Raw genomic sequence first — 228,698 nt, forward strand, 5'->3', positions numbered from 1 at the left:
CGGGATAATATGGCCCGGAACCATATAGTCAGGCAGATACTGAGCTAAATAGGCTTTTACCTCGGTACTGCCTATATCGGTGTCTGCAACAATATAAGCACATATTACTTTGCTATTGTTTGAATTCTCTTTGACAACCGCAACTGCCTCTCTGATATGAGGATGTTTAAGGAGCCTGTCCTCAATCTCTCCAAGTTCAATTCTATATCCCCTGATTTTAATTTGATAATCAGTTCTTCCCAGAAATTCAATATCCCCTTCCGGATACCATCTGGCAAGATCGCCCGTTTTATATATTGTACCGCCTTCATCAAATGGATTCTCAATAAATCGTTCAACGGTTAATCCTTCCTTCTCAAAATACCCCTTGGAAACACCCATCCCACCAATATATAGGTCTCCGGGAATTCCGATAGGCAGTAAATTCAAATACCGGTCAAGGATATAAATTTTCGTATTGGCAATAGGTTTGCCAATATGGGGACGGCCTTCAGCAGTAAGATCAGCAACTGTTGACCATACTGTTGTCTCCGTTGGTCCGTACATATTATAAATTTTTGCTCTGCAAACACTCTTAAGATTATTTAATAGCGTAGGAGTAAAAACCTCACCACCGATCATAATTTCCGAAAGATTCATTAAACTAGCTAACTCTAGTTCGCTGTTTAAGAGTAACTGGATTCTTGAAGGAGTTACTTGAAACATCTTGACGTTATTTTTAAGTATTACATCATTCAATTCTTTCGGTATGATCTGCTGTTTTTCATTTGCGACGACTACAGTCAACCCTTTACTCAGCGGCAGCAGTGATTCAAGAACAAATATGTCAAACGAAATCGTTGTGACTGACAGCATGACCTTCTCGGGAGAAAAGTCAATCTTTGCCGTTATTCCCGAAATCAGATTCACGACGGCTGAATGCTGGACCATGACACCCTTGGGCTTTCCAGTCGAACCGGAGGTATAAATTAGATAGGCAATATCCTGTGGTGTATTGACTTTCTGCAGGTTAGCTAATCCGGTCAGCTGTTCATTGTTACTAAAAACGTCGATAATTTCCCCGTTGAAATGGATCTCTTTCATGAGTTTCTGACAGGTCAACAGAATAGCAGTATGGCTATCCTCGAGCATGTAATCGATTCGCTGGGACGGATAGTCCGGATCAATCGGCAGGTAAGCACCGCCTGCTTTCAGTACTGCCAGGATCGCTATCATCATCTCCAGAGAACGTGGAACAAAGATTCCTACAAATTTGTTAGGCCCAACACCTTTGTCCCTGAGCACTTTAGCAAGCCGGTTCGCTCTTTGATTCAACTCATAGTAGGAAATACTGCTCTCCTCAAAAATCAATGCTGTCTTGGCAGGCGTTTTTTCTGCTTGTTCTTCGAATAACTGGGCAACCGTTTTATTGTGAGGAAAGAATAATCCGGTGTCATTGAACTCACACAGGATTCTCTGCTTTTCCTTTTCTGAAATCATCTCTAGTCTGGAGATTTTTTTCACGGAATTGTCCAGCGCATGCCAAAGAATTCTCAGCACATGGTCATGAATAAATTCAATTTCCTTGCTATAGAAAAGATCCGTCAGATAGTCATAGTCAATAATGATATTGCCGTCGTCTTCGCGTTCGTTAATATGAATATAAAGTGATTCTGTCTGGTGACCGCAAAAATGCCATCTGCCCTCACAGCTATTGATATCACTATTCTTAATAAATTTGGCATTTTGGTAAGATACGGCAATTTCATATAATTTTTCGATACTTCTGTTGTGTTTTCTGACATGTTTTAAAATTTCATCATACGGATATTTTTGATGCCTCAGGATATCCATCCAGTTTCTGGTCAGCTTATGGCAGAAATCCTGAAAATTCGTATCATTATCGATATTAACCCTAAGCGGTATCGTGCTGATGAACATTCCGACTGTTTTCTTTTCCCGAGCATTGGCTCGGTTCAGTACTGGCACCCCAAGAACAATATCTTCTTTATTGGATATTCTGTTGATATAAATACAGAGCGCGGAAATATAAAGGGTAAAAATCGATGTTTTATTTTCCAGGCAGTATTGAGAAATTTCTCTGGACAATTTATTTGGAATTTTAAACGTTTTTCTAACAGCTTCAGTATGGCTAATCTTGGCTGCTTTGCTTTTCAGCGTGGTCATTTCTGGTGTATCCGTAAAGACATTCTCCCAGTATTCCTTATCTTTGATATACCTGGGAGAATGCAGATATTCAAGCTCACTATTGACATATTCTAAATAAGAAGGATCATTTTCCTGTTCATAGGAAACGCCTTCTTCCAGCATATTGTAATTCTCCATAATTTTATTGCCTATATAAACAACAGTCCACCCATCAGAAATCAGATGGTGGATTTTGCAGTATATCACATTCTCTTTTCCGCTGATTTTAATAATAGAAAAATAAACCAGTGGGCTGTCGTTAATGGTAAATGGTTTTTTGGTTTCCTCCTGATCCCAGGCATACAGCCGTTTGAGGCCGCCGCTTTCGCTGAAATCGAATAAATCTATTTTCGTATATGCAAATTCGGCAACATATTGGAATACCTGTCCGTCCTTTTCCTTAAACCTGAGCCTGAGCGCTTCATTTTTCTCGATCACAAGGTTGATGGACTTTTCGAGAAGCCTGAGATCTATGCTGTCTTTAATTTTCAGGGTTGAAGCAATATTGCCGATACTGGTTCCTGGATGAAGTTTCTCTAAATACCAAATACTTCTTTGCGGGATTGATAACGGATAATACTCGACCATAAAACAGCGGCCCTCCATAGATCTGCAAATTTTCCCATACCCTGTCGACTTGATCAACCCAGGTACATGTATTCAGAGAAGCTCAAAAGTCTGAATATTGGATGTTTACTACATGAATCTTGGGACTGAATTCTTTTTCGCAGCCGCATGCTGCCACAGCGTAACCCGGATCAAATGGATAAATATGAAAGTACAGCCCTTCATTCGGATAAGAAAAACTGGCTCCGGCCATGCTGGAAAAATCAGCTTCTTTAAGATTACCCGCAAGGCCTGTACCCTTTGCTTTAAAATAGCTTTCTTTAAGCGTCCAAAGTTTAAAAAAGTATTCTTTTTTCCTGTCCAGGCTAAGCCCCGTTAAGAAAATGTTCTCTTGTTCGGTAAAATGCTGCCTGGCGATCTCTGGGTCAACCGGTCTGATTCGTTCGAGATCAACACCTACTTCTTGACTGCTTATCGCACAAACAACCCATTCTCCGGAATGGGCAACACTGAAATGAAATGCATCCAGGTCTTTGACATAAGGCTTGCCATAATCGTTTACACCAAAAGAAATTTCAGCATTTCCTCGAAAATAATTTTCCCTGACGATTTTGCGAATGAGCAGTTCTCCCAGTAAAGATCTTTTTACATCATCTATGTACTTCAACCTGGCCAAACTGCTTTTTCTTTTTCCCGAGATCAATTGCGTATAGGCATTAATCTCATTTTCGCAGATACATGCTAAATTACAACCAAATAGGTTAATCATGGAACATTAATTCTTTATTTTTCCGGAAATTCCTTTAACAAAATCCATATTAGGTGTAATTTTTAAGTCATATAATTAGGTAGTAAACTTTCTAAAAACCTGTAAATCAAAAAAATAGGACACCCTGAGTCATATTCTAACATTTGAAAATGTGATAAGCAATTTTTTTCGACAATATAAGGCATTTTTTACATTTTCCTTGAATTTGCTGCAGAAGGTCAGAAAGACAACGTGGCGCTTATGGCTCATGCTGTCTTTCTGTCTATCGAAGAATCGTTGATTGCCCAACCATCTTAGATTGAATAAGAAAAATGTTATTCAGATCATTTAGAAAACGATCCCCATTGCAATTAAGAGGAGAATGATAACCACTACGATCGCGATGCCGCAGAGGCAACCGCCGCCGCCAAATGTTCCGCCGAAAGTACCTGCTCCAACTGCCATGTTTTTCACCTCCCGGTCAAAGAATACTATACCTGATAAATGCTGCATGCCAAAAATTGATTTAGAAGATAACGCCCAGAGCAATCAGGATCAGTACTGCAATAGCGATTATGCCAACACCGGCACCCATTCCGCAGCCGCGGCCATAACCATAAGAACTGTACATATTTTTTCCCCCTCCTCATATCTTAACTTCATAAGAACTGATTTCGAGATATCTTATTCAGAAGCCAGGCAAATTGCAACCTTAATTTTCCAATATTTCTATTAATTACTTTATGCATAGCAAAAAAGGAAAGACATATGTCTCCCCCTATCTCCCGGGTTCGTACTATTGTAAATCACGTATTGTTGTGCTAGGAGAGCAGAATAATAAATTCAGAACCTTCTCCGACTTTGCTTCGGACTGTGATTCTACCATTGTGGCCCAGGATAATGATCTTGGCAATCGCGAGTCCCAAGCCATAACCGCCCCGGTCCTTCGTTCTGGACTGGTCGGAGCGGTAGAAACGGTCAAAGATGTGCTTCAACTCTTCATTTGTCATACCTGCGCCGGTATCCTTAATACTTATCGCAATGGACTCCCCTTCTTTGCTAAGACGGACCGTAATCTGTCCGCCAGCCGGTGTATATTTCATCGCATTGTCCATAAAGATCCGACAGGCCTGTTTCATTAGGTTTCGATCCCCAAACATAGAGATTTCCTGATTGAGCTCATTATTGATTTGATGCCCGGAATCGATGATCTGGGTCTCTTTGATGACTTCCAGGAGCATTTCCGTGAGGCTGAATTCTTCCTTTTGATAGGCGAGCGTACTGTTGTCATGCCTGGCAAGAAACAGCAGTTTGTCAATCAGCTCCTGCATATTCCCGGCTTCATTTTTGATAGCCGTTATTGATTCCTGAAGAACTTCCTGATCGTTTTTTCCCCAGCGATCCAGCATAACTGCATAGCCCTGTATCACGGCAATCGGTGTCCTTAGCTCATGCGAAGCATCGGATACAAACTGTTTCTGCCTATTATATTGGTCCTCTATTCTGTTCATCATTTCATTAAAGGTAAGCGCCAGTTCCTTCAGTTCATTTTTTGACCCGCCTACATTCAGCCTTAAATTCAGATTCTGTTCTGAAATTCCCTTTACCGTCTGGGTCATTTCGCGTATCGGTTCGAAAATTCCTCTCCCTGATAAGGCAATCGCAATCAGAGCCAGGAACAAGGCCGGTAAAAAGACAAAGAGCATAATCCTGGCGATGAACAGGATATCTGTAATTTCATCCTGAATGTTGGAAAAGATAATCATTCTGCCTGAAGTTCCGGCTGTTTCAAAATCCCTGTTAACGGATATGTAGATGTTTCCTTGATCCTTGGCCAATCCGAGCCAGTACTCAGAACCATATTCCCTCAAATTCTGGTCCGTAGCCATGAGCGTCTGCTGGCCCCGTTCAAAGATACGAAGCGGGGTCTGATGCTCCCGAGAGTAGGTTTCCAGTTCGAAATAAATCCTGCTTTCCGTGCTGAGAATCTTCTGGATTTCCAAATAATCCTGCTTAACCGTTTCCTGGATTCTAAATCCACCATAGACCAAAATGACGATAAGGCCCGCTCCCAACACTGTCCGCAAAAGTATGCCTGTATACCCCAAGGAAAGCTTTAAGCGAATTGAATAAGCGATCCTTTTCTGGATAAACGCATAAAGAAGCATAAAAAGATAAACCGGGAAAAAGATCACCTTTAAGATGTTTTTGAACATGTCCTTATCCGTTTTATTTTTGGTCATCATATTTTAAAAGATACCCGACCCCTCTTACGGTATGAATAAGTACCACATCATATCTTTGGTCAATTTTATTGCGCAGATACTTAATATAGACATCGGTGACATTGGTGTCTCCATAGTAGTCATATCCCCAGACATGGTCGAGGATTTTTTCGCGCGACAATACAATGCCTTTATTCTCCATCAAATATTTCAGAAGTTCAAATTCTTTCTTGGAGAGGGATATGTCTATCCCCTGATAGGTAACCCGATATTCATCCTTATACAAAATCAACGGCCCGGCTGCGATCACATTATTTTGATCTTCCTTTTTCCCTCTACGCTTCAGGATCACTCTGATCCTGGCAAGCAACTCTTCAATTGCAAATGACTTGGTCATATAGTCATCGGCCCCGCTGTCAAGCCCCATTACTTTATCGGAAACATCATCTTTGGCAGTCAGCATGATGATCGGGATGTCCGATTCACGCCTTACTCTCCGGCAAATTTCAATACCACTGAGGCCGGGAAGCATAAGGTCCAGAATGATCAAATCTGCCTTTCCCGAGACTGCTTTTTCATAGCCTTCCCTTCCGTCGTGAGCAAGTTCTACCTCATAACCTTCATGGGCAAGCTCTAGTTCCAGGAACCTGGCTATTTTTACTTCATCTTCAATGACCAGAATTCTGGTTTTCATCCTTTCCTCCGCCCTCAATCAAAGTATTACGACGACTCCATTATAATCGGAAATGAACCTGTAAACAACACAGGTTCATTTCTCATCAGCTCCTATCTCATCACTGGCACCCAGTCCATTTATCGGTACTAACCAATCGTGATCTCATTGTAGCCGTCTTCTTTTTTATCTTCATTCTTGGGGCCGGCTTCGGCCTGCGGACTGTTTTCTTGTTCTGTAGCCGGCTTTTCCCTCATTTTATCAGCCGCGGTTCTCACTTTGCTGCCAATACCGTCGACAAACTCGTTGATATTAACGTCCTGCCCCTTTTCCTTTCTGATCCTAATCCGGTAGCCCATTACGTACAGCAGGATAAAAGCTGCAACATACAGCCCTATGATCGGCATTGTGATCAACACCGCCACAATCAGAATAATGATCGGTATATTTAGGATAATGTTCTGATCCTTTTCAATTATAAATCTTGTGACGCAGCCTTTTTGAATCAATGCCTTCACTTTTTTGCCAAAGCTCTGTTCTTTTGGACAGGTTTTCTGATTGGAACTTGAATTTGATTTATTCCCATGCATTTTTTCAAAGGCAATGATCGCATCAATCAAATCCCCGTCATACTTTTCTAATAGTTCTTTGGCTTCCTGATAACTGCAGTTGGTCCTTTTTCTCATCTCATCAATTTGTTCCATGCTGATACTCATAATTTTCATCTCCATTTCTAAACTATAGCTCTATTGTAATAACGTCAGATGAGACTGCGCTTAATTCAGGATTAAAACTTGATTAGAGTTTTGCATACACAGTATTATGGTTATGGTATAAACAAGGCACTTCGCTCATGAATGATCTTCGTTCGGCATTCGTTCAACCATGGACATCAAAATAAGACAAAATAGTCTTCGAAATATAGTTGACAACGTTTTCCCGGATCAATATAATAATTTTCATGCGAAACATTTGCATGAGAAATATCAGTATTTTTATACGGGTTTAAGGAGGCCTGTTTCTATGCAAAATAACCCCAGCGAAGTGGAAATTGTACAACTTTTTTCCGAAATTGGCAGATCTCTGAAGAAGACAATGCGTAAAAGTTTTGAATGCAACGGTTTAACGATGCCGCAAAGCATGGTGATGAGCACCCTGATAAAACGCGGTGAAATGAAGATATCCGAAATAAGCAGCGAACTGCATCTTTCCAACAGCACGATCTCAGGTATTATTGACCGTCTGGAAAAGCATGATTTGGTCATTCGGACCAGAAGCGAACAGGACAGACGCATTGTCTATGTTAAAGTGAGTCCAAAGTATGTTGACTTTCACCGGGAATTTCATCACCAAGCCGAAAAAGACTTGCAGAAAATACTGAGCAGAGCTACCCCTGAAGATATGAGAAAAATATTAGAGGGTTTGACTGCTTTAAAGAAGATCCTGGGTCAATGATGTACCTGATCTTCTTAAACAAAAGACACTCTAAACATTATAAGTGAGAAAGGATTTTTGGTTATGCTGAAATTATACCGTTATTTAAAACCTTTTAGACATCTGGTTTACGGCGTATTCATCCTCATTTTTCTCCAAACGCTCGGTGATCTGTATCTGCCTACGCTGATGTCAGATATCATCAATGACGGCGTCATGAATGGTGATACGCAGAAGATTTTGCATATAGGAGGAGTCATGCTTCTGGTCGCCGGAGCAGCCGCTGTATTTTCCATCCTGGCCAGTTTTTTATCCGCCAAGGCTGCCGTAGGGTTAGGAACTGTTTTGCGGAGCAAACTTTTTGGGAGAATCGAAAGTTTTTCTTTACATGAATTTGATAAAATCGGCACCGCGACGCTCATTACCCGGACGACAAATGACATCAACCAGGTCCAGACGGTTACCATCATGATTATGCGCATGATGATCAGCGCCCCGATCATGGCAATCGGCGGAATCATCCTGGCTTACCGGGAAGATAAGGCCCTTACTTGGGTATTTGCTGTCGCCATACCGGTTCTAGCAATTGTCATTGTGATGATTGCTTCCAAAATGATACCGCTGTTTCGATTGGTCCAGGGAAAAATTGACAGGATCAACCTGGTACTCAGGGAAAAACTTACCGGCGTCCGGGTCATCCGCGCCTTTAATACGATTGAACATGAAAAAAGCGTTTTGATGCCGCCAACGTCGATCTCACAGACAACTACATTAAAGTAAATAAAATCATGGCATTTATGATGCCGACGATTATGCTGATTATGAACTTAACTTCACTGGCAATTCTTTGGTTTGGAGGCATCCGCATCAGTATCGGCGATATGGACCTGGGAGCCCTTTCCGCATTTACGCAGTATGCGATGCAGATCATGATGTCCATGTTGATGCTAGCCATGATGTTCATTATGGTTCCCCGGTCTCAGGCTGCAGCTGTCAGAATCAATGAAGTCCTGGAAACCGTACCTGAAATTGAAGATGCCAAGGACCTGAAGGATACTTTCACCGGTAAAGGCTATGTGGAATTCAAAGATGTCACCTTTAGTTACCACGGCGCAGAAGAACCCGCTATCCGAGATATATCTTTCGCCGCACGGCCTGGTGAATTCACAGCGATCATTGGCAGCACCGGTTCAGGGAAATCAACGCTTATCAACCTAATACCAAGGTTTTATGATGTCGACAGCGGCTCCGTCCTGATCGACGGTGTGGATGTCCGGGATATATCCCAGGAAAACCTTCGTCAGAAAATTGGTTTTGTGCCGCAAAAAGCGGTCCTCTTTTCGGGAACGATTGCCGAGAATATCCAGTTTGGCGGCAAACAGGCCACTGAAGAAGAAATTCAGCATGCTGCAGAAGTTGCCCAAGCCGCTGAATTTATCACCAAAATGGACGGTGGGTATGACCATGTCATCGCCCAAGGCGGCACCAATGTTTCCGGTGGTCAGAAACAGCGGTTGGCTATTGCGCGGGCCTTGGTCCGCAAGCCGGAAATCTATATTTTTGACGATAGTTTTTCTGCCCTGGATTTTAAAACGGATGCGCGTCTGCGAGCAGCGCTGAAACAGGAGATTGCCGAGGCAACCATCCTTATTATCGCCCAAAGAGTAGGCACCGTCATGGACGCGGATCGAATCATTGTCCTGGACAATGGTCAAATCGCAGGCATTGGGACGCATAAGGAACTGTTGAATAGCTGCGAAGTCTATCGTGAAATTGTCTCATCCCAGCTGTCAGAGGAGGAAATCGCATGAGCGGCGAAAATAAAAACCAAAACACGATGCGCAATCGGCAGGGCCAAAGAGGGCCGGGGGGACCGGGGGGACCGGGGGGACCGGGCAGCCACTTTGGTGCTCCCGTAGAAAAAGCTAAGAATTTCCGCGGAAGTCTGGCAAGGCTCCTTCGGTATTTAAAACCGCATAAAGTCCATTTAATTGTTGTATTGATCTTTGCAATCGCCAGTACATCTTTTACAATTGCAGCTCCTAAGGTAAGCAGTAAAGCAATCAACAAACTGCAGGATGCTTATATGGCGAGAATGATGCTGCAAAAAATGTCTGAGGCGCAGGAAAAGGGCGTTGACAGCATTTATACCCAGATGGCCGATGCCCAGCTGAAGGCCGTCGACCAGATCAGCCAGCAGATGGCGGACGCCGGAACCAGTAAACCAACTAACCCTGAATCTTTGAATACAGTCAAAGCACTGATCGCGCTGCCTGCAATTAATACGCTCCAAGATCCGCAGGAAAAAGCCAATACCGTCATTAAAATGTTGGATCTCCTCAATGCACTGCCAAATATGGGGGGGAACAGCACCGACAACAACACTCAGAACGGAACGGTGAAAAAGATCGATGCGGAAAGTATGAGTACAATCAAAACCTTCCTGCAATTACCGATGCTGAGTTCGGTGACGAATGCCGAAGAAAAAGCGGTTGTTTGCCAAAAGATTATTGATTTAGGGGAAAAGATGTCCGCAACCAGCGCGACAGGCTTGGATATGCCGAATACCCAGCAAAATGTCGAGTTTACCGATGATCAAATCAATGGCGCCATTACAGCGATCAGAGAAACGAACGGTGAATACGATTTCCATTATATCGGCATGATCGCCTTGATCCTGATTGGCATGTATCTCATCAGCGCCTTGTTCAGCCTGATCATGGGTCTTGTGATGTCAGGCGTTTCCCAGCGTACAGTCCGGGATCTACGCCGGGTAGTAGATAACAAGCTGGCCAAATTGCCCTTAAAATATTACGATATGCACCCTTATGGTGATATCTTAAGCCGCGTGACCAACGATATCGACACCATTGCCACTACCCTACAGCAAAGCTTAACCCAAATCATTACCTCCGTGATAACAATCATAGGTTATATTATCATGATGCTCACAATCAGTCCGGTTCTCACCCTGATTATTATCGCCTCATTGCCGCTGTATATGCTGTCCACCACAATGATCGCCAAGAAATCCCAAAAATACTTTGCCGTCCAGCAAAAAGAGCTGGGGGACCTCAGCAGCCATGTCGAAGAGATGTACACCGGGCATAAGATCGTTAAGGCTTTTGGCCATGAAAAGGATGCCATCGAAAAATTTGAATCCATCAATAACCGGCTTTATGGCGCAGGTTGGAAAGCCCAGTTCGTTTCCGGGATTATGTTCCCGCTGATGAACTTTATTAGTAATCTCAGTTATGTCGGCATCAGCATTGTCGGGGGCATCTGGATCACGCGCAATCTGTTAGGATTAGGTGATATCCTGGCCTTTATCCAATATTCACGTTCATTTACTATGCCGATCATCCAAACTGCCAATATCGCCAACGTTATCCAGTCTACTATTGCCTGCGCTGAACGCGTCTTTGAAGTTCTAGACGAACAGGAAGAAATTCCTGACAGTCCTGAAGCTGTGATTCTGGATATGCCCAAAGGAAATATCCGCATCGACCATGTCAGCTTCCGCTATACAGAAGATGTCCCGCTAATTGAAGATATGAACCTTGAAGTGAGGCAGGGAGATACCATCGCTATCGTCGGACCGACCGGTGCAGGTAAAACTACTCTGGTCAACCTCCTGATGCGGTTTTACGAGATCAGCTCAGGCAAAATCAGTATTGACGGTGTGGACATCAAGGATATGCCGCGCAGCGAGCTGCGTAAACTCTTTGGGATGGTCCTTCAGGATACTTGGCTGTTTAACGGCAGCATTAAAGATAATATCACCTACTCCAAAGAAGGCGCGACGATGGAGCAAATCGTCCGCGCGGCCAAAGCAGCCCATGCCGACCATTTTATCCGGACACTTCCTGATGGCTATGATACGATTCTGAATGAGGAAGCGACCAATATCTCGCAGGGACAGAAGCAGCTGCTCACTATCGCCCGGGCTATTTTGGCCGATCCGGCAATATTGATTCTCGATGAAGCAACCAGCAGCGTGGACACCCGGACTGAAGTATTGATCCAGAAAGCAATGAAGAACCTGATGAAAGGCCGAACGAATTTTGTAATTGCGCACAGGCTTTCCACCATACGCGATGCTGAACTTATTCTAGTCATGAATAACGGCAGTATCATTGAAACAGGCAATCACAAAGAACTGCTGGCTAAAGGCGGATTCTACGCCGAATTATATAACAGCCAGTTCTCAGAAGACACGGATATTGCGGGATAACGCATCCTAGTGGTCTGAAGTCCCCAATTCGTAATCTTTCAGGGAGATGGTTTCAAAGAAGAATTTTTGGATTTTTTCGAGATTGCATTCCGTAGAAAACCTGATTCTTAACCCTTCTTCCTTGATGATTCCTGCACTCTGATGATTGCTGCCGATATCTTTCGGATAAAACTCAATGATGTTTGCGATCTTTTTCAAGCTGAAAATCACGGCTAGAGCTTTATAATCTTGTGTTCCGCTTCCCTCTTCAAAATAGATGACGACATCATGAACGCAGCTCATTTAGAACTTCTCCCGCCTTTCCTTGTAACTCGCTTCTGTCAATAGCATACCATGGCATTTTGTTCTGATGGACAATTTGCCGCAAAATGTAAAAAAACAACCTGAATGGTTGTTTTTTTACGATGGATGGCGGATCCCAGCCTCGTCCAAAAAACGATCAGGATCGTCTATGTTAATACCCAGGAAACCAAGCACCTGTGGATCGACTTGTGCAGACTCCGCCTTGTGGATGCTTTTCCAGGAATAAATATCGGCAATATGCACTAAGGCAACCATTTCCTTGTCGATAACCTTTTCATCAAGCGGACAGTGGTGAAATAGAGCGGACTCCACAATCGAATACGGAAGCTCCCACCAATCCAACAAATGGCCGCCAATCTCCCCATGGGATACATCCGTAAATTCGATTTGCTCATAATAGTGGAATAAATCCCGGTTACCCATGTTCTTCTCAACTGCCCGCATATATTCGTCCCAAAAATTATTCAGCAGAACCACTTTGCCGACATCATGCAGTAATCCGGCCATTGAACTCGATTCTGGCATTTTCTTGTGATGGATCTTCTGGTAAAAAACATTCAGAATGGTATTGGTCGTTACGGCATGAAGCCAAAGCATCGCGATATCTCTTTGGTAACGCGCATTCTTTTCTCCTTTGGTTTCCTGATGCAGACAGGCGCTTAAAACAATATTTTTGACATCCGTTAGCCCCAAATAATTAATAGCCTGGATGACCGAACCTGTTTTTACCCCTAAGTGGGCAGAGTTTGCTACCTGTAATACTTTCGCGGTTATGGAAGGATCACTTTCGATTGTTTTTGCAATTTCCTTCATGCCCGCATCCTGTTCGATCAGAGAATTAAATTTATTGAAGACATTCTGTGGGGATGGCAGAAATTCGATTTTGTTGATCATTTCAAGAAGATTTCGGTTTTTCAAAATCTTTTCCACTTCCAAAACCTGTTCAATGGTCCTGAGCAGGTCCTTGTTTTGCCACGGCTTAAACAGATAATGTTTTGCCAAACAATTCTGCTGTATTTTCAAAAGCATGCTTTTATCGACATGCCCGCTTAAAACGAGTCTGATCGTCGACGGATATTTTTCTTTGACCCGTGTCAAAAGCTCAAAGCCGTCCATCCCCTGCATATTGACATCCGTTACAATCAGATCAATTTTTTTTCTTTGAAGAATTTCCAGAGCCGCTTCACCGCTTTCTGCAGTAAGGATTTCATAGCTGCTGCCCAAAAAGGCCCTGTTCAGCGCCCGTAATATTGCTTTTTCATCATCAACAAATAAAATGGCTTCATTCATTTTCTTCACCTGTTCCAGCTTCCAGCTGCTGCTTGATGGGTAGCTGGATCATAAACCTCGTACTTACACCCGGCGTACTTTGAACTGAAATCTGTCCTCCGTGCGTATTAACAACAATATCGTAGGCAATACTGAGCCCAAGCCCCGTACCCTGCCCCACAGGTTTTGTCGTAAAAAACGGATTGAATATTTCTTTCAGGTTTTCCTTATGGATCCCTGTCCCATTGTCTTCGATCTGACACTGTACAAAATCACCGGCGACTTCTGTACTAACCATGATAGAGCCAAGCGTCTCCGGTTTTTTTGTTTTGATGGCGTAAACTGCATTTAGGACAATGTTCAAGAGCACTTGATTGACCTGATTACCCTTCGCCTGGATCAAAGGAAGCTCCCCAAACAGTTCGATCACCCTGGCATGGTGTTTAATCTCATTTCTAGCCACCAAAAGTGTATTCCTCAAACCGTTATTCAGATCATAATCTTCAAACTCATTGCCTTGATCCGCTCTGGAAAACGTTTTAAGTCCGGCTACAATTTCACTGATCCGTTTAAGACCATCCTCAATATCATAAAATAAATCTTCCAGGTCTGTTGAGATATGTTTCAGGTTGCTGGTTTCTTCAAGCTTTCTCAAATTCTCTATCTGCGGGGCAAGCCTATCCCTCTCACTTGGCGGCAGCTTCTCCAAGAAGCTGTGATAGGCACTGATCATATTGGTATACTGATCAAAATAAAGACGGGATGTCTCAAAATTACTGGAAATATAACCAAGCGGATTATTGATTTCATGGGCAACCCCGGCAGCAAGCTGTCCAATCGCAGCAAGCTTCTCTTGTTGGACCAGCTGTTCCTGTGTCCGGTTCAGGCGGCTGATTGTGTTTTTCAATTCTTCATCTGAGGCAATATTTTGCTGATACAATCCGGTAATTTTCTCATTCTGGCAGACTGCTTCCTGAAGCTGTATTCCCAGTTTGCGGTAACGGCCGATATTGACACTATATACAGCCGCCATAACGATCGTTAAGACTACAAATAAAAACAGCTGGATCACATAAGACAACATCGTCATCTGATAATATCCAGCAAGATAAGAATGAAAAATGATATAGACCATGGATAGTAATACTGTAACGGTAGTCGTAGCCATCATGATGCGGGTAACCCTCATCATAGCCAGCATGAGCAGAATATAAGCAAATGTTAATAAAGCCTGTCCAATAATATCATATAGTCTGACAGTTAAGAACAGAAGTGTCACAGAGGACAGCCCCGAGATCATCCAGGTTACCCGCTCCATATCCAAGTCCATTTTCGGGACAACGTGAAATCCCAGCGCTAAAACCAGCAAGACCAGACTATCTATGGAACATGCCTGCCAGTCGCTGGCAAGATAGAAATAACGGAAAACAAAATTAACAAGTGCTGCCAATAAGAGCAGCACAGAAGTATACATACTGACTATGATATTTTCATAATAGCTCATCAGATTTGCATCTTGCGTTTCGCGAAGCGAGGACAGAACATCAGGTATCGTTCTCATTTTAGAGTATTGGTTCATAGTCGTTCCCGTTTCTGGCTATTTTATAACCCAAATAAATTTTTCAGTTTTTTAGTGGAGTTTCTGCTGACAGGAATAGTTTCTTTCGTGTCCTTCAACTTCAAATTATACGCACTGTTGAACCAGGGACTGATTTTTTCAATTTTATCGATATTGACAATATAGCTTCGATGGCACCGAAAAAAGCTGCCGGATCCAAGCTTCTTCTCCCACGAATTTAAAGAGTCAGGACTTTGATATTTTCCTTTTTCGGTGATAATAACGACATCACCTTCAACTGCCGTTAAATAAATAACCTCCGACAGGTCAATCAGAATAATGGTTTCATCTTCCCATACAGGGATTTTTTTGATCTCCTGTTCCATTTTGCGTTCCGGATAGAAGTGTTCAGGTTTATCGGCAAGGGCTTTTTCGACCACTGAAATAACTTCTTCGTTTTCCCAAGGCTTGGTGAGGTAATAATAAATACTGCCTTCATTAATCGCTGAAATTGCAACATTAATGTCTGACGAACCAGTGATCAAAATTCTGACGGCATCCGGGTACTCTTCTCTTGAACGTCTTAACAGATCAATACCCAGCATTCCCGGCATATTTTGGTCACAAATGATCACGTCTATCGCGCTTTTTTGCAGAAAATCCAGCGCTTCTTCCGAGTTCGTTGCGGCAAACAGCTCGTATCCCCGGGAATGTAGGATACGCTTTAAAGCGTTGAGCACCATCGGTTCATCATCAACCAAAAGTATTCTTGCCATATCTTCCTTTCTATTTTATCTGTCCGGACCAGAAAATAAATAATTTTCCTTTTTATTCTCGGGTATATTCGACATTTTCTTTTTTATTCCTTTTTTGAGTTCTTTTTTTAGCTTTATTTATTTCCCTTTTCATCTTAAACGACCAATGGCAAATATTCATTCTAGTACTGCGTATTTTAAATAAATGGGCAACATATACAGTATGCTTTATATTAATTTTTATAAAGCTGGATTGTGTTTCTGCCCTGATATTTGGCCTGGTAAAGGGCAGCATCAGCCTGGGTAATCAGTTGATCTTTATTTTCCGCCAGATCAGGAAAAATTGAGAAACCGACCGAAAGCGTTAAAGTTCTTGTAACGTGACAATCCGGGAAAGAAAATCGCAGACTGTAAAATGCTTCTTTAAGTCTTTCCATGACAAAATGGACTTCTTCGACGCTGGAATCAGGCAAAATTACTGCAAATTCGTCCCCGCCGTAGCGGCAGGCAATATCTGACTTTCTCGTTGTGTTTTGGATCAGCCCGGCTGTTTTTCTTAGTATTTCATCACCGAAATAATGGCCATAGGAATCATTGTACATCTTAAAGTTATCAATATCGATCATACACAAGACAAGCGTACGATTGGCTCTGGTCGCCCTCGCAATCTCTTCGTCAAGCCTTTGCTGAAAATACCTGTGATTGTAGATCTCTGTCAGACCGTCTGTTACAGAAAGGTTCTCAAGTACTTTCTGGGTCTTTTTATTGCGTTCAACTTCAATGGCAATAATCGCAGATCCCAAAAAGTTAGCCAGGATGAACACGGCAATAGCAAAATAATATGGGTCACCTTGTATTATTCCGAATCTGAATGGAGCAGTGATCCCTATGATGCTGTATATCAGCGTAACCATAAGGCCGGTATACCCAAAGATCAGCGGCATCAGCAACGTGACGACAGCCATTATACTCCCTATAATAATTCCCGGAGCTGTATTTAAATTACCAAAAAACAGCACCAAAACCAGGATCCCAATAAATAACAAGCAGATGATAAATTTGTTTTTCTGACTCAGTCTATGTTTGTCTAAAAAATCATGATCATCTTTTCGATTAACTAAATTCATTATATGACCCCCTATATAAACCTTACTTTTCAGCAAAAGCCGTTGTATGATTCTTTCAATTACATTGCGATAACATAAGATTATCTCATTAAGTCTTTTGTTGGGAGAATCTTCTACAGAATGTAAAAAAAACAACCTCAATGGTTGTTTTTTCTCAATGAATGGATTTGGTTTTCCATGCGTGCATCGGATTTCATCTCAGCCAGTGTTTACGCCAAAACAGGATAAGTACTGCTGTCACAATTAACACGGATACACCGAAAAAGAGCGGCATCCCCAAAGGCGAGTGGATCAGCGGCATTGCTTCAAAATTCATTCCAAAGAAGGAGGTAACCAGATTAATCGGCAGCAGGATCGTGGCCAGAAGCGTCAGAACTTTCATGATATCATTGGCCCGGTTGTCAATGGCCTGCTGGTAGGCTTCCATTAGGATTTCAATCAGCTCATGAGTCTGCCGTGCATTCTCAAGTTTCTGCTGGGTATCGGCAACCAGGTCTTTCCATGATGGCTTCCCCTGATCATGATTATCCATGGCTGCCAGTCTGCTGAAAATCGTCTGATGCGCATTCAGTGACTTCTTTAATCCGAGTATTTTTTTGTGAAGGTTAATTATTTCACTTCTTTGCCATCTTTCAGGAGTTTCCAGGATATTTTCTTCAATCCGGTCCACATCATCTTCCAGTAATTCCAGCTGGCGCTGATGATGTTCCAGTATTTCCATGCCGAGGAGCTGCGCCAGATCGGAAGGTGTCGTAAGCAGCCCTCTCCGGGCCCAGTCATTGATCTGCGACAGCTCAAGCCGGTCATTGCGCAGTATCGTCATATCATTTGCCGACAGAAAAAAGTAGATCGCAAATTCTTTGGTGTCATCAGCAAAATCGCTGTAACCAATAAAAAACAGAGAAGGGTGCAGACGTTCAAATCTTTGATTAAAGCTATTCCCCTGCGGATTCAGATTTCCCAGAACACGGTCGATCTCTGCAGATCCGGCAAATGCCAAGTGCCCATTCAGGAGCTTCCATTCCTCAGCATTGAAGAGGGTTATGCTAAACTTTCCCTCTGCCGGAATCTGTTGTGATTCTATTTCTTTCAGGCCTTCCGGAGAGACAAGATAGTGTTGCAAGCCCTTTACCTCCCTTCACTTGACAATTCTCTGTAAACTGATCATCGGCTAACCACGGTTATATCATTCTTACAATTTATGTAATGAAATGCTATAATTAATTCCAGATTTTCGGTTCTCCAAATTTCTTGTTGAATGACTCCTGTAACACATTACCTAACGTTAGGAGCGTTTGATATGAAGAAAACACCCTATCATTTTCACAAAATGGTTTGGATATTTTTTATTGCTTCTATCCTTGGTTTTGTTTTTGAATCCATCTACTGTTTTATTCTGCATGGATATATCGAAAGCAGGTCAGGTCTGATTTATGGTCCTTTCAGTCAGATCTACGGTTTTGCAGCCGTTATTGTTATTTTGCTGCTGCAGAGAACGAATTTCAAAAATAAATGGTCCTTATTTTTTATAAGCGCTTTTATAGGATGCTTGTATGAACTTATCTGCAGTCTGATACAGGAATATGCTTTTGGTTTTATATCCTGGGACTACAGTTATTCTATGCTCGATATCTTTGGCAGGACATCGCTGGTATACTCATTTTTCTGGGGGATCTTGGGCGTTGTCTTCATTAAGTATATTTACCCATTTATCAGTAAAAGAATCGAAAACTTTCCCATGAAGAGGAGTACCCTTGTGACATGGATTGTAATTCTATTCATGGCCTTCGATTTATCCATTTCAGCCGCTGCCGTATTCAGAGCAAACCAAAGATACGACGGCATCCCGCCGACAAATTCCATTCAGACTTTTTTAGACCATTCTTACCCTGATTCGTTCCTTCACCAGGTATATCCGAACATGGTTCATGTATAGTAATTGTTCATTCCTGTCTTTCCTGTATTCTAGCACAATCAAACCATCAGGTCATTAATCAGGGCGAAGACTTCCGCTTTGACACGTGCCAAGGCAGCATCCGCTTCAGCTCTGGTAGAACCTTTGATACAGAAATAAAAACGTATTTTTGGCTCCGTACCGGAAGGTCTTGCCATGACATATCCTCCCCCTTCAAAGGAAAAGCGAAGCGCATTCTCCCGAGGAAGATTGGTTTCTTCCGTCTTTTTCTCCAGCGCATCCCATCGGACATTTTGCTGATAGTCATCAATAAACCGTACGCTGAGCCCCGCAACAGAAAGCGGCTTTGCCATCCGCAGTCTGTCCATTACAGCGGCAATCCGTTCCCGGCCTTCTTTGCCGCTCAGCGCAAAAGCGACCTGTTCATCGAGGAAAGTGCCGTAACGCGCAAAAAGTTCCGCCAGTATATCCGGTAAGGTTTTGTTCTCTATCTGCTTGTAATACAATGCCGCCTCAGCCAGCAGCGCAGAAGCCTGGACTGCATCCTTATCTCTGGCATACGTACCGGCCAGGTAACCATGGCTTTCTTCAAAGCCAAACAAAAATGTCCCCCAGCCCTGTACGTCCATCTCTTTGATCTTTTCTCCGATATATTTAAAGCCGACCAGCACATTCACTGTTTTGACGCCAAAATCAGCCGCAACTGCTTCGGCCAGGTCCGTAGAGGCTATCGTCTTGACGATCACGCCATTGTCCGGCAGTCTGTGGTTTCGTCTTCTTTGATCCAGGATATAATACGCCAGGATTACGCCAATCTGATTACCGGTAAAACGGCAATACTGACCATTTCTGTCCAGGGCATATGCTCCGAGGCGGTCTGCATCCGGATCTGTGGCCAGTACCAGGTCCGCCTGTGTCTTCTTTGCCAGTGTCAAAGCAAGCTCAAACGACTCCGGATCTTCCGGATTCGGGGATTTCACCGTCGGGAATTCCGGATCAGGTTGTTCCTGTTCTGCAACCATCCGGAAAGCCGTAAAGCCCATTTTGTTAAGGATGCTTTGAACAGGGCTGCCGCCGGTTCCATGAAGCGGCGTGCAGACAATGTTCAGCTTTGTACCGTAAGTTTGTGTTAGTTCTGTATTCAGTAGACTATGAAGTATCTCAGCCTGATAGGCAGCATCCACCTGATCTCCTACCATCTGAACCATCCCTTTCTCCAGGGCTTTGATTCGGTCTGCCGGCACAATTCTCCAGTCTTCTCTTTCAGCCATCTTGGTAATGATCTGCTTAGCAGGAGCAGGCGGCAGCTGCCCGCCATCCTCCCAGTAGACCTTATAGCCGTTGTATTCCTTTGGATTATGGCTGGCCGTGATATTTACGCCGGCAATTGTCTGAAGATACCTGACAGCAAATGAAAGCTCAGGCGTCGGCCGCAGACCTTCAAACAGATAGACTTTAATCTGATTCACTGCCAGTACCAACGCTGCTTCCAGTGCAAAATCTTCGGAAAAATAGCGGCTGTCATACGCAATGACAACCCCTCGCTGACACGCCTCTGGTCCATGCTCCAAGATCGTGTCGGCCAATCCCTGTGTAACTTTGCGAATAACATAACGATTCAGGCGATTGGTTCCTGCGCCGAGAACCCCTCTGATGCCGCCGGTTCCAAACTCCAGAGTCGTATAGAATCGGTCCTCCAGCTCCTTCAGGTCGGTTATTTCCGCCAGTTCCCTTCTGCTGAGTTCGTCAAAGTAATCATTCTCCATCCAAAATTTCAAGGTGCTGTCATACTTTTGCTCTGAATACATGTTACTTTTCTCCTCACTGTTGATCAGACGCAACCTGGTATAAAGCCTCAAATTCACTGCCGCTCTTTTGACTTATAATCCTGTTTCCCCGATTCGCTTCAAGATGCTTAAGAATTTTATAGAGCATTTCGCGGTCTACTACAGACCCGTCTGCTTCAATTTCCAATGCAATTTCTTCAACCGTTAACCCTCCGGTTTTACATGCCTTTAGAACACGCAGGGCCAGGTTCTTTAATTGAATCATCTCCTGCGCACCTTTTTTAGCCATTTCTACAGCCGGTTGGTGATAAGCATTAACATGCACAAGCTGGGCATACATACTCACCGTACGTTCGTATAGGGCAATTAATACTCCGATCGTTACGGGGCTGAGGTCTCTCACTGTCAGCGTAATTGATTTTCGGCCCTTGTTTGACAGGGCATTCCTCGTCCCGAGCAGAAAAGCCTGCAAATAATCACCGCTGGTGCTCTCCTCGGCAATCTGGATTGAGTCTCCATCCCTGTCCTTCAGTACTTCTATGAAGGTCACAAAAAAGTTACTGGGCCCATCCAGCAGCTGCTGGATATAGGAATGCTGATCACTTGTTCCTTTATTTCCAAGTACTGTAATTCCCTGATGGACAATATTTCCGTCCAAGTCCTTTTCTTTTCCCAGAGACTCCATGATCAATTGCTGAAGATATTTCGGGAAAAGCTCCAAACGGTCTTTATAAGGAAGGATAACCATCTGCTGCCCGCCTTTGCCGCCTGTCAGAACGTACCACGCCAAGGCAGTCAGGGCTGCAGGGTTGCTTTTCGTATCCGTGTTCCTGGTTAGGGAGTTGCATTTCTTGGCCCCGTCCAAAAGGCCACAAATATCAATTCCCTGTAAAGCCAGCGGCAGCAGCCCCACAGCGGACAAGACAGAAGTCCGCCCGCCAACCCATTCCCAAACCGGGAAAGCGTCCAGCCAATCCTCTTTAATCCGTATCTGATCCAGTCTGCTTCCTGGCTGGGTGATACTGACCGCATGACGGCTGAAGTCCAACCCCCGGCTTACGTAAAAATGACGAACTTCTTCCATTCCGTTGCGGGTTTCAACCGTGCCGCCGCTTTTGGAGATTACGATCGTTAATGTTGCATCCGCCTTAGCATCCAGCTCAGCAAAAATACGATCCATACCGTCAGGATCTGTGTTATCGATAAAGTACAGCGAACAGGGATCACCTTTGTTTCCGAGCGTCTCGGAAACAAAACGCGGTCCTAAGGAAGATCCGCCAATGCCAACAATAATGACGTTCCGGAAAGGGCGTCCTTTTTGACCACATATAGTACCCGCATGAACATCCTGCGCAAAGTATAGAATACGGCGCAGGGTATCTTTGATTGCCGCGCCTATTTCCGGCTGCGGAGCTAATTCCGGATCACTCAGCCAATAATGCCCAACCATCCGCTGCTCGTCCGGGTTGGCAACCGCTCCCTGTTCCAAGGCCTGAATCTGGCAATACATGTCCTGCAGGCGTATTTCCATGTCATCCAGATACGTATCCGGAAATCCTGAACGGCTAACATCCACCTGGATTCCCAGTTCATTATCGAAATAAAAGTATTCCCGGAATTTCTGCCATTGTGACGTCACAATACAATCACCTCACCCGCTGGTAATGATACTCTACCCTGGACATTCCGATTCTATACCTCGCACGATGTGAGGCATAATATTTTAATTATAGCTGAAATGAATGAAAAAGTATTGCGCAATTTGTCGTGTCAAAAGCTCATTTATTTCATTCCGCTGCAATATCTTTGATATCCCTTTTTCCGCAGTAGACACGCAGGACATTCCCCACACCCATCACCTTTGATACCGTTATAACAGGTCAATGTCTCTTCTTGAATCATTGCAAGCACACCGAGATCGTCAGCCAGTTTCCAGGTTTCCGCCTTGTCGATCCACATCAGAGGGGTATGAATCACAAATTCGTAATCCATGGCGAGATTAAGGGTTACATTCAGGGACTTAACAAAAATATCCCGACAGTCCGGATAACCGCTGTAATCACTCTGAGAAACGCCGGTGATCAAATGTCTTACTCCCCTCTGTTTGGCAAAAACAGCTGCAAACGACAGAAAAAGCATATTCCTGCCGTCCACAAATGTGTTCGGTAACCGGTCGGGCGGCGAATTTTTCTCAACTTCAATCTCCGGCCTGGTCAACGAATTCGGTGCAAGCTGATTTAATAAACTGAGATCCAGCAGATGATGCTCAATCTGGTGCTTAGCACATATTTCTCTGGCACAATCCAATTCCAGCCGGTGTTTTTGCCCATAATCAAAGGACAGGGCAATGACTTCTGCAAATAACTGTCTGGCCCAAAAAAGACAGGTCGTACTGTCCTGGCCGCCGCTAAAAATGACCAAAGCTTTTTCATTTTTTTGCATGAGCTTATACTCCTCTCTTTTCCGGATTCCAGATCACTTTATGTAGCTGAAGCTGCAAGCGCACTCCATTCATTTGATGCATAATCATAAATTTAACGATTTCAGACGGCGCAATTTGTGCAAAAACAGGACTGATAAATACCGCAGTTTTTTTGATCAGGCCGTAGGTACTTATGATTTCGCACGCCCTTGCCAGATCGTTTTGATCGCCAACCACGAATTTCACGGCATCCCGGCATGTCAGAACCTCAAAATTCGCTAAAACCATCTTGTCCTCCATACCGCTCGAAGCAAGCTTGTAGTCCATCGTAAATCCCGGACGGCGATTAGCCTCTGTGCAAAAGGGCTTAAGACTGACACTGCCATTCGTTTCAATCTCGACGGAAAGTGCCGGATCCTGGCACATTAAGTCGGTCAGCGCTGCAATACCAGGTTGTATCAACGGCTCCCCGCCTGTCAGCGTGACGTTCTTTATACCTGTGGCCAGGACCTGTTTATAGAGCTCCGCTCCCGTCATTTCCCGGTAAGAAACATCCGCTTCATTAGCCCAGCGGGTGTCACAGTAAGTACATTGCAGATTGCACCCGACAAATCTAACAAAAACAGCCACTTCTCCTGCCCGCGGTCCCTCTCCGTTAATGCTTGAAAAAATTTCTGCAACCCTGTATTTCATCTTAAATCACCATCTGCCTTCATAGACCGCGCAATTCGCGGGCGTTTCGAATACACTGACCCTGGTCATTTGATATCCTTTATCGGCCAAAGCCTCGTAAAAGCACCTGGCAAAATTTTCGGCTGTTGTCCTGAAAGGCACCTCAATGACCCGGAATCCATCCTGAATAAGATGTTCCAGCGTACTTTTTCGCAGCGTTCCGTTTTCCACAAGCAAAGCATGATCGTAGTCATCCGCCAGCTGCTTGAGATCCGCTTTCAGCTGGCTGAAATCAACAATCATCCCTCTGGCTTCTCCCTCATCTGCGAGTGTTTCAGATTCGATTTCCACAACCACTCGCCAGCTGTGGCCATGAATGTTCCGACACTTGCCTGGATGGCCTGCCAGAAAGTGCGCGCTGTCAAAACTGTTTTCCACCTTCAACATGTACATATCATGCAACCTCCCCAAGAAACAAAAAAAGAGCTACTGCTCTTCAAACAAAAAACTACCCAAGACGGTAGTGGTCCTAGTTTTGTTTAGAGACAGGATGGATTCCGAACTGTCTTTATTTTATTCATAAATCAAGCATATCATGCCAACGTTGATCTGTAAATGCGTTTTGTTGGTATTTGGGGAAGACGGCTTTTGAAGATTGCTTCTTTTGAATTTACACTTTTTATTATACAATGATAGGATAGAATTAGGGAAATAGGTTCGGATAAAGAATAGGAGAATAAAGGATGGATAAATTAGTATTTGTCACCGGGCATAAGAATCCGGATACAGATTCCATATGTTCTGCAATCGCCTACGCGGAACTCAAAAAAAAGCTCGGTGTGAATGCTGTGCCCAAAAGGCTCGGTGATATTAACCGTGAAACTGAATTTGTTTTGAAGCATTTCGGCGTCGAAATTCCGGAACATCTTTTTACAGTCAAAACCCAGGTGACAGATTTAAACGTTGATCAGGCTTTTCCCGTATCATCGGATATTTCGATTAAAACAGCCTGGCACCTTATGAAGAAAAACAATATCAAAACGATTCCCGTTATTGATGATCATGAGCGACTTTTAGGAATTGTAACCCTATCCGATATTACCAATAATTATATGGATGCCTTGGACAACAACACCATCGCTTCAACGAGAACGACCCTGCGCAATATAGCCGAAACGCTGAATGCGACATTGATCTGCGGTTCCCAGGAAGATTTCGAGACGACCGGCAAGGTTGTGGTTGCTGCTGTTGAACCCGATGACTTGCATTCGTTTGTTGAGCCGGGTGATATTGTGATCACGGGAAACCGGCTGGATATCCAGTTGAAAGCTCTGGAATACGGTACCACCTGCCTGATCCTCACCTGCGGCGGGGATCCGTCACAAGAGCTGATTGAAGAAGCCCGCAGCAGGAATATTGTTTTGTTGACGACTCCGATTGACACCTATACGACCGTAAGGCTGGTGAATCAGAGCATACCGGTAGGTGCCGTCATGACCAGCCAGAACCTTATATCGTTTAACATTGATGACTTTATTGATGATATTCAGGATAAAATGTTAAAAACCAGATACCGGAGCTATCCAATTGTTGATGACAACAACCGGATCCAAGGATTCATCTCCAGATATCATTTGATTTCACAGAGAAAGAAAAACGTTATTCTGGTGGATCACAACGAAAAATCCCAGACTGTCAATGGCATTGAAGAGGCAGAAATCCTTGAGATTATCGATCACCATCGACTCGGTGATATTCAGACGGCCAGTCCGATTTTCCTTCGAAACGAACCTGTAGGCAGTACCTCGACCATTGTTGCCAATATGTTTTTTGAGATGGGAATTCGTCCTTCGAAGAGCATCGCCGGAATTCTTTGCTCCGCCATCCTGTCCGATACGCTGAAATTCAAATCTCCGACCAGTACCTACGTCGACAAGATGACGGCCGAAAAGCTGGCCGAAATAGCCGGGATTGACGATATGGACAAGTACGCCAATCAAATGTTCAAAGAAGGCTCTTCTCTGCAGGGAAAAACACTAAAGGAGATATTTTATCAGGATTTTAAAGATTATACCTTTGGCAAATACAGGGTTGGAATCGGGCAGGTCTTCACCATGGACAGGGAAAAGATCTCGGAGATGGAAGATTCGCTGATTGCGTTCATGAAACAGCTTTGTGCCGAAAAAGGCTATCATTTGCTGATGCTTTTTGTGACCGATATTCTTGACCAGACCTCAGAAGTCTTATTTTCCGGAGAAGAAAAAGAATTAATCTCGCTTGCTTTTAACGTTGATCTGGGTGAAAACAGCGTTTGCCTGCCCGGCATAGTTTCCAGAAAGAAACAGGTTGTTCCTTTAATTTCAGCGGCTGTTGACAAATGATTTATTTTAACAATAAGTTCAACAGCCCAATCACGAAACCAATCAAGGCTCCCAGATTAACAACGGCGTTCAACTCGTTTTTCATTACCGAAAGCACAAGTCTCTCAATCTCCAGAACGTCCATATCATTTACCTTTTTTTCGACAACACCGGCTATATCAAACTGTTGGATATAGCCTCCAAGCTTTTTCTGCACGAATACCGAATAGATTCTGTCAACCATACCGGTAAGATGTCTTTCCTCAATCTCAATTTTTTGCATGAATGCCGCTAAGGGTTGATTCTCAAGAACCGCCAGTTCTTCTCTCACGATGGACTGGATCATATCCTGGCCGTTTTCCTGGATGTATGCGTCAACCTTTGCTCCGATCGGAGCAGCCACAGACATAATTAATTGGTCATTGACCATCAGCGCGAGCATTGTGCCATGAACCTTTTCCTTAATCGCGCGTCTGCCCTCCCGCACAATGACTGTGCCGATATCCATCTTAGAGACTCCGGACATGATCTTGCTGCAAATGATGTTTTCGGCTTGTTCTCTCAGAACCTGATAGGCATCCTGTGAAACAAACCCAGCGAAGATATTTTTTAGGGTATGATGCTCATCCATTTCATAAAGTGAGCTGCCAATTTCCTGAACGATTGCGTTTTTTATGTTTTCTGACAAGAACATATTCTCTACATCTTTACTGGTTAAAAGGTTGTTCCCGACCGCATTGCCCAATGCTTTGGCAAGCTGCCCCTTTCTCTTTGGAAAAATGCCGGGAGTAAACGGCAATGCCCAATTCCCAATTTTAATTGGGTTGATGGGCCGAAAGAGCATCTTAACCGCAATGTAGTTTGTGACATAACCGATGATAGCGCCGATAACCGGGCCTGCTGCAATTTGAATTAGATTCATTGATGATTCTCCTCTTAAATAAATTGGAATAAATAAGTACGGATTCGCAATACCAATGTATATTTTAGCGATTATTCAATTATTTGTATAGCTATAATTGTACAGCCTATAATTGTTGACAAACAAAGGGAATTTAACGTATACTTCTTATATACCCCCTTGGGGTATCAGGCTGCGTTCTATACCATTTGAGGGTATCTCACCGAATCCATATCAATATTATTTCAATCAATGAAGAAAATTGCAGCGGGGATAAATACCAGTAAAGAAATACACTCAATAACTGGGGAGGGTTTCAGCAAATGAGTCAGGATAAGCATCGTTCCAACATGGTGAAAATGGTCAATGTCACTTTTCAAAAATCCGCCTGCCAAGCGGACGAATGCGTCGTGAAAGTTCCATCCGGCAGTACCATACTTCAAGCGGCAATCACTGCCGGCGTAGATCTTCATAGTGCCTGCGGCGGCAAAGGAACCTGCGGCAAATGCCGCGTCATCCTGCCCCCGGAAGACCGTACTGAACCGCTGCCGGAAGAAAAAAAATTCTTAAGTGCTGAACAAATTGACGCTGGTGTTGTCCTGGCCTGCAAACGAACTGTCGAATCCGACAGGCAGATCATCCTGATCGAACAAAAAGATGTGTTTGACCGCAAAACACGACTTGAAGATGACAACCGTGTCTTTGAACTTGTACCGCTGGTACACAAACATGCTGTACACGTGAGTGTTCCAAGCACTTCAGATCAGCGTTCCGATTGGGAACGTTTGGCCGCAGGGCTTCCCGCATCGGCTGCTTCGCTGCGTTTTAACCGCGGGATTGCCGCCAAATTGCCCAGAATTCTGCGTGATGCTTCTTTCCAGGTTACGGCTGTTACTGCCGGAAATGACCTGCTGGCTGTCGAATCCGGAAATACGCTGGACCGAACCTTCGGCTTGGCCATTGACATTGGAACTACGACCGTGGTGGCTTATTTGATGAATCTAAACAACGGAAAAATTATTGCACGTGAGGCAATAACCAATCCTCAGCAGGGCGCGGGAGCTGATGTCATTTCCAGAATCAACTATGCCTCAGATCACCCCGACGGCTTGGTTCAACTGCAGATACAGGTTGTCGAAGGTTTAAATCAGATCATCGCCAATATGTGCAGGCAGAAAGGCATTGCCTCCGAGGAGATTTACCAAGCTGTTGTCGTCGGCAATACCACAATGAGCCATTTATTCCTCGGTATTGACCCAACCTATCTGGGTCCTGCACCTTTTATCCCGGGTTTCCGCCAGGCGGCCACCGTCAAGGCTTCCGAGCTGGGACTCCGGATTCTAAGCGATGCACCAGTCACCGTCCTGCCGATTGTCGCAGGCTATGTCGGTTCCGATACGGTCGGTGTCATGCTTTCGGGGAAGATTGACCAATTGAAAGGCATTCATCTCTTTATCGATATCGGAACGAATGGGGAAATGGTTTTAGCTGGAAAGGGAAGAATTCTGACCTGTTCTACTGCAGCCGGTCCGGCCTTTGAAGGTGCCGGAATCAAATTTGGCATGCGAGCTGCCGACGGAGCAATCGAACGTGTTAAGATTACGGACGACGTGGAACTTGGGGTCATCGGCAAAGAAAATGAATCTGTACGCGGCATCTGCGGCTCCGGTTTGATTGATGCTATTTCCGAAATGCACAAAGCCGGGATTATCAATTCGCAGGGACGCATCATCGACCAAGCAAGCGCCTCGGAACTACCACCGGTACTTCGGGACAGAATCCTGAATGACAATGGGATTCGAGAGTTTGTCCTGGCCTGGAAAGAATCGGCCACTGGGGAAAATATCACGATCACCCAAATGGATATCCGCGCACTTCAGCTGGCCAAAGGTGCCGTGCTCGCAGGGGTCCGGATCCTGATGATCCATCTCGGTGTCAAACCGGACGATCTTGAAATGATTCATTTGGCAGGTGCGTTTGGCAACTATATCGCCAAAGAAAGCGCCCTTGGCATTGGCCTCCTGCCGCAGGTCCCCGCCGAAAAAATCCAATCTATCGGCAACGCTGCAGGCAACGGTGCCCAGATGGCCCTGCTTTCGACCATTGAAATGAGCAGAGCAAATCGTCTCGCCCGGGATGCCGAACATATCGAGCTGTCCACCGAAGAGCTTTTCCAGGATGAATACATGGAATCTCTCGCTTTAGGACAGCGTTATTGATGTAAAACTATATACCTGTATATACACTTATTCACAATTGTGTGTAGGCTGTGGATAACTTTGTGGAAAAATATCCCTCTATGCAAATTGATTCAGAAAGCAAAATCTTCCCGTTTTATACGGGAAGATTTATTATATCATTCCATATCAAGAAGATTATCATCATTCAGGTCTTTTCTTTTGCCGCTAGCCAGATAGATGGTCCATTCACCCAGGTTTGTCACATGGTCGGCTACCCTTTCTAAGGAAAGCGCAACGAGCAGCAGATTGATACCCTGTGAAATATTTTTTTGGTCTTTTTGCATTAAATTCAATAGATCTTCATAGACCAACCTGTATAGTTGGTCTACCTCTTTTTCTTTCACTGCCAGGCTTTGCGCCATTTTTAAATCTTTATTCGTATACGCAATGATACTGTCTCTGAGCATCTCCCGCGCCAGTTTTGCCATCTTAGGAATATCGACCAGCGGCTTCACCAAAGGCTCATCGCTTAATTTAATCGTTACTTCCGCGATATCGACAGCGTGGTCGGCGATGCGTTCGAGGTCGGTAACAATCTTCAGCGCGGTCCCGATGGTTCTCAAATCACCGGCCATAGGCTGCTGCAGGGCTAGCATGGTTAAACATTTGTCTTCGATCTCAAGCTGAAAATTATCCACAATATCATCGTCCGCCAGAACCTTCTCTGCCAGTTTCAAGTCTCTTTCCTCAAGTGATTTCATTGCGGAGCTGATGACGTTTTCCACGAGATTACCCATCATGAGGACATCATGGCTCAGTTCTTCCAACGATGTTGCAAATGAATTTCGGGTCATAATACATTTCCTCCTTATCCGAATCTTCCAGTGACATAGTCCTCAGTCCTTTTGTCCAGAGGCTTGGTAAACAGTTCTTTCGTAACGCCGTATTCTATGACTTCCCCGTTCAGGAAAAATGCCGTGTAGTCTGAAATCCTGGCGGCCTGCTGCATGTTATGGGTAACAATAACGATGGTGTATTGTTCTTTAAGATCAAGGATCAGGTCTTCCAGCTTTGCCGTGGAAATCGGATCCAAAGCCGATGCCGGTTCATCCATCAGCAGTACTTCAGGCTGCACAGCCAGTAAACGCGCAATGACAAGCCGCTGCTGCTGCCCGCCGGATAATTGCAGCCCTGAACGGTTCAGCCGGTCCTTGACTTCATCCCAGAGAGCTGCTTCCTTAAGGCTCTTCTCAACAATTTCACTCAGTTTCTGCTTATCTTTCAGGCCATGGGCCCTCGGTCCATAGGCAACATTATCAAAGATCGACATCGGGAACGGATTCGGCTTTTGAAAAACCATTCCAATTCGTTTGCGGAGTGTTACCGGATCAATATCCGAGGTATAAATATCTTTATTGTCGAGATAAACATTTCCTTTGACGGTTGCTCCTTCGACCAGGTCATTCATACGGTTTAGCGTTTTCAGGAAGCTGGATTTGCCGCACCCTGAGGGTCCAATCAGCGCAGTAACCTGATTCGCAAGGATTGGTAAGCTTATTGCGTGTAAAGCATGAAAGCTTCCATAATACAATTCTAGGTCTTTGGTTACCATTTTATTATTTGTTTCTGTTAAGTTAGCTAACATTGATTACCACCTCTCTCTGTCAGTGACTCTGGCTGTTTCGCCCTGCAAGCTTCCCCATAAGACTATTGGCCAGAAAATTTATGATAACGATCACGATAATGAGCACGGTAGCACTTGCATAGGCATTCTTGGTTGATATTCCTTCCGACGCTAAAATATAGAGATGAACGGAAAGCGTCCGGGTTGGTTCAAGTATTGAAGTCGGCAATCCTAAGGAACTGCCTGCGGTCAGGATGACTGCCGCTGTTTCTCCGATTGCCCTCCCAATCCCCAAGATAACACCGGTTGCAATTCCGGGAAGCGCCGAAGGCAAAACAACTTTTCGTATGGTATACCATTTGGTTGCGCCAAGCGCAAGACTGCCTTCACGGTATGAGTCCGGCACTGTTTTAATGCCTTCTTCAGCAGCTCTGATAATGGTCGGCAGGACCATAAAAGCCAGTGTCAGCGCACCTGATAGAATGGACCATCCCATCTTCAGGGTAATGACGAACAGGACAAATCCAAATAAACCGAAAATAATTGAAGGTACAGCAGCCAGTGCTTCTGTGGCAAAACGGATGATTTGTACCAGCCGGCCCTTTTTTACGTACTCCGTCAGGTAGATGGCTGCCCCAACTCCTATAGGTGTTGCCAGAACAATGCCTGCTACTGTCAGGTAGATGGTGCCGATAATGATGGAAAAAATCCCGCCTTCCTTGCCCATTCGCTTTGGTTCCTGGGTGATAAAATCCCAGCTTAGCCCGCTGATTCCGTTGATCAGAATATGCGCGATAATACTGAACAAAACCAGAAGCGTACAAATCGCAAACAACCAGAGTAATAATTTTGCTATTTTTTCTTCCATACGGGCTGATGCTTTCATTATTGCCACCTGCCTTTTGCACCAAACTGTACGATTAGGTTTAAGATCATGATAAAGATAAATAGGATGATACCGGTGGCAAATAGCGCTTGTTGATGTTCCCCTGAGGCATATCCCATTTCCATCACGATATTTCCAGTGAGCGTACGGATCGGGTCAAATAAAGTTCCGGGTATACGCGTCACATTGCCTGTGACCATGATGACAGCCATGGTCTCCCCGATTGCTCTTGACATGCCTAGGACGACCCCTGTGATGATGCCTGAACGGGCTACAGGCAGTGATATCCATTTGATAGTCTGCCAGTAATTGGCCCCCAGCGCATAGGATCCGTCTTTATATTCGTTGGGGACCGCGCGCAGCGCAGTCTCGGAGAGATTCAGGATGGTCGGCAGGATCATGATGGCCAGAATCAGGGATCCTGCCAAAATGCTAAAACCTGTTCCGCCAAAATGGTTCCGGATTAAAGGAACGATGACTGCCAGGCCATAAAAACCGTAGACAACCGATGGAATCCCAGCCAGCAGTTCGATTGCAGGTCTTATCAGTTTAGCAGCTTTAGGCGGGGCAATCTCAGCCATAAAGATGGCTCCTGCGACCCCGAAAGGAATTCCCAGGACAAGCGCTCCCAAGGTTACAAGTATGGACCCGACCACCATTGGCAGGATCCCATAAATACCATGGGTTGGATCCCATGTTGTTCCGAGGACAAAATTGAAAAATCCTGTTTTCTGCAAAACAGGCCAACCCGAAATGATGACAAATACAGCGATCAGCGCAATGATAAAAATGGCAGCAACAGCACTGAGAAGGAGTATTTTTTCAACGATGATTTCACTTTTTTTAAGGTGAATGCTTTTCTGCATGGATTGGTCTCCTCCGACGATTTTCCTAGTTATACAATAGCAATTATTTGTTGAGAAGACTTTGCGGAATTGTAACGATTTTGTAAATGTATGCTATCGAAATATCCCCATTAAATAACAAGAGATGCCTTAATAATCAAGACATCTCTATTATTTTCGATATATTTGATTTTATTAAAACTTAATAGTCATAGCTTGTTCCTCAGCATAAAATAGAATCGTGAGCCCCGCCCCAGCGTACTCTCCACTTGTATCCTCGTGCCATGGGTCTCCAGAATATGTTTGACAATCGCCAATCCGAGCCCCGTCCCCCCTTGTTTACGATTCCTGCCTTTATCAACCCGGTAAAACCTTTCAAAAACCCGGGGTAAATCATGCTCCGGAATTCCAGGCCCGGAATCAATCACCTCAAACAGTATTCCGTCAGACTTTCGGGAAGCGACAATTTTGACCTTTTCCCCTATTGCGGAATATTTTATAGCGTTGTCCGTCAAATTTGTCAACACCTGCTCGATCATGCTGTAATCTCCCCAGGCATATGGCAACTTCTCTGGACAAACGACAGTAAGTTCGATCTGCCTGGTTTCAAGCTGAGGCCTTAACTTTACCTCCAGTGAGTGCAGTAAAGCACTCACATCAATTTTCTGCCATTCCACCGAATCTTTCCCGGATTCAATTCTGGATAATTCCAGCAGGTCATCAACGAGCATCCGCAGCCGTTCTGATTCTGTCAAGATGATTCTGACAAATTCTCTGGCCGTCTCAGGGTCATCAAGCGCACCATCGAGCAGCGTTTCCGCATATCCTTTGAGTGAAGTGACAGGCGTTCTTAATTCATGGGATACATTGGCAACAAAATCCCTGCGCATTGTTTCCAGTTTCCGGAGATCCGTAATATCATGAAGCACCATGACGGCCCCGATGTTGGTATTCCCCTTTCCGAGAATCGGCGTAATATTAACTTCAATATTTTTCTCGTGCGGGGATAATATTAATAAATCATCCTTGGCGGCCTTGTGTGTTTTTAGTGCCGTATCAATCAGTGTACTTAATTGGTAATTGTTGATAATCTCAATCTGATGCCGATTGACATTTTTCGGTTCGATCTCTAAAATCCTCAGTGCCGCCGGATTAATCAAATCGATCTTACCATCTTCTCTGAGAAAAATGACGCCACTGACCATATTCGCTAAGACCGTTTCAAGCTTGCTTTTCCCGGTTGAGACTTCGTCAATCATTTCTTTCAACTGCTGGGCCATTTGATTTAAAGCCTGCCCAAGTTTCCCGATCTCATCCTGACTGGTCGTGTAGGTGCGCAGGCTGAAATCACCCCCAGCAATATTTTGAGCTGCGGCTGTCATTTCCTGAATCGGCTTTGTCAGACGCTGCGATAGCTTAAACCCTAAGATGCCGGCGATTACTGTAGCCATTAAGAGAGCTATGAACAGCATGCTCCACAGTTTGGATAGGGCCGTCGTAATTTCGGGCATCGGAAGCGCCAGGCGAACAAAGCCCTTAATTTCCCCGTCTTTCTCAACAGGCAGCGCCAGATACATCATTTGCGTATTAAGCGTTGTACTTTCTCTCTCCGCTATCCCGACACCTTCGCTGATCGCCTGGTGGATTTCGGGACGCCCGAGATGGTTCTCCATAAGCGTCGGCAGCTGCTCAGAATCACCCAGAACAACGCCATTTGCATCGATCACCGTAACCCTGGTGCTAGTAACGTTTGCAAGATCACCGGTAATTTTTTCAATATCCGAGACCATATTCAGCGAACCAAATTCATCAATAACCATTTCTCTGACCAATTTCGCCTCAACCAAAAGTTTGGCCTGCAGATTTTCAATAAAATAGTTATCGAGCACCTTGATAAGATAAACGCCTGATACAAGCATTGAAAGCAGTGCTAGTGCAATAAAGCCAACTGTGAATTTCATTTTCAGACTTTTCAACATCAGCCTCGCTCCTTAAACCTGTATCCGACCCCGCGAACCGTCTGGATATAAGACGGATTTTTAGGGTCGGGCTCAATTTTTTCTCGAAGCCTGCTGATATGAACATCAACAATCCTGGTATCACCCGCGAAATCATAGTTCCATACTCTGTCTAACAGCTGATCTCGACTTACCACTTTTCCTCGATGGCGGATTAAATACTCCAGCAGTTCAAACTCCTTTGGCGTAAGCGGTACAATCTGATCATTCACGCTAATTTCACGTCCGGAAAAATCAACAGCCAGCCTGTCGATCAAAAAAGTCTCGTGGTCAGGTGCTGCATGAGTCGTTTGGGCCCGCCGCAATAAAGCGCGTACCCGGGCAATAAGCTCTCTCGGACTGAATGGTTTTGTCAGATAGTCATCCCCGCCAAGTTCCAGACCAAGAATTTTATCCAGCTCATCATCTCTCGCCGACAACATAATAACAGGGAGAGAACTGTCTTCTTTCCTGACTGCTTGGCAAATTTCATAGCCATCCATTCCAGGAAGCATAATATCAAGGATAAGCAAATCGGGTTTTTCAGAGCGAATTTTCCGCAGTGCGTCAAGTCCATCTCCTGAAACCTGAACTTCATATCCTTCTTTTTGAAGATTATAACTGATCAAGCGGGCAATCGCTTCTTCATCTTCCACAACCATAATTCTTTTGCTCATATCGTCCTCCCTTAGGAAAACCTTTTTTACTCAAAAATTAATGTCACTCCAATAAGTACAAGCTGTGTTTATTTCATATTATATAACAGAGTAATAGGTATTTCATCTTTCTGGCAAAACCAATTAAACAGGGTGGTAAGCCAACCCTGTTTAATCAAAATGAACTATCTTCATATTTTTTTGCCAAATTAGTTATTTGACCAATACAAGACCTTCTTTTTGAATGATGCTTTGTCCTTCATCCGACATGACAAAGTCAATATAGGTTTTAACTGCACCCGCAGGCGCCGCTTTGGTCAGATAGAGGAACGGACGCTGGATTTTGTACGAGTCATTCAGGACATTCTCCGCATTGGCCTCAATACCTTCTACGGTTACTGCTTTCACCGTGTCATCAATGCTTGCCATCGAAATATAGGCAATCGCATTCACATCACCGGCTACAGAAGTTCTCGCAGCACCAGTGGAGTTCTGGACAATCGCTTTGTCACTGATCGGATTATCTTTGCCCATGACCAGTTCTTCAAATGCTCCGCGTGTTCCGGAACCCGCTTCTCTGGTAATCACATTGATTGTCTGGTTAGCTCCGCCAACTTCTTTCCAGTTGGTGATTTTGCCGCTATAAATCTTTTTAATCTGCTCGATGCTCAGATCTTTGACTGCGTTTTTAGAATTGACTACGATAGCAACGCCATCCTTACAGATAATGGTTTCCGTCAGACCGGTCTCTTCGGGTTTCAGCTCACGGGAAGAAGATCCGATATCCGCGGTGCCTTCCTGGGCAGCTTTGATTCCTGCTCCGGAACCGCCTCCCTGGACGTTAACTTTAATGTTCGGGTTTTTCGCCATGAATGCTTCTGTGAGTGCTTCAGAAATCGGCTGAACCGAGGTGGACCCTGCGATGGTAATTTCTGCGGACTCAGTCTGTGCCTGCTGTTGGTCGGATTGGGAAGTGCTGTCTTTGCTTCCGCAGCCGGTGAAAGCTAAAGCCAGAATACCTACCAATATAAGCGTAAACAGTTTTTTCATTTTTCAATTCTTCCTCTCATTATTAAAGTTTTCAGTATAAACTGATCTCCTCCAATGTTTTTGCTATATATACAATAACAATTTATTATTGCGTAGACTTTGCGTAATTGTAACGATTCTGTAAATATTACATAAAAAAGATGCCTCCGATTTATTCTGAGGCATCTTTATTATGTCCTATATTTATGTCTTATTACTTCTCTCATTCTTTCCCGCTTTTTAGGGATTACCTTTACTGCCTGTCTGCCAGAACAATCCGAGGTTTTTCTCAAGAGACTTGCTGTCTTTGATGTTTCTGCGCCGCATCCAGTGTTTTGGAAACAGCTTTATATATTTGTTGTTGCTGTACCGCTCGTCAATAAGCAAAACGGCACCGATATCGTTTTCGCTGCGAATCACCCTGCCGGCAGCCTGCATCACCTTGTTCATTCCGGGATACATATACGCATATTCATAGCCGAGACCGTTTTTGCTGTTAAAGTAATCCCGAATGATATTCTGCTGAACACTTAGCTGGGGCAGTCCCACGCTTACAATCGCCGTACCAATCAGCCTGCTTCCCTTCAGATCAATGCCTTCGGAGAATATTCCGCCGAGCACGCAGAAAGCTACATAGGTTTTCTCAGGATTCTCTTTGAAACTTAGCAGGAAACGTTCCCGTTCTTCTTCAGCCATTGAAGCTTCCTGGGCCACAGCGGTGATATCGGGACAGGCCGAAGCAAACTCGGCAAAAACATCGTTCATATATTTATACGATGGAAAATAAACAATGTAATTCCCCGTTTTCTGGGCGACAAAGGAACCAATCATCCGGGTAATCTGGTGAGCGCTTTGTTCTCTTTCTTTATACTTGGTCGAAACAGAGTCAGCCGTCAGCACGCAAAGCTTCCGATGATCAAATGGGGAATCGAGAGAGAGAATATGGTCTGCTTCACCTCCGCCAAGTACCTCCCGGAAATATTCCAGCGGAGACAGCGTCGCTGAAAACATCACCGCCGAACTGCCTCTTTTAAGAGCCTCTCCCAGCAAAAACGATGGATCAAGGCAGAAAAGCTTCACGGTTACCTCATCCCGCTTGGTTTCCACAAAAGTAACGTATCTTTCATCGTAAAATTCAGCGATTGCTGTAAAACCCAGCACATCAAAATAGAGCTGAAGAAAAGCACTATCCTCGCTTAAGCTTCTGTTTTCCTTAAGCATCAATTCACAAGTTCCGGTGTATTGCTGAAGAAGGCTCAGAAAATCCGCGGGCATTTCCGTCGTAATCAGATAGCCCTGCTCCCCGCATTGATGACGCAGGTCAATCATCTTTTTATTGATGCGGTTCAGGATTTTATCCAACGCTTTATTTCTACCCTTATACGCTTTTTTCACCTGGTAAAAAGCAGTTTTGTCAAGCTTTGCTGAGAACATTTCCCGCGCTCTGTCCACAAGGTTGTGGGCTTCATCGATCAGAAACACATAATCGCCGCTGTTGTCTGCAAAAAAGCGTCTGAGATGTGCTCTCGGATCAAAAACATAGTTGTAGTCACAAATGACGCAGTCCGCCAAAAGCGAAAGATCCAGGGAAAGTTCAAACGGACAAACTGTATGCTTCTGGGCGTATTTCTCGATTACACTTCTGGACAAATCATCAGACTCTTTGATCGCATCTAAAATGGCTGCATTAATTCGGTCGTAATGCCCTTTGGCATATTTACAATACTCGGGATGGCAGACCGACTTTTCACAAAAGCAGATTTTTTCTTTAGCAGTCAGCGTCAAGGTCTTCATTTTCAGACCGCCTTGGCGCATTCTTTCGAATGCCTCTTCCGCAACCTGACGCGTTATCGTTTTGGCCGTCAAATAGAATAGTTTAGAGGTTTTCGCCTCTCCCATCGCTTTGATGGCTGGAAACAGCACCGAGATGGTTTTTCCGGTTCCTGTCGGGGCCTGCACAAACAGCTTCTTTCGTCCGGCTATGGCCCGGTAGGCCTGTACAGCCAGCTCCCGCTGCCCCTGCCGGTAGACCGGGAAAGGAAACTGAAGCGCCTTGATCGAGGGGTCCCGAATCTCTGCCCATTCGGCAGAAAAGCTTGCCCATACCGAATACTTTTGAATAAGACTGCCGATAAATTCCGTCAGTTCACTGATTGCAAAAAAATTAAGCCATTGTTTGGTTTCATTGGTCTCCAGATTGAAATACGTCAGTTGAACGACGGCTTCTGTCAGAGCGTTCTGGACAGCGTAAATATACGCATAGCACTTAGCCTGCGCCCAATGAGCGCCGCTGAAATCCTTGTCAATAGAATCCAATGGCAGTACCGTGGTTTTTATTTCTTCAATAACGGTCCGGCCTTCACAGCTGAAAATGCCGTCAGCACGTCCCTCCAACGTATAATCAATGCCATTGTAACAATATGCTTCAGAAAGCGGAACTTCGCTTCGATAGTCCTCATAGGTTTCACGGTTCCTCTTCTGCAGGATCCGGTGCGCTTTAGCCCCTTCCGCCATCCTGTCCTTGGAAGCATACCTGCTGTCAATGTCCCCGCAGCGCATTATTAATTCAACCAGCTGTCTGATCGGAAGCTTAATCATGGTTTCAGTCCATTCTCCCAAAAATAGGTGCAAATTGTGCGAATCCTATTTATTCATACTTAAAAACGGCAAACTTAATCTTGATCCCCTGACCTGTAAATTTTGTTTCGTATTCGGTCATGATATTTTCTTCAAAACCACTTTGATGCAAATCGTATGTCCGGTATAATTCCTGAAAACCGGTCTCCTGAAAATACTGCAAACTATCCTCAAAAAGTAGTTCATCGTCCGTTTTGAACCAAACCTCGGATCCTTTCTTTACAAAGGTCTGGTACTTCCTCAGAAAGTTAGGATGCGTCAACCTGCGTTTATGGTGCCGTTTGCTGGGCCATGGATTGCAGAAATTAATATAGATTTTATTAATTTCATCCTGTCCGAAAATACTGTCGGTATCTTCAATACGCATGGAAACCAATCTGACGTTAGGCAGCTTGCTTTGATTAAGTTTCCTTAACACACAAACCAGCACTTCCGGGTAGGAATCAATTGCAATATAATTGATATTTTTAGTTTTGCCTGCAAGAGATGCGATAAAATCCCCCCGGCCGCAGCCCAGTTCCAAATGAACCGGATCATTATTGTCGAATACTTCATTCCACTTCCCTTTGCATTCCGCAGGGGCTAAAATGGTCTTGGTGTCTTTCTCTAGTTCGGGCTTTGCGCTCCGTTTTCTCCTAAGCCGCAATTATACACTGTCTCCTTCCAATGCTTATCAATCGAATAGAGGGCTTACCGTTCCTGCATTACCCTATAATCCTTATCAATAAGGGGACTTTCATAGGCCGGTCTGATGATTTTATCTGCATTGACCAGTTCTTCCAAACGGTGAGCACTCCACCCGACAATTCTGGCCATCGCAAACAGCGGCGTATACAGTTCCAGCGGAATATCCAGCATACTGTAAACAAAGCCGCTGTAAAAATCCACATTGGCACTGACACCTTTATAAATTTTCCGTTCCTCAGCGATGACCTGAGGAGCGAGTCTCTCAATCATTGCATATAATTCAAAATCACTTCTTCGGTCTCTGTCATCCGCCAGCTTCTCGACAAAGCCTTTGAAGATTTGGGCCCTTGGGTCGGAAATGGAATAAACAGCATGTCCCATCCCATAGATAAGACCTCTTCGGTCAAACACTTCCTTGTTCAAAATCTTCGTTAAATAGCTTTTGACCTCTTCTTCATCCCTAGGGTTGGCAACGTGGGATTTGATATCAGCCACCATCTCGACAACTTTGATATTTGCTCCGCCATGTTTTGGCCCTTTCAGAGAGGATAAGGCCGCCGCAATGACGGAATACGTATCCGAGCCGGAAGAAGAAACAACTCTGGTCGTAAACGTAGAATTATTTCCCCCGCCATGTTCCATATGCAGCACAAGCGCGATATCAAGCACCTTGGCCTCTAGTTCTGTAAATTGTTTATCCGGTCTTAACATTTTCAGGATATTTTGAGCTGTGGAGAGCTGGTCATCAGGTCTGTGGATATAAAAGCTTTCGTTGCATTCATAATGATTATAGGCATGATACCCGTACACGCACAGCATCGGAAAAATGCTGATCAGCATCAGACATTGCCGCAAAACATTATCTAAAGACACATCGTCTATGGTCTCATCATAGGATGCCAGGGTAAGAACACTCTTTGTCAGAGAATTCATGATGTCCCTGCTCGGTGCTTTCATAATCACATCACGCACAAAATTTTTAGGAAGATTTCTGCTTTCCACTAAAATGTCTTTAAAGTGGGCTAATTGTTCTTCATTAGGCAGTGATCCAAACAGAAGCAGATACGTTGTTTCTTCAAAGCCATATTGCTGATTATGTGCAAATCCTTTGACCAAATCGGTGATATTGTATCCCCGGTAAAGGAGTTTTCCATCACAGGGAATCCGTTTTCCATCAATTTCGTCATGAGACTTGATTAAAGAGATATTGGTTAACCCGGCAAGTACCCCTTCCCCGTTCTTATCTCTTAAGCCGCGTTTTACGCCATACTCATTATAGAGGCTTGGATCAATCCAGCTGTTTTCCTGACAGATCTTGCTGTACTTATGTGTAAAAGAATCAATTGTTTCCTTTTTATTGCTCGTCATTTTCTCCTCCGATTCTTAGTTAATCCTGTCTCATTTACCTTATTGATTGATTATCCTTAAAATAGGATATGGCCGTTCTTTCAAACAACTTTATTATACTATCAGGGTTGTTTGTTGTAAATATCATTTATTTACCCTAACAAGAAGGCCAACAAAGAAAGAACCGCCTCTCTTCGTCGGCCTTACATCATTTTTGATTCACATGACTATTATTTTAAACCCAGGACCTGGTTTATAATATTGATTACCCTGTCTTCCTCAAAAGGTTTAATAATGTAATTCTTGGCGCCCAATTTAATTGCCTCGAAGACCCTGTCTTTTTGGTTAATTGCGCTTATCATAACCACCCTGGCATCAGGGTACCTGCCGAGCAATTTACCAAGCGCCTCGATGCCGTCTGACAGAGGCATCGTAATATCCATTGTCACAATATCCGGATGCAAATTTCCATATTCAGCCAGAGCCTGCATGCCATTGAGCGCTTCGCCTATGACTTCATGCCCGCCTCTCCCCATGATAGCAGCTAAATTTCTCCTCATAATTGCAGAGTCATCAACGATTAATACCTTAGCCATTTTTCCTCCTCAGTCGTAACTATGAGTGCCGGTTCCAATTGGCAGCAGAAAATTGAATTCTGTTCCAGTGTCAGGATTTGTAACAATATCCAAATGACCGCCTATTTTTTCAAGTTCTTGTTTAACGATCGCCATGCCGATGCCGCGTCCCGAAATCATCGATGCACTGTCTTTGCTGGAAAGCCCGTCTTCAAAAATAAGTGGGATAATATCTTTATCGTCCAGCTCTGCCAGTTGTTCTGCGGTAAATACCCCAAGCTCAAGCGCTTTTTGTTTGATTCCTTCCAAGTCTAAGCCTTTGCCGTCATCAGCGATCTTTAATAATATTTGATCTTGAACTAATTTCATTTCGCAGACAACGCGGCCCTTTTCTTCTTTTCCGGCTTTGATTCTGTCTTCCCTGTTTTCAATGCCATGATCTACGCAGTTCGCAAAAATATGAATCAGTGATTTGGTAAAGGCCTGATACCTTTTTGTATCTACAGGAAACTCTCCGCCTTCTAGTTCAAGAGGATACAACGATTTCTCCAAGCCCTGAGCTAAGCCTTCTATAGTATTAGGGTAAGCAGCTAAAAGCTCTTTGAACGAGCGGTAACGCAATTGCCTGACTTTGGTAATCAAAATATTGGCCTCCTGCGATGGAATAAGTGTCGCTATTTGATCTTCCAATTCAAGCAGTTTTGCTTCCGGAATCTCGATGATTTTATCTCTGACAATAAAATTCTCCCCTAGTGTTGACTGCAGAATACGCAAACCTTCATTCAGAGCATGTTCAAGATTCAAATTTTGCAGGAGCATACCTAAACCAGTACTGGTTGCTGAATCCCTTTGTTCAAAAGATTTGATCTCTTCTTCAAGATGGTGAAGAGAACGAACCATATGCATCATCTCAAACTGGCCAAATTCCCCTTTAAAGGTATGAATCCTTCGTTTGACATCGACAATTACCCGCTGAAGCGGTTCTTTGCAAATAACCAGCTGCGATACGGTCATCTGGCAAAAACGCTGGTAATCTGAAATAAGTTCCAAAAGGTCATTACGGCTGATAACAGCCTTAACAATCATTTTAAGTGTTTTCCGTTCATTTTCCATTTGTTCCTGCAAAGCGCGTTTTTCCGTAGCATCCGTTAAGATAACCATCAAAGCTTGTGTTTCTTCCTGACACTTATCCGCGATAAACTTGTATTCGATTTTTATATAGTAGTTATTCAGGAAAATGACATCCGGCAGAAAAGAAAGGAATACCTCCCTGCGTACCGGGTCATTCTCCTGAAAACATTCCAGAAGAACTTTGTTCACAAAGTCTCTTTGTTCCTGGTCCTCCGGATAAATTAAGTCCGAAAAGTTACGTTTATCTAAGTCAGGACCCAATAATCTCTGGCATTCAATGCTGTATTCAGGTTCAATACACAGGTCTGATCCAAAAGACAGGAAGCCCTGCCCGGCATTATTGAGTAAATTTTTCACAGACTGCATACTTTGTTTAAGATTTTTTTCGACGACGCGCCGTCTTCGTATTTCTTCACTGAGCGTGAAATAAATAAGCAAGCCGAAGAGAACGACCATAGCTGCTGTATAAAGAATGATCTGCCCGACGCGTTTGGCCAATTCCTGATAAATATATTGGATATCTACATCTGTTCCGACTGCGCCTATGACCTGACCCTCGGCATTGACCAATGGTGCATAGCCGGTAATCAAAGTACCCCAAAGCGTTGAAGTCTGCGCTCTCGTGTGAAAAGCTTTGGTATGCGTATGTGCTGCCGGTGTAGACAGTTCATCGGTCTCTCCTAAAGACACCTTCTCCGAATCGAAAATGTATTCAATTTGGCTGGGTGATATTCGATGCTCGACATATACATACTTTACTCCGGTTTCAGCTTGAATACGCTGAAAATATGCCTGCATCTCTCTAAAATAATCATTAGGCTCTTTCTCCGCAAGTAACTTTTCATATTCAGCAATATTAACACTGTCAGCAACAACCCGAGAGATGGTCATCGCGTTGATGCCGATATCATCAAGGGTCTTATTATACCAGGACCTGATCAAGAGAATTTGAATTAATACCAGCAAAGCAAGAATAAGAACGTTAACCGTTCTTGCCAGTCTTCTCCGATTATTTTCCAATTAATATCCCTACTTATAAAAATTGTTTCTGGGAAAATTCTACATAAATCTACAAAATACCTTTTTCCATTATATCAAATAAAAAAGCAGACTTAAACTGTCTACTTTTTTCGCAATATTTCGTATTTCCACTAAGTATACTCTTTTATTTGTCGTTCGCTCACTATACTATTCTTAGAGCTGATTACTGCAGTTTAAGACATTAGCAATCTTATGCTTAACCATATTTTTGATGGCTTCTCTAGCCGGTTTTAGATACTGACGGGGATCAAAATCAGCAGGACTATTCGCCAAATACTCGCGGATTGAAGCCGTCATGGCAAGGCGCAGATCGGTATCAATATTTATTTTGCAGACTCCCATGGTCCCAGCCTTATGAAGCATGTCTTCGGGGACACCCTGCGCTCCCTTGATATCTCCTCCGTATTCGTTGCATTTTGCCACAAATTCCGGCAGTACCGTAGACGCGCCGTGTAAAACTAATGGGAAGCCAGGAAGCAGAGAGGCTATCTTTTCAAGACGCTCAAAATCAAGCATCGCTTCTCCCTTGAACTTATACGCTCCGTGACTGGTGCCAATCGCAACAGCCAGGGAATCACAGCCAGTTTTATGGACAAATTCGGCAGCCTGCTCCGGATCCGTATAGCTGCTGTCCTTAGCACTGACATTTACTGCATCTTCAATGCCGGCAAGTCTGCCTAATTCGGCTTCCACGACGACGCCTTTCGCATGGGCGTACTCTACAACCTTTTTGGTAACCGCAATATTTTCGGCAAAAGACAGCTTAGAACCATCGATCATCACCGATGTGAAACCGCCGTCAACACAAGCCTTACAAATCTCAAAGTCTTCCCCGTGATCCAAATGCAGGCAGATCGGCAAACCCGTATCCTCCACTGCAGCCTCTACCAGCTTCATTAAGTAAATATGTTTGGCATATTTCCGGGCACCCGCAGAAACCTGTAAAATTAAAGGTGCTTTTTCTTCCTTCGCAGCATCAACAATTCCCTGAATAATTTCCATATTGTTAACGTTAAATGCTCCGACAGCACATTTTCCATAGACTTTTTTAAACATTTCAGCAGAAGTTACCAGTGGCATATTAATTCCCTCCAGATATTTTTTATATGTATGCTTTTGTATAGTATTACCCAGTTGAAAAATTATTTTTACCGTTTTAGTGACGGCTTTAGTTTATATTAATTGCCTGAAAACTTCAATAGTCCTTATAAACTTACTTATTCATTCGACATCATTTGCCTACATTTTCATTATATCGATATGTCATATCATGCTTTCCCTTTGACATCTTGACACTGTTTTGCTTGATCAATTATAGTATGTTTGAATGAAGAAAGTTATGTTCTGTTTTTCTTGTGCTGTTCAGTCAGACATCCATAAGGAGAATGCTCAAGGAGGACCTACAAATACCATGAAGAAACATGATATTATCCTAGTTGGCATCATTATCTTAATCGTGCTCATCGGTTTAGGTAGAATAAAATTCTATCAATCCCAAAATGAAAAAGACCTCAGGTTTGCCGAAATCACACAGAATAACGTGCTTATCGAACGTATTGATTTAAATGCGGTTCAGGAACCGCGGGAAATTACCCTTCCAGGCAAATACCATGAGATTGTTCTGGTGGAAAAAGGCCGCATCAGATTTAAAGAGACCAACTGTCCCGACCAGATTTGTGTCCGGACAGGCTGGCTGGAAAACCCAGGGGATTATGCTGTTTGTCTGCCCAATAAGGCAATTGTCAATATTACTGAGAACTAAACTTGCGTTCATCTACCGGAATAAATGCAATAACACGACAATAACACCCCCAGCCAAAGGACTGGGGGTGTATGATTTGAATAGGAACTTTTACTTGAAATAATGGATGCCGCCCTCAAAAATGGGCTGGTATTTGTTGCCGGGGACGTTTACAGCAACACCGGTTCCGGTCCGTTCGGAATGCGCCATTTTGCCCAATACCCGTCCGTCAGGGCTGGTGATCCCTTCAATGGCGTCAAAGGAACCATTCGAATTATCCTTGCTATCGTTGCTTGGTGTTCCATTCAGATCGACATATTGGGTAGCGATCTGCCCGTTCTGGATCAGCTTGCTGATGACTTCAGGACTCGCGACAAATCTTCCTTCGCCATGCGAAACCGGAATGGTATGTGTCTCGCCCAATTCAATACCGCTAAACCAGGGGGAAAGTGTGGAAACAACCTTGGTCCGAGCCATGCAGGAAACGTGGCGTCCGATCTTGTTATAGGTCAACGTAGGATCTTCTGCGTTTATTTCTTTGATTTCCCCGTAGGGGACCAGTCCCAGCTTGATCAAAGCCTGGAAGCCGTTGCATATTCCGAGCATCAGACCGTCCCGCTGTTTCAGAAGGTTCATGACGGCATCTTTGATGCGCGGGTTATTAAACAAGGTGGCAATAAATTTTCCCGATCCGTCCGGTTCGTCTCCGGCGCTAAAACCACCCGGAAGCATGATGATCTGGGAGTTATTGATGATTTTGACCATTTCTTTGATCGAGCCTTCAATATCTGCGGCGCTGAGATTTCGAATAACCATGGTTTCGACCAGACCACCGGCTTTCGTGAAAGCTTTGGCAGAATCATATTCACAGTTTGTCCCTGGAAAAACAGGGATAAATACTCGCGGTTTTGCTGCTTTAATCGCCGGTCTGAAAGTACTGCGCTTGTCAAAGCTGACTGTCCGAGGTTTTTCGGTATTTTCGGCATTCTCAACCTTGCTTGGAAAGATTTTTTCCAGCGGCATTTCCCATTGGCTCAGCATATCCGTCAGCAGCAACTCGACTCCGTTGACAGCGATTGCTGGTTTCTCCTGCGTGCAGCCGAGTAATTCGTATTCGACATCGCCAAACAAAGCAGGCAGGTCAGCTTTCTCATCCAATTCCAACAGAATCGAACCATAATCTGTCCGAAACAGGTCTGAAGACTCTATTTGTCTGCTGAAATGGAAACCAATCATATTGCCGAAAGCCATCTCGCTGACAGCACCGGCAATCCCGCCCATTCTAACCGTGCGCGAAGAGCGCACACAGCCTGACTGAATCAAGTCCGAGACTTTTACAAAGTTTTTCGCCGCCATGGCAAAGTCAGGGATTTCCTGTTCGTCCCGGGTCAGTTTCAGCAGGACCACATTGCTTCCGGCCTGTTTGAATTCCTGGGATACAACCTTGCGGGCATCTGCCGTACAAACGGCAAATGCGACCAGGGTGGGCGGGACATTCAGCTCCATAAAGCTGCCCGACATACTGTCTTTTCCGCCTATAGCGGGAATACCCAGCTGCTTTTGAGCATAATAAGCGCCCAATAAAGCACTGAAAGGATGCCCCCACTTGCCGGCGTCGTTGAGTTTGCCGAAATACTCCTGCAAGGTAAGGCGTATCTTGCGGTAATCTCCGCCTAACGCCACTGCTTTCGCAACGGCATCCAGCACCGCATATAAAGCCCCGTGAAACGGGCTCCATTTGGCCAGTTGCGGGTTATAGCCATACGTCATGATCGTAGCTGTCGTCGTATCACCTTCAAGTACCGGCAGTTTGGCAACCATGCCTTCAGCCGGGGTCAGCTGGTATTTCCCGCCTAACGGCATGAGTACCGATGCCGCGCCGATCGTACTGTCAAATCTCTCGATCAGTCCCTTTTTACTGCAGACATTCAAATCGCCTAAATTAGCATTCCAGGCTTTATGTAAATCCGGCAGTTCCTGGGCCACTGGGCTGGGGATAGCGTTAAAGTAATTTTGCGTTTCCAACGGTACTGCCACTTCAACCTTCGTCTTTTGTTTGACCCCGTTGGTATTCAGAAAGTCACGGTTGAGATCCAGGATCGTCTTGCCCCGCCAGGACATTTTAAGCCGATGATCGCCGGTTACCCGGGCAATAACGGTTGCTTCAAGATTTTCTTCGGCTGCCAGGCTTTTAAATTTGTCCCAATCCTCAGCTGCCAGGACGACAGCCATGCGCTCCTGGGATTCGGAAATCGCCAGTTCTGTCCCATCCAGGCTTTCGTATTTTTTTGGCACGGCATCCAAACAGATATCAAGGCCGTCAGTCAGTTCCCCCACGGCAACAGAGACACCGCCGGCACCAAAATCGTTGCATTTTTTAATAAGCGTACTGACTTCCGGGTTGCGGAACAGCCGCTGGATCTTTCTTTCATTCGGCGGATTGCCCTTCTGAACTTCGGCGCCGCAGCTGGTCAGCGATTCCAGCGTATGTTCTTTGGAAGAACCCGTCGCTCCGCCGCAGCCGTCCCGGCCTGTCCTGCCGCCAACCAGCACGATCACGTCACCTTCTTCAGGAGGTTTGCGGATGACGTTTTTTCTGGGGGCAGCACCGATGACCGCACCGATCTCCATTCTTTTAGCGATAAAGCCTTCGTCATAGACTTCGGCGACCTGACCTGTCGCCAGTCCGATTTGATTGCCGTAAGAACTATATCCGGCGGCAGCAACGGTGGTAATCTTTCTTTGAGGCAGTTTACCGGATAAAGTATCTTCGACCTTTGCCCGCGGATCGCCGCTGCCGGTGACCCGCATCGCCTGATAGACATAGGTCCGGCCTGACAACGGGTCTCGGATCGCACCGCCCAGACAGGTGGCAGCACCGCCAAACGGTTCGATTTCTGTCGGATGATTATGCGTTTCGTTTTTAAACATTACCAGCCATTCTTCTTCCCGGCCGTTCACCTCGGCAGTCACAACAATACTGCAGGCATTGATTTCATCGGATTCATCCAGATCATCAAGGAGGCCTGCCATTTTAAGCTCTTTCATCCCTATTGTAGCGATATCCATCAGACAAATGTCCTTAGTGGGCAGCTTGTCCCGATATACCTTAGCTCTGGAAGCCTTATAGCAATCGAAAGCCGTTTTGATAGGCCCGGAAAAAATTCCATCCTTAATATCGACTTCTTCAATTTCAGTCTGGAATGTCGTGTGCCGGCAGTGATCGGACCAGTAAGTGTCAATCGTTTTAATTTCAGTCATGGTCGGGTTTCTTTTTTCCGTATCCCGGAAATAGGACTGACAGAACAGCAAGTCTTCGACGCTCATGGCGAGATTCATGTGCTGCTGCATCGCAGTAATTTCTTCCGGTGTTTTGGTGATAAATCCTTCCATCGTTTCAACGTCGGCCGGTTCTGCTGCTTCAAATTCTAGACCCTGCGGTTTTGCCAGCGAAGCTTCCCGCGATTCGACCGGGTTAATGCAGTATTGTTTGATTCTTGCAAAGTCCTGATCAGATAGTTTTCCTTCCAGGATAATCACTTTAGCTGAAGCAATCAGCGGACGCTCTTTCTGGGTCAGCATCTGGATACATTGGGCTGCCGAATCCGCCCGTTGATCGTACTGACCTGGCAGATACTCCATCGCAAAGACCCTGTCCCCTGACGAGATGTCCAGCGTTTCCTCGTAAAGGATATCCAAGGGAGGCTCGGCAAAAATAATCGTACGGGATTTCTCATATTCTTCATCGGTAATCCCGGAAATATCATAGCGGTTGATCGTTCTGACCCCCTGCAGTCCTGCAATGCTTAAATTATCCCGAAGATCTGCAAAAAGTCCCTGAGCTTCGATATTGAACCCCTGTTTTTTCTCCACATACAATCTTTTTACAGCTTGTAACAAAATATAGTACCTCCATTTCTGGTGTGCAACATAATTCTAACTTCTGTCTTGTACATTTTACGCTCATGCAGTCCATATCACAATACCTGTTTTATTGGTAGACCCACTGCGTCGATTTTGTGATCCGCAGCATAAATACCGAATGGCTGTGCATATTGAGTCGAATATATTCGTTAAGTATTAGTATAATTCGAAAAGACTGGCCGTCAAGGGAAAACAGAATGTTCTGCAATTATAAAGTTGCCTATTCGAAATAGTTCCTTTACATGTATTTTATAGTAGAATTAACTAAGACAGCGGCCAATACCATGGCAGCTTAATCTGGAGGTGCGGAATGAATGATATCGGGCAGGTTATCAACGCTATGATCCATTATTTTATGGGCGACGCGCGGCGCATCAACCATTTTATTAAGGTCTATGGCTTTGCCAAGACCATTGGCGTGCTGGAAGGGCTGGATGAAAGCACGCAGGAAATTCTTGAAATTGCGGCTGTTACTCATGACATTGGGATAAAAAACAGTGAAAAAAAATACAACAGTGCTTCCGGAAGTCATCAACAAGTCGAAGGACCTCCTGAAGCCAGAAAGCTATTGGAAGATTTGAACTTTGATCCCGCGGTCATTGATAGGATTTGCTGGTTGATTGCGCATCACCATACCTATGATAAGATTGACGAACTTGATCACCAGATATTGATAGAGGCTGATTTTATTGTTAATGCTTTTGAAGATGACCTGTCAGAGATCGCCATTCAAAATGTTTCTGAGAAAATATTCAAGACTGAAACCGGACGAAGATTCCTGAACAAACTATATTTTTCAAAATAGCCTGACGATCTAGAATGTGCTGTAATTCTCATTCAGCTCGATAATATTTGAATGTCAATTAAGGGAAGAGTTAATGAACTCTTCCCTTTTAGCGCGAGCAAGGGCGAAAAGAAATATTCTAATGTGTTATAACTGTAAATCCCGTTTTAACCTGTTTAATATTCTTAGGTAATGATTAGCTTCTCTCAATACATGATCTGCTAAGAGTGGAATGATTATTGATTTTATCTTACACGTTAGTATCCCTTCTGTACCGGCTGCTTTAAAATCTCTAAATGCTCGGGTCGCCGTAATCGTTGACCGTGTTAAACCACTGATATCTGTTTTAGTTAAGGATGCTTCCGGCACCTTTTGTTCAAGTGTATTGAATTGCTTGTCAAAGCCTTCTGCTTTAACAATTAGGCCAGATTCAGTTGGATCTAATAATTGACGAATAAACTGTGCGTGTTCCGCCATTTGCCTGTTCCAGAACTTTTCTTCTTCAATAGCCTCCTGAATAAAATCAACCGCCATGTGCCTTTGCAATCTCTCTAAATGATTTATGTAAAATAATGCTTCTCTTCGGATATGGATTATTAATAAAGGAAAATTAAAAGTGAACAATTTACATTGAAGCATTCCGTTAAGTATGTTGGTTTTAAACTGGACCAAAGCATTGGTCAAACCAATGGCTTTCTGATTTAAGGCAGTGACTTGTGCCTCAAGTTGTGCTGGATTTACTCCGCCATTTGGGGTTAGTCCGAATTCTTCATTAGTAATAACTGATTCAATAGTGATCCCAGATAGCTCCTCAGTAACTTGTTCAGCTCGTAGCGTTTTATCTGTTATGGATTCCCCTGATCTTAATGTTTCTTCGCTGACAACCCCGTTTGCCAAAAATACAGCCTCCCTTAATACTTCAGCAAATTGGGTCTTAAACATATCCGCTTGTTGCGCAAATGCTGCATCCTTCGTCACAAAACCAGCTTCGAGGAATATAGAATGCTCCTTCATAATTCGTCCAAAAAACAGGTGTAATTCCAAGGACTCCCGAACAAATGAAAAGAACGATGCTAAAATACCCATAATAAACGGTTGAAAATTCCCCACAAACAACGTACTCTTCTCCACAGGAGGAGAGGCAATTAATGGTACAAAGTGAGGAATTTTTTATGATCAGAGACTTAAAAAGCAAAGGAATGAATGTCACTCAAATCGCTAGAGAACTAGACTTAGATCGAAAAACAGTATCTAAGTGGATAAAAAGCAATGAGCTTCCAGCATATCGGAAGAGAGCCCGATCCAAAAGCAAACTGGATAATTACACGACTTACATTGCTCAGAGAATGAACGAAGGCTGCGTCAATGCCATGATCTTATTTGATGAAATCAAGGCTATGGGCTATCAAGGCCGGATGACAATTCTCCGAGATTTCATGAAACCGCATCGAGAGCAAATGAGAGGTAAAGCCTCCATACGCTTTGAAACCCCACCAGGTAAACAAGCCCAGGTTGATTGGGGTGAATTTAAGATCTTGAAGGAAGATGGAACGTTTATTAAAGTTCATGCTTTCATTATGATCATGGGACACTCCCGGAAACAATTTGTTGAATTTACCGAGAACGAACGTATTGAGACACTTATCGGTTGTCACGAACGGGCTTTTACCTTCTTTGGTGGTGTACCGGAAACCATACTTTACGATAACATGAAAACTGTAGTTAAACACAGTCACCAGACTGGCACAAATAAATGGAACGACAAGTTTTTGCGTTTTGCTAAGCATCAGGAATTCAATCCGTTGCGCTGCCGTCCCTATCATCCTCGTACGAAAGGCAAGGTAGAAAACGGCGTCAAATATCTGCGTAAGAACTTTTGGCCGAGAATTCGAACCGTATCGAGTCTGGCCGATTTGAATGGAGCAGTTAGGTTATGGCTGGATACAGTCTGCAATGTCCGACTACATCAAACAACTCGTGAAATTCCATTCGAAGCTTTCAAACGTGAGAATCTTAAACCTATGAATCCTGAGTCATTCTTACTTCATGATCTGCAATCCCGAAAAGTAATGAATGACTGCACCGTTAGCTACGAAGCAAATTTCTACTCCGTTCCGTACCGTTTTGTGGGCCGACGCGTTGGAATTCGGGACTTAAACAACGGGCATCTGGAAATCTACGATGAAACCGGTATCTGTATTACGTCGCATGTAAAACTTTCCGGTAAATACCATGCTCTGCACAATAAAAAACACTTTGAGGGATTACAGACATGGTCTCAGAATAAAGTTGCCGCCACAGCACCGATTCTGATACCAGAACAACCACCCAAAGTGTATCAAAGACCACTACAGGTCTATGATTCGCTCATAAGCGAGGTGACACAATGATTCACGAGCGTATGCATGAGGCTTGCGAAATCCTCGGCCTGATCCATATGGATGCCGTGTATGATCACCACGCGGAAGAAGCTTCCAAGGGTAGTATATCTTATCTTGAGTTTCTGGACAAGTTGTTGTGGGCTGAGATTGAAGCCAAGCGTGAACGGGCTGCGAAAGCAAATATGAAAATGGCTAAACTGCCATACGTAAAAACACTTGAAAAGTTTGATTTTGACTTCCAACCCAGTGCAAATGCCAGAAAAATAAATGAACTAAAAACCTTAGGATTTGTAGCCCGATCTGAAAACGTGGTATTCCTTGGTCCGCCTGGTGTTGGCAAAACCCACCTAGCAGTAGGACTTGCGGTAGAAGCTATTAAAAATGGGTACACGGCTTACTTTCTAAGCGCCCATGAGCTGATTGCGATGATTAAGGAGAACATCATCTCGGGGCGGATTCATCGTAAGATTAAGACCTTGTGTAAACCCGGCATCTTGGTTATTGATGAAGTCGGGTATGCAGCGATGGATGATGAAACAGCGCATTATTTCTTTCAGATCATCTCCAGTCGTTACGAAAAGGGATCGATTATCCTGACTTCAAATAAATCTTATGGAGAATGGGGTGATGTATTCGGCAATAACGTTGTAGCTACGGCTATTCTTGACCGCTTGCTGCACCACTCTACAACCATCAATATTAAGGGAGACAGCTATAGGGTAAAAGAAAAGAAAAAAGCTGGTTTCTATGATTCAAGTAAATTTGAATCAACTTCTGCCGGCTAATTGGGGAATTTTCAACCGTTGTTTTTGAGGAATTTTGCACTGGTGTTGACACAAAATCTCCAGGCAGTAATATTGCTTTCAATTAAACCCCTCCTTCGTTAACGCTTACGCTAAAACGTATTTTTAAAAGAACTTATTTATTCCATTATCTCTAGAAATCTACTCACGTCTCTATTAATGTTAGCCCTTCTTAACTACGGATGAGAGTTTAACCGGGTCATGTTCAGTTCGTTATAATATTCAGCGCCATTATTGCCAACGATATATTTTTAACGTCCAGCGGTGTTCTGACCGATATACCACAAAAATCAAAACCACTAAATGCTGTAACATAGCATTTAGTGGTTATTAAAATGGACAATTGGACAATGGGCAATAGCCGATCCTATGAGAATTCATCACTCGGATGGAGGAAGTCAACATCGCAGCGCTGCCTTGCTTTAATAAGGATTTATCGAGTATAAATACGAATATACTATCCAAATGATTGCAATAATAATCAATGCAATAACTGAAGATACCATTAGGGGTTTTTTCTTATTTATTATTCCGTAAATTAAACCTGTAAGCGAAGCTACAATAAGAATAATACCCAAGGCCATACCGTTACACCTCCGAAATTTAAATATCCCTCATAATTTTACCTCTTGAAGTTATAATATTCTACTAATGCGAAGAAATATTCGACTATTTTCGTCCGCACCAGGAGGGCGCGGTTTTGCACGATATGTCGTAGAACGTTCAGGCATTCCCGCAGCGTCCCAACCGCATGCATATCGGCAAAGTCGAGGTAATGCCGTGTTAGACGACGTTCCGGTTCCCCAAAGCATCCTCTAGAGCAGACTTTAAATCAGGAAATTTAAACTCGAAACCAATATCACTAATTTTTTGGGGAATAGCCCTTTGACCATGTAATAACATTTCAGACATCTGGCCTAATGCGATTTTCAATACAAATTCGGGAACTGGAAACCATGATGGTCTCTTTAAGACTTCTCCTAAAATCTTTGAAAAGCCTTTCATTCTTACTGGTTCTGGTGCTGTTCCATTTACAGGACCAGTAACCTCATCATGTTCGATTATAAATCTAAACATCCTGATTAGATCTTGAATGTAAATCCACGGAAGCCACTGATTTCCTTTACCTAATGGACCACCGATGTAATATTTAAAGGGTATAACCATTCTTGTAAGAGCACCTTGACTACCCAATACTACCCCAATACGAATAGTAACGACTCGTGTAAATTCATTTTGGACCTTGTAAGCTTCATCTTCCCATTTCTTGCAAACTTCCGCAAGAAAATCCTGTCCAGGACCTTCACTCTCGGCTATCTTATCATCCTGACGAGGCCCATAGTATCCTACAGCTGAAGCATTTATTAGAACTTTTGGATTCATAGTCCCATCGTTTATAGCGTTAACAATGGAACGAGTAGTATTTATCCTACTATTCAATATCTCTTGCTTAACTAAATTGGACCAACGACGGTTACCGATTGATTCTCCTGCAAAATTAATAACTACATCAAATTCCTTAAAATCATAAATTGAAGATAGCGGAGAAATGTTATCCCACTCTATTAAATCAACATTACTTTCAACTTTGTCTGCTGTGAATTGCCGATTTCTTGTTATAACAGATACTTTATAACCACTAGACATTAACTCCTTGGTTAAGTTCCTTCCTAAATAACCTGTTCCACCAATAATCAAAACATTCATATTTCATACCTCCGGAATGTCGTCTAATGTCCAGCCGTTCCCGAAGCGTCATATTACATTTATATATTCTAAGTTTTGGGAACGGCGTGTTATCTGCCGCGTGTGGCACCCTCAAGCTAGGTTGCCATGGACGGCAACCGACCGCAACAACTTCTTAATGCAATTGGCATATCCTCCATTTTATGTTACATTTTACCACGTCCTAGACAATAAATCATTATATTATGAATATTATCAGGTTAAGCCTTCCAAAGAATAGATGGCACATAGCCCTCGCCTTGAAAAAAACAACCAAATAATATCTTTTATTATGGAGCGCTTGATCATTGTCAATAACAATATGGCCGAACTGTTCTGATCTAAGGTTCATATAATACTATTACCGGTGATCAGGCAAAAGATGAGACGGAGGCGAGGTCGCCGGCAAATCCTGATTGCCGCGGCCCGCCCCCTCTCTTCATCTTTTAGGCCGGTACTGCCTGCTTACACTTGCGGAGGATCATAAAGGTCATTGGTTGTTGTTTCGATGACCTTTATATCCTTCACCCCTGTAAGAGCACCGTTTGCCGTAAGGAATATTCCGCCTGCTATAAGTGAGTTCATAACGTCCATGGCTTCAGTCAGCTGAATATCCTCTCGCGGTTGGGGAACCGTTAGGGAAAACGTGTTCCCTCCGGTGGTCGCGAAAGTTAATCTTGCTGTTCGGTTGGTGGTCACAGCCAATTGAATCACCTCCTTGACGCCTGAAATTGCCCTCCGCTTTACTCTTCGTTTGTCAATTCATCCGTTCTTCTGAAGTAAACGTCAAGCAGCGTATATTCCGACAGACCGAAGATGGCGTGAGCCGCCTCATAGACAGCTTGATTCGAAGCATTGTAAACAATATTGTTAAGGGTTCGCTGTTTGGTTATCGGAGCACCGGAGGTGCTGACTCCGGTCTGATAAACCAATACCAGAGCGGCGCCGGATGGCGCTGAAACAACGGCCATTCCAATCATCTCCTTTCCCTTTTATTGGACAGCTTACGGCTGTCTTGTACATACTATGCTTGGCTTGTCCAAAGGTTCCCAAAAAAAATCAGGAATTAAATCTAAGCGGCTTCTTGGGGGGCGGCCACTCTTTAATCGTCTCTGCCATGTATTCAATCAGCCGGTTGGCTTCTTTTCTTTTTTCTTCTTTCAGGTTCGGATCGATATGCGCCAGATTGGTGAGCGCTGTCGTCAGATCGAAGAAGGTATCGGCGATTGTTTTGCAGCAAGTGTCGCATTTTTCTACATGCTTGATGTGAGCGTCGGGGTCATGTTCGGTTTTAAGGTTGTGGGTCGGCAGGGCGGGTTGACCGGCAGAGAAGGCTTCTGCTTTGACATTTTCCGGATTTGTTGGCATTGACGCAGCCTTAGCCTGCTCCTTTTTTAATTCGGAGATTGTGCTGTCGATCGCCTTCAGTCCTTTTTTAAATGCTTGATTCTCCTGAAGCGCCTGTTCCTTTTCCTGATTGGCCTTATCTCTGTCCTGAAGTGCCTGCTGCAGCTTCTTGGTGGTCATACCGCCGACATCATTCTGCTCGATGAATTCCTCCCGCTCCTCTTCTGGTAAACCCAGAAGGAGGAGGGCCTGGGTGTAAGTCATATTCGACATTGATGTCGATTTTGACGTGTCGGATCCGTCAGAAAATTTAGGCCCGTACTCTTGGTAGAGCTTTATCAGTCTTTCGGCAGTTTTCTGGGAATAGCTCACAGACTCCAGCCACTTACCCCATTCCCCGTGTTTAACCAGAGCCTTGGCTTCCTGCAAACGACACCCGATTTCAATGGCGCCGGCAAGCAGGATTTTTTTGGTTTGGCAGGTTATCATATTTATTTCAGCCGCAATGATAAGCGGCGTGCGTTCGGTGACCGGATTATCCATACCGCCCATCCTTTTATTATTCGTCTAAATACAGCATACGCAGATAGGCTTCAGATGGTGAGGGCTTAGTTTCTACTTATTAATGAAGCAGAACCCCGGCCAATTTTGATATGCTCCTCCTTGCACTAAACAGTTTTTGTTATTTGAACTGTCTACTACGAAGGGAGCATATCAATTGGGACGGTCTTTTTATTGCAGGAAAATACTTCCTTTCATCGAATATTAACAGAACAAGGGAGGGATTTATCTTGTTGTGCGAAAAAGATTATTTTGACGCTGCCGCAGTAATCTTCGCAGGTATGCTAAAAAATGATGCTATCGAAATGGAGTTTGTGCAAAACCCAAATCATCAACTCGAGATAAGATTTAAGACTGAAGGTTCAAAAGATTTTGTTTCATTAAGCGGAATTATGTCGGCGATTATTCGAAGCATAAAAACAACTGAAACCTAAACGGAAAATAAGAGCTTTCGGGCTCTTATTTTATTTCTCCAAAACAAACGAAGACCTCAGAGATACAGTATTAAATTATAAATATTAATATACTAACGAATGAAATCTTTTTGAATAAATCGAATGGTAATTAGTTTAATATCAAATCTATACCAATTATTTGATTATTTTTTTTGTTTTTAATTAAGATTATATCGTCGCATTTTTTAATAAAATACCTTATTGCAATTGATTCACGTAACTTGTCTGTGTATGTCCAACCATATGGAGTGAGGCAAATTTTTCGTTCTCTCGCATAACATCTCAGTAAAAGATCCCAAGTTGAATCAAAGGATGGGCAATTGATAGGTTTTATCATCTCAGGATTAACTTTATAACAAAGTGAGCCTTCGGTAGGCGGATCAGGATAGGCTGGATTATCCAGATACAAGTCCAAAATAGTCGGTTCTAAATTGCTATTTTTAAATAATAATTGCATTAATTGGGCAGAATCGGGCTTCACTTGCCGAAAAATTAAAGTTCTGATCTCTCCTTGTTTACTTTTTATTGCTTGAACCTTTTCATAATGAGGCGCCAATTCCGTCAAAACATACTGACAAATTTCCTCGTCAGGAACTGGGACAGACGTATATAAATTTAATATACCAGCTGCAGTTGGGCCGAGAAAAAATTGACAAAAAGGAGAGAAGAATTCTGGTACTTCATTTTGATTAATTGCTAAGTCAACTAGATCTCTGGAATCGCTAGTATTAATTACGTTTTTCATAAGAGTTTCTTTGTCTATCTCAACTGTCCAACTCATATAATTAAACCTCCGCAATCTGCCAGGCTAGGATATTAATCTAGCCTGGCAAAAATTATATCCACGTAGTATAAGTATATACTATTAATTGACGTAAACGGGACTTAAATCTACCAGTTGGATTAACTCATAATTAGCATACCTACCCATAGCTATACCACCAAATGTCGCTGTGTAATATCCTCCTGATGATACCGTGGTTGATACTTGGTCTAAAAATTGAGACACAGATGGATTAAACCATAAAGTATTAGCTCTTGTTACTAATGGTATTTCAAGTTCTAAGTTAGGATTTACATAATAGAAGGTAGCAGCCCATTCCGCGTAACTTACCATATCAATGAAAAAATGAGCTGTAATGTTACAATTCACGGTTCTGCCAGAGTGAGTCATGCCTCCGGTAACATATCCTCTTACTCCACTTAACGGTAGCGAGGCAAGAGATTTTACTGGATCGCTAGACTCTAACGAATTAGTTGATGTTGTTGTGTCTTTTTCAACAATAAGGGCTAACCCTTCGTTGGGATCTAGTCCATACTTCTTTAATACTTTACGGTCTTTTGTCTTGGAGTAATCTTCTACTAATTGAGTAACTTGATCTTGTGTTAAGACTGCATGTTTTGATGACGTATCAACAGTTTGTGCACTTGCAAAACAAGGTATAGAAAGTGTGAATATAAGAGTTAAAACTACAGCGATAAACTTTTGGGAAAACATTTTAGGCATAATGGAACCTCCTTAATTGGATAACTCATACTACGTTGATAATAGCATTAATTGGTGGTGAAGGTGTGGCAAAAGAAAAAAATCCTCTAAGAGGTAAAGCTCTTGAGATATTCCAAGAGTCTGAAGGAAATATAACCAATCGTGAGATTGCAAATATACTTGAGATACCCGAACGTACCGTCAGCGTATGGAAGCTACGGGACAAATGGAACGATCAAATAGGTTGTAGTACTTCAATTTCAAAAAACTGTAGTACTACAAAATGTAAGCACGGCGGCCAGCCGAAAAATAAAAACGCCAAAGGCCATGGGGCTCCGGTCAAAAACAAGAATGCGGAGACTCATGGTTTTTTTAGTAAATACCTCCCGGATGAGACACTGGAGATCATGCAGGTGATCCAGGAGAAGCACCCGCTGGACATCCTTTGCCAATCTGGCCGATGCCAATAAACAAATTGAGGCCTTTAAGGGCATGGATATTGAGGGCATTAAGGGTGCAGCTGACGAGTGGAAAACCAAGTATGAGACTTCCAAGACAGAAGCAGACAAAGAGCTTAATAAGCTGAGGTTGGACGATGCGGTCGAACGAGCTCTAATGGCCGCAAAGACCAAGAATCCGAAGCTGGCCAAGGCGGCTCTGGACATGTCTCTTATTAAATTGGACGGGGAGACCATCCTCGGGCTGAATGAACAGCTTGAGAAGCTTAAAGCGAGTGACGGGTACCTCTTTGAAGAAGTCGGCAATGAAGACAAAGGCGGCTCATCCTTCAGGGTTGAAAGTGGCGGAAAGAGTACAGCTTTGGAACAGCCAGAGTAGAAGTAAAAAAAGCCTCGAGGGAGAGATCCTTCGGGGCTTTTTTGCGTTTATGGCTACATTTAGGGCTGTAATATCTTATTTTATGCTTTCAACATCTAATGAATAACCAATTACTTCTCCAACATCGGTAATAGTTCCAATCACGGTGACTTTTTGTTTGTTTGTAAATTTGGCTACTGTAGCTTTCTGTTCTTCAGTTATGTAACACATGACATTGAATAACGAATAACTATCATCCAAAGGGCCAATGGAAAAATATTTACCACTACTATCAATATTCGATAATTGACCGGTTATCTCAACATATTTTCCTTCCTGTCTAGTTCTCATCATACTAGACTTTACGCTCTGGGTGTACTGATCAATATCAAGGCCATGGTTGCCGGTTGCTCGAGTTGAGAATACCCTTCAAGCCTTGCCTGTATAACCGCGCGCTGTCGTTCCGGAAGCGTTGAAATGATCTCATGTAGTACAACCTTTAGCTGATTTCTGACCATTTCGTCACTGATTTCATCTTCGAAATTGGCTGTCGGGTCCGGAAGCGTATCAATAAGCAGAATTGTATTTCCGTCGTTCCTGTTTATGGGGGTGTCAAGGCTGATCATACCCTTTTCGTGTTGGCTTTGTGCGGTTCTGCGGCGGTCTTTATAACCCCATATAATTTGTTTAACGATGTATGTCGCCAGGCTGGCCGAACCTTCTTCACGGAATTTGTTTACCTTTTTTATCATCATAAAAAAGGCTTCCTGCATTTCATCATCAAAATCTTGTTCACGACCGCGACATAAACGGCGGACAGTATAGCGAATCAGTCTATGATTTTGCAAATACAGAGCTTCCAGGGCGGAAGGATCGCCATCATGGTACAGCTTGACCAGTTCTTCGTTCGTCAGATAGTTTTCACGATCCCGACCCCCTTCCTGTTTATGGTGAAGCACCACCTGACCCCAGGAAGTCTTCGTCGTCGTCATAGTCCTTAAATATGGGAACGGCTGTCTTTGTTGCTTTATAGCCGCCGCGATCCCGTTCCTTTGACAGCCAGTTATTTACAAACCTAAGAATCCCGCTTCTGGTCTTTCTCTTTGAAGGATTGGCGTCCAGCCATCCCTTCATTTTCCGAAGCTCCTGTTGAACATCTACGGCAGGATACAGCTTCGACCATTCCGCGATTTTTGCTTCCGCGATCCCGTATTCGCTCTTATCATTTAAGATCAAGGAAATAACGTGATCAGGCGCCGGCCGGCATGGAGCGGCTTCCGCTCCGTGCAAACATTCTTCTTCTGGTTCGGAATCCTGATTTCTGGTTTCTGGTTCTTTATTCGGGAACCCTTCCGGGAATCGTTTCGAAACTATTTCAGTAAGGGTTTCTAAAGGCTTTTCAATGCTTGTATGCCTCTCAGAACATCCTTTTGGTACGGTTAAGTGGTACCATGGAGCCCATTATCTTTTATGCAAGGGTATAGAAAAAACCACAGGCGAGCTGGGGCTTAGTTTCCTTGCATATAATTTGAAAAGGGCAATTAATATGGTAGGAACAAAGAAATTAGTGGCAGCAATGAAGGCTTGATGGCCTTCTTTTTTTTGTATTTTTCTAACTATAAACAAAAAAACGGTCAGAAAACCGTTAAAAATTTGCTCCGGAAAATTCTCAAACCCGCATGAATAGCGGGTTTTTGGACGAATTTTGGTGGAGGCGAGGGGACTTGCACCCCTGTATCGAAAGACAATACCAAAAGCATCTACGTGTGTAGCTCTCATTTTAATTCTCGCTTCGCGGGACTCCTGAAAGCGGGATTCCTTTGAAGCCAGTCTGGTTAATCCTTGTTTTGGCCTCAGACGGTGGCCGCACAAGTTTTCCTGCTAATTTGACACCCTGGCCCTTCCCCGCAGGTTAAGAAGGCAGGATGTAGCAGCTTAAGCTGCTAAAGCGTAATTTGTTTTGTCAGTTATTGTTTGTCCGCTGTTTAACGAGGTCAAGCGGGATCTCGACACGCGACTCTTGCCATTGCTCCCCCGAGCGAGTCTAAAACGCCCCCGAGAAAGTGTAGCGATATCATTATACCATATCTCTACATTTTGACTAGTATCAACTTGAAAATCTTATTTAATGTTTACAGAAAATACAAATATCTTTCTTAAGAAGCATGATTCAGCCTATAGAACTTTATTTTTAATTTTAATTTAATTCTTTACTTAATAATTAATTTAAAAAACGATCTTAATTGTTAGATTTTTATTTTTGTCATCTCATGCTATCTTAAGCATCTTATTTTAAGGTATAATATTAGGTGGCAATTTAACCATAGAGACTATGAATTTGTATAAAATTACTCGAGCAAAAATTCTTAAAAACACATTTTGCTGAGCTTAACTGAGGTAATATGAAAAAGATCTTGAAAAGAAGAATTTTTCTGGCTGCTTCGACTCTGATCATTGTATTGGCATTTGTATTTACCATATCGGATCAGATGGTTGCCAATTATATGGTCGACACAACTCCGGAGCATATCGATGCGCCTGGGGCGGGCTCCCGGGTCCTAATCATTGCGCCGCACCCCGATGACGAGACGCTGGGGGCGGGTATGCTCATCAAAAAGACGCTGGCTAACGGAGGTAAAGTAAAAGTGGTCCTTATGACCAATGGTGATGGTTATAGGGTTGCAGCCCATTTAGACTATACAAAAATAACGCTTACACCAAAAGAATATATCAATTTTGGCTATACACGCCAGCAGGAATCAGTGAAAGCTTTGGCATCATCGGGAGTTTCTGAAAGCGATATTATCTTCCTGGGTTATCCTGACGGCGGACTTGCCTCATTATGGTCTTCCAACTGGAATTCAACGAATCCGTACACCAGTCCCTATACCCAAGCAGACCGGTCACCCTATACCGAGAGTTTTAAGAAAAACCGCCTGTATTGCGGGCAAAATGTTGTCGCTGATTTATCACAGATTATTCACGATTTTCAGCCAACCGATATTGTCATGCCGCACCCGAATGATAAACATCCGGATCATTGGGCTACCAATGCTTTCACGAAATATACGCTGACTGTGCTGAACTATTCTCCGCAGAAAGAGTGGCTTTATCTAATTCACCGCGGTCTATGGCCTAGCCCGGAAGCCGGCTCACAGCATAAAAAGGATCTTGCGCCACCGGCCAAACTGCTTAAAACCGGCACCAAGTGGTATACGCTCGATCTAACTGATCAGGAAATAAGATTAAAGACCGAAGCGATCAAGCTGTATCATTCGCAGCAAAAAACACTGGGATTCCAGATGTCCTGTTTTGAAAAGCAGAGCGAATTATTCGGTCAGTATACAGATGCTAAACTAATCAGCGGCATGCGTATGGATTCGGACATTACGCCAAATGCCGGCAATATATTGATTCAGGACCCGGTTCAGGATAAACTGCTTTTGGATGTAGACAAAGGAGGCGATATCTTAGCTGTCCATGCAGAAATCTCCAAGGAAGGCAATTTGCATCTTATTATACAAACAGATCAAAAAATGATTAAGGAATTAAATGAATATCGTTATAATCTGGTCTTTATTAATAAAGAAAAATCCTCGCACCTGACCCTCATCGTCAAAGGAAATGAGGTCTATGCGCAGGACCCAACTACAAATACAATCACAAGGGAGACTGTAAATATTTGTGTTTCAAATCAGGGCGGTATGTCTCATCTTATTATTAATCAATCAGCATTTCAGCAATTAGAATTTGGCCATTATGATCATGTCTTTATGGATGCGGAGTCCGCGTTTAATAACCACCTGATAGACAAAACTGCCTGGCGGATGATCGATACACGCTAGCTGCCGCTGGATGCAGCCGTTGCGGCACACGCAGCGCCGATCATTGCTGCGTTTTGAGCTGCGATGAGTGCTTCAATCGTCACAAAAGCATTGGTATAGATCACATCATTGCTGTTTTTGAGGCTTTCCAACATCGTGCAAGAAACGAGCGACGCTGCTGTAAGAAAAATAGTCTCCTTGCCCAACCAGCGGATATTTCGGTCTTCTCGGAGAACTTCACTCATTCCGAGCACCTCACGTGCAGCTCTCTGGCTTTTATCTTCAAGCAAGGTAAGCAGACCGAGTGTTCCATAGTTATTGGCGTAGACTTTTAATTTATTTTGACCGAAGAAATCATACAGGATGCGGCATCTTGCAGCTTTAGCCTTACTGTTCTCCTCACTCAGACTTAAGATGTGCGACAAGAATTGGAGTCCGTTTCCACGGCTAAAACCACATTCATGAAGTTCTTTGTACAGCTCTTCCATTTTAGCTATGATACTCTGTACGGGTTTATCCGAAGCTGCAAGCAGGATTGAGACAGCATAGTCGTCACCGGAAGTCAGCCAGGGGTGATGTTTCTTCATTTCGGTGAAAATCTCATAGGCTTTGGCAATCCGAATATCGGCTTTGCGCGGTTCGCAATTCAAGAGCAGTGTATAGGCGGTCACAGGCCTGTATGTGTAACTGCGAAACCCGTTTTCTTTAAGTTTTTCATCATAAGCAAGAAGGATATCCAGTTTTGTTTCCGGATCGGGAGAATTGACGAGCAGCAAGGCTGAATACAGAATGGATCTTTGTCTGAAACTCGAAAAAGAACCCAAATTCTTTTTGATATAGTCATTGACCCTTTCGATTTCTTTCCTGTCATAAACCTTGTCTTTGGCTACATAAGACAAAGCAATCAGCGTATTGATACTGCTTGAATTTTTCCAGCGAAAGTCCTTGGCAACCTGCTGATAGATGCTGATCAGATTTTCAGCTTTTTTCCGAAGATTACTGTCCATTTCCCCATCCCCTTTCCCGCGAACTAACCCTTGTTTCTGTCTCTTAAATCCCGTTCCATTTGCCTTTTGGCATCCCGCTCGGCCAGATCATCCCGCTTGTCATAAGTTTTTTTGCCTTTACACAGCCCAAGTTCAATTTTGGCCATGCCGTGCTTGAGATAAATCTTTAACGGGACAAGGGTCATTCCCTGTAGTTTGACCTTATCCCCCATCTTAATAATCTCGGTGCGATTAAGCAGCAGTTTTCTCTTCCGCAGCGGATCATGGTTGAACCTGTTCCCTTGTTCATACGGGCTGATATGCATCTGATTCAGCCAGACCTCACCCTTGATAATTTCAGCATAACTGTCTTTGAGATTCACACGGCCGGCCCGGATTGACTTTATCTCGGTCCCCGTTAAGATGATCCCGGCTTCATAACTGTCCTCGACAAAGAAATCGTGCCTGGCTTTTCTGTTTTCAGCGATGACCTTAATTCCCTCAGCCAATCTATTTCCACCTCGCTGCTTTATCTATTAATAATATTACCCGTTGTTGACCGCTCAGGCAATGGGTATTTCCTTTAGATTATTTTGAAAAAAAATCAGTAAACCGACCTATGGGACCAGTAGCTGACGCCTTTCTATAAATTCCCGTATTTTTTGGGCCAATTCGTCCCGCGCTGCGCTCAACGGCAGATAGTGATCCTCATCTTTCCAGTAAACTGCATCGCAATAGCGGTCTCCGATGTTCTTCTGAATAAATTCACCGCTGGACGGATGGACTGTCCCGTCAGCCATGCTCTGGACCATAAGCGTCGGACAGCTGATTTGGGGCAATTTTCCTTTCATTCGTTCAATGGCTTGGTTTAAAGAAATAAATGATATCACCGGTACCTGAATATAGGAAAAATGGGGGAGTCCCTCGCTGTTCAGGCTGATCTCAGCGGTTTTATGCGGCTTGCCAACATATTCTATTTCCCCTATCAAGCTTTCGGCCTGATGCAGCTTTTCATCAACATAAATAATCGGGGCATTGATGGAGACTGCACCGTCGATCCTGCCCTGAGCAGCCAGAGACAGTGCCAGCAATCCGCCCATGGAATGTCCGACGGCAAGGACTTTCTGATACGTTTTCTTTAATTGCTCAGCTGCTTCGGCAACAGCTCGCTCCCAATCCTGCCAGGATGTCTTCTTCAAGTCTTCTATTGAAGTTCCATGGCCGGGCAGAAGCGGGGCCTGGACTGTATATCCCCAATTTTTCAATCTCTCACCAAGTGGCTTCATATCAATCGGGCAGGCTGTAAAGCCGTGAATCAGAAGGATCGCCGTGCTTCCGCCTGAAAAGTAAAAAGGTTTGACCAGCTCTTCTCGTGTAAACATGCTTCTCCCTTCCACTTGCCAACATCAGGCAATAATGTCCTTATCGGTTTATTTAAACAGATTTTTTTGCCGAATGCAATGTCTTTGATTTTATCTTGATAAGGTATCATTAATTTCGCAAATTCATAAATTGTCCTAAAAATAAGGACATAAACGCAACTGCTTGGTATGATAAAGTTACCACACAAAATCTACCAGGAAGGAGCTGCGAATATGTCTGAGAAAATTATACACTTAAATGAAGGTGCAATAAAGCAGGAGTTGAAAGAATTAGTCCGTCACAGTGTGGAGGAAACCCTGAATAAATTACTTGATCAGGAAGCCGCTGAGCTAACGAATGCCGGCCGGTATGAGCGATCAGAAGAACGAAAAGGTTATCGATCCGGCCATTATGAGCGGAATCTGACCACAACTTCTGGAGAGGTCAAATTGAAGATGCCCAAACTGAAAGGCGTTGCCTTTGAAACAGCAATCATTGAGCGTTATCGACGCCGCGAAAGCTCCGTAGAAGAAGCCCTAATTGAGATGTATTTAGCTGGTGTATCCGTCCGTCGTGTGGAGGACATCACCGAAGCACTCTGGGGGACGAAGGTATCCGCCGGAACGGTCAGCCAGTTAAACAAGAAAGTCTACGGTCACATCGAAACCTGGCGGAACCGGCCATTGAAGGGCAAATATCCGTACGTGTATGTTGACGGGATTTATCTCAAGCGCAATTGGGGCGGTGAATACGAGAACGTCGCGATTCTCATTGCTTTGGCCGTCAATGAAGACGGATATAGAGAGGTTATTGGTGCTGCTGAAGGAATGAAGGAAGACAAAGCCAGTTGGCAGGAATTTCTCAAAAGCCTAAAAGACCGCGGACTCACAGGAACACAATTATTCATCGGCGACAAGTGTTTAGGACTTTTAGAAGCAGTGACCGAAACCTTTCCGGAAGCTAAATTTCAACGTTGTCATGTTCATTTTTACCGGAATGTATTCTCAGTGACCCCGCGATCTAAGATGAAAGAAGTCGCTGCGATGCTTAAAGCTATTCATGCTCAGGAAGATAAAGAGGCGGCCAAAGAGAAAGCTATCGCTGTAGCAAAGAAACTTAAAGACATGAAATTAAAAGAAGCAGCCAAGAAGGTTGAGGATAGTATCTCAGAAACCTTGACCTATATGGATTTTCCTCAAGCTCACTGGACAAAACTGCGCAGCAACAATGTTATTGAACGGCTGAATCGGGAGATCCGCCGAAGAACCCGCGTAGTTGGTACCTTCCCGGATGGCAACTCTGCATTGATGCTGGTCTGTGCGCGACTCCGACATGTGGCTAGTAAAGCTTGGGGAACTAAACTTTATATGAGCATGAGGCATCTTGAAGAAATGAACAAGGAAAATAGCTTAGCTGGTTAATGCCGACATTTAACTAGAAATCTCTGGGGTAGACTTGACATGGGACCCTACGTCGGATGCTTCAATGGGTCGCGGGATGTGGCTCAAATGATGTATTCCTTTTGGGTAAGCCCCATCCCCTGATTTAGGGTAGCATCCGCCGCCCCCATATCAAGTCTTGCTCTGGGGTCAATATATATAAATCTATACCAAGCAGAAAATCAATTTTGCGAAAAATTATTGACAGTACCTTTATCTTAAAGAATAAATAAAAAGATTTAGGATAAATAAAATTCATACAAAAATAGAAATGGAGATGCTTTAAAGGCATCTCCATATATTTCACTTGAAAACGATGTTTGGACGGACCTAACCTCTTAGTGAAGGAAAGGAGCAATGATCAGGGAAATCGTTCCCATAACTTTAATCAAAGCATTCAGGGAAGGACCGGCAGTATCTTTGAACGGATCGCCAACGGTGTCGCCGATAACAGCTGCAGCGTGAGCAGGAGTCCCCTTGCCGCCATGGTGTCCGGATTCAATATATTTCTTGGCATTGTCCCAGGCCCCGCCGGCGTTGGCCATGAATACGGCCATCAGGAATCCGGCAAATGTACCGCCTGCGAGCATTCCACCCATGGCACTCTTGCCTAAAATAAATCCAACAAGTACCGGTGTGCATACGGCCAGTAAACCAGGAGCGATCATTTGTCTGATTGCCGCTTTGGTCGAAATATCAACGCAGGCTGCATAATCAGGTTTCGCTTTGCCTTCCATCAGTCCGGGGATTTCTCTGAACTGACGGCGGACTTCAGCAATCATGTCAAACGCAGCTCTTCCGACCGCCTGCATCGCAAAAGCGGAGAACAGGAACGGCAGGGCAGCACCAATAAATAGACCGATAATCGTCGTCGGCACAAGAATGTCAATGGTCTGAAGGTCGGCAAGTTCAGCAAACGCGTTGAACAGAGCCAGCGCGGTAATTGCAGCTGATCCAATCGCGAAGCCTTTAGCTACGGCAGCTGTGGTATTTCCAACAGCGTCAAGTTTATCTGTTGTTTTACGCACACTCGGATCGAGTTCAGCCATTTCGGCAATACCGCCGGCATTGTCAGCCACCGGTCCGAAAGAGTCAATCGCAACGATGATTCCCGCTGTGGAAAGCATCGCCATTGCAGCCATCGCAATGCCATATATACCCGCAACCTGATAAGCCACCAGGATCGCAGCACAAATCGTAATGACCGGCAAAGCTGTACTTTTTAGACCGACAGCCAAACCCGTGATGATGTTCGTAGCTGCTCCGGTTTCGGAGGCCTTGGCAATCGACTGGGCCGGTTTCTTTTCATTGGATGTGTAGTACTCCGTGATCAAACCAATGATAATATTTACTGCAAGACCACAGATAATGGCTAAAAATATCCTGTTTGGTGTGAGTACGAGTCCGGATTCTGTGACATAAGTTGCCGGCATCAGCAGATGGACTGCGGCAAAAGAACCAATAGCTGTAATCACATTTGTTCCCCAAAGGCCCATGTTCAGAGCCATCTGTGGATTGGCCTTTTCTCCTGTGCGCACAAAGAAGCTGGCAATAATCGAGGCAAGAATACCGATCGCACCGATAATCAGGAAAATAGACTCCCCAATGCCATGACCGCCGAAGACCGAATAGCCGATCAGCATGCCGGAAATGGCGGTTGCAGCATAAGATTCAAACAAGTCGGCACCCATACCAGCTGTATCGCCAACGTTGTCACCGACATTATCAGCAATAACTGCCGGGTTACGCGGATCATCTTCTGGAATTCCGGCTTCAACCTTCCCTACAAGATCAGCTCCAACGTCAGCAGCCTTGGTAAAGATACCTCCACCGACACGGGCAAACAGTGCAATCGCACTTGCGCCAAAAGCGAAGGAGTTGATTGTTTCAGCATCACCAAAGATCATAAACAGCCCGGCAACACCTAACAGACCCAGACCAGCCACCGAAAATCCCATAACTGCGCCTGCACGGAATGACACGCCGAGTGCTTTGTTCAAACTGGTACGGGCAGCTTCTGTTGTACGGGCATTGGCTCTGGTCGTAATCCCCATGCCGACATAACCTGCAGCACCTGAAGCTACTGCACCAACCAAGAAGGACAGTGGTGCCGCAGCGTTACCTTTTAACGCAAATAAAGCAATAAAAATAATGATAACAATCGGAATAAGCGTTCTGTATTGACGGTTCAGATAAGCCATCGCGCCGACTTGAATGGCTTTGGAAATTTCTTTCATTTTGTCATTTCCGGCGCTCTCCTTAAGTACACTTTTTGCAAAAAACAATGCCGCGAGCAGTCCGACAATTCCTGCTCCTACACCCACTAAGGGTATCTGTGAGAAATCCATTCCTACTACCTCCTAATAAATAACCACACGAAGTATGTTCCACGCAGCCTGGTGTGTTGACCTTATTTCATACCGAATAATCCGCACAATTACGGATAAATCTGCAGGGCACGGGATCTTGCTGTTATCTTATTTTAAAAACAAAGTCAGCCCTAGCGAACTTACAAGGAACAAAACGGCAAATACAACACCAAGTTTGGCGAATAAGCCTTCCTTTCCTTTGGCAGCCTTACCGAAAAATTGCTCACCCGCTCCGGTGATCGAACCGGAAAGACCAGCGCTTTTTCCTGGCTGCAGCAGAACTGTGGCGATTAACCCGAGAGAACTGATGATTAAAATTACAACGATTGCTATTGTCATATTTTCACCTCCCTCAAAGGTTTAAACCGTTATTTTACCCGGCTTTAACTATTTACAGCATATGTTTCCCTGGTCGGCATAAAATAGCATGTTTGTCTGATTATGGTCAGTATTGCTATTTTAGCACAGCCCCAGTGTTGACGCAAGGGAATACGGCCTGAATGGCCGATTATTGCGGATGGAATGCCCATAGCCGATTGTGGATGGACCCAGGACTGATTATTTCAGCACGGCTCTGCCTTTGTAGATAGCGGTTAACCCGAGTTCTTCCTCAATCCGGAGAAGTTCATTATATTTAACCAAACGGTCCGTACGAGCCGGCGCGCCTGTTTTCAGCTGTCCAGCATTGACTGCTACGGCAATATGGGCCAAGGAGACATCTTCTGTTTCTCCGGACCGATGGGAAATAACCGTGGTATAGCCGGCTCTTTTAGCTATCTCGATCGTATCGAGGGTTTCGGTCAGGGTGCCGATCTGATTCAGCTTGATTAAGATGGAATTCCCGCACTTCGCCTGAATTCCCCGGCTAAGCCGTGTTGGATTCGTAACAAACAAATCGTCCCCGACAAGCTGGATTCTGTTGCCGAGCCGTTGGGTGAGTTTAGCCCAGCCGTCCCAGTCTTCCTCTGACAGACCGTCTTCTATCGAGACAATCGGGAATCTGCTGCATAAGTCTTCATAATAGGCGATCATTTCGTCTGCGGTTTTCGTCAACCCTTCACCTTCGAGAACATAAAGGCCGTCTTTATACATTTCGGTAGCCGCAGCATCAATGGCTAACATTACTTCTTCGCCCGGTTTGTAGCCGGCTTTTTGAATGGCATCGACAATGACTTCCAAAGCTTCGGCGTTGGAAGCAAGGTTCGGCGCAAAGCCGCCTTCATCTCCGATTGCGGTTACCAGACCTTTCCCCTTTAAGACGCTCTTAAGGGTATGGTATATTTCCGAGCCCATTCTCATCGCTTCGGCAAAGCTGGCTGCTCCGACCGGCATAATCATAAATTCCTGAATATCCACATTGTTGTCGGCATGTTTGCCTCCGTTCAGGATATTCATCATCGGCACGGGAAGCTCCTTGGCATTAATGCCGCCGATATACTGGTAGAACGGCAGGCCGAGATAAAGAGAAGCCGCTCTGGCTGCAGCCAACGATACGCCCAGAATGGCATTAGCTCCAAGCTTACTCTTGGTTTCCGTTCCGTCGATCTCTTGAAGCGTCCGGTCGATCCCCGGCTGATCAAAGACATTGAGTCCTTCCATTTCCAGACCAATCACGTCATTGACATTGTCAACAGCCTGAAGAACGCCTTTGCCAAGATAACGGTTCTTGTCCCCGTCGCGCAGTTCCAAAGCCTCAAAAGCTCCGGTGGAAGCGCCGGACGGCACAGCAGCCCGCCCCATGGTGCCATCTTCCAGCACAACATCTACTTCAACAGTCGGAAAACCTCTGGAATCAAGGATTTCCCGTGCAATTACCTGGTCAATAAAACTCATCATAGTCACTCCTTCATTTTTTTTGATTTTTTTGGGTATACGTTATTGCCAGTACCTTGGTACTGGGTATACACCTGGGTTTGTTTGCCATGGATACTAGTATAAAAGCAAGGATTTACCAGTCATTTCCGCCGGAATATCAAGCTTCAGCAACTTCAGCATCGTCGGTGCAATATCGCAGAGACTTCCTCCCTCCCGGAGGGTGCGGTCTTTATACGTATCATTCACCAGAATGAACGGTACCTTATTGGTCGTATGCGCTGTAAACGGTGAATTTGTTTCCTGATCAATCATGCACTCAGCATTTCCATGGTCCGAAGTAATTAACACAGTCCCGCCTTTGGCCTGAACTGCATCAACGATCTTCCCGATACAAACATCGACAGCTTCCAAGGCCTTGACTGCCGCTAGAAGATATCCGGTATGCCCGACCATATCGGCGTTAGCAAAATTTAAAACAATTACATCATATTGATCGTCCCGCACTTTGCTAAGCAGGGCCTCGGTGATGCCATAGGCGCTCATTTCCGGCTGCAGGTTGTAGGTAGGCACTCCCGGTGACGGAATCAGACAGCGGTCTTCTCCATCTTCAGGTTCCTCTATCCCACCATTGAAAAAGAATGTTACATGCGCATATTTTTCTGTTTCAGCGATGCGAAGCTGCCTTAGACCTTTGGCTGCCAGAGCCTCGCCAAGTGTATTTTCGAGGTTTTGCGGCGGAAAAACCACCGGACAGTCAAAGCTGGCATCGTACTCGGTAAGGCAGACATAATGCACCCGGGGACGGTTTGTCCGTATAAAACCTTCAAAATTTTCTTCAATAAACGCCCGGGTAATTTCTCTGGCCCGGTCTGCCCGAAAATTAAAGAAAAGCACACTGTCGTCGTCTTCAATTACCGCCACTGGACGGCCTGATTCATCCGTGATTACGGTCGGGTCAACAAACTCATCGACAATCTTTTTGTCATAAGCATTCTCTACAGCTGCCAGAGCATTACAGGCCATCGGCCCCTCTCCCGCTACAAGGGCTTTATATGCTTTCTCGACTCTGTCCCAGCGCTTATCCCTGTCCATCACATAATAACGCCCACTAACTGTAGCAATTTTCCCTCTGCCAAGCTGTTTCAGTTTATTTTCCAGCTGCCGGATAAATTCCTTGGCGCTTTGGGGAAGAACATCTCTGCCGTCAAGAACCGGATGAATATAAAGCTTCTCTACACCGGCCTCAACCGCCATGTCCAGTAATGCAAACAAATGACGGATATGGGAATGGACACCACCGTCCGAAAGCAGCCCCAGCAAGTGAAAAGCTTTTCCGGAATCCCTGGCTCGGGTCATTGCTTCGCGCAGCACTTCATTCTTGACAAGGTCTCCTTCGTCCATTGCCTTGAAGATCCGTGTCAGTTCCTGATAGACGACTCGGCCGGCGCCAATGTTTAAGTGACCGACCTCCGAATTGCCCATTTGTCCTTCCGGCAATCCCACTGCAGCACCCGAAGCGTTAAGCAGCGTATGTGGATAACTTTCCTGCAAACGGGAAAAATTCGGGATCTTTGCAAGCAGCGTTGCATTTCCATTCTTTTCTTTGCTACAGCCCCAACCGTCCAGGATCATCAGCAGGAGCGGCCTCCCTGTTGCCTCGGACATCAAAATCACCTCACGCTGCCAATCAGTTCAGTAAATCCAAGGAAGTCCAGACTTGCTCCACCGACCAGCGCGCCATCAATATCCGGCTGATCCATCAGTTCGGCGATATTGGAAGCCTTGACACTTCCACCGTATAAAATTCGTATTTCCTGAGCAGCTTCAGCGGCGAGCCTCGCCAGGGTGGCACGGATTGCGACACACATTTCCTGGGCATCCTGCGGAGATGCTGTCCTGCCTGTTCCGATAGCCCAAATGGGTTCATATGCAACAACAATCTTTCTGATTTCTTCGGGACTCAACTCCCTGAGGGCATTCTCAACCTGCCCTTGTACAAAGACTAGGGCCTGACCTGCTTCTCTCAAAGCCAGGTTCTCACCGACACACAGAATTGGCGTCAGTCCAAAGTCCAGTGCGGTCTTGACTTTTTTTGCTATAAGCGCGTCATCTTCTTTAAAATATTCCCTGCGTTCCGAGTGGCCGATAATCACATAGGTACAAGCTAGCTCTGTCAGCATAAGCGGCGATATCTCCCCGGTATACGCACCCTGTGTCTCATAATACATATTTTGGGCGCCAATATGGATGATGCTCTCTTCAAGTTCATCCTTTAAGGCTGCCAGCGCAGTAAACGGTGCACAAATTACCATTTCCGCGTTTGTTCCATTTTCCAGTTTCTCCAAACTTTCCAACAGTCCCGCGGCAAAATCTTTGGCTTCCTGCACCGTCTTATACATCTTCCAATTACCTGCAATGATCGGCTTTCTTGTCATCAGAGACCCCTCCCATAGCTTTTTTATCTGTAATATATTCCTATGCCTGATATTTTTATATCTTATTTTGTGATATTCATATCTCGTAGACTGATTCTTTAAATTCCGCTAATACCTGAAATTGAGTCAATTTCAGTTTTCAGTTTTTTCTTTTAGTACTGCTACACCCGGCAGAATCTTTCCTTCCAGGAATTCGAGCGAAGCGCCCCCTCCGGTAGAAATATGCGTCATTTTTTCTGCCACACCTACTTTTTCCACAGCAGCAACAGAGTCCCCACCTCCGACAATCGTTGTTCCCTGGCATCTAGCCAGCGCCAGCGCGATTTGTTCCGTGCCCCGCGCAAAGTTTTCCATTTCAAATACGCCCATGGGGCCGTTCCATATGACAGTCTTCGCAGGCAAAATCGCCTCTGCAAATAATTCAGCACTTGCCGGGCCAATATCCAAAGCCATTTCTTCCGGAAGAATGTTGGAGACCTCTGTAACTCTGAACGGGGCGTCCGCTTTGAACTCCAGCGTAACGACTACATCCTGCGGGAGCATCAATTTTACGCCGGTACTTTCGGCCTGCCGGAGAAGTTCGGCGGCCAGTTCCACCTTGTCCTCTTCAATTAGTGATTTCCCGACTTCCAGCCCCTGGGCCTTCAGGAACGTATTGGCCATCCCGCCTCCGATGATCAGAACATCCACCTTTTTCAGCAGATTTTCTATGACACCGATTTTATCACTGACCTTCGCTCCACCAATAATCGCAGCAAATGGTCTGGTTGGCTGACCGAGCACCTGGCCAAGGATGTCCACTTCTTTTTTCATCAAGAATCCGGCATAAGCAGGTATATATTGGGCTATCCCTTCAGTTGAGGCATGCGCCCGGTGCGCCGCTCCAAACGCGTCATTCACGTAGATATCGGCTAAGCCGGCCAGGCTGCGTGCAAAATCAGGGTCATTCTTTTCCTCTTCCTCATGAAATCTGACATTTTCCAGAAGCAGAACCTGCCCATCTTCCATATGTTCAACCAGCGCTGCAACCTTGGGCCCGCTGCAATCAGGAGCGAGCTTCACTTCGGTGTCCAACAGAATGCTTAAATGGGCTGCTGCAGGTGCCAGTGAATATTTGGGATTGACTTTGCCTTTGGGTCTTCCGAGGTGGGAAGCCAAAATGACTTTAGCACCGTTTTCTTTCAGATAACGGATCGTCGGAAGTGCAGCCCTGATTCTGGTATCATCCGTAATATTTTGCTGATCGTCCATCGGCACATTAAAATCTACGCGTACGAAAACACGCTTTCCCTTTACGTCTATTTCATCGATTCCGATTTTATTCATCGTTATATCTCCCTCTTTTTCTTTCATATGTTTGGAGAACAGGTTTAGTTTCCCTTTTCCCTTATTTTCTTATTCGGTCGTATGCTCAGAATATCATTTCCCGGATTCCTTCTGTTCGAATGAACATATTTGTTTGTTTTTATGTTTTATTTTAACATGTTTTTGTTTGTTTGCGCATGTTTTTTTCATTAGGCAATTCATATTCACAGAATCTTCGTTCGGCATTAGGCCACCATCAAAAAAACTGGCCGTAGCCAGTTTTTTGAGATAAGCTTACCAGCTTTTTTTCGATTTCCAAAACTCCGGCGTTAGAAAGACCAGCAGGGTAAAGAGTTCCAGCCTGCCCAGCAGCATACACGCTGTCAAAACAATTTTCCCGAAAGGTTCGATCGGTGCATAGGTAAACATCGGTCCGACGACGCCAAACCCTGGTCCAACGTTGCTGAGATTCGCAATAACTGCCGACATCGCATCAAAAGGCTCCAGACCTGTACCGGCCAAAAGAATAGACCCGATAGCAAACGTCAGGAAGTAAACGAAGAAAAACCGTCCCACATTACTCAGCACTGTCGTGTCAATTACTTTATCCTGAACAACAATATTGACTACCAGGCGCGGATGGATCGCTTGTCTGAGCTGAGCCAGACCCATTTTGACCAATAAGATCACTCTGGACACTTTTAAACCACCGGCAGTGGATCCGGCACTCGCGCCGATGAACATTAAAAAAAATAAAATCAATTTCGCCAGCCCCGACCACTGGTCAAAATCAGTAGATGCAAATCCGGTAGTCGTCATCAGCGTTACCACTTGAAAGACGGAATGTCTCAGAGCAGCAAGTGATCCCCAGCCCTGCTGGATGACAAGTGAACCGGTGATAATGAGCGTAGACACAACAACTATTAAAAAATAATATTTCAATTCCGTATCTTTGAGCGGACGCAAAGAACGTTTCCGCCAAGCCTGGACGAAAAGACTGAAGTTTGAACCTGCGATAAACATGGAAATGGTCAGAACAAGCTCAATAGGGAAAGAATTGTAGGCAGCAATACTTGCCGAGCGCGTGGAGAAGCCGCCTGTCGCCACAGTGGCAAAGGCATGGTTCACCGCATCAAAAAGGGACATCCCCGCGAACAACAGCAGCACAATCGTCACCACTGTAAGCCCTGCGTAGATCCCCCAGAGAATCAGCGCGGTATCTTTGATTCTCGGAACAATCTTCTCGGAAATCGGTCCAGGGACTTCGGAGTTAAAGATGTGGACTGCCCCAATGCCAAGGTTCGGGAGGAGTACAATAAACATCACGATGATCCCCATCCCGCCCATCCAGTGGGTCAGGCTACGCCAGAAAAGAATACTCCTGGGCAGAACCTCCAGATTACTCAATACGCTTGATCCCGTCGTTGTCAGGCCGGAAACCACTTCGAATAACGCATCAATATAGGTTGGAACGACGCCGGAAATAATAAAAGGTAGCGCCCCAAACAGCGACGCAAAAATCCAGGCTCCCCCGACAACTGCAAAGCCTTCCCGCACGCTAATTTTGCCTTCAACTTTTCCATGGAAGCGCATAACTGTTCCGACAATGACGGTAATGCAAAAAGAAATTAGAAAAGCCCAGCCGACCTTCTCTTGAAAGAACAGCGCAACAGCAATCGGAATAACCATGGCAAAACTGTAGGCAATCAAGAACCTTCCCAAGATATTTTCCAGCAGCGTAAAATTCATGATCCTGATTCTCCGTTAAAAGAATTTATTGACCTTAATGATCGTATCAGGCAGTGCAAAGATTATCACCTGGTCACCGGGCATCAGAACGGATTCACCGTTTGGCACGTAAACCCGACCTTGATGCAGGACTGCTCCAACCAGACAATTGTAGGGAAACCTGACCTCTTTCAGCTTCTTGCCGGCAACTTTGGACGTCGGAGATATGCCGATTTCCATAGCCTGCGCTTTGGCGCCTTCCAGCAGAGCCACGGAAATAAATTTACCCCTGCGGACCTGGCTCAGAATAAAACCGGCTGTGATCAATCTTGGCGATAAGACAGAATCCACGCCTACCTTTTCCATCAGGGGAATATACTCCGTTCTTCCTACCCGGCAAATTGTTTTCTGGGCACCCAGATCTTTGGCCATCAGGGCCAGAAGCAGATTCAGCTTATCGTCATCTGTCAGACAGACTACGGCATCGGCATCTCCGACCCCTTCTTCCATCAGCAGATCAACATCGGTTCCTTCTCCGCAGTACACAGTTCCCTTTTTGAGGCTTTTGGCCAAAGCCTGACACCGTTCCGGATTCTTGTCGATCACCTTGACGATCATACCTGCCTTTTCGAGCAGAACGGCCAGATTGCGGCCAATTCGGCCGGCTCCGATGAGCATGACTTTCTTGACCGGGACCATCTTTTCGGTAAACTCATCCTGGATCTCATTTAACGCTTGCGGATCGCCGACAAGAAAAACATTGTCGCTTGGCTTCAGCATCTCCGCGCCGTTCGGTATAATCATCCTGTTTTTACGCAGGATACCAACAATCAAAATATCTTTCGGAAGATCCAGTTCGGAAATCGGGATATTTGTATGCGGTGATTCTGGCCGGATCCTTACTTCCAACAACCTGACTTTACCATCGGCAAAGTCCTCGACCTCCAGTGCTGCCGGAATAAATAAGATCCTGCTTATTTCAACCGCGGTAACATGTTCAGGGTTAATCGTCAGATCGATCCCCAAAGAACGATGGAATTCGGCTTCCTCTTTACCAATATATTCGCTATTGCGGATTCGGGCGATTGTTTGATGTATTCCAGCCTGTTTCGCTGCCATACACGCCACCATGTTCACTTCATCACTGTCGGTGACAGCAATCATCAAGTCTGCCGACCGAACATCCGCGTTCATCAAGACCCTGGGGCTCGCTCCATTCCCTTGAATAGTCATGACGTCAAGGCTGTTCTGGATAATATTCCGGCGTGTTTCATCTTCCTCAATAACAATGACATCATGGTCTTCATCAACGAGGTACTGCGCCAGACTAAAACCAACCTTTCCAGCTCCCACAATGACTACCCGCACGTTAACCCCTCCGGTTCCTATTACTGTTTTAGAGCTACAATATAGCACAAACCAAAGATTTTCAACAGTGTTTTCTCATGATTTGCGAAATTAATTTACATCTAATCCTGCAATATCTTGGCGATCCGGACAATATGCTCCCCAATTTTATACAGCCAGCTGTTCAATTCCTGCATACCTTGATCATCTTTGGAGATCCGGCAAGTCAGGCTGTTCTGAACTTGATTATAGATTTCGATAATACCCTGATGGGCTTCGATGATCAGCAAAGCAAGAGCCTGATCACCTCTTTCCAAATAGCGCAGCAGGGTTAAAAAATTGCTGGATACAGCGATGTATAATTCTCCGGCCTTTTCCTGATCAGTCTCTTCAACCATTATCTGGGCAGCATGAATCCTGGCCCCCAGCCTGGCCATCACAATCAGGCTGTCGGCAATATATTCAAGTTCCTTAATTATTAACTGGTAGCTGTGGCTCTCGACAATTTGTTCCCGAGTCATATTCCGACGGAATAATTCCGTAAAGAATTTCGACAGTTCCTGATAGTGCCAGTCTACTTCCCGCTCCGTCCGTTCCAGCTCCTGAAGTATTTTTGTATCCCCGTAAAAGATGATACGCGGCAGTATTTGAACCATATTCTCAAGGATCTTATTCGCCACCCAACGGATTTCCTGTCTTGCCTGGGTCAAGGCAACAGCCGGCAGTTCAGGAGCTGCCTTGGTAATATAAATAAGCCTTGGTTTTTTGCCTTCGTCCCTTCGCTGCGGGATCAGCTTAATCAGCCATTTGCTTAAGATTTTGTTTAAAGGCAGAAATAGAATCACCATTAAGACTGCCGAAAAAAGATGCGTATTCGCTACCTGCCGGGGCAGGTCCGCAGCACTCCATTCGATAAACCGAGTAAAGTACGGAAAAAACGGCAGTAAGATTAACGCTGCAGCAAGACGATAAAGCGTGTTGGCTGCGGCTACCCTGACCGCATCGGCCCGTTCAGCGCTGAGAGAGGAAAACAAAGTCGTCAGCGTCCCCCCGATGTGAGCCCCCATGACCAGCGGGATGACCGATTCCACAGACAGCAGTCCGTGTGTGGAGAGGGAAATAAGAATTGCCAGAAACGCAGCACTGCTCTGCAGTAATGCTGTCACAACCATACTTATGGCTATACCGAGAATCGGGTTTGTCCCGAACTGGGAGAGGAACGCATCGACATCAGGCGAGCTTTTCAACGGTGAAAATGCTCCAGAAAGCAAAGACATGCCAACAAAAATACAGCCAAAACCGATCAGCGCTTGTCCGATGCTTTTGGCCAGCGTGGTTCTGACAAGAAAAAACATGATAAATCCGATGAAAAGCAGCAAAAGTGCAAAATCCAGGATTGGGAAAGAGATTAATTGAATGACGATCGAGGTCCCGACCGCTGACCCTAGAACAACACCAAGCGCCTGGGTCAGCGTCATCAGGCCTGAATTGACAAATTCGACGATCATGACCGTTGTCGCGGTACTGCTTTGCAGCGCGACTGTCATCACAATTCCGAATAGGGTCGCTGCCCAAGGCTTTCTAGTTAAAGAGGCCAGGATGTTTTTCAACTTTTTCGCGGCAATTTTCTGCAGCCCTTCCGAAGTAACATTAACCCCGTACAGGAACAGTCCCAGTCCGCCTAGAAATTGCATTACCATCGTGATCGAAAACATTTGCTTTAACTCTTTCCTTTGCCAGGCTGTGGTTTGTTCTTATCCGTCTGAATCTTTTCGGCAATCTCTTCAATCTTGCGCAGTCTGTGATTGACGCCCGATTTACCGACTTTCGGGATCAGAATTTCACCCAGTTCTTTCAAGGTATAATCCGGAAATTCCAGACGCAGGCAAGCAATCTCCTGCAGATTTTCCGGCAGGGCTTTGAGTCCGATGGTCCTTTCAATCAGCCGAATGTTTTCTAACTGACGTACTGCGGCGTCCACCGTCTTATTCAGATTGGCAGTCTCACAATTAACGATCCGGTTAACTTGGTTGCGCATTTCTTTGATGATCCGGATATTTTCAAACTCAAATAACGCCTGGTGGGCACCAATCAGCGCAAGAAACTCGACGATATGTTCGCTCTCCTTTAAATAAACCACATGGAAATTCTTACGGGTACTGACCTTCGCCTTTAGATCGAATTTGTTCAAAAGTTCGCTCAGGTCTCCTGCCAGAACCGGATCATTCGTGATAATCTCCATATGATAATTCCCCTCAGGGTTGCTGATCGAGCCTCCGGCCAGAAATGCCCCGCGGAGGTAAGCCTTCTGGTCACATTTCTTGGCAATAAGTTTCTTATCAATTCCGGCCTGGATTTCTCCCTCTTCATTAAACAACCCAAGTCTTTGAAGATCACTCATCTCTCTGGGGTAAATCTTCACCAGGTAAGAATTGTTTTTCTTCAGTCTTAATTTCCGCCTGACCACAATATCGGCTGGCAGATGCAGCGATTCTTTGGCCAGGTTATATATTTTTCGCGCCACAGGAGCGCTTTCAGTGATCACGTTCAGGGAATATTTCTGATTCGCGCTGATCTGCAGTGTTCCATCCATGCGGATAAGCGAAGCCAGCTCCGCCAGCTCACAACAATCCTTCTGCAACTCCAGTCTGGCTAGTTCCTCTTTGGTTATGGCACTAAACGACATACCATCAACTCCGGCCCTTCAAAATAATATCCTTTTTCGTCAACAGCGGCTTATATTTATATCGATTTAATTTTCCGATTTAGCAGATACGAATCAACCATGGCGACTCTCTCATTCACGGGCTTGAGACGGAATAACAGACGCAAAATTTCTTTAGCCAGCTTATCCGGATTATGCCGGACAACTTCCCCGCCGGTGTAAAAACTGCCTTCAAAGTAACGAACACCCAGTTTTTCGACCTCAGCGGCATCACCGTCCACAACCTCAGCTCCTTCTGCCTGATAGCGTTCCCTGACTTGCTGAGATATATTTTCTCTGGCAGCCAGCACCGCATCAACCAGATCCTTCCCAACATGCTCGATAATCACCTTCAAATGGTCGGCGACCGCATAATGGTCAGTCTCTCCAGGTTCCGTCATAATGTTGCAGACATAAATGCACGGAGCCTTGGCCGAAGCAATCTTGTCGCGAAGCCCTTTCACCAATAGATTCGGAATGATACTGGTATAAAGACTCCCCGGCCCAAGAACAATCAGGTCGGCATCTTCAAGCGCCGCTAAAGCTCCGGGCAAGGGCCGACAGTCCTGGGGCATAATATTGAGAACTTTGATCTTTCCAGGCGTCGTCCGGATGGCTGTCTCGCCGTTAATGAATCTACCGTCTTCAAAATAAGCATTCAGGGTGATTTGAGAAAGCGTTGACGGATATACTTCCCCGCGCAAGGCGAATACTTTGCCAATTTGCTCGATGCCTTTCTGAAAATCACCGAATCTTCCGGCCAGACCTGCAAGAAACAAATTCCCGAGGCTGTGCCCGGCCAGCGTCCCGGTATCAAAGCGATAGGAAAAAAGTTCTTCCATGATATCTTCTTTTTCAGCCAGAGCAACCAGACAGTTACGGATATCCCCGGGAGGCAGAATCCCAAGCTCTCGACGCAGACGCCCCGAGCTTCCGCCATCATCCCCAACGGTAACGATAGCCGTCAGATTGCTGGTATATTCTTTTAGCCCTTTCAGCAACGCCGACAGCCCGGTACCTCCACCGATAACAACAATTTTAGGTCCTCGCTTCAATTGACGGCGGGAATAAATCACATCGAGAATTCTATCTTCATTTTCCGGAATCAGCACGGAAATGATAGAGCTGATCATTTTTTTAAACGCGATAAAAACGATAGCCATACCTGCCAGGCAGGTAACGACCCCCGCCGGACCCACCATTACGGTATCTTTGCCGGCCAGCTGATAGATGATCTCCCGAAACTGCACTTCAATAAATCCGAGGGTTTCCCCGGAGCTGATGACCGAAAGTCCGCCGGCGACAAGAAATAAACCGAGGATTGCCAACAGAAAATATCTTTTTACACCTAAATTTGGATAGAACCATTTGCACATTTCCAAATATTTTTTCGGAAGTTCCATCTCGTCAAACCATTCCTATCCTTTGATATCTCTGTGGTTTATAACACAGGAGTAATTGTTCATCTGAAGGAACTCCGCTGTTTTCTCGGCAATTGCCACGGAACGGTGCTGCCCCCCTGTACATCCTATGCCAATGACCAGGTGGCTTTTACCTTCTTTGAGATATAACGGCAAAATAAATTCCAGCATATGAAAAAACCTGCCGATAAAATCAGCCGTGGTAGGATTCAGTAAAACATAATCCCTGACCTCTTTATCTTTGCCGTTCAGCGGTTTAAGTTCCTTTAAATAATACGGATTAGGCAGAAAACGGACATCGATAATTGTATCGGCATCCAGCGGTATCCCAAATTTAAACCCGAAAGAAACGACCGATACGGACATCCTGGCCGGATCGTATTCCTTTCCAAACAGATTCCTGATTTTTTCCTTCATCTGTACGGTTGTCAGGTCTGAACTGTCAATGATCTTGCTTGCATCCCCGCGTAAATCGGCAAGATATTGCCGCTCTTTGTGAATGCCTTCCAGCACATTTCCCTTCGGAGATACGGGATGCCTTCTTCTTGATTCTTTATAACGGTTGACCAGAACATCGTCCGAAGCCTCTAGGAATAGAATTTCGTATTGATATCCCGCCTCCTGCAGATCCTCGAGCGCCTGGTTTAAAGAAGAAAAAAAATCTCCGCCGCGTAAGTCACAGACAATGGCAGCTTTGTCTATTTTTCCTTGGGATTGGGCACACAAGTCAACGAACTTTTCAATAAGGCTCGGCGGAAGATTGTCAACGCAAAAAAATCCAAGGTCTTCCATACTTTGCAGGGCTTGCGTTTTCCCAGCCCCGGACAAACCGGTAATAATCACCAGTTTCAATGCTTCTCTTTTCATAGCCTTTTCCCCCACCTGAATTGTTCCTTTCCTGATTATTTCGTTTGCTTGCCAATATTCGACGCATCCTGCTGAATACGAGCGAGTTCACTTTCCATATTGGCCCCTCCTGCAATATTCTGCCAGCTGGAATTTAGGAGGTCCAAATACGTCCAGTCGTTCACCGAACCCTCCAAATACCAGGCAGACTGCAAAGACAAAGCAACCTCTGACTGAAAACGCTTCGTCGCCGATTCGTAATACGCACTGTTAACAGGCAGCCTGCCGCCGGCTTGAAACATCGCCTCTTCCGCCGCCGGCTTCAGCAGTTCTTCTTCAACCAGCCGAATGGCGCTTTCCATGACAGGAATGGTCTTTATGGATGAATTAGCGATTCCGATCGTATGATCCAGCAAAACCTGTCCCTTGGCTCCCAGTAAAGAATAGAAGGACAGACAGTCCCAGTTTCCACCTATGTTCGTCAGTCTGGTACTGTCACTGGCCCAGGTCAGCAGGTAACCGGTCTCACCCCCGGCAAACCGGGCTAAGGCTGCACTGTCCAAAAGCACTTGATTTTGCTGACGAAGCGCTGCAAAATTGTTGATAAAAGCCCGATTCTTCTGCGAATCCAGGGTTGGAACACCGTTGGCGCTTAACGTTCCTCCCTCAGCCCTCCACCACGGACTGAGCAGCGACGCATTCAGACCCGGAACTGCGATGACGGAATGTTTCTCCCAGATTTCCGCCAGACTTGCCGGGGGCACCGGTACTTTATCTTTGCGGTAGTAGAGCAGTGGTACATCCGTAAGCCAGGGTGCTGCAAATGCTTGTTTATTATACGTAAAAACCGCTCTCGCCGCCGGATAGGCTGAGTCGATATCCGCCAGAACAGGTGAGACCGCCCCTTTTTTATAGAGCGCATCGAGGATCTGTCTTCTAGCAATCACAATTTCCGGCCCCTCTGCTCCGGCTTGGTAGTTCCAGACCTGCTGGACAATATCTGCCTCAGCAATTTTTTCACCTTTAACCGATACTTCGGGATATTCCTTATTGATTCTGGCAAACTGCGCAAGTAAAGCCTGTTCTTCTTTGCCGTCCAACGAATACCAGACAGAGATTACCGCAGGGGCATCTCCGCCGGGTTTCCCCGGAGAGGGTCCCTTGGAACAAGCTGTTAAAGCCGTTAAGCTCAATATTATTATCATAATACACAGAAGTGCTTTCAGCCTTTTTTCCATTCAGAGCGATTTCCTCTCCTCATACCTGATACAATATTACTAAAATATTCAAAAACCATTAGGGCAAGTCTAAAGACCATAATACCGTTTCTCGGCTGTTGCGCATCCATTACGGAGACTAACCCGAGCAAATATTCGTTTCTTCTCCCCTTATTCTAATCCGTCCGCTGGAAAGTTACAAATACTACTTTCTGAGACTGTTTTTGTCAATTAATTTTCTATATGCTTTTAGGAGCTTGAACTTTCAACTTTAAAATACTGGGTCGGCTTTCGACCGTAGTAGAACAAATACCAGCCGCCTTTTCCCGGGGAATGTTCTGTAGTCCCTGTTGGAATATCCCGCTCAAAATATTCGATAGCCGTAGCTCTGATCCACTGCCTTTTATCCATGCCCTCAGACTCAGGAATCCGGTTCTGCCAAATCGGGTCCTTCCTTATCTCTTCTTTCCAACTTTTATCCTGGACAGTCTCTTCTGCTCTCTGTAGAAAATCAGGGATTTGCCCGGGACGTTCAGCGACAAAATAATCAAAACGCAGTGCTTCGCGCCAAAGTTTCCGATTCAGTGCGGTCCGGCCGGCCGGCTGTTCCATCAAAAATTCCCAGATATTCTCGAAGAGTGACCTGGAACTCCATTCTCTTTGGAACCAGCCCTTACCGTGCCAGTATCTGGCCAGAGCATCAAAAAAATCAAACGGGCTTTGCCGGTCAGCAAGAACAACTTCGAGTGAAAACTTAAACCTTCCAGAATTATAGTACCTTTCCAGAGTTTCTTCTATTCGGGCCAGGTCCAAAACCTGTTCGTGGCTCAACTCCCGTGTTTTCAGGACCGTATAGGGCGGATCCGGGCAGTATTTCAGCCCGTATTGGGTGCATTGCCTGCGGATTCCCGAACCCTTCAATACCTTCAGAAAACCAAGCTGCAAATGATTCGGTCTGAGATTAAAAACTTCATCAAATGACTTGCGGAATTCTGCCCACCCCTCATGGGGCAAGCCTGCAATAAGATCCAAATGAACCGGTATCCCGCAATCGTGCTGCAAATAACGAACCTTATCTTTCCAGTCCGCAAAATTCTGGGATCGGCGGATCGCTTTCAAAGCAGGTGGATGGGTGGACTGGACTCCTATCTCTAATTGAATCATTCCTGTCGGATAGTTCTGCAAGTACTGCAGCCAGTCCTGATCCAGCAAATCTCCGGCTATCTCGCAATGGGCCCGTGGAATGTCCCCAGACAATCCATATGTGCCCTCCGGTCCTGTTTTCTCGTACTCCCGTTCAGCTTCCTCTTTAAATAGGTCAAGAACTTGAAACCCGTGCGTTTTGGATGCGTTGAATGTTCTGTCCACAAATTTAATCGTCCGTGCCCCGTTCGCAAAAAGCTGCCGCAAAATAGGACGAAAACGCTCCGGCTGCAAAAACCGGACACCCTTGAAAGTGGACGAAATACAAAATTCACAGTTATACGGACAGCCCCTGCTTGTCTCGACATAAACCAGTTTCCCGCGAAAATCCTCTTGCACCGCGTAGGGGTTTGGCAGAAAATTCAGATCCACGGTATCCGGTGTCGCTGCATTCGTCACTACCATGCCACATGCATCCGTGCTGGTCATTCCCTGGAAACCATCCGAGGCAGTCATGCTGTCCAGGCCCTGGGGACCGCCGGCCTCTCTCCGCAGTCGCCAGACAACACCGGCGACATCCCGGGGAAGGCTGCCTTCGGACCAACCTTTAAGCAGCACAGGCAGAACCCGTTCGGCTTCCCCGGCAACGACCGCATCGAGCTGGGGGACCTCATTCATAAGACGATCACAGTCAAAAGATACTTCCGGCCCCCCGGCCAGAATGAAGGTATCGGGCAAGACAGGCCTCAACCTGCGCACCAAGGCCTTAACGGAGACAATGTTCCAGATATAGCATGAGAAACCAAGGACATCCGGTTTCTCTTCAAATATTTCTCCGGCAATTTTGTCCAGATGCTCATTAATCGAAAACTCGCGGATACAGATTTCCCATTCGGCGTTTCCCTGTGTCTTCAAGACTTCACGCAGACAGCGAATGGCCAGATTTGTATGTACATACCGGGTATTTATGCCAACGAGCAGGATCTTCACATTAAAACTCCTTACCTGAATTCTTAGGCTGGATTTTTTTTGATTTATGATGGACCTTACAGAACAAATTTCTCGAAAACTTTGGCTACTCCGTCTTCTTTATTTGAAGCTGTAATATAATCCGCAATTTCTTTGAGTTCCTGATGGGCATTGCCCATAGCCACACCGATACCGGCAAACATCAGCATTTCCCGGTCATTGAAATTATCCCCAATCGCGATAATTTCTTCCGGCAAGATGCCGAAATTCGCGGCTAACGCCCTAAGCGCGCTGCCTTTGTTGACCTCTTTATCGATCATATCCAGAAAAATTGGCTTGGAACGCGTAAAATGAAGCCTGTCGGCATAGATCTGCCGCAGTTCTGCCGTAGCAGTCTGGAGATAATCCTCCCCGGAAATGCACAATATTTTTTCAGCACCTTCCGGCTCAGTGTGCAAAATTTGCAGCACATCCGTTTCCTGGACCTTTATTCCGGTCATTTCCTCATAGGCTTTGGAATATTGATTCCATTTATTTGTAAAGACTTCATCTTTGATAAACACCTGTGTGTAGACTTCTTTCGACTGGAGACGCTGAATAATCTCCATAGCTAATCCTGACGGAATCACTTTATGGCAGATGATTTCCCTGCTCAGGGAGTGCTCGATCAAGGCTCCATTGCATGTAATAATCGGAACATCCAGACCCAGCTGGCTGGCGTATTTTCTGGCAGATACAGCCATCCTTCCTGTAGCAAGCGTAACCATTACGCCTTTGGCCACTGCGCGGCGGATGGCCTTGATATTCCCTTCAGAAATTTGCCACGCATCGTTAAGCAGTGTTTCATCCAAATCTATGGCAACAAGTCGGATCAATCTATTTCACTCCTTTGGCAGATTACACGAACAAATTGATACTATTATACCATAGAACTTCAGGGCCGTAGCCTTTTTGATTTTTAGGCAAGGTAGTCAGACGTATACGTATAACATACCAGAATTAGGGTTGACATGGTCCCGGTAGAAAAACTATAGTAGGATTATATAGAAAACTTGGCTTACGCCAGCCTTTTGGCACAGGCGTAAGCCTTAGTTGCCCATAGATATATCAAAAAGCACCTAGGTTTTTTCACCGAAATCTGATATACGAAATAGGATGAACGAGGTAATCTGATGACCAGCTGGCTTTTGGGCACGAAATTAGTGATTATTCTATATAGTATTTTTTGCTATGTACTGACTGGGATGACCAATTTGCCCCTGGTGCTGTTACTTCTACTTATCTATATCATTGTGAGCATGTTTCATATTATTTCCTCCAGGGAATCCGTAAAAAAAACATGGATGGTTTTGATATGTGTTTTTCTGATTCTCTCTGCTTTCTATGCCTCTAATCTCTTTGTTTTTCTTTTGCCGTTAAACTTGTTGGAATTGTTTCACCAGTTCGGGAAGAATCCATTATATGCCCTGATCCCTACAGCTCTTCCTCTTTTCTTGCTTGCGGGGAATATTATCCCGGAATATCTGCTGATCAGTCTTTTGAGTGCCATGATTTATGAATTGTCCCTAAAATCTTCGATGCGCATTGCCCGCCTGGCCGCGGACAACGATTTCTTAAGAGAAAAGAACCATTCTCTTTACGGCCGTTTGCACTCCGGTACCGAATATGAAAACCAGGTCAAGTATTTAAGCCAACTGGAAGAAAGAAATACGCTTGCGCAAAATATTCACGATAAAATTGGGCATGTCCTTGCCGGAAGCCTGATCCAGCTTGAAGCCGCCCGCCTGGTGATTGACCGGGACCAGAACAGATCAAAGGAGATTATTGCCAATGTTATCCATGTCTTGAAAGAAGGCATGGAGGATATCCGTTCCACACTCAGAACTATCAAACCAGCTCCTGAGCAGCTTGGCATTAATCGTTTGAAAGCGATTCTGGATGAACATTCATTTAACAGCCAAATGAAAACACATTTGAACTACCAGGGTAATCTGAACTGCATTACCCATTCACAATGGAGAATCATCCTGGAAAATGTCCGGGAAGCACTGACAAATACATTGAAATATTCATCCGCCGGAGAAGTGAAAATAAAACTTGAAATAATGAATAAACTTATTAAGGTCGAAATAAAAGATAATGGAGTCGGTGCCATATCGATTAAGAAGGGATTGGGACTGGAAGGGATGGAAGAAAGAACGGAAAGCTGCGGGGGCAAACTTATTCTGGACAGTTCAGACGGTTTTTCCGTCATTACCTTACTGCCTGTGAAAGGAGCAGAAAATGCCGATTAAAGTACTTATTACCGATGACGATATCCTGATCCGGGAAGGGCTTAAAATCATACTTCAAAACGACGAACGTTTTGAAGTAACCGCCTGTGTGGAAAATGGCCTGCAGGCCATCCAATACTGCGAATCCCAGAAAGTCGATATCGCGCTGCTTGATGTCAGGATGCCTGTCATGGACGGCCTGCAGGCTTCCAGAGAAATATCTGAAAAAACGACCGTCAAGCCACTGATCCTGACCACATTTGACGACGATGATTTTATTCTGACGGCCGTAAAAAACGGCTCAAGAGGGTATTTGCTGAAGAACAGTTCCCCTGACCGGATCATGGACGCGATAAAAATGGTATATGAGGGCGGCATTGTGATGCAGGACAGTGTGATGAAAAAAATTCGGGAGGAGCTGGTCACGAATCCCAAAGTCAAAATTGCCGAAGATCTTTTTTCTGACAGGGAAATGGATATCATCAAACTTATTTCCAAAGGTCTGGCTAATCGCGAAATAGCAAAGAAGCTCTATGTCTCGGAAGGCACAGTTAAAAATTATATCACTTCCATCCTGAATAAAACGGGACTTGAACACCGAACCCAAATTGCGATTTATTACCTGACCGGTTCCAAATCATAAAAACGTTACATAATAAAAAGAATGTAACTCAATCATCATAAACAAATGACTTTTGTCATACAAACTGGTGACCTTTTCTACTAACGAAAGGTTCCTTTTTTTATTAGTATATAAGAAAGTATACGTTACTTTCTTATATATCTAAGTGCAGCTAAGGCTGCCGCCAGAAAACTTGGCGCCAGCCAAGTTTTCTTTAGATGAATCAGAGGGATGGGTAGGAAAATGAAAGGGGCAATTCATTATGAGCATCCTGGTGATGGAAAATGTTACGAAAAAATTCGGTGATGTCATTGCTGTAGATAACATGAATATCAGCATTGCGAAGGGAGAAATATTTGGACTTTTAGGACCGAACGGTGCAGGTAAGAGCACCGCTATTAACATGATTATTGGCTTATTATCCATCGATAAAGGGACGATCTCTATTCTGAATAAAGATACGAAAAGAAACAAAGCCTTTTCGAAGAAAAATACAGGCATAGTTCCCCAGGATATTGCCATTTATGAAGATCTGACCACGCTGGAAAATGTCAAATTTTTTGCGGGACTTTACGGTCTGCGAGGGGATGAGCTGCATAAAGCAGCGGCTGAGGCACTAGAATTTACCGAATTAAGCGATAAAGCAAACAGTTATCCGAAAAGCTTTTCCGGGGGCATGAAAAGACGGCTGAATATCGCCTGTGCGATTACCCACAAACCGAAATTGATTATCATGGATGAGCCTACCGTAGGTATCGATCCACAATCCCGGAATCATATCCTGCAATCTGTTAAGAAATTAAATCAGATGGGCTGTACAATTATTTATACCAGTCATTACATGGAAGAAGTCGAAGAAATCTGTTCCCGAATCGCGATCATGGATCACGGCAAAGTGATCGCCCTGGGCAGCAAAGAAGAGTTGAAAGCGCTGTTAACCGACTCCAATATTGTCTGGATTACCGTTAACGACTCGATCACGAAAGTTGTCGAAGACAAGATCAGGGAAATACCCGGGGTTCTTCAGATGGACATTGAAGAAAATACGCTAAAAATAAGCACTGCCAAAGAAGTCCACAACCTTGATAAAATTATCTGTTACTTTACCGAAAACAAGTTCTCAATCAAAAGTGTTGAGAGCAGAACACCGGACCTGGAAACTGTATTTCTGTCGCTGACCGGCCGCAGTCTAAGGGATTAGGTGGCTACCATGAGAATTATCCATATTATTTTAAAGGAATTCAAACAGAACATTCGGGATTTCAAAGCGAATATTATGATGGTCCTTTTCCCGATTGTCTTGATTGTCATTCTGGGTACGGCCTTTTCCGGTGTATTTTCCAATGATATTGTATTGGACGATATACGTGTCCTTTATTCTGTTCAAGGAGATCCGGCACTTACCGAAAGTTTTCATTCCTTTCAGGATGAGCTGCAGAAACAGCTGGGAATTACTTTTACCGAAACGACAGACCCAGAGGAAGGTCTAAGCAGTATTAAAAATGACCAGTATTCCTGTTTTATTTTGCTGACGAGCGCCCCTCCGGAAATTCGCGTCTATAAAAATGCGCGTTTTAACTTTGAGGCCAATCTTGTTGAATCATCCGTTAAAGTGTTTGCCGCCAGATACGATGCCGTTAAGCTGATTGCCCAAACAAATCCTTCCGCATTAGCGGGCATTATGGCTAGTCCTGAAGAAGATTATGTTCAGTCCGAATCCATAGACAAAAAAAGAGAACCCGGTTCACTGGATTACTACGCGGTAACCATGCTGACACTTTTTTTACTGTACGCTTCGCTGACCGGATTCTGGTCTGTTAAAAATGAACAGAATTTTAAAACCGGAAACCGGATACTTTGCAGTCCTGTCACCAAAATTGAACTACTCACAGGCAAAACGCTCGGCGGCCTCCTGGTAACCATCGTGCAGGCAGCGGTCGTTCTTCTGTTCAGCTCGCTTTTCTTTAAAGTGTACTGGGGATCAGACCTGCTATCGGTCCTGCTGATCATTTTCTCTGAAGCTGTTCTGGCAATCGGTCTAGGCACAGGAATTGCTTACCTGATTCGCAATGACGGTACAGGTGCCGCTTGTCTAAATGTTTTGATCCCAATTATTGCTTTCCTCGGCGGCGGGTATGTCCCGTTATCCTCGCTGAATGGTCCACTCACTGCCATCACTGCGCTATCTCCGCTTAAGTGGACAAATGAGGCAATTTTCAGATTGATCTATGATCAGGACTATACGATCATGCTTCCTGCTATTCTGATCAATCTGGCTGTCGCCGCGACATTTTTAATGGTCTCAGCATTCCTGTCCAGAAAGGAGGCGGTCTGAATGAAAAACATTCTATTTTTAGTCCGGAACACCTTAAAGGTCACCTTTAGAAAAAAGGGGAATTATATTGTCTATCTGCTTCTTCCACTGCTCGGTATTGTCTTTGCACTGGCGATCTACAGCGGGGCCAAGTCAGAACCCGTCCAAATCGGGCTGATTGACAAAGACCAAACTGCCCTTTCCGCCTACCTTGTCCAGGAAACTGCTAAAGCGGGAAACTATACGCTTACTCCCCTCCAAGAAACAGAAATAAAAAACAACCTTCTGGATCAAACCCTGGAGGCAGCTGTCATCATCCCCGGTGGATATGAAAAAAGTATTGTTGCCGGTTCTCCGGCAGCAATCAAAATCATCTCGTTAAAGGGACAGGATACAACGGCCTGGCTGGAGCAGTTTTTCAATCTGCAGACCCGGAATCTGAAAGATCTGGCTGCCGCTGCCGGCGGGGACGAGACAGCTTTCCGGGGACTGTTTCAGGAATACAGCAGCCATCCGCTCCAGGTATCTGCTGTCGAACTGCAGGACGAAAGTGTCAGCAAGGATATTACCCTGACAAGCTTCGGCTTCCTGCTGATGTTTGTTATGTTCGGAGCAGGCTTGACATCCCATGCTATCCTGAATGAAAAAAAAACCAGGACCTATCACAGAATTTGTGCGAGTCCCGTATCGCCAAAGGAATATCTCAGTGCAAATGCGCTAAGCAGCCTGATCATCGTTACCGTTCAAACACTCTTTATCATCGTGGCTTTACAATATCTGTTCCGTATTGAAACCTATGTGCCTGCAATCCTTCTGTTCTTTATCCTTCTGCTGTTCGGCCTTGTTTCGATCGGGATCGGACTTATTACAACAGCGTTTTCCAGTTCGTCCTACATGGCAGGCACGCTTTCTACGCTTATCCTGACACCGACCTGCATGCTGGGAGGATGTTTCTGGCCGGTTAGCCTGATGCCCGAAACCATGCAGAAAATCGCCCATTTTATGCCGCAATGGTGGGCTTTGGATGCGATTCGAAAAATGCAGTCCGGCAGCAGTCTGTCAGAAATCCTGATGAATATTGCTATCTTGATTGCTTTTGCCGTGGCTTTCTTCCTAATTGCAGTGTACCGGTTCGCCCGGGAAAACAATATCCAGAAATTCGTGTAATTCATTTGTTTGTACTGAATAAGAAACAAAAATACTGCCAACAACGGTCAGCAGTATCTAATATTAAACCTTCATATTACTGTATGATTTTTATGCTTGCCTGAGAAGCTTTTCCAATTCCCCATTCATAAAGTTATAATTATGCCCGTCTTCCGGGTACTGTTCCCCAACTACATCATTCTTGTAGCTTTCCAAAGCATCCAAAATGATCGAATTCAGATTCACATACTTCTTGACAAATTTGGGGGTGAAAGCGTCAAAGAAACCCAGCGCATCGTGAACAATCATCAGCTGTCCATGAACATATGGACCTGCTCCGATTCCAATAACCGGGATATTTGCTCTTTCAGTAACAATCTTGCCGACTTCAGGCGGAATAGCTTCCAGCAGCAACAGGCTAATACCGGCTTCCTCAAGAATTCTGGCATCTTCAATAATCTTTAAGGCGCCTGCACAATCGCGTCCCTGGGATTTGAATCCACCTAATTGAGCCATCGATTGCGGGGTTAAGCCAAGATGTCCCATGACAGGAATGGTCGCTTTGACCATAGCTTCGACGGTATCCGCCATATTGGATCCGCCTTCCAGCTTGACAGCATCGCAGCCAGCCTCTGCCATAAAACGGCTTGCATTGCGAATGGCTTCTTTTTTGCTGATCTGATAGGTCATATAAGGCATATCGCCGACTAAGTACGCCGTAGGTGCACCTTTACGGACTGCCTTGGCATGTGTGACCATGGTATCCAGGTCCATGCCCAGGGTTGTCTCTTCTCCCAGAACGGTCATTGCCATAGAATCTCCGACAAGTATAATATCGATACCAGCCTTCTCTTCAAGAAGGGCCATTGGATAGTCATAACACGTGAGCATGGTAATTTTTTCACTTAAATTCACTTTGTTCTGCAACGCATTGATGTTGACTTTCGATCGCATTTTTCTCTTTCCCTCCAAAAATATAGGAACGATTCCTTAAAATTATTTACAATATAATATATACCATCTGCCTTCAATTGTCTACCCCCTGCCGACACTTTTCCACAAGGGGAGTACACCAATTAATGACATTGTCGAAAAATCAGAAAAGCTGACACCGTATAAAACGACGCCAGCTTGTAAAAATTAATGAATTTAACCCATTGTCCTAAATTCCCAGATGTTTTCCTAAAAACTGTCCAGTATACGAGGCCGGAACCGCGGCGATTTCCTCGGGCGTACCAATTGCGACAATCTCGCCTCCCCGACTGCCGCCTTCTGGACCGAGGTCGATGATATAATCGGCGGTTTTGATCACGTCCAGATTGTGCTCAATGATCAGAACGGAATCGCCCGCCTCAACGAGGCGCTGTAAGACCTTTAACAGCTTATCCACATCGGCGACGTGCAAACCGGTCGTCGGTTCATCCAAAATATACAGCGTTTTCCCCGTACTGCGGCGGCTGAGCTCCGTAGCCAACTTAACGCGCTGGGCCTCTCCCCCGGAAAGGGTCGTAGCCGGCTGCCCAAGCTTGATGTAGCCTAAGCCAACATCCTGCAGGGTCTGCAGTTTTCGAGCAATCCGAGGTACAGCCGCGAAAAATTCAACCGCTTCAGCAACCGTCATGTCGAGGATCTCCGCAATATTTTTTCCTTTAAAGCTTACCTCCAGGGTCTCACGGTTGTAACGCTGCCCGCGGCATACCTCACACGGGACATAGACATCCGGAAGAAAATGCATTTCAATTTTTATGATTCCGTCTCCCCGGCATGCCTCACAGCGTCCGCCTTTGACATTGAAGCTGAACCGGCCTTGTTTATAGCCTCTGATTTTCGCTTCCGGCGTCTGGGAAAAGAGGTCCCGGATAAAATCAAATAGCCCGGTGTACGTGGCTGGATTGGATCGCGGTGTACGCCCGATCGGAGACTGATCAATGTCGATAACCTTGTCGACATACTCCAGTCCTTTGAGCTCCCGGTAAACCCCGGGACGGACTTTGCTGCTGATTTTGAGTTCCATCTGAAGCCCTTTAAATAATATTTCGTTGACCAGCGTGCTTTTGCCCGATCCGGACACTCCTGTTACACAAGTCATCACACCCAAAGGGAATTTGGCATGGAGCTGTTTCAGGTTGTTCTGGGCTGCGCCGACTACTTCAAGCCATTTTCCGTTCGGCTGGCGACGTTGAGCCGGGACTTCAATCTTTTTACGACCGGTCTGATACTGCCCGGTAATCGAAGCTTCACACGCCTTGATCGCTTCCAGATCTCCCTGCGCCACAATATGCCCGCCATGGGTTCCGGCGCCAGGGCCGATATCAATGATATGGTCGGCCTCCAAAAGAGTATCCTCATCATGTTCCACGACCAAAAGCGTGTTCCCCAAGTCCCGCAGTTTTTTCAACGTGTCCAGCAGTTTAGCGTTATCGCGCTGGTGCAGACCGATGCTTGGCTCATCCAGCACATAAAGCACGCCGGTGAGACTCGAGCCAATCTGCGTGGCCAGACGGATCCGCTGGGCCTCCCCGCCTGAAAGTGTCCCGGCGGCACGATCCAGAGTCAGGTAGTCCAGCCCGACATTAACAAGAAAACCAAGCCTTTCTTTGATTTCTTTCAAAACCTGACGCGCAATCATCTGTTCCTTTTCACTTAGAACGATCTTTTTAAAAAAGTCCAGGAACTCCATCACGGTAAGCCGGGTCAGCTCATAGATGGATAAACGATTAATCTTCACAGCCAGCGCTTCGGGTTTCAGCCTCTTGCCCTGACAGACCGGGCACGGTCTCTCTGTCATCAAACCTTCTATTTCATTCCGGACATAGTCCGAGGTCGATTCCTTATATCGGCGGTTAAAATACGGCACCAGTCCTTCAAAAGGCGCTTTCCAATTTTTTAATTCATCAAAGATATTGTAGTAACTGAATTTAATCGGTGAATCAGAGCCATAGACCAGGGCCTGCCACTGCTCCGGTGTCAGATTTTTCACCGGGCAATCCAGATTGAACCCGAATTTTTCGGCCAGCCCCTGCAGCAAGGCAGGATAATAGCTCGAATTCGATTTCGCCCACGGCACGATTGCACCTTCATTGATCGACTTGCCGCGGTCGGAGATAATCAAATCGATATCTGCTTCCAAATTCGCCCCGAGTCCGGTACACGACGGACAGGCCCCGAATGGGCTGTTGAAGGAAAACAGTCTTGGAGCAATCTCGTCGATTGCAATTCCGCAGTCCGGGCACGCAAAATTTTCGCTGAATAGAATCTCTTCCTGACCCGCGATGTCGACCAGGACCGTGCCTTCGGCGAGCTTCAGCGCAGTCTCGATTGAGTCGGCGAGCCGAGCGGTGCTGTCGGGCTTCAGGGAAATTCTGTCGACAACCACATCAATGGAGTGTTTTTTGTTTTTTTCAAGAAGTATTTCCTCACTGAGATCTCTGACTTCTCCATCCACCCTCACCCGAACGTAGCCGCTTTTTCTGACCTGTTCGAGTGTCCGGACGTGCTCTCCTTTTTTTCCTTTGATCACCGGTGCTAGAATCTGTAAACGGGTTTTCTCCGGATAGGTCAGTAATTGATCCACCATCTGCTGGACGGTCTGCTGGCTAATCTCCTTGCCGCAGTTCGGACAATGCGGATGACCGACCCTTGCATAAAGGAGTCTGAGATAATCATAGATTTCCGTTACCGTTCCTACGGTTGATCGTGGATTGCGATTTGTCGTCTTCTGATCAATGGAGATTGCGGGTGATAGCCCTTCAATATAATCGACATCCGGTTTGTCCATCTGCCCCAGGAACTGGCGGGCATAAGCTGAGAGGGACTCAACATAGCGTCTTTGACCTTCAGCGTAAATGGTGTCAAAAGCTAGAGATGATTTTCCTGAACCGGACAGGCCGGTAATAACAACGAGCTTATCCCGCGGAATATCGACATCAATGTTTTTGAGGTTATGGACACGGGCACCCCGTACCTTGATATAATCCTGGGTCATACATTTCCTCCATAAGGCTTCTAAAGATGATAAGGCTATATTTTTTGCTTGATTCTATTCCTTATTTAACATCTATTCTTCCATAATTGCCACGATCTTATCTTACACCAAAAAACAGCAAAAGGGAACATTTGTTCGCATTCATTTACCTTCTTTTTTTACGGGATCTGTTCTGTTTCTCGGAAGAATAGTTTTTGCCGGATTTAGAGCGGCTGCTCCGTGTCATACCAGCATATTCTCCCTTCAGTTCAATGATCGCATCCCTCAAATCAGCTGCGCGTTCAAAATCCAGTTCCCTGGCAGCCTTAAGCATCTCTTCTTCCAGAACCTGAATGGTTTTTTCCTGTTCCTCAGGTGTCAGCTTGCCACCTTTTTCCCCATAAGCCGTCTTTTTCTCCGCAACTTTCGTCGCTTCAGGCACTTCATAGATCTGCTTGCGAATGGTCTGCGGGATAATCCCGTGTGCCCTGTTATATTCTTCCTGGATCGCTCGGCGACGGTTGGTCTCACCAATCGCGGCTTTCATAGATTCCGTCATATTGTCCGCATACATGATGACTTTTCCGTTGACATTTCGGGCCGCCCGGCCCACAGTCTGGATCAAAGACCTTTCCGATCTTAAGAATCCTTCCTTATCAGCATCAAGGATCGCCACCAGCGATACCTCAGGCAAATCAAGGCCTTCTCTTAAAAGGTTAATCCCGACAATCACATCTATTTCTCCAAGACGGAGTTCTCTTAAGATTTCCAGCCTCTCAAGGGTCTGAATATCAGAATGAAGATATCTGACACTAATATTCAGCTGTTTCAGATAGTCTGTCAGGTCTTCGGACATTCTCTTGGTCAGTGTGGTCACGAGGATTCTTTCGTCCCTGGCAATCCGCTGCCGGATCTCGCCGATCAGGTCATCAATCTGTCCCTGGGTGGGTTTCACAATGATCTCCGGGTCAATCAAACCTGTGGGCCGGATAATCTGTTCCACAACCTCGCGGCAGTGCTCCATTTCGTATGGTCCGGGAGTCGCACTGACATAGACCCTTTGGGGTACAACTATTTCAAATTCAGAAAAACGCAGCGGCCGGTTATCCATGGCAGAGGGCAGGCGGAAACCATGCTCCACCAGCGTGCTTTTCCTGGAACGGTCTCCCTCAAACATGCCTCTGACCTGCGGTAGAGTCTGATGTGATTCATCAATGAACATCAGAAAATCCTTCGGGAAAAAGTGCAGCAAAGTATAGGGTGTTTCTCCTGGTTTGCGGAAGGTAAGATGCCTGGAATAATTTTCAATACCGTTGCAAAATTCCATCTCCCGAAGCATTTCAATATCGTAGCGGGTTCTCTGTTCGAGGCGCTGAGCCTCCAGCAGCTTTTCCCTGGAACGGAAATATTCCAGGCGCTCTTCAAGCTCCTGCTCAATATTTTCAGCTGCCAGCATTAATTTATCACGTTCGGTCACATAGTGGGAGTTTGGAAAAATCGAGATATGTTTTCGTTCTCCCAGGATTTCACCGGTCAGAAGATTCACCTCATAAAGATGTTCGATTTCATCGCCGAACATTTCAATCCGAACTGCCTTTTCATCCGTAGAAGCAGGACATACCTCGACGACATCCCCTCTTACCCGGAAAGTTCCGCGATAAAAGGCGGTATCATTCCGGTCGTACTGGATTTCAACCAGCTTGCGCAGCATCTGATTGCGTTCTATTTCCTGGCCCTGCCTCAAAGACAGAACCATATCCCGGTACTCATCCGGAGACCCCATACCATAGATACAGGAAACACTTGCGATAACAATGACATCTCTTCTTTCAAACAACGCAGCTGTGGCCGAGTGCCGCAATTTTTCTATTTCCTCATTGATGGAAGCGTCTTTTTCAATGTAGAGGTCATTGGATGGAACATAAGCTTCCGGCTGATAATAATCATAATAACTGACAAAATATTCAACCGCATTCTCCGGAAAAAATTCCTTAAACTCGCAATACAGCTGTCCGGCCAGCGTCTTATTGTGTGCAAAGACCAGGGTCGGTTTTTGAATGCGTTCAATGATGCTGGCCATTGTAAATGTTTTACCCGATCCGGTAACACCCAGCAGCGTTTGGTGCTTATTACCGGCTAGAATGCCTTCAGTAAGCTTGTCCACTGCCTGGGGCTGATCTCCAGAAAGACTATAAGGTGCCCGCAGTCGAAATTCCATAGAATATCCCTCCATCAAAGACAGTATATTTATTATATCATTTTGTTCTCATTCCCGCATTTTTGTTTCATCCTTGATGGAGGTCCGTCAAAATACTGCTCAGGAGCTCGCTGCGGAAATGGTCCAATCCCCTGAAATTCACGGAGTCATTAATTAGATTTTTTAATTCGAGGCGGTTTTTTCTGTATTGTTCGAGAATAGCTATCAGCTCCGTACTGTGACCCATCCGGAAACCCTGCTCTTCAATCCGGCAGGGATTGCCTTTCCAGACAGCCAGATTCTTTTCCGGAAAGAGCAAACCGACGATTGTGTACGGTTTTAGCGGATGAACAATGATTTCCATGGCCTGCCCCAGGCATTTAACCTCTTCGAGCAGTACCCGCAGAAGGTGAGCAGACTCTTCACCGTCCAGGCAAATCCGGTCAAAATCCCGAATATATCTTGGAGCAAGATTTAGCCACCCTTCTAATTGAAGGCTATGGAGAAAATAAAACGACAGATTATTTGCTTTTATTCTAGAAAGGATTCGCGTGATCTCATCAATATGCGGCGAATCATCACCTTGCTGATCGCCTTCCCAGGCCAAAGACAGGACAGCGTCCAGATTCCTGGTTTTGTTTTGACAGGCGTGCCCATCTTCCTCAGATTCCTCTTCTTTTTTCGGCATATAGTCTTTTCTGAGCTGGGCAATGATGTCCTGCTCAATGTCAGCAAGACTTGCTCCGAGCTGACTGATTTTAGGGCTGTGTTCTTCCAGTCTGCTCTGGCGGCAGAAGGAAGAAAAATCAATTTCACGGTGGTACGGGCCGCAGAAATTTATTTGCCAGTTAAATTCATCCTTATCGAGTAAGCATATTTTATGCTTGGGCAGGTACAGACCGGCAACTGAATCGGCTTCCCTGATCGACCTGATATAATCAACATCATTCCCACGATCAATCATCTGGATGCCGATGAGCTTCATCATGGTTGATTTTCCGGTACCCGGGCCGCCCGTGAGAAGATATGTATATTTAATTTCTTTCAGCAGTTCAGGCAGCAGCGATACGTAACCGTAAGGCGTGAATGCCTCAATATAATAATGACGAATCCCACTTGTATTCCCCACGATGATTCCTCCAGTTCAATAATGTCTGTGAGATATTCTATGCAAATGGAACAGCCGGCGTTCTCCCGTCAAAACAGAAATGCAATGTCCATTACAATACTCCTCACAGCGAAACTGTGTCCCTTAGACTGATCATAGGGATAATAAGAAGATCTTCTTATCAGGAATTAACTCTCGATGTGTATGTCTATTCTAAGAATGTAGTACTAGGATGAGATTGCTCATTAAATAAATCCGCAGCAGAATGGGTTTAATCATTCGTTCCGCTGCGGATTCTATTTAGAGAAAGACGTCTTCCATTTGACTGAATAAAGATACTGTATCCTTTTCTATCCTACTGGATTTTCTGCAGCAGGACTTCAACCGCCTTGCTCAGCTGACTGTCGAAGACAGGCTCGGTCGGAAGGATGGTAGGCTTTTCTCCTTCTTTAAGTTCGACTTCAACATCGGGCTTGATTCCCAATTTATTAATATCATTTTTCTTCGGTGTAAGATATTTGTCCGTCGTCAGCTTTACGCTGGTGTTGCCATCAAGGGTAAACACGGTCTGCACGACACCCTTGCCATACGTCTTCGTCCCGACCAGGGCCCCGCTTCCGTAATCCTTGACTGCCCCCGATACGATTTCTGCTGCTGAGGCCGTATATTCGTTGGTTAAAATGACAATGGGCATGTCGATATATTCAGCAGTCGATTCTTTTGTATCTACGACGCCGTTCCTATTCACAATGTGAACGATCGACCCTTCCGGCACCAAAAAACTTGCTACTTTAATCGCGGCATTGACTTCTCCTCCGTAATTATAACGAAGATCAATAATCAGACCCTTATATTTGGTCAGATCCATCTCCCGTAAAACCTTCTCAAGTTCATCCCCGGTATTAATGTTAAAACTGGAAATATCAATCAGCCCAATATCTGACCTTCCCGGCAGGGAGATCCCTTCAACCGTCGGAACATTGATATAGTCACGAATAAGACTTACGGTAAATTCTGTCTTCGTCTTCGGCCGGTAAATTTTAACCGTCACCTTGCTCCCGGGCTCTCCTCTTAAGATCGCAACTGCTTCATCCTGGCTGATCGTGGAGACATCGGTCTCGTCAATTTTTGTGATAATATCCCCCGCTTCGAGTCCTGCCCTTTCAGCCGGGGAACCTTTGATTGGACGCATAACAACCAATTTTTCCGGATCTGCCGTACTTAAATGTACACCGATCCCTCCAAAGGTGCCCTGAATCGAATTCATCAGTACTTTGTTTTCCTCAGCATCCTGGAAGGATGAATACGGGTCCAGCGAGCCCACCATCCCGTCGATTGCCCCGTCAACGAGTCCAGCACGGGATGTTCCATTTAAATACTGGGTGTCAATAAGATAGACCACCCGCATAAATCTTCCAAGGTGATCATAATTGACCAGTACAAACCCGCCAACAACAAGTGCCAGCCCCAGACAAAATATCAGGCCGACTGCGGCGGCCTGTATAAAAGCTTTTTTCCAATTCACACGGTTGAACAAACGTCCACTTCCCTATCAAACTCATTATTCTCTGTTAGTATATGCAGACTTGTACAAGTTAAGTCCAATTGATTAAAAATAGGCCATCGGGTTCGTCGGGGTGCCGTCTTTACGTACTTCAAAGTGCAGGTGAGCCCCAGTACTCCATCCCGTTGATCCAACATAACCGATTGTTTGGCCGGCTGCCACTGTTGTCTTGACTGCAACCGCCCTTGAAGACATATGGCCGTAAAGCGTTGAAATTCCATTGCCGTGGTCGATAATAATGGCATTTCCATAGGCGCCGTACCAACCGGAAAAGATCACCGTACCGGATCCTGCTGCTACAATCTTCGCCCCGTATGGTGCACCGATATCGACTCCGGTGTGCAGTTTATACTGTTTTGTTATCGGATGAACCCTGTATCCGAAAGTACTGGTAATATACTTGTATCCTGGAGCAGGCCAGACACTAACTGTCCCAGTAACTCCTCCGGTGTTGTTCTTCTGCAATTCACGGATTTTTGACTCAAGTGCTTTAGAGTCTCTCTCCAGCTTGTCAATTTGTTCGAGCAGCGCTTCCTGATCCTCTTTATTCTCAGCGAGTGCTACTTCTTTTTTTGACTTGCTGCTGTCCAAATAATTCTTAGCTGCTTCCGCCTGTTGTTTTAAGCTCTCCGCCTCATCCATTTTAGCGACTAGGAGTTCCTTCTTTTCATCTAAATCCTGTTTTTGAACACGGATATCACTTAAAATGGTTTGATCATTTTCAACTAGGCAGCTTAGATATTCTACTCTGGAAATGAAGTCGGATAAATCTGTGGATTGGAATAGAACTTCCAGATAGTTTACCTGACCTTCTTCATAGATCGCGCGTACCCGACTGCGCAGAGTATCCTGTCTCCCTTTCAGTTCCTGCTGTTTGGCTGTCACTTCCGTTTGAATCGCCGTTACTTCTTCCTGGGCCTTCGCATGGGCGTTTTCTTTCTGATCCAGATCCACCTCAGCGTCAGAAATTTGCGTCGTCAGTTGCCGAATCTGTTTCTCCATCTGTTGCGCCTTTGTCGTCAGGCTATTCAGGTTTCCTTCCGCGTTTTTCTGCTGATTCAGGATCTTTTCCTGCTGCTTAAGCGCATCAGACAGTTCATCCGCGGTCACAGGAAAATTGAAGGTAACCATTAGAGTTAAAACAATCAGCAAAACAACCGGTCTTGTCATTTTAATCATATTTTACGCCATTCCCCCCCATAGAACTCAAAGTTCGTTAACCTCGACGTCTAAAATCATAAAAAACTGATTTTAAAGGTTCAAAAATTTTCGTACAGAGAACGCGCTTGCCAGAAATCCCATGGCAACCCCGCCCAGAACCATCAGCAGAAGCACATTGATAATGAACTGTTGACTGCTGACAACAGGCAGGAAACTCAAGGTCGAGATAATATACTGCAGGAGCCAGGTATAGGTAGCCCCAACCAGCGCAACAGCTAGGATTGCCCCGACCATACCGATGACGATCCCTTCGATGATAAAAGGCCAACGGACAAAGGATTTGCTGGCGCCAACCAGGCGCATGATTTGAATCTCTTTCTCTCTGGAATTTACATTGGTTTTAATATTTAAAACAATTAAGAGGAAAGAGGCACAAGCAAATGCGGCAACAACGCCAATCCCGACCCAGCGAAGCCACTGAGTAAAGACAATCAGTTTCTCAACAAAGCCCTGCCCATAACGGACTTTCTCGACTCCGGTCAGCCCGCTTACCTGGGAAGTAATCTCTTCAACGAGACGGGCATCGGTCGTTGTAATTGTAATCTTATCCGGAAATGGGTTCACTCCGCCCAAATCCTCCAGAAGAGAGTCGGAACCCATGGATTCCTGAAACTCTATAATAGCCTGATCTTTAGTGGTAACGGCAACGGTTGCGACACCTTCAAGTTTTTGAATCTGACTTTTCAAATCGGTAATTTGTGATGTCTCCAGATGATCATTTAAAAACACGGCAATTTCTACCTGGGATTCAAAGGTCTCGGCAATGTTCGATGTGTTGACTAAAAAGAAAACCGAATACCCAACGATTGTTAAAGAAATCATCACCGTTAAAATGGATGCGGCACTGAGCCAGAAGTTTCTTTTCAATGATACCAGAGACTGGGTTAGAACATATTTTGCTGAGTTAAGTGACAATTCTGTATGCCCCCTCTATGCTGTCATCAACAATCTTGCCTTCTTCAATCCTTATTACCCTCTTATTCATTTGTTCAATAATGTACCTGGCATGTGTTGCCATAACGACCGTGGTACCCAGCTTGTTGACGTGGTTAAGCAGTTCCATGATACTCCAGGAAGTATCAACATCAAGATTCCCTGTCGGTTCGTCCGCAACCAGCAAAGCGGGTTTGTTGACCAGCGCCCTGGCAATGCAGGCGCGCTGTTGTTCGCCTCCTGAAAGCTCGGAAGGAAAGGCATTCTTTTTCTTAGCAAGTCCAACCAAATCCAAAATCGTATTCGTATTCTCTCTGGTTTCTTTCATACTTTTACCAATAACCTGCTGGGCAAAAGCGACGTTTTCAAACACGGTCTTTGCCGGAAGCAGCTTGAAATCCTGAAAAATAACACCAATTTTTCTTCTGACCAATGGCACATGGCTGGAAGACATTCTGACAAGATTGACATTATCGATGAGTACCTGTCCCCTCGTAGCAATTTCTTCCCGGTAGAGCAGTTTGATCAGTGTCGATTTGCCGGCCCCGCTGGCCCCAACCAGAAATACAAAATCTCCCTTAGCGACGTCAAGGTTGACGCCGAACAGAGCGCGGGCACCATTCGGATAAATTTTAGAAACATTCTTTAGCTTAATCATTCATTGTCCTCCGGAAGACCTATTAACATTTATCTCTTCGACATTTTGTGTTATTTTCCTGTCTAAGACAGCTAAAAAAATTAAACATTTCCTGAAAAATGGCAAGATCTCAGGAATGCATTCCACAATTATTAAACGATAGTGTAAAAAATAAATATATTGACAAATAACAACAGAAATATATTTGATTTCTTTAGGCTATTTTCTGATCCAAATCTTCTTACTATTTTCATCGGCAATTAAAAGAACAAATTGAGCAAAAGTAAAAAGCAGAATACCCTTTTGGGGAATATCCTGCTTTTATTTATCCTGCAGCTCTTTATTTTTTGGCAATCACTCGTCTTACAGCTTCAACAATGTCTTTCGCTGTAAGATGATACTTCACCAGCAGTTCATCCGGGCGTCCGGACTCTCCGAAAACATCATTGATCCCAACCCGGCAGAGCGGGACAGGACAATTTTCGCTTAATACTTCTGCCACTGCACTTCCGAGTCCGCCGATAATGCTGTGTTCCTCCGCCGTGACAACTGCTCCTGTTTGTTGCGCGATCTGAATAATGGTCTGTTTGTCCAGTGGTTTAACAGAGGCACAATTGACAACCGCGACATCGCAGCCCTGCCCGCTGAGTTCATTCGCAGCCTTCAGCGCTTCCGCTACCATGAGCCCGTTTGCGATAATGACAGCATCTTTGCCGTCTTTCAGGACATTGGCCTTGCCAATCTCGAACTGATAGGAAGATGAATCAAAGAGCACGGGCAGTGCCAGTCTTCCGAGCCGGATATAGACAGGTCCCTGGTATGCTGCAGCAGCTTTGATGACCTGACTTGTTTCCTCCGCATCAGCAGGAACCAATACCGTCATATTTGGCACGGAACGCATCAGCGCCACATCCTCCACAGCCTGGTGGGAGGCACCGTCTTCACCTACACTGATCCCCGCATGGGTAGCCGCAATCTTCACATTGAGCTTCGGATATGCAATGGAATTCCGGATCTGTTCAAAAGCTCTTCCTGTTGCAAAGATTGCAAAAGTGCTCGCAAAGGGAATTTTGCCCGCTGCTGCCAGCCCGGCCGAGACTCCCATTAAATTTTGTTCGGCAATGCCTATATTGATGAAACGTTTCGGAAATACCTTGGCAAAATCGGCTGTTTTAGTTGACTTGGACAAGTCGGCATCCAGAACCACAATATCCTTGTTTTCTCCGCCAAGCTGCACAAGTGTTTTGCCATAGGCATCTCTCGTCGCTATTTTTTCCGCTTTAATCAGATCAAACATCTCAGCCATTAGTTTTCACCTCTCAGTTCAGCCAGGGCAGCTTCCGCTTGTTCAGGGCTGGGTGCATTTCCATGCCACCCCGCCTGGTTTTCCATAAAAGATACCCCTTTCCCTTTAATGGTTTTGGCGATAATCATCGTCGGTTTGCCCTGGACCTGCTTCGCTGCTTCCAGGGTATCCGTCAATGCTGAAATGTCGTGGCCGTCAACCTCCAGGACATTCCATCCAAAGGCTCCCCATTTGTCGGAGAGCGGAGAAGAATTCATGACTTTTTCCGTCTCCCCGTCAATTTGAAGACCGTTAAAGTCCAGGATGCCAATCAGATTATCGAGCTTATAATGGGCTGCTGCCATTGCCGCTTCCCAAACCAGGCCCTCATTCATTTCCCCATCACCTACGAGACAATATACTTTGTATGTTTTTTGATCAATCTTGCCGGCAAGCGCCATCCCAACTGCAGCTGAAATGCCCTGTCCCAAAGAACCAGTGGACATATCGACTCCCGGAACCTTTTTCATATCCGGATGCCCTTGAAGAAAGTGTCCGGTCTGCCGTAAGTGCTGCAGCTCCTCGCGCGGGAAATATCCCTTTTCAGCCAGAGCTGCATAAAGTACAGGGGCAGCATGCCCCTTACTGAGCACAAAGCGGTCCCGCTCAGGCCATCCAGGATTGGCCGGATCAATATTCATGATCCGGAAGTATAAGACGGCAAGGATATCTGCGGCCGAAAGGCTGCCGCCTGGATGCCCTGATTTAGCTTTTTCCAGCATTTCGATGATGTCCTGACGTATCCTGCAGGCGATTTCTTTTAAATCTGACATGGTATAAAGCTTCCTCCTTTGCTTGGTCACAATTTATTTATTCTGTCCGACAATTTGCTGAAGATAAGCCGAAATATACGGATCAATTTCCCCATCCATCACCGCATTGACATTCCCTGTTTCATAGCTGGTCCGATGGTCTTTAACCATGCTGTAAGGATGAAAGACATAGGACCGGATCTGGCTCCCCCAGGCAATATCATTTTGCTCCCCACGAACCTCAGATATTTCCTCTTCCTGTTGTTTTCGCTTTAATTCCAAAAGCTTGGCCTGAAGAACCCGCATGCAATAAGCCCTGTTCTGAATCTGTGAGCGCTCGCTCTGACATTGAACAATAATTCCGGTAGGCAGGTGTGTGATCCGTACAGCAGAATCCGTCTTATTGACATGCTGTCCGCCGGCTCCTCCTGAACGGTACGTGTCAACCTTTAAATCTTCCGCATCAATGGTTATCTCTGCATCATCAGTGACTTCAGGAATCACATCGACAGAGGCAAAGGAAGTATGCCGCCGTCCGGAGGCATCAAAAGGAGAGATACGAACCAGACGGTGTACCCCTTTCTCACATTTGGCGTAGCCGTAGGCATTCTCCCCGACCAAGGAAAATGTTACACTTTTAATTCCTGCTTCTTCTCCCGGGAGAAGATCGAGTGTCTCGACTTTAAATCCCCGGCGTTCACCCCAGCGTACATACATCCTGTACAGCATTTGCACCCAATCCTGGGATTCGGTTCCGCCTGCGCCGGAGTGCAGGGTAATGATCGCATTATTACGGTCATAAGGTCCGCTGAGCAAAATCTCTAGTTCCAAATCAGCAAACTGGTTTTTCAATTTAACAATGGTGTTTTCAATTTCCGATTCAAAAGAAATATCGTCTTCCTCCACAGCCAACTCCCAAAGTGCAGCGATGTCCTCGATCTGATCCTGGAGCTGTTGATGGACCGTCACCTTATCCTTCTCACGGGTCAATTCCTGCATGACTTTTTGCGCTGAAGAAGGATCATCCCAGAAACCGGGTTTGTTGAGTTCGTCCTCAAGCTTGGCAATCTTTATCTGACGGCCAGCAACGTCAAAGGGAAACCCTCAAATCTGCTAAACGCATTTTTAGATTCTCAATTTCTTTTTTCCAATCGGCAAGCATTTTTCCACCCCTAGATTATTTTTTCCACTGCTTATTAAAGTAAAACAAATCTGTTTTGTCAATATTTTATTTAGCTGTTGATTCCGCAACATTTCTTATATTTCTTCCCACTTCCGCACGGGCAGGGATCATTGCGGCCAATATGTTCCCCAATTTTGCGGGGCTTCTTGACCTGTTCCTGTTCTTCCTCATAACGGTTCTCGGAGACTTTTTGCGCCTGTTCCGGAACTTGCGTCGTAATCCGAGGTGTTACTCTTAAGATATAAGTCGAAACGTCTTCCTGGATGGATTCTACCATACCCTGGAACATATCAAAGGCTTCATTCTTGTATTCAAGGAGCGGATCGCGCTGTCCGTAAGCTCTTAAGCCAATCCCTTCCCGGAGGCTGTCCATCGCGTCAAGATGTTCCTTCCAGCGGGTATCTACAACCTGCAGAGCCACTGCTCTTTCAATTTGGCGCATCAGGTCCGAACCGAACTGGGATTCCCTGATCTCGTACAGTTCATGCACCCTGTCGGTCAATAGTTCTTCAACTTCTTCTTTGGCTAAATTGCTAATCTGTTCGGGGGTAAAGTCATGATCAGGAAGAATAACATTGTCGACATAGTCCAGAAAACTGACCAGATCCCATTCTTCCGGATACGGGCTATTTCCGCTGTAACGCGCTGTGGTGTCGGCTATGACTTTTTCGATCATATCCATTACCTGTTCTTTCAGGTTTTCTCCTGTCAGAACGGATCTGCGCTGCGAGTAAATAATCTCACGCTGCTTGTTCATAACATCGTCATAATTCAGCACGTGTTTGCGGATGTCAAAGTTTCTGCCCTCGACTCTCTTCTGGGCTGTTTCAATACTGCGGCTGACAATTTTGGATTCGACAGGAACACTGTCGTCCATACCCAGTTTGTCCATTAGCCCGGCAATATTGTCACCGCCGAAAAGCCGCATCAAATCATCATCAAGTGAAATATAGAACTGGGAAGACCCCGGATCGCCTTGACGGCCGGAACGTCCTCTCAGCTGATTGTCAATCCGGCGGGATTCATGTCTTTCCGTGCCAATGATATGCAGTCCGCCAAGTTCCTTTACGCCTTCCCCAAGAACAATATCTGTTCCTCTGCCTGCCATATTGGTTGCAATGGTTACCATACCCTGTTCCCCCGCCTTGGCGACGATCTGGGCTTCAAGTTCATGAAACTTCGCGTTCAACACCTGATGCGGAACACCTTTCTTTTTCAGCATGTCGCTGAGCTTCTCGGATTTTTCAATCGAAATCGTTCCAACAAGTACTGGCTGGCCTTTGGCATTCTTTTCCGAAATATCGTTGACTACGGCGTCAAACTTGCCTTCTTCCGTCCTATAGATAACATCAGGCAGATCCTGTCTGACCATCGGAAGATTCGTGGGGACTTCTACGACGTCCAACCTGTAAATATTAATAAATTCCTGTTCTTCCGTCTTCGCGGTACCGGTCATGCCACCAAGTTTCTTAAACATCCGGAAAAAGTTTTGAAACGTAATTGTTGCCAGCGTCTGAGATTCCCGCTCAATCTTGACATTTTCCTTGGCTTCAATCGCCTGGTGGAGCCCCTCGCTGTACCTGCGCCCGAACATTAAGCGGCCCGTAAATTCATCGACAATAATGACCTGACCGTCTTTCACCACATAGTCGCGGTCAAGCTTGAACAGGGTATGCGCTTTCAAAGCCTGATTGACGTGATGCGCAACTTCATTGTGTAGGTCATCGTATAAGTTATCCACCCCGAGCATTGTTTCAACCCTAGATACCCCATTCTCCGTCAGCGTTACAACTCTGTCCTTTTCATTGACATGATAGTCTTCCTCCGGCTTAAGGCGGGGGACAACCTTCGCAACCCGGAAGTACAGTTCAGTGGGCTTATCAGCTTCTCCGGAAATGATTAATGGCGTCCTCGCTTCATCTATCAGAATCGAGTCTACTTCGTCCACGATCGCATAATGGAGCTCCCGCTGGACGACAGCGGCAGGATTGACGGACATATTGTCTCTCAGATAGTCAAATCCGAATTCATTGTTCGTGCCGTACGTAATGTCGGCGTTATAGCTTGTCCGCCGCTGTTCGTGTGTCAGACCATGAACAATCAGCCCGACGGACAAACCGAGAAAATCATACACCTGGCCCATCCAATTGGCGTCACGGGTGGCAAGATAATCGTTAACCGTCACAACATGGACGCCCAAGCCAGTTAAGGCATTTAAATACGTAGGCAAGGTTGCAACCAGCGTTTTGCCTTCCCCGGTCTTCATTTCGGCGATCCTTCCATCGTGAAGGACCATTCCGCCTATAAGCTGAACATCATAGTGCCGCTGTCCGAGAACTCTTTTCGAAGCTTCCCTGACGACAGCAAAAGCTTCCGGCAAAAGATCATCCAGCGTCTCACCCTGTTCCAGTCTTTCTTTGAATTCCACTGTCTTTGCTCTGAGTTCGTCATCAGAGAGTACCTGTATGGAAGGTTCCAACTGATTAATTTTTTCAACTTTCTTTTGGTACTTTTTTATATCTCTGGCGTTGTCATCAATCAAATCCTTTAAAAAACCCATTTTGGTCCACCTTTCACCTTGCGCGGTGTGCTTAATATGATTATTTTATCACTGTCTTACTGAAGGTTCAATCTAAGCAAAAAGATGTCCCGCTTAGGCGGGACACTTTTTTGCTCAGGATATGCGATTAATAAACCTGAGTTGTTCAGCCGTTTTAGTATTCTGGCTCCAGTAGGCCGTAGCCGCCGTGTTTACGCCGGTAAACAACATTTATCTGCCCCGTATCTGCATTGGCAAATACAAAAAAATTATGCCCGATCAGGTCCATCTGCATCGCTGCCTCGTCAACCGACATAAGCTTAGCTGAAAACTTTTTTGTTTTAACGATGCTGTTATTGTCAAAGATTTCTTCATCATCCTCGAGGATATAGCTCGGCTCCTCCTTCGTGGATTTTATTCTTTTTTTCCCAATACGCTTGCGGTATTTTTCCATTTGGCGTTCCAACTTATCCACTACCAGGTCGATGGAGGAATACATATCATCTGTTTCTTCCTCACCTCTGAGAAGAAATCCGTTTAGCGGGGCAGTAACTTCAACTCTCTGACGTTCTTTTTCTACGGACAGCATGACTTGAATATCGAGAAAATCATCGGAGTACTTCTCCAGCTTACGGACTCTTTTTTCTACATAATCCTTTAACGCGTCCGTCATTTTCATTTGTTTGCCTCGAACATTGATATTCATAGTCTCAACCCCTTTCGCCTGATATAGTATTATAATTCATCTTTTCTTATTAAATTCCTGCCATATTTTATCTTTGTTCAGTGATATTATTACCTCAACGAACTGAAAACATCCTGAGAAGCAGTATCTTGTTAACCTTAAAATTTTATATGATGGCAGCAGATTTTCTGCAAGACAACGCAGTATTGCGAAAAATCTGCTGTCAGGATATATGAGATTTAGGGTTAACATGATACTAGCGTTTCGGTTTGTTGAAGTTATACACAACAAATTGTGGATAATGTTGATAACTTTACTTTTTGGCGTATATTTTCATTTTTATTGGTGGATAAAATTGTGAGCAGTCCATCGATTAGTACGAAGGTCCTATTTTTGTCTTCATTCTGCAATTTTCTGCAAAAAATGATTCTTCTGCGGCAAATTGTCTCATTCTTCTTTACCCGCGCCAAGACAAAAAGCATAGACTTTCTTTACCCCATTCTTTTTCAGTACCCCGGCACATTCTTCTAGCGTCGAGCCTGTCGTCACAACATCATCAACCAGCCAGACAATTTCCCTGAGATCACTGTAACCAGGTTTGACTGAGAAGGCATCCCGGAGATTCCGCAGCCTTTGCCTGCGTCCCAGGGTAGTCTGAGGAATTGTATCCTTCATTCGGTCAAGCAGATTCTGATAAGGAATTGCCAGCTGCCTGCTGATGATTGAGGCCAGCACCTCTGCTTGATTGAATCCTCTTTGGGCCAGCCTGTCTGGATGCATCGGCACCGGAACTACTGCGTCAGGAGGAGGCAAGCAGCGGATAACCCATGGAATGATCACTTCTGCCAGAGACGTTACCAGATATGGCTGTCCCTTATATTTAATTTGCTGGACCAATTCTTTCCAGGCACCTTTGTAATAACCCAGACAGGTTACTTTATCCAATCCTTCCGGCCCCTTTCCTGCTTCACAATTTCGGCAACGTGTTTTGGTCTCTGCAAGAATTTTGCCGCAGGAACCACAGCGAGGCAGATTCGGAAAGAAATACGCCTGCTGACAAATCAGACAGACCGCTTCTTCTGATACATTGCCGCAAAGCAGACAATACGTTGTCTTCTCATACCACAAAAGCGCTGCGTTTTCTTTAAGTCTCAAGAATAAATCAACCATTCAGACATCCCCATTCTTCAGCCAGCCTGTTCTGGTCCTGAATCCAGCGGTTGGCCTGGATCATGGCCGGGGTTTGTTCGGCATAAATAAAGACGGCTCTTCCAAACGGACATTCTGCGCTCCGGCCTGTTCTGCCGGCCATCTGGACCAAAGCCCTCGCATCATAGAGCGTATGATCCGCAAATAAAACTGCAACCTGTACACCTTTAATGGTTATGCCTCTTTCTAAAATGGATGTACAGACAAAAATATTAATATCGCCCTGCTTGAAAAGTACGGTCTTTTCTCTCCTCGCAGCATCCGAGCTCCAGCTTCCCTCCACGCGCAGATCACCAAAAGCCATTTTCAGCACACCCGTCCATTCTTTAACCAACGCAACTGTGGGGACAAAGACCAGAATCGGACCGTCCGCAATCAATTTCAGCAATACTTTTTTCAATTCAACCAGCGAACGATCCCTGGTCAGTTTATTTTTTTGCCATTCGGGGACCGGAACAGGAAATCCATGATGTCTTACAGGGAGTCTGACGATCGCACATTTCTGGCTCTTGACCCGTAACAGGATTTCTGCTGACGGTGTCGCTGTAAGACAGATAATTTGTCCATCTGGTCTTAAAGCCTGTCTGATCCCATATTCCAGGACGCTGCTTCCTTCATACGGATAGGCGTCAGTCTCATCAAGGATAATCAGGTGAAAAGCCTGATAAAATCTCAGAACTTGATGCGTTGTTGCGACGGTTAGCTTTGAGGGCTCCATATCCTGCGGCAGCGCTCCGCTTAAAATTTTGATATTGTATTCCGGAAAATTTTTCTGCAAACGAGGCTGAACATCGTGCACAACGTCCTGTCTGGGTGCCGCAAAAAGAACCTTTTTATTCTGACGCAAAAAACTGTCGATCAAAGGGAAACAAACCTCTGTTTTTCCAGCGCCACAGGCAGCCCAAAGCAGCGTTTCTTGTGCTTTTTGCCGGTGCACCTGCTGCCAAAGCTCTTCGGCTGCCTTTTCCTGCGCAAAAGTAAATTCCAGGCTATAACTCCGGACAGTTTGATCTGGTTTACACTTATCCGTATCCACCTGTGTTTGACCCGGAACATCGACGGAATGGAGCCTAAAAAGAATTTGCAGAGAATTGAGCGGTCCAATTTCCCGACAGTCAAGGCAGGTATATGTATCGCCATACAGTGATGGCCATTCTTCATAATGACTGCTTCCGCAGCGCCGACAGAAATACCTGGATCGAACCTGTTCAAAAATCGGCAGCCACTCTGCATTTCCGCTCTGCACAGCTTTTTGCATGAAGCCCAGAACTTCCTTCGTACTAACGGCGAGCTTCTTCTCCACAATCCGAAACTCATTTTCGGCGAGTTGCCTGCCCTCCGCTATTCTCAGGAATTTTTGGTACACGGTTTCATTCTGTAGCACTTCGATATTGAATGCCTCCGGCAAGGCCTCCCGGCTGGTATCCTGCCACTGAACCTTTTCTTGAACGCCCATATTTTCTTTTTTCATTCGATTTGTTAGCTTTTGGGCAAGCCTGTTTTCAAAGTCCCTGTCTATAACTGGTGCTGATGGCAGAGCTGGTGAAAATGGCTGCGTGGCTGGTTGTGTCGTTGGTTTTTTATCAGGCAGCCCTGCAGTGACGGCCAGCAGCTTTCCTAGCGGTAACCCCGGGCTCAAATATCTCGTCCACCCTCCCAGGATTAGGCCCGCAGAAGGCAGCGGAGAAAAACAGAATTCTCCATTGTCTTTGGCTAATATGTAAAAAAGCACGCTTTTGTCCTTATCCTTTCTGAGTATATTGAACCGTCAGGCCAGGAAAACGTCTTTCCAGACGGGTCTTGGTTCTTTCCTGCTCGTCTTTAGGAAGATTGGCATTCTCCTGCGACAGATCTATGCTGACAATTATTCCCTCCTTCCTGTTTCGTGTTTTTCTGACCATATAAATTTCTTTTTCAATATCCTCATGGTCAAATTCCTTGGCCTCAATAGCCAAAACCGCATTGTCAGTGATTGTCTTCACCTGCCGCGTGTTGTTTGTTCTAAAGGCCCCAATCCGTTCAGACAGGGCATCCGGAAGCTCCCACTCATATTGTCCTGCCCATAACCAAAGAATAATCAAACCTACCGCCAATACACCATAAATAAGCATCATGTGCCTGACCTGCCTTTGCCGTATAATCATTAATTCTTCTGATTATTTCTATCATATGCTTCAGCTAAGCAAGGCGGTTCTGATCTTGTCCTGATTTTCTGCTTTTTCCCCGGTATTCAGCCCGACCAGCAGCCAGAATAAGATGCCGACAATCCCAAAAGACATATCCACATCAATCAGGCTGTGCAGTCCCAAAAATAGAGCTGCTGCTTTCGTACAGATCGTTCCAAGGTCATCTCCATTCCAAAGATCCTGGACAAAACTCCTGAATCCTTGCCGTGCCCAAAGCATTAATAACAAAAGAGCAATGATCCCCTGATTTAAAAGCACCCGGCAAAATGAAGAATGGGTATCCAATGTCCAATAAGGTGTGGTCTGAATAAAGGGAAAACCGAGCCATCCTCCCGCCCGCGGCAGAAAATATGCATCTCTGGCAAGCCGGATACTATCAGCATAATACGTAATTCTTTCCGCCATGCTGGTATCCGTCCAAGAACATAAATGACTGAATGGCACCTGTATACTCGAAACTGCAGGGTATAGGACAATGATCAAACAAGCAAGAAGTATTATTCTGACTGACGCCTGAAAACGCTTTTCGGTTACAGTTCTGATGCTATCCATATTTATAATATTCTTTTGAGTTAAAGCTCTTTTTTTTAGCAATAGAATCGGGATAAACAACAAAAGCAGCAGCATCGAAGCCCTTGATCCAGTGGATAGGATACTTATTCCCAGCAGCAGCAAGAAAAATGGGTTAAATTCCCTTTTTATCAATATTACCATTAATTGGCACCCAAGAAAAGCTGCAGCAGAATTCGGATATCCGAAACAGAAGGCATAGCGCCCTTCTTCCGGCGGGCCAGGCGGCAGCCAGATATTCTCACTTCCGGGCAGCCAGGACAGTACCACCGCCAAAATTGTCAACCATATCATTCTGTTTAAAAACCTATTTGCCCCCCCGGCAGCCGCCAGCTGTATTCCCCACAAATAGGCAGATAAATATACCAGCCAGCGGAACGCTTCCAGCCAGCCATCAATTGCCCTGACTGGACTGAATAGTCCCACCAGCGAAAAAAGGCTCAGCAGCAAAAAAATGCTCACCGGATTCCGAAATTTTTTTTTGGCGGCGATAGTTGTAAGACAAACTTGTTTCCAGTGAGCAATCGTGTAGAATATCAAGACAGCACCCAGGACAAGCCACTCTCGGATAAAAAAAATCCCGTGGCATATCATACCCAAAAACATAAACACACTTAGGAAATTTTCTGTCCTCCCATAATTCACCTTAATCCTCCGCAGGACTTGCAAGTCCAATCATATTTCTTTATCATATTTATAACAGCAGAGAAATATTATGCCAAAGGCTTTGGAGGAGGCAATCTATGTCGATTAATGTTCTTCATCTGATTGGAGGCGGCGAGATCGGAGGGGCTGAGCAGAACGTTCTGAATCTCCTGAAAAATCTGGACAGGCAAAGCGTAAATCCTTTTCTGGGTTGTCTGACCAAGGGCTCCGCGCTGGCACCATGCGCACAGTCTTTCGGCATCCCGTCTGAAATATTCCCCATGCAGTTCCCTTTTGACCTCTCCCCTTTGCCTACCATTATTGCTTTCTGCCGCAAACATAAGATTGCGTTAATCCATGCCCATGGCACAAGGGCTAACCTTCTGGGGCGGACCGTCGCGAGACTCACCAAGATCCCCTGCATTTCAACCATCCACAGCCTGCCGGAATACGATTATCCGTCTTCCCTCAAAGGCAGGATTTCTCTCTGGGTCGATAATCTCACCCTGCACTGGTCTGCCGGCATTATTGCGGTATCCGTCAGTCTCAGCCAATCCGCTGCCATCCGACTGAACAGGAAAGGATTAACTTTGCCGGTGAACGTGATCTATAACGGTAGTGAAATATTTTCATTCACTCAACCAGACCAAATGCTCAAAGCCTTCCGTGAACAATGGTCAATCCCGGATCATTGTCTTGTCATCGGAACGATTGGTCGTCTGCACCCGGTGAAAGGGCAGTTTTACCTGATTGAAGCGATGAAACTGCTGACTGCGGAAATCCCTGACCTTCATCTGCTCATCATTGGTGAAGGTCCTCTTCATAATCAACTGACCGAACAACTGAAGCTTTCCGGACTTTCATTTACGCTGACCGGCTACCTGCCTTCAGCCTGGCAGGCCCTGCCGGCAATGGATCTGTTTATATTTCCTTCTCTGAGCGAAGGAATGGGACTAGTTTTACTGGAAGCCGCTCAAGCCGGAATCCCGATTATAGCTTCCAAGGTCGGCGGGATCCCTGAACTTCTGGAAGACCACAAGGAAGCCCTGCTCGTTCCCCCGGCTGACCCTGCGGCGATGGCGCTGGCCTGCAGCAAGGTGCTCAAGGACAGGGCTTTTTCTGCCGAAATGACTGCCAGGGCTAGGCAAAAGGCCAGCCTGTTTTCCATTGAAAAAATGGTTCAGGATACAATAACTTTTTATGAAAAAATAATAAGCTAAGTGCGCTGTAAACGGTCACTTAGCTTCGTATATTATCTGAGTGAGTTATTTTCCTAATCGATTAGAATTATTCCCTATTAGAATCATCCGGTCAAGATTAACCGATATGAACCGTTTTTATTTATCAGATTCCGGGAAATATTTCTGTTTCAGAACCCTTAGAAGGTACAGTGGAAGTACAACTTGCCTTTTTATCCGGCCCGGTTCGCTGATCAGCCGGTAAAGCCATTCCAGTCCGGATTCCCGAAATGCCCCGGGGGCACGTTTCACTTCTCCGGACAGTACGTCGAATGACCCCCCGATACCCATACTTACTTTAGCCAGCCCTGCGTGTTCATGATTCCAGTATTCCTGTTTGGGGGCACCCAAGCCAACCAAAAGAATATCCGGTGCAAAGTGACGGATCTGCCGGATGACCTCCGGCTCTTCTGCCTGCGTAAAAAAACCATGATGACACGCCAACGCTATCCCCGGGTACCGCAGGCTCTGCTGCCGAATAACTTTTTCTGCAATGCCCGGCTTCGCGCCCAACAGAAATACTCTCCATCCGTGACGGTTGCTTTCCCTTAAAATCCCTGCTGTCAGGTCGATGCCGGTTACTCTTTCTTTGACTGGACGGCCAAGTTTCTGGGCAGCCCAAACTACGCCGACCCCATCCGGTACGACAAGACCGGCTGAATTGATGACTGCTAGGAGATTGGCGTCATGTTCAGCTTTGTAAATTAATTCGGGATTTGCGGTCACAATCCGGAGTTGCTGCCCCAGCAAAATCGTATTTTTGATAGTTTCAAGGCAGTCCTGCAAACTAGCCGGATCAATACGCGTTCCCAATATTTCCAATTGTTTCATTTTTGTCCCCGGGATTCTCACTTGAAACTGTTTTTAAGGACTTTGCCTGTCCCTAAAGCGACACAGGAAATCGGATGATCGGCAAGGGTCACAATGAGTCCCGTCTCCTTAGAAATCCTCAGATCCAGGGAATTTACCATCGATCCTCCGCCGGTAAGTACGATTCCCCTGTTCATAATATCCGCAGCAAGTTCCGGCGGTGTACGCTCTAAAACATCTTTAACTCCGGCTACAATCACTTCCAGCGATTCTTCCATCGCTTTATACGTCATTTTTGAATCTACCGTGATGGTCTTCGGGAGTCCGGTGATGAGATCTCTTCCTCTGACATCGATCTCCGCGTCGTCTGCTTTTCCTTCCTGAACGGCGCAGCCGACTTTGATCTTGATATCTTCCGCCGTTCTTTCTCCGATCATCAAATTGAATTCTCTGCGAATAAACCTGATAATCGATTCATCCAGTTTATCCCCGCCCATGCGGATGCTTTTTTTGGTTACGACCCCTCCCAGGCTGATTACTGCAATATCTGTCGTTCCACCGCCGATATCGACGACCATGTTTCCTTCGGGTCCGTATATGTCCATACCGGCCCCCAGGGCAGCTGCATAAGGTTCCTCAATTACTTTGACCTGTCCGGCACCGGCTTTCATAGCGGCTTGTTTTACAGCCCTTTCTTCAACTTCGGTGACTCCGGACGGTATACAGACAACAACTCTATTTTTTAAAAAAGGCCAGTTTTTTATTCCCGCTTTTTTGAGTAAATATTTCAGCATGATTTCGGTGGTCTGATAATCTGCAATGACGCCATCCCTCATCGGCCTGATGACCATAATGCTTCCGGGAGTCCTGCCAAGCATCATTCTGGCCTCTTCACCGACCGCAATTCTTCTACCTGTGTTCTTATCAATCGCAACGACCGAAGGCTCGTGCAAAACGATACCCCTGCCTTGTGCATAGACCAGAACACTCGCCGTGCCTAAATCGATCCCAAGATCAGTCCCAAACATCAGGTGCTGCCCCTTTCACTTCACGATTCTATTGGCTTGTCCCATGAAAATAAGAAAAACCTGGCAGACGCCAAGCTTTTACATGCCGGGCGGCAGCCAAAATTGAATCTCCCTGGAGGGGAGATTCTTTTTATAACTTTGCTCATATTATTCGATGTAATTTTATGTTTTCCTCTTTCTTTCCGTTTTTTGCGACCTATATTTTCTGTCTGTCTTTTAGGAGCTAATCCTCCGTATGCATATATTTCTTCTTGGTTGCTTCTCCTCCCCGAATATGCCTCTCGGCTTTATTGCTTTCAAGGACATGCTTGACCTGAGAGGAAAGTCGTTTGTTAATCAACGGCAATCTTTCCGTTACATCTTTATGTACCGTCGACTTGGATACCCCAAATATTTGCGCGGTCTGCCGCACTGTACAGCTCGATTCTATAATATAGTTGCCAATGTCCAAAGCTCTTCTTTTGATATGTTCCTGCACTCTCCCTCTCCCCTTTGTACCTGCAATGTTTTAGTTCATTTATATGCTGGTACAAATGAAAAAGACATCCTAAAGAGGATGTCCCTTACTGGTAAATAATGTACACTGATTTGCAGGCAGGCCGCCTTTTTCCTAAATCAAGCCCGCTATGGCCTTTCAGTATGGTCTTCCCCTGCTTCTGATCTTTGAGAAAAGCATTAAACAAGAAGGTATTTATGCCTTTGGTATTGCACCATTTACTATTTTGACCTGAGATTCCGAGCAACCGACCGCATAGAATCTTTTTTAACAGTGTTCAATGGAAAAAGAATTCCAGCGGTAGAAATTTATTTACCGCTGAAAATTGTTCCATATTCAAACATATCATCAATTGACTTAAGGAATTTGGTAGAAGCCTCGCCATGGCTTCCAATATAAATTCCTGCTTCGTGGAACCAGGAATCCTCTTTCGAGTTCCACGGATAGACCTTCATGCAACGCCCGTAGAAAACACCATCTTCGTTGGTTGCCCTGAATATAGTACACTTCTTCATATCACCATTCCCGCGAAGGTAACCGTTATGCTCGATTGATCCGCGTCCAGGGTAATTGCTTGGGCTTGGGCAATTTTCAGCACATTTTTTGCAGATCCTGCAGAAGTCCAGAAGCCCGAGATCTATTGGTTTATCCGGAGCTAGCAGCAAATCGGTAGTGACGGCATCCACTTTGTGTCTGAATCCCAAACGGGGATGAACTGTGCAGTCTCCGGTCCGGTATCAGTAAATCTTTTCAAGTTTTGTCCCTTGATAATAATGTCCCAGGATTTCCATGTACGATTCGCCTTTTAGAGCCAGGTCATTGGCCCCGTATTGTGACATTCCGACTCCGTGTCCTTTGCCGTACGTAACAAACTCAATTTCTGTTCCGCTGGTCTCCCATTCAAAATCGGTTGAGGAAAGCTGAAGCTTGCTCCGCAGTTCCGTTCCCTTGAAAACTTTGTTTCTGACAGCCAGTGTCTTTACCCGTCCGGCTTTCGTCCTTTCAATCAAGATGACATCGCTGTCCGAAAACTTTTCCGGGATCTGGGTGAAACCAAGAAGCTGGTAAAATTCAGCACACTGAAAGATCTGATGTTTGACGAACCGTAGTGAATCACTTTCGCCGGACGGCACATTTTTGAGATAATCCAGATCAGTACTCCAAACGTCTCCAGCCAGCTCAGTCTTTTTCCGGCCGCAGCTGCTGTAGAAAAACGCATTAATCATTTTTCCCTGATACGTAACAACCTTCCCCCGTGTAGCTTTAACCGCATCTGCAATTTTGCGCTGGTATTTCCAGTAGTTGATGATTCCCCATTTTGTCCGCATTTCTTCATTGGTATTCCAGGCCTGCGTATTGACAGTGGTGTCCACATCAAAGTCGCTGCCCGCAGCGGATTCCATCCTTTTCAGTACATAGGTCCTGGCGGCAACAGCCTGGGCCTTTAACGCCTCTGCTTCAAACTGGGCAGGCATTTCGGCTGCAACTACCCCGACCAGGTATTCCTCTATGGGTATTGCTCTGATCTGGCCGTCTGCCAGTTTAACCCTTACCGGTATTCCCGGATCGTCCTGGTCTCCACCCCCAAACCAACTGATAAGCACGGGCAGTATTCCTACAAAAAAGATAACGGCCATGACAGCGGCCGTTATTGTTTTCATTCTTTTACTCACGTTTTGGCCTCCTGCGCAGTACAAGCATATCCTATTTGTATGCACAGGAGGGCAGCGATATGATACAAACGAAGTCGGTTATTCTTCTTTCGTGATATTGGCACCAATACCCCTTAATTTAACTTCAAGGTATTCATAACCTCTTTCAATATGATGGATCTCTCTGATTTCCGAGGTGCCATTGGCCGTCAGTGCTGCCAGAACAAGGCCCGCTCCGGCCCGCAAATCACTCGCACTTACGGTAGCGGGATGAAGGTTTTCCACTCCCTGGACAATCGCACTTCTGCCCTCAATCCGGATATCTGCGCCCATTCTTTTCAGTTCTTCGACATGCATGAATCTGTTTTCAAAAACGGTCTCTGTAACCATTGAAGTCCCATGGGCCCGTGTAAGCATCGCCATGATCGGCGCCTGCAAATCGGTTGAAAACCCCGGATGCACTTGGGTCTTAATGTCTACGGCATGATAGTTCCCTTTGCCAATGACTCTTATGCCGTCATCTTCCTCTTTATATACCACGCCGGCTTCATCAAGTTTGGCCAAAAGCGAAGTCAAGTGGACAGGGATGACGTTCCGCACCAAGACTTCACCGCCGCAGGCCGCAGCCATCAAGATGTATGTTCCTGCTTCGATCCTGTCCGGTATAATCGTATGCGTGGTTCCATGAAGTTCTTTGACCCCTTCAATGTTAATGATATTTGTGCCTGCGCCGCGGATTTTACCACCCATTTCATTGATAAAATTGGCGAGATCAACAATTTCGGGTTCCTGAGCAGCATTCTCAACAATGGTCGTACCCTCAGCGTTTACTGCAGCCATCATGATATTCTCGGTTGCTCCAACGCTCGGAAAATCCAGATATATTCTTGCCGCTTTCAGTCTGGAGGCCGAAACGTCCAAAAAACCATTATCCATACGGACCTGGGCTCCCAGCAGCTCCAAACCTTTAATATGCCAGTTGATCGGTCTGGACCCGATTGCGCATCCACCGGGATGAGAAATCCTGATTCTGCCCTTGCGAGCAAGCAAAGGACCCATAATAAATATGGATGCTCGCATTTTGGATATAAGATCGTAAGGAGCCTCTATGTTTTCGATATCCCTGTTTTCAATATGTAATTTCTTGTTCTTTCTTTTAACCTTTCCCCCCAGAGATTCGATAACCTGCCCCATGACTTGAACGTCGAGCAGATCGGGGGCTTCCTCCAAAATAATCTTATCTGAAGTCAGCAGACTTGCTGCAATGATCGGTAATATGGCGTTCTTTGCCCCGCTGACATCCACTTTCCCTTCCAGTTCTCTTCCGCCTGTCACAACAAATTTGCTCAAATTATTGTCATCTCCTGACCTATTTCTAAACTACGATTATATCATGATCCGGTCCAAACAATCCAGTATTAATCATCCCATATCCGGTTTTCCATTTCAACAGTAATAGTTCTTTTCTACCGGTCTGTTTTCCTGCAAGCAGGAAAGAAAACTTATTCGTACTATGTCAACCTTAAAGTTATTGTATACTATACTTCCTCGAGGAGTGCCGGCAGCGCAAGTACAGTCCTTCCACCATTATCTCCGGATTTTCTGGTCACCGCCTGTATATTGATTGTATCCTTCCCGGCTTTAATACCCTGGCCTGATCCCCAGGTATAACCGGACAGAGCATACAGCGATGGAATATCCGTTTGTTGAATAATGCTGACAATGTTCATTTTAAAATAACGTTGGATATCAATTTCCTGATCAACGCTTTCTTCAAGGTATACTTTTGTTTCCCGGCTGGATAATCGAAGGTTCAGTACTTCATACGTGTTGAGAACATCACTTTCCTGGTCTTGATTAATTTCCAGCTCTGCGCTGTACTGATAGGCCGTTCTGTTGGCAAAGTCGCTCAGGACAGCTTTATTCCACAGCAAGCCGCTTGACTGCAAAACATTTTCTATTTCCTTCTGACTGCTGCTATCTTCCGTCCAGATAATATATTTTACCCGGGCATTTTGGCAAGATGCAAGTCCCGAATGAAGAAGCAGCACAAGATTTCTGTCAGGATTGCTTTGGGCTTTAATGCTACTGGCAATCCCGGCTGCTGATCCTGATAAGACGATAATGGTCAGGGATATGAACAAACAAAGCAAGGTCTTTTTTCCAGACACGCTCTCTCACTCCAGCTTACTGATTTTTAGTTGTCATTCCTGTCTTTAATTCAAATGTCATCAACTATTAATAGTTTGACCAAAGTGGAGATTCCCAAAACATAAGAGATTTTTTTAGATTTTTTAGATTCTTCTAGCTATGTTGCCAGAAGCCTTTTCATGGTAAAATGTTATATATCAATTTTCTGACAGGTACTCATCAGAAGGGAGCCACTCCAATGGAAAACAACAGCCTTGAGAATGAGCATCTCCATGCCCATTCCCATCCAAACAAGAAAAATGTCTTAAATCGCTTGGCCAGAGTAATCGGCCATCTGGAAGGCATAAAGAGAATGGTTGACGATGAAGTAGACTGCAGTGAAATACTGATACAACTGTCGGCTGTCCGCTCCGCACTTAACAATACCGGTAAAGTCATCTTGAGTGACCATATCAATCACTGTTTGGTTCATGCTTATGAGGAAAACAATACCGAAGTCATCGACAAACTGAATGATGCTATTGACAAATTTCTAAAATAAATGCGGAATAGATTATGACCAGATAAGACAAGATAAGAAAAGGATGCAGCAATATGATCGCTGCATCCTTTTTACTTTTGAACCCAAGGCTATTTTTCTGTCGCTCTGAGCCTAGTGACAGCTCTTTTCAAGGCAACCTCCGCTCGGATGATGTCCGTCTCGGCCTGTTTTTCACCGAGGCGTTTTTCAGCGCGCTCTTTGGCCGCCTCTGCTCTCGCGACGTCGATGGATTCCGCAAGCTCGGCGGTGTCAGCCAGGATCGTTGCCTTGTTCTGGACAACTTCCAAAAATCCGCCGCCAATTGCCATTTTTTCCACTTTGCCGTTTTGCGTATAGCGGACGACCCCGATTACCAGGTTGGCAATGAGTGGAGAATGGTTGGCTAAGATACCGAGTTCTCCTTCCGCTCCGGGTGCCAGGATAAATTCAACTTCCGTATTCAGAACTTCGCCGGCAGGTGCCACGACAACAAAGTTAAACGTTCCAGCCATGGTTATACAGCTCCCAACTGTTTCGCTTTTTCAACCGCCTCTTCGATCGTTCCGACATACCGGAACGCTTCTTCAGGCAGACTATCGTGCTTACCTTCGCAGATTTCTTTAAAGCTCCGAATCGTATCTTTGACCGGTACGTATTTGCCTTTCATGCCGGTGAAGGCCTCGGCTACACTAAACGGCTGGGAAAGGAAAATCTGAATGCGGCGGGCTCGGTTAACAAGAAGTTTGTCATCTTCGCTGAGCTCGTCCATACCAAGAATCGCAATAATATCCTGAAGCTCTTTATAACGCTGCAGGATCTTCTGCACTTCGCGGGCAACTTCGTAATGCTCCTGGCCAACGATGTCCGGGGTCATGATCTGGGAACTGGAATCCAGCGGGTCCACCGCCGGGTAAATACCCATTTCAGAAATCGAACGGGAAAGAACCGTTTTGGCATCCAAATGCGCAAAGGCCGTAGCCGGTGCGGGGTCCGTCAAGTCATCCGCCGGCACATAAATAGCCTGAACGGAGGTGATGGAACCTTTCTTCGTTGAAGTGATGCGTTCCTGCAGGTTGCCCATTTCCGTAGCCAGGGTCGGCTGATAGCCTACCGCCGACGGCATACGGCCCAAGAGTGCGGACACCTCAGATCCGGCTTGGGTAAAGCGGAAAATGTTATCGACGAAGAGGAGCACGTCCTGTCCCTGTTCATCACGGAAAAATTCAGCCTGGGTAAGACCGGTCAGTCCTACTCTTAAGCGGGCACCGGGGGGTTCGTTCATCTGACCGAACACCATGGTCATCTTGTTAATAACGCCGGATTCCTTCATTTCATTCCAGAGGTCATTCCCTTCACGGGTACGTTCACCAACGCCGGCAAATACGGAAATACCGCCGTGCTGGGTTGCGATATTATTAATGAGCTCCTGGATCAGAACGGTCTTGCCTACGCCGGCACCGCCGAACAGACCAATCTTACCGCCTTTAGCATATGGTGCCAGCAGATCGACTACTTTAATCCCTGTTTCCAGCATCGTATCTGTGGTTTCCTGATCGACAAACGGTGGTGCTTTACGATGAATCGGGAATTTTAGTTCCGTGTTCACATCGGGTAGATTGTCGATTGGTTCTCCCAAGACATTGAACATTCTCCCCAATGTTTCAGTACCGACGCTGACAGTGATCGGTGCACCGGTGTTCACGGCTTCTACACCCCTGGTCAGACCGTCGGTGGACGACATCGCAATACAACGCACGGTGTCGTTGCCTAGATGCTGGGCAACTTCCAAAGTCAGTTTGGAGTTCTTTACTTCGTTTTGAATGACAATCGCACTATAAATTTCCGGCAAGGCATCGGAATCAAATTCGATGTCAACAACCGGACCCATGACTTGAATTACTTTACCTATTTTTGACACAAGCTTGCAACCTCCTTTGATAAGGTACGAAAAGCAGCTACTCCAGAGCCGCAGCTCCCCCTACAATTTCAGAAATTTCCTTGGTAATCGCTGCCTGACGGGCTCTGTTCATCATTAAAGTCAACTTGCCAATCATTTCTTTGGCATTTTCCGTTGCTGAATCCATCGCCGTCATTTTTGCCCCCATTTCACTCGCCTTGCTTTCCAGGAGGGCACTGAAAATCTGACTTTCAACATAGCTGGGGAGTAATTTATCCAACATTTGCTGGGGTTCAGGCTCGAAGATATAGCTGCCACTGGCCTTTTCTGCGGATGGTTCAATCGGCAGTAATTTGATAGCGGTTGGTTCCTGAGACAGAACCGAAATGAATTTGGAATAAACGAGGTAAACCTCATCTAATTCGCCGCGGGTATATAACCCAATGACATCTTTAGCAATGCCTTTGGCTTGGCTATAATTGGGGCTATCGCCCAATCCAGTAAACTGTGTAATGATTTCAATATTACGTCTGGTAAAAAAATCAATGCCTTTCCGGCCTACTGCTACCAAACCGGCTTGAACGTCCGTCTTTTCATCAAGCAGACTCCTGGTCATACGATTCAAGTTGGTATTAAACCCTCCGCACAGACCTCGGTCTGACGTTACGAGGATATATCCCACTTTCTCCACCGGACGTTTTTCCAGAAGCGGATGCCTTGCCTCCGCCTGGTTCTGAACAAGACGGGCTAGGACACTCTGAAGCTGTTTGGCATATGGGCGGGAAGCGATGACTTTTTCCTGAGACTTCCGTAATTTGGCGGCAGCTACCATCTTCATGGCTTTGGTAATCTGCTGCATATTGGCTACACTACGGATCCGTCTGCGAATATCGCGTACTCCTGCCACTTCATTCACCTACTCTTTCTAAGCTAAAAAGCCTTGCTTGAACTCATTGATGGCATCGCCGATTTCTTTCATGAGCTCGTTGGAAAGAGCTTTCTCCGTACGGATTTTCTCAGGGATCTGAGTCGTACGCATGAAGCGGAGAAGTTCCTGTTCGAATTCTTTCATTCTTTCCATTGGGACATCATCGATATAACCTTTAGTCGCCGCGAAGATGACGATGATCTGCTCTTCGACCGGCATCGGCTGATATTGTCCCTGCTTCAGGATCTCCATGGTTTTTTGGCCGCGGTTAAGTCTGGCTTGAGTCGCTTTGTCCAGATCAGATCCAAATTGGGCAAAAGCCGCTAATTCGCGATAAGCTGCCAGATCCAGACGGAGCTGACCGGCTACCTGTTTCATGGCCTTGATCTGAGCGTCTCCTCCAACGCGCGATACCGAGATACCGACGTTAATGGCAGGACGGAAACCGGAAAAGAACAGGTCTGATTCCAAGAATATCTGACCGTCGGTGATGGAAATAACGTTCGTCGGGATATACGCAGAAACGTCACCGGCCTGAGTCTCAATGATCGGCAGCGCTGTCAGTGAGCCGCTTCCCTTTTCTGGGGACAGCTTAGCCGCACGTTCCAGCAAACGGGAATGGAGATAGAAAACGTCGCCGGGATAAGCTTCACGTCCGGGCGGACGTTTCAACAAGAGCGACAGTTCGCGATAAGCAACCGCCTGTTTGGACAGATCATCATAGACCACCAGAACATGCTGACCTTTGTCCCGAAAATACTCGCCAATCGCACAACCAGAATACGGTGCAATATAAAGCATCGGAGCCGGGTCGGAAGCTGTCGCCATGACAACGATCGAATATTCCATCGCGCCATGCTCTTCCAGCTTCTTCACAACACTGGCTACGGTCGACTGTTTCTGACCGATAGCCACATAAATACAGATACAATTCTGTCCTTTTTGATTAATAATGGTGTCTACGGCCAGCGCGGTCTTACCTGTCTGGCGGTCACCAATAATCAGCTCACGTTGTCCGCGGCCGATTGGCACCATGGAGTCAATCGACTTCAGACCGGTCTGCAGCGGTTCATTTACTCTTTTTCTGTCGACTACACCGGGAGCATCTGATTCTATCGGACGATATCCGGCTGGAACGATCTCCCCTTTGCCATCGACAGGTTGTCCAAGAACGTTGACAACGCGGCCAATTAAGCTTTCTCCTACCGGTACTTCCACGATCCTGCCGGTACGCTTGACCTGGTCGCCTTCTTTAATCGCAGCATAAGGTCCCAGGATAACGCAGCCGATGTTGTCCTCTTCCAGGTTCATGGCCATTCCATATATACCGCCAGGGAACTCCAGAAGCTCACCGGACATCGCCTTCTCCAAGCCATAAACACGCGCAATACCATCACCTACCTGGATAACGGTACCAACATCAACGACTTCGAGGGCTGATTCATAACGCTCGATTTGCTGTTTAATAATAGAGCTAATTTCTTCGGGACGTAAATTCATCCTTTTAGTTCACCCCTACTTCCTGCTGAGGTTTTAACGATGTTTTTTTCAATTCATCACGTATTTTAGACAATGCGGTTGTAATTGAGCCATCCATCACTCGATCTCCCACTTGAAGTTTGGCTCCACCGATCAATGTCGGATTTACTTCGGAAAGTAAACGAACATTCTTGCCAGTAGATCTGGCAATCATTTCTTTGAGTTTTTCCTCTTGCGCCGGAGTCAGTGCTGTGGCACTGGTAACTTTTGCTTCGATTAAGTTGCGTGCTTCATTGGCCAGACGTGCAAATTCACGCTGAACCAGGCTGAGGAGATTCTGTCTCCTGCGATCAATCAACAGATAAACAAAATGACTGGTCATGTCAGAAACAGTGTCATCAAGTATCTTCGCCAGGACCTTCTTTTTGGTTTCTGCTTCAATATTGGGATGGTTCAGCAAAACTTTCAGCTCACTATTTTGGGCTACAATTTCCGCCAAATCATGCAGCTCTTTATCGATTTGATCGAGGACAGACATCTCAATAGCTAATTCAAAAAGAGCCTGCGCATAGCGATGTGCGAGAGCGCCGTTTAACATGGCCGATCCCCTACCTCTTGAATAAATTGTTCAATGAGAGCTTCCTGACCCGTGATATCCAGTTTGTGGCGAATGATTTTTTCAGCAACGGCTACAGACATATCGGCTACCTGAGCTTTAACATCAGCAATTGCCCTGTCGCGTTCCCGTCCAATGTCGGCCAAGGCCGACTGTTTGAGCTTTTCGGTTTCCTTACGGGCTTCCAGGATAATTTCTTCCGCACGCAGCTCGCTGCTCTTGGTAGCCTTCTCAATAATTTCCTGAGCTTGCTGACGGGCTTGACGCATTTCCTGTTGGTATTCCAGCCGGATTCTTTCAGCTTCTTTTCTCTCCTGTTCGGCTTGGGCCAGGTTATTTTCAATACCCTGACGGCGTTTTTCCATCATATTCATGATTGGTGTCCAAGCAAACTTTTTCAGGATCCAAACTAAAAGCAAAAATGAAAGAAGCTGAACAAAATATGTGTAGTCAAAATGTAACGGGCTATTTGTCGTAGGACCAGCAGCCGCTGAGGCAATCGAATTGGTAAAACCTATTACGAAGGGATTCAAGCGATATTCCCCCTCCTCTCTATTTTGAGCAGTAGATTAATACATTAACGTCATTCAATTGTTGCATTTTACTGAAGTACACCTCAGGACTTCGTAAAGAACATTAACAGAGCCATGATGATGGACAAGAGGGGAAGAATCTCAACCAGCGCAATACCAATAAACATGGTGCTCATTAAAGTTCCTCTGGCTTCAGGTTGACGTGCAATTCCATCAATTGTGCTGGCAACAACGTTTCCATTACCCATAGCAGCTCCAATGGCCGCACCCGCGGCAGCAATACCAGTACCTATCAACGCAGCAGCAGTGATATCCATATTAAATTTCCTCCTTAAATTAATTCATTTTGTATTTATTGATTTCAGATTGCTTCTTTTTAGCTCTGAAATAATACCGTTGTTAGTGAGACTCTTCGATAGCTTGGCCGACATAGGCCACCGTTAATATTGTAAAAACATAGGATTGGATTACTGCGATAAATACGCAGAAAACAAGCCAGAATGGCATCGGAATAACTCCGCCAAAGGCAAATATACCCGGGATCATGAGAATGACTGCAATCAGGATTTCTCCAGCATAAATATTGCCGAATAGCCGGAAAGCTAAGGTCAAAGGCTTGGCGACAAAGTCAATAATATGAAGGATCGCAAAAGGCGGATAGGGTTCAAGAAAGTGTTTGAAATAGTGCGCACCTTTATATTTGAGTCCATAGACCAATACTAAAACAATCGTTATTGTAGACAACGCAAAGGTCGTATTAACATCTGCTGTCGGCGACGAAAACGTTGTTGTTCGCGCACTGAAAATTGCTCCGCCAAACATCTCATTGATTCTAGCAAAGTGTACGTGATCGAGTAAGGGTGCAAATATATTGGGAATCAAGCCAATCATGTTCGCAAAAAATACAAACAAAATAAGTGAAAGAAGATACCCGAGCAATGACGATCCTTTTTTATAGTTCATATTATCAGAGATAAGGCCCCTGACAAAATCAATGATCCATTCCAAAAGATTTTGAAGTTTTCCGGGCGTTCCACTTGTCAGATTGCGCTTACAAAGAAAGACAAAACCCAAAAGAAGTATCATCGTGACCCAAGTCATAATCAGTGTCTTCGCATGCACAGTGCCATTTCCCAATACCCATAGTACGGTATCATGCATTTAATTTTCACCACCTTTCATTTTCCTTAGTTGATGTCTTGCTACAATTATAGGGATAACAATACCAATCATCATTCCTATAGCCACATAATAAAGCCATTCCGGTTGGAACCTTGCGGTAATAGCAAATACCAATGTAATGATTACCAACCTGAATACTAAGCTTTTGTAGTATGTTTTTAGGGCTGCTTTCTTATCTTTGTCCATTGCTTTTCGAGCATCCCTAAGTAGCCACTTAACATTAATTATGCCCGTGTAATAGCCGATCAATAAACCGACAAGGGGATAAAATTCTGTTCGCCATATTACGATTAAAACAGTGATGCAAAGAATAACCGTCAAGATCTGAATAAACCTGCTATTTTCCATCCGTTTTACCTAACTTTAAATAAATTAATATTAGAGATAATATACTGAACAAAATGCCTAGAATCATCAAAACTGCCTTAAATAAAGGGTCAGTGCCAAAACGAGTGTCCAAATAATTTCCGAAAAAATATCCTCCTACTTCCAAGCCAACAAGAGCAGAGGCACTTGATGATCCCCATAGCATATACTTGACAACATCACCTGCAAATTTGTCAGCCATCTGGTTCCCTCAAATCTTTTGGTTTTTCGTAGACAACATAATATGACATCCTAATATGTATTGCAAGATTTATGCCAATTGCACTTGCCGTCAAATACCGCATAGAATCAGGATTGATCGTTCCTTCACATAATCATGAGTTTTCATTTTGCATTTTTTTTAATTATTTTTCATTTTATTAAGAAATTCTTGTGATCGTGATCAGATGCTGAAAATCTTTTGATCAGAAAATTTTTCAATAATAATTTGGGTGATTCTTGCGCTTGATCTGCCGTCCCCGTATGGATTTGTCGCTTGAGACATTTTTTCATAAGCATCCTGGTCGGTTAACAGCTGCTGAATGCTCTCAACGACTTTATTGTATTGTGTCCCAACCAGCAATACGGTTCCTGAATCGACAGCTTCAGGCCGTTCAGTCGTATCCCTGACCACTAGAACGGGCTTGCCCAGTGAAGGAGCCTCTTCTTGGATCCCCCCGGAGTCTGACAGGATCAGATAGGCCTTCGCCATTAGATTTACAAACGGTTCGTAATCCAAAGGTTCAATTAAATGGACCTTTTCATTGCCGCCTAAGACCTCCGTGACTACTTTCCTGACCGTAGGGTTCTTATGCATCGGGAATATAACATAGGTATCCGGAAATTCCCGCAGGACTGTTTCCAGCGCCTGATAGATCTGCCGCATGGGTTCTCCCCAATTCTCCCGGCGGTGCGTTGTCATTAGGATCATTCGTTTATCTTTATTTGCTTCTAGAATCCTGTTTAAGTCTATATCCGCAAACTGATATTCCGGCTTAACGGTACTTAATAAGGCATCGATTACTGTGTTGCCTGTAACAAATATATTCTCCGGGTCGACCCCTTCGCGCAGCAGATTCCTTCTCGATACTTCGGTGGGTGCAAAATGCAGGTCTGCTAAACCGCTGGTAAGTTTCCGATTGATTTCCTCCGGCCAGGGAGAATATTTCTGGCCAGTTCGCAAACCAGCCTCGATATGGCCGATCGGGATCTTATGATAAAAAGCTGTTAGGGCTGATGCAAAAGTAGTTGTAGTATCCCCTTGTACCAAGATCAAATTCGGTTTTTCCTTGATCAATATCTCAGCTATTCCTGTCAGCACTCCAGTGGTAAGGGTGGCAAGAGTCTGTCCATGCTTCATTAAATCAAGATCATAATCAGGTACAATATCAAAGAGTTTAACAACCTGATCCAGCATCTCACGATGCTGGGCAGTAACAACAACCAGGCTGTCAACGTCGTCCCGCTTTTCTAATGCTTTTACGACAGGTGCCATCTTAATAGCCTCAGGTCTGGTTCCAAATACAGTCATGACCTTATAATTTCTTTGCTTCAATTCCACAATATTTCCCCCACTGTTGGGCAATGCCTGAAGGCGTTGACCGCAAAGACCTTTAATCTTAAATATTATACACGCCCAAGGCATTTTTCGCAAATATATACAACTATATACACGATTGTCCTTATTTTGTTGATTACTAGGGATATATCTACTTATTTTTCAGAATGCTCCAAGCTACTCATGGCACCATGGCACTAGGCCATCCTTGGCCGTCGTGCGCCACGTTCCTTGTCAACATTGCCATGTCATCCGTGATTATTTGACCCGGTGAAGGCTATCTAAACGCCTTCACGCCTCCTGTCCCGTCGCCATGCTACGCTTGATGCTGGAATCGTGGTATGGATACCTAATATGGAGTAAATAACTGAGCGTAAAAAAATGATGCAAATAGTTTGTGTGAACTATTCGCATACAGCTCCATCATCCCATGGTTTATTACTCGCTTGTTTCGAAGCGAATATTCTTTTTTTTACCGTTTTCATCAAGATAAGCAACCCGTTTGATCATTGCATTTTTAATCATTCTCCGGCACAGCAGACAGGGTTCCCCCGATGCTTGTTCCCCATTAAATTCATAACCGGATATGTAAATTGTGGCTCCCTGCATTTTTACGGGATCACCGGCAATAATCGCATTTTGTTCAGCGTGAACCGCCATACACAACTCATATCTTTCCCCTTTGGGAACATTATACCGTTCCCTGACACATTCCCCGATGTCAATGCAGTTGGGTTCCCCTCTGGCAGCGCCGTTGTAACCTGTGCTAACAATAATATTGTCTTTGACAATCACTGCGCCATAATTGCGCCTTAAGCAGGTTGACCGCCTGGCCACCAGCTGGGCAAGATCAAGGAAATATTCGTCCCACGCTGGCCTGGTTTGATTTTTCATCACACTACTCCCCGCATTCCGCTTTCCTTCGCCAAAAAGTACATTGAATTTTTGTCTGCTAAGATAATTCTCTATTTTTAGTATACTCGTGCCAGACTCTGCTGTCATTATATCTGTTAGGATCTTTTTCTGTTCATTTTCTGTTTCTTCTCTGTTGTTTATTCTTTTGTTCCAAACAGTCTGTCCCCAGCATCTCCGACTCCTGGAACGATATAGGTGGATTCGTTTAAGCATTGATCAATAGCCGTAACGTAGGTTAGGTTACTTATACAAAGGAAATCTTCCGCAAATATCTTTGACAATCGCTTCGGCCCGGGCAATTCTTGAAGCATCACTGCCGGCAGTCAGCGTCAGGTCAATCGCCTCAGTGATCAGATCCATCTCGGCTTCCTTCAACCCTCTGGTCGTGACCGCAGGCGAACCGATCCGTATACCGCTCGTTACATTGGCCCCCTGAGGATCAAACGGGATCGTATTTTTATTCACGGTAATGCCGACACTGTCCAGCCGTGTTTCAGCTTCTTTGCCTGTCAGCCCCTTGCGTCTGACATCCAGCAGCAGCAAATGGTTGTCCGTACCGCCTGAAACCAAACGAAATCCTCTTGCCAGAAATCCTTTGGCTAATGCCCGGGCATTTTGCAAAATCTGCTGCTGGTATTCAACAAATCCCGGCTGAAGAGCTTCACCGAAAGCAACGGCCTTGGCTGCAATCACATGCATCAGCGGGCCACCCTGAATTCCGGGGAATATCGCTTTATCGATCTTTGGCCCGAATTCCTCTTTACAGAGAATAAGCCCGCCTCTTGGCCCCCTTAAGGTCTTATGGGTTGTGCTGGTTACAAAATGCGCATAGGGAATGGGGCTCGGATGAAGACCGACTGCTACCAGACCTGCAATATGCGCCATATCAATCATCACGTAAGCGCCAACTTCATCGGCGATTTCTCTGATCCGTTTAAAATCGATCTGGCGAGGGTAAGCACTCGCTCCGCCGACAATCATCTTTGGTTTATGGGCAAGCGCCAGTTTATGCAGATTGTCGTAATCGATCCGTTCTGTTTCCTTATCAACGCCATATTCAATAAAATTGAAATACTTTCCCGAGATGTTGACCTGACTCCCGTGTGTAAGATGCCCTCCATGCGACAAGTTCATGCCCAGAACCGTGTCCCCAGGATTCAGCATGGCAAAATAAACTGCTGTATTGGCCTGTGCTCCTGAATGGGGCTGAACATTAGCGTGTTCCGCATTAAACAGTTTTTTGACCCTTTCCCTGGCCAGATTTTCAACAATATCAACATACTCGCATCCGCCGTAATAACGCTTTCCCGGATATCCTTCAGCGTATTTGTTTGTCAGGACCGAACCCTGAGCAGCCATAACTGCCCTGCTGACAAAGTTTTCCGAAGCAATGAGTTCAATTTTATTTTCCTGTCTGTTTTCTTCCAGCTCTATGGCTTTTGCTGCCTCAGGGTCCTGGGACGCTAAATATTTCCGAATGTAATCCATCTGAATATCCACCTCTATCATAAATAACTAGGATATCGTTTCCTTTTCTGGTATCTTGTCAACCTTAGAATTATTCTGTTTAGCATATGCTGCCATATAAACTTCTGTCCTGGCCTCCTCAGTCGCAGGGATAAGAAGCTCTCGGGCCGCCGACATATTTCGGCCGCGTTTTGGCAAGGTTAAGATGAGCCGCACCGAGGTTTCGGACACCAATCCTTAGCGGAACGGCGACCGGACGAAGATGCATACCAATCAACGTGTCTCCGATATCGATCCCGGCATCAGCCCTAACCTGTTCGACAGCAACGGGATCGGAAAAATTCCCCCAGGCAGTCAGGGACATTGCCCCGCCTGCTGAAAGCGACGGTATCACCACGACGGGTTCAAAATTCAGCCTGTCCGCCGCCTTTCTTTCCACGATAAGCACTCGGTTTAAATGCTCACAGCATTGAATCGCCAGAAAAATCCCAAGCTTGTCCGCCCATCTCCGAAGTGGTTCGAACAGAATATCAGCCACTTCTTTGCTACCGGCTTTGCCAATCTTCTCCCCGATAATCTCACTCGTGCTGCAGCCTACAACCAGCAGCTGTCCAGGCGTTAGTCCAGCTGTATCCTCAAATGCCTGAAGAATATGCTCCCACTCATCTTTGATTTGCCGAAGCATTTCCTTCTTATCTGTCATAGTACCCTCACGCCTTTCTTATTTTTTGGGCCAGTATCCTCAGCCTAAAAAATTAAGATCGCTGTTCAAAACCGCTGATCATATCTACTCTTCTGGCATGTTTCCACCCGCTGAAGGATGTTGTCAAAAAAGTCTCGACAATATCCAGCGCAACGCCCTGACCAATTACTCTTGCTCCGAGTGCTAAGATATTGGCGTTATTATGCTGCCTCGCCATCTTGGCCATATAACTGTCGGTACAAAGGGCAGCCCGGATTCCCTTGACTTTATTGGCTGCAATGGAAATCCCTATTCCGGTGCCGCAGACCACGATTCCTGAATCCGCTTTATTTTCGATCACTGCTTTCCCGACATTGAAGCCATACTCCGGATAATCAACGGAAATGTCGCTGTCTGTACCGCAATCTAGAATCTCGTGGCCTTTTTCCGCAAGAAATTCTTTGATGCACTCCTTAAGCTGATATCCTGCATGATCTGCACCCAATGCAATTTTCATTTCTGCCTCCTGAACTCCGTAGTTTTTATCATCATTTTTTTATCTAGCATTTACAGGGCTAACTATTCCCTCGATACCGCCGTACTCCGGCTTTGATCATTTCTTCAATTTCTTCCGCACAGAACCTGTATGTTTCCAGAGATCCCAGCCATGGGTCGGAAATTTCTTTATCCAAACCAGCCCATTCTCCGAGTTGCATGATTTTATCCTGATATTCCGGATAAATACCGAACAATACTTTTTTCTGAGCTTTGGTCATTGTCAGGATCAGATCAGCAGCAGCGAGCGTATCTTTTTGCAGCCTGACCGCCCGATGCCGCCGGGCATCAATTCCCTTTTTCTGGAGAATCTCCCCTGCATACGGGCTGACAGGATCGCCATCCAAAGCCTGAATACCGGCCGAAAAAAGCTCATACCCTTCCGGAAAATATAAGCGGGCAAGACCTTCTGCCATCGGACTGCGGCATGTATTTCCTGTGCAAACAAACAAGATTTTCATAGATATCATTATACCCTCTTTTCCGGACTAGTAAATTAAAATTCAATTAACTTAGAAAACAAGACCGAAGGCCATTCTCAGGCCAATCAGAAACAAGATGCCGCCACCGACGGCTTCCGCTTTGCTGCCGGCCCAGGTCCCGATTCTTCGACCAAGAAGAATGCCGCCTCCTGTCATGATGCCTGCGGTAAAACCCATGATTAGGGTCGCCGGCAGGATCATACTGACAAACGTACCCAGAGAAAATCCGACACTCAGCGCGTCAAGGCTGACGCTTCCTGCCAAAACGAAGATTCCGAATCCTTTTAAACTCGGGATATTTTTTTCTCCCGATCCCCGAATGGCTCCCAGAATCATTTTACTGCCAAGCCAGAGTAAAATGACAGCTCCAATCCCAACTGCAACATTGCCAAACAGCAATCCAAGTTTCTGTCCAATCCACAAACCCAAAAGCGGCATGAAAACATGAAACACTGCCACGACAGCACTCAACCGCAGCGCTATTTTATTGTCGATCCCAATCATTCCTAAAGCAAGCGAGAAGGAAAAGGCATCCATCCCTAGTGCTATCGATACCGCTATAATCCATATTAATTCCAAGTGTTTTCCTCCTTAGTTTCGGTCAGATTGGGATACCTGCTCCCTGGACCAAAATTTTTTTTGCCAGCTGCTTTCTTCAAACGGTTCATAAATGCAAGTCCTATTCCTTCTTCTGCAATCTCCTCCGCCAGAATGGTGTCGATGTTTTGCTCGTCACACAGTCTCAGTCCTTCAAACAGACGGCTGGCAGCTGAGTCAAGATTATTCCTGGAACCAAGTGTAAATATCATATCGGCCTTGCCGGCCGTATCTCCGGTCAGTCTGGCGACCGTTTCTTCCAAACACAGTACTGCAGTCCTTACCGCGTTGTTTTTGTTCCTCAGATATTTCGTCATTTTTTCAGCTTTTTCAGAGGTACTACCACTGAATAAAATGATTTCACCTTCCGGTGCGTAATGTCTATATTTCATACCAGGCGACCTGGGCTCTACGGTCGGTTGTCCTTGATCAGCACTGCGGTCCAGTTCGACCTTCCCCAGCACTGCCCGAAGCTGTTCAAGCGTAATTCCTCCCGGGCGCAAAATCGTTGGTAGTTCCCCGGTCAAATCAAGCACAGTCGATTCAAGGCCCACTGTACAAGATCCGGCATCAATCAGCAACGGAATCTTCCCTTTCAGATCCCGCCAAACATGCTCCGCATTGGTCGGACTGGGCTTTCCCGATATATTCGCACTCGGCGCGGCCAATGGACAACCCGCTGCTTCAATCAGGGCCAGGGCAACAGGGTGACTCGGCATTCTGACCGCCACCGTGTCCAGTCCTCCGCTGACGATTTCCGGAATATGCGCTCTCTTGGGCAGTACCAGCGTTAAAGGTCCTGGCCAGAAATTCCGCGCGCAGACTTCAGCCTGCGGCGGCCAAACACGGACAAGCTGCTGTGCTTCGTCCAAGGCAGCAACATGAACAATCAGCGGATTATCCGAAGGTCGTCCTTTTACCGCATATATTTTAGCACAGGCTTCGCTGTCCAGCGCATTGGCGCCAAGCCCATAAACGGTCTCGGTAGGAAATGCCACGACTTCACCCTGTCGGAGCAAAGCTGCTGCTTCCTGCAATTCTTTATCCTGTATGATGCTGTCCGACCTCAGCCGAATTCTTTTTGTCTCCATGACAGCTCCTTCGTGGCCTTATACAAACGGCGGTTTCCAACCGGTTATTAACGAAATACTATTCCTTGCGGGCCAGGACTATTCTATCCAGACCAGCGTAATCAGAAAACAATTCGGTTTGATATCCGGCGGCCGTAAATAATTCCCGAACCCGGGTTCCCTGGGAATACCCGATTTCCACCAGGATTATTCCCTCATGGCTCAAGAATTCTGTTGCGTTCATAGCAATCCTCCGGTAAAAATCGAGGCCATCTTTTCCAGCCAGCAGAGCTAAGACAGGCTCTTTCCTAACTTCTGGCGGACACTTCAGAATTTCATGTTCTGAGACGTACGGAGGATTGGAAACAATCAGGCTAAATTTTTCTCCCTGCACCGGTGCAAAGAGATCTCCCTGACGAAAATCAATATTCACGTTCATATTGGCCGCATTAATTTTGGCGACAGTCAACGCTTCAGAAGACACATCAACAGCGACAACGGCCGCCTGCTTCCAATAATAGGCCACAGCAACGGCAATTGCCCCACTGCCTGTGCAAAGATCAAGAACCTTCGAAGGAATTTCCGAATTTTCTCGTTCTCTACCCATATTCTTGCCCAATTCCAGGACTTTCTCAACTAGAAGTTCCGTTTCTGGTCTCGGGATCAGAACGCTTGGGTCCACAAAGAAATCAAGACCCATAAATTCACGGGTCTTAAGCAGATAAGCAAGCGGTTCCCTCTGACCACGTCGTTTCAGAAAATCATTATAGATCTCTCTTTCCGGAGAAGCGACTACCCTGTCACACTCGGCATATAGTTTGTCTCTGGTCGTTTTAAGCACAAAGGCCAGGATAAGATCCGCCTCCGCCCGGGCGTCAGGTACCCCGCACTGCGCTAAATACTGCGCACCTTGCCGCAGCAGCTCCATTGGCTGATGAGCATCAAGTCTATCTGTCATACCTGGTAAACTCCTGGTTTCATCCTTTTCCATTAGACCGAAGCTTTGAGTTTTTCGGCATGATCGGCTGAAATCAATGCCGTAATAATTTCTTCGATGTCACCCAACAAAATGCTGTCCAGTTTATGCAGCGTAAGCCCGATACGATGATCGGAAACCCTGCCCTGAGGATAGTTGTAGGTTCGGATGCGCTCACTGCGGTCACCTGTCCCTACCTGGCTTTTACGTTCTTGGGCAATCTCGCCGGCTGCTGCTTCCTGGGCTTTCTCTAAGAGCCTGGCTCTGAGCACTTTTAAAGCTTTATCCTTATTCTTGTGCTGGGATTTTTCATCCTGGCAGGAGACCACGATCCCCGTCGGCAAGTGGGTAATGCGGACTGCCGACTGTGTCGTATTTACAGATTGACCGCCAGGACCGCTGGAACAAAAAATATCGATCCTGATATCGTTCGGGTTAATCGCAACATCGACTTCCTCGGCCTCAGGCAGTACGGCAACCGTCACGGTCGACGTATGGATCCTGCCGCCGGATTCGGTCGCAGGAATCCGCTGAACACGGTGAACACCGCTTTCATATTTAAGTCTGCTATAAGCACCCTGTCCTTCGATCATAAAAATAATTTCTTTAAAGCCTCCAATATCCGTGAAACTGGCACTTAAGGGTTCGGTCTTCCAGTTCTGACTTTCGGCATATTTTGTATACATCTTGTATAAATCACCTGCAAACAAAGCCGCTTCATCTCCACCGGCACCGGCTCTGATCTCCATAATGACGTTTTTCTCATCATTCGCATCCTTCGGCAGGAGCAAGATTTTCAAATCCTCCTCCAGCTTCTTTTTGCTCTTTGTTAATTCATCCTGTTCGGCCTCGGCCATCTCTCTCATTTCCGGATCGCGTTCCTCGGCAAGCAGAACTTTAAGATCCTCGATCTGCCGGTTTATTTCTTTATATTCCCGAAATACTGCGACTGTATCTGTAAGCGCTGACTGGCTTTTGGCATATTTCTGAAAATCAGCCTGATTGGCGATGATCTCCGGCTTGGCCAGGAGCTCTGTCAGGTCGTCATATTTTTTTTCAATCTCTTCGAGCCTGTTTAGCATGTTTTAACCTCTCCCAAATGAATTTTATTATGAAAGTTCCTGTCCAGTCGCGAGTACCCCGTTAAGCGCAGCAATCGCAACCTCAAGTTGGGAGTCGTCCGGTTCCCTGGTCGTAAGTTTCTGCAGCAGAAGGCCGGGAACAATGATCCACTTTAAAAATACCGATTTGGAAAATCTCCCTGACAGCTTTAAAAGCTCGTACGAAATTCCGGCTACCAGCGGCATCAGGATGATTCGGGAAACGATACGCCACCACAGAGGATCCACGCCCAAAAAGGCAAAAACAAAGATACTGACGACAACAACAATAAGCAAGAAGCTCGTCCCGCACCGGGGATGCAGTCTGGAGTATTTCCGGATGTTTTCCGGATTCAGTTCCACGCCAGCTTCATGCGCAAATATTGCTTTATGTTCTGCCCCATGGTATTGAAATACCCTCTGAATATCCTTTAATCTAGATATCAGAAGGATATATAGAAATAACACAATAAGACGAATGAGGCCTTCGACAATATTTTGCAGTACGGTACCCGGAAAAATATCTGTCAATAAATGAGCGGAAGCTGTCGGTATTCCGACAAATAACAGGAGTCCGGCAGCAAAGGCAATAACGATTGTTAACACCATCGCCCAAAAGCCAAGCTCCTCTCCTTCTTCTTCGCCGACAGCGCGGTCGGCGGAAAACATCAAAGCTTTGGTTCCGATTACCAAAGATTCAAGCAGTGCAACAAAACCCCGAATGATCGGCAATTTAAGAACTGGCTTCTGAGACCAGGGATGAATATCTTGGGTCGTTACTTCAATTTCTCCGTTCTGCAAGCGAACGGCCATCGCAATCGCCCGCGGCCCACGCATCATTACGCCTTCAATCAGCGCTTGCCCTCCATATTGAACAGGTTTTTCCATAATTTCAAACCTCCAAGGCCTAATAACCGAAAAGCAGAGCTTACGCTCTGCTCCTTGTTTTCTACAGGCAACGGTTTCATACCGTTGTTATTGCAAACCGTATTTCTTTTTGAAACGATCGACTCGTCCACCAGCGTCAACAAATCGCTGAACTCCAGTGTAAAAAGGATGACACTTGGAACAAATTTCGACCTTGATATCCTTCTTCGTACTACCTGTTTCTATAATATTGCCGCAAGCGCAGCTAATGGTAGTTTGTTCATATTTCGGATGAATTTTCTCTTTCATGACCCGTCACCTTCCTTCCCAATCAGATCCGTCTCAATCAAATACAGTCAACTCTGAATATTTTAGCACATTCTTTGCCTTTCGGTCAAGAAAAAAACAATTCAGAAAGCTTCTTTTCGCAGCGTTTTAGCAGGCTCCTTTAATTGCATATTTGGGCTTTTTGGCAAAACAATGTTTGGCTTCAATAAAACGGACCGTACCAGTCTTGCCTCTCATCACCACAGTGTGCGTCGTGGCACCCTCACTGCTGTATATCACGCCTTTAAGCAGCGGTCCTTCTGTAATTCCGGTTGCCGCAAAAAAGATGTCATCCGTATTGACCAGATCATCGAGTGTCAGCAGTTTATTGATATCCATTATACCCAGTTTCCGGGCTCTTTCAACATCTTCTTCATTCTCCGGCCAAAGTCTCCCCTGCATTTCCCCGCCCATACAGCGCAGGGCAGCAGCGGCAAGCACTCCCTCAGGAGCTCCGCCGACCCCCATCATCACATCAACTCCGCTGCCTTCCAGCCCGCAGGCGACAGCCGGAGCGACATCACCGTCGGTAATCAGGCGTATTCTAGAGCCGCATTCTCTTACCTGACGGATGATCTCACTGTGGCGGGGCCTGTCGAGAATAACCACCGTAAGTTCCTGAATTTTCTTATTGAGTCCCTTGGCTATGTTCTCGAGATTTTCCGCAACTGGAGCATCCAGATGGATACGTCCTGCAGCCTTGGGACCAACAGCAATTTTATCCATATACATATCCGGGGCATGCAGAAGTCCATATCTTTTGGTCACAGCTAAAACCGCTATGGCTCCTGGCATTCCTTTGGCAACAAGATTTGTTCCCTCGAGGGGATCAACGGCAACATCAACCTCGGGCTTTTCGCCCGTGCCAAGTTTCTCCCCAATGTAAAGCATCGGGGCTTCGTCCATTTCTCCTTCGCCGATCACGACCGTCCCATCCATGTGTACGGTATCAAACAAAGATCTCATAGCTTCCACTGCCGCATCATCGGCTTCATTCTTCTGTCCCATTCCTACCCAGCGCGCTGAAGCAAGTGCTGCCGCTTCCGTCACCCGGGCAAATTCCATGGTTAATTCTCTTTCCATCTCTTTTTCACCCTTCTTAACTTAACTTCTTCCAGTCATCCAAAAATTTATTAATTCCTGCACTTGTCAAGGGATGCTCGGATAATTTGCTCAAAACGCCAAAAGGTATTGTCGCAAAATCCGCGCCGATCTTAGCCGCTTCAAGGACGTGAACAGGATGACGGATACTGGCGGCAATCACCCCGCAGTCCAGATCATGGACCTCAAAAATTTCGCAGATATCGGCCAGGACATTCATGCCAACCTCCCCGATATCGTCAAGTCTTCCTAAAAAAGGGCTGACATAAGCGGCTCCCGCCCTTGCTGCCATCAGTGCCTGAACAGGGCTGAACACCAATGTAACGTTCGTCTGGATATCTTCTTCCCGCAGCGTCTTGACGGCTTTCAAACCGTCAAGCGTCATTGGAATTTTGACGACAATATTTGAATGAATATCTGCGAGCCGCCGGGCTTCCTGAAGCATACCCTCATAATTGAGCGCTATGACTTCCGCACTAATCGGCCCATCGACAATCCCGGCAATTTTATGGATCAGGGTATGAAAGTCCTCTTTTTCTCTGGCTACCAAAGAAGGATTCGTCGTAACACCGGCGATGACTCCCATGTCCCATGCCCGGGAAATCTCTTCTGTATTGGCTGAATCAAGGAAAAAACGCATAGATCAAATTCCTCCTTCAATAATATCCGGCCATAGTAAAAAACCTACTCGACCTCCGTAATGATATTCTTTCTATGATTTCCCTTCAGAGAATCGTTGATGATCCACATCTCGTTTTCCTCTAAAGTAATTGCTCCCATTTGTTCTAGTATGCGCAAAATGTCTTTATTATCCGTATAAATAATACCCATTGCCTTGCATAAATCGCAAATCAATTCTACACTTTCAGGTAATATTTCTACAGTTAGGTTATGATTTCCGCATTTGCAGCCAAGCTTTTTCCGTTCAACCAGCCTGCCAAGTATCTCTATAACGCCATAGACAACAAAAAAATCATCTGTCATTACATCAAGATCTTCCTGATCGCTTGTTAACTCCGAAGCCAGTCGGACAAAGTTCTTTTTAATTTCTGTGCACAATTCCATGACACGTGATTCAGGCCCGATATAGCCTACTGGTAGTTCCTTGTCGCTGCATCCCAGACGCAAAGGTTGTTCTCCCCAGATCAACTCCCTTCTGGTAACCAAGTGATGTGGCGTCCCGCAGTAAATACAAGAATATTCTATGCCGATTTTCTTGCTCTCAAAACTGATGAGCGTCAACAATGGAGTACCACACGTACAAATGAAACTGTTCTTTCCCAAGTGAACAAAAGAAAACACTGATAATGTTTTAAGCTGAAGTTTCCCGCAGTGGGAACAAAGCATCCCAATGGTTGAGACTGCCTGAATAATCATTCTTTAGGCTCACCTCCCACACTGTCAGCTATTGGGTCTTTCCACTCCATGAAATCACGGTATTAGGCTCCGTGGCCTTGCCGCTCTTTGCCATCCGTGGCACCGCGGCATTAGGCTGCCCATGGCCGTCTCAAGTCAGCGGATCACATCGGTTTACGTATGCCGTATAGCTTATAGTTCTCCAAGTAAAATATTATTCCTGCCTTAGATTTTTTAGAATATTAGAATTGCCGCTTCTTACCATTCATGGCACCGTGGAATTAGATCCTACATGGCCGCCAAAAAGCCAGACTTTCGTTAAAGTCTGGCCGGTTAATCTGTTGATCATTCAAGCCATTATTTTAAGCCACCATTTCAATCCTCAGAAACATGATCCACACTGATAATTTCTCCAACCTGTTTTTTTAATTCATTTAAGTCAAAAGGTTTAACAACAAAGCCGGATACTCCTAATTCCTCAGCCTGTCTATAAAAAATCTGATCGCCATATGCTGTCATCATGATGACCCGGCTTTTACAATTTGTCTCCCTGAGTTTCGTTAGAACCTCAATTCCACTCATTCCAGGCATCTTAACATCCATGATTATCAGATCCGGCTGAAATTCCGGAATAATCTCAAGCGCTTTTATTCCGCTGCCGCACGATTCAATCTCATAACCATATTCTAAAAAAACCTCGGTTAGAAGTCTTCTGATCCCATTTTGGTCATCCACAATCAACATCTTCAGCATCAAAGTCCCCCTTTTTATAGCTAGATTTGCAGTTGTCAATAGATTTTAAAAACATCTATCGCGCTAAAAGGCAATATGATTTTACAAAGATCGCCATACTACCTTTTATTTGACAATTGTTCTTCGCTGGGAGACAAAAATCCTTCATTAATTATCCTTATTCTCATTATTTCTCCATTTTTTTTATACATCCGCAGAATCCTGGGATTGGCCTGAGTCCTTCGTAAAGGAATCATAATCTCGTCACCGGCTGAGCAAGGCGCGCTGCCGACATCGAGTACCGTAAGCTGCATCCCAATTTTCCCTGCAATCCTGACGGTTTGCCCGTTGCAAAACAGTTTTTCCCGGCCCAGCTGAATGCCCATCAGAGCTGCCATATTTTTGACAATTATTTTCGCGAGATCCACAATGTTTTGAGGCACAAGTCGGGGCTCAATCCCAAAGCCATCGGCATAACCTACCGGCACCACTGCCAGAGTCGTGTCTTTTTTAGCCTTGTAAATACTCTGGTAGCCGACAAAGGTACCTTTTGCCGCCTTTTGCAGGTGAACAATTCTTGCTTTGACCAGCCAAGGGTCTTTTAATCGCAGCCTGCCTTCAAATGCCGGCGCCGGACAATGACCAATCAGGAGTGTCCCGACTCTGACCATATTGTAATGATACTCCGGAAAATCCAAATAGGCGGCGCTGTTGCAGACGTGCTTCAGCGGGATCCGAATGCCTGCCTGTTCCAACGTTTGAACATAAGCCAGATATTTTTCATTCTGCGCTCTGGTATAGGCACGATCACGCTGAGCTCCCCGGGCAAAGTGCGTGTACACCCCGGTTATTTCCAGCTGAGGAGCTTCTCGCAACGCTGCAGCTAATTCCTGCAGCTGATCGCCCGTAAAACCGGTACGTCCCATACCCGTTTCCAGCTTCAGCTGAATCCCGGCTTTAGTTCCCAACGTTTCGGCGAGTTTGTTCAGTGCCGGTATCCAGTCCAGCTGTGATACCGTTAGTTCAATATGGGCCTGGATTGCCGCCTGCCAGTATTCCGGGCTCGACGGACCGAGCACCAGGATTGTACCGTCAACACCCTGGTTTCGCAGCAGCAACGCTTCAGAGATGGTGGTGACAGCAAAGGCCGTACATCCTTCTCCCTGCAAAGCTCCTGCTACTTCCGCGGCCCCGAGGCCGTAGGCATCTGCCTTAACAACCGCCATGAGCCGGCATCCGGCAGAAAGCCCGGCCATGATTTGTCGGTAATTATGGATAATGGCATCCATATCTACTTCGATCCATAGATCTGACATGACAAGCCCCTCTTTAACAAATGATTTTAAAAATTATTTAAGAGATCATTTAAGAAATTACAAGGAATGAATTATTTATTCCGCGGCCTGCGCATCCGGGCAAGCATTCCTTTCAGTTTCCCGGAGTAAGCTTTTTCAGCAATCTGCCAAATCACATACAGGACAGGCCTGTAAACATAGTCCCATTCCCCGATGAATTCTGTAAACTCGCCATTAAAACCTTTTTTAAATTTATACAGTCCATACAGCGGGTTACTCTCGTCCAAATCCCCGGATACTCCTCTGAAATCATAGAGCGTACAACCATTTGCTTTGGCCCAGCAAATCATTTCCCACTGAATCAAATAGTTGGGCATGACATTGCGATAAGAATTTGATGATGCCCCATAGATATACCAGGCTTTGTCCCCTGTGATGAAAGCCAGCGTTCCTGCAACAATTTTTCCTTCATATTCGGCAACAAAAAGTTCGGCAAAACCTGCCGGCACCAGCGTATCATACAGATCTTCAAAATAGGTATAAGACCTCACCAGGAAATTATCCCGTTCGGTCGTTTCCTTGAGTACACGGAAAAATTCCGGTAGATCCTCTCTTAATCCTTTCCGGATCACGACACCTTTTTTAGAGGAAAGGCGGATATTATAGCGGGTTTTTTGATGCATATTCGTGAGCAAGGTCTCTTCATCCGGCGAAATGTCCAGACGAAATACAAACTTCGGCTGAACACCTTCAAAATTCTTTCCTGTATCCATTTTATTAAAGCCCTGGGCTTTCAAAATACCTGCCAGAACCTGATCGGTTGAAGATACATCAGGATCAATCTTTAAGAGAATCGCCTTGCGTTTTTGCGCCAGCTTCCTGATTGCTTCCAGGACGGCTGCCATTTTTTCGCTGTCGTGCATATCAACGACCGGACCGCGCGGACAGTAAAAAATGGGGGTCCCCAGCAACGGTAGTTTTCTTTCGAGAATTGTTGCAGCAGCAAAAATCTCACCATCTTTTTCCACTGCAAGCCTCCAGGGTCTCCAGCCCGTTCTTCCTTTAATGTCTCCCCATTCCCATAATTGCATCGCATGCCCTTTGGGATGCTTACAAATAAAGGAATTAAACTTTGCTTTATCTTCAATTGCGAGCCACCTTGCCGTAAATTCCATTTTTTCACTCCTCCCAAAGACATTCCATTCTATCATCTGCGGAAATACAATTCATAGAAATACCAATCACCCTGTTCGACGTGAACCGGTTGACTGGCAATAAACGTTTTTTTCTTCATCCTGTTATCCTATTAATTTTAAACGTAATCATATGATCTTAAACATCTGTTGTTTGCTGTCTTATATTTCCTTCAGTGTTGCAGTGACAAAGTTTTTGAAGAGTGGATGCGGCCGGTTCGGTCTGGACTTAAATTCAGGATGAAACTGAGAAGCCACAAACCAGGGATGATCCGGATATTCCGATATTTCAACGAGTCTGTCGTCCGGGGATGTGCCCGAGAATACCATGCCGTTCTTCTCGAGGATTTCCCGGTAATAATTGTTCACTTCATAGCGGTGACGATGCCGCTCATAAATCACTTCACTGGAATACGCCGAGTTGGCAAGGGTATTCGGTTTGACCCTGACCGGAGAAATCCCCAAACGCATCGTCCCGCCCATATCTTCAATATCTTTTTGTTCCGGCAGCAAATCGATCACGGGATACTCAGTATCAGGGTTAAATTCTGTACTATTCGCGCCTTTTAGCCCACAGACGTTTCTGGCAAATTCAATGATGGCACACTGCATCCCGAGACAAATGCCTAAATACGGTACTTTGTTCTCTCTGGCATACTGGATCGCCTTGAGCTTCCCTTCAATCCCTCTGTTTCCGAATCCTCCCGGTACCAGGATGCCTTTAATTCCGGTAAATATCTGCCCCAAATCTGCCCCTGGAACCTCAAGCTCCTCAGAATTAATCCAGCGGATTTTTACACCGGCCCCCTGATCGATGCCGGCATGGCGCAAGGCTTCTGCTACGCTGAGGTAGGCGTCGGGTAAAGTGACATATTTACCGACAATCGCAATTTCTGTATACCTGCATGGAGACTTAATCTTCAAGACCATTTTTTCCCACGTTGACATATCCGCTTTGGGGGCTTTAATACCCAAACAGCACAGAACGATATCATCCATACCTTCTTCCTGAAGACGAAGCGGAACCTCATAAATCGTCGGAGCTGTGGTATTAGTTATGATAGCTTCTTTGTCAATATCACATAATAAAGCTAGTTTTTCTTTGAGATCATCGTCAATTGCTTTGTCAGCCCGGCAAACCAAAATATTGGGCTGAATTCCGATACCTCTGAGTTCCTTGACCGAATGCTGCGTCGGTTTGGTCTTAACCTCACCGGAAGCCGACAGATAAGGAAGAAGGGTGACGTGGATATAACAGACATTCTCTTTGCCCATATCTCCACGGACCTGACGAATGGCTTCCAAAAATGGCAGTGACTCCATATCGCCGACAGTCCCGCCAATTTCAGTAATCACAACATCGGGATTACTCTCTCTGGCAACCCGGTAAATACGTTCTTTAATCTCATTCGTAATATGAGGAATCACTTGAACCGTGCCGCCAAGATAGTCACCTTTGCGTTCCTTGGTGATGACCGACCAGTAAATCTTTCCTGCAGTCACATTGCTGTTTTTTGATAACGGAACATCAATAAATCTTTCGTAGTGCCCGAGGTCAAGATCGGTTTCCGCTCCGTCATCGGTAACAAACACTTCTCCATGCTGGTAAGGGCTCATTGTTCCAGGATCGACATTAATATAGGGGTCAAATTTTTGGATCGCGACCTTGAGTCCCCTTTTCTTCAATAAACATCCCAAAGAAGCGGCTGTTATTCCTTTACCCAGGGAACTTACTACGCCTCCGGTAACAAATATAAATTTCGTCATCCTTTTCTACCCTTTCCTTATCTCATAAAATTCTAAAGTCTAGAGTCCTGTGCTACGTTGTATGTCAAATTAATTAACTTCCAAAGATAAGTTTACATTCTTTCCGGGGCTGATACACCCAGTATCTTCAAGACATTCGCCAATACCTGTCTGGTTGAGCGAATCAGTCCCAGCCGGGCTGTCCGCAAATCGGGATCCTCAATCAGAACACGCTGACTATTGTAAAAAGTATGGAATAGCGCCGCCAAGTCAAGCACATACCTTGCAAGCCTGTGCGGTTCGGTTAGCTTTGCTGCCAGCACAATTTCCCCAGGCAGATCCGCCAATTTCTTCAATAGATCTCTTTCCTCCGCAGAAACAAGAAGCGCCAGCTGATATTCACCAGGAATCAGCTGCGATTCGAAACCCTGTTCTTCCGCCTGTCTTAAGATACTGCACAACCGAGCATGCGCATACTGCACATAGTAAACCGGGTTATCGGCGGACTGGGATTTTGCCAGGTCAAGGTCAAACTCAACCGTAGAATCCGGGTCACGCAGCAGGAAGAAGAACCTGGCTGCATCTTTGCCAACTTCATCAATCAGTTCCCTCAGCGTGATATACTGACCGGAACGCTTTGACATCTTGACGATATCACCGTCCTGAATCAGCCTTACGAGCTGCATGAGGATGACCTGAAGAGAATCAGGGCTGTATCCCAGAGCCTGCATTGCGCCTTTCATGCGGGCGACATGTCCATGGTGGTCTGCTCCCCAGATATTGATAACCTTTTTAAAACCCCGTTCGAACTTATTGCGGTGATACGCAATATCCGCTGCAAAATAAGTCGGAACCCCATTGCCGCGCACAATGACTTCGTCTTTTTCATCTCCCGGAAGGATTGCTTTCAGCCAGAGAGCACCTTCCTTTTCATAAATATATTCTTTGTCTTCCAGCCACTTCATCGTCTCACGAATATAGCCGGACTCATGCAAAGACTTTTCACTGAACCATACATCATAGAAAACGCCAAAATCCGCCAGCGTTTCTTTGATATCATTGATTTTTTCTTTAAGAGCATAACTGACAAGAATATCCCGGCGGGTCTGTTCTTCCATCCGGACATATTGATCTCCGTCTTTTTCAATGATATTTTTGACGGTATCAATCAAATCTTCACCATGATACCCGGCCTCCGGGAAAGGTACTTCAACCCCCATAAGCTGGAGATATCTGGCTTCCAGCGATAGCGCAAAATTATGAATCTGATTGCCTGCATCATTGATATAAAATTCCCTGCTGACCTCGTACCCGGCCATCGCCAGCAGTGAGGCCAAACTGTCCCCCAAAGCAGCTCCTCTGGCATTCCCCATATGCAAAAGGCCTGTCGGATTCGCACTGACAAACTCAACCTGAATTTTTTCACCCTGGCCGATGTTGACAAACCCGTATTTTTCACCCTGGGCAGATATTTCAGGAATTACGCCTGTCAGCCAGGCAGGATCCAGGCGGAAATTAATAAATCCGGGTCCGGCTATTTCACTTGAGGTAATCCAGGTATCTGCCGTATCCAGATTATCAATAATGATTGCTGCTATATCCCGCGGAGCTCTTTTTGCCTGTTTGGTTAACAGCATAGCAAGGTTGGTCGCCAAATCACCATGCTCACGTTCTCTTGGTTCTTCTAAAACGTAAGAAGGTATTTCCTGAAAAGCCAACGCTCCTTTTTCGCGTGCACAGAGGATCGCCTGTTCTAATTTTTTACTGACATTTTCCCTGATTTTCTCATAAACGCTCAAACCTGAAGCTCCTCCTTCATAGGACCGCTGGAAATGTACATAACTAAAATAAATTTTAATACATTTTCAGTAAAAATACCAGCGCCCAAATAATTAAGCAGAAAAAGAAGGTCTTTCTCTGCTTAATTATTTTACATTTACCAATTATATTGGAAATGCATTTTTTTTCAATACTTATTTTGTTAATTCTTATCTTAATCCTTACTGGATTAATTTTCCGGCAGGCGTATTGACAACCCTGCTAATTTTTTCTTCCGTCCCATTCAGCGCATTGATATAAACCATATACTCCTCCCCAAATGCCGTCCCTCTGAATTCATAACAAAAGGCTTCATTTGTCCCTAATTTTGAGATCACCGCCATTTTTGTTTCGATGATCTTAAATTCTTTCTTGAGTTTTGCCTTGGCCTGCTCCAGTGTAAGCACGCGATTCAGATTTCGTTGATGATGATACGCATAGTAGGGGTTAGCGTCAAAGCCAATGATCTGACCGTTATCTGTCGCTATGGTCAGCCTGATCTTGTCAGGATACAGCAGTGTCCCGTTCTCCCGCGGAACTGCATCAACCAAAACATAGGACCCGAGATCCTCGGAAGAAGTTACGACCAGATCCCATCCTATCCTGGCCAGGGAGGCATAGGCACTATCCAAGGTTTTTTTGACATCGAGCTGGCGATCGTTTAATTCACGCTGATCCCGGTAAAACGTGACGACACCGCCTTTTTTGCTGACCTCCAAATAGCTGTCCTTATACGTAAGATTAAATCCTCCGAGGAGGTTGTCGCTTAAACCGCTTAATTGTGGAGCCGCACCTGTCTGCCCCAAATCTTCAAGAAAACGCTTGCCAACCTCCACGGCTTTGCTTTCATTAATTTCTCCTTCCGGTAAACCAAGCGGCTTATCCACATAATGCTTGTCCAGTTCTCCCTGATATGTGAATGGAGGATATTTCTGAAGGCTGACATCGAGCTGCTTCAATCCGCCTCTGACAGAAGTTGGCGTTTGGGCAGCTGCCTGTTGATTTTGCTGATTGGTCTTTCCGCTGTTTTCATCACCCTGAGCAGCGGTCTGAATGGATTTTCCGAAACCGATTTTTTGCAGCAATCCTTTGGGTTTGTCCACCCAGGCGAGGTTCTCGGAATTAAACTGATTGTAAACTTGCTGAACTGAGCGGTTGATTTCTATCACTCTTTCATGCATTTTGTTTAATGTAGCCTGCTCCTCAGCACTCATCACGGCGGCAGCAGCCGTCTTGCGAGTCATGGCCTTGCTGAAATCGCCGACCTGGTTGATAAACGTGTCAACATAGCTAATCCCGACCTCGTCTGCCGGCAGCTGGCCAAGGCGGCTGACCGCACTTTCGCTTCCCTTCCAAGTTTCTCCGAGATAAAGCACCCTTTGGGCCGTGCTACCCGCAACCTTGGCTTTGGCTATACTTGTTTCCACTTCGTTTAACGACGTCACAAGATCCGTAAAAGCCCTCGAATACTGGTTTTCTGTTTCCGTCTTATACTCTTTAAGTTCCCTGAACTCATAATAACCCCAGCCCAGAGAGAAAATCAGCGCAATCCCTAACGTCAAGGACAGCCAGGAAAGCAGCTTTTTTTTTGATTCAGCGTTCATCGGTACCCCCCCTAACGTGTAAAAATATGTTTGCCAATTTTTTTGATCTGCGGTCTTGACCAGACAAATTTATTGGTGGTCTTGTCGGGATTAAAATAATAAACCGCTCCATTGGTCGGATCAGATCCGTTCATCGCTTCCCTGGCTGCCTTAATGGCGGTTTCATCAGGTTGAAGGTTGATCTGACCGTCATCTACTGCCGAAAAGGCCTTTGGCTCGTAAATGACACCGGCGATGGTTTTTGGGAAGGAGGAACTTTTAATTCTATTCATGATACAGGCCCCGATCGCGACCTGACCAATATACGGTTCACCGCGGCCTTCCGCATAAACACACCGAGCCAGCAGCTGAAAATCGGCGTTCTTAAAACCGACCTGTTTCCCGGAAGAGGTAGTACTTTCACCTGTCAGTCTTTTTAACTCCCGAATCGTTTTGTCTCCGGCTATGCCGTCAGCTTTTAATCCTCTGCTTTTTTGAAATCTTTTGACGGCAGCCACGGTTGACTTTCCATAAATACCGTCAACTTTTCCGACCTGATACCCGAGTTGGACCAGTTTGCTCTGCAAGGCTTTGACTTCAGAACCTCTGGAACCCTTGGACAGTGCCCGGTCTCCAAGAGCAGCCTGACTGGCAGCAGAAAGAACCAGACACAGAATAAGACTTACCGTTATAATACTGAATATTTTTTTTTGTTTTTTTTCATTGGAATTCTGATCCATGCTTTCACCTCACCCGAAGTTATTTCTATTGCACCGCATTTCTTTGCTGTTTTTCATGCCAGCTCCGATTCAGCTTTCTTCTTATTCTGGCTTGGTTAGCAGCGGTTTATCCGCTAAAAATCATCTGTTCTGCCAGTCCAAATTTTTACAGCCAGCTTATTAATAAATTTCTATGATTATTACAAAGAATATAAGGATATTACTTTCTCAAACTCTTATAAATATTTCTATATTTGGCTTGTTTAGAGAGAGGTAAATCTCTAAAAATGAAGAACATTCTGACACAGTGGGATATTATTTGACTTTTTTATCTCTGATTTCGCATTGTCAATCAATGATCCGAAAGGAGTGTATGGCCTTGACCATTCAGAAAGAAGTCATTGAAGATTTGAAGTCAATCTGGGGAGACCGGATAAACTTTAACGCCCTGGAAAGAAAAATTTATGCCCACGATATGGGGGTAATGCCCTCCATGATCAAACCCTTTGCCGGTAATCCTATTCCGGACGGTATTGTTCAACCATCATCCGAAGATGAACTTGTTCACCTCGTGACCTATGCGAACCGTCATCAAATCAGTTTAATTCCAAGGGGGAAAGCAACATCCGGTTATGGCGGCGTACTGCCGGTTGACGGTGGGCTAATCGTCGAATTTAACCGGATGAAAAAAATCCTCGATATCTCCGAACAGGAAAGCAGTGCAACTATACAGCCGGGCGTTGTCTGGAATGAACTCGAGTATCACCTGAACCAAAAGAACCTGACGCTGGCGTTATACCCGACAAGTGCTCCTTCTTCGACGGTCGGCGGATGGCTTGCGCAGGGCGGTGCTGGAATCGGCAGTTATGAATTCGGCTACTTCCGAGACAATGTACTGTCTGCCAGAGTTGTCTTGCCAGATGGCTCTGTCAAATTCATGCAGGGTTCGGGTCTGGATCTGGTTTCGGACGTTAATGGAATCACTGGTTTAATCAGCGAGATCAGCATCCGGGTTAAAATGCTGAAACCAATGCATGTCAAAGCCATCGCTTTTGGCAATCCGGACCATCTTGCAGGATTCATGAAAGATCTGTTTTCCCGCAAAGTGCCTTTATGGTCGGTATCGTTTATCAACCCAGATGCTGCGAGGTTAAAGAATAATCTGCCGCCGCATTATCATCACGGGGAGCCAGTCACGGATGAGCACAGACCGATTCTGCCCGAAAAATATATAGCGATTCTGTCTTGTACCAACGACCGTTGCGATCTTGTTCAGGCCGTTGTGATGGAAATCGCCCAAAAAAACAACGGAGAATTTCTCTCCGCCGAAATCGCCCGGCATGAATGGGATGCCCGTTTTGAACCCGTCAGGGCCAAGAGGATTGCCCCTTCCCTGATTCCAAGCGAGATTATTATCCCGCTGGAAAACCTCGATAAAGTCATTCAAGAGATTACGGCCGAAGTTAAGCACCCATTTATTCTGGAGGGCTTCGCGACAAATTCCCAGGAATTTGTTCTGCTGGGTTTCATCCTGCATGATGAAAGGCAGTTTAACTTCAATCTTGCTTATGCGCTTTCTCTGTCTATTCTGAACACCGCTCAGAAATACCAGGGCAGACCGTATGCGTCCGGCTTATATTTTATCGGGTTCGTCGAAAAGATCTTAGGCAAGGACAGGGTCAAAAAACTGACCGCATTCAAAAAGCAGGTTGACCCGAATAAAATGATGAATCCGGGCAAAGTCCTGGACAACAGTTTTTTGTCCAGGGGAATTGAACTTGCAGGTACGTTTGACCCGATCCTCAAAATATTCGGTAATTTGGCCAAAACCAAAGATCCCGGTGAAGTATTCAAGGAGAGAAAAGGCATTCCAGGTGACATTGTCTGGTATGCCTACGCCTGTTCGCAATGTGGCTACTGTGTTGATCAATGTGATCAATATTACGGCCGGGGTTGGGAGTCCCAATCCCCGCGCGGCAAATGGACGTTTTTAAAACTTCTTCTGGAAGGGGAAGTCGAATTTACCCAGCGTGTTGTTGACACTTTCTTGGCCTGCACGACGTGTGAATTATGCAACAGGACCTGTCAGCTGGATTTGCCGAATGAATCTTCCTGGCTAAAACTGCGGGGGCTGCTGGTAGACGGACTCGGGTACAGGACATTTCCTCCTTTTGAAATCATGGCCAATACGATGCGCCAGCAGGGCAATATTTGGGGCGGATACGCTAAGGACAGGGATAAATGGATCATTGACGAGGTTCGGGACAGTATCCAGGAAAAAGCCGAATACGCCTTTTTCCCTGGCTGTACCTCATCCTTCGTCGAACAGGATATTGCCCAGTCTACTGCTTTGCTGTTAAAGGAAGCAGGGATCAAATATGCTTATCTCGCCAACAAAGAACAGTGCTGCGGCATACCGATGCTCGTATCCGGACGCTGGGAAGTCTTCAATGAAACAGCAGCTAAAAATATTGCCGCGATGAAACAGACCGGGGCCAAGACCGTTATTACAACCTGTCCGGCCTGCTGGCTGGTCTGGGAAATCTATTACCGCCATTGGGCCAAAGACAACAATATTGAATATGATCTGCATGCCAAACATTATGCGGATGTTTTGGCCGAAAAGATTGAAGCGGGAGAGTTTAAGCTTGCCAAAGAACTTAACCTTCAGGCAACCTACCATGATCCTTGTCATATGGGACGGGCCGGAGCCAGGTTTGAAGGTCCACGTACGCTGATCAACGCAATCCCCGGCTCAAACTTCAGGGAAATGCGTTTTCACCATTATGATGCGCACTGCTGCGGCGCCGTGATCTCCCTAGTGGCTGATCCGAAGGTCGCCTCTGAGATTGGTGCTTCCCGGATTGAGGAAGCGATAGGGTGCGGTGCAGATACGATTATTACCGCCTGTCCCTGCTGCAGGGTCCAGTTAAAAATCTCGGCCGAGGATAACCATCTGCCAATTAAGATCCGCGATTTATCTACGCTGGCAGCCGAAAGCCTTGGCTATGACATTCCGTGCTCAGATCCGGTCATCGATGAGAAGTGGGCTGTCTTTGACGGGATGATCCGGATGATGACCCCCTGGGGAATGGCCGATATGATGGCCGGTCTAATTCCGGAGATGATTGAAGCCATGCCGGACACATACAGGAACATGATGAAAATGGTGATGAACGCGCCGGAAGTGTTCAAAGAGCCAATGATCTCCATGATGAAAAGCGTGATGCCTTCCTTATTCCCCGGATTGCTCCCGGCCATCATGGATAAAGTCATGCCGCGAATGCTTGAGAAAGTAAGCGAAGCCATCCCGATGCCGGAGTACCTCGAAGAACAGATGCCAAACCTGATGCCCAAAACGATGGAGGTACTCATGCCTAAAATGCTAGACGAGATCATCCCGTACTTCATGCCGAAAATGGCGGATTATTTGAGAGGGAAATAAAGCCTATATTCCGCTCGCACGTTTTCGTGTCTACTCGCTCAAATCCTTGCTAACATGCTAGAACCACTGGGTTTTTCAGCACGTGAACCATTAGCATGTCTTGACGCTGCGGTTTGGGGCATTCAGTAGAATAAACAGCCGAAAAGCGGATGGCACCATGTCGTCAACCTTAGCTTAGCTCAAAAAAATGCTGATAACAGTCAAAAACTACTATCAGCATCATATCGGTTTAGAGTTACTCTTGTTTAGGGGTTCACCCGAACCTTTTACATAGAGCCTCAAATCTCTTACTTTTGAGCAATTTAGTGGTTTATTTATTATTCTCAGCAAAAACGTCCTTGAACACCTGGACGGCTTTCGCGCTGTCCACCGGGAATCCCATTTCTCCGAGTGTTTCACCAATGATTTCGAGCGCTTTGCAGAAAATATCATTCGTGGCGTTCCCCATATGTCCCAATCTGAAGCCTTTTCCGGCCAGAGAAGCGAGTAATCCGGCTACGATCAGCCCTTTCTTCGCGAGTACGGCTCTGAATTCGGCATCGTTGACTCCTTCTGGATAAAGAATGCAGCTTAAAGTCGGAGCAGCGACTTCTTCCGCAGCAAAAATATTCATGCCCATGGATCTGACCGCCGCACGGATTGCTTTGCCAATCGCTGCATGCCGACGATAACGCGCTGCCGTTCCTTCTGCCGCAATGATTTTCATAGCTTCTGCATAGCCATAGATCATATTGATCGGGTGGGTCGCAAAATATTTCTGGGGCTCTTTCATGACCGGGCTCCAGTTGTTGATATCCATATAGTAACTGTTGACACCATCCATTTTCGCTCTGGATTCTAGGGCTTTCGGTCCAAAGGCCACAATCGCAAGTCCAGGAGGAACCCCGATCGCTTTCTGAGATGCGGTCAAAACAACGTCAATCTTATAATCGTCAGTACCATAGGCTTTGCCCATATCTTCTTCAAGTCCGCCGGAAGCACATACACCGTCTAAAATAAAGAGCGCGCCATACTTTTTGACTGTCGGAACAACTTTGTCCAGATTAGCAGCTACTCCCGTTGATGTATCCGCGTGGGTTACCGTAACAGCTTTATATCCGCCTTGCTGCAGCTTTTCTTCGATCTGACTCGGTTCAATTTGTTTGCCCCACTCAGCAGCCAGTACTTCAGCTTCAATCCCTAAAGCTTTCGCAACTCCGATAAAGCGGTCTCCAAAATAGCCATGGCTTACGATGAGCAGCTTCTCACCGCGGGCAACCGTATTGGCCAGTGCCATTTCCATGGCTAGTGTTCCGGATCCGGCGATAACAAAAACTTCGCCATTCGTATTAAACATTTTTCTGGTCTGAGCGAGAGCTTCGCTGAAAATACCTGCAAAACGCATATCCGTATGGGACATTGTTTCCCGGGAAAGCGCCTCATAAATTTCGTCGACTACAGGTGTCGGGCCGGGAATTAAGAGCATTTCTTTATTGGGCATTGGGAATTTCCTCCTTGAAAATAGAACATTAAAAAAATTGTACTCCAATTAGGGATTATATCATTAATTTAGTCTCTACGGCTAATTCTGTCAGAATATTTTCCATTAATGCCGCAATAATTATTATTTTAGGACTAGTAAATCTGTAATGTCTCATTTGGGTAAATATTTAAAAATAATTTTTGCTAAAAATCTGCGGACTTAACGGTTCTCGGGAACGGGATGACATCACGGATATTGGAAATCCCGCTTAAATACATGATCAGGCGCTCAAAGCCGAGGCCGAAGCCTGCATGTTTTACCCCGCCATATTTTCTGAGTTCAAGGTACCAACCATAATGCTCCGCACTCATTCCAAGCTGAGCAATTCGTTTTGTCAGTAAATCTGTTCTTTCTTCTCTCTGACTGCCGCCAATGATTTCACCGACACCCGGAACAAGCAGGTCCATCGCAGCCACCGTCTGCTGATCATCGTTTTGCCTCATGTAAAAAGCCTTAATCTCCTTGGGGTAATCTGTAATGAAAAGTGGTTTTCCAAATACCTTTTCGGTTAAAAAACGTTCGTGCTCAGTTTGGAGGTCTAATCCCCATTCCACAGGATAAGCAAAATCCGTATTGGCTTTCTTTAAAATCTCGATGGCGTCGCTGTAGGACAGACGGCCAAATTCCGAATCTAAAACATTGTTCAGCCGGGCCAGCAGTTCTTTATCGATAAACTTACTAAAAAACGCCATTTCGTCCGGGCAATGTTCCAGCGCATAAGCAATCAGATACTTCATCATTTCCTCGGCGAGATTTTGGATATCGTTTAACTCTGCAAAGGCAATTTCCGGCTCAATCATCCAAAATTCGGCTGCATGCCTGGCCGTATTGGAGTTTTCTGCCCTGAAAGTCGGTCCAAATGTGTAGACATCTTTAAACGCAAGGCAAAAACTTTCAGCATTCAGCTGTCCGCTTACCGTAAGATTTGTCTCCTTACCAAAAAAATCCTGACGGTAATCCACTACTCCCCGGTCATCACGCGGCAGATGATCAAGCTTGAGTGTGGATATCCGAAACATTTCTCCCGCTCCCTCGGCATCACTTCCCGTGATGATTGGCGTATGCACATAGACAAAGCCTTTATCCTGAAAAAACTGATGCACGGCCATTGAAATGACAGACCTGAGTCTGAATACAGCCGAGAATGTATTGGTCCGGGGACGGAGGTGCGCAATCGTTCTAAGAAATTCCAGACTATGCTTTTTCTTCTGCAGCGGATAATCAGCCGGACAGGCATTTTCGATTTGGATCTTCTCGGCTTTTAGCTCAAAAGCCTGGTTTGTCCCCGGAGAGGAAACCAGTACCCCTTCCGCAGTTATGGCAGAACCGGCTCCGAGTCGGCTGACTTCTGAAAAATTTAGCAGATCCTGACCATAGACGATTTGTAGGTTTCTGAAGCAACTGCCGTCATTGAATTCGATAAAACCAAATTCTTTGGATGCTCTGACCGTCCTTACCCAGCCTGAGATTTGCAGACGCTCCCCAATCTTAGCCTCTGTTGCCTCATAAATTTGCTTTACAGCTATACTGTTCATCATTAACTCCTGTTTATAATTGATACACCCTTCAGTTATTCTGATTTTACGTTTGGCTGTATTTGCTGTTTGTTCTTGCTCTCCCGATATTCCTGGACAGCTTCGCTCCACTGATTTCTGGCCATATTGACATATTTCATGTACCGGCTTTTGTCAGGATGTTCACTGACTGTAGAAAAATATTTGACAGCTTCATTGTATTTTCCTAGTCTACGGTTTAATTCACCGATCAAATATAAAATCTGGATTTCCGGAGTCAATTCCGGATTGAAATCCGTATAAAGAAAAGATTGTTCATATTCGGTACAGGCCAGGTTCATAAATCTCATCTCTTCTTCAGCAATTCCGGCTCCGCGGTAAATCCACGCCAGGCGGTGACAGATCCTTGCCAGCACAACATGTTTTTCTTTAATCAGCTGGGCAAAGTAGATCGCTAGCTTAAACGTTCTGACTGCCATCTGATAATCCCGCTCTCCGCAGAAGTCTTTACTGTGGTCCATCTTGCCGGAGATCTCCTCGAGGGTTTTTTTGCGAACATTTTGTGCCATGATTTTGGAAAAATCCTCTGTGAAAGAAAAACCGCAATGAGGGCAGACCATGACATAGTAGAATAACGGACTATTGTCATCTTGCTCAAATATCTGACCAAAATCGCTGTCGACCTTGCGCGGCTTAATGAACCTTGACCGGATTTTCTTGGTCACGAATTCCTGACCGCATAAAAGGCATTCGACCTTTTTGTCGTAGAGAGGCTCGAGCTTTTCAGTTATATCCTTTTTATCCATCATAATCCTTATATTTCCTTCTCATCTTTAAAATTATCCTATCCATATTTTATTCTTTTTTTAGAAATAATCTATAGGTTATTTTTCGCGTCTTTTGGAGGTTTGGGCCCAAAAAACTGATAATAATGGCACTCAATTCTTCCATTATATAATTTCCGGCTTTTATCCCACCTTTTTTTAATGAACCTTTCTGGTTTTGGCAGCGAAGTGAGCATATGCAGGGACCAATCTTCGAGTCTCTCCAGAACCTCGCCAAGTTCCTGATAAGCAGTTTCAGCTTCTTCTGCTGTTCCAAGCCTTTGCCCATATGGAGGATTCGTAATGATACAGCCATATTTAAATCTGGAGCGGACTTCTTTGACCGGCAGCCTCTGAAAAAATATTTTTCCTTCCAGACCTGCTTCTCTGGTGTGTTCCCTGGCTAAGCGTAAAGCAGCTGGATCAATATCCGAACCATAGATTGCAAGTTCCTCATTTCTTTGCCAGAGATCTTCTGCTTCTTCTCTTGCTTTTCGCCAATGTTTTTCCGCAATGTTCGTCCATCGTTCAGCTGAAAATGCCCTGGCCAGACCAGGTGCCCGATTCTGTCCGATAAAAGCCGCTTCAATCGGAATCGTTCCTGTCCCGCAAAAAGGATCCAGAAAAACACGGTCGGGTTTCCAGTAGCTAAGATAGGCCATTGCGGCAGCAAGTGTTTCTTTTAATGGAGCCTCCCCGGCCATTTGCCTATAGCCGCGTTTGTTTAATCCCTTACCGGAAGTATCGATGGTCAGCGTAACAGTATCTTTCAGAATAGAGACCTGCACGGCATAGAGGGCTCCTGTCTCTTCAAACCAGCTGACGCCATAGGTATCCTTCAGTCTCTCCACAATCGCTTTCTTAACGATCGCTTGGCAGTCTGGAACACTATGCAGCTGAGATTTAACCGATTTTCCGGTCACCGGAAAACAGGCGTCCACCGGCAACCATTCTTCCCAGGGCAATGCTTTCGTTTGCTGGAATAATTCCTCAAAGCTCCGGGCTTCAAACTCACCCATCTTCAAACTGATACGGTCCGCACACCTCAGCCACAGATTGGCCCGGCAAATCCCTTCTTCATTTGTTGTCCATGATATCTTACCGTTCTGAACCTCTGTATTTTCATACCCCAGATTTTTAAGTTCCCGCGCAACGACAGCTTCAAGCCCAAATGCCGTTACTGCGACCAGTTCAACCCTTGCCATGCAAACACTCCAGTAAAGCTAAATTTTACGCATAATCTACAGATCAAAAAAATACAATATTTACTAACTTTTTTACGATAAATGACATTTCTTTCTGTAACCAAAATAAATGGACAGGCTTTAAAACCATTGGAAATAAACGATTTTCTTCTAAAAAACAGTCAAATTATTTTTTTTCGGCCTTTGACAGGCATCAACATTTTTCTTCCTTATTGTAGTGTATACTGATAAAGGTTGCAAAATAAGAAAATTTTAGAAGGAGGAACGACAGTTGAGGCCTGTTGTAATGGTCATCGACGACGACACAAGTATAGCCAATCTTCTGTCAACAATGCTAATTGGCAACGGCTATACTCCAATTATCGCGTCAAATGGATATTCAGCTCTTACTATGCTGAAGAGCTGCCCTCACCCAAATTTGATTCTCACAGACTATTCCATGCCTATACTCAATGGCTGCGAATTTATTGAGAAGATTTCAGCTCAAAAAAATCTGAAAGATATCCCGGTAATTATGATTTCCGGTTCAGATATTGAAGAAAGGAAGCTGCCGAAAACCACAAATTTCAAGGGGATTATCCAGAAACCGTTTAAAATTAATACGGTTCTTGACGTTATCAAGCATCACGCAATCAATCATTGCGATTCTTCACTCTATCCTGCTTAAATTCCAAACAGAGTTTGCACATGATTGATATATCGGAAAAGGTATCAAGTCAATAATAACCATAATACGCAAAAAAGGCAAAATTAATGCCTTTTTTTCTATAATCTTTTAGTATACTGTGATTTCAGCAAGGCCTAAATTTAGAAGCCTGCTTTCCTTGACAACGTCTTTGTATCTCCCGCCAGTATCAATGTTTTGATTTGATTAATGATTTGCTGATAGATCGGTTCTCCACTTATGTATCTTGTCAATGATTCTTTATTGTCCGTTTTTTTCATAAAATTCAATAACCGCTTCAAAAGGCACTAATAAAAAGATATGTAAGACTATGCCGGAAAGGAGTAGCTATGCAGATAAAAACATTATTAAAGACTGCATGCGCCGTGGTTGTTGCCTTGCTAATCCAATATCTATATCTGGAAGGGCCGGCAATTGCATCCTTCCAAAACGACCGGACGTATGAATATCAGGTGGATAATTATGCAGTCAAAGCACAATTTCCAGCTACAACTGAAGTGCATTTGACTCCCGACAAAGGAGAGGAAATGCGTCTGAACATCTATTTTACGGACAGTAAACTCAGCTTCAGGGGATATCTCCAGATCTGGCGGGCAGCCGACCTTGAGCATTTCCTTCAAGACAGCAAAGCCAGAAGTACTTATAACTTTATAAGTTATGTTCTAAAACGTACGTCCTTAAATCATTGGAACGGATTTGAAGAAAGCTGGTCAGCTGATTTTGGCGAAAATGTTATCAGCTCGCAGGAATACTGGCTGGAATTGAACGACAACAACGAAGTTGTCAGAATCTCCTTTTTTACCGATCAGGCTTTTTTCCCGGACAGCACGAGCAGCATCATTCGTTTGACCCTGGATTCCATATCTGTCGAAAATCACTGATTTTGTTTACAACGTCCTCCACCCCGGCCGTTTCTCCGATCTTTTAGGGAATGATTGGATTCAGTGATATAATACTGTTATTATACATGATCAATGTCTTTCCTAATCTTACCACAGGGAGGAATTGCCTTTGCTACAGGTTAACGGTGAAATAGAAGGTATAAAAAACAGTATTCTTGAGAAATTAAACGGGTTCTATACTTACCAAATTCCTAGGGACCAGTTGTGGACACAGGAACTCATTGAACAACTTGCCGAAATCTCTTCGCAGGTGAACAAGGAAATTGCCGTGTATGCCGACCGCAAAGGCCGCATTACCGATGTCAGCATAGGAAATCACAGTACCGTGAAGCTGGCTGAAGTGGAGCAGAAACGTAGCCTGCAGCGCCTTTCAGGCACCCGCTGTATTCACACCCATCCGAAGAGCAGCGGTTTATTGTCTTCCATGGACATCAGTTCTCTAAAGCAGTTGAATCTCGATGCAATGATCGCCATCGGGATCCGGAATAACCGGGCTGAAGACCTTTATGTTGGCATTCTGTCAGCCACGAACATTGAGGAGGTCAATATTTTCGGACCCCTTGCGGCTGATATAGATGACTTTGCGTTTCTCTTTCAAAATATCGAAGATGCCGACAATATACTCAGGAAATTGCCTGCAGAAAAAGCCAAAACAAGTGAACGTGCCATACTGGTTGGACTGCAGACACGGTACAGCAGAGACTTGTACGGAATCAGCGAAGCGGAAGTCTCGTTTGCCGAGCTTGAAGAGCTGGCCAAAACAGCTGGGGCTTTGATTGTTGGCCATTTAATGCAAAAAAAAGAAACCCGCGATTCCTCAACGATCATCGGCCCGGGCAAGCTCGAAGAACTTCAGCAAATGATTCAGACACGCCAGGCTGATCTGGTTATCTTCGACGAAGAATTAACCGGCACCCAGCAGCGCATCCTCGAAGAAAAGCTGGGGTTGAAAGTTCTGTCCCGTACAGGCCTGATTCTGGATATATTCGCCCAGCATGCCCGTTCCAGGGAAGGAATCCTGCAAGTAGAGCTCGCCCAGCTCGAATATAGACTCCCCCGCCTGACAGGAACCGGTGTGGCGCTTTCCCGTCTTGGAGGCGGTATCGGAACAAGGGGACCGGGTGAAACAAAACTGGAAACCGACCGTCGTCATATCCGCTCCCAGATCGTTCATCTGAGAGAACGCCTTGACGATATCCGTAGACAACGTGGCGTTCTCCGCGGAAACCGCCAAAAAAACAATATCCCGGTTCTGTCCATTGTCGGTTATACCAATGCCGGGAAATCTACCCTTTTAAATGCGTTGTGCGGCTCAGATGTCTTGGCCGAGGACAAACTGTTTGCTACGCTTGATCCGACAACCCGCAAGCTTCCCTTAAATAACGGCAGTACGGTCCTGCTTTCCGATACGGTAGGCTTTATTCGAAGACTTCCGCCTAATTTGCTCGATGCCTTTAAATCAACCCTGGAGGAAGTCGTATTATCCGACCAGATTTTGATTGTGGCTGATGCTGCTGATCCTCAGGTCGAAGACCACATCCGGATTGTCGATGAAATCCTGGCAGAACTTGGTGCAGGCAGTAAACCGACCCTGATTGTCCTCAATAAAGTTGACCGTTTGCATCCGGACAACCGGATCAGCTTGTGGCGCGAAACTCGGCCTGTTGTAGAAATTTCTGCTTTGCAGAGGAGCGGGTTAGAAGAACTGAAACAGGCCATCGAGAAAGAACTGTTCAGTGACCACATTCGGGTTAGTCTAGAAATTCCTGTTTCCGATGGAGCCGCCTTGGCCTGGCTATATGCGAATACGAAAGTTCTTGAAGTCGTCTATGACGAACAAGTTACCCACGTCGAAGCGGAACTCGCCGCTTCCTTACTGAGCACTGTGGAGAGGTATAGAGTCTCTGCTCCATGATAGCACTGTTATGCCTCTGAACCAGTACCACTAACTTTCGCTTTTCGTTCTATTACAGTTGACTTACGCCTACTTCAATTAACAAACCAATGGTAAGCAGAATCCCAAAAAGTGTATTGGTCTGAGCCACACTTTTCATTCCCGGCATCATTTCAGCCGGGAATTTTTTATTACGGAATCCGTTCAAGGCCTGAAGAGCATTCGGAATACTCAGCAGGACCAATAGTGCCCAGACAGGCAGAACATCTGCCAGGGTAAGTACAACTACCCAAAGATTGGCCACCAGGAACATTCCCGCCATGAATTGTACAGCCCTGCGGTGTCCCAACAAAATGGCGAGCGTATGACGCCCGTTCATCTGATCCCCTTCCCGGTCACGTATGTTGTTGGACATCATGATTGCTCCGATTAGAATCAGATTCGGAACAGAAATTAAAAAGACGTCCCAGTTAATGCTGCCGGTCTGAACAAAATAGGCAATCAAAATAATTCCTGATCCCATAAAGAGCCCGGCCAGCAATTCTCCAAAAGGCGTATAGGCAATCGGGTAAGGCCCACCTGTGTACAAATAACCGACAGCCATACAGCCCAGGCCAATCAGGGCCAGCCACCAACTGCTGCTACTGCAGATGTAAATACCCAGCAGTGACGCAATCAGCAAACAAACCAAAGCCAGACTCAGAACTGTCCCTGCTTTTATTCCGTCCCTGGTTATCGCACCGGCAATGCCAACGGATTCCGCTGTATCCAGTCCCCGGATAAAATCGTAATACTCATTAAACATATTCGTGGCTGCCTGGATTAAGATTGAAGCAATCAGCATTGCCGCTACCAGTCCCCAGTTTAAGCCGTTTCTGATCTGCCAAGCCAGCACCGAGCCAATCAGAACCGGTATGAATGAGGCCGTAAGGGTGTGTGGACGAAATAGCCGCCATAAAACCTTCCTGCGATTTGATTGCATCTTGGCCCCCGAAGGGGATGATTTCGTCTCCATTATGATTGCTCCTTTGATTTAGTCTATGATTTATTCATTTCTTCATCATTCATTCGAAGTTCGTGTTTTATCTCGCGCTGGTCAGAAGCTTAAAGCCGAGTGCTCCAAAAATGGTCGCCGAGACAATATTTATAACCTTGGAAAACCCGGGCTTCTTTAAAATCCAATTTCCTAGAGAACCGGCCGAGTAACCGATAAATCCAAAAATCAGCGCAACAAGCCCCATAAAGATAAGCCCTAAGAAAATCATCTGCAAAGGAACGCTGCCAAATTCAGAATTGACAAACTGCGGCAGGAATGCCAGGAAAAAAAGGGCAACTTTCGGATTGAAAACATTCATATAGAAACCTCGCAGCAGCAGGCCGCGGTGATCGGACCCTTGTTGGTCAACATCGGCAGTCAGCGGGTCATTCCGATGTTTGATCGCTTTATATGCCAAATAAAAAAGATAAAGCGCCCCGCAGGTTTTAAACAGAACAAAGGCGACTTCTGACGTCTTAAATATGACAGATAGCCCCAGCGCCGCGGCCAACGTATGAACCGAATTACCCAGCGTCAGCCCGATTGAGGTAAAAATGCCTGCCTTCTTTCCCTTGGCTATACCCTGGGTTATCAAAAATACAATGTCCGGACCGGGTGCCAAGATCAGTACAATGGACGAGGTAATAAACAGCAGGACCGCAGATAATGAAAACACGTTCAGTTCTTCCTCTCTTGATCTAAAGCTCCGGATCGATTGCCTTTGGATAGCAGCCTGTAAACTTCGGCATAGATTTCGCTTAAGGGAAGGTCATGCTCCATGGCAAGTCTTTTACAGTCTTCATATTCAGGTTTCGATTTGATTCTTTCCGCATCCAAATAAGAACATTTTACATTGACCGGACCGTACCGGGTCTGCACCAGCATATTCTCCCGGCGGAGCATCGTTTTTTCAACTGGATAGCTGCGTAAGCCAATCGCCGATGTTTCCCGCAAAATAACTTCCCTGACAGCTGAAATCGCTTCCTTATTGACTAAAGCGCTTAATTTTGACCCCGGTCGCCCCTTCTTCATGATCACCGGGGTTTTAAAGACGTCCAGGGCTCCGGCAGCAACCATCTTTTCTTCAATATATTCATAGAATTCCGGATTCATATCATCAATATTCGTTTCCAGCATCCACTGTCTTTCCTGCTGTCTGAATCCGGGAGCAGTCTTTTCCGCTCTCTCCCCAAGATATACCCGTAGAATATTGGGTATTTCCAAATCCCGCCGGCCAATCCCATAACCGGTCCGGTGAATGATTATATCCGCATTGTCTGTATATTCTTGAACATTCGCAGCCAGAATAGCCGCTCCTGTAGGCGTCGTTGTCTCATAAGGCACGATTCCGGTCTTTACCGGGACACCCTGGAGCAGCTCTGTTACGGCTGGTGCAGGAACCGGAAGCAGGCCGTGTTCACAGCGCACAAATCCACCACCAAGTTCCACACTGGAAGCAACGATCCTGTCAGCTTGCAAATATTCCAGACAAACAGCCGACCCGACAATATCGAGAATCGCATCCACAGCCCCGACCTCATGAAAATGGACCTGATCGGCCTTTATTCCATGAACCCTTGCTTCCGCATCCGCCAGAATGGCAAATGTCCGGATGCTTCTGTCTTTCACAGCTGCTGATAAATCACTTTCCCTGATCATTTTAGTGATATCAGCTAACGTTCTCGCCTGCTGGGTGGAATGGCGGTTCACGGGATCTTCAACCGTTATCTCTACGCGTGTGCCTTCAATTCCATGCTTGCTTTCAGAACGGATGTATATTGTATATTGCTCATTGATTTGAAGTTTAGCCAGCTCAGTGAGTAGATGATCCTTTGGGACGCCAAGATCGAGCATCGCTCCGAGATTCATATCTCCACTTATGCCGCTGAAACAGTCATAATAGATAACTTTCATCAGCCACCTCTTTTTACAGTTGCCACTACATTTATTCCCAAAAAATCCCGCGCCAGCAATAACCGTTGCTCTGTCCATAACCAGCTGGGCGTTGCGTAAGATCCTAAATACTCAATTCAACATTCATTTGAATAATCCTTGTGATTTCTCGCAGAATTGTGCCGCCAGAACCATAAAAAGTTGTTCCCGCTCTCATTCAGAAGATAAGTCCAGGTTACTGAAGGAGTTTGCAGGACTTCTTTTTCGTGCACAATTCCGTTCTGATCAATTTGAACGGTATGAAACGCACTGACAATTTCTGTCTTAATTTTATCGGACAATTCTCGAAAGCCTTCCATAGCAATGCGGTTAAACTCCGTCAGCGGATTTTTTTTGCCCAGCGCTACCAAATAAATGCTCTCCCGGACATCGGAGATATAGGCAAGATATTCCGCCCAGCATTTATCCAGATAATGAAGCGTAAGCTGTTTTTCAATCTTTTGCATAAGCTTTGTTCCATATTTCTCAGACAAAGACAGATATCTTTCCGTAGCTTGAAGCTGCAAATGATTCAACACCGTTTCATCTCTCAGGATCCGAAATCTTTTCTCAACAACGATCCGCCGCTGGTGCTCAATTATCGAGGAATACTCCCATAACTGTCTCCGGATATCTTCATGATATCCCTCAATCATTCTGATTCCTCTCGTTATTTCGAGTCTGACAACAGGATCTGAAACGGGACCTTCCTGATCCTGAGGACAATGGTCTTTCGGAATAAAGCGGGCAAGCTGATAATTCTTGATCAGTTCATCTTCCAGACTGATAAAGAATCTGCTTTCTCCCGGTTCACCCTGTCTTCCAGCTCTTCCCCTGAGTTGATTGTTCACCCTGCGGCTTTCAAAAAGGCTTGTCCCGATGACATATAAGCCTTCGGCAGTCATCACTTTTTCTTTTTGTTCCTCCCTGGCTCCGCCCAGCTTAATATCAATGCCTCTGCCGGCCATATTGGTGGAAACCGTAACCACTCCGGGTTCGCCGGCCTGCGCAATGACTCCGGCTTCCATTTCATCGTTTTTGGCATTTAAGACCCTGCACGCGATTCCCGCCTGACGGAGGTCAGCCGCCAAAGACTCCGACTCTGCGACGCTTCCTGTTCCGACCAGTATAGGCCTGCCCCGGAGGTGTACCCTGTTAATCTCTTCGAGTAATGCTTTTTGCTTGGCTTCCCGGCTTGTAAATATCCAGTCAGGATGATCTGCACGGATACACGGCCTATGGGTAGGAATGACAACAACCTCCATGCCGTAAAATTCGTTGAATTCACCGGCTGAGGTTACAGCCGTTCCTGTCATTCCAGAAATTTTCGGATATAAGCTTAAAAAATGCTGCAGCGTGACTGATCCCAAAATCATCCCGTTCTTCCCCGAATTTATACCTTCTTTGGCCTCCACGGCTGCCTGAATGTCCTCGGGCCAGTGGCGTTTGTCGGCAATACGTCCCGTGTATGGATCAATCAGTTCGATCCTGTCGTTTCGGAGAATATAGTCCGTATCCCTTTTGAGCAAGACCTCTGCATGCAACGCACAGTTTATCCTAGCCAGCAGCTGAAGATCTTGAGCCTGGTAAAGATTACTTTTGTTCAGCATTTTTTCTATATGCTGAAGTCCGCTGTCAGTTAAAAAGACATGATTGCCGTTCTGGTTCAATTCAAAATCCAGAAAAGGCCGTAATTCTTTCACCAGTCCGGCGAGGTGGGACAGATCCTCTCTGCCCCCGCTCTTTTCTCCGGCAATCACCAGCGGAATCCGTGCTTCATCAATTAAAATTGAATCGGCCTCGTCAATAATTGCATAATGAAACGGGCGCTGAACCAGCTCCTTCTGCTCCAAACAAAGGCAATCCCGCAGATAATCAAAACCGGCTTCTTTAGCCGAGACATAGGTTATATCCGCCGAATAAGCCTTTTGCCGTTCCGCTAAAGCCATGCCTTCCCTGACACATCCAACCGACAGTCCAAGAAATTCATAGACCGGTCCCATCCAGCTGGCATCCCGGGCTGCCAGATAATCGCTGAATGTGAGGATATGTACACCTTTTCCGGCTAAAGCGTTCAGATAAGCTGGCATGACTGCTGACAGGGTCTTACCTTCTCCAGTCTGCATCTCAGCAATCTTCCCCTCATGCAATACAATCCCCGCAATCAGTTGTTCCGTAAAAGGAAACAGGCCCAAGGCCCGGCGTGATGCCTCCCTGGCCAGTGCAAAAGCTTCCGGCAGCAGCAAATCAAGCGAACTTCCGCTTGCGGCCCGGAATTCTAAACGCTTCCTAATTTCTTTTATCTGTGTCTCGTCTGCCTGCGCAAGTCGGTACTGTTCGATCTGTTCCAGTATGGCATCATAGGCTTTCAAATTATAGGTCAGCGCATACTCCCGCTGCCTCATAAATCGGCTGATTTGTTCCATCTTCGCTTTGAATCCGGCTGGATTAAGTCTATCCGTAAGAGATTTAAACATAAAAATACCTCTCCTTATAAATATACAGAAATTCCACTGTCAGGAATTAATACCGACAGCCATCCTGGATCATTACAAAGAAAGGTTCCTGACAAGTTTCAGAAGATGGAACATAATAAGCAGCATCAGCGTGAAGAAAAAGACAATATCCAAAGATAGGGTAAAGTGGTTCGAAGCAATCGCAAAAAAGGCCGTGAAAAGAACCAGACTTCCGCACCACATTTGACGCAGAAAACCGCTGCGAAGCGACTCGCTCTCAGCAATATACAACCAGAATAACACCGGACAGGCTGCATAGGCCCGGGATTGTATCCCCTGTAAAATTGTTTTCCGGATCATATTTACCGCCGGAATGAGTACTGAAATAATCAGCCCCAGGATGAACAAGTCCAACATTCTAATACCCTCTTTGAATCTTATTATACAAAATATCTTCGCTTAAAAATATCCCATTAGAAAAAATAATCCCGTAATCGGTAATCATAGGCCCCTACAGCGGCCGGATCTGCGTCAATCAGTGTAATAAACATAGGAAGCTCTTAGCAGACGGCAGACATATGCCCTGCACGACAAATATGCCTCTCCAAAAAAGAACCGAAGAAAAATGAATAATAATATTAACAAACCCTAAGCCTCTACTTGCTTAGGGTTTGTTCTATGTGGAACATTTATAAATTGAGCTTATAAAGTCTTTGCCATCTCATTTAATTCTCCGCACATTGCGGTAATTTCCTCAATACTGGCTGTGACTTGTTCCGTTGCTGCGGCCTGTTCCTGGCTGGCATGCAATGAACTTTTACTCATATCTCCAGCATCATTCACTTTGGCTTTGATGGTATCCGTTAATTCCTGGATCCGGGGAACAGTGCTCTTAGATTGTTCTGAAAGCTTTCTTATTTCTTCCGCCACAACACCAAAGCCTCTGCCTGATTCCCCGGCTCGGGCGGCTTCAATTGCTGCGTTCAGACCAAGCATTTTTGTCTCGTCCGCTATTTCTTTTATGAAGACAGAAACCTTATTAATTTCTTCAGAAAGGCCGATAATCTCCTTAATATTGTTGTTCAGATTTTGTTCGTTGGAGTGAATACTCGTAGCCTCCGCTGCGAGCTCTTCAATCGCTGCAGAAATTGCAGACAAGCCGTCTTCAAGATTTCCTGAAATAATGCGCAGGTGTGCTGCTGTTTTTTTGGGGATAATGACTCCCAGAGAAGCGACTATTTCGTCAGGATTGTCTTCGTCAAAGAGCGGGTAATTTGTTTCTAAAACAGGGAAACCGTATATCTCTGCTCCACCTTCTTCTGAAATAGGCTTTTTCGTTTTGATGGTCCGGGAAGCAACATCTTCTTCCTGAATAACATGGCCAACAGGAAGAGACGATATATCAAATTTTCGAGAAGCCTGCCGGTAAACAACCTGAGTTAAATCCGTCATGTAAATAACCGAACCTTCATCGAACATTTCAGCCAAAACAGGGGCAAAATCCTTAAAGGCAGCAGCCACAGGGTGTAATTTTGGTAGAAAAACAGAAAATGTACCGAAAACATTGTCGGTATCATCAATAATTGGCATAGCGACAATGATGAGCCGTTGACCATAGACGGTTCGGGGAACATTCTGTGAGACTGTTTTTTTATTACGCACTGCATTCATCATCACGCCGTTGCTCTCAACATGATACCCAACCTCAAACGAATCTAAGTGAAAAGAATCTGAAGAAAATCTCCAAACAATTGTATCTCCTTCCGTTACGCAAAACATAATTCCGCCCGGAACCAGATGGCCTAGAGTTTCTGCCAAGGATTTGCATGAATCTAAAGCCGAAAATTTAATCATATTTGTTCCTCCATTTTTAACTAACAGATGCAAATATTTCGTTTTTTAATTTCGTGACATCCAGAAGCATAATCAAGCGATCCTCTACTTTACAGATTCCTTTGATGCAGCTATTGCCTAAATAAGCGATTTCGACATATAAACTTTCGATGGACTCTTCACCTACACTCAGAACCTCGGAAACATCATCCACAATGTTGCCTAAAAGCATTCCTTCCAGATTAAGTACCAGCAACCGGCTGTCATTTTCTGTTTCCGTGTTTTCAAGACCAAATCTTTTTCTAAGGTCTACCACGGGAATAACCTGATCTCTAAGGTTTAACATACCTTCTATGAAAGGAGGCATGTTCGGCATTTTGGTAATGTTCTTGGGAATTCGGATTATTTCCTGGGCACAAAAAATGTCAATGCCGTAATATTCTTTGCCCACAGCAAACACCACCATTTGAATATTTTTCAAAATATCACCTCCTTTTTTATAGTTATTTATATCGTATTTTTTATGCTATCGTTTAAATGGGTTATATCAAAATGATAGACTAAAGCTAATAATCCCAAACAAAAACTTTTTTAATAAATTAAAATATCTTTAAAAAATGAGAAAAAAGAACAAATATTATTATAGCTTTATAAATAATTAATATTGATAAAATATTTAGATAATTGAAACAATATTTGGCTAAACGTACTAGACAAACGAAGGAAAGGAGAAAAATGTGATGCAGCAGAAAGAAATAGTCAGAAAAATTGTCGAAACGTTTTATGGTGCTACAGAAATTACAACCTTGTACGTCCCGTTAACACTGGTTAATCGCCCTTCAATTCTAAGAGGATCCAACTATACATTCTTGATGGACTATTTTGAGTTTGGTGAAATCATCAATTTTCTTACAGCTTTGTTTGAACAAGACTCTTTTGACTTGAATACTTATCATACTGTTATTACCAAGAACTTCTTTGTCTATAACATTGTGATGATCGGGTACAAAACAAGAAAAATAGGAGCGGTGGTTTCTGGGCCGCTCATCGTTCATGATCCTCCAGAAATAGTTCTGGATAATATTCTCAGGTCTCAATTATTATCCTTTCAGAAAAAGCAGGAGTTCAAGACCGCATTGAAAACAGTGCCTTTGGCCACTTTAAAACGTATTGATTACCTAGGAAGATTTCTCCTTGTGTTATGTAAACCCAATATCAAGACATTAGTCGGCTCGAAGCAAAATTTTCACTGCTGGAAAGAAAGAGATCCCAAGGCAGGATATAAGAATTTGCTTAATCCCTGTCTGGAGGAGGATAGAAAAAGCCATTATGACATGATTTATTTTTTTCTTAAGAGTGCTAGAGATAACATCATCCGCGGAGATGAAAAAGGAATACAACTGCTTCTCAGAAAATCCGGGGACTTGCTATGGCAAACACGGGCCTACGATGAGCAATATATTTCTTCCCTAAAATTAAATTGCATCATTACAGGCAGCATCTGCTGTCTTTACGCCATTAAGGGAAATGCTCCCTATGAACGGATGATGTCTCTGCTGGAGCGTTTTATTGTCAAGATAAATAAACAGAGTTCACCTGAAGAAATTATTATTCAAATGGTAGAAATCTCTAAAGTGTTTACACACGCCGTTTCTGTCTTAACCTATAAGGAATATTCGATCCATATAAACCGGGCTTTACAGTATATCAAACGTTATTATGCTGAAAAGATCACTTTAAATCAGCTGTCCGGGTATCTTGGCTTAAACCCTTCATATCTTTCCAGTCAAATAAACAAAGAAACACACTTAACACTTGCAGGCAATATTAATAAAATCCGGATTGAGCAAAGCAAGGATCTTTTGCTGAATTCCAATAAGCCCATTAAGGAGATTGCTGATGCGGTGGGGTATAACTATCAAAACCATTTTAATTCTATTTTTAAAGGCATAGTTGGGATGACCCCGCTAGAATTTCGAAAAAAAGGATTCTTAAGATAAATTAAAAACATCCGGCACATTGCTTAAATGCCCGGACGTTTTTTAGTCTCTATTATTAAATTTCTGGGAACAAGTCTTTTATTTATTCTGATGTCATCTAATGTCCAATATCGGAGATTTCTTTAAGTTTCTTGCTTCGTGGCGTATACGCGGGCACACCTAACGGCTTACAATGTCAAATTGTCAAGGTGTAGGTGTCGTTTGACCATAGGTCAAAATTTAGAGCGAATAAAGAAGTGCATTGCAAATGGCTGCAGCAACATTGCTTCCGCCTTTTCGGCCTCTGGCTACGATGTAGGGAACGCCGGAAAGCATGATCAGCTCTTTAGACTGCACAACGTTGACAAAGCCGACAGGAACTCCAATCACCAGCACCGGCTTAATCTGTCCTGACCGAATAAGCTGGTCCAGTCTGATCAGTGCTGTAGGTGCATTTCCGACGGCGATGATCAACGGTTCCGGAATGGTACTGGCCTTCTCCATGCAAACAGCCGCGCGTGTGCTGCCCTTTTCTTTTGCTTCCTGTGCTACGTCCTGATCGGATATAAAGCAGTAAACCTTTCCACCATAAGTGCCTAGTTTGCCGACATTGATTCCAACGCTGGCCATTTTTGTATCTGTTAATATCGACGCTCCATTTTTAATGGCATTAAGCGCAATCTGCACGACATTGTCGGAAAAACACAAGTTATGGACATAATCAAAATCCGCCGAAGTATGGATCACCCGCTTGATGATTGGGGCTTTCTCCATATCCAGTTGAATATCCCCAAGCTCTTCCGTGATGATCTCAAAGCTTCTTTTTTCAATCTCCTCTGGCAGTACATTTTCAAATCGATACTCCATGATTGTTTACCTTCCTACTTTTTCTGGGTTAATATTTGGGGGCGCATTTTGATCCATGGCTTATTTTAGCTTTCTTTATGCGCTATGCTTACTCCAACAGGCCAGACCGATAACACAAACACTGGGTTCTGTCCCGTAAAGAGATGATAATTCGCCAGTTTTCTGGCTTTGGAGACCATTACTTGAATAATCTCTACGTCATAAACAGTCTGATCGTTATAGTAATCCATGGCTTCATTCAGGGTTTCCAGCGTAATTGCATTGATAACAATTCCCGCAACCGGGTTTTTGGCATAAACCATATCGAGTATTTCCTTCAAATTACCGCTGCTGCCGCCGATAAAAACCCTATCCGGGGGCGGAAGCTCTGCAATACCGTCCGGTGCCGTATTTTTGATAACAACAAGATTTTTTACACCGAATTTCTCTTTATTCCTTTGGATGAGCTCTACCGCCTGATCCTTTTTTTCGATCGCATAGACAAATCCATCCGACTGCTGCAGTGCCATTTCAAGTGCAACAGAACCGGTCCCGGCACCAATATCGTAGGTGATATCGCCCTGGCGGAGACGTAGCTTAGAGAGAGAAACTGCCCGGACCTCCTGCTTGGTCATCGGCACATCACCACGCACAAACCATTCATCTGGAAGCCCGTGCGTGATGCAGGCCCGGTCCAGCGGCGTAACATTTTCGATTATCATGACGCTCAGTGAGGCGAAAGGCTGTTCAATAAATTCTTGGGCCTTTCCGGTGCAAATCCTCTCATCCGAATAAGATAGGTTTTCACCAATACTGACTTTGACATGAGCTAAGCCGAAATCACAGAGTCTCCTACAGATGGATGCCGGATTCTGGTCTCCACCTGTCAGAACAAATACCTTCTTGTTATTTGTCACTTTTCCAACGATATTATTGGCTCTGCCATGCAGGCTGCAGATCACGGCATCATCCCAGGCAGTTCTGAGCTTCGAGGCAAAATACTGAAGTGATCCAATTCCGCAAATCAAGCGGATGTTTGGTGAAGCCACGAGGTTTTCGGATTCCAGAGTACCGAGGAGCGACTTTGCCAGGCTGTAGAAGCCAACATCCCCAGACACCAGAATAGAAACTTCATAGGAGCATGTGCCGGCCGATTGCAGCGTATGCAGAAGTTCCCTGATCTGCCGATCCTGGGTCGCATAATATAAGTCTTTTCCATCTGCTAAGTTCATCAATCCTGCCAGGATACGCTTATCACCAATTAGACATTGGCTTCGTTCTATTGCCTCCGCTGCCTCACGAGTCAGCTGCAGGAGATTGCCTGGGCCCATGCCAATGATGTTCAGCTGCAGCATTTTGCGTCACCGCTCATTTCCTTTATCCGATCGACAACAATTTGTGCAAGTCTCTTATCTGCCCCCAAAGTTTGTCCAAAGCTGATTTTTACATTGGGGTATTCTTTCAAGAATTCATCAATCTCAGCCGGAATATCCTCCAGAATATGAACACCGGCAAACAGGAAATACGGAATGACCTTGATCTCTGTAACTCCCCGGTCAACAAGTTTTTTCAGGCCTGTTTCCAGATTGTTAGCGGAGAATTGTAAGAACGCATATTCAATTAAATTAGTATTGAGTCCAAACTTCAGTTCTTCCTTAACCATCTCAATGATTTTCTGCAGCGTATTTTCGGTTTCACTTTGTCTGCTGCCGTGAGCTAAGATTAAAATTCCCGTCATCGCACTCTTCCCTTTCCAAAAAAATAATTCCTTAAATTGAAAATTCTAACTCCATTACCTGGTATTCTAATGAAATCGGTTATTCAAATTTAGAGAGATCTTAAGGCCTTCTCTGCACACTCCAGCGTCCGGTCAATATCCACTTCCGTATGGGAATTAGAGATAAATACCGCTTCGAATTGCGCAGGGGCAAGATAAATTCCCTGATTCAGCATGGCACTGAAGAATCGTCCATACATCTTTGTATCACTGGTCAAGGCATCGGTATAATTATAGACTTCCCGTTCGGTAAACAACAGCGTTGAAAGCGAGCCGATACTGTTTACCTTCGCCTTTAGGCCTCTAGCTTTGATCAGTTCCCGTAATCCGTTGCTTAGTCTTGCTGAGAGACTATCAATATGCGTATAGATCTGCGGGTTGTTTTTAAGAATAGACAGTTGCGCAATACCTGCAGCCATGGCCACAGGGTTTCCGCTTAAGGTTCCTGCCTGATAGACTCCTCCGCAGGGTGCGACCTGCTGCATAATTTCTTTTCTTCCACCGTATGCCCCGACCGGCATGCCGCCGCCAATAATTTTTCCGTAAGCCGTTAAATCCGGCTTAATGCCAAACAGTTCCTGGGCTCCGCCTAGACCAAGCCTGAATCCGGTAATAACCTCATCGGCAATGAGCAATGTGCTGTTTTCAGTACAAAGCTTTTGCAGTTCCTGCAGAAAACCCGGCTTCGGCAGGACAACACCCATATTGGCAGGTACAAGCTCAACAATCACTGCTGCAACCTGATCTTTATTGTTTTCAAATAAGGCCTGCACACTGCCAATATCATTAAATACCGCCGTCAGGGTATCAGCGGCGCATCCAGGAGGAACCCCGAGGCTGCTCGGTACGCCGGAGGACATAACCCCCGATCCTGCCTTGACCAGCATTGCGTCGCTGTGTCCATGGTAACAGCCTTCAAATTTTATGATTTTATTTCTGCCGGTAAAACCGCGGGCTGCACGTACTGCGCTCATCGTTGCTTCTGTTCCTGAATTGACCATCCGGATCATTTCAATTGACGGAACCAAGTCACAGATCAATTGGGCCATCCTGACCTCAGCTTCTGTGGCAGCTCCGAAGCTCAAGCCATTTTCAGCCACTGCCGTCACTGCTTTGAGCACTTCCGGGTTGGCATGTCCGAGGATCATCGGCCCCCAAGAGCCGATATAATCGATATACTCGTTACCGTCTACATCATAGAGTCTTGCCCCTTTGGCACGGCTGATAAAGCGCGGCGTATCGCCGACAGACTGAAAATTACGCACAGGACTGTTGACTCCGCCGGGCATCAACTGTTTAGCCTTTTCATATAATATTTCCGATTTCATAGCTTGTACCTGCCTTTTAACTGTTAAATCTTAACCAATTCTTCCTTCACTGATATACGCCGCAATCTCCGGTGCAAAATATGTGATCAGCATATCGGTTCCAGCCCGGAAAAAACCCACGGTCGTTTCGCAGATCATCGCGGCTTCATCAATCAGTCCGGCCTTGGCTGCAGCCTTGATCATACTGTACTCTCCGCTGACACTGTAAGCAGCCAGGGGAAGGTCAAACGTCTCTTTGAGCTTGGCGATCACATCCAGATAAGCCAGAGCTGGTTTGACCATCAAAATGTCCGCCCCTTCCAGCATATCAAGTTCAGATTCCCGGACGGCTTCCCGCAAATTATGGTAATCCATTTGATAAGTTTTCCGGTCTCCGAAAGACGGTGCGCATCCGGCTGCCTCTCGAAAAGGTCCGTAGAAGGAGGATGCATACTTGGCCGAATAGGACATAATCGGTATATTCGTGAAATGATGTTGGTCCAACGCTTCGCGGATGGCCTGCACCCGTCCGTCCATCATATCGGATGGCGCTACCATATCTGCACCGGCCTGGACATGGGATACTGCTACTTTGGCCAGTATTGACAGAGTACCGTCATTATCCACTTCCTTGCCTTTTAATAGGCCGCAATGTCCGTGACTGGTATATTCGCAAAGGCATACATCTGTAATGACATTAATCTGTGGAAAGCTCGACTTGATTTTCCGAACAGCCTGCTGCAGGGCACCGTTTTCGTTATAGGCCTCACTTCCGGTCTCATCCTTGCGACTGTGCTCCGGTACCCCGAAAAGCAGAACACTGCCGATACCAGCCTTGATGACGGTCTCCACCGCATGTTCAACCCGGTCCGGGCTGTAGCGCTTCTGGCCGTCCATCGCTGCGATATTTTCTTCAATTGCACTGCCTTCCTTGATAAATATCGGGTAGATCAGGGCACTTTTAGAAAGACGAGTTTCACGTACCAACTCCCGGGTAACGTTGTCTTTTCTCAATCTTCTCGGTCTGATTGCTTCCATCGGTACCTCCTTTGGCCGCCATTTACTGCTACTGCGAGATTGCCTCAACCATACTGTCCAAAGTAGCTTTTTCGGCAATAATACACTTCATCCCGTGGCTTCGGGCCACCTTAGCTGTTTCTTCACCAATGCAAACTGCCGTCACCTTTGTAAAATCCAGCTGCGGCAGGGCGCTGACAAATCCGCCTACTGTCGAAGCACTTGTAAATGCCGCATAATCAAAATCATAAGACAGGATTATTTCTTTTGAAAAAATACTGCTGTCTGATTCGTAGAACGTGTCATAAACCGGAATATCTTCATAGCAGATTCCTGCTTGATCAAAAATGCGGTTTAGATCTTCCGATCCTTCCCTGGCCCGTAAGACCAACACTTTTTCTCCAGGTGCCAGAACGTTGACGAGGCCGCTAGCAAGGCTGGCGACGTTATAGCTTTCCGGCATATACTCAATGCGAATGCCGCGCTGGGTAAACGCCTTGGCCGTTCCGGCTCCGATAACCGCGATCTTAATCCCGTACAGGTCGCGGATGTCTCTCCCCGTTTCGAGCATTCTGTCAAAGAGAGCTTCTACGCCGGCCGCGCTGGAAAAAACAAGCCAGTTATATTCTTTGATCCGCTCCAGTGCAGCATTAAATGCTTTATTGTCGCTTATTGGTCTGGTTTGGATACATGGGAATTCCAAAGCTTCCCCGCCAAAATCTCGGACCTTCTGACTAAGGACGGAATTAAGCTTTTCCGGACGTGTTACCACGACACGTTTACCTGCAAGCGGACGCTTCCCTGCCCATTCAAAATTCTCGGACAAGGAACAGACCTGGCCGATTACGATAACAGATGGATTGCGGATTTCCGCCTTTGCAGCGTCACCCGGCAGGTTGCCGACTGTCGTCAGAAGCTTGCGCTGTCTTGCTGTCGTCCCTCTTTCTATGACCGCCGCCGGCATATCCGAAGCCATTCCAGCATCCAGCAGCCCTTCGGAAATACTTTCGATCGCCGATACTCCCATCAGGAACACCAATGTTCCTTTCATGTTTACAGCAGCCTGAAAATCAATATTCGGAGTCTCGCCCTCTTTTGTATGTCCTGTAATGATATGCAGGGAAGAACAAAAGTCCCTGTGGGTTACCGGAATTCCTGCATAAGCAGGAACCGCGATGGCCGATGTTACCCCCGGTACTACCTCGAACGGAACCTGATGTTCATGAAGCAGTTCCAATTCCTCTCCGCCACGTCCGAACATAAACGGATCTCCGCCCTTCAGACGAACGACTGTCCTGCCTTCCAGGGCTTCTTCCAGCAGAATCCGGTTGATCTCGTCCTGCGGGATACGATGATAGGTCGGCAGCTTGCCGACATCTATTTTTTTTGCGTCTTTAGGGATTAAATTGAGGATTTCAATACCTACGAGCTTGTCGTAGATGACAACCTCTGCATTCTGAAGAACACGCAGCCCTTTTACGGTGAGCAGTCCTGCATCAGACGGGCCTGCCCCAACCAGCCAAACTTTTCCCGTTCTCTTTTGCTCCATTTATCTTACCTCCGCAAGTAGTCTCGTTGCCAATCTGTATCCTATTTCCGCCGCATCCCTGCGGTCGCCGGTCATGCTGCCTTTGGCCTTTTCACCGGTTTCAACATCGACATAGAGGCCGGTGATCCTGACTTCTGTACCATGCACTTCGGCAAATGCTGCAGCAGGTGAACTGCACCCGCCGTCAAGTTTTTGAATAAAGGCTCTTTCAGCCAGGGCTGCTGTCTGAGCATCTTTGTCGTTGATACACGCCAAAAAGTTGAGATCCTCGTCTTTTCTGCCCTGAATCGCCAGGATTCCCTGTCCGGCAGAGGGGATCATTTCCTCAGTGGAAAACACCCTACTGATACGGTTTTCCAGTGACAGCCGCTTAAGTCCGGCGAAAGCCAGCAGCAGAGAACTGAATTCACCCTCGTCCAGCTTTTTGAGCCGGGTAAGTACGTTGCCCCGCACAGGCTTGACATCTAAACCGGGATACAGATCTAAAAACTGGATTGTTCGGCGTGCGCTGGAACAGCCAACAGCCTTTTCTTTGTCTAGATTTTCTATAGATCCTGTCCCCTGCGGCAGAACCAGTACGTCCCGAGGATCTTCTCTTTTAGAAAATGCCGTAATCGGCAGGTCCTCCGGTATTTCTGCCGGCATATCCTTTAAACTGTGAACAGCGATATCAATTACACCTTGACAGAGCGCCCTGTCCAGTTCTTTCACAAAAAGGCCTTTTCCTCCTATTTTGTCCAACGTCTGTTCCAAAATAACGTCCCCTGTGGTCTTCATGGTAATAAGCTCAAGTTCCCATTCAGGATGGTTTTTTCGGATCTGCTCCATAACAAATTGTGACTGGATCACCGCCAGCCTGCTTTCCCGGCTGCCGACAATTATTTTCCTTTTTCCCATTCGGCTACCTCTATTCTCATTTAGTCAAAGTTACTTTTATTGTTTGTTTTATTCATTACGTTATTTATTTGTCATTATTCATTCGTCCAAGTGTTCATTCACGTATAGCCTCAGCTTCTCTGCTGTCTTCTTAGCCTTCGTGTGGTCTTCCCCGCTGGCCGTGAGCCCGATCACCACATTTCCCTTCCTGACCACTGCCGGGAAATAGAACGTACATAGTTCCTTACGATCTGCGACACTGACAGGGATTCCATACCGGGTGCATTCTTCGGCAATTTGACGGTTTACTTGTGTTTCATTGGTTACTGCCAGAACCAGGTCAGCCCCATTACAGTCCCCTTCCTGATACTTGCGACAGAGCAAAGTGACTTTTTCATTACCTGCCAATTCTTGTTTAAGCTCCGGGACAAGTTCAGGCGTAATCACGGTAATGTTGGCATCAAACGGCAGTAATGTTCTGATTCTTCTTGCCGCAATCTTTCCGCCCCCGAAGACAACAATCTTTTTATTCTGAAGAGAAACAAAAAGCGGAAACCAAGGCTGATTCGGACGCTGTTCCAGAGAATAGTCCCAGGCAAGCTTGTGCAAAACCTGTTCCTTGTTGTAAAACGTATGCTGTTGCGCATCATCTTTCTCATCTATTTTACCTGGATGTTCCAGTGTCTCTGGTTGTTCCGGCCGCCTGATTAGAATCACTGTAATTCCCAGCTCGCGTGCTGCTTCAATTTTTTCCTGGAATCCTCCGGTCTCTCCGGAGTCTTTTGTCACCAGAAATCTTGCTTGGGATGCTTTCAGCATGGCAATGTTCAGCTCTTTGGAAAATGGGCCCTGCATATAGCTTATATTAGACTTCTTAAAGCCCAGCTTTTCACACTTCTCCATTACATCCTGCATCGGAAGGACCCTGGCAAATACCCGCTCCTGATAGTCCTTGATTCCGGTAAACGTTTCAATCTCCTTGCTTCCGCAGCTCAGAAAGACGTTCCCGGTCTTATCATTTAATACCCGTACCGCATCCTCGCTGTTGTCCGCATAAATCATGTTTTCCAATATATTCGTGTTAAATGACGGATTATTCGAGACCAATCTGCCCGGTTCCCTTTGCAGACGGATATAGTCCGTTGCGGTTTCGCGGCAAGCTTCGCAGATATTGTCCGTAACAATTTGGGCGTAAGGATGTGTTGTATCAATGACACAGTCCGGCTGAACCTCCCGAATGAAGGCGGCCATTTCTTCCCGGCCCAAACGTCGCGCTTGGATGTGAAGATTTTGATCCGGTTCGATCAGCTCCCTGCCATAATCCGTGGCCACTGAAACATACACTTTTGCGTTACTTCGCCGCAGCTCATCAATCAGCTCCCTGCCTTCAGTTGTCCCGGCAATGATCCAAAATACCGGCATTTTCATCATTTCCTATATCCTCTCGGTGTGACCAGTTTGTTGTTGATTACCCTTGTCTGTGAATTTCCGATAATGACAGTCGTAAACATATCAACTTTCTTCTCTCTCAATTCAGTCAGGCTGGAGACAATTTCATAATTCTCGCCCTCTCTGCCGATGCTGCGGACAATACCGGACGGCAGGTTAGCATTCTGATGGCGCATCACAATATCGCAAGCCTTTTTCAAATAATCGTGCCTTTTGATACTCGATGGGTTGTATAGTACAATGACAAAATCTCCCTGGGCTGCCGCTGCAAGCCTGGCTTCGATCTTCTCCCACGGCGTTAATAGATCACTGAGGCTGATGACTGCAAAGTCATGAATGAGCGGCGCTCCGAGAACAGCTGCACCGCTGCAGGCCGCTGTGATTCCTGGTATTACTTCGACCTCGAGGAAAGGATACGGCTCTGCAAGCTCCAGCACAATTCCTGCCATGCCATAGACCCCGGCATCCCCGCTCGAGACCACAGCAACCGTTGCGCCTTCCAGCGCCTTTTCAACCGCGGTCCTGCAGCGATCCACCTCTTTCTTCATCGGCGTAGCAATTAACTTTTTATCCGGGAACTGATCCTTGATTAAATCGATATAAAGCGTATATCCGACTAAAATATCACTGGCCTTAAGCGCTTCCTGCGCACGGTTTGTCATTTGTTCCGGTCCGCCTGGCCCTAATCCTACGACATATATTTTCATTGCCCTTCTTACCTAACCACTTTCTCTAAATTTGTAAAACATTCATCCCACAGATCCCGGTCAATGCTGTCCCTAAACCCAAACAGCACCGAACTTACTGCCTTTTCTGCCACTTGCGCCAGCCTGTTTTCAAAGAATGCCTTGTCTTGGTCGCTTAAATTCAGGTACGCAAGATCTTTTTGCAAATTCCGGCATATCCTTTCCGATGTTGAATTGGATATGCTTTGCAGTAGCGGCAGATAACTGCGGATTTCAAATGATTCTATAAATTTGTCGATATGTTCATCAATAATTTCATAAGCCGCTGCTAAAGCATTCTGGTTTCTGAGCTCTGCCTTCCCTAGACCCAAATTGTCCATATCCAGTAATGTAATATTCTCCATATCTCCGACTTTCGGTTCGATATCCCTCGGTACTGCCAGATCACAAAAGATTCTTGGCCTATGATTCTGCGCCAGAGCTGGAATTAAGGCATCCGCTTTAATCGTATAATGTGGGCTGGACGTCACGCTTACCACTACATCCATGTCGGCTATCACCGTATGGCGTTTTTCGTAATCCACGCCCGTACATTGTTTCGGCAATAAATAAGCTCCGTGTTTACGCTGTCTTAAGGTGATCAAAACCTCCGCCCCGCAATCTGCAAGCTGTGCGGCGACAATCTTTCCCATTTCGCCGTTGCCAATGACCAGACACCGCTTTTCCCCCAAGTCAGGAAAGACTTCCTGGATCCGCTCCAGAGCTTTCGTTGCTACCGATACATCCGTCGTCGTCAGCTGAATCTGTGTTTTTACCTTCTTCGCTGAGGTTATGGCCATCTGAAAAAGTTTTTCCAGATAAAGGTCAGCAGTACCTGTTTCTCTGGCCTCTTCAATGGCTTTTTTAATTTGGGATAAAATTTGGCTTTCTCCCCAAATCTGAGACTTCAATCCGCAGGCAGTTTGAAAGAGGTGAACAAAGGCCTCACGGGACTGCCGAATAACAAATAAGCGCTCATATTTATCCCTGTCTTCCTTCTCAATTCGCTTCAGACCGTAGAGAATTTCTTTCAAATTAACTAGAGATCCTTCATTTTCGCTGACCCATAGCTCCGTACGGTTGCAGGTGGATATAATTACTGCGCCTTCCACACCATAATTATTTACAGCAGCCTCCATGGCCTGTCTGCTTTGAATCGGTGTAAAGGCAAACATTTCGCGTTCCTTTAATGATGCTTTTTCATGATCGATCCCGATCATTCTAATATTCAAAGCTAACCCTCCATTCCTTCTGAGCAAGAGCTATTGTTACCCCATTCCCGGATACTTTTCGGCTAATCAGCCCTCCGCCTGCGCTTACCATTAAGGCAGCCCGCTCGCAGACATTGCCGACACCGGTAATACTACTTACAAATTCCGATTCTGTATACTTGCCTGGTACGGAAAGAAGTTCATCTGAACTAAAAAAATGCAGTGGCAGATTATTTTTTGCGGCAAAATCAAGCAACCCCTGTTCTTTTGTTTTGAGGTCAATACTGGCAATACCCGCGATGGCCTGAAAGCTGATGCTGTTCTTGCTCAACTGCTCAAGGACAAGATCCTCAATACGCTGCAGCGGCGTACCCCTTCGGCAGCCAATTCCGAGATACACCGTCCGGGGAACGATATTCAGCGTTATGGGATAGGGTTTTAATTTGTCATTCAGAGAAACACAAATGCCAATACCCATGCTGTTTTCATTCTTCTCCAATAAACGCGGCATCTCTCCTTCTATGTCCAGCTCGCTATAAAACCCGACCGGCTTTTCTGCCAATAGTCGTGCCGAAATTTCTTTCGCTGCTTTCAGATCCGAAATCCAAGCGTCATGGAAAGCTGCCCATTCATCGACCGAAAAAAGCCTGTTTATATCCGTTGCAGTCGTTATCACAGGGATTGCGTTTAGCGCTTCGGATATCCTGTCCGCCAGCATGTTGGCGCCGCCGATGTGGCCGGAGAGGAGCGGTATAACGAACCGTCCCTTTTCGTCAATACACAAAACGGCCGGATCTTTCGTCTTGTCCTGAACAAAGGAGGCGATTGCCCTGACGGCAATCCCGCAGGCCCCAACAAAAATTAGCGCATCTTTTTCTGCAAACTGTCTGCCTGTGAACACCTTTAAATCCGGGGCAATGGGCTCTGCCATGCCGGCTGTATTGATGGCCCCGGTAAGTTTTTCCGGCTGATAGCAAGCCGTATGATTACCTTGAGCATCCAACAGCTCTTTTATTTTCAGGCTGAGAGCGACTCCATTGGCGGTAAAAGCCAGGATGCTTATCTTCATTTCAAATCCTCAGTCCAAGAAGGCAGTGGATCGATTCCTTCCCGGAATTCATGCGTAAATGCCGGATCGTAAAGTTTAGATCTTTCGAAGTCGTTTCCCAAAAATCTGCCCACTAGAATCAAGGCCGTTTTGGTGATATGGTTCTCTTTAGCTGTCCTCGCCAATGTCCCTACCGTACAGCGGAACTGCTTCTCATCCGGCCAGGTTGCCTTATAAACAATCGCTGCCGGAGTGTCAGCGGCGTAACCGCCTTCCATAAGCTTGGCACTTAAGTTCTCCAGCATCCCTGTACTTAAGAAAATTGCCATGGTCGCCTGATGCGACGCCAGGAGAGCAATGTCTTCCTTAGGCGGTACCGGGGTTCTTCCTTCCATGCGGGTAATAATTACAGTTTGGCTGATATCCGGCAATGTATACTCCTTCTTCAAGGAGGCAGCAGCTCCGAAAAACGAGCTGACTCCAGGTACGACTTCGTAATACAGGCCCTCGGCATCAAGCAGATCCATCTGCTCACGGATCGCTCCGTAAATGCTTGGATCGCCGGTATGCAGACGCACGACCAGTTTACCTGCCCGGGTGGCAGGAACCATCACAGCAAGCACCTCTTCCAGTGTCATCCCGGCACTGTCGTAAACGGTGCATTCCTTCTTCGTAACATTCAATAGCTCCGGGTTGACCAGCGAGCCTGCATAAATCACAACATCGGCCTGTTCCAAAAGCGTCTTTCCGCGAACCGTGATTAAATCTACCGCGCCCGGACCGGCCCCAATAAAATAAATCATCTGACAATCTCCTTTTCTTTCACAATGATCGTGGAAAAATAGCTTGCTTTCCCCTCGGCTGCACTGATATCTTTTATAACTCTCTCTGACGGCATCCCGCAACATTCCACCATCTGGGTATGCTTAACCAGATCTTTGCTGATAAGCTCTTCCTTAACCTTGCCAAATTCCCTTCCTGATTTCATCAGCACCTTGGTTCCGCCCCAGTCCAGGTAATCAAAGGACCCTTCATAGGATGCGGGGATAATGTGCAACGGCTGGGCACCCTCGCAGAGAGGCACATTAAGTCTTGCTGCTACAGCACAGAAGGACGGGACCCCCGGAATCAGCCGGGCATCATAGCCTGCTTCCAAAACCCGGTTATGCAGATAAATGTATGTGGAATAGATCGATGGATCCCCTAGCGTAAGAAAAGCCACAGATTTGTTTTGTTTGAGCTGGTCGATGATCTGTTCAGCTGCTTCCTGATGGCTTTGCTCCAGCATTTGGGCATCCCGTGTCATCGGCATGTAAAGTTCCAGTATTTCTTTTTTGGAGAGGTCCACAGCCTGCTTGGCAATATTCCAGGCGGTCATTTCTTTTTCATCCGTCCGCGGAACAGCAATAAGATCTGCCTCGCTGATGATTCGGACGGCCTTTAAGGTCATCAGTTCAAAGTCTCCCGGACCTACGCCTATTCCGTATAATGCTGCTTTCATGATGGCTTCATCCTTTTTATTTTATTGACTATTTCATCCGCCTGCGGTGTTTTGCCCAGGATACCCTGTTCATTGGAATACAGGATCACACCGGCTTTCACCTTATTCTGCAGGCGGTAATTCACATATTCATCAATTTTTAACATGATGGACTCAAATACCTGGTTTCTAAGCCCGTGCCGGTCTAATACCGTAACGGCCTGCGGTGCTGTCAGGCTAGCCATAATTTCTTTGACTATCTCCTTCCCGGCACCGTGTAAGGCAGCATGTACGGCGATAACTTCCATGCGGCAGTCCGCATAGCGGGAGTGGGTATTCATAATGCCCGCTGCCAGCTTGACCAATTTTCCGGCATGTCCAATCAGCAGCAGGCCGTCAAAGCCTAATTCCAAGGTAAAATCCAGCATTTCACCGATATAATTGCTGCAGTGGATCAGAGAACTCTCCAGCCCCAGCGTACTGCGGGCAAAAGTTTCACCGTAATTTCCAGGGCAGACCAGCAGATCTCTGCAGCCCTTTTCTTTCTGCTGATTCATCTCCAGTCGAATCGTATCGATCAGGGCCTTTTCGCTCATCGGCTCGACAATTCCTATTGTTCCCAGAATAGAGATTCCGCCAACAATGCCCAGCCGTGGGTTAAAGGTTCTTCTGGCAATGGCCTCCCCTTCCGGAACTGATATCGTAATTTCCAGGCCTCCCTCATAACCGTACTCGGCACAGACTTTCGCCACTTCCGACATAATCATGCTTCTGGGAACAGGATTGATGGCCGGTTCTCCTATAGAACAGGCAAGCCCGGGCTTAGTGATTCTGCCGACGCCCTGGCCGCCATCGATCTGAATATTATTATGGTTCGCTCTGGCGACCGTCGCAAAAATAAGGATGCCGTTGGTCACATCTGGGTCATCGCCGCTGTCCTTTTTTACAGCACACGTCACCTGGTTCATGTCTCTCCGAACTTCCAGCACCTGCATCGCAACCGGTATCCCCTTCGGTGTCGCAATGGCTATTTCTGTGCACAGGTCTCCTGAGAGTAGCATTACCGCCCCAGCCTTGGCAGCAGCAGCCGCACAGGATCCCGTAGTAAAGCCGCATCTCAGTCTTTTATTCTGTTTGATGACAAAGAGTTCACCGGATTGACTGTTTTGTGGACTGTTTTGTTCATCGTTTAGATGGTGGATGTCATGATTCATCATTTTTATATTCCTTCAATCAGTTTGTATCTTTCCAGTTAATTAAAGCTTTTCTGGCCTCAGATATGGTATTGGCAGGCTGGGCAAATTCAAAGCCATCTTTATCGTGCAAGATTTCCATAAGATGCCCAATTCTTGGGAGTCTGAGATTAATCCTTCTGATTTCCTCCGGATGCGAAAACACTTCCTGAGGCGTACCTTCCATTACAAGCCTGCCGTCATCGATGACATACGCATAATCGCAGTAAAGCGGTACAATATCAATGTCATGCGTTGAGATCACAACGGACAAATTCAGCTCAATTTGCAATTTTCTGAGCAGCTTCATTAACTCACTGACTCCGAGTGGGTCAAGCCCTGCAGTCGGTTCATCCAAAATAAGCACTTCCGGCTCCATCACCAGAACGCCGGCAATGGCTACACGTTTTTTCTGGCCAAAACTGAGGCTGTGTGTGGGCTTGTCTTTCAGGTGGGATATCCCGGTTCTCTTCATGGCTAGATCCACCCTTCTGCGGACTTCCTCCTCAGGCAGCTTTAGATTCATCGCTCCAAAGGAGATATCCTGATAGACACTGGCTGAAAACAACTGCTTATCCGGATCCTGAAAAACAATGCCAACAGATTTTCGAAGCTGTTTGAGACCTTTTACTGAATAATCCAGCGGCAGGCCCTTGAATAGAACTTCGCCGCCTGAAGGCTTATTGATGCCGTTAAAGGAAAGCAGCAACGTTGATTTTCCAGCAACGTTGATTTTCCAGCACCGTTGCTTCCGAGGACTGCTGTCGTTTTCCCCTGTTTAATCCCGAGTGACAGGGCCTTTAAGGCCTGGGTTCCATCACTGTAGATGTAGTGGAGATTTCTGACTTCCAAGATATTTTTAGCCTCCACATTTTCAATCAAGCCATTTTCGGCCATTATAGTAAGCCTCCTGTCCATTGTTTGGAAAACAGCGCAACTGCAATCAGGAATAGGTTAATCAGCATAATCGGAATATATTCTGTCCAATGAGTCTCCGCCTGCTCATGGATCACACTGAGCTCACCGTCATATCCCCTGGCTTCAAGCGCAATATACAGTTCATCCGCCCTCTGATAAGACCGGATAAAAAGTGACGAAGCCAGAGCCGCCAATGAACGGTATCCGGAAGAAAGCCCCGCATAGCCCAAGCGGGAATTTTGCGCCGTAAACATGGTGTCTGCCATTTCCAAAAATACAAAAATAAACCGGTAGATCAGTCCCATCAATTCAACCATCAGTCTTGGAACTTTAAGCTTCCGAAGAACTGCCAACAGGTCTACCATTGGTGTACTCAGCGATAAATAATACAGACAGGAAACCGCGCCAAGCGCTTTAAAAAACAAATTTGCCGCACTTAGAATACCGGACTGCGACACCCCGATATACATGCCAAATGCATATACAGAGAATACAAAAACATCTTTGTCCCCTGAAACATTGACCGCAATGGTTAAAACGCCGATCACTAAAAAGGAAAGTGGGACAAGCATCAGTCTAATAAAAATTCTAACAGGTGTACCGCCTTTGCAAACGGTATACCAACCCATGATCAGGAGCGTCAAGATTGACACCGCAACGGAATCAGCCCAGAGACAGACCCCCAAAACCGAAACGGCTAAGACCAGCTTTTTTAATGGATTCGTTTGTTTAAGCCTGGATAAATAAGCGTATTTATCGATGTAAATCATTGTTTACCGGTTCTTCCTTTTTCTTACGACCCCGCAGATAACCTAACCCGTAGCCCAAAACACCTGCTCCGACAGCTGCCTGAAGCGCAAATAACAAGCTTTCAATTTCTCCGCTAGGCGGCTCCCAAATCGGTGAGAACCAGGCCTGGTAATTCCCGTTAAGTTCTGTTATAGCTTGTTCAGCTTGGCTGTCAGCCCCAGCAAATTCCGCATTTTTTTGCACAATGAGGGGCATAACGGCAAGCGCTATGACAATCGTAATTAAAATAATATTTGTGATAATAACCCGATTTTTATTCTTCGGTTTCATCGTTTCTACAGACATTTTCAGACCTCCTTTGAAAGTATTTTTAAGTCTTTAAGCTCATCCCCTGCATAGGATAAAATCGCCTTAAATATCAGCACAGTCAAAATACCTTCACTGATCGCCAATGGTACTTGCGTTAAGGCAAAAATACCTAAAAACTTGGTAAGTGATGCCATAACGCCGCCTGTTTCAGCAGGAAACGCCAGTGCAAGCTGCACCGATGTCGTGACGTAAGTTAATAAATCCCCAAGTGCGGCAGCGAGAAACACGGCAAGCCACTGCGGTCCATTTGCTTTCTTCACAATTTTGTATGTAGCAAAAGCCACCAGCGGCCCCACAATGCCCATCGAAAAAGTATTTGCTCCCAATGTTGTCAATCCGCCATGAGCCAGTAAAACAGCCTGAAACAGCAGTATGATCAAGCCAATTACGGCCATTGCGGTCGGTCCGAACAAGATAGCGCCAAAGCCAACCCCCGTAGGATGCGAACTGCTTCCTGTAACGGAAGGAATCTTCAGGGAAGACAAAACAAAAGCAAAGGCACCTGCCATCGCCAAAAGCATTAATGTTTTGGGATGCTCTCCAACAGTTCTTCTGATAGAAAAAAAACCAGCCAGAACAAAAGGTATTGCCAAAGCACCCCAAGTAATACACCAACCCGCAGGAAGGAAGCCCTCCATGATATGCATGGCATATGTCTGCTGGGGCAAGAACATAAACATAAGTACGAAACCCATTATCCAAATCTTTTTATTTATCATCGTCAAACTCTCCTATATAAGATATGAAACAAAAAACCTCTCAACATCTTACGTCGAGAGGCTCATATGCTAGGAAGTTTTCCTCGGTAGTCTTGCACATACATCCCCCTCTCTATCACTCGTAGAGTATATGGTGAGACACTAAAACAGGTAGGTCTTCTGGCTTAAGCATCATCGATCTTCAGACCTTCCCAGTTTCCCAGTGGTATACCTGAAGAACTCCACTTTCACAGCGGCGTGACCGCGCGGGCTTCTACCCGACTTTCCTTATTCATTGAATGGTACGCTTATCAGTTCCATTCAACACCTGTTCTGTCTATTCAGTTTTAATCCTGATTCATTATATCGCTCTTTCGACAAGGAATCAATATATTAATTGAAGTATCTTTACCTCCATCAATTCTATTTGTGGTAGGGTTCCCCTTTGCTGATCTTGCACGCCCGGTAAATCTGCTCCAGCAGGATAAGCCTGATCATCTGGTGCGGAAAGGTAAGCTTCGAGAACGACCACCGGTAATCGGCGCGTTTTCGGATTTCATCTGCCGTACCAAGAGATCCGCCAATCACAAAAGTGATCCGGCTCTGGCCTGAAAGCCCTCTTTCATCAAACAAAACGGCAAGTTCGGGTGAAGAAAGTTCCTTTCCCAGAAGATCCAGCAAAACCACATAATCCTGAGGTGAAATTAATTTAAGAACCTTTTCAGTTTCTTTCTGTTTTACTCTTGCTTCATCGGCAGCTGATGCCCTTTCGGGGCATGGTTCGTCCTCAACTTCAATCATCTCAAGCCGGATGTACGCGCCAAGACGCTTGGCGTATTCCTTCAGCCCTTCTTTTAAATATTTTTCTTTGATTTTCCCTACCGCTAGAACTTTGATCTGCAGCATGTTTTCTCCAACTCCAGTCACTATGTTTGCGTCCAAACATTTGCAATCAAAAACTTGAAGGTTAAATCTCTCTGATATTGGATTATTTACAATGAAGATTTTTTTCAAAAGTGTCAATAATATTGATGGAGGTGAAAAAAAATGAGCAAAACAAATGAAAGCAAAAAAAAGCTGCTGCAGAATCTAAAAATGGAGGCTGCGGCTGAAATCGGCCATCTTGATTTTGTAAGGGAAAATAACGACCACTATAAAGGCGATGTTACTGCCAGACAGAATGGTCTGGAAGGAGGCCCGATCGGCGGCCAGATGGTCAAAAAAATGATCGCCTATGCCAAACAGCAGATGAAATAGAATAACGGACTCATTTAGTATTCCTAATCTACTTCAATAAATATTCAAAACTTCTTCAGCCTACAATACTGAAGAGGTTTTTTGTTATATAATCTTCTGTTCGGAATACGACTGCTCTGTACCTTCTTCAGTGTTATGCAAAGCTGCCGCTTCCTCGCTGGGTGCAGATTGCATTTGCCCGGCGTTGTTATTCATTTTGTTTCTATTGTTCGTATTGGCATTATTGACTGCTTCCGACCTCTCCATATTTTTGAAAGCGACTGAAAGCATCAGTTTAATTCTGTTGATCTGATTCACCTGGCTGGCACCCGGATCGTAATCGATTGGCACAATATTCGCCAGCGGGTAGTGCCGTTTAAGTTCGCGGACCATCCCTTTACCCGTGATATGATTTGGCAGGCAGGCAAACGGCTGCAGACAGGCAACGTTTGTTGCTCCGCTTTCTATCAGTTCCAGCATTTCTGCGGTCAGGAACCAGCCTTCACCGGTCTGATGTCCGAGATGCATGATCTTGCCGGCCATATCGGCCAACTCATAAATCGATTTGGGAGGATGGAAACGGTTGCTCTTTGCCAAAGTGCGTTTCATTACCCGGCGGTAGTTTTCCAATCGCCAGATAATATAGCGGCTGATAAGCTCGCTTTTCAGTGAGCCAGCGAGTTCTTTTCTTCTGAATATTGTTCCATACGCACAGTACATAAAGAAATCCATCAGATCCGGCAGAACGGCTTCGGCGCCTTCCTTTTCCAGAACATCCACAATAAAATTATTGGCAAATGGATGAAATTTGACGAGGATCTCCCCAACCACCCCGACCTTTGGTTTCTTAACATCTAGGATCTCAATATGATCAAAGTCCTTGATAATTCGGCGGATATTTCGGTGATATTCCCGTAGGTTCATCGCAGCCAGGGTCGGCTTCAGTTTCTTCAGCCATTTGGCCAGGAGATCATTCGTTTCTCCTTTATTTTTCTCATAGGGTCGTATGGCATTGGTTACGCGCATCAGCAGATCGCCATAAACCGTAGCCATGACGCAACGCTTGATCATCTTCATGGAAAGTTTGAACCCGGGATTGGACTCCAGACCGCCGGCATTAAGGGAAATAACCGGAATCTGTTCCATGCCGGCATCTTTTAAGGCTTTACGGATAAAGCCAATATAATTGCTGGCCCGGCAGCCGCCGCCTGTTTGCGACATGATAACTGCCGTCTTGTTTAGGTCGTAACGACCCGATTTCAGTGCCGCCATAATTTGACCGACAACTAAGATTGACGGATAGCAGGCATCGTTATGCACATGCAGCAGTCCCTGTTCGACGACATCCATTTCCACATCAGGCAGAATCTCTATCTTATAGCCTTCCAAACGGGTGGCTTCTTCAATCAGTTCAAAATGGATCGGTGCCATCTGCGGAGAAAGAATCGTATACTCATGCTTCATTTCTTCTGTAAACATGACTCTTTTAGGTGTCTCAAAAAGCTTATGCGCATGAATTTCTTTTTTGTCTCTTTCCTTCATTGCAGCGAGCAATGACCGTATCCGGATACGAATAGCGCCCAGATTATTGATCTCATCAATTTTAACCAAGGTATAGGTCTTTCTGTACTGGTGCAGTATCTCCTGAACCTGATCCGTGGTGACTGCATCCAGTCCGCAGCCAAACGAATTCAATTGGACAAGTTCCAAGTCATCCCTGGTTGTCACAAAACTTGCTGCCGCATACAGCCTGGAGTGGTAGACCCATTGGTCGAGGACGCGCAGAGGCCTTTCCACCTGACCAAGATGAGCGACAGAATCTTCAGTCAGCACAGCGATCCCCAGACCGGTAATCATCTCTGGAATCCCGTGGTTAATCTCCGGATCGGTATGATACGGCCGACCGGCAAGTACGATGCCTTTCAGGTTGTTCTTTTGCAAATAGTCCAATACTTCTTCCGCTTTGTTTCTGAGGTCCTGGCGAACAGCATCTCTTTCGGCAAAAGCCTTATCTACAGCACTTGCTGCCTCTTGTCGTGTTATACCCATCGCTTTAAATTCTTCATAGATCCGAACTTTTAAACGCGCCATATCATCAATCGGCAGGAACGGGAAAATAAATGCAACTTCTTTGTTCCTTATTTCATCCACATTGGCATGAAGGGATTCCGGATAAGAAGTGACAATCGGGCAGTTGTAATTATTATTGGCGCCAGCTAGCTCTTTTTCATCTCTCGGAAGGCACGGATAGAAAATCCGCTTGACCCCTTTGTTCAGAAGGTCCTTAATATGCCCGTTGGCCAGTTTGGCCGGATAGCACAGCGACTCAGAAGCTACGGTCTCCATGCCGAGCTCAAATATCTTTTTTGAGGAGCGGCCGGACAAAATAACTCTGAAACCGAGCTCCGTTAGCAGCGTAAACCAGAACGGATAATGTTCATACATATTCAGGACCCGTGGAATCCCGATTTCGCCACGGGTTGCTTCTTCCTTTTTGAGTGGTTTATAGGCAAATAGACGCTCATATTTATAGGCAAAAAGGTTCGGAATATCCTCAGAGGTGTTTTCCAGTCCGGCTCCGCGCTCGCAGCGGTTTCCTGTCAGAAACTCCCTGCCGTCCGAGAATTGGTTGACCGTCAACAGGCAATTATTGCCGCATAGGCCACAGTGGCGCGTACTGGTCTCGGTATGGAAATCCCCCAGCTCTTGTTCTCCTAGCAAGGTGGTCTGTTCTCCGGCCTGATAATGGTCCCGGGCAATAAGAGCCGCTCCGAACGCGCCCATGATCCCGGCAATGTCCGGACGAATGACCTGGCGGCCCGTGACACGTTCAAAACTTCTTAAAACAGCATCATTATTAAACGTTCCGCCCTGAACAACAATTTTCTTACCAACTTCGGAAGAATTGTGCAGGCGGATGACTTTGTATAACGCATTTTTGACAACTGAATACGAGATCCCGGCCGCGATGCTGCCGATATCCGCGCCTTCTTTTTGGACCTGTTTGATTTTGGAATTCATAAATACGGTGCAGCGGGTACCCAAATCGACCGGGGTCTTGGAAAATAAACCTCTTTGCACAAATTCCAAGAGAGATAAACTTAGGGACTGGGCCAGCGTCTCGATAAATGACCCACAGCCCGAAGAACATGCTTCATTCAGCATGATATTATGAATAACGCCGTCGCGGATCTGCATGCATTTCATGTCCTGGCCACCGATATCGAGGATAAAGTCAACACCGGGCAGAAAATATTCGGCGCCCTTAAGGTGGGCAACCGTTTCTATTTCTCCGTGATCAACTTTGAGGGCAGCCTTTAGCAGGGCTTCTCCATAACCGGTCACGACGGAACCGCCAATCGTGGCTCCGGACGGCAAAGCCTGATAAAGCTTTTGCAGAGCAGAAACCGTAGATTTTAACGGACTTCCTCCGTTGCTTCCATAATGGGAATAAAGCAAATTGCCATCTCCATCAATCAGGGCAAGTTTCGTCGTGGTCGATCCGGCATCGATGCCCAAAAAGCAGGTTCCACTGGCTTCAGCCAGCAGTTTCTTCGCGACGGAATTTCCCCGGTGCCTCTGACTGAAGGCTTCATACTCTTCTTCACTGGCAAACAAAGGCTGGAGCAGGGTAGTGGCTGAATCCGAATTATGCAGATTCGGGATGTTCTCATAGATCACGTGAAGATCACAGACTTCGCTCTGTTTCGAAGCCAAGGCTGCCCCAATCGCCACAAAAAACTGAGCATTATCTGGCGCGATAATATTTTCCGGTTTAAGCTTCAAGGTTTCAATAAAGCGCTGGCGCAGTTCAGGCAGGAAAGAAAGCGGTCCGCCCAGAAATGCCACATTGCCCCGGATTGGTTTGCCGCAGGCTAAACCCGCAATGGTCTGATTCACGACCGCCTGAAAAATTGAGGCGGCAATATCTTCCTTGGCCGCACCTTCGTTTAAGAGCGGTTGAATATCTGTTTTAGCAAAAACCCCGCAGCGCGAAGCGATCGGATAAATCTCCCGATGATGCGAAGCCAGTTCATTGAGACCCGCAGCGTCGGTTTTCAGCAAGATAGCCATTTGATCAATAAACGCACCTGTCCCGCCGGCGCATGTACCGTTCATCCTGAGTTCGGGCGATTCCCCAAAATATGTGATCTTGGCATCTTCGCCGCCCAGTTCTATCGCGACATCCGTATCCGAAATAAATCGTTCAACAGCTTTTTGGCAGGCAATAACCTCTTGAATAAAAGGAATCCCAACCTGTTCGGAAGTGGACATACCGCTTGAACCTGTCACGTTCATGGTGACTTTTTCATTGCGGAACTGACTGTAAATCTTTTGCAGAAGGTTGCTGACTGTATGCTGGACATCTGAAAAATGCCTTTGGTAACTACTGAAAACCAAGTTATCTTTTTCATCAAGTATTGCAATTTTAACGGTGGTCGAACCGACATCCAGTCCGATATGCATTTGTTTCGTCATTCACCTGTCTCCTTCTATTTAAACAGCCTGCTCAATCTATAAAAAACAGCGTTTTAATCCTTTAGCATCAGACTCTATTATATCAGGTTTCATCTGTGTAACAAAATAGCAACTTTTTCTGTCCGGCCCTGTGTCTCGTCCTGCTTAGTATCTCGTCCGTATTATTGTATGAGAATGCCGGGAAAAGTGCCTATCCCTATAGAAAATGTGGCTGCCGCCAAGCTTTTGGCGGCAGTCTTTAGCTGACATAGTGCGAAGGTCTTCCTATAGCCGATTCGTTCGATCTTTCTAGTTTCCGGTTGTTCTATTCTGATCTGATTTCTCCGAGTACCGCATCCGTTTTATACGTGCTGCCGCCCCGGAAATAGCTGACAGATACTTTATCTCCCGGCTTGTATTTAAAGAGTTCGTGTGTCAGCTCCAGAGAATTGGTTATGGCTGTTCCGTTAATGGCCGTAATGATATCTCCGGCCTGGATACCGGCTTTAGCTGCCGCCTCGCCGTTTTCGGCACTGGCGATATAGCAGCCTGCCGGCCAGTCTTTGAATGAAGCGTATTCCTCCGTGTAACGGTCGTCGATATTGATCTGCAAAGCCGGATGGCTCGCAAACCCTTTTTCAATGAGCTGCTGAATTACAGGCAGGGCATCGGAAATTGGGATCGCAAACCCCATACCTTCAAAGCCCTGGGTATCATTTTTGGCTGAATTTATTCCGACAACCTGGCCGCTGTAATTGACGAGCGGTCCGCCACTGTTGCCTGGGTTAATCGCCGCATCCGTCTGAATCAGATTGAAGCTGGCTTCCCCCTGCAGCTGAAGAAACCTGTCTGTCGCTGATACCACACCGGCTGTGACTGTACGGGCAAAATCCTGGCCTCCTGGATTCCCGATCGCAACGACGGATTCTCCGACTTTTAAGGCTGCGGAATCTCCGAGCTGGACAGCCGCAAGTTCCTTCGTACCGTCAATTTTGAGCACGGCAAGATCGGTCCGCGGATCACCGCCGACAAGCGTTCCAGGAACATCCCGACCATCGGCAAGCGAAATCATAATTTTTTCAGCATCTCCAATGACATGGTAGTTGGTAACAATATAGCCATGGGCAGCATTGATGATAAAGCCGGAACCGCTTCCTGCCTCACTGAGTCCATCACTGCTGCCGGCAAAAATATTCCCGCTATACTGAAAGTTGGCCACACCTACGACAGCAGGCCCTACTGTGCTGGCAATATTAATCACCGGTGACTCCCCACCGGTAGCACCTGAGGATGTAATCGGGGGATTTTCTCCCTGTTGAACGACAACCTTATTACCGCCTTCCAAAGAATTGCCTTGAGGATATGCCGCCGGAACAAGAATGACAGCAATCAAGCCGCCCAGAACTGCGCTGATGACAGCAAGCAAAACCGTTGAAACAATACGGGGTTTCCCACTCCTTCGTCCGAAATTGTCCCGGTCATCATAATCATCCATCTGACATCCCTCCTATCCAGTATGTATCATGTCTACCTTAAATTTAGTCTGTCAGTTATGCTCTCTTGACATACTATCCCAGTGTAATAAGTTCGTGCGGATAATGTCTCGGTGCGACCCTGATTTTTAGATTCGCGCATTTTTTCTTAGCCTGCGAATCCCGAAGCATCTCCACGACTGTACTGAGCGCCATTTGCGGCGTATTATTTTCTTCGCTTAAGTGAGCAAGCACGACTTTTTGCGTGTTTTCATCGAGCCATTCCGTCAAGGCCTCAGCAAGCTGGACATTGCTCAAATGTCCAGCATTTCCGCTGACTCTTTTCTTCAAATAGTACGGATACCTTCCGTGCCATAATGTTTCCAAATCGTGGTTTGCCTCGACGACGTAGGCATCACAGCCCCGAAGATTCCGATGCATCTCTTCTGTAACAATGCCGCTGTCAGTCGCTATGCCAAGCGTATGCGTTTTACCTGTTATTTTAAGACCGTAGCTTTCCCTGCTGTCGTGGGAAGTCGGGAAGAGTTTCACATCCATACCCGCAAGATAGATGTCCCGGTCGATAATTCTTTTCTGTTCAGAATTAATATCCCCAAGCACCGTTTCAATTTCCTGCCAAATTCCGGCTGTCGCATAGACGGGAATCTTCAGCTTGCGGGCCAGCACGCCGGCCCCCTTGACATGGTCGGAATGTTCATGGGTAATGATGATCCCTTCCAGCTGAGGAGCGGCGATATCAATCATCTCGAGGTTCGTAAGCACCCTCTTGGCCGCAATGCCGCAATCCACAAGCAGACTCCTGTTCTCTTCCCCTACAAATATGGCATTACCGGAACTGCCGCTGGCCAGTGTTGCAAAATACATCTGTTCACCTTCCCAATCTGTGATTCAGGCGCTTACTCATCCTGTTATTAACATGTCTGCCGTTACTTGTCTCAGGTTCGTTTGTCTAAGGTTCAATGTCCTGAGCTCTTGCAATCATTTCCTCGAGCTTAGTCTTCATCTTTTCATCCGTATTGTATTTTAACGCCGTCTGCCAGTACTGCTCGGCCTTCTTGTAATCTTCTTTGCTGTAAAACTGGAACATCCCATACCAATATAGCACATCCACATTTTGCGGTTCCTTTTCAATTAATTCCTTGTATGTTTCATTCGCAAGATTAGAATCACGTGAAAGGAATGCGGATATTGCAAGTTTTAACCTTACATCATTGTCGTCTTTCTGTGCCAGGACTTTTTGGTAATACGTTATCGCATTCTGCAGATCTTCCTGGTATTCTTCATCGTTAAGCTCAATTGTTGTACTCGCTTTACTATAATAAGCGTCGGCCAGAGCCAGCTGCGCTTCGACGTCTTCCGGGCTCTTTTCGAGTGCTGCGCTGAGTTCCACGACGGCTTGCTTCCGCTGATTGTATTCCTGCTCCAACGCTTCTTGGCCCTGGGTATCTTCCGTATTATCAGACCCTGGAAGGGAAATTGCATAAAATGTTGATCCAATAAGGGAAATGCAGATTATCCCTATGATAAACCCTACGGTGATCTTTTGAACTTTTTTTTGCATTTTTTCTCCTAACCTGCGACCTTCCTATTATCAACAATAGGAAGGTTTAATTAATCTTTCCTTAGAAACAAAAGAGTCAAAGAAACTCTTCCTTTGTGCCAGGGTTCTCTTGTTAAATAAGAACCCTTTGCTTGGCTTCCATGATTTTAAGATAGTACGCGACTTCAAGCCTTTTTTTCTGCAGCTCGCATCCCATCGGATACACTTTTGTCAGTTCCCCGCTGAAAGCTACATTGGCTGCATGGCATCCGCCGCTGCATGAGAAGCGTGCCCAGCAGACGCGGCATTCTTCCTTCGTATAGACCTGCGCCTGGCGGAAGGACTGAACAATTTCTTCCTTCAGTTCACAGTTCAGATCATTCACAGATCCCATTTTATATTTTTCCTGTCCGACAAACTGGTGACAGGGGTAAATATCCCCCTCCGGCGAGACGGCTACATACTCATGTCCGGCCCCGCAGCCCGACAGTCTCTTAATCAGGCAAGGTCCTTCATCAAGGCCTGCATTGAAGTGAAAAAAGACAAATTCTTTCCCTGCCTCGCGATATTCCAGCACTTTTTCTCCTAAAATATCGTAGCTTTCTTTGATTTCTGCCAGATCTTCCTCTCTAAAAGCATACACTTCCTGCGGAGAAGCTACCACCGGCTCCACAGAGATCCTTCGGATGCCGCTGTCCGCCATATGCAGGACATCCTTGTAGAAGTCTTTATTGAAATGTGTATAGGTTCCCCGGACATAAAAATAATTGCCGACAGCATAACGCGACGTCTCCGGCCGCATTTCCGTAAATTTAAGGATCTGCGGCATAATCCGGTCATAACTTCCGGCTCCGTTCAGGAAAGGCCGCATTCTATCGTTTACTTCCTTGCGTCCGTCCAGACTCAGTACAACACTGATTCCTTCGTCTTCCAAAAATCTGGCTGTCTCTTCATCCATCAGAACCGCATTCGTCGTCAGTGTAAACTTGATCTTTTTACCGGCCTGAGCGGCTATTTCCCGGCCGTAAACAATCAATTCCCTGATAACCGGCAAATTCATCAGCGGTTCGCCGCCAAAGAAATCAACCTCGCAATGTCCCCGGTCTCCGCTGTGGTCCAATAAAAATTTCAACGCTTTCTTGCCTGTCTTAACGTTCATCAATTCGCGGTTACCGCCGAAAGGTCCTGTTCCCGCGAAACAATATTTGCAGCGCAGGTTGCAGTCATGCGCAACGTGCAGGCACATCGCCTTGATCACCGGCCGGTCAGAAAACGGTAGTATTGTTTCTTCGGGCTCGCAGGAAAACAACAGCTTTTGATCCTGAAGCACTTTCAATTCTACCAGGATTTCCTGCTTTTCTTCAGAAGAAAGATTATACCCGCAACTGTCCAGCATCTCTTCTGAATCTTCCAAACTGTTCTTTTGCTGATATGTTATCAATTCCTGAATAAAAGCATATGTCTTGTCATCAATCACATGAAGCGACCCCGAATTGACATCGTAGGCAATCTGAAGTTTCCCTTGCGTATACACATGTACATTTTTTGCTATATTGTAGTTCGTCAATTTCATGTTTCTGTATCCTCTGCCCATCGTAATAGTTTTCAGAACAATTATACCATTGAAATACCTTTATGAAAAAAGAAAACTTGGCTGACGCCAAGCTTTTTTACAGAACCCCTTTATAAATAACCGTCTGTCTGTCTTCTATGATGTTCCTGTTATTTTTCACAAACCTGATTGCCAACTGTACAAGATGTCTTACAAGCCGATTGACAAGATGTCTGGCATTTTCCGCATCCTCCGGTTTTGGCTGTTGAGGCTAAGTTCCCCTTAATGACTGTCTGAATATGTTTAGCCATGCGTATCCTCCTTATTATTGTTTAGGCTGACTGAACAAGTAGATGACCTTTCCTTCAGCGGAGTATCCGGTGATATCTGCGCTTACCGATGGGACCTGCGGTTCACTGACAAACGCATACCATAATCTCAGCTGATCGGTGTTAACAATTTTCCCCTGGACCTTTTCCCCGTCGATCGTCGTAACAGTTACACGTACAATATCCTTATTCGTTATCTTGCCGTAATAGACCGAATATTGGGTGCCATCTTCTCCAAGATCCGCATATCGCCACTGTAGGCCGTCGGGATAAGTGACAAGCTTGCCAACCGCACTTCCTGTCCATTTCCAGCCAAAACTGTTTTTTGTGAATATTCCTGTGCTTAATTCTTCTTCAAACGTGTAAAATACAATCCCGGAATTATCACTGACTTGTTCAACTTTTACCAAGTCATATCCTTTGGGAATAAGCGGCTTCGCTTTCGCTACCGCATCATCCAATGAATTACATCCGCCTAATACTGCTGTCATGATCACAATGGTCAATATTGCCACAATTTTCTTGAACTTGCCCTTCTTGCAAAACATTCGGCTATCAGAGTCAGATAACATTCTTTTCCTTTCAGCTCCTTTCGGCTTAACGCCTCACTAAAGCCTCATGTGATTTTTATTATACATCGCGTCCCGCTAAAATACCATTAATTAGCTTTTTCGATAAAAAAACCAGCTTAAAACTGGCCTTATATTCTTAAATTGGAGCGGAAGACGGGATTCGAACCCGCGACCCTCGGCTTGGGAAGCCAATGCTCTACCGCTGAGCCACTTCCGCATAAGGTATTTTTTCAGGTAACTATTATTATATTTATTATCCTCTCATTCGTCAAGAGGCCATCATTTTTCTATCCTACACCATCATGTCTCCATCCTTCACCACCAGTTTCAGCACTTCACCATCCTTTTTCTTAGCCTGCAGTAACAAGCGACGCCAGTAACAGCATTCCCTCATTCTCCCGATAGATCTGCGCGAATTGAGAAATCGGCAAAGGATTTCGGCCAAGCCCAACCTCAACCGTATAGCCCGGTCTCCGGTATTTTTCGATAAACCAGTCCTTATAGCCTGCATACGATGTTATTCCGGTCGCTTCTTCCAGCGCATAGCCACTTTTTTCTGCTAAACTGAGTGCAATTAGCCGGTCCCTGGCCGAAGCCAGACCTCTGTAATTCCAGTAAATCACCCTGCCTTGGCTGTGGTAGGCCAGGACAAGTCTATAATTATGATTTCTCGTAAAGTCTGCAACTGCTTTGGATTCAGGCTCGGATTCCGGACCTGTCCCTGAAAATCTGGTCGGGCCGGGCCCGGTTATCCCATGACTGGCTTCCGCTTGTTTCGACAACTGCCAGGATGCATCATAATTGTGGTTCAGATCTACGCCACGAATATTGGCCTGCCAAACCTGGCCAAAATTCATCCGGCCTTCATTCCATTTCAGAAGAGACGTGTAGAAAGGGTGATTTATCTCAAGTCCGTTTAAAACCAGATCAATACCATCTGGATTCACCATAGGAATTAAATAAATTGAGCTTTGGCTCCATATCTCTCTTATGTTGTATCCCCTGACCGAAGTTCCGTCCACATAGTTTTTCAGATAATTTTCACAGAACTTCATTAGCATAACCGTTGTGATCCACTCCAGTGAATGATGCGACGCATTATAGAATACCTGATTCGGTCCATTACCCAGCCTCAGATAGTAAAGATTCCGCCCGAGAACACTTTTCCCGGCAACCCCGGTTTCCAGGAAAGGATAGCGTTTCTGTAACCCGGCAATATCCCGCTGCATGATTTCGTAGGTATAATTGAGGTCTGTATCGACAACATCAAAAGCATAGGGCACGGTCAACTGTTGTCCTAATCTTATATTGTCAGAACTGACCCCGGGATTTGCTGCCAGAAGCCGCTGAGTATTGATTTTATAACGGTTGGCAATCTGATATAACGTATCTCCCGCAGCAACCGTAACCATTATGTAGCCGTTCAGTAACGGCAAGAGCTTTTGATAAGTGATTGGACCAATGATTCCATCTACTTGGAGACCACTGGCTGCCTGAAACTGCTTCACCGCTCGCTCTGTATTTGTTCCGAATACTCCGTCTACCGTCCCCGGATCATAGCCCAGCTTTTTGAGCAAAGCTTGAACTTCCATCACATCATTTCCTCTGACTCCGATCTTAAGTACGCGCACCTAAATCCCCCCATCTATGTTCGTTGTTATAATCTATGGGGATTCGAAAGGATGTGTGTAGGGTTGCGGCAAAAACAAAAACGAGCCCTTAACAGTAAAAAACCGTTATAACTCGCTTTACAGGACGTATGGTGCCTCAGGACGGAATCGAACCGCCGACACGAGGATTTTCAGTCCTCTGCTCTACCGACTGAGCTACCGAGGCGTGATCGATTACCAATCTATCAAAACTCAGCTTAATTTTGAAATATGGTGACCCGTACGGGATTCGAACCCGTGTTACCGCCGTGAAAGGGCGGTGTCTTAGGCCGCTTGACCAACGGGCCATAGGCGATACGTTCGTGAACCATCTATGATGGTTTCACCCAATTTTTTCGCTCACGTTTCTGTATTATACAGATAATATGACAAATAGTAAAGAACTTTTTTAGGTTTTTATTGTTTTTTTCTTACGCTCCGGAAATGCATATCCGGTGGTGAAGCAGGCCAAAGCCGGCTCGCGTCTTTACTGCATTTTTCCTTTACCGCCGGATCAAGTCTGGCCAGTTGACCGAGCGCTGTCAGCAGTTCGTAGAATATATCGGCGATCGTTTGGCAGCAAGCGGTGCATTTTTCTTCATACTTCGTGGTAAAGGTTTGGGAGGCTGCAGTTGTTGGCCTGTTTCTTGGTTTGTCCATTTTTTTGACGGTTACATATTCTATTTTGATTTCCCCAGGATTATTTGGTATAGGCGTGACTTGAGCCTGCTCTTTCTTTTCTCCCGCTCATCTTCCGAAATCCCCAAAAGGAGAAGAGCCTGGTAGCAGGTTAAATTCTTCAGCGCTGACGAATTTAACCTGCCGCTGTCACCGGTGGAAGCGAACAGTTTATATCATATTCTTCAAAGAGCTGCATCAGCCTGTTGGCTGTACGCTGGGAATAGCTCACCGATTCGACCAGCCATTTTCCCCATTCTCCATGCGGGAGCAGTGCCTTGGCCTCCTTCAGTCGCTTGCCAACCTCGATGGCACTGGTAAGCATGATTTTACAAGTCTGTTGTTTTATCCTATTAATCTCAGCCGTGATGACAAGCGGCGTGCGTTCAGTGATTGGTTCATTCATTTTGATTCCCGCCTTTTTGGTAGCTTTAATTACAGCATACGTAGACGGGCTTCGGATGGTGAAGACTTGGGTATAAACCTATCAAAATCGCCTTGGCTCTTGCCGCAATCACCTATTTTATAGCTTGTTCTGATTTGTTAAACTTCTAAATACCAAATTTAGTTAGAGCTTGCAAGCCCTATTTATTCCTTAAGCAGATGCATCGAATACTCCCTTATATCATTATTATCTAGTACAACATTCTTAAATTCATTGCTCAAATAATTTCATTCAAGCCTGATTACCCCATATTAGGTCTGGGTGCCACAAGTTCCAGCGTCAAGCGGAGCATGGATGCGGAGCGCGGCTGTTAGCGTCATGGAGGGCGCTATCTGCCGAAAGGGGAATTGTGTGACACCCAGACCAACCCTAGATACTTATGGGCTGCATATATTTGCTTATTTAAAGAACGTTGTAACCACGATCCTTTCAAATTCGCAAGCGAAAAAACATGGTCTTTATTCGTCAGCGTCTCTTCCCCGAGTCATGGTGTCTGCGTCCAAAAAATGCAAAAAGCCTGTACCCTTTACGGATACAAGCATTTTCAACATAAATGGTGAGCCATCCGCGACTCGAACGCGGGACACCCTGATTAAAAGTCAGGTGCTCTACCGACTGAGCTAATGGCCCAGGCCACAATTCATGATTCTATCATTTCAGTCCCCGGACTGTCAAGTAAAACTTTAATAATCCTTGACATCTCGGAACCAGAAATTAATCCGAAAAAATTAAAGTACATTCAGATTCATTATCAAAATCCTTAAAAGATATTACCCCGCGTAATCGTTTGATTGCGGCCAGGCCCAACAGCGAGCATGGTAACCGGAACACCGGTCAGCTCTTCCAAGCGCTGGATATAATTCTTGGCCTGCTCCGGCAGTTGGCTATATTCGCTGATTCCCGTCAGATCTTCCTGCCAGCCCGGCATTTCTTCATAAATCGCTTCACATTCGGAGAGGACTTTCAAACTTTGCGGGAAATCATGAAGGACTTCACCTTTGTAGCGATAAGCTGTACATATCTTTAACGTGTCCATTCCTGTCAGGACATCCAATTTGGTAAATGCAAAATCAGAAATGCCGCTGATCCGCACCGCATAACGGGTAATGACAGCGTCTAACCAGCCGCAGCGCCGCGGCCGTCCGGTTGTTGTCCCATACTCTCCGCCTTTTTCCCGGATAAGTTCCCCTGTCTGGCAGGTCAATTCCGTTGGGAACGGTCCTTCGCCGACCCTGGTCGTATAGGCTTTAACAACACCGACAACCTTGTTGATCCGGGTTGGTCCTACTCCTGCACCAATGCAGGCTCCCCCGGCCACAGGGTTGGAAGAAGTGACATACGGATACGTTCCATGATCCAAATCCAAAAGCGTTCCCTGAGCGCCTTCAAACAGAACCTTTTTCCCGTCACTTAAGAAATGGTTAATTTCCAGAGAAGAATCGCCGACATAAGGCCGGATCCTCTCCGCATATTCCAGGCATTCCTGAAGCACAGCTTCATAGCTGAGCGCTTCCTGTCCATACACCTTTGTAATCAACAAATTTTTTTCTTTAAGGTTATATTGCAGCTTCGCTGCCAGCTCGTCCTTATCCAGGAAATCCAACACCCTGATTCCAGTACGGGAAGCTTTATCCTTGTAAGCGGGGCCGATACCGCGTTTGGTTGTTCCAATTTTTTGGTCTCCCTTATACTCTTCCTCAAGCACATCGAGAATGCGATGGTAGGGCATGATCACGTGGGCATTACCGCTGACTCTAAGGTTGTCTGTGCTTACGCCCTTGTCCTTGAGATACTCAAGTTCTTCAATCAATACCTTCGGGTCAATAACCAGGCCATTGCCAATTACGCAGACCTTTTCAGGATAAAAAATCCCGGAAGGGATCAGATGGAGTTTATAAGTCTCCTTATTAATTACAACCGTATGTCCGGCGTTGTTTCCTCCTTGATATCTGACTACCATGTCGGCTTTTTCAGCCAGAAAGTCTGTTATTTTACCTTTTCCTTCGTCACCCCACTGGGTGCCGATCAGTATGACTGCCGCCAATGCAAATCCCCCATTCCATCACGACTTCAATCCAAACTTCATCTTAACAACGATCGCCCCTGTTTGTCAATAAAATCCGAACATTTGCTGTATTCCTAGGCTAAATGTTCGAATATTTGATACAACCAAATATAAACGATAATCTTATCGTGTATTAACCATAATTCTTATCGAGGTTAACAAATTTCGTAAATTCCTTCAAATACCCAAGCTCAACTGTACCTACAGGACCATTGCGGTGCTTGGCAATAATAATCTCAGCAATACCTTTTTTCTCCGAATCAGGGTGATAGTATTCATCCCTGTAAATAAAAGAAATAAGATCGGCATCAGCCTCGATCGATCCGGATTCCAGAAGGTCGGACATCAGTGGCCGCTTGTCCTGACGCTGCTCAACACCGCGGTTAAGCTGAGACAGGGCAATAACCGGCACGGATAGTTCACGTGCAACGCCTTTTAAGCCTCTGGAAATCTGGGCGACTTCCTGCTGGCGGCTTTCTACCTTCTTGCCGACGGTCATTAACTGCAGATAATCAATAATAATCAGTCCAAGTCCTTGTTCCATTTTTAATCTTCTAGCTTTGGACCGAAGCTCTGCCAGGGATATCCCAACGGTATCATCAATAAAGATTGGTGCCTCGGACAGCGGACCTACGGCCTGGGTAAGCTTTGGCCAGTCTGAGTCCAATAGTTCGCCGGTCCTGACCCGCTGCTGATCTACCATCGCTTCCGAACAAAGAATACGCTGGACAAGCTGCTCTTTGGACATTTCCAGGCTGAATAACGCTACAGGAACCTTGGATTTTACCGCAGCATTCTGTGCCATATTCAGGACAAGTGCCGTTTTTCCCATCGATGGTCTGGCGGCAATAATAACCAGGTCGGAAGCCTGCCAGCCGGAAGTGATCCGGTCCAACTCCCGAAAATGGGTCGGAACCCCTGTCAGGTTTCCTTTATTGGAATAGAGGTATTCGATCTTGTCAAATGTCTTCAGGAGAATGCTTCGGATCGTAACGAAACCTTCCTTGGACTGTCTTTGAGAGATTTCTACGATCAGTCTTTCGGCTTCCTCCAATAAACTAAGGGCTTCTTCTCCCGCTTCGTACCCTTTTTCTTCAATATAGCCGGCAATGCGGATCAGCTGACGGAGCAGGGCTTTTTCCGCCACAATCCGGGCATAATGTTCCACGTTGGCCGCTGAAGGCACAGATCCGGCGATCTGAGAGATTGTTCCAATTCCCCCGATGCTCTCCAGCCTGCCTGCCTGCCTTAAGTTCTCAGCCACTGTAACCAAATCAACAGGGTCCCCTTTTTCAAAGATATCCCTGATGACCAGGTAAATATTTTTATGATTATCGCGGTAGAAATCCTCCGGACGTAGAATCTCGAATACAGCACTGCCCTTCTGGGGATCAAGCATCAGCGCGCCCAGAACAGCCTGTTCAGCCTCAAGATTATGGGGAGGAACTTTCAAAAGTTCCATGCTCATTTCTCCTCGTTTGCTAGGCTTGTGCAATTTTTATAGCTTCCTCTATATTTTCAACAGCAAGGACTTCAATTCCTTTTAATCCCGCAGGAACTTCTCCGCGATTCTCCGTCGGAATGATCACTGTTTTTACACCGGCCTGTTTGGCCCCAAATATTTTTTCGTAAATGCCACCAACTGGTTTGACTTTTCCCTGGATTGAGATTTCACCGGTCACGGCTACATCTCCTCTCAGAGGCTGTTGCTTCAAGGCGCTGTAAATCGCCATGGTCGTGGCAAGTCCGGCCGAGGGCCCGTCTATTCTGCCACCACCAACCACATTGACATGGAGGTCATAGTTCTTCAAGTCTTCTCCTGTCAGGCTCCGAATTACAGCTGCGGCATTAAACACTGCGTCCCTGGCCATTGAACCTGCCGTCTCATTAAAGCGGATACTTCCTTTGCCGGTCTCCCCGTTGAATACTTTCACCTCAATCTCCAGAACCGAGCCAAGAAATCCCGATACCCCCAGTCCGAGTATTCTGCCGGTATCCTTGCCGGCAGTTACCCGTTTTTGAACAAAAGGAGTCAGTCTGGCTGACCTGAGCACTTCTCTGATATCGTCTTCCGAAATCAAGACTTCCTTCTTGCCGGGATTCCTAAACCTGGCCAGACCATACGCATCCAAAAGGATGCTGTTCGCTTTTCGTCCCTCAATCATATATTCACTGATAATTTCCGGTACATTCTCTTCCAACTGCACATTTAGTTTCAGGGCTGCCTGTCTGATAATATGGGTGATATGGGCCGGTTCCAAAGGCTCAAAATAGACTTCGGCACAGCGGGAGCGCAAGGCCGGGTTCAGATCCTGCGGCTCTCTCGTAGTGGCCCCAATCAGTACAAAATCCGCGGGAACTCCTTCATCAAAAATCTTCTTGATATATAAAGGAATCTGAGGATCATGCGGATCATAATAGGAAGACTCAAAATGAACCCGCTTATCTTCCAGGACCTTCAGCAGCTTATTCAGCAACGTTGGATCCATCTCTCCAATTTCATCGATAAACAAAACGCCAGTATGAGCATCGTTGACCAAGCCCAGTTTGGGCTCGGGGATACCGGTCTCAGCCAAATCTCTTTTCGCACCCTGATAAATCGGATCGTGAACTGAACCAAGCAAAGGATTGGTGACATCTCGCGGATCCCAGCGCAGCGTCGTACCGTCAACTTCAATAAACGGCGCATCCTTACTGAAAGGAGAATCCGGAAAATTTTTGACGGTTTCCAGTGCAACCCTGGCTGCTGATGTTTTGCCGACTCCCGGCGGACCATAAATCAGAATGTGCTGGGGGAAAGGCGTCGCGAGCTTTGCCAGCAGGGCCTGCAAGGCGCTTTCCTGTCCGACAATTTCTTCCGTCGTCTGCGGTCTCAGGATTTCAATTGCGGAGGATACCGGCTTTGTTGCTTTCATCTTTTCCAGCTGCGCAAGCTTTCGGAGTGTTTGCGCATTTTCAGGACCTCCTGTCTCTTTCAGAACCTGGGTCTTGATCTCTTTGATATATTCTTCGTGTCGCTCCTGCATTTTCTCGGCAACCGCCTGATTTAAACGGTCTTCTACGGAACGCTTCGCAACCGTCTCGGCAATCTGCTCTTCAACCTCCGTCAGAATTGCCGGAATATCTTGCAGGTCCGGCGCCGGTTTGTCCGTGGGATCATCGTTGACAAGCTTTTGCAAGCCCAATACCCGTTCCTCGAGCTTTTCGGAACGCATCAGGGTAAGAGCCTCCAGCTTGCTCGCCTTTAAAATTAATTTATCTGTTCCGTATAGGTTGGAAAGCACGACATACAGCGCGTCTATCTCCAGTTTTAACTGTCCGTCCGCAATCTCCGCAGTATATTTCTCGTGATTTTCCTGCCCCTCCTGTTGTAAAAATTTCTTAAATAAGCCTTTCACGCTGGTCACATCCTTGTGCTTTACTCTTCGGTCTTACTGAGCTTCTATCTTTATCTTCAGATTTGCTGTTACTTCAAAATGAAGCTTTACCGTAACCTGATATTCTCCCAATCCTTTGATAGGTTCCTTGACTTCAATTTTTCTTTTATCTAGTTTGAGTTGATATTCCTTTTCCAATACCTCGGCGATCTCTTTATTCGTTACCGAACCGAATAAACGGCCTTTTTCACCGACTTTCACTTTGACAATGATATCCATGTTCTCGATTTTTTGGGAAAGATCCAGCGCCGCTTGTTTTTCTTTCTGTTTGCGCAGTTCTTCCTGTTTTTGTTTATGCACCAGGTCCTGAACATTTCCCTGAGTTGCCTCAACTGCGAGTCCGCGCGGGATCAGAAAATTACGGGCATAGCCATCTGAGACTTCGCATACTTTACCCTTTTTACCGAGTGCCTTGACATCTTCTTTTAATATTACCTTCACGGTTTTTGTTCCTCCATTTTTTCAGGGATCTTTCGGAAATTAAATACTAAATCAAAAAGCCCCGTAAATATTAGACATATGAAAAAGAACGGTGAAACGAAAGCCACCATAATTACAATAATCCAGATCAGCAGATGGGAAAACTTCAAGCTTTTGATCAAATAAGCCAGGCAGGACAGCCCAATCATACTGGTTATCGAAACTGCAACGGCCATCACATTCATTCCGGTTATTCTCAGAATACTGTTGGCAAAGTAGTCTCCGCCCAAATAGGCAGCAATTCCAATAATCGCCAACCACACCGCATACCAGGGCATCCTCCATAAAGAAAAAGGCTTAAGTTTTCCTCCGCCCAAAAAAATTCTGTACAACATGTAGACCAATGCAATCTCAATCATCGCAGATATCCCGGCAAAAGACGGCATCAATTGATAATAGACGGGCATGATGACCTGAAGGTTGGATTTATATTGCTCAATACTGACCATCTGATTTTGAATCGCGCTAGGCCAGCCGAACTGCTGAATAAGCTGGAGAGACTGCTGATAAAACTGCGTGCTCAACGCAATTTCCTTTTCCAGATTCTCGGGCTGAAGGGCCTGGTTGACTGAAGGAATGACCGGTAATGCCCCAATGAGCGCAGCCAGCAGCAAACTCCAGAATACACTCTGACTGGTAGAAAACCCTTTTTCTTTTATGACAACCAACAAAATCCCTGCCCAGGGAGTAAATCCAATCAGGGAGATTCCACTGATTCCAACTGGAATAAAAGCTAAAATATAACCAATTCCTAAAAAAATAGCCGTTTTTCGACAGCCGGTACTTCTGGTCTGAAATAAAACGGAAAAAATCAATAATACCTCGACGATCCAGCTCCAGAAGTCAAATAAAGACGCAAGTAAGGGAAGAAACAATACGATCAATCCGGATACATACCGAAGTGCATCCTTATCACTTATAACCATTTAATTTTCTCCTGTTCAGTCTTCCTCGGGAACAAGATAACCAAGCAAAAGACTCAGGTCACCCCATTCAGTTTCGAGACTAAGGAAATCTTCCCGCTGCCACCGGGACATTTTATTAAACAAAACCCTGTCCAAACGGGAATAGTCAAAGCCAAGCCTGCGGGTAAGCAAATAGCTTAAACCGACCAGACCGGCCATACTATCGAGAAGCTGTTCCTGGGAAGCACTTAAAGTCCCCTGCTGGACCAGCCACTGAGCTTTGAGAAGCTCCACTTTTAATTCCTCTATGGCTTTCGAGGATTTTACGATATCAATATTGATCGCAGCAACAGACTCCACAACAATACCTCCTGCAAAAAAGTAATGTAAGATTTCGCGAAATCAAGCTGAAACTCCTTCTTCTACTTTTCCCAGAACAAAGAAAACTTGCCCTGTTGCCTAAATTAAGGAAATAAAATAAAAAAAGGGAGCGTTGCTCCCTTTTTACTAGTCAATCATGTAGGGCAGCAACGCGATGCTGCGAGCCCGTTTAACGGCAATCGTGACTTGCCTCTGGTGTTTAGCGCAATTGCCTGAGATTCTACGGGGCAGAATTTTGCCTCTCTCAGTAATATATTTACGTAATTTTTGTGTATCTTTGTAGTCAATGCTCTCAACTTTATCAACACAAAAACTGCATACTCTTTTACGCGGACGGCGTCCCCGTTCCTTTTTTACGGCAGCGTTTGCCAATGAACGCTCCTCCCTTCAAACTAAAATGGTATATCATCATCTAGACTAACTTCATGAGCAAAAGAACCAAAATCATTTTGAGCTGAAGATGCTCCGGCATTATTGTCTTTGGGACTCAAAAATCTGACGTTCTCTCCCAAGACCTCTGTCACCCATCTTTTTTGCCCATCCTGACCGTCATAAGAGCGGACCTGAATCCTGCCATCTACTGCAGCCAGTTTTCCTTTCGCCAAATAGTTCGCGCAGAGTTCAGCTAACTGGCGAAAAACAACGCATGGAATAAAATCCGTTTCTTTCTCGCCCTGGCTGTTCTTGTAATTCCTGTCGACGGCTAGCGTAAAAGATGCAACAGCTACACCGTTTGGTGTATAGCGTAGCTCAGGGTCTTTCGTTAATCGCCCGATAAGTACTACACGATTCAACATCTTAAACCCTCCGCATCGTTATTCCTTCTTGGTTGTCATAAACCGGATCACAGCATCAGAAATTTTCATCAGCCTTTCCAGTTCATCAACCGTACGTGCTTCACCGTTGAAGTTCATCAGGACATAAACACCTTCATTGAACTTCTTAACCTCGTAAGCCAGGCGTCTTTTACCCCAAATATCAACCTTGAGGTCTGTACCACCATTGGCATTGACGATCTCTTCAAATCTTTGAACATTTGCTTTTGAAGCCTCATCATCGAGATCCGGTCTTATAATGTACATCACTTCGTACGCTTGCATAAATGCACCTCCCCTCGGACTAAATGGCCCCACCTCGAGTGTGGAGCAGGGTTATTATGCTACAACATGATATTATAACACTTCCTTATGTCATTTGCAAATAATGATGATTTTGCTAGTTCTGAGAACCTTTCATCTAGACATTAAATCTGAAATGCATAATATCGCCGTCCTGAACGACATATTCTTTGCCCTCTAACCGAACCAAGCCCTTGTCCTTGGCTCCATTCAGACCGTTATTTTCCATAAAATGTTCATATTTGACGACCTCTGCCCGAATAAAACCCCGCTCAAAGTCGGAATGAATCGTACCTGCCGCCTGAGGCGCTTTGGTTTCCCGGCGGATCGTCCAAGCCTTTACCTCTTTAGGACCTGCCGTAAAAAAAGTTATCAGTCCAAGCAGCTTGAATGCGCTCCTGATCAGCCGATCAAGTCCAGATTCCGTGAGCCCAAGTTCCTCCATAAAGATTTCTTTCTCATCTTCTTCAAGTTCTGCTATTTCTGCTTCAATCTTGGCGCAAACAGGAATGACTTCAGCATTTTCGAGTCTGGCTATTTCCTGTACTTTTTGGACATTGGCGTTATTTTCCCCGTTAGAAGCTTCCGCTTCAGAAACATTCGCGGCATAAATCACCGGTTTTAGGGTCAACAGACTGACACTGTTCAGCAATTCTTTTTCTTCTTCAGAGAAACCAACCAAATTAGCCGGTATCCCCTGGTCAAATTTTTTCACGAGCTTTTCTAATACCTCAGCTTCGAATTTGGCCTTCTTATCCCCGGATTTGATCATTCCGACCAGCTTGGCCTGACGGCGGTATACGGTTTCCATATCTGCCAGGATCAATTCCATCCGGATCGTTTCAATATCCCGTTCCGGGTCAATTTTACCTTCGACGTGAACAACGTTATCATCTTCAAAACAACGTACAACATGAACAATGGCATCCACTTCCCGTATATGGGAAAGAAATTGGTTGCCTAGTCCTTCACCTTTACTTGCACCCCTTACCAGACCGGCAATATCGACAAATTCGACAACTGCCGGAACGATTTGCTGCGGGTTCACAATTTTAGCCAGTGCTTTTAACCGAAAATCCGGTACCTGTACAATTCCGACATTCGGATCAATAGTACAGAACGGGTAATTGGCCGATTCTGCTCCGGCTTTCGTTATCGCATTAAATAGTGTTGACTTGCCGACATTGGGCAGCCCAACTATTCCTACATGCAGAGACATGTTTTTCCCCCTCAAATTCTAGTTAAATCAGTCCGAGATCCCCTGACTGTTTTCTGCCGTCAGGATTTTTTTAATATTCCTTTCCAGCTTTGCCCTGGTTATCCAGGTCTGATGCCCGCACTTCAGACATTCAATCCGAAAATCCATACCTGTTCTCATGATCTTAAATTCTGTATTGCCACAGGGATGGGCCTTTTTGAGCCTGACAATATCTCCTACATTAAGATCCATAGTCATTCAGCCTCTCTTTCAAACCAGCCCATTCAGCAAAGGTATAGAATCCAGAGGATTATTCAGAATATCCCCCGCAAAAACAGAAATCCCTGATAAAATCAGATCGTATCCTTGCATAAACCAGGGATAAAACATGGAGCTACCCGTCTTAAGCAATCCGGAGTCACCAGTGCTTAACAACGGTGAAAACAACCCCAGGACCAGAGAAATCACGACAAAGGTACTCAGTAAACCAAAAAGCAGTCCTCCCCCTCTGTTGATAAAACTTAAGTTTTTTGCTATAGGGGTAATGACCAAAGCGATGATAAGATTAATGATACATGCTGCTAAAATAAACAAGAGCAGGACAGCACCAATCTTCAGGACATAATCTGTCAAAACAGGTGTGGCCTGACCAATCATGGATTGCCTGATGCTGTCAGCGGCACCGTAGGGATCTGTCCCGGATGCTTTGCTTTCAGCAATTTTGGTCAAAAAATTTCCGATTTTGGGCTCCAGTTTTGCTTCAAGCCCTAAAACGGGTTCCAATAGGTTCAGAAATGGTTTGTAAAAAAACACCGCAATGCCTATCGCAGCGATCTTTCCGATAAATCTTGATAAACCGGTAATAAGGCCCTTCCGAAACCCGATTAGGCCTCCCAGAACCAGCAGCGCCAGCATTACATAATCAAATGTATTCACGCTACGCTCTCCTTTACAGAATGGCGGGGATATGTGCGAATCGAACACACCTCGGAACGTTCTGCGTCCCGACACACGGATTTGAAGTCCGGGAGCGACACCAGCCGCTATATATCCCCAAGACCTTTTAGAGTCTGCTGAATCATTTTAACACTTAATGCTTCGAATGTGAACCTTTGTCTTATTCTTTGGCAATTCTTTGACGCTCTTAAAATTATTTTTCTTGTTCATCCAAATTCATTATAATATTTACACTTAAATACTAATAAAATATTAGTGTCTTTATTCATTAATATTTGCATGTAAATATACTGTACTTTATAGTTCTATTAAATAGTACTGACTTTAAAATCTATCAGTAATACAACAAAAAGACTGAATATATAAATATAATGCACCTGCTGCGGATCCTGAACGTCGTGTCCAATCTAATAAGCATATAAACACAAAGAAAAATCTTATATTATTTACATAACCATTTACATGCATAATTACATTTGTATTTTTATGCATATTCACATGTATATTTTAATGTAAATATTATATAGAATATAATTACAATCTTTGTGTAAATATTGTGTCATATATTTAACATATTTATATTCTGTATTTCTTATTATAAAATTATATGATATTGTTGAGATCTCTGCTTATGGTACAATAGGATAGAATATAAAAGGAGGCTAGATGTGTTGAAATATGTTGATGCCAGAGGATATTCCTGTCCGGAACCCGTAATTTTTACCAAAAGAGCTTTAGCGGATGATCCTTCAGAAATCATGGTCATTGTCGATAATGAGACATCCAAAATTAACGTTGAACGGTTTTTGAGAGTTGCCGGATATCGGGTCGAAGTTGATCATGAGCAGCCAAATCAATATTCTCTAAAGGGAATAAAGAAAACTTAGCCTGGATTTTGGGCAGATCTTGGTTTTACCCTGATGTCTCCGTTTCTTTCTGTAACATGAATTGAATCAAAATATTCCAGTAAAGGCACCGCAAATTTACGGCTAGTCTGCCAGCAGTCCCGTGCTTCAGAAACCGTAATCTGTCCATTTTCTTGCAGGTGCTTTTCCAATATTATTTTAGCTTTTTCTATTGCACTTGCTGCAATATAGAATTCTCCTACCTGTTTCCAGACGTTATTTGTTTTAAGATATTCGGCATATTCCGGAAATTTTGCAGCGGGTACCCCGCATTCTGCAACCGCAGTTTCCTGCCCCGGAGGATTTAGCCCTGCCTTTTCCCAGATTTTTTGCAAAGCGTCAAGCTTTTGCCTGATATCCTCAGGCATCCCGATTTCAGATACTGCCTGGACCAGACTGCTGCTTAGCCTGAAATACTGATGATCTGCTCCCCATTCCAAAATCAACTGCCAGCGTTTATGGGAGACAGCCGTTTTCAGGATTCTTTTTAATTCCTCTCTGCCAATTCCTCCGCGCAGCGGATATGTCTTTTGATATTTCATTGCTTCCGCATTTGCTTTAAGAGCCCATTCTTCTGCTGTACTTTTAAGCCAGAATAATGATAATCCATCCTCAGCTAAGATCACAACAGTCTGATCATTTTTGAGACGATCCAAAGCCAGCTGAACTTCGTCCTGCCCAAGAGCAGACTTTTTCCTGACTTCATCGGAAGATAAAGGAATAGTAAGCTCTTTTTTTATTTGATCGGTTAAGCCGCCTTCTGCTTTAGACCGAAATTCGGTTATGACCTTTTCTCGAAAACGTTTTTGTTTGGCATTTGCCAGGCTCAGTACAACTCCTCCGCCGATCGTCGCGACAGGTGAATAGTACCTGATTACAAACCGGTCCCCTTTTGCTGCGACAACCGGTTCCTCCAGAATGATTTGGGCAAACCCTTTCTCCCCGGGAGCCAATTCTTCCTGGGCCAGAAGATGAACCCGTCCCAGTGTTTCGGCCGTTCCTAAATGAAAATGTATCCTCTGCCTTTGTTTGATCGTTCTTTGCTCTGACGCGAGGTTAAATAGTTCTACGTCTAAAATTTGTCCTGCGTTATAATATCCGGGATCAACAAGGCTTGCCCCCTTGGGAATATCACTTACAGCCAGTCCGGCTATGTTTATCGCAACCCGCTGTCCGGCATAAGCTTCGGAGACGTGTTCGCCATGAACTTGAATATTTCTAATTTTCACGGTTTGTCCCCCCGGTTCCAGGCATACTTCCTGTCCCTTCTGAATCGTCCCTGTGTTTAAAGTCCCTGTAACCACTGTTCCAAACCCCCGAATCGTAAAAACTCTGTCAATCGGCATTCTTGACGGAAGATCCGAACGTTTCCCTTCAGTTGTTTGGAGTACAGTCATAATTGTCTGCAGTAACTCCGAAATTCCCTGGCCAGTAACAGAAGATACTTTGCAGTACGGAGCATCCCGCAAAAAACTGTCTCGGAGTTTTTCTCTGGTATCCAGTTCAATCATGGAAAGCCATTCCTGATCAACCAGGTCAATTTTTGACAGTACAACAATTCCTTTTTCTACATTTAACATGTTTAATATATCCAGATGTTCCTGGGTTTGAGGCATCACGCCTTCATCGGCAGCAATAATCAGTAGAACAATATCCATTCCACTCGCGCCGGCTAACATTTGACGGACAAATTTTTCATGACCCGGTACATCAATGATTCCTGCTTTGCGACCGTCCGGGAGTGTCAGATAAGCAAACCCAAGCTCGATCGAAATTCCTCTTTCCTTCTCTTCCTTAAGCCGGTCTGTGCTTATACCTGTCAAGGCTTGAATAAGGTGGGTTTTCCCATGATCCACATGGCCTGCTGTTCCAATAATTAGATATCTTTCCATAGCTAATACCTAAAGTACAGGTCAACCCCATATTTTGATGATAGCGTTGACATGGTACTTATACCTTATATTTATTGCGGATATTCCTGACTCTAATTATAATATGGGTTTGGATTTTTTCATATTCTGATTTTGATTTGTTACGCATAAATATTACTGATTGTGGAAATAATAGCAAAGTACTCTAAAAATTATTATTTTGCATATTGACTCACATAAACAATCATACGATTGCAATGCCATGGATGGAAATTGCAGCGACTCTATTTCATTTAACCTCCGGAGGTATCCGCATTGAACCCATTGCCAGGAATTCGAGAAAAAGAGCATCTGCGTGCCCATTACACAGATCGTCCCGGTCTTTACCAGCTTCAGCTAAGGTTGAAAAAATATCTGAAAGCTGCTGCCGGTAGACCGGTGGTTCTATTATGTATAGGGACGGATCGTTCTACCGGTGATTCTCTGGGGCCTTTAACCGGCACAAAACTAGATGGAAAAGGTCTTTCAGGATTGACGGTTGTCGGAACGCTCGAAAAGCCCGTTCATGCAGAAAACCTTGAATCCACCCTGAAAAACTTGTTTGCCAAGTATTGCAATCCCTATATTATTGCCCTGGATGCCTGCCTGGGTCAACTTGACTCCGTCGGCTACATCAGCTTGGCAGAAGGCCCTTTAAAACCAGGAACCGCCGTAAAAAAAGAACTGCCGGAGGTAGGAGAAATCCACCTTACCGGCATTGTCAATATCAACGGTTTTATGCAATACATGGTGCTGCAAAACACCAGATTGAGTATCGTATGGCAAATGTCTGAGGTACTATGTAATTTGTTCCAGCGGACTTACTTCTTGTTGAATCAATCTTGAATTTAAATAGTTAGCTCATTCTTCGAGGCTTTTTCAATAGCGAGCTTCTCCTCAGGGCTAAGTTTAACATTGGCCTGCCCTTTTTCGATCCCTTTGGCATAGATTCTGCACTCTTCAACACTATGAATTCCTGTAAGGACGACGCCGGTCTTTTCCTGATTCAGCAAAGCAAGGGCGAAGCTCAGGTCGGCACCCATATTTTCGAAAGAATTAAATCGGACCAGTTCCGCGCGGTCAATTCCGTTGCGGGCTTTATCTTCGGCAAGCTTAAGCCTTTGCCCATGCTCTGCAGCAATACGGCTTAATTCAGCAACTTCTTTTAAATTGGCGCTCAGCAGTTCTTCCAGCTGTGTTCCGGATAAGAACGTCTGCAGGCTGATATAGGATTTTTCAAATTTACTCATACGGACACGTAGAGCATTGGTCATAACAATCGCAATCACGATAACGATCAAGGCTACAACCGATACTGCCAAGACGATAATCAACTCGGGTTCTAAAATAGAAAACAAAAATGATCCCTCCTAAAGAATGTAATAACATGTTCCACGTGGAACATATTAAACTTCAATCTCCCAACGTTCTAAAAGCCGGTTAAGTTCATCCCGGGAATAATAATTAATCTCAATTTTTCCTTTTTCTTCACTTCCTGATACAGCTACCTTGGTCTGAAAACTGTGCCGCAGTTTTTCTTCAAGATCATTTAAAGAACTATAGCTCTTGTTTTTCAGTGTCTTCACAGCATTTTTGGCAGGCTGCTCTTTCTTTTCACTATTCTGAACAATCGTTTCCGTTTCCCTTACAGATAATAATCCCTCAACGGCCCGTTTCGCGAGAGAAATCTGCTGCTCTTTATTTTCTAAAGAAAGTATCACCTTGGCATGTCCCAAAGAAATTGCTTCTTTATTAATCAGTTCCAAGACTTCAGCAGGCAGCTGAATAATTCGAAGTAAGTTGGCTACAGTAGGCCTGCCCTTACCGACGCGTCTGGCAACCTGTTCCTGAGTTAGTCCATAATCTTGAATTAAGCGTGCATATGCAAGGCCTTCTTCTACAGGAGATAAGTCCGCGCGCTGGATATTTTCGATTAAAGCCTTTTCCGTCATTTCCTGCTCAGTGCAGTCTCTCACAATACAGTTAATTCTGTCGATCCCTGCAAGCTGTGTAGCTCGAAAACGCCTCTCTCCCGCAATGATGATGTATCTACTTCCTTCAGGCTTTACAAGGATAGGCTGCAGTAATCCATGTTCTTGAATAGAATCCGCAAGCTCTTGAAGTTTTTCACGGTCAAACTCCCGTCTCGGCTGGCCAGGATTTGGTACAATATCCGCCAGCATTATTTCTTTAATTTCACTGCTTTCCGTTTCTCTTTCCGTAATTAAAGCGCCAAGCCCTCGGCCTAAACCTTTTTTAGACACGTTCCAAGACCTCCTCGGCTAAATCTCGATATACTTCAGCTCCACGCGACTTGCTATCATATAGAATGATCGGCTGACCATGGCTCGGGGCCTCACTAAGCCGAACATTCCGGGGAATAATGGTTCTGAAGACTTTATCTCTAAAATATTTCTTAACCTCATCGACGACCTGAATCGATAAATTTGTCCTCGCATCAAACATGGTCAAAAGTACGCCGATAACTTGAAGGTCTCTATTAATGGAACGTTTGACCTTATCAAGCGTATTGACCAGCAAGCTTAAACCTTCCAATGCATAATACTCACATTGAATAGGAATCAAAACATCTGTTGCCGCACAAAGTGCATTCAACGTAAGAAGTCCCAGGGAAGGGGGACAATCAATAATGATAAAATCAAATTCATCCTTTATTCCTTGCAAAGCAGTTGCAAGCTTTCCTTCACGGTACAGCTGGGAGACTAGCTCAATCTCAGCACCGGCCAGTTCAATACGGGCAGGCGCAACCTTTAAGTTTTTCAGCTCTGTATCGGCGATCACACTTTGAATGTTTTCTTCATTGATAATTACATCATAAATACAGCGGGACAACCGATGTTTCATAATACCACAACCGCTGGTGGCATTTCCCTGTGGATCAAGATCAATGAGGAGAACTTTTTTTCCTTTCTCAACCAGACTGGAGGAGAGATTCACAGCAGTCGTTGTTTTGGCGACTCCTCCTTTTTGATTTGCTATAGCAATGATTCTGGCCAATCTTGTATCTCCTTCCTCACAGACTTGATCAATTAGTACCTAGTCAACCTTAAAATAATAATATAATGACGAGCAGATTTTTGTAAGACAAGGCGAAAAATTAAGGTATACCAGCCATATGGCAATTAACGTCCACGGGTGAACTAATGCAGCGATGCCATGGACAGCACGAAGCTACAAGAAAACACAGTATTACATAAAATATGCCGACAGTTATATAAAATTTAGGGTTGACATGGAACTTGGTCTGTAAAAAAATTTATTTATATTATTATACTACAAAATTATACTATAAAATATTTAAAAACTACTTATTTAATCATTCTTGATCATTTCAGCAGATGATTACTAGAGAGGGGTTTTTTTCGGTTTCCCAGCTTGACGCGGATATTGAGCAGGTGTGTTCAATATTTTTTTAACAATAATCAGAGAACGGTTATCCGCGCCTTCCGCCAATGAATATTTTTCGACATGCTCAACTTCACAGTTTAGGATCCGCAAGGCGTTCTTAGCCAAAGTTATTTCATTTTCAGGATCGATTCCCTTCGCTGCAATAAATCTTCCGCCAACTTTCAGCAAAGGAGTTGCATATTCCAGTAGTACCGGCAACTCCGCGACTGCTCTGGCCACCGTAATATCAAATCGCTGCCGGTACGCCTTGCTGCGGCCAATATCTTCAGCTCGTGCATGGCAGGTTTCGACCTTCAAGCCAAGGCTATCGCAGACCTCCTGCAAAAAATGAATTCTTTTGGCTAGCGCATCGACAAGGACGACTTTAATTTGCGGCAAAAGTATTTTAATAGGAATACCTGGAAATCCAGCGCCGGTACCAAGATCCGCAATAACAATTTGTCCATTGGGATAATAATGCATTATCCACTTGACAAACACCAGAGAATCCAGATAATGCTTAATCACCATTTCTGCCGGATCGGTAATGGCTGTTAAGTTCATTTGTTCGTTCCTCTGGAGTAACAGTACTGTATATTGTTCAAACTTTTCAAGATGTTCGGCGGAGAGTTCCAGACTCAAGACATCCCGGACCTTATCGTGCAAGACGCTAAGCGGTTCCTTAAGATCCATTTCCAGAAATTGATCATTCATCAGAAATGTTCCTCCGCCTTTGTTCCAGATAAATCAATAAAACCGAAATATCCGCAGGACTCACTCCGCTGATTCTCGATGCCTGTCCGACGTTGATCGGCTGCACGCCGTTAAGCCGCTGTCTGGCTTCATTGGATAGACCTTTGATTTTCAAATAATCCAGATTAACAGGCAGGACTTTTTCTTCAAGTTTGATAAATCGGTTTACTTCTTCCTGTTGTTTCTGAATGTACCCTTCGTATTTAATTTGGATTGATGCTTCTTCTAATACTTCAGCGTCATACGTCCCCATCTCTGGCATAAAACGTGGCAGCAGATCTGGTATAATTTCCGGCCTCTTCACAAGTTCCTCCGCTTTAATTCCGCTTCGGAGCGGAGTAGACCCCGCCTGGATCAGCAATTCCTGAATATCTGCACTGGCGGGAGAAAAAGTAATCGTCTTCCATTGCTGAAAGATTTTCTCCAGATTGTTCAGCTTCTGCTCAAAAATCTTCCACCTGTCATCTGCAACTAGTCCCAGTTTTCTACCCTTCTCAGTCAAACGCAGATCAGCGTTGTCCTGACGCAGCAGCAAACGGTATTCCGCCCTTGAGGTCAAAAGCCTGTACGGCTCACAAATCTCTTTATTGACCAGGTCATCAATTAGTACACCGAGATATCCGTCGGAACGCTTTAAAATAAAAGGTTCTCGGCGTAAAGCTTTAAGCGCTGCGTTGATTCCGGCCATTAAGCCCTGCCCGGCCGCTTCCTCATACCCGGATGTTCCGTTAAGCTGTCCCGCTGTAAAGAGTCCCGGGAGATTTCGTACTTCCAGCGTCAGAGAGAGCTGATACGGTTTGACATAATCGTATTCAATCGCATATCCGGGACGCAAAATCTGAACATTTTCCAAACCGGGAATGCTACGGAAAAACATATGCTGGATTTCTTCCGGCAGGCTGGTTGACAGCCCGGCAACATATAATTCCTCACTATCTTTGCCTTCTGGTTCAAGAAAAAGCTGATGGGCCTGCCGCTGCGCAAAACGCACAACCTTATCTTCAATAGAAGGACAATACCTCGGGCCAACGCCTTCCACCACGCCGGTATACAGCGGTGCGCGATGCAGATTATCTCGGATAATACCATGCGTTGTTTCCGTCGTGTAGCCCAGCCAGCAAGGAAGCTGATTTTCCGGGTTATTTCCCCAAAACATGCTTCTAGTCGGCATAAATGAAAAATATTTTGGCTCGCTGTCACCCGGCTGAATTACGAACTTAGAGAAATCTACTGAGCTCTTCAGAATCCGAGGAGGCGTTCCGGTTTTAAACCGGCCAAGTTCTATGCCGCGTAGTTTCAGATCCTCAGACAGGGACCCCGAGGTGATTTCTCCGGCCGGTCCGCCTTCATAAAGCGCTTCCCCAATTATTATCCTGCTTCTGAGGTATGTTCCGCCCGTCAGAACAATACTGCCTGCCTCAAAGACTGCGCCTGTACGCGTGACAACACCTTTAAGTTTATCCCCATCAAAATGGAGCCGCTCGACCAAAGCCTGTATCAAGGTAATCTTGGCCTGATTGTATAGGTTGTTTAACATCCGATGGTGATAAGCTTTTTTATCTGATTGAACTCTTAGTGCATGGACAGCCGGCCCTTTGCCCGTATTCAGCAGCCTGACCTGAAGTGCTGTTTCATCGGCAACAATTCCCATCTGACCACCTAGCGCATCAATCTCCCGCACCAGATGGCCTTTCGCCGGACCGCCTACGGACGGATTGCACGGCATATGCGCAACTTTATCTAAATTAATCGTAAGCAGCAGTGTATCGCATCCCATACGGGCAGAGGCGAGAGCAGCCTCACATCCGGCATGTCCCGCCCCGACAACAATCACATCATATTTTCCAGCAAAATAATCCACAATTAACCTACTTTCCAATACAGAATCGGGAAAAAATATTATTAAGCAACTCTTCCTGAACCTGATGCCCCGTAATCAAAGAGATTTCTTCGAGGGCTGAACGGACATCGATCGATACCAGATCAAATGGGACATTCGCATAGACAGCTTCAAGGGCTTTTTCCAGAGAGTGAATGCAATTTTCCAGAGCTTGAATTTGACGGATATTCGATAATAACGGATCAATTGTGACGGATATCTCTCCTTCAAAAACCCTGCTTAGGATTTCCTTTTCTAGTTCAGCAAAGCCAATCCTGTTTTTTACAGAAAACGCCAGCGCAAAAACTTCAGGAGAAAGAAAGGTATCCTTAAATTCATAAGAAGACAAAAGATCAATTTTATTAATCAAAACAATAGTTTTATTGGCGTATTCCTCAAGAATTGTTTTTTCTTCGTTCGTGAGCCTCCCAGAACGAATCTCGGAGGCATCGAGCAAGAGCAGAATGACATCTGCCATACTAAGCGCTTTCCAGGCTCTCTCAATGCCAATCATTTCGACTGGATCATCACTTTCTCGGATTCCGGCAGTATCGGTAAGATGAAGCAGTACTTCACCAATCTTGATATATTCATGAATCTCATCCCGGGTTGTTCCTGGAATATCCGTGACAATCGCTCTTTCTTCGTGCAAAAGTGCATTCAGCAGACTGGATTTTCCAACATTCGGCCTACCAGCAATTACCGTGGAAAGACCTTCCCTGATAATTTTACCGGTCTTACTTCCTTTGAAAATTTCTAAAGAATTTTCTTTAGCATTTAATATTTTTTCAGACAGTTCTTTCAGTGCCAAATCATCAATTTCATCTTCCGGAAAATCAATGGTTGCTTCAATATAGGACAGGATATCCAAAATATCCTGTCTGACTTCATTAATTCTGGAGGACAATCTCCCTCCGAGCTGAAGCAAAGCCAAGTCCGCAGATAGCTCTGTCCTAGAGGAAATCAAGTCAATTAACGCTTCGGCCTGAACAAGATCCATTTTTCCATTCAAAAAAGCCCTTTTGCTGAATTCACCGGGTTCTGCCAAACGCGCTCCCTGCCGAAGACAGGTTTCAATGATTCTTCTTGCGGGTATTAATCCACCATGACAATTTATTTCATAAACATCCTCACCCGTAAAAGAATGAGGCCCTTTCATCCTGCTGATTAGGACTTGATCAAGCTGCATCGCACCATCATAAAAGTTCCCTAAATGAAGCGTAAATGTTGTGTCGGACAGCCATTTGTCTTGATGGACGGGACAAAAACAAACATCCAATATTTTTTGGGCTTGCTTTCCGCTTAAACGAATAACATGAATGGCCCCTTCTCCGGCCGGTGTAGCCAAGCCGACAATCGTATCATCCATTTTTCTCAACTCCAGAAATAGTAAAACTTAGCGTTCTATCTGAAAATAATAAACCTTTCTGACAGAAAAGTAAAAGGGGTTGCCCCCTTCTACATAATTATGCCTTTTCTATATGATTCCGTTTTAAATCAAGGACAACTCTTCGGTGAGGCTCTTCCCCTTCACTAAAAGTCGTTACTTTCAATTCATTTTGCAGGGCCGTATGAATAATCCGCCGTTCTTGAGGACTCATCGGTTCTAAAACAATTCTATTGCCGCTTTTCTTAACCTTTTCAGCCAGTCTTTTAGCAAGAACAATCAGCGTTTCTTCCCTGCGCTTACGATAACCCTCAACATCAATCACGATTCTCGTCTTATTAGACAATTTTTTTGCGACGGCTAAATTTGTCAGAAACTGTATGGATTCCAAAGTATCCCCTCTGCGGCCAATCAGTATGCCAAGGTCTAAACCGGTAATATTTATTTTGACCTGTTCATCACGATTAAATACTTCGAAGTCGGCATTGACAGACATTGCCTTGGTCAACCCTTTCAGAAATTCACAGGCCAGTGCTCCCGGATCATCCTCAAAATTGATTCTGACTCTAGCCATTTTACTGCCAAAAAGTCCAAGGAGTCCTTTTTTTCCCGGTTCTTCCAGCACTTGAACAGTAACCTGATCTCTGCTGACGCCAAGTTCGGCTAATCCCAATTCAATAGCCTCTTCAACCGTTTTTGCAGTTTTATCTGCAACCTTCATTCGTGTACCTCCTCAGTCAACAGAGGCTTCTTTTTTCTCTGCCGACAACTTCTTATTGATATAGACAGTTTGCAGGATCGACACAATGTTCATCGTTATAAGATAGAAACCTAAGCCAGAAGGAAGCGTAATTACGATATAAGCCATAAAGAACGGCATGACATACAACATCATTTTCTGAGTCTGTTCGGCAGTAGCCTCAGCTGTATCTTTTTTCGCACCAGGCTGATTCTTGTTGGGGCTTGTTGCCATCGAGACCTTTGTCATTAAGAAAGACGTCACCCCAGCGAGAATCGGTAAGATTAAATGATAGGACAATTGAAAGCCGTATGCCACAGTAATATTGAAACCTAAAAACCAGACACTGGCATCATTGCCGTAAGGGAAATTTGCCAACGTTCTATAAAATATCCACAAGATAGGAAGCTGTACCAAAATCGGCAAGCACCCCGAATAAGGATTCACCTTTTCTTCACTATACAGTTCCATGATCTTCTGATTCATCTTCTGCTTGTCATTGGCATACTTTTTCTGCAGCACTTTCATTTTTGGCTGCAAATCCGTCATTTTGCGCATGGACTGCATCTGTTTCCAGGTCAACGGGTAAAGAACAATCTTAATGATGATGGTAAAGATGATAATTGCCATACCCCAATATGGCAATCCGATCATGGACGAGAGATCAAACAGCCACTTTAAGATCGCGGCCATTCCCTGATAAACGATATCCACAAGAACCCTCCTTAAACTGGGTCATATCCGCCGGGATGAAAAGGGTGGCATTTGGTAATTCGTATGAGCGATTTGCCAATCCCTTTGATGATCCCGTACTTTTTAACTGATTGAATCGCATAATCCGAACATGTAGGATAAAATCTGCAGGTTCGTCCTTTCAGAGGTGAGACAAATCGTTGATAGAAAACGATGATGGAAACAAAAACAGTTTCCATGATTTTACGCATTCTTTCCATCATAAATTCCCGCTTTTCTCCAAATATATAGTACAGATTTTTCAACTTCCTGCAAGGTTGCTTTGTTGATTGCCGCACGGGCAATCAAAATCATTTCACAGTCCATCTTCAATCCGTCTATATTCAAACGAACAGCTTCGCGCATAAGCCTCTTCGCCCGGTTGCGCTTCACTGCATTACCAACTTTTTTAGAAGCAATAAATCCAAATTTTTTATTATGTCCTCGAAAGATGTATATGACAACTTGTCTTGAGGCATAACTTTTTCCATTGGTAAAGACACTTTGAAAATCGGTCTTTTTTTTCAACCTGTAAGACTTCAGCAGCATATGGCCCTCCTTGCTTTGCTAAAGGGCGTTCAGTACAAAAAAGGCCACAAACTTGCGGCCCTATACTGCTAACTTCTTACGACCTTTCAAACGACGACGTCTTAAAACGTTTCTACCGCCAGTACTTTTCATCCGTTCTAAGAATCCATGAACTCTTTTATGGCGACGGGATTTAGGCTGATATGTTCTTTTCAAAGCAAACACCCCCTTATAATTCCAAGAATAAAAACTCAGCTGGCGCCAAGCTATTAGCGGCAACCTTAGCTGCACTTAGATCTATCGAAAAGATGTTAGAGCATTTCTGATAGAACTAACAAAAAACGAAAGACAGACTACAGAAAATTATACTCCAATTATTTTTATTATGTCAAGAAAATAACTGGTTAATAACTATGTGAATATAATATGAAGAAGTTCCGGATTGTTTGTGAAGTTTCCTGGATACTCTGAATTAACTGTTGATAACGAAATGAAAAGTTGTTATGATAAATGTACATGTTCGCTCATATTTTGATGATCGGATGTGTATAATTTTTTCTTCTTTATCCGGGGTGTTATCCACAAATAACCTGATATTTGTGAATAATTTTTTTTTACTGATGACTTTGAACTATCAATAAGGGGGTTCTCT

General features: G+C 45.4%; 204 protein-coding genes, 5 tRNA genes, 1 other RNA gene, 5 pseudogenes and 1 riboswitch (1 of these 216 running past the window's edge). Of the genes and pseudogenes, 30 read left to right on the forward strand and 185 right to left on the reverse strand.

Annotated elements, in window-relative coordinates; all coding sequences use genetic code 11:
- The 5 genes from AB3489_RS13655 to AB3489_RS13675 all read right to left on the reverse strand — a co-directional run.
- Positions 1-2,775: the 5' portion of an amino acid adenylation domain-containing protein gene (locus AB3489_RS13655; protein WP_368293312.1), read on the reverse strand. The gene continues 1,536 nt to the left of window position 1, outside the view; 2,775 of the gene's 4,311 nt are visible here — the first part of the coding sequence; it begins with the start codon at positions 2,773-2,775; its stop codon lies beyond the left edge, outside the window.
- A gap of 82 nt (positions 2,776-2,857) precedes the next feature.
- Positions 2,858-3,523 (reverse strand): 4'-phosphopantetheinyl transferase superfamily protein, encoded by a 666-nt coding sequence (locus AB3489_RS13660; protein ID WP_368293313.1) that lies wholly within the window; start codon positions 3,521-3,523, stop codon positions 2,858-2,860.
- An 800-nt stretch (positions 3,524-4,323) separates the two neighbouring features.
- Positions 4,324-5,718, reverse strand: a complete 1,395-nt coding sequence (locus tag AB3489_RS13665) for an ATP-binding protein (protein ID WP_368293314.1) — start codon at positions 5,716-5,718, stop codon at positions 4,324-4,326.
- A 13-nt stretch (positions 5,719-5,731) separates the two neighbouring features.
- Positions 5,732-6,421: a response regulator transcription factor gene (locus AB3489_RS13670; RefSeq protein ID WP_025206200.1), complete on the reverse strand. Its 690-nt coding sequence runs from the start codon at positions 6,419-6,421 to the stop codon at positions 5,732-5,734.
- Positions 6,422-6,549: 128 nt separating this feature from the next.
- Positions 6,550-7,116, reverse strand: coding sequence for a DUF4342 domain-containing protein (locus tag AB3489_RS13675; protein WP_368293315.1), 567 nt, complete (start codon positions 7,114-7,116; stop codon positions 6,550-6,552).
- 307 nt (positions 7,117-7,423) lie between these two features.
- Between AB3489_RS13675 and AB3489_RS13680 the strand changes: the two genes are divergently transcribed.
- The 3 genes and pseudogenes from AB3489_RS13680 (at position 7,424) to AB3489_RS13690 (ending at position 12,068) form a co-directional block, all read left to right on the forward strand.
- On the forward strand, positions 7,424-7,855 hold the full coding sequence (locus AB3489_RS13680) for a MarR family winged helix-turn-helix transcriptional regulator (protein ID WP_025206202.1): 432 nt from the start codon (positions 7,424-7,426) through the stop codon (positions 7,853-7,855).
- A 63-nt stretch (positions 7,856-7,918) separates the two neighbouring features.
- Positions 7,919-9,645, forward strand: a pseudogene (locus AB3489_RS13685) (ABC transporter ATP-binding protein).
- Entirely contained in the window at positions 9,642-12,068 is a 2,427-nt protein-coding gene (locus AB3489_RS13690; protein WP_368293316.1) for an ABC transporter ATP-binding protein, read from the forward strand. Before AB3489_RS13685 ends, AB3489_RS13690 begins: the two are co-directional and overlap by 4 nt.
- A gap of 6 nt (positions 12,069-12,074) precedes the next feature.
- Here AB3489_RS13690 and AB3489_RS13695 read toward each other — a convergent pair whose 3' ends face one another.
- The 6 genes from AB3489_RS13695 to AB3489_RS13720 form a co-directional block, all read right to left on the reverse strand.
- A complete protein-coding gene (locus AB3489_RS13695) occupies positions 12,075-12,350 on the reverse strand; it encodes a histidine kinase (RefSeq protein WP_368293317.1) in 276 nt (91 codons plus the stop codon).
- A gap of 117 nt (positions 12,351-12,467) precedes the next feature.
- The gene (locus AB3489_RS13700; RefSeq protein ID WP_368293318.1) at positions 12,468-13,661 is read right to left on the reverse strand and encodes an HDOD domain-containing protein; all 1,194 of its coding nucleotides are present in this window, start codon (positions 13,659-13,661) and stop codon (positions 12,468-12,470) included.
- Entirely contained in the window at positions 13,654-15,201 is a 1,548-nt protein-coding gene (locus AB3489_RS13705) for a sensor histidine kinase (RefSeq protein WP_368293319.1), read from the reverse strand. The genes AB3489_RS13700 and AB3489_RS13705 overlap by 8 nt, the downstream gene beginning before the upstream one ends.
- Positions 15,202-15,242: 41 nt before the next feature.
- Positions 15,243-15,974, reverse strand: a complete 732-nt coding sequence (locus AB3489_RS13710) for a LytTR family transcriptional regulator DNA-binding domain-containing protein (RefSeq protein ID WP_368293320.1) — start codon at positions 15,972-15,974, stop codon at positions 15,243-15,245.
- 212 nt (positions 15,975-16,186) lie between these two features.
- Positions 16,187-17,080 (reverse strand): GGDEF domain-containing protein, encoded by an 894-nt coding sequence (locus AB3489_RS13715; protein WP_368293321.1) that lies wholly within the window; start codon positions 17,078-17,080, stop codon positions 16,187-16,189.
- A 193-nt stretch (positions 17,081-17,273) separates the two neighbouring features.
- The gene (locus AB3489_RS13720; protein ID WP_019224628.1) at positions 17,274-18,203 is read right to left on the reverse strand and encodes a magnesium transporter CorA family protein; all 930 of its coding nucleotides are present in this window, start codon (positions 18,201-18,203) and stop codon (positions 17,274-17,276) included.
- A 207-nt stretch (positions 18,204-18,410) separates the two neighbouring features.
- Between AB3489_RS13720 and AB3489_RS13725 the strand changes: the two genes are divergently transcribed.
- The gene (locus AB3489_RS13725) at positions 18,411-19,016 is read left to right on the forward strand and encodes a putative ABC transporter permease (RefSeq protein ID WP_368293323.1); all 606 of its coding nucleotides are present in this window, start codon (positions 18,411-18,413) and stop codon (positions 19,014-19,016) included.
- Between the two features lie 38 nt (positions 19,017-19,054).
- On the opposite strand, the gene AB3489_RS13730 is transcribed toward AB3489_RS13725, so the two are convergent.
- From AB3489_RS13730 to queD, 5 genes are all read right to left on the reverse strand, one after another.
- Positions 19,055-20,803, reverse strand: coding sequence for a phospho-sugar mutase (locus AB3489_RS13730; protein ID WP_368293324.1), 1,749 nt, complete (start codon positions 20,801-20,803; stop codon positions 19,055-19,057).
- A gap of 13 nt (positions 20,804-20,816) precedes the next feature.
- A complete protein-coding gene (locus AB3489_RS13735; RefSeq protein ID WP_368293325.1) occupies positions 20,817-22,421 on the reverse strand; it encodes a glucose-6-phosphate isomerase in 1,605 nt (534 codons plus the stop codon).
- Positions 22,422-22,564: 143 nt separating this feature from the next.
- A complete protein-coding gene (queC, locus tag AB3489_RS13740; RefSeq protein WP_019224625.1) occupies positions 22,565-23,224 on the reverse strand; it encodes a 7-cyano-7-deazaguanine synthase QueC in 660 nt (219 codons plus the stop codon).
- A gap of 4 nt (positions 23,225-23,228) precedes the next feature.
- Positions 23,229-23,897: a putative 7-carboxy-7-deazaguanine synthase QueE gene (gene queE, locus AB3489_RS13745; protein WP_368293326.1), complete on the reverse strand. Its 669-nt coding sequence runs from the start codon at positions 23,895-23,897 to the stop codon at positions 23,229-23,231.
- Between the two features lie 6 nt (positions 23,898-23,903).
- Positions 23,904-24,329: a 6-carboxytetrahydropterin synthase QueD gene (gene queD / locus AB3489_RS13750; protein WP_368293327.1), complete on the reverse strand. Its 426-nt coding sequence runs from the start codon at positions 24,327-24,329 to the stop codon at positions 23,904-23,906.
- A gap of 290 nt (positions 24,330-24,619) precedes the next feature.
- On the opposite strand from queD, the gene AB3489_RS13755 reads away from it, so the two are divergent.
- The gene (locus AB3489_RS13755; protein WP_368293328.1) at positions 24,620-26,257 is read left to right on the forward strand and encodes a putative manganese-dependent inorganic diphosphatase; all 1,638 of its coding nucleotides are present in this window, start codon (positions 24,620-24,622) and stop codon (positions 26,255-26,257) included.
- A gap of 1 nt (position 26,258) precedes the next feature.
- Here the strand turns inward: AB3489_RS13755 and AB3489_RS13760 are convergent, their stop codons facing one another.
- Entirely contained in the window at positions 26,259-27,158 is a 900-nt protein-coding gene (locus tag AB3489_RS13760; protein ID WP_019224621.1) for a DUF445 domain-containing protein, read from the reverse strand.
- Positions 27,159-27,460: 302 nt separating this feature from the next.
- Between AB3489_RS13760 and AB3489_RS13765 the strand changes: the two genes are divergently transcribed.
- On the forward strand, positions 27,461-29,356 hold the full coding sequence (locus AB3489_RS13765; RefSeq protein WP_368293329.1) for an ASKHA domain-containing protein: 1,896 nt from the start codon (positions 27,461-27,463) through the stop codon (positions 29,354-29,356).
- Positions 29,357-29,493: 137 nt separating this feature from the next.
- Here the strand turns inward: AB3489_RS13765 and phoU are convergent, their stop codons facing one another.
- The 13 genes from phoU to fba all read right to left on the reverse strand — a co-directional run bounded on the left by phoU (position 29,494) and on the right by fba (position 44,852).
- Complete coding sequence (phoU, locus tag AB3489_RS13770; RefSeq protein ID WP_368293330.1) at positions 29,494-30,171, reverse strand: phosphate signaling complex protein PhoU; 678 nt, start codon at positions 30,169-30,171, stop codon at positions 29,494-29,496.
- A 14-nt stretch (positions 30,172-30,185) separates the two neighbouring features.
- The gene (pstB, locus tag AB3489_RS13775; RefSeq protein WP_019224618.1) at positions 30,186-30,962 is read right to left on the reverse strand and encodes a phosphate ABC transporter ATP-binding protein PstB; all 777 of its coding nucleotides are present in this window, start codon (positions 30,960-30,962) and stop codon (positions 30,186-30,188) included.
- A 19-nt stretch (positions 30,963-30,981) separates the two neighbouring features.
- Positions 30,982-31,827 carry a phosphate ABC transporter permease PstA gene (pstA, locus tag AB3489_RS13780; protein ID WP_368293331.1) on the reverse strand — a complete coding sequence of 282 codons (846 nt, stop codon included), beginning with the start codon at positions 31,825-31,827 and terminating at the stop codon, positions 30,982-30,984.
- The gene (gene pstC / locus AB3489_RS13785) at positions 31,827-32,693 is read right to left on the reverse strand and encodes a phosphate ABC transporter permease subunit PstC (RefSeq protein WP_368293332.1); all 867 of its coding nucleotides are present in this window, start codon (positions 32,691-32,693) and stop codon (positions 31,827-31,829) included. The genes pstA and pstC overlap by 1 nt, the downstream gene beginning before the upstream one ends.
- Before the next feature lie 188 nt (positions 32,694-32,881).
- Entirely contained in the window at positions 32,882-34,651 is a 1,770-nt protein-coding gene (gene pnpS / locus AB3489_RS13790; RefSeq protein WP_368293333.1) for a two-component system histidine kinase PnpS, read from the reverse strand.
- The gene (locus tag AB3489_RS13795; RefSeq protein WP_368293334.1) at positions 34,651-35,346 is read right to left on the reverse strand and encodes a winged helix-turn-helix domain-containing protein; all 696 of its coding nucleotides are present in this window, start codon (positions 35,344-35,346) and stop codon (positions 34,651-34,653) included. The genes pnpS and AB3489_RS13795 overlap by 1 nt, the downstream gene beginning before the upstream one ends.
- A 192-nt stretch (positions 35,347-35,538) precedes the next feature.
- Positions 35,539-36,375 carry a phosphate ABC transporter substrate-binding protein PstS family protein gene (locus AB3489_RS13800; RefSeq protein ID WP_368293336.1) on the reverse strand — a complete coding sequence of 279 codons (837 nt, stop codon included), beginning with the start codon at positions 36,373-36,375 and terminating at the stop codon, positions 35,539-35,541.
- A gap of 219 nt (positions 36,376-36,594) precedes the next feature.
- A complete protein-coding gene (locus AB3489_RS13805) occupies positions 36,595-38,952 on the reverse strand; it encodes an ATP-dependent DNA helicase (protein ID WP_368293337.1) in 2,358 nt (785 codons plus the stop codon).
- Positions 38,953-39,001: 49 nt separating this feature from the next.
- Complete coding sequence (trmB, locus tag AB3489_RS13810) at positions 39,002-39,637, reverse strand: tRNA (guanosine(46)-N7)-methyltransferase TrmB (RefSeq protein ID WP_368293339.1); 636 nt, start codon at positions 39,635-39,637, stop codon at positions 39,002-39,004.
- 44 nt (positions 39,638-39,681) lie between these two features.
- Positions 39,682-41,046 (reverse strand): citrate/2-methylcitrate synthase, encoded by a 1,365-nt coding sequence (locus AB3489_RS13815; protein ID WP_368293340.1) that lies wholly within the window; start codon positions 41,044-41,046, stop codon positions 39,682-39,684.
- 209 nt (positions 41,047-41,255) lie between these two features.
- On the reverse strand, positions 41,256-41,621 hold the full coding sequence (locus tag AB3489_RS13820; protein WP_368293341.1) for a response regulator: 366 nt from the start codon (positions 41,619-41,621) through the stop codon (positions 41,256-41,258).
- A gap of 9 nt (positions 41,622-41,630) precedes the next feature.
- Positions 41,631-43,751, reverse strand: coding sequence for an ATP-binding protein (locus tag AB3489_RS13825; RefSeq protein WP_368293342.1), 2,121 nt, complete (start codon positions 43,749-43,751; stop codon positions 41,631-41,633).
- Between the two features lie 174 nt (positions 43,752-43,925).
- Entirely contained in the window at positions 43,926-44,852 is a 927-nt protein-coding gene (fba, locus tag AB3489_RS13830; RefSeq protein ID WP_019224607.1) for a class II fructose-1,6-bisphosphate aldolase, read from the reverse strand.
- A gap of 331 nt (positions 44,853-45,183) precedes the next feature.
- Here fba and AB3489_RS13835 point away from each other — a divergent pair, with 331 nt between their 5' ends.
- Positions 45,184-45,534 (forward strand): NusG domain II-containing protein, encoded by a 351-nt coding sequence (locus tag AB3489_RS13835; protein WP_368293343.1) that lies wholly within the window; start codon positions 45,184-45,186, stop codon positions 45,532-45,534.
- A 90-nt stretch (positions 45,535-45,624) separates the two neighbouring features.
- Here AB3489_RS13835 and AB3489_RS13840 read toward each other — a convergent pair whose 3' ends face one another.
- Positions 45,625-49,416: a phosphoribosylformylglycinamidine synthase gene (locus tag AB3489_RS13840; RefSeq protein WP_368294639.1), complete on the reverse strand. Its 3,792-nt coding sequence runs from the start codon at positions 49,414-49,416 to the stop codon at positions 45,625-45,627.
- Between the two features lie 331 nt (positions 49,417-49,747).
- Here AB3489_RS13840 and AB3489_RS13845 point away from each other — a divergent pair, with 331 nt between their 5' ends.
- Entirely contained in the window at positions 49,748-50,242 is a 495-nt protein-coding gene (locus AB3489_RS13845) for an HD domain-containing protein (protein WP_368293344.1), read from the forward strand.
- A gap of 126 nt (positions 50,243-50,368) precedes the next feature.
- Here the strand turns inward: AB3489_RS13845 and AB3489_RS13850 are convergent, their stop codons facing one another.
- Positions 50,369-51,307: a DUF2935 domain-containing protein gene (locus AB3489_RS13850; RefSeq protein ID WP_368293345.1), complete on the reverse strand. Its 939-nt coding sequence runs from the start codon at positions 51,305-51,307 to the stop codon at positions 50,369-50,371.
- Positions 51,308-51,393: 86 nt separating this feature from the next.
- On the opposite strand from AB3489_RS13850, the gene istA reads away from it, so the two are divergent.
- On the forward strand, positions 51,394-52,611 hold the full coding sequence (gene istA, locus AB3489_RS13855; RefSeq protein ID WP_019224716.1) for an IS21 family transposase: 1,218 nt from the start codon (positions 51,394-51,396) through the stop codon (positions 52,609-52,611).
- Positions 52,608-53,387 carry an IS21-like element helper ATPase IstB gene (gene istB, locus AB3489_RS13860; protein ID WP_019224717.1) on the forward strand — a complete coding sequence of 260 codons (780 nt, stop codon included), beginning with the start codon at positions 52,608-52,610 and terminating at the stop codon, positions 53,385-53,387. Before istA ends, istB begins: the two co-directional genes overlap by 4 nt.
- Before the next feature lie 801 nt (positions 53,388-54,188).
- Here the strand turns inward: istB and AB3489_RS13865 are convergent.
- The 4 genes from AB3489_RS13865 to AB3489_RS13880 form a co-directional block, all read right to left on the reverse strand.
- On the reverse strand, positions 54,189-55,112 hold the full coding sequence (locus tag AB3489_RS13865) for a TIGR01777 family oxidoreductase (protein WP_368293346.1): 924 nt from the start codon (positions 55,110-55,112) through the stop codon (positions 54,189-54,191).
- Positions 55,113-55,595: 483 nt separating this feature from the next.
- Complete coding sequence (locus AB3489_RS13870) at positions 55,596-55,835, reverse strand: DUF2922 domain-containing protein (protein WP_368293347.1); 240 nt, start codon at positions 55,833-55,835, stop codon at positions 55,596-55,598.
- A gap of 38 nt (positions 55,836-55,873) precedes the next feature.
- Positions 55,874-56,101 (reverse strand): DUF1659 domain-containing protein, encoded by a 228-nt coding sequence (locus AB3489_RS13875; RefSeq protein WP_368293348.1) that lies wholly within the window; start codon positions 56,099-56,101, stop codon positions 55,874-55,876.
- Positions 56,102-56,189: 88 nt separating this feature from the next.
- On the reverse strand, positions 56,190-57,020 hold the full coding sequence (locus AB3489_RS13880; protein ID WP_368293349.1) for a DUF3102 domain-containing protein: 831 nt from the start codon (positions 57,018-57,020) through the stop codon (positions 56,190-56,192).
- A gap of 248 nt (positions 57,021-57,268) precedes the next feature.
- On the opposite strand from AB3489_RS13880, the gene AB3489_RS13885 reads away from it, so the two are divergent.
- Positions 57,269-57,472, forward strand: coding sequence for a hypothetical protein (locus AB3489_RS13885; RefSeq protein ID WP_368293350.1), 204 nt, complete (start codon positions 57,269-57,271; stop codon positions 57,470-57,472).
- A 130-nt stretch (positions 57,473-57,602) separates the two neighbouring features.
- Here the strand turns inward: AB3489_RS13885 and AB3489_RS13890 are convergent, their stop codons facing one another.
- Both AB3489_RS13890 and AB3489_RS13895 read right to left on the reverse strand, forming a co-directional pair.
- Complete coding sequence (locus AB3489_RS13890) at positions 57,603-58,274, reverse strand: hypothetical protein (RefSeq protein WP_368293351.1); 672 nt, start codon at positions 58,272-58,274, stop codon at positions 57,603-57,605.
- A gap of 84 nt (positions 58,275-58,358) precedes the next feature.
- Positions 58,359-59,000, reverse strand: a complete 642-nt coding sequence (locus AB3489_RS13895; RefSeq protein ID WP_019224930.1) for a hypothetical protein — start codon at positions 58,998-59,000, stop codon at positions 58,359-58,361.
- A 35-nt stretch (positions 59,001-59,035) separates the two neighbouring features.
- On the opposite strand from AB3489_RS13895, the gene terS reads away from it, so the two are divergent.
- Together terS and AB3489_RS13905 are read left to right on the forward strand one after the other, a co-directional pair.
- A complete protein-coding gene (terS, locus tag AB3489_RS13900) occupies positions 59,036-59,449 on the forward strand; it encodes a phage terminase small subunit (protein WP_368293352.1) in 414 nt (137 codons plus the stop codon).
- Between the two features lie 22 nt (positions 59,450-59,471).
- Positions 59,472-59,816 carry a phage scaffolding protein gene (locus AB3489_RS13905; RefSeq protein ID WP_019224932.1) on the forward strand — a complete coding sequence of 115 codons (345 nt, stop codon included), beginning with the start codon at positions 59,472-59,474 and terminating at the stop codon, positions 59,814-59,816.
- Positions 59,817-59,891: 75 nt separating this feature from the next.
- Here the strand turns inward: AB3489_RS13905 and AB3489_RS13910 are convergent, their stop codons facing one another.
- The 4 genes from AB3489_RS13910 to ssrA form a co-directional block, all read right to left on the reverse strand.
- Positions 59,892-60,146, reverse strand: coding sequence for a hypothetical protein (locus tag AB3489_RS13910; RefSeq protein WP_368293353.1), 255 nt, complete (start codon positions 60,144-60,146; stop codon positions 59,892-59,894).
- A gap of 11 nt (positions 60,147-60,157) precedes the next feature.
- A complete protein-coding gene (locus AB3489_RS13915; RefSeq protein ID WP_368293354.1) occupies positions 60,158-60,787 on the reverse strand; it encodes an RNA polymerase sigma factor in 630 nt (209 codons plus the stop codon).
- Positions 60,741-61,085 (reverse strand): hypothetical protein, encoded by a 345-nt coding sequence (locus tag AB3489_RS13920; RefSeq protein ID WP_287705054.1) that lies wholly within the window; start codon positions 61,083-61,085, stop codon positions 60,741-60,743. The genes AB3489_RS13915 and AB3489_RS13920 overlap by 47 nt, the downstream gene beginning before the upstream one ends.
- A gap of 416 nt (positions 61,086-61,501) precedes the next feature.
- Positions 61,502-61,852: a transfer-messenger RNA gene (gene ssrA, locus AB3489_RS13925) on the reverse strand.
- A 345-nt stretch (positions 61,853-62,197) separates the two neighbouring features.
- Here ssrA and AB3489_RS13930 point away from each other — a divergent pair.
- Entirely contained in the window at positions 62,198-63,640 is a 1,443-nt protein-coding gene (locus tag AB3489_RS13930; protein WP_368293356.1) for a PIG-L deacetylase family protein, read from the forward strand.
- On the opposite strand, the gene AB3489_RS13935 is transcribed toward AB3489_RS13930, so the two are convergent.
- The 3 genes from AB3489_RS13935 to AB3489_RS13945 all read right to left on the reverse strand — a co-directional run bounded on the left by AB3489_RS13935 (position 63,637) and on the right by AB3489_RS13945 (position 65,987).
- Positions 63,637-64,626, reverse strand: a complete 990-nt coding sequence (locus tag AB3489_RS13935; protein ID WP_368293357.1) for a DUF4003 domain-containing protein — start codon at positions 64,624-64,626, stop codon at positions 63,637-63,639. The genes AB3489_RS13930 and AB3489_RS13935 overlap by 4 nt on opposite strands.
- 23 nt (positions 64,627-64,649) lie before the next feature.
- Complete coding sequence (smpB, locus tag AB3489_RS13940; protein ID WP_015044854.1) at positions 64,650-65,114, reverse strand: SsrA-binding protein SmpB; 465 nt, start codon at positions 65,112-65,114, stop codon at positions 64,650-64,652.
- A 108-nt stretch (positions 65,115-65,222) separates the two neighbouring features.
- Positions 65,223-65,987: an alpha/beta hydrolase gene (locus AB3489_RS13945; protein WP_368293358.1), complete on the reverse strand. Its 765-nt coding sequence runs from the start codon at positions 65,985-65,987 to the stop codon at positions 65,223-65,225.
- Between the two features lie 213 nt (positions 65,988-66,200).
- Between AB3489_RS13945 and AB3489_RS13950 the strand changes: the two genes are divergently transcribed.
- Positions 66,201-67,388 carry an IS256 family transposase gene (locus AB3489_RS13950; protein ID WP_131930284.1) on the forward strand — a complete coding sequence of 396 codons (1,188 nt, stop codon included), beginning with the start codon at positions 66,201-66,203 and terminating at the stop codon, positions 67,386-67,388.
- A 356-nt stretch (positions 67,389-67,744) separates the two neighbouring features.
- On the opposite strand, the gene AB3489_RS13955 is transcribed toward AB3489_RS13950, so the two are convergent.
- The 15 genes from AB3489_RS13955 to AB3489_RS14025 form a co-directional block, all read right to left on the reverse strand.
- Positions 67,745-69,754 carry a sodium-translocating pyrophosphatase gene (locus AB3489_RS13955; RefSeq protein WP_368293359.1) on the reverse strand — a complete coding sequence of 670 codons (2,010 nt, stop codon included), beginning with the start codon at positions 69,752-69,754 and terminating at the stop codon, positions 67,745-67,747.
- Between the two features lie 129 nt (positions 69,755-69,883).
- Complete coding sequence (secG, locus tag AB3489_RS13960) at positions 69,884-70,114, reverse strand: preprotein translocase subunit SecG (protein WP_019224943.1); 231 nt, start codon at positions 70,112-70,114, stop codon at positions 69,884-69,886.
- Positions 70,115-70,333: 219 nt separating this feature from the next.
- The gene (gene eno, locus AB3489_RS13965) at positions 70,334-71,608 is read right to left on the reverse strand and encodes a phosphopyruvate hydratase (protein WP_368293360.1); all 1,275 of its coding nucleotides are present in this window, start codon (positions 71,606-71,608) and stop codon (positions 70,334-70,336) included.
- A 96-nt stretch (positions 71,609-71,704) separates the two neighbouring features.
- Complete coding sequence (gene gpmI, locus AB3489_RS13970) at positions 71,705-73,255, reverse strand: 2,3-bisphosphoglycerate-independent phosphoglycerate mutase (RefSeq protein ID WP_368293361.1); 1,551 nt, start codon at positions 73,253-73,255, stop codon at positions 71,705-71,707.
- 5 nt (positions 73,256-73,260) lie between these two features.
- On the reverse strand, positions 73,261-74,025 hold the full coding sequence (gene tpiA, locus AB3489_RS13975) for a triose-phosphate isomerase (protein ID WP_368293362.1): 765 nt from the start codon (positions 74,023-74,025) through the stop codon (positions 73,261-73,263).
- A gap of 132 nt (positions 74,026-74,157) precedes the next feature.
- Entirely contained in the window at positions 74,158-75,351 is a 1,194-nt protein-coding gene (gene pgk / locus AB3489_RS13980) for a phosphoglycerate kinase (protein ID WP_368293363.1), read from the reverse strand.
- Between the two features lie 273 nt (positions 75,352-75,624).
- Complete coding sequence (locus AB3489_RS13985) at positions 75,625-77,079, reverse strand: TrkH family potassium uptake protein (RefSeq protein WP_368293364.1); 1,455 nt, start codon at positions 77,077-77,079, stop codon at positions 75,625-75,627.
- A 15-nt stretch (positions 77,080-77,094) separates the two neighbouring features.
- A complete protein-coding gene (gene trkA / locus AB3489_RS13990) occupies positions 77,095-78,426 on the reverse strand; it encodes a Trk system potassium transporter TrkA (protein WP_019224949.1) in 1,332 nt (443 codons plus the stop codon).
- A 101-nt stretch (positions 78,427-78,527) separates the two neighbouring features.
- Complete coding sequence (locus AB3489_RS13995) at positions 78,528-80,120, reverse strand: Na/Pi cotransporter family protein (protein ID WP_368293365.1); 1,593 nt, start codon at positions 80,118-80,120, stop codon at positions 78,528-78,530.
- 5 nt (positions 80,121-80,125) lie between these two features.
- The gene (gene whiA / locus AB3489_RS14000) at positions 80,126-81,091 is read right to left on the reverse strand and encodes a DNA-binding protein WhiA (RefSeq protein ID WP_287705044.1); all 966 of its coding nucleotides are present in this window, start codon (positions 81,089-81,091) and stop codon (positions 80,126-80,128) included.
- Between the two features lie 56 nt (positions 81,092-81,147).
- Positions 81,148-82,512 (reverse strand): gluconeogenesis factor YvcK family protein, encoded by a 1,365-nt coding sequence (gene yvcK / locus AB3489_RS14005; RefSeq protein WP_019224952.1) that lies wholly within the window; start codon positions 82,510-82,512, stop codon positions 81,148-81,150.
- A 15-nt stretch (positions 82,513-82,527) separates the two neighbouring features.
- A complete protein-coding gene (rapZ, locus tag AB3489_RS14010; protein WP_287705043.1) occupies positions 82,528-83,397 on the reverse strand; it encodes an RNase adapter RapZ in 870 nt (289 codons plus the stop codon).
- Positions 83,398-83,432: 35 nt separating this feature from the next.
- Positions 83,433-84,581, reverse strand: coding sequence for an extracellular solute-binding protein (locus tag AB3489_RS14015; protein ID WP_368293366.1), 1,149 nt, complete (start codon positions 84,579-84,581; stop codon positions 83,433-83,435).
- Positions 84,582-84,842: 261 nt separating this feature from the next.
- Positions 84,843-86,726, reverse strand: coding sequence for a B12-binding domain-containing radical SAM protein (locus AB3489_RS14020; protein WP_368293367.1), 1,884 nt, complete (start codon positions 86,724-86,726; stop codon positions 84,843-84,845).
- Between the two features lie 56 nt (positions 86,727-86,782).
- Entirely contained in the window at positions 86,783-87,580 is a 798-nt protein-coding gene (locus AB3489_RS14025) for a Cof-type HAD-IIB family hydrolase (protein ID WP_368293368.1), read from the reverse strand.
- A gap of 297 nt (positions 87,581-87,877) precedes the next feature.
- On the opposite strand from AB3489_RS14025, the gene AB3489_RS14030 reads away from it, so the two are divergent.
- The 5 genes from AB3489_RS14030 (at position 87,878) to AB3489_RS14050 (ending at position 93,081) form a co-directional block, all read left to right on the forward strand.
- A complete protein-coding gene (locus AB3489_RS14030; RefSeq protein ID WP_368293369.1) occupies positions 87,878-88,999 on the forward strand; it encodes a sensor histidine kinase in 1,122 nt (373 codons plus the stop codon).
- A complete protein-coding gene (locus AB3489_RS14035; RefSeq protein WP_019224958.1) occupies positions 88,989-89,621 on the forward strand; it encodes a response regulator transcription factor in 633 nt (210 codons plus the stop codon). The genes AB3489_RS14030 and AB3489_RS14035 overlap by 11 nt, the downstream gene beginning before the upstream one ends.
- Positions 89,622-89,862: 241 nt before the next feature.
- Positions 89,863-90,801, forward strand: coding sequence for an ABC transporter ATP-binding protein (locus AB3489_RS14040; RefSeq protein WP_368293370.1), 939 nt, complete (start codon positions 89,863-89,865; stop codon positions 90,799-90,801).
- 9 nt (positions 90,802-90,810) lie between these two features.
- Positions 90,811-91,935 carry an ABC transporter permease gene (locus tag AB3489_RS14045; RefSeq protein WP_368293371.1) on the forward strand — a complete coding sequence of 375 codons (1,125 nt, stop codon included), beginning with the start codon at positions 90,811-90,813 and terminating at the stop codon, positions 91,933-91,935.
- Positions 91,936-93,081 (forward strand): ABC transporter permease, encoded by a 1,146-nt coding sequence (locus AB3489_RS14050; protein WP_368293372.1) that lies wholly within the window; start codon positions 91,936-91,938, stop codon positions 93,079-93,081.
- A gap of 90 nt (positions 93,082-93,171) precedes the next feature.
- On the opposite strand, the gene panB is transcribed toward AB3489_RS14050, so the two are convergent.
- The 17 genes from panB to AB3489_RS14135 all read right to left on the reverse strand — a co-directional run bounded on the left by panB (position 93,172) and on the right by AB3489_RS14135 (position 115,759).
- Positions 93,172-94,014 carry a 3-methyl-2-oxobutanoate hydroxymethyltransferase gene (gene panB / locus AB3489_RS14055; protein WP_015044879.1) on the reverse strand — a complete coding sequence of 281 codons (843 nt, stop codon included), beginning with the start codon at positions 94,012-94,014 and terminating at the stop codon, positions 93,172-93,174.
- A gap of 208 nt (positions 94,015-94,222) precedes the next feature.
- Positions 94,223-97,045, reverse strand: coding sequence for an excinuclease ABC subunit UvrA (gene uvrA / locus AB3489_RS14060; protein ID WP_368293373.1), 2,823 nt, complete (start codon positions 97,043-97,045; stop codon positions 94,223-94,225).
- A 145-nt stretch (positions 97,046-97,190) separates the two neighbouring features.
- Positions 97,191-99,242, reverse strand: a complete 2,052-nt coding sequence (gene uvrB, locus AB3489_RS14065; protein ID WP_019224963.1) for an excinuclease ABC subunit UvrB — start codon at positions 99,240-99,242, stop codon at positions 97,191-97,193.
- A gap of 67 nt (positions 99,243-99,309) precedes the next feature.
- Complete coding sequence (locus tag AB3489_RS14070; protein WP_368293374.1) at positions 99,310-100,350, reverse strand: hypothetical protein; 1,041 nt, start codon at positions 100,348-100,350, stop codon at positions 99,310-99,312.
- 334 nt (positions 100,351-100,684) lie between these two features.
- The gene (locus AB3489_RS14075) at positions 100,685-101,866 is read right to left on the reverse strand and encodes a S41 family peptidase (RefSeq protein ID WP_019224965.1); all 1,182 of its coding nucleotides are present in this window, start codon (positions 101,864-101,866) and stop codon (positions 100,685-100,687) included.
- Between the two features lie 72 nt (positions 101,867-101,938).
- Positions 101,939-103,072, reverse strand: a complete 1,134-nt coding sequence (locus AB3489_RS14080) for a murein hydrolase activator EnvC (RefSeq protein WP_368293375.1) — start codon at positions 103,070-103,072, stop codon at positions 101,939-101,941.
- 72 nt (positions 103,073-103,144) lie between these two features.
- Positions 103,145-104,029, reverse strand: a complete 885-nt coding sequence (ftsX, locus tag AB3489_RS14085; RefSeq protein ID WP_019224967.1) for a permease-like cell division protein FtsX — start codon at positions 104,027-104,029, stop codon at positions 103,145-103,147.
- Positions 104,019-104,705, reverse strand: coding sequence for a cell division ATP-binding protein FtsE (gene ftsE, locus AB3489_RS14090; protein WP_019224968.1), 687 nt, complete (start codon positions 104,703-104,705; stop codon positions 104,019-104,021). Before ftsE ends, ftsX begins: the two co-directional genes overlap by 11 nt.
- 319 nt (positions 104,706-105,024) lie before the next feature.
- On the reverse strand, positions 105,025-105,990 hold the full coding sequence (locus AB3489_RS14095) for a transketolase family protein (RefSeq protein WP_368293376.1): 966 nt from the start codon (positions 105,988-105,990) through the stop codon (positions 105,025-105,027).
- Positions 105,990-106,802: a transketolase gene (locus AB3489_RS14100; RefSeq protein WP_015044889.1), complete on the reverse strand. Its 813-nt coding sequence runs from the start codon at positions 106,800-106,802 to the stop codon at positions 105,990-105,992. Before AB3489_RS14100 ends, AB3489_RS14095 begins: the two co-directional genes overlap by 1 nt.
- 33 nt (positions 106,803-106,835) lie before the next feature.
- Positions 106,836-107,943 (reverse strand): peptide chain release factor 2 gene (gene prfB / locus AB3489_RS14105; RefSeq protein ID WP_368293377.1). Its coding sequence is split into 2 segments (ribosomal slippage): positions 106,836-107,873 and positions 107,875-107,943, totalling 1,107 coding nucleotides; the frame shifts between segments, so codons are not numbered across the junction.
- 70 nt (positions 107,944-108,013) lie between these two features.
- Positions 108,014-110,524, reverse strand: coding sequence for a preprotein translocase subunit SecA (secA, locus tag AB3489_RS14110; RefSeq protein WP_368293379.1), 2,511 nt, complete (start codon positions 110,522-110,524; stop codon positions 108,014-108,016).
- Between the two features lie 154 nt (positions 110,525-110,678).
- A complete protein-coding gene (raiA, locus tag AB3489_RS14115) occupies positions 110,679-111,209 on the reverse strand; it encodes a ribosome-associated translation inhibitor RaiA (protein WP_015044892.1) in 531 nt (176 codons plus the stop codon).
- Positions 111,210-111,635: 426 nt separating this feature from the next.
- Positions 111,636-112,358, reverse strand: a complete 723-nt coding sequence (locus tag AB3489_RS14120; protein WP_368293380.1) for a phosphoribosyltransferase family protein — start codon at positions 112,356-112,358, stop codon at positions 111,636-111,638.
- A complete protein-coding gene (locus AB3489_RS14125) occupies positions 112,351-114,036 on the reverse strand; it encodes a DEAD/DEAH box helicase family protein (RefSeq protein ID WP_368293381.1) in 1,686 nt (561 codons plus the stop codon). The genes AB3489_RS14120 and AB3489_RS14125 overlap by 8 nt, the downstream gene beginning before the upstream one ends.
- Positions 114,037-114,139: 103 nt before the next feature.
- Positions 114,140-114,511, reverse strand: a complete 372-nt coding sequence (locus AB3489_RS14130) for a hypothetical protein (RefSeq protein ID WP_368293382.1) — start codon at positions 114,509-114,511, stop codon at positions 114,140-114,142.
- A 60-nt stretch (positions 114,512-114,571) separates the two neighbouring features.
- Positions 114,572-115,759, reverse strand: coding sequence for an O-antigen ligase family protein (locus AB3489_RS14135; protein ID WP_368293383.1), 1,188 nt, complete (start codon positions 115,757-115,759; stop codon positions 114,572-114,574).
- 137 nt (positions 115,760-115,896) lie between these two features.
- Here AB3489_RS14135 and AB3489_RS14140 point away from each other — a divergent pair, with 137 nt between their 5' ends.
- Positions 115,897-117,018, forward strand: coding sequence for a glycosyltransferase (locus AB3489_RS14140; RefSeq protein WP_368293384.1), 1,122 nt, complete (start codon positions 115,897-115,899; stop codon positions 117,016-117,018).
- A gap of 117 nt (positions 117,019-117,135) precedes the next feature.
- On the opposite strand, the gene AB3489_RS14145 is transcribed toward AB3489_RS14140, so the two are convergent.
- The 7 genes and pseudogenes from AB3489_RS14145 to AB3489_RS14175 form a co-directional block, all read right to left on the reverse strand.
- Positions 117,136-117,867 (reverse strand): WecB/TagA/CpsF family glycosyltransferase, encoded by a 732-nt coding sequence (locus AB3489_RS14145; protein WP_368293385.1) that lies wholly within the window; start codon positions 117,865-117,867, stop codon positions 117,136-117,138.
- Positions 117,868-117,884: 17 nt separating this feature from the next.
- Positions 117,885-118,874: a rod shape-determining protein MreB gene (gene mreB / locus AB3489_RS14150; RefSeq protein ID WP_368293386.1), complete on the reverse strand. Its 990-nt coding sequence runs from the start codon at positions 118,872-118,874 to the stop codon at positions 117,885-117,887.
- 223 nt (positions 118,875-119,097) lie between these two features.
- Positions 119,098-119,352, reverse strand: a complete 255-nt coding sequence (gene spoIIID / locus AB3489_RS14155; RefSeq protein ID WP_015044900.1) for a sporulation transcriptional regulator SpoIIID — start codon at positions 119,350-119,352, stop codon at positions 119,098-119,100.
- 344 nt (positions 119,353-119,696) lie between these two features.
- A pseudogene (locus AB3489_RS14160) lies at positions 119,697-120,104 on the reverse strand (dehalogenase); the annotation flags it as partial.
- A 3-nt stretch (positions 120,105-120,107) separates the two neighbouring features.
- A complete protein-coding gene (gene spoIID, locus AB3489_RS14165) occupies positions 120,108-121,043 on the reverse strand; it encodes a stage II sporulation protein D (protein ID WP_368293387.1) in 936 nt (311 codons plus the stop codon).
- A 78-nt stretch (positions 121,044-121,121) separates the two neighbouring features.
- Positions 121,122-122,372 (reverse strand): UDP-N-acetylglucosamine 1-carboxyvinyltransferase, encoded by a 1,251-nt coding sequence (gene murA, locus AB3489_RS14170; RefSeq protein WP_019224982.1) that lies wholly within the window; start codon positions 122,370-122,372, stop codon positions 121,122-121,124.
- 188 nt (positions 122,373-122,560) lie between these two features.
- Positions 122,561-123,193 (reverse strand): hypothetical protein, encoded by a 633-nt coding sequence (locus AB3489_RS14175; protein WP_368293388.1) that lies wholly within the window; start codon positions 123,191-123,193, stop codon positions 122,561-122,563.
- 218 nt (positions 123,194-123,411) lie between these two features.
- Here AB3489_RS14175 and AB3489_RS14180 point away from each other — a divergent pair, with 218 nt between their 5' ends.
- Positions 123,412-123,714, forward strand: coding sequence for a metal-sensing transcriptional repressor (locus AB3489_RS14180; RefSeq protein WP_368293389.1), 303 nt, complete (start codon positions 123,412-123,414; stop codon positions 123,712-123,714).
- Positions 123,715-123,803: 89 nt separating this feature from the next.
- On the opposite strand, the gene AB3489_RS14185 is transcribed toward AB3489_RS14180, so the two are convergent.
- The 33 genes and pseudogenes from AB3489_RS14185 to sleB form a co-directional block, all read right to left on the reverse strand.
- Positions 123,804-124,205 (reverse strand): F0F1 ATP synthase subunit epsilon, encoded by a 402-nt coding sequence (locus AB3489_RS14185; RefSeq protein WP_368293390.1) that lies wholly within the window; start codon positions 124,203-124,205, stop codon positions 123,804-123,806.
- Between the two features lie 2 nt (positions 124,206-124,207).
- Positions 124,208-125,611, reverse strand: coding sequence for a F0F1 ATP synthase subunit beta (atpD, locus tag AB3489_RS14190; RefSeq protein ID WP_019224986.1), 1,404 nt, complete (start codon positions 125,609-125,611; stop codon positions 124,208-124,210).
- A 37-nt stretch (positions 125,612-125,648) separates the two neighbouring features.
- Positions 125,649-126,497 carry an ATP synthase F1 subunit gamma gene (gene atpG / locus AB3489_RS14195; protein WP_019224987.1) on the reverse strand — a complete coding sequence of 283 codons (849 nt, stop codon included), beginning with the start codon at positions 126,495-126,497 and terminating at the stop codon, positions 125,649-125,651.
- 18 nt (positions 126,498-126,515) lie between these two features.
- Positions 126,516-128,018 carry a F0F1 ATP synthase subunit alpha gene (gene atpA / locus AB3489_RS14200; protein ID WP_368293391.1) on the reverse strand — a complete coding sequence of 501 codons (1,503 nt, stop codon included), beginning with the start codon at positions 128,016-128,018 and terminating at the stop codon, positions 126,516-126,518.
- A 4-nt stretch (positions 128,019-128,022) separates the two neighbouring features.
- Positions 128,023-128,595, reverse strand: a complete 573-nt coding sequence (locus AB3489_RS14205; protein WP_368293392.1) for a F0F1 ATP synthase subunit delta — start codon at positions 128,593-128,595, stop codon at positions 128,023-128,025.
- Positions 128,589-129,146, reverse strand: coding sequence for a F0F1 ATP synthase subunit B (atpF, locus tag AB3489_RS14210; RefSeq protein ID WP_019224990.1), 558 nt, complete (start codon positions 129,144-129,146; stop codon positions 128,589-128,591). The genes AB3489_RS14205 and atpF overlap by 7 nt, the downstream gene beginning before the upstream one ends.
- An 83-nt stretch (positions 129,147-129,229) precedes the next feature.
- On the reverse strand, positions 129,230-129,463 hold the full coding sequence (gene atpE / locus AB3489_RS14215) for a F0F1 ATP synthase subunit C (RefSeq protein WP_015044915.1): 234 nt from the start codon (positions 129,461-129,463) through the stop codon (positions 129,230-129,232).
- Positions 129,464-129,545: 82 nt separating this feature from the next.
- Entirely contained in the window at positions 129,546-130,307 is a 762-nt protein-coding gene (gene atpB / locus AB3489_RS14220) for a F0F1 ATP synthase subunit A (RefSeq protein ID WP_019224991.1), read from the reverse strand.
- Positions 130,308-130,649, reverse strand: a complete 342-nt coding sequence (locus AB3489_RS14225) for an ATP synthase subunit I (RefSeq protein WP_242836980.1) — start codon at positions 130,647-130,649, stop codon at positions 130,308-130,310.
- A 16-nt stretch (positions 130,650-130,665) separates the two neighbouring features.
- On the reverse strand, positions 130,666-130,896 hold the full coding sequence (locus tag AB3489_RS14230; RefSeq protein ID WP_019224993.1) for an AtpZ/AtpI family protein: 231 nt from the start codon (positions 130,894-130,896) through the stop codon (positions 130,666-130,668).
- Positions 130,897-131,097: 201 nt separating this feature from the next.
- Entirely contained in the window at positions 131,098-132,255 is a 1,158-nt protein-coding gene (wecB, locus tag AB3489_RS14235; protein WP_368293394.1) for a non-hydrolyzing UDP-N-acetylglucosamine 2-epimerase, read from the reverse strand.
- A 435-nt stretch (positions 132,256-132,690) separates the two neighbouring features.
- Entirely contained in the window at positions 132,691-133,146 is a 456-nt protein-coding gene (locus AB3489_RS14240) for a cytidine/deoxycytidylate deaminase family protein (RefSeq protein ID WP_368293395.1), read from the reverse strand.
- A gap of 158 nt (positions 133,147-133,304) precedes the next feature.
- Positions 133,305-133,400, reverse strand: a pseudogene (locus tag AB3489_RS14245) (uracil phosphoribosyltransferase); the annotation flags it as partial.
- 7 nt (positions 133,401-133,407) lie between these two features.
- Positions 133,408-134,655: a serine hydroxymethyltransferase gene (glyA, locus tag AB3489_RS14250; RefSeq protein WP_019224996.1), complete on the reverse strand. Its 1,248-nt coding sequence runs from the start codon at positions 134,653-134,655 to the stop codon at positions 133,408-133,410.
- Between the two features lie 118 nt (positions 134,656-134,773).
- Positions 134,774-135,337: a TIGR01440 family protein gene (locus tag AB3489_RS14255; RefSeq protein ID WP_368293396.1), complete on the reverse strand. Its 564-nt coding sequence runs from the start codon at positions 135,335-135,337 to the stop codon at positions 134,774-134,776.
- 52 nt (positions 135,338-135,389) lie between these two features.
- Entirely contained in the window at positions 135,390-135,833 is a 444-nt protein-coding gene (gene rpiB, locus AB3489_RS14260; protein ID WP_368293397.1) for a ribose 5-phosphate isomerase B, read from the reverse strand.
- A gap of 58 nt (positions 135,834-135,891) precedes the next feature.
- Positions 135,892-136,332, reverse strand: a complete 441-nt coding sequence (locus AB3489_RS14265; protein ID WP_025206219.1) for a low molecular weight protein arginine phosphatase — start codon at positions 136,330-136,332, stop codon at positions 135,892-135,894.
- A gap of 51 nt (positions 136,333-136,383) precedes the next feature.
- Complete coding sequence (locus AB3489_RS14270; RefSeq protein WP_015044925.1) at positions 136,384-136,932, reverse strand: manganese efflux pump; 549 nt, start codon at positions 136,930-136,932, stop codon at positions 136,384-136,386.
- A complete protein-coding gene (locus tag AB3489_RS14275) occupies positions 136,923-138,041 on the reverse strand; it encodes an L-threonylcarbamoyladenylate synthase (RefSeq protein ID WP_019225000.1) in 1,119 nt (372 codons plus the stop codon). Before AB3489_RS14275 ends, AB3489_RS14270 begins: the two co-directional genes overlap by 10 nt.
- A 58-nt stretch (positions 138,042-138,099) precedes the next feature.
- Entirely contained in the window at positions 138,100-138,978 is an 879-nt protein-coding gene (prmC, locus tag AB3489_RS14280; RefSeq protein ID WP_368293398.1) for a peptide chain release factor N(5)-glutamine methyltransferase, read from the reverse strand.
- 32 nt (positions 138,979-139,010) lie between these two features.
- Positions 139,011-140,078 carry a peptide chain release factor 1 gene (prfA, locus tag AB3489_RS14285; RefSeq protein WP_019225002.1) on the reverse strand — a complete coding sequence of 356 codons (1,068 nt, stop codon included), beginning with the start codon at positions 140,076-140,078 and terminating at the stop codon, positions 139,011-139,013.
- 27 nt (positions 140,079-140,105) lie between these two features.
- Positions 140,106-140,984 carry a DUF1385 domain-containing protein gene (locus tag AB3489_RS14290; protein ID WP_019225003.1) on the reverse strand — a complete coding sequence of 293 codons (879 nt, stop codon included), beginning with the start codon at positions 140,982-140,984 and terminating at the stop codon, positions 140,106-140,108.
- Positions 140,985-141,071: 87 nt separating this feature from the next.
- Positions 141,072-141,272, reverse strand: a complete 201-nt coding sequence (rpmE, locus tag AB3489_RS14295) for a 50S ribosomal protein L31 (protein WP_019225004.1) — start codon at positions 141,270-141,272, stop codon at positions 141,072-141,074.
- Between the two features lie 126 nt (positions 141,273-141,398).
- Positions 141,399-142,373, reverse strand: a complete 975-nt coding sequence (gene glpX / locus AB3489_RS14300) for a class II fructose-bisphosphatase (RefSeq protein WP_019225005.1) — start codon at positions 142,371-142,373, stop codon at positions 141,399-141,401.
- A gap of 16 nt (positions 142,374-142,389) precedes the next feature.
- Positions 142,390-143,031 carry a fructose-6-phosphate aldolase gene (fsa, locus tag AB3489_RS14305; RefSeq protein ID WP_368293400.1) on the reverse strand — a complete coding sequence of 214 codons (642 nt, stop codon included), beginning with the start codon at positions 143,029-143,031 and terminating at the stop codon, positions 142,390-142,392.
- A 44-nt stretch (positions 143,032-143,075) separates the two neighbouring features.
- Positions 143,076-143,768, reverse strand: coding sequence for a hypothetical protein (locus AB3489_RS14310; RefSeq protein WP_019225007.1), 693 nt, complete (start codon positions 143,766-143,768; stop codon positions 143,076-143,078).
- Positions 143,769-144,122: 354 nt separating this feature from the next.
- Complete coding sequence (locus AB3489_RS14315) at positions 144,123-144,500, reverse strand: response regulator (RefSeq protein ID WP_368293401.1); 378 nt, start codon at positions 144,498-144,500, stop codon at positions 144,123-144,125.
- 98 nt (positions 144,501-144,598) lie between these two features.
- Positions 144,599-145,795 (reverse strand): alanine racemase, encoded by a 1,197-nt coding sequence (alr, locus tag AB3489_RS14320; protein ID WP_368293402.1) that lies wholly within the window; start codon positions 145,793-145,795, stop codon positions 144,599-144,601.
- A 71-nt stretch (positions 145,796-145,866) separates the two neighbouring features.
- Positions 145,867-146,949, reverse strand: coding sequence for a lipid II:glycine glycyltransferase FemX (locus AB3489_RS14325; protein ID WP_368293403.1), 1,083 nt, complete (start codon positions 146,947-146,949; stop codon positions 145,867-145,869).
- 180 nt (positions 146,950-147,129) lie between these two features.
- On the reverse strand, positions 147,130-148,734 hold the full coding sequence (locus AB3489_RS14330; protein WP_025206222.1) for a CTP synthase: 1,605 nt from the start codon (positions 148,732-148,734) through the stop codon (positions 147,130-147,132).
- Between the two features lie 92 nt (positions 148,735-148,826).
- On the reverse strand, positions 148,827-150,512 hold the full coding sequence (gene argS, locus AB3489_RS14335; RefSeq protein WP_368293404.1) for an arginine--tRNA ligase: 1,686 nt from the start codon (positions 150,510-150,512) through the stop codon (positions 148,827-148,829).
- Between the two features lie 201 nt (positions 150,513-150,713).
- The gene (locus AB3489_RS14340) at positions 150,714-152,135 is read right to left on the reverse strand and encodes a PepSY1/2 domain-containing protein (RefSeq protein WP_368293405.1); all 1,422 of its coding nucleotides are present in this window, start codon (positions 152,133-152,135) and stop codon (positions 150,714-150,716) included.
- 11 nt (positions 152,136-152,146) lie between these two features.
- A complete protein-coding gene (gene sleB / locus AB3489_RS14345; protein WP_368293406.1) occupies positions 152,147-152,854 on the reverse strand; it encodes a spore cortex-lytic enzyme in 708 nt (235 codons plus the stop codon).
- A gap of 352 nt (positions 152,855-153,206) precedes the next feature.
- On the opposite strand from sleB, the gene AB3489_RS14350 reads away from it, so the two are divergent.
- Positions 153,207-156,278, forward strand: a complete 3,072-nt coding sequence (locus AB3489_RS14350; RefSeq protein WP_368293407.1) for an FAD-binding and (Fe-S)-binding domain-containing protein — start codon at positions 153,207-153,209, stop codon at positions 156,276-156,278.
- A gap of 310 nt (positions 156,279-156,588) precedes the next feature.
- On the opposite strand, the gene AB3489_RS14355 is transcribed toward AB3489_RS14350, so the two are convergent.
- From AB3489_RS14355 to AB3489_RS14370, 4 genes are all read right to left on the reverse strand, one after another.
- Positions 156,589-157,758: an alanine--glyoxylate aminotransferase family protein gene (locus AB3489_RS14355; RefSeq protein ID WP_368293408.1), complete on the reverse strand. Its 1,170-nt coding sequence runs from the start codon at positions 157,756-157,758 to the stop codon at positions 156,589-156,591.
- 185 nt (positions 157,759-157,943) lie between these two features.
- Positions 157,944-159,335, reverse strand: coding sequence for an asparagine--tRNA ligase (gene asnS, locus AB3489_RS14360; protein ID WP_019225017.1), 1,392 nt, complete (start codon positions 159,333-159,335; stop codon positions 157,944-157,946).
- Between the two features lie 35 nt (positions 159,336-159,370).
- Positions 159,371-160,120 carry a DUF2225 domain-containing protein gene (locus AB3489_RS14365; protein ID WP_368293409.1) on the reverse strand — a complete coding sequence of 250 codons (750 nt, stop codon included), beginning with the start codon at positions 160,118-160,120 and terminating at the stop codon, positions 159,371-159,373.
- A gap of 71 nt (positions 160,121-160,191) precedes the next feature.
- Positions 160,192-161,343 carry a class I SAM-dependent RNA methyltransferase gene (locus AB3489_RS14370; protein WP_368293410.1) on the reverse strand — a complete coding sequence of 384 codons (1,152 nt, stop codon included), beginning with the start codon at positions 161,341-161,343 and terminating at the stop codon, positions 160,192-160,194.
- A gap of 271 nt (positions 161,344-161,614) precedes the next feature.
- Between AB3489_RS14370 and AB3489_RS14375 the strand changes: the two genes are divergently transcribed.
- From AB3489_RS14375 to hflX, 3 genes are all read left to right on the forward strand, one after another.
- A complete protein-coding gene (locus tag AB3489_RS14375; protein WP_242824926.1) occupies positions 161,615-162,010 on the forward strand; it encodes a response regulator in 396 nt (131 codons plus the stop codon).
- A 347-nt stretch (positions 162,011-162,357) separates the two neighbouring features.
- Positions 162,358-162,909, forward strand: coding sequence for a hypothetical protein (locus AB3489_RS14380; protein WP_368293411.1), 552 nt, complete (start codon positions 162,358-162,360; stop codon positions 162,907-162,909).
- Positions 162,910-163,039: 130 nt separating this feature from the next.
- The gene (gene hflX / locus AB3489_RS14385) at positions 163,040-164,845 is read left to right on the forward strand and encodes a GTPase HflX (protein WP_368293412.1); all 1,806 of its coding nucleotides are present in this window, start codon (positions 163,040-163,042) and stop codon (positions 164,843-164,845) included.
- 52 nt (positions 164,846-164,897) lie between these two features.
- On the opposite strand, the gene AB3489_RS14390 is transcribed toward hflX, so the two are convergent.
- The 7 genes from AB3489_RS14390 to AB3489_RS14420 all read right to left on the reverse strand — a co-directional run bounded on the left by AB3489_RS14390 (position 164,898) and on the right by AB3489_RS14420 (position 172,562).
- Entirely contained in the window at positions 164,898-165,839 is a 942-nt protein-coding gene (locus AB3489_RS14390; RefSeq protein WP_119775508.1) for a 1,4-dihydroxy-2-naphthoate polyprenyltransferase, read from the reverse strand.
- Positions 165,840-165,906: 67 nt separating this feature from the next.
- Positions 165,907-166,536 (reverse strand): LysE family translocator, encoded by a 630-nt coding sequence (locus tag AB3489_RS14395; RefSeq protein ID WP_119775506.1) that lies wholly within the window; start codon positions 166,534-166,536, stop codon positions 165,907-165,909.
- A gap of 2 nt (positions 166,537-166,538) precedes the next feature.
- Positions 166,539-167,774 (reverse strand): nickel pincer cofactor biosynthesis protein LarC, encoded by a 1,236-nt coding sequence (larC, locus tag AB3489_RS14400; protein WP_368293413.1) that lies wholly within the window; start codon positions 167,772-167,774, stop codon positions 166,539-166,541.
- A 116-nt stretch (positions 167,775-167,890) separates the two neighbouring features.
- Positions 167,891-170,269, reverse strand: coding sequence for an accessory Sec system translocase SecA2 (gene secA2 / locus AB3489_RS14405; RefSeq protein ID WP_368293414.1), 2,379 nt, complete (start codon positions 170,267-170,269; stop codon positions 167,891-167,893).
- A gap of 72 nt (positions 170,270-170,341) precedes the next feature.
- Positions 170,342-170,665, reverse strand: a complete 324-nt coding sequence (locus AB3489_RS14410) for a hypothetical protein (protein ID WP_368293415.1) — start codon at positions 170,663-170,665, stop codon at positions 170,342-170,344.
- Between the two features lie 285 nt (positions 170,666-170,950).
- The gene (locus tag AB3489_RS14415; RefSeq protein ID WP_368293416.1) at positions 170,951-172,102 is read right to left on the reverse strand and encodes a methyl-accepting chemotaxis protein; all 1,152 of its coding nucleotides are present in this window, start codon (positions 172,100-172,102) and stop codon (positions 170,951-170,953) included.
- 16 nt (positions 172,103-172,118) lie between these two features.
- On the reverse strand, positions 172,119-172,562 hold the full coding sequence (locus AB3489_RS14420; RefSeq protein WP_368293417.1) for a chemotaxis protein CheW: 444 nt from the start codon (positions 172,560-172,562) through the stop codon (positions 172,119-172,121).
- 259 nt (positions 172,563-172,821) lie between these two features.
- Between AB3489_RS14420 and AB3489_RS14425 the strand changes: the two genes are divergently transcribed.
- Positions 172,822-174,081, forward strand: a complete 1,260-nt coding sequence (locus AB3489_RS14425; RefSeq protein ID WP_368293418.1) for a helix-turn-helix transcriptional regulator — start codon at positions 172,822-172,824, stop codon at positions 174,079-174,081.
- A gap of 219 nt (positions 174,082-174,300) precedes the next feature.
- Here AB3489_RS14425 and AB3489_RS14430 read toward each other — a convergent pair whose 3' ends face one another.
- The 19 genes and pseudogenes from AB3489_RS14430 to rlmH form a co-directional block, all read right to left on the reverse strand.
- On the reverse strand, positions 174,301-174,927 hold the full coding sequence (locus tag AB3489_RS14430; protein ID WP_368293419.1) for a precorrin-8X methylmutase: 627 nt from the start codon (positions 174,925-174,927) through the stop codon (positions 174,301-174,303).
- A 65-nt stretch (positions 174,928-174,992) separates the two neighbouring features.
- Complete coding sequence (gene cbiE, locus AB3489_RS14435; protein ID WP_368293420.1) at positions 174,993-176,261, reverse strand: precorrin-6y C5,15-methyltransferase (decarboxylating) subunit CbiE; 1,269 nt, start codon at positions 176,259-176,261, stop codon at positions 174,993-174,995.
- Positions 176,249-176,644 carry a sirohydrochlorin chelatase gene (locus AB3489_RS14440; RefSeq protein ID WP_368293421.1) on the reverse strand — a complete coding sequence of 132 codons (396 nt, stop codon included), beginning with the start codon at positions 176,642-176,644 and terminating at the stop codon, positions 176,249-176,251. Before AB3489_RS14440 ends, cbiE begins: the two co-directional genes overlap by 13 nt.
- Positions 176,645-176,733: 89 nt before the next feature.
- A complete protein-coding gene (gene hemL, locus AB3489_RS14445; protein ID WP_368293422.1) occupies positions 176,734-178,011 on the reverse strand; it encodes a glutamate-1-semialdehyde 2,1-aminomutase in 1,278 nt (425 codons plus the stop codon).
- A gap of 30 nt (positions 178,012-178,041) precedes the next feature.
- The gene (gene hemB, locus AB3489_RS14450; protein ID WP_368293423.1) at positions 178,042-179,028 is read right to left on the reverse strand and encodes a porphobilinogen synthase; all 987 of its coding nucleotides are present in this window, start codon (positions 179,026-179,028) and stop codon (positions 178,042-178,044) included.
- 28 nt (positions 179,029-179,056) lie between these two features.
- Positions 179,057-180,556, reverse strand: coding sequence for a uroporphyrinogen-III C-methyltransferase (gene cobA / locus AB3489_RS14455; RefSeq protein WP_368293424.1), 1,500 nt, complete (start codon positions 180,554-180,556; stop codon positions 179,057-179,059).
- Entirely contained in the window at positions 180,557-181,453 is an 897-nt protein-coding gene (hemC, locus tag AB3489_RS14460) for a hydroxymethylbilane synthase (RefSeq protein ID WP_368293425.1), read from the reverse strand. It abuts the gene before it with no gap.
- Between the two features lie 78 nt (positions 181,454-181,531).
- Positions 181,532-182,863, reverse strand: coding sequence for a precorrin-6A reductase (gene cobK, locus AB3489_RS14465; protein WP_368293426.1), 1,332 nt, complete (start codon positions 182,861-182,863; stop codon positions 181,532-181,534).
- Positions 182,860-183,588 (reverse strand): precorrin-3B C(17)-methyltransferase, encoded by a 729-nt coding sequence (gene cobJ, locus AB3489_RS14470; RefSeq protein WP_368293427.1) that lies wholly within the window; start codon positions 183,586-183,588, stop codon positions 182,860-182,862. The genes cobK and cobJ overlap by 4 nt, the downstream gene beginning before the upstream one ends.
- A gap of 8 nt (positions 183,589-183,596) precedes the next feature.
- Complete coding sequence (gene hemA / locus AB3489_RS14475; RefSeq protein WP_368293428.1) at positions 183,597-184,838, reverse strand: glutamyl-tRNA reductase; 1,242 nt, start codon at positions 184,836-184,838, stop codon at positions 183,597-183,599.
- Complete coding sequence (locus tag AB3489_RS14480) at positions 184,828-185,886, reverse strand: cobalt-precorrin 5A hydrolase (protein WP_368293429.1); 1,059 nt, start codon at positions 185,884-185,886, stop codon at positions 184,828-184,830. The genes hemA and AB3489_RS14480 overlap by 11 nt, the downstream gene beginning before the upstream one ends.
- Complete coding sequence (cobM, locus tag AB3489_RS14485) at positions 185,883-186,668, reverse strand: precorrin-4 C(11)-methyltransferase (RefSeq protein WP_119775485.1); 786 nt, start codon at positions 186,666-186,668, stop codon at positions 185,883-185,885. The genes AB3489_RS14480 and cobM overlap by 4 nt, the downstream gene beginning before the upstream one ends.
- Entirely contained in the window at positions 186,665-187,366 is a 702-nt protein-coding gene (gene cobI, locus AB3489_RS14490; RefSeq protein WP_368293430.1) for a precorrin-2 C(20)-methyltransferase, read from the reverse strand. Before cobI ends, cobM begins: the two co-directional genes overlap by 4 nt.
- Positions 187,363-188,559: a cobalt-precorrin-5B (C(1))-methyltransferase CbiD gene (gene cbiD / locus AB3489_RS14495; RefSeq protein WP_368294640.1), complete on the reverse strand. Its 1,197-nt coding sequence runs from the start codon at positions 188,557-188,559 to the stop codon at positions 187,363-187,365. The genes cobI and cbiD overlap by 4 nt, the downstream gene beginning before the upstream one ends.
- A 19-nt stretch (positions 188,560-188,578) precedes the next feature.
- Positions 188,579-189,474: pseudogene (locus tag AB3489_RS14500) on the reverse strand (ATP-binding cassette domain-containing protein).
- Positions 189,474-190,265: a cobalt ECF transporter T component CbiQ gene (gene cbiQ, locus AB3489_RS14505; protein ID WP_368293431.1), complete on the reverse strand. Its 792-nt coding sequence runs from the start codon at positions 190,263-190,265 to the stop codon at positions 189,474-189,476. The pseudogene AB3489_RS14500 and the gene cbiQ overlap by 1 nt, the downstream one beginning before the upstream one ends.
- Positions 190,249-190,590 (reverse strand): energy-coupling factor ABC transporter substrate-binding protein, encoded by a 342-nt coding sequence (locus tag AB3489_RS14510; protein WP_020491938.1) that lies wholly within the window; start codon positions 190,588-190,590, stop codon positions 190,249-190,251. Before AB3489_RS14510 ends, cbiQ begins: the two co-directional genes overlap by 17 nt.
- Positions 190,591-190,592: 2 nt before the next feature.
- Positions 190,593-191,333: an energy-coupling factor ABC transporter permease gene (locus tag AB3489_RS14515; RefSeq protein WP_020491937.1), complete on the reverse strand. Its 741-nt coding sequence runs from the start codon at positions 191,331-191,333 to the stop codon at positions 190,593-190,595.
- Positions 191,334-191,464: 131 nt separating this feature from the next.
- A riboswitch (cobalamin riboswitch) is annotated at positions 191,465-191,659 on the reverse strand.
- Positions 191,660-191,735: 76 nt separating this feature from the next.
- The gene (gene rlmH, locus AB3489_RS14520) at positions 191,736-192,215 is read right to left on the reverse strand and encodes a 23S rRNA (pseudouridine(1915)-N(3))-methyltransferase RlmH (RefSeq protein WP_368294641.1); all 480 of its coding nucleotides are present in this window, start codon (positions 192,213-192,215) and stop codon (positions 191,736-191,738) included.
- Between the two features lie 144 nt (positions 192,216-192,359).
- Here rlmH and AB3489_RS14525 point away from each other — a divergent pair, with 144 nt between their 5' ends.
- On the forward strand, positions 192,360-192,569 hold the full coding sequence (locus tag AB3489_RS14525) for an alpha/beta-type small acid-soluble spore protein (protein WP_020491935.1): 210 nt from the start codon (positions 192,360-192,362) through the stop codon (positions 192,567-192,569).
- A gap of 84 nt (positions 192,570-192,653) precedes the next feature.
- On the opposite strand, the gene AB3489_RS14530 is transcribed toward AB3489_RS14525, so the two are convergent.
- The 26 genes and pseudogenes from AB3489_RS14530 to AB3489_RS14655 all read right to left on the reverse strand — a co-directional run bounded on the left by AB3489_RS14530 (position 192,654) and on the right by AB3489_RS14655 (position 215,903).
- Positions 192,654-197,027 carry an acyl-CoA dehydratase activase-related protein gene (locus AB3489_RS14530; RefSeq protein WP_368293432.1) on the reverse strand — a complete coding sequence of 1,458 codons (4,374 nt, stop codon included), beginning with the start codon at positions 197,025-197,027 and terminating at the stop codon, positions 192,654-192,656.
- Between the two features lie 304 nt (positions 197,028-197,331).
- Positions 197,332-198,501: a S1C family serine protease gene (locus AB3489_RS14535; RefSeq protein ID WP_368293433.1), complete on the reverse strand. Its 1,170-nt coding sequence runs from the start codon at positions 198,499-198,501 to the stop codon at positions 197,332-197,334.
- A 73-nt stretch (positions 198,502-198,574) separates the two neighbouring features.
- On the reverse strand, positions 198,575-199,363 hold the full coding sequence (locus AB3489_RS14540; RefSeq protein ID WP_368293434.1) for an MBL fold metallo-hydrolase: 789 nt from the start codon (positions 199,361-199,363) through the stop codon (positions 198,575-198,577).
- Between the two features lie 85 nt (positions 199,364-199,448).
- Positions 199,449-200,060 (reverse strand): tetratricopeptide repeat protein, encoded by a 612-nt coding sequence (locus tag AB3489_RS14545; RefSeq protein ID WP_368293435.1) that lies wholly within the window; start codon positions 200,058-200,060, stop codon positions 199,449-199,451.
- A 112-nt stretch (positions 200,061-200,172) separates the two neighbouring features.
- Complete coding sequence (scfB, locus tag AB3489_RS14550; protein WP_368293436.1) at positions 200,173-201,612, reverse strand: thioether cross-link-forming SCIFF peptide maturase; 1,440 nt, start codon at positions 201,610-201,612, stop codon at positions 200,173-200,175.
- 149 nt (positions 201,613-201,761) lie between these two features.
- Complete coding sequence (gene scfA, locus AB3489_RS14555; RefSeq protein WP_019224921.1) at positions 201,762-201,902, reverse strand: six-cysteine ranthipeptide SCIFF; 141 nt, start codon at positions 201,900-201,902, stop codon at positions 201,762-201,764.
- A gap of 14 nt (positions 201,903-201,916) precedes the next feature.
- Positions 201,917-202,468: a hypothetical protein gene (locus AB3489_RS14560; RefSeq protein WP_368293437.1), complete on the reverse strand. Its 552-nt coding sequence runs from the start codon at positions 202,466-202,468 to the stop codon at positions 201,917-201,919.
- Positions 202,469-202,634: 166 nt separating this feature from the next.
- A tRNA-Gly gene (locus tag AB3489_RS14565) sits at positions 202,635-202,709 on the reverse strand.
- Positions 202,710-202,842: 133 nt separating this feature from the next.
- On the reverse strand, positions 202,843-204,123 hold the full coding sequence (locus AB3489_RS14570) for a M14 family zinc carboxypeptidase (RefSeq protein ID WP_368293438.1): 1,281 nt from the start codon (positions 204,121-204,123) through the stop codon (positions 202,843-202,845).
- Positions 204,124-204,252: 129 nt separating this feature from the next.
- Positions 204,253-204,328 (reverse strand) — tRNA-Phe (locus tag AB3489_RS14575).
- Positions 204,329-204,373: 45 nt separating this feature from the next.
- Positions 204,374-204,449, reverse strand: a tRNA-Glu gene (locus AB3489_RS14580).
- Positions 204,450-204,612: 163 nt separating this feature from the next.
- Positions 204,613-205,225: pseudogene (locus AB3489_RS14585) on the reverse strand (DUF3102 domain-containing protein); the annotation flags it as partial.
- 593 nt (positions 205,226-205,818) lie between these two features.
- Positions 205,819-205,894, reverse strand: a tRNA-Lys gene (locus tag AB3489_RS14590).
- A 130-nt stretch (positions 205,895-206,024) separates the two neighbouring features.
- Positions 206,025-207,308 (reverse strand): adenylosuccinate synthase, encoded by a 1,284-nt coding sequence (locus AB3489_RS14595; protein ID WP_368293439.1) that lies wholly within the window; start codon positions 207,306-207,308, stop codon positions 206,025-206,027.
- A gap of 154 nt (positions 207,309-207,462) precedes the next feature.
- Positions 207,463-208,791 (reverse strand): replicative DNA helicase, encoded by a 1,329-nt coding sequence (gene dnaB / locus AB3489_RS14600; protein ID WP_368293440.1) that lies wholly within the window; start codon positions 208,789-208,791, stop codon positions 207,463-207,465.
- 19 nt (positions 208,792-208,810) lie between these two features.
- A complete protein-coding gene (gene lonC, locus AB3489_RS14605; protein ID WP_368293441.1) occupies positions 208,811-210,727 on the reverse strand; it encodes a Lon family ATP-dependent protease in 1,917 nt (638 codons plus the stop codon).
- 33 nt (positions 210,728-210,760) lie between these two features.
- Positions 210,761-211,207 carry a 50S ribosomal protein L9 gene (gene rplI / locus AB3489_RS14610; RefSeq protein ID WP_015044993.1) on the reverse strand — a complete coding sequence of 149 codons (447 nt, stop codon included), beginning with the start codon at positions 211,205-211,207 and terminating at the stop codon, positions 210,761-210,763.
- The gene (locus AB3489_RS14615; RefSeq protein WP_368293442.1) at positions 211,204-212,172 is read right to left on the reverse strand and encodes a DUF2232 domain-containing protein; all 969 of its coding nucleotides are present in this window, start codon (positions 212,170-212,172) and stop codon (positions 211,204-211,206) included. The genes rplI and AB3489_RS14615 overlap by 4 nt, the downstream gene beginning before the upstream one ends.
- A 15-nt stretch (positions 212,173-212,187) precedes the next feature.
- Complete coding sequence (locus AB3489_RS14620; protein WP_015044995.1) at positions 212,188-212,511, reverse strand: MazG-like family protein; 324 nt, start codon at positions 212,509-212,511, stop codon at positions 212,188-212,190.
- 147 nt (positions 212,512-212,658) lie between these two features.
- Positions 212,659-212,904 carry a 30S ribosomal protein S18 gene (gene rpsR, locus AB3489_RS14625; RefSeq protein ID WP_015044996.1) on the reverse strand — a complete coding sequence of 82 codons (246 nt, stop codon included), beginning with the start codon at positions 212,902-212,904 and terminating at the stop codon, positions 212,659-212,661.
- A 20-nt stretch (positions 212,905-212,924) separates the two neighbouring features.
- Positions 212,925-213,329: a single-stranded DNA-binding protein gene (locus AB3489_RS14630; RefSeq protein WP_368293444.1), complete on the reverse strand. Its 405-nt coding sequence runs from the start codon at positions 213,327-213,329 to the stop codon at positions 212,925-212,927.
- 18 nt (positions 213,330-213,347) lie between these two features.
- On the reverse strand, positions 213,348-213,632 hold the full coding sequence (gene rpsF / locus AB3489_RS14635; protein WP_015044998.1) for a 30S ribosomal protein S6: 285 nt from the start codon (positions 213,630-213,632) through the stop codon (positions 213,348-213,350).
- A 136-nt stretch (positions 213,633-213,768) separates the two neighbouring features.
- The gene (ychF, locus tag AB3489_RS14640; RefSeq protein ID WP_368293445.1) at positions 213,769-214,869 is read right to left on the reverse strand and encodes a redox-regulated ATPase YchF; all 1,101 of its coding nucleotides are present in this window, start codon (positions 214,867-214,869) and stop codon (positions 213,769-213,771) included.
- A 27-nt stretch (positions 214,870-214,896) separates the two neighbouring features.
- Complete coding sequence (locus tag AB3489_RS14645) at positions 214,897-215,100, reverse strand: DUF951 domain-containing protein (protein WP_015045000.1); 204 nt, start codon at positions 215,098-215,100, stop codon at positions 214,897-214,899.
- A gap of 18 nt (positions 215,101-215,118) precedes the next feature.
- Entirely contained in the window at positions 215,119-215,784 is a 666-nt protein-coding gene (locus AB3489_RS14650) for a CvpA family protein (protein ID WP_368293447.1), read from the reverse strand.
- Between the two features lie 21 nt (positions 215,785-215,805).
- Positions 215,806-215,903, reverse strand: a tRNA-Sec gene (locus tag AB3489_RS14655).
- A 570-nt stretch (positions 215,904-216,473) separates the two neighbouring features.
- Between AB3489_RS14655 and AB3489_RS14660 the strand changes: the two genes are divergently transcribed.
- Positions 216,474-216,692 carry a sulfurtransferase TusA family protein gene (locus tag AB3489_RS14660; RefSeq protein WP_368293448.1) on the forward strand — a complete coding sequence of 73 codons (219 nt, stop codon included), beginning with the start codon at positions 216,474-216,476 and terminating at the stop codon, positions 216,690-216,692.
- Here the strand turns inward: AB3489_RS14660 and selB are convergent.
- Positions 216,689-218,602, reverse strand: coding sequence for a selenocysteine-specific translation elongation factor (gene selB / locus AB3489_RS14665; RefSeq protein ID WP_368293449.1), 1,914 nt, complete (start codon positions 218,600-218,602; stop codon positions 216,689-216,691). The two genes, AB3489_RS14660 and selB, sit on opposite strands and share 4 nt — an antisense overlap.
- A 294-nt stretch (positions 218,603-218,896) precedes the next feature.
- Between selB and yyaC the strand changes: the two genes are divergently transcribed.
- Complete coding sequence (yyaC, locus tag AB3489_RS14670) at positions 218,897-219,466, forward strand: spore protease YyaC (protein WP_368293450.1); 570 nt, start codon at positions 218,897-218,899, stop codon at positions 219,464-219,466.
- Between the two features lie 2 nt (positions 219,467-219,468).
- On the opposite strand, the gene AB3489_RS14675 is transcribed toward yyaC, so the two are convergent.
- The 11 genes from AB3489_RS14675 to rpmH all read right to left on the reverse strand — a co-directional run bounded on the left by AB3489_RS14675 (position 219,469) and on the right by rpmH (position 228,262).
- A complete protein-coding gene (locus tag AB3489_RS14675) occupies positions 219,469-219,978 on the reverse strand; it encodes a DUF4446 family protein (protein WP_368293451.1) in 510 nt (169 codons plus the stop codon).
- A 48-nt stretch (positions 219,979-220,026) separates the two neighbouring features.
- Positions 220,027-220,884, reverse strand: a complete 858-nt coding sequence (locus AB3489_RS14680) for a ParB/RepB/Spo0J family partition protein (RefSeq protein ID WP_368293452.1) — start codon at positions 220,882-220,884, stop codon at positions 220,027-220,029.
- Positions 220,877-221,638, reverse strand: coding sequence for a ParA family protein (locus tag AB3489_RS14685; protein WP_368293453.1), 762 nt, complete (start codon positions 221,636-221,638; stop codon positions 220,877-220,879). The genes AB3489_RS14680 and AB3489_RS14685 overlap by 8 nt, the downstream gene beginning before the upstream one ends.
- Positions 221,639-221,986: 348 nt before the next feature.
- Positions 221,987-222,721: a 16S rRNA (guanine(527)-N(7))-methyltransferase RsmG gene (gene rsmG / locus AB3489_RS14690; RefSeq protein WP_176714427.1), complete on the reverse strand. Its 735-nt coding sequence runs from the start codon at positions 222,719-222,721 to the stop codon at positions 221,987-221,989.
- 13 nt (positions 222,722-222,734) lie between these two features.
- Positions 222,735-224,642 carry a tRNA uridine-5-carboxymethylaminomethyl(34) synthesis enzyme MnmG gene (gene mnmG, locus AB3489_RS14695; RefSeq protein ID WP_368294642.1) on the reverse strand — a complete coding sequence of 636 codons (1,908 nt, stop codon included), beginning with the start codon at positions 224,640-224,642 and terminating at the stop codon, positions 222,735-222,737.
- Positions 224,643-224,649: 7 nt separating this feature from the next.
- Positions 224,650-226,029: a tRNA uridine-5-carboxymethylaminomethyl(34) synthesis GTPase MnmE gene (gene mnmE, locus AB3489_RS14700; RefSeq protein ID WP_368293454.1), complete on the reverse strand. Its 1,380-nt coding sequence runs from the start codon at positions 226,027-226,029 to the stop codon at positions 224,650-224,652.
- Between the two features lie 97 nt (positions 226,030-226,126).
- Positions 226,127-226,768 (reverse strand): RNA-binding cell elongation regulator Jag/EloR, encoded by a 642-nt coding sequence (jag, locus tag AB3489_RS14705; protein WP_368293455.1) that lies wholly within the window; start codon positions 226,766-226,768, stop codon positions 226,127-226,129.
- Between the two features lie 12 nt (positions 226,769-226,780).
- The gene (locus AB3489_RS14710) at positions 226,781-227,500 is read right to left on the reverse strand and encodes a YidC/Oxa1 family membrane protein insertase (protein WP_019224902.1); all 720 of its coding nucleotides are present in this window, start codon (positions 227,498-227,500) and stop codon (positions 226,781-226,783) included.
- An 11-nt stretch (positions 227,501-227,511) separates the two neighbouring features.
- Positions 227,512-227,721 carry a membrane protein insertion efficiency factor YidD gene (gene yidD / locus AB3489_RS14715; RefSeq protein WP_207635598.1) on the reverse strand — a complete coding sequence of 70 codons (210 nt, stop codon included), beginning with the start codon at positions 227,719-227,721 and terminating at the stop codon, positions 227,512-227,514.
- A gap of 1 nt (position 227,722) precedes the next feature.
- The gene (gene rnpA / locus AB3489_RS14720) at positions 227,723-228,067 is read right to left on the reverse strand and encodes a ribonuclease P protein component (protein WP_368293456.1); all 345 of its coding nucleotides are present in this window, start codon (positions 228,065-228,067) and stop codon (positions 227,723-227,725) included.
- Between the two features lie 60 nt (positions 228,068-228,127).
- Positions 228,128-228,262: a 50S ribosomal protein L34 gene (rpmH, locus tag AB3489_RS14725; RefSeq protein ID WP_081580541.1), complete on the reverse strand. Its 135-nt coding sequence runs from the start codon at positions 228,260-228,262 to the stop codon at positions 228,128-228,130.
- Positions 228,263-228,698 lie beyond the last annotated feature (436 nt).

This window comes from Dehalobacter sp. TBBPA1 (assembly GCF_040931655.1).
Lineage (GTDB): Bacteria > Bacillota > Desulfitobacteriia > Desulfitobacteriales > Syntrophobotulaceae > Dehalobacter > Dehalobacter restrictus.

Coding starts and splice junctions, on each gene's coding strand:
- AB3489_RS13845 (WP_368293344.1), top strand. CDS start 49,748: ATGAATGATATCGGGCAGGTTATCAACGCTATGATCCATTATTTTATG.
- AB3489_RS13730 (WP_368293324.1), bottom strand. CDS start 20,803: ATGTATTCAGAGCAAAAGTATGACAGCACCTTGAAATTTTGGATGGAG.
- AB3489_RS13905 (WP_019224932.1), top strand. CDS start 59,472: ATGGATATTGAGGGCATTAAGGGTGCAGCTGACGAGTGGAAAACCAAG.
- rpsF (WP_015044998.1), bottom strand. CDS start 213,632: ATGCAAGCGTACGAAGTGATGTACATTATAAGACCGGATCTCGATGAT.
- AB3489_RS13675 (WP_368293315.1), bottom strand. CDS start 7,116: ATGAGTATCAGCATGGAACAAATTGATGAGATGAGAAAAAGGACCAAC.
- AB3489_RS13875 (WP_368293348.1), bottom strand. CDS start 56,101: ATGGCCGTTGTTTCAGCGCCATCCGGCGCCGCTCTGGTATTGGTTTAT.
- mreB (WP_368293386.1), bottom strand. CDS start 118,874: ATGTTTGGGACTGATCTTGGGATCGATTTAGGCACGGCGAGTGTTCTG.
- AB3489_RS13700 (WP_368293318.1), bottom strand. CDS start 13,661: ATGAATGAAGCCATTTTATTTGTTGATGATGAAAAAGCAATATTACGG.
- pnpS (WP_368293333.1), bottom strand. CDS start 34,651: ATGTTGAAAAGTCTGAAAATGAAATTCACAGTTGGCTTTATTGCACTA.
- raiA (WP_015044892.1), bottom strand. CDS start 111,209: ATGAATATCAATGTTCGAGGCAAACAAATGAAAATGACGGACGCGTTA.
- AB3489_RS13935 (WP_368293357.1), bottom strand. CDS start 64,626: ATGGACAGTAATCTTCGGAAAAAAGCTGAAAATCTGATCAGCATCTAT.
- AB3489_RS14145 (WP_368293385.1), bottom strand. CDS start 117,867: ATGAAACAATTGGAAATATTGGGAACGCGTATTGATCCGGCTAGTTTG.
- sleB (WP_368293406.1), bottom strand. CDS start 152,854: ATGGATCAGAATTCCAATGAAAAAAAACAAAAAAAAATATTCAGTATT.
- AB3489_RS13895 (WP_019224930.1), bottom strand. CDS start 59,000: ATGCCTAAAATGTTTTCCCAAAAGTTTATCGCTGTAGTTTTAACTCTT.
- fba (WP_019224607.1), bottom strand. CDS start 44,852: ATGCCACTGGTAACTTCTGCTGAAATGTTTAAAAAAGTCTATGGAAAA.
- AB3489_RS13835 (WP_368293343.1), top strand. CDS start 45,184: ATGAAGAAACATGATATTATCCTAGTTGGCATCATTATCTTAATCGTG.
- hemL (WP_368293422.1), bottom strand. CDS start 178,011: ATGAAATCGGAAATATTATATGAAAAGGCTAAACAGTTGATGCCCGGC.
- AB3489_RS14645 (WP_015045000.1), bottom strand. CDS start 215,100: ATGGATCTTAATGTAGGAGATATTGTCAGGCTCAAAAAGGCCCATCCC.
- AB3489_RS13930 (WP_368293356.1), top strand. CDS start 62,198: ATGAAAAAGATCTTGAAAAGAAGAATTTTTCTGGCTGCTTCGACTCTG.
- AB3489_RS14325 (WP_368293403.1), bottom strand. CDS start 146,949: ATGGAATTTACGGCAAGGTGGCTCGCAATTGAAGATAAAGCAAAGTTT.
- atpA (WP_368293391.1), bottom strand. CDS start 128,018: ATGAATTTACGTCCCGAAGAAATTAGCTCTATTATTAAACAGCAAATC.
- AB3489_RS14230 (WP_019224993.1), bottom strand. CDS start 130,896: ATGGCTGACAAATTTGCAGGTGATGTTGTCAAGTATATGCTATGGGGA.
- rapZ (WP_287705043.1), bottom strand. CDS start 83,397: ATGAAAAGAGAAGCATTGAAACTGGTGATTATTACCGGTTTGTCCGGG.
- scfB (WP_368293436.1), bottom strand. CDS start 201,612: ATGAAATTGACGAACTACAATATAGCAAAAAATGTACATGTGTATACG.
- AB3489_RS14410 (WP_368293415.1), bottom strand. CDS start 170,665: ATGTTGGACTTGTTCATCCTGGGGCTGATTATTTCAGTACTCATTCCG.
- jag (WP_368293455.1), bottom strand. CDS start 226,768: ATGAAGGTTGCAGATAAAACTGCAAAAACGGTTGAAGAGGCTATTGAA.
- AB3489_RS13800 (WP_368293336.1), bottom strand. CDS start 36,375: ATGAAAAAACTGTTTACGCTTATATTGGTAGGTATTCTGGCTTTAGCT.
- AB3489_RS13945 (WP_368293358.1), bottom strand. CDS start 65,987: ATGTTTACACGAGAAGAGCTGGTCAAACCTTTTTACTTTTCAGGCGGA.
- AB3489_RS14615 (WP_368293442.1), bottom strand. CDS start 212,172: ATGGTTATAAGTGATAAGGATGCACTTCGGTATGTATCCGGATTGATC.
- cbiE (WP_368293420.1), bottom strand. CDS start 176,261: ATGCTGCAGCTGAACATCATTGGCATGGGCCCAGGCAATCTCCTGCAG.
- AB3489_RS13710 (WP_368293320.1), bottom strand. CDS start 15,974: ATGGCAAGAATACTTTTGGTTGATGATGAACCGATGGTGCTCAACGCT.
- AB3489_RS14365 (WP_368293409.1), bottom strand. CDS start 160,120: ATGGATAAAAAGGATATAACTGAAAAGCTCGAGCCTCTCTACGACAAA.
- AB3489_RS14120 (WP_368293380.1), bottom strand. CDS start 112,358: ATGGTTGATTTATTCTTGAGACTTAAAGAAAACGCAGCGCTTTTGTGG.
- AB3489_RS14515 (WP_020491937.1), bottom strand. CDS start 191,333: ATGATAAATAAAAAGATTTGGATAATGGGTTTCGTACTTATGTTTATG.
- AB3489_RS13865 (WP_368293346.1), bottom strand. CDS start 55,112: ATGAATGTTTTGATTATTGGTGGAACAGGTTATTTAGGAAGGAACTTA.
- AB3489_RS14350 (WP_368293407.1), top strand. CDS start 153,207: ATGGCCTTGACCATTCAGAAAGAAGTCATTGAAGATTTGAAGTCAATC.
- glpX (WP_019225005.1), bottom strand. CDS start 142,373: ATGGAAAGAGAATTAACCATGGAATTTGCCCGGGTGACGGAAGCGGCA.
- AB3489_RS14425 (WP_368293418.1), top strand. CDS start 172,822: ATGCAGCAGAAAGAAATAGTCAGAAAAATTGTCGAAACGTTTTATGGT.
- AB3489_RS14290 (WP_019225003.1), bottom strand. CDS start 140,984: ATGGAAAAACCTGTTCAATATGGAGGGCAAGCGCTGATTGAAGGCGTA.
- yvcK (WP_019224952.1), bottom strand. CDS start 82,512: ATGGAACTTCCGAAAAAATATTTGGAAATGTGCAAATGGTTCTATCCA.
- cbiQ (WP_368293431.1), bottom strand. CDS start 190,265: ATGATTTACATCGATAAATACGCTTATTTATCCAGGCTTAAACAAACG.
- uvrA (WP_368293373.1), bottom strand. CDS start 97,045: ATGACCCAGGATTATATCAAGGTACGGGGTGCCCGTGTCCATAACCTC.
- queE (WP_368293326.1), bottom strand. CDS start 23,897: ATGAAATACAGGGTTGCAGAAATTTTTTCAAGCATTAACGGAGAGGGA.
- AB3489_RS13725 (WP_368293323.1), top strand. CDS start 18,411: ATGGTTTGGATATTTTTTATTGCTTCTATCCTTGGTTTTGTTTTTGAA.
- AB3489_RS14205 (WP_368293392.1), bottom strand. CDS start 128,595: ATGTTAAACGGCGCTCTCGCACATCGCTATGCGCAGGCTCTTTTTGAA.
- AB3489_RS14015 (WP_368293366.1), bottom strand. CDS start 84,581: ATGATAATAATATTGAGCTTAACGGCTTTAACAGCTTGTTCCAAGGGA.
- AB3489_RS13765 (WP_368293329.1), top strand. CDS start 27,461: ATGAGTCAGGATAAGCATCGTTCCAACATGGTGAAAATGGTCAATGTC.
- ftsE (WP_019224968.1), bottom strand. CDS start 104,705: ATGATTAAGCTAAAGAATGTTTCTAAAATTTATCCGAATGGTGCCCGC.
- AB3489_RS14095 (WP_368293376.1), bottom strand. CDS start 105,990: ATGGCTGAGATGTTTGATCTGATTAAAGCGGAAAAAATAGCGACGAGA.
- secA (WP_368293379.1), bottom strand. CDS start 110,524: ATGGGTTTTTTAAAGGATTTGATTGATGACAACGCCAGAGATATAAAA.
- AB3489_RS14415 (WP_368293416.1), bottom strand. CDS start 172,102: ATGATTAAATTTTCGGCTTTAGATTCATGCAAATCCTTGGCAGAAACT.
- hemC (WP_368293425.1), bottom strand. CDS start 181,453: ATGGGAAAAAGGAAAATAATTGTCGGCAGCCGGGAAAGCAGGCTGGCG.
- AB3489_RS14560 (WP_368293437.1), bottom strand. CDS start 202,468: ATGTTTTGCAAGAAGGGCAAGTTCAAGAAAATTGTGGCAATATTGACC.
- AB3489_RS13690 (WP_368293316.1), top strand. CDS start 9,642: ATGAGCGGCGAAAATAAAAACCAAAACACGATGCGCAATCGGCAGGGC.
- atpB (WP_019224991.1), bottom strand. CDS start 130,307: ATGCATGATACCGTACTATGGGTATTGGGAAATGGCACTGTGCATGCG.
- AB3489_RS14510 (WP_020491938.1), bottom strand. CDS start 190,590: ATGTCTGTAGAAACGATGAAACCGAAGAATAAAAATCGGGTTATTATC.
- cbiD (WP_368294640.1), bottom strand. CDS start 188,559: ATGAATCATGACATCCACCATCTAAACGATGAACAAAACAGTCCACAA.
- AB3489_RS14480 (WP_368293429.1), bottom strand. CDS start 185,886: ATGAAGATAAGCATCCTGGCTTTTACCGCCAATGGAGTCGCTCTCAGC.
- AB3489_RS14185 (WP_368293390.1), bottom strand. CDS start 124,205: ATGGCTGGAACGTTTAACTTTGTTGTCGTGGCACCTGCCGGCGAAGTT.
- AB3489_RS13880 (WP_368293349.1), bottom strand. CDS start 57,020: ATGGATAATCCGGTCACCGAACGCACGCCGCTTATCATTGCGGCTGAA.
- cobK (WP_368293426.1), bottom strand. CDS start 182,863: ATGATGAAAATGCCGGTATTTTGGATCATTGCCGGGACAACTGAAGGC.
- AB3489_RS14525 (WP_020491935.1), top strand. CDS start 192,360: ATGAGCAAAACAAATGAAAGCAAAAAAAAGCTGCTGCAGAATCTAAAA.
- AB3489_RS14340 (WP_368293405.1), bottom strand. CDS start 152,135: ATGAACGCTGAATCAAAAAAAAAGCTGCTTTCCTGGCTGTCCTTGACG.
- queD (WP_368293327.1), bottom strand. CDS start 24,329: ATGTACATGTTGAAGGTGGAAAACAGTTTTGACAGCGCGCACTTTCTG.
- rsmG (WP_176714427.1), bottom strand. CDS start 222,721: ATGGATCTTAAGGAACCGCTTAGCGTCTTGCACGATAAGGTCCGGGAT.
- AB3489_RS13670 (WP_025206200.1), bottom strand. CDS start 6,421: ATGAAAACCAGAATTCTGGTCATTGAAGATGAAGTAAAAATAGCCAGG.
- cobM (WP_119775485.1), bottom strand. CDS start 186,668: ATGATTTATTTTATTGGGGCCGGTCCGGGCGCGGTAGATTTAATCACG.
- uvrB (WP_019224963.1), bottom strand. CDS start 99,242: ATGGAATTTCGACTGCGGGCACCTTATAGTCTTTCTGGAGATCAGCCC.
- AB3489_RS14380 (WP_368293411.1), top strand. CDS start 162,358: ATGCAGATAAAAACATTATTAAAGACTGCATGCGCCGTGGTTGTTGCC.
- AB3489_RS13950 (WP_131930284.1), top strand. CDS start 66,201: ATGTCTGAGAAAATTATACACTTAAATGAAGGTGCAATAAAGCAGGAG.
- pstA (WP_368293331.1), bottom strand. CDS start 31,827: ATGAAAGCATCAGCCCGTATGGAAGAAAAAATAGCAAAATTATTACTC.
- AB3489_RS13915 (WP_368293354.1), bottom strand. CDS start 60,787: ATGACGACGACGAAGACTTCCTGGGGTCAGGTGGTGCTTCACCATAAA.
- rpmE (WP_019225004.1), bottom strand. CDS start 141,272: ATGAAAGAGAAAATTCATCCGAAATATGAACAAACTACCATTAGCTGC.
- AB3489_RS13985 (WP_368293364.1), bottom strand. CDS start 77,079: ATGAATTTTACGCTGCTGGAAAATATCTTGGGAAGGTTCTTGATTGCC.
- AB3489_RS14535 (WP_368293433.1), bottom strand. CDS start 198,501: ATGGATGATTATGATGACCGGGACAATTTCGGACGAAGGAGTGGGAAA.
- AB3489_RS14440 (WP_368293421.1), bottom strand. CDS start 176,644: ATGACGGGAATTTTAATCTTAGCTCACGGCAGCAGACAAAGTGAAACC.
- AB3489_RS14080 (WP_368293375.1), bottom strand. CDS start 103,072: ATGATTAAAATGACAAGACCGGTTGTTTTGCTGATTGTTTTAACTCTA.
- phoU (WP_368293330.1), bottom strand. CDS start 30,171: ATGACCCGAAATTCATTTGCAACATCGTTGGAAGAACTGAGCCATGAT.
- AB3489_RS14355 (WP_368293408.1), bottom strand. CDS start 157,758: ATGCCCAATAAAGAAATGCTCTTAATTCCCGGCCCGACACCTGTAGTC.
- AB3489_RS13755 (WP_368293328.1), top strand. CDS start 24,620: ATGGATAAATTAGTATTTGTCACCGGGCATAAGAATCCGGATACAGAT.
- pstB (WP_019224618.1), bottom strand. CDS start 30,962: ATGTTAGCTAACTTAACAGAAACAAATAATAAAATGGTAACCAAAGAC.
- glyA (WP_019224996.1), bottom strand. CDS start 134,655: ATGGATTACATTCGGAAATATTTAGCGTCCCAGGACCCTGAGGCAGCA.
- AB3489_RS14180 (WP_368293389.1), top strand. CDS start 123,412: ATGGAAAACAACAGCCTTGAGAATGAGCATCTCCATGCCCATTCCCAT.
- AB3489_RS14030 (WP_368293369.1), top strand. CDS start 87,878: ATGACCAGCTGGCTTTTGGGCACGAAATTAGTGATTATTCTATATAGT.
- AB3489_RS14040 (WP_368293370.1), top strand. CDS start 89,863: ATGAGCATCCTGGTGATGGAAAATGTTACGAAAAAATTCGGTGATGTC.
- AB3489_RS13910 (WP_368293353.1), bottom strand. CDS start 60,146: ATGAGAACTAGACAGGAAGGAAAATATGTTGAGATAACCGGTCAATTA.
- AB3489_RS13890 (WP_368293351.1), bottom strand. CDS start 58,274: ATGAGTTGGACAGTTGAGATAGACAAAGAAACTCTTATGAAAAACGTA.
- AB3489_RS14135 (WP_368293383.1), bottom strand. CDS start 115,759: ATGTTTTTGGGTATGATATGCCACGGGATTTTTTTTATCCGAGAGTGG.
- panB (WP_015044879.1), bottom strand. CDS start 94,014: ATGCGATCGAAAGTCAACATCAATGCGTTGCAGAACAAAGTGAATTTA.
- AB3489_RS14130 (WP_368293382.1), bottom strand. CDS start 114,511: ATGATGCTTATTTATGGTGTATTGGCGGTAGGTTTGATTATTCTTTGG.
- AB3489_RS14310 (WP_019225007.1), bottom strand. CDS start 143,768: ATGATTATTCAGGCAGTCTCAACCATTGGGATGCTTTGTTCCCACTGC.
- prfA (WP_019225002.1), bottom strand. CDS start 140,078: ATGCTAAACAGGCTCGAAGAGATTGAAAAAAAATATGACGACCTGACA.
- AB3489_RS14390 (WP_119775508.1), bottom strand. CDS start 165,839: ATGGAGACGAAATCATCCCCTTCGGGGGCCAAGATGCAATCAAATCGC.
- eno (WP_368293360.1), bottom strand. CDS start 71,608: ATGAGTTTTATTGACCAGGTAATTGCACGGGAAATCCTTGATTCCAGA.
- pgk (WP_368293363.1), bottom strand. CDS start 75,351: ATGAATAAAATCGGAATCGATGAAATAGACGTAAAGGGAAAGCGTGTT.
- scfA (WP_019224921.1), bottom strand. CDS start 201,902: ATGGCTAAACATATTCAGACAGTCATTAAGGGGAACTTAGCCTCAACA.
- AB3489_RS13705 (WP_368293319.1), bottom strand. CDS start 15,201: ATGAGAACGATACCTGATGTTCTGTCCTCGCTTCGCGAAACGCAAGAT.
- AB3489_RS14100 (WP_015044889.1), bottom strand. CDS start 106,802: ATGTCAGATTTAAAAGAAATCGCCTGCAGGATACGTCAGGACATCATC.
- AB3489_RS13805 (WP_368293337.1), bottom strand. CDS start 38,952: ATGATTAAGCTTCCGATCAGACAGCTGGTTGAATTAATAATGCGCTGC.
- pstC (WP_368293332.1), bottom strand. CDS start 32,693: ATGCAGAAAAGCATTCACCTTAAAAAAAGTGAAATCATCGTTGAAAAA.
- whiA (WP_287705044.1), bottom strand. CDS start 81,091: ATGTCGTTTAGTGCCATAACCAAAGAGGAACTAGCCAGACTGGAGTTG.
- rnpA (WP_368293456.1), bottom strand. CDS start 228,067: ATGCTGCTGAAGTCTTACAGGTTGAAAAAAAAGACCGATTTTCAAAGT.
- AB3489_RS13795 (WP_368293334.1), bottom strand. CDS start 35,346: ATGAGCAAAAGAATTATGGTTGTGGAAGATGAAGAAGCGATTGCCCGC.
- AB3489_RS13955 (WP_368293359.1), bottom strand. CDS start 69,754: ATGGATTTCTCACAGATACCCTTAGTGGGTGTAGGAGCAGGAATTGTC.
- AB3489_RS14545 (WP_368293435.1), bottom strand. CDS start 200,060: ATGCAAAAAAAAGTTCAAAAGATCACCGTAGGGTTTATCATAGGGATA.
- queC (WP_019224625.1), bottom strand. CDS start 23,224: ATGCAAAAAAATGAAAAAGCTTTGGTCATTTTTAGCGGCGGCCAGGAC.
- mnmE (WP_368293454.1), bottom strand. CDS start 226,029: ATGGATGATACGATTGTCGGCTTGGCTACACCGGCCGGAGAAGGGGCC.
- AB3489_RS13660 (WP_368293313.1), bottom strand. CDS start 3,523: ATGATTAACCTATTTGGTTGTAATTTAGCATGTATCTGCGAAAATGAG.
- alr (WP_368293402.1), bottom strand. CDS start 145,795: ATGTCAGATCTATGGATCGAAGTAGATATGGATGCCATTATCCATAAT.
- istA (WP_019224716.1), top strand. CDS start 51,394: ATGATCAGAGACTTAAAAAGCAAAGGAATGAATGTCACTCAAATCGCT.
- hemB (WP_368293423.1), bottom strand. CDS start 179,028: ATGGAAGCAATCAGACCGAGAAGATTGAGAAAAGACAACGTTACCCGG.
- prmC (WP_368293398.1), bottom strand. CDS start 138,978: ATGACAGATAGACTTGATGCTCATCAGCCAATGGAGCTGCTGCGGCAA.
- AB3489_RS14045 (WP_368293371.1), top strand. CDS start 90,811: ATGAGAATTATCCATATTATTTTAAAGGAATTCAAACAGAACATTCGG.
- cobI (WP_368293430.1), bottom strand. CDS start 187,366: ATGAAAGCAGCATTATACGGAATAGGCGTAGGTCCGGGAGACTTTGAA.
- secG (WP_019224943.1), bottom strand. CDS start 70,114: ATGACAATAGCAATCGTTGTAATTTTAATCATCAGTTCTCTCGGGTTA.
- AB3489_RS14540 (WP_368293434.1), bottom strand. CDS start 199,363: ATGTATTTTGCAACACTGGCCAGCGGCAGTTCCGGTAATGCCATATTT.
- AB3489_RS14530 (WP_368293432.1), bottom strand. CDS start 197,027: ATGACGAAACAAATGCATATCGGACTGGATGTCGGTTCGACCACCGTT.
- tpiA (WP_368293362.1), bottom strand. CDS start 74,025: ATGACAAGAAAGCCGATCATTGCAGGTAATTGGAAGATGTATAAGACG.
- istB (WP_019224717.1), top strand. CDS start 52,608: ATGATTCACGAGCGTATGCATGAGGCTTGCGAAATCCTCGGCCTGATC.
- AB3489_RS14050 (WP_368293372.1), top strand. CDS start 91,936: ATGAAAAACATTCTATTTTTAGTCCGGAACACCTTAAAGGTCACCTTT.
- AB3489_RS14630 (WP_368293444.1), bottom strand. CDS start 213,329: ATGTTGAATCGTGTAGTACTTATCGGGCGATTAACGAAAGACCCTGAG.
- AB3489_RS14430 (WP_368293419.1), bottom strand. CDS start 174,927: ATGGAGTATCGATTTGAAAATGTACTGCCAGAGGAGATTGAAAAAAGA.
- rpiB (WP_368293397.1), bottom strand. CDS start 135,833: ATGAAAATTGCATTGGGTGCAGATCATGCAGGATATCAGCTTAAGGAG.
- AB3489_RS13715 (WP_368293321.1), bottom strand. CDS start 17,080: ATGAATTTAGTTAATCGAAAAGATGATCATGATTTTTTAGACAAACAT.
- selB (WP_368293449.1), bottom strand. CDS start 218,602: ATGGAAAGATATCTAATTATTGGAACAGCAGGCCATGTGGATCATGGG.
- AB3489_RS13850 (WP_368293345.1), bottom strand. CDS start 51,307: ATGGGTATTTTAGCATCGTTCTTTTCATTTGTTCGGGAGTCCTTGGAA.
- AB3489_RS13815 (WP_368293340.1), bottom strand. CDS start 41,046: ATGACGAGCAATAAAAAGGAAACAATTGATTCTTTTACACATAAGTAC.
- atpE (WP_015044915.1), bottom strand. CDS start 129,463: ATGGATATCACTGCTGCTGCGTTGATAGGTACTGGTATTGCTGCCGCG.
- AB3489_RS14140 (WP_368293384.1), top strand. CDS start 115,897: ATGTCGATTAATGTTCTTCATCTGATTGGAGGCGGCGAGATCGGAGGG.
- AB3489_RS13995 (WP_368293365.1), bottom strand. CDS start 80,120: ATGTTTTCGATCACGATGGTAATGCAATTTCTAGGCGGACTGGGACTG.
- AB3489_RS13820 (WP_368293341.1), bottom strand. CDS start 41,621: ATGGCTAAGGTATTAATCGTTGATGACTCTGCAATTATGAGGAGAAAT.
- secA2 (WP_368293414.1), bottom strand. CDS start 170,269: ATGTTTAAATCTCTTACGGATAGACTTAATCCAGCCGGATTCAAAGCG.
- gpmI (WP_368293361.1), bottom strand. CDS start 73,255: ATGTCCGAGGCAACAGGGAGGCCGCTCCTGCTGATGATCCTGGACGGT.
- cobJ (WP_368293427.1), bottom strand. CDS start 183,588: ATGAAAATATATGTCGTAGGATTAGGGCCAGGCGGACCGGAACAAATG.
- AB3489_RS14035 (WP_019224958.1), top strand. CDS start 88,989: ATGCCGATTAAAGTACTTATTACCGATGACGATATCCTGATCCGGGAA.
- AB3489_RS13695 (WP_368293317.1), bottom strand. CDS start 12,350: ATGAGCTGCGTTCATGATGTCGTCATCTATTTTGAAGAGGGAAGCGGA.
- AB3489_RS14255 (WP_368293396.1), bottom strand. CDS start 135,337: ATGACAGATAAGAAGGAAATGCTTCGGCAAATCAAAGATGAGTGGGAG.
- AB3489_RS14265 (WP_025206219.1), bottom strand. CDS start 136,332: ATGAAAATCTTGTTTGTTTGCACAGGAAATACATGCCGCAGTCCGATG.
- cobA (WP_368293424.1), bottom strand. CDS start 180,556: ATGGAGCAAAAGAGAACGGGAAAAGTTTGGCTGGTTGGGGCAGGCCCG.
- AB3489_RS13665 (WP_368293314.1), bottom strand. CDS start 5,718: ATGTTCAAAAACATCTTAAAGGTGATCTTTTTCCCGGTTTATCTTTTT.
- larC (WP_368293413.1), bottom strand. CDS start 167,774: ATGAAAGTTATCTATTATGACTGTTTCAGCGGCATAAGTGGAGATATG.
- AB3489_RS14315 (WP_368293401.1), bottom strand. CDS start 144,500: ATGCTGAAGATGTTGATTGTGGATGACCAAAATGGGATCAGAAGACTT.
- AB3489_RS14275 (WP_019225000.1), bottom strand. CDS start 138,041: ATGGAGACAAAAAGAATTCGGCTGAGGTCGGACAGCATCATACAGGAT.
- AB3489_RS14330 (WP_025206222.1), bottom strand. CDS start 148,734: ATGACGAAATTTATATTTGTTACCGGAGGCGTAGTAAGTTCCCTGGGT.
- AB3489_RS14240 (WP_368293395.1), bottom strand. CDS start 133,146: ATGAAAAATCAAACCAGGCCAGCGTGGGACGAATATTTCCTTGATCTT.
- asnS (WP_019225017.1), bottom strand. CDS start 159,335: ATGAACAGTATAGCTGTAAAGCAAATTTATGAGGCAACAGAGGCTAAG.
- fsa (WP_368293400.1), bottom strand. CDS start 143,031: ATGCGTTTTTTCCTTGATTCAGCCAATACAGAAGAGATTTCCCGGGCA.
- dnaB (WP_368293440.1), bottom strand. CDS start 208,791: ATGGAACTTTTGAAAGTTCCTCCCCATAATCTTGAGGCTGAACAGGCT.
- AB3489_RS13760 (WP_019224621.1), bottom strand. CDS start 27,158: ATGAATCTAATTCAAATTGCAGCAGGCCCGGTTATCGGCGCTATCATC.
- AB3489_RS14370 (WP_368293410.1), bottom strand. CDS start 161,343: ATGGCAAGGGTTGAACTGGTCGCAGTAACGGCATTTGGGCTTGAAGCT.
- ychF (WP_368293445.1), bottom strand. CDS start 214,869: ATGTCTCTGCATGTAGGAATAGTTGGGCTGCCCAATGTCGGCAAGTCA.
- AB3489_RS13680 (WP_025206202.1), top strand. CDS start 7,424: ATGCAAAATAACCCCAGCGAAGTGGAAATTGTACAACTTTTTTCCGAA.